The organism is Methylomonas sp. 11b (assembly GCF_000515215.1).
Lineage (GTDB): Bacteria > Pseudomonadota > Gammaproteobacteria > Methylococcales > Methylomonadaceae > Methylomonas.
In genome coordinates this window covers 1,195,257-1,425,942 of the sequence record NZ_KI911557.1, presented here as the reverse complement: position 1 = coordinate 1,425,942, position 230,686 = coordinate 1,195,257, and the positions used below count along the sequence as shown (strand labels likewise).

199 protein-coding genes, 2 tRNA genes and 2 riboswitches (2 of these 203 only partly in view) are annotated in these 230,686 nt (G+C 51.3%); of the genes, 147 read left to right on the top strand and 54 right to left on the bottom strand.

Going from position 1 to position 230,686, the window contains the following annotated elements; genetic code table 11:
- Nucleotides 1-43, bottom strand: partial view of a hypothetical protein gene (locus METH11B_RS0106605; protein WP_026601348.1) — the beginning only. Its footprint begins 539 nt before the window's first position; only the first 43 of its 582 coding nucleotides appear in the window; it begins with the start codon at nt 41-43; its stop codon lies beyond the left edge, outside the window.
- Nucleotides 44-374: 331 nt separating this feature from the next.
- Here METH11B_RS0106605 and METH11B_RS0106595 point away from each other — a divergent pair, with 331 nt between their 5' ends.
- The 8 genes from METH11B_RS0106595 (at nt 375) to METH11B_RS0106560 (ending at nt 9,857) form a co-directional block, all read left to right on the top strand.
- On the top strand, nt 375-1,385 hold the full coding sequence (locus tag METH11B_RS0106595) for a hypothetical protein (RefSeq protein WP_026601347.1): 1,011 nt from the start codon (nt 375-377) through the stop codon (nt 1,383-1,385).
- 311 nt (nt 1,386-1,696) lie between these two features.
- Nucleotides 1,697-3,160, top strand: a complete 1,464-nt coding sequence (locus METH11B_RS0106590) for a bifunctional ADP-dependent NAD(P)H-hydrate dehydratase/NAD(P)H-hydrate epimerase (RefSeq protein WP_026601346.1) — start codon at nt 1,697-1,699, stop codon at nt 3,158-3,160.
- Nucleotides 3,160-3,630 (top strand): tRNA (adenosine(37)-N6)-threonylcarbamoyltransferase complex ATPase subunit type 1 TsaE, encoded by a 471-nt coding sequence (gene tsaE, locus METH11B_RS0106585; protein WP_026601345.1) that lies wholly within the window; start codon nt 3,160-3,162, stop codon nt 3,628-3,630. The genes METH11B_RS0106590 and tsaE overlap by 1 nt, the downstream gene beginning before the upstream one ends.
- A 44-nt stretch (nt 3,631-3,674) precedes the next feature.
- On the top strand, nt 3,675-5,225 hold the full coding sequence (locus METH11B_RS0106580) for an N-acetylmuramoyl-L-alanine amidase (RefSeq protein WP_231499592.1): 1,551 nt from the start codon (nt 3,675-3,677) through the stop codon (nt 5,223-5,225).
- Between the two features lie 84 nt (nt 5,226-5,309).
- The gene (gene mutL / locus METH11B_RS0106575) at nt 5,310-7,190 is read left to right on the top strand and encodes a DNA mismatch repair endonuclease MutL (protein WP_026601343.1); all 1,881 of its coding nucleotides are present in this window, start codon (nt 5,310-5,312) and stop codon (nt 7,188-7,190) included.
- Complete coding sequence (miaA, locus tag METH11B_RS0106570) at nt 7,191-8,129, top strand: tRNA (adenosine(37)-N6)-dimethylallyltransferase MiaA (protein ID WP_026601342.1); 939 nt, start codon at nt 7,191-7,193, stop codon at nt 8,127-8,129.
- Complete coding sequence (locus METH11B_RS0106565) at nt 8,122-8,721, top strand: 5-formyltetrahydrofolate cyclo-ligase (RefSeq protein WP_026601341.1); 600 nt, start codon at nt 8,122-8,124, stop codon at nt 8,719-8,721. Before miaA ends, METH11B_RS0106565 begins: the two co-directional genes overlap by 8 nt.
- A complete protein-coding gene (locus METH11B_RS0106560; RefSeq protein ID WP_026601340.1) occupies nt 8,718-9,857 on the top strand; it encodes a carboxynorspermidine decarboxylase in 1,140 nt (379 codons plus the stop codon). Before METH11B_RS0106565 ends, METH11B_RS0106560 begins: the two co-directional genes overlap by 4 nt.
- 22 nt (nt 9,858-9,879) lie before the next feature.
- On the opposite strand, the gene METH11B_RS0106555 is transcribed toward METH11B_RS0106560, so the two are convergent.
- From METH11B_RS0106555 to METH11B_RS0106535, 5 genes are read right to left on the bottom strand one after another with little or no spacing between them, the layout of a single operon-like run.
- Nucleotides 9,880-10,290, bottom strand: coding sequence for a hypothetical protein (locus METH11B_RS0106555; RefSeq protein ID WP_026601339.1), 411 nt, complete (start codon nt 10,288-10,290; stop codon nt 9,880-9,882).
- Between the two features lie 5 nt (nt 10,291-10,295).
- On the bottom strand, nt 10,296-11,213 hold the full coding sequence (locus tag METH11B_RS0106550; RefSeq protein WP_026601338.1) for a methyltransferase domain-containing protein: 918 nt from the start codon (nt 11,211-11,213) through the stop codon (nt 10,296-10,298).
- Nucleotides 11,214-11,269: 56 nt separating this feature from the next.
- Nucleotides 11,270-11,671, bottom strand: a complete 402-nt coding sequence (locus METH11B_RS0106545; RefSeq protein WP_026601337.1) for a hypothetical protein — start codon at nt 11,669-11,671, stop codon at nt 11,270-11,272.
- Nucleotides 11,664-12,419: a tRNA threonylcarbamoyladenosine dehydratase gene (locus tag METH11B_RS0106540; protein ID WP_026601336.1), complete on the bottom strand. Its 756-nt coding sequence runs from the start codon at nt 12,417-12,419 to the stop codon at nt 11,664-11,666. Before METH11B_RS0106540 ends, METH11B_RS0106545 begins: the two co-directional genes overlap by 8 nt.
- Complete coding sequence (locus METH11B_RS0106535) at nt 12,412-13,113, bottom strand: TatD family hydrolase (RefSeq protein ID WP_026601335.1); 702 nt, start codon at nt 13,111-13,113, stop codon at nt 12,412-12,414. Before METH11B_RS0106535 ends, METH11B_RS0106540 begins: the two co-directional genes overlap by 8 nt.
- 93 nt (nt 13,114-13,206) lie before the next feature.
- Here METH11B_RS0106535 and ettA point away from each other — a divergent pair, with 93 nt between their 5' ends.
- From ettA to METH11B_RS0106495, 7 genes are all read left to right on the top strand, one after another.
- On the top strand, nt 13,207-14,871 hold the full coding sequence (gene ettA / locus METH11B_RS0106530) for an energy-dependent translational throttle protein EttA (RefSeq protein WP_026601334.1): 1,665 nt from the start codon (nt 13,207-13,209) through the stop codon (nt 14,869-14,871).
- A 191-nt stretch (nt 14,872-15,062) separates the two neighbouring features.
- Nucleotides 15,063-15,305, top strand: a complete 243-nt coding sequence (gene hfq / locus METH11B_RS0106520) for an RNA chaperone Hfq (RefSeq protein WP_020482487.1) — start codon at nt 15,063-15,065, stop codon at nt 15,303-15,305.
- An 11-nt stretch (nt 15,306-15,316) separates the two neighbouring features.
- Nucleotides 15,317-16,582, top strand: a complete 1,266-nt coding sequence (gene hflX / locus METH11B_RS0106515) for a ribosome rescue GTPase HflX (RefSeq protein ID WP_020482486.1) — start codon at nt 15,317-15,319, stop codon at nt 16,580-16,582.
- A gap of 167 nt (nt 16,583-16,749) precedes the next feature.
- Nucleotides 16,750-17,943, top strand: coding sequence for an FtsH protease activity modulator HflK (gene hflK, locus METH11B_RS0106510; protein ID WP_020482485.1), 1,194 nt, complete (start codon nt 16,750-16,752; stop codon nt 17,941-17,943).
- A gap of 1 nt (nt 17,944) precedes the next feature.
- Nucleotides 17,945-18,799, top strand: a complete 855-nt coding sequence (gene hflC, locus METH11B_RS0106505; RefSeq protein WP_026146907.1) for a protease modulator HflC — start codon at nt 17,945-17,947, stop codon at nt 18,797-18,799.
- Between the two features lie 71 nt (nt 18,800-18,870).
- Nucleotides 18,871-20,067, top strand: a complete 1,197-nt coding sequence (locus METH11B_RS0106500) for an ATP phosphoribosyltransferase regulatory subunit (protein WP_026601332.1) — start codon at nt 18,871-18,873, stop codon at nt 20,065-20,067.
- A 24-nt stretch (nt 20,068-20,091) separates the two neighbouring features.
- Complete coding sequence (locus METH11B_RS0106495) at nt 20,092-21,387, top strand: adenylosuccinate synthase (RefSeq protein ID WP_026601331.1); 1,296 nt, start codon at nt 20,092-20,094, stop codon at nt 21,385-21,387.
- A gap of 121 nt (nt 21,388-21,508) precedes the next feature.
- On the opposite strand, the gene METH11B_RS0106490 is transcribed toward METH11B_RS0106495, so the two are convergent.
- Nucleotides 21,509-22,354, bottom strand: coding sequence for a sulfurtransferase (locus METH11B_RS0106490; protein ID WP_026601330.1), 846 nt, complete (start codon nt 22,352-22,354; stop codon nt 21,509-21,511).
- Nucleotides 22,355-22,356: 2 nt separating this feature from the next.
- The gene (locus METH11B_RS0106485) at nt 22,357-23,334 is read right to left on the bottom strand and encodes an NAD(P)H-quinone oxidoreductase (protein ID WP_026601329.1); all 978 of its coding nucleotides are present in this window, start codon (nt 23,332-23,334) and stop codon (nt 22,357-22,359) included.
- A gap of 78 nt (nt 23,335-23,412) precedes the next feature.
- On the opposite strand from METH11B_RS0106485, the gene argC reads away from it, so the two are divergent.
- Complete coding sequence (argC, locus tag METH11B_RS0106480; RefSeq protein ID WP_026601328.1) at nt 23,413-24,441, top strand: N-acetyl-gamma-glutamyl-phosphate reductase; 1,029 nt, start codon at nt 23,413-23,415, stop codon at nt 24,439-24,441.
- A gap of 83 nt (nt 24,442-24,524) precedes the next feature.
- On the opposite strand, the gene xdp1 is transcribed toward argC, so the two are convergent.
- Together xdp1 and prsT are read right to left on the bottom strand one after the other, a co-directional pair.
- Nucleotides 24,525-25,298 carry an exosortase-dependent surface protein XDP1 gene (xdp1, locus tag METH11B_RS0106475; RefSeq protein WP_026601327.1) on the bottom strand — a complete coding sequence of 258 codons (774 nt, stop codon included), beginning with the start codon at nt 25,296-25,298 and terminating at the stop codon, nt 24,525-24,527.
- Nucleotides 25,299-25,503: 205 nt separating this feature from the next.
- Nucleotides 25,504-28,305 carry an XrtA/PEP-CTERM system TPR-repeat protein PrsT gene (prsT, locus tag METH11B_RS0106470; RefSeq protein WP_026601326.1) on the bottom strand — a complete coding sequence of 934 codons (2,802 nt, stop codon included), beginning with the start codon at nt 28,303-28,305 and terminating at the stop codon, nt 25,504-25,506.
- Between the two features lie 207 nt (nt 28,306-28,512).
- On the opposite strand from prsT, the gene METH11B_RS0106465 reads away from it, so the two are divergent.
- From METH11B_RS0106465 to METH11B_RS29390, 24 genes are all read left to right on the top strand, one after another.
- Complete coding sequence (locus tag METH11B_RS0106465) at nt 28,513-29,718, top strand: sensor histidine kinase (RefSeq protein WP_026601325.1); 1,206 nt, start codon at nt 28,513-28,515, stop codon at nt 29,716-29,718.
- On the top strand, nt 29,705-31,087 hold the full coding sequence (locus tag METH11B_RS0106460) for a sigma-54-dependent transcriptional regulator (RefSeq protein ID WP_026601324.1): 1,383 nt from the start codon (nt 29,705-29,707) through the stop codon (nt 31,085-31,087). The genes METH11B_RS0106465 and METH11B_RS0106460 overlap by 14 nt, the downstream gene beginning before the upstream one ends.
- A 56-nt stretch (nt 31,088-31,143) precedes the next feature.
- Nucleotides 31,144-31,455 carry a flagellar hook-basal body complex protein FliE gene (gene fliE / locus METH11B_RS0106455; protein WP_026146905.1) on the top strand — a complete coding sequence of 104 codons (312 nt, stop codon included), beginning with the start codon at nt 31,144-31,146 and terminating at the stop codon, nt 31,453-31,455.
- Nucleotides 31,456-31,473: 18 nt separating this feature from the next.
- A complete protein-coding gene (gene fliF / locus METH11B_RS0106450) occupies nt 31,474-33,225 on the top strand; it encodes a flagellar basal-body MS-ring/collar protein FliF (RefSeq protein WP_081733763.1) in 1,752 nt (583 codons plus the stop codon).
- On the top strand, nt 33,218-34,228 hold the full coding sequence (fliG, locus tag METH11B_RS0106445) for a flagellar motor switch protein FliG (RefSeq protein ID WP_026601322.1): 1,011 nt from the start codon (nt 33,218-33,220) through the stop codon (nt 34,226-34,228). Before fliF ends, fliG begins: the two co-directional genes overlap by 8 nt.
- Nucleotides 34,215-34,919 (top strand): flagellar assembly protein FliH, encoded by a 705-nt coding sequence (locus METH11B_RS0106440; protein ID WP_026601321.1) that lies wholly within the window; start codon nt 34,215-34,217, stop codon nt 34,917-34,919. Before fliG ends, METH11B_RS0106440 begins: the two co-directional genes overlap by 14 nt.
- Nucleotides 34,916-36,265, top strand: a complete 1,350-nt coding sequence (gene fliI, locus METH11B_RS0106435; RefSeq protein WP_026601320.1) for a flagellar protein export ATPase FliI — start codon at nt 34,916-34,918, stop codon at nt 36,263-36,265. The genes METH11B_RS0106440 and fliI overlap by 4 nt, the downstream gene beginning before the upstream one ends.
- Complete coding sequence (gene fliJ / locus METH11B_RS0106430; protein ID WP_026601319.1) at nt 36,265-36,717, top strand: flagellar export protein FliJ; 453 nt, start codon at nt 36,265-36,267, stop codon at nt 36,715-36,717. The genes fliI and fliJ overlap by 1 nt, the downstream gene beginning before the upstream one ends.
- Before the next feature lie 27 nt (nt 36,718-36,744).
- Nucleotides 36,745-38,109 (top strand): flagellar hook-length control protein FliK, encoded by a 1,365-nt coding sequence (locus METH11B_RS27675; RefSeq protein ID WP_026601318.1) that lies wholly within the window; start codon nt 36,745-36,747, stop codon nt 38,107-38,109.
- Nucleotides 38,110-38,250: 141 nt separating this feature from the next.
- Nucleotides 38,251-38,676 (top strand): 30S ribosomal protein S6, encoded by a 426-nt coding sequence (rpsF, locus tag METH11B_RS0106420; RefSeq protein WP_020482465.1) that lies wholly within the window; start codon nt 38,251-38,253, stop codon nt 38,674-38,676.
- Between the two features lie 25 nt (nt 38,677-38,701).
- Nucleotides 38,702-38,932 (top strand): 30S ribosomal protein S18, encoded by a 231-nt coding sequence (rpsR, locus tag METH11B_RS0106415; RefSeq protein WP_020482464.1) that lies wholly within the window; start codon nt 38,702-38,704, stop codon nt 38,930-38,932.
- Between the two features lie 65 nt (nt 38,933-38,997).
- Nucleotides 38,998-39,861 (top strand): hypothetical protein, encoded by an 864-nt coding sequence (locus METH11B_RS0106410; protein ID WP_231499591.1) that lies wholly within the window; start codon nt 38,998-39,000, stop codon nt 39,859-39,861.
- 46 nt (nt 39,862-39,907) lie between these two features.
- Nucleotides 39,908-40,354 carry a 50S ribosomal protein L9 gene (rplI, locus tag METH11B_RS0106405; RefSeq protein WP_020482462.1) on the top strand — a complete coding sequence of 149 codons (447 nt, stop codon included), beginning with the start codon at nt 39,908-39,910 and terminating at the stop codon, nt 40,352-40,354.
- Nucleotides 40,355-40,358: 4 nt separating this feature from the next.
- On the top strand, nt 40,359-41,300 hold the full coding sequence (gene rfaD, locus METH11B_RS0106400) for an ADP-glyceromanno-heptose 6-epimerase (protein ID WP_026601316.1): 942 nt from the start codon (nt 40,359-40,361) through the stop codon (nt 41,298-41,300).
- A 136-nt stretch (nt 41,301-41,436) separates the two neighbouring features.
- Entirely contained in the window at nt 41,437-42,597 is a 1,161-nt protein-coding gene (gene nosP / locus METH11B_RS0106395; RefSeq protein WP_026601315.1) for a nitric oxide-sensing protein NosP, read from the top strand.
- Entirely contained in the window at nt 42,590-43,726 is a 1,137-nt protein-coding gene (locus METH11B_RS27670; protein ID WP_026601314.1) for a sensor domain-containing diguanylate cyclase, read from the top strand. The genes nosP and METH11B_RS27670 overlap by 8 nt, the downstream gene beginning before the upstream one ends.
- Before the next feature lie 309 nt (nt 43,727-44,035).
- Nucleotides 44,036-44,590 (top strand): sigma-70 family RNA polymerase sigma factor, encoded by a 555-nt coding sequence (locus tag METH11B_RS0106385; protein WP_026601313.1) that lies wholly within the window; start codon nt 44,036-44,038, stop codon nt 44,588-44,590.
- Between the two features lie 86 nt (nt 44,591-44,676).
- Nucleotides 44,677-45,642 (top strand): FecR family protein, encoded by a 966-nt coding sequence (locus tag METH11B_RS0106380; RefSeq protein WP_036276984.1) that lies wholly within the window; start codon nt 44,677-44,679, stop codon nt 45,640-45,642.
- Nucleotides 45,643-45,737: 95 nt separating this feature from the next.
- The gene (locus tag METH11B_RS29715) at nt 45,738-46,466 is read left to right on the top strand and encodes an STN domain-containing protein (protein ID WP_026601311.1); all 729 of its coding nucleotides are present in this window, start codon (nt 45,738-45,740) and stop codon (nt 46,464-46,466) included.
- Nucleotides 46,411-48,177 carry a TonB-dependent siderophore receptor gene (locus METH11B_RS26295; RefSeq protein ID WP_026601310.1) on the top strand — a complete coding sequence of 589 codons (1,767 nt, stop codon included), beginning with the start codon at nt 46,411-46,413 and terminating at the stop codon, nt 48,175-48,177. Before METH11B_RS29715 ends, METH11B_RS26295 begins: the two co-directional genes overlap by 56 nt.
- A gap of 476 nt (nt 48,178-48,653) precedes the next feature.
- Nucleotides 48,654-48,863, top strand: coding sequence for a CopG family transcriptional regulator (locus METH11B_RS0106365; RefSeq protein WP_026601309.1), 210 nt, complete (start codon nt 48,654-48,656; stop codon nt 48,861-48,863).
- Nucleotides 48,860-49,102 carry a hypothetical protein gene (locus METH11B_RS0106360; protein WP_020482454.1) on the top strand — a complete coding sequence of 81 codons (243 nt, stop codon included), beginning with the start codon at nt 48,860-48,862 and terminating at the stop codon, nt 49,100-49,102. Before METH11B_RS0106365 ends, METH11B_RS0106360 begins: the two co-directional genes overlap by 4 nt.
- Nucleotides 49,103-49,310: 208 nt before the next feature.
- On the top strand, nt 49,311-51,704 hold the full coding sequence (gene ppsA, locus METH11B_RS0106355; protein WP_026601308.1) for a phosphoenolpyruvate synthase: 2,394 nt from the start codon (nt 49,311-49,313) through the stop codon (nt 51,702-51,704).
- 389 nt (nt 51,705-52,093) lie between these two features.
- Complete coding sequence (locus tag METH11B_RS29390) at nt 52,094-53,002, top strand: hypothetical protein (protein WP_020482452.1); 909 nt, start codon at nt 52,094-52,096, stop codon at nt 53,000-53,002.
- 485 nt (nt 53,003-53,487) lie between these two features.
- On the opposite strand, the gene METH11B_RS28385 is transcribed toward METH11B_RS29390, so the two are convergent.
- A complete protein-coding gene (locus METH11B_RS28385) occupies nt 53,488-56,262 on the bottom strand; it encodes a methyl-accepting chemotaxis protein (protein ID WP_026601306.1) in 2,775 nt (924 codons plus the stop codon).
- 636 nt (nt 56,263-56,898) lie between these two features.
- On the opposite strand from METH11B_RS28385, the gene waaA reads away from it, so the two are divergent.
- The 3 genes from waaA (at nt 56,899) to METH11B_RS0106330 (ending at nt 60,226) form a co-directional block, all read left to right on the top strand.
- Entirely contained in the window at nt 56,899-58,158 is a 1,260-nt protein-coding gene (waaA, locus tag METH11B_RS0106340; protein WP_026601305.1) for a lipid IV(A) 3-deoxy-D-manno-octulosonic acid transferase, read from the top strand.
- A gap of 97 nt (nt 58,159-58,255) precedes the next feature.
- Nucleotides 58,256-59,467: an argininosuccinate synthase gene (locus METH11B_RS0106335; RefSeq protein WP_026601304.1), complete on the top strand. Its 1,212-nt coding sequence runs from the start codon at nt 58,256-58,258 to the stop codon at nt 59,465-59,467.
- 144 nt (nt 59,468-59,611) lie between these two features.
- Nucleotides 59,612-60,226 carry a hypothetical protein gene (locus METH11B_RS0106330; protein WP_020482447.1) on the top strand — a complete coding sequence of 205 codons (615 nt, stop codon included), beginning with the start codon at nt 59,612-59,614 and terminating at the stop codon, nt 60,224-60,226.
- Between the two features lie 77 nt (nt 60,227-60,303).
- On the opposite strand, the gene METH11B_RS0106325 is transcribed toward METH11B_RS0106330, so the two are convergent.
- Both METH11B_RS0106325 and cysG read right to left on the bottom strand, forming a co-directional pair.
- Nucleotides 60,304-60,639: a c-type cytochrome gene (locus METH11B_RS0106325; protein ID WP_020482446.1), complete on the bottom strand. Its 336-nt coding sequence runs from the start codon at nt 60,637-60,639 to the stop codon at nt 60,304-60,306.
- A 207-nt stretch (nt 60,640-60,846) separates the two neighbouring features.
- A complete protein-coding gene (cysG, locus tag METH11B_RS0106320; RefSeq protein WP_026601303.1) occupies nt 60,847-62,238 on the bottom strand; it encodes a siroheme synthase CysG in 1,392 nt (463 codons plus the stop codon).
- A gap of 74 nt (nt 62,239-62,312) precedes the next feature.
- On the opposite strand from cysG, the gene METH11B_RS0106315 reads away from it, so the two are divergent.
- Nucleotides 62,313-62,543 carry a sulfurtransferase TusA family protein gene (locus tag METH11B_RS0106315; protein ID WP_020482444.1) on the top strand — a complete coding sequence of 77 codons (231 nt, stop codon included), beginning with the start codon at nt 62,313-62,315 and terminating at the stop codon, nt 62,541-62,543.
- 60 nt (nt 62,544-62,603) lie between these two features.
- Here the strand turns inward: METH11B_RS0106315 and METH11B_RS0106310 are convergent, their stop codons facing one another.
- On the bottom strand, nt 62,604-63,260 hold the full coding sequence (locus tag METH11B_RS0106310; protein WP_026601302.1) for an HAD family hydrolase: 657 nt from the start codon (nt 63,258-63,260) through the stop codon (nt 62,604-62,606).
- A gap of 153 nt (nt 63,261-63,413) precedes the next feature.
- Between METH11B_RS0106310 and METH11B_RS0106305 the strand changes: the two genes are divergently transcribed.
- The gene (locus METH11B_RS0106305) at nt 63,414-63,941 is read left to right on the top strand and encodes an RNA pyrophosphohydrolase (protein WP_020482442.1); all 528 of its coding nucleotides are present in this window, start codon (nt 63,414-63,416) and stop codon (nt 63,939-63,941) included.
- Here METH11B_RS0106305 and cpdA read toward each other — a convergent pair.
- The 9 genes from cpdA to METH11B_RS0106260 all read right to left on the bottom strand — a co-directional run bounded on the left by cpdA (nt 63,938) and on the right by METH11B_RS0106260 (nt 73,139).
- Entirely contained in the window at nt 63,938-64,726 is a 789-nt protein-coding gene (cpdA, locus tag METH11B_RS0106300) for a 3',5'-cyclic-AMP phosphodiesterase (RefSeq protein ID WP_026601301.1), read from the bottom strand. The two genes, METH11B_RS0106305 and cpdA, sit on opposite strands and share 4 nt — an antisense overlap.
- 3 nt (nt 64,727-64,729) lie before the next feature.
- The gene (locus tag METH11B_RS0106295; RefSeq protein WP_026601300.1) at nt 64,730-65,182 is read right to left on the bottom strand and encodes a GDP-mannose mannosyl hydrolase; all 453 of its coding nucleotides are present in this window, start codon (nt 65,180-65,182) and stop codon (nt 64,730-64,732) included.
- Nucleotides 65,183-65,220: 38 nt separating this feature from the next.
- Nucleotides 65,221-66,534, bottom strand: coding sequence for an amino-acid N-acetyltransferase (gene argA, locus METH11B_RS0106290; RefSeq protein WP_026601299.1), 1,314 nt, complete (start codon nt 66,532-66,534; stop codon nt 65,221-65,223).
- Between the two features lie 78 nt (nt 66,535-66,612).
- A complete protein-coding gene (locus tag METH11B_RS0106285) occupies nt 66,613-67,440 on the bottom strand; it encodes an AlbA family DNA-binding domain-containing protein (protein ID WP_036275659.1) in 828 nt (275 codons plus the stop codon).
- 137 nt (nt 67,441-67,577) lie between these two features.
- A complete protein-coding gene (locus METH11B_RS27660) occupies nt 67,578-68,369 on the bottom strand; it encodes a hypothetical protein (protein ID WP_026601297.1) in 792 nt (263 codons plus the stop codon).
- 64 nt (nt 68,370-68,433) lie between these two features.
- Complete coding sequence (ilvD, locus tag METH11B_RS0106275; RefSeq protein WP_036275656.1) at nt 68,434-70,281, bottom strand: dihydroxy-acid dehydratase; 1,848 nt, start codon at nt 70,279-70,281, stop codon at nt 68,434-68,436.
- A 94-nt stretch (nt 70,282-70,375) separates the two neighbouring features.
- Complete coding sequence (locus tag METH11B_RS0106270; protein ID WP_026601295.1) at nt 70,376-71,014, bottom strand: TIGR04211 family SH3 domain-containing protein; 639 nt, start codon at nt 71,012-71,014, stop codon at nt 70,376-70,378.
- A 47-nt stretch (nt 71,015-71,061) separates the two neighbouring features.
- Nucleotides 71,062-71,961 carry an ornithine carbamoyltransferase gene (gene argF, locus METH11B_RS0106265; protein ID WP_026601294.1) on the bottom strand — a complete coding sequence of 300 codons (900 nt, stop codon included), beginning with the start codon at nt 71,959-71,961 and terminating at the stop codon, nt 71,062-71,064.
- A gap of 2 nt (nt 71,962-71,963) precedes the next feature.
- Nucleotides 71,964-73,139, bottom strand: a complete 1,176-nt coding sequence (locus METH11B_RS0106260; RefSeq protein ID WP_026601293.1) for an acetylornithine transaminase — start codon at nt 73,137-73,139, stop codon at nt 71,964-71,966.
- A 272-nt stretch (nt 73,140-73,411) separates the two neighbouring features.
- Between METH11B_RS0106260 and METH11B_RS0106255 the strand changes: the two genes are divergently transcribed.
- Both METH11B_RS0106255 and dhaL read left to right on the top strand, forming a co-directional pair.
- Nucleotides 73,412-73,924 (top strand): hypothetical protein, encoded by a 513-nt coding sequence (locus METH11B_RS0106255; RefSeq protein ID WP_152428819.1) that lies wholly within the window; start codon nt 73,412-73,414, stop codon nt 73,922-73,924.
- 165 nt (nt 73,925-74,089) lie between these two features.
- Nucleotides 74,090-74,737, top strand: a complete 648-nt coding sequence (dhaL, locus tag METH11B_RS0106250) for a dihydroxyacetone kinase subunit DhaL (RefSeq protein WP_026601292.1) — start codon at nt 74,090-74,092, stop codon at nt 74,735-74,737.
- 13 nt (nt 74,738-74,750) lie between these two features.
- On the opposite strand, the gene dhaK is transcribed toward dhaL, so the two are convergent.
- On the bottom strand, nt 74,751-75,737 hold the full coding sequence (dhaK, locus tag METH11B_RS0106245) for a dihydroxyacetone kinase subunit DhaK (RefSeq protein WP_026601291.1): 987 nt from the start codon (nt 75,735-75,737) through the stop codon (nt 74,751-74,753).
- Nucleotides 75,738-75,770: 33 nt separating this feature from the next.
- Nucleotides 75,771-76,592 (bottom strand): HAD-IIA family hydrolase, encoded by an 822-nt coding sequence (locus tag METH11B_RS0106240; RefSeq protein WP_026601290.1) that lies wholly within the window; start codon nt 76,590-76,592, stop codon nt 75,771-75,773.
- A 192-nt stretch (nt 76,593-76,784) separates the two neighbouring features.
- Between METH11B_RS0106240 and METH11B_RS0106235 the strand changes: the two genes are divergently transcribed.
- From METH11B_RS0106235 to METH11B_RS0106185, 11 genes are all read left to right on the top strand, one after another.
- A tRNA-Phe gene (locus METH11B_RS0106235) sits at nt 76,785-76,860 on the top strand.
- A 23-nt stretch (nt 76,861-76,883) separates the two neighbouring features.
- A tRNA-Phe gene (locus METH11B_RS0106230) sits at nt 76,884-76,959 on the top strand.
- 567 nt (nt 76,960-77,526) lie between these two features.
- On the top strand, nt 77,527-78,012 hold the full coding sequence (gene rimP, locus METH11B_RS0106225) for a ribosome maturation factor RimP (protein WP_026601289.1): 486 nt from the start codon (nt 77,527-77,529) through the stop codon (nt 78,010-78,012).
- Nucleotides 78,002-79,513, top strand: coding sequence for a transcription termination factor NusA (gene nusA / locus METH11B_RS0106220; protein WP_026601288.1), 1,512 nt, complete (start codon nt 78,002-78,004; stop codon nt 79,511-79,513). Before rimP ends, nusA begins: the two co-directional genes overlap by 11 nt.
- Before the next feature lie 14 nt (nt 79,514-79,527).
- The gene (infB, locus tag METH11B_RS0106215) at nt 79,528-82,236 is read left to right on the top strand and encodes a translation initiation factor IF-2 (protein ID WP_026601287.1); all 2,709 of its coding nucleotides are present in this window, start codon (nt 79,528-79,530) and stop codon (nt 82,234-82,236) included.
- Nucleotides 82,237-82,239: 3 nt separating this feature from the next.
- Nucleotides 82,240-82,656, top strand: a complete 417-nt coding sequence (gene rbfA, locus METH11B_RS0106210) for a 30S ribosome-binding factor RbfA (RefSeq protein ID WP_026601286.1) — start codon at nt 82,240-82,242, stop codon at nt 82,654-82,656.
- Entirely contained in the window at nt 82,656-83,573 is a 918-nt protein-coding gene (gene truB, locus METH11B_RS0106205) for a tRNA pseudouridine(55) synthase TruB (RefSeq protein ID WP_026601285.1), read from the top strand. The genes rbfA and truB overlap by 1 nt, the downstream gene beginning before the upstream one ends.
- Before the next feature lie 110 nt (nt 83,574-83,683).
- Nucleotides 83,684-83,953, top strand: coding sequence for a 30S ribosomal protein S15 (rpsO, locus tag METH11B_RS0106200; RefSeq protein ID WP_020482423.1), 270 nt, complete (start codon nt 83,684-83,686; stop codon nt 83,951-83,953).
- A gap of 84 nt (nt 83,954-84,037) precedes the next feature.
- Complete coding sequence (pnp, locus tag METH11B_RS0106195; protein WP_026601284.1) at nt 84,038-86,116, top strand: polyribonucleotide nucleotidyltransferase; 2,079 nt, start codon at nt 84,038-84,040, stop codon at nt 86,114-86,116.
- 203 nt (nt 86,117-86,319) lie between these two features.
- Nucleotides 86,320-87,972: an alpha-keto acid decarboxylase family protein gene (locus tag METH11B_RS0106190; RefSeq protein ID WP_026601283.1), complete on the top strand. Its 1,653-nt coding sequence runs from the start codon at nt 86,320-86,322 to the stop codon at nt 87,970-87,972.
- 97 nt (nt 87,973-88,069) lie between these two features.
- Nucleotides 88,070-89,029: a GNAT family N-acetyltransferase gene (locus tag METH11B_RS0106185; protein ID WP_026601282.1), complete on the top strand. Its 960-nt coding sequence runs from the start codon at nt 88,070-88,072 to the stop codon at nt 89,027-89,029.
- Nucleotides 89,030-89,133: 104 nt separating this feature from the next.
- Here METH11B_RS0106185 and METH11B_RS0106180 read toward each other — a convergent pair whose 3' ends face one another.
- Nucleotides 89,134-90,198: an OmpA family protein gene (locus tag METH11B_RS0106180; RefSeq protein WP_026601281.1), complete on the bottom strand. Its 1,065-nt coding sequence runs from the start codon at nt 90,196-90,198 to the stop codon at nt 89,134-89,136.
- Nucleotides 90,199-90,604: 406 nt separating this feature from the next.
- Between METH11B_RS0106180 and METH11B_RS0106175 the strand changes: the two genes are divergently transcribed.
- The 6 genes from METH11B_RS0106175 (at nt 90,605) to METH11B_RS0106150 (ending at nt 96,626) form a co-directional block, all read left to right on the top strand.
- The gene (locus METH11B_RS0106175; RefSeq protein WP_026601280.1) at nt 90,605-91,252 is read left to right on the top strand and encodes a uracil-DNA glycosylase; all 648 of its coding nucleotides are present in this window, start codon (nt 90,605-90,607) and stop codon (nt 91,250-91,252) included.
- The gene (gene uvrC, locus METH11B_RS0106170) at nt 91,245-93,083 is read left to right on the top strand and encodes an excinuclease ABC subunit UvrC (RefSeq protein WP_026601279.1); all 1,839 of its coding nucleotides are present in this window, start codon (nt 91,245-91,247) and stop codon (nt 93,081-93,083) included. Before METH11B_RS0106175 ends, uvrC begins: the two co-directional genes overlap by 8 nt.
- A complete protein-coding gene (gene pgsA / locus METH11B_RS0106165; RefSeq protein WP_026601278.1) occupies nt 93,073-93,633 on the top strand; it encodes a CDP-diacylglycerol--glycerol-3-phosphate 3-phosphatidyltransferase in 561 nt (186 codons plus the stop codon). The genes uvrC and pgsA overlap by 11 nt, the downstream gene beginning before the upstream one ends.
- A gap of 63 nt (nt 93,634-93,696) precedes the next feature.
- Nucleotides 93,697-94,302: a TetR/AcrR family transcriptional regulator gene (locus tag METH11B_RS0106160; protein ID WP_026601277.1), complete on the top strand. Its 606-nt coding sequence runs from the start codon at nt 93,697-93,699 to the stop codon at nt 94,300-94,302.
- A gap of 45 nt (nt 94,303-94,347) precedes the next feature.
- Nucleotides 94,348-95,619: a Vi polysaccharide biosynthesis UDP-N-acetylglucosamine C-6 dehydrogenase TviB gene (gene tviB, locus METH11B_RS0106155; protein ID WP_026601276.1), complete on the top strand. Its 1,272-nt coding sequence runs from the start codon at nt 94,348-94,350 to the stop codon at nt 95,617-95,619.
- 2 nt (nt 95,620-95,621) lie between these two features.
- Nucleotides 95,622-96,626, top strand: a complete 1,005-nt coding sequence (locus METH11B_RS0106150; RefSeq protein WP_026601275.1) for an NAD-dependent epimerase — start codon at nt 95,622-95,624, stop codon at nt 96,624-96,626.
- Nucleotides 96,627-96,680: 54 nt separating this feature from the next.
- On the opposite strand, the gene METH11B_RS28380 is transcribed toward METH11B_RS0106150, so the two are convergent.
- The 4 genes from METH11B_RS28380 to METH11B_RS0106130 form a co-directional block, all read right to left on the bottom strand.
- Nucleotides 96,681-98,756: a sulfatase family protein gene (locus METH11B_RS28380; protein ID WP_081733761.1), complete on the bottom strand. Its 2,076-nt coding sequence runs from the start codon at nt 98,754-98,756 to the stop codon at nt 96,681-96,683.
- A gap of 36 nt (nt 98,757-98,792) precedes the next feature.
- A complete protein-coding gene (locus METH11B_RS0106140; RefSeq protein ID WP_051426993.1) occupies nt 98,793-100,055 on the bottom strand; it encodes a putative O-glycosylation ligase, exosortase A system-associated in 1,263 nt (420 codons plus the stop codon).
- A 58-nt stretch (nt 100,056-100,113) separates the two neighbouring features.
- On the bottom strand, nt 100,114-101,073 hold the full coding sequence (locus METH11B_RS0106135) for a glycosyltransferase (protein WP_026601272.1): 960 nt from the start codon (nt 101,071-101,073) through the stop codon (nt 100,114-100,116).
- A 169-nt stretch (nt 101,074-101,242) separates the two neighbouring features.
- A complete protein-coding gene (locus METH11B_RS0106130; RefSeq protein WP_231499590.1) occupies nt 101,243-101,872 on the bottom strand; it encodes a polysaccharide deacetylase family protein in 630 nt (209 codons plus the stop codon).
- Between the two features lie 371 nt (nt 101,873-102,243).
- Here METH11B_RS0106130 and METH11B_RS0106125 point away from each other — a divergent pair, with 371 nt between their 5' ends.
- The 4 genes from METH11B_RS0106125 (at nt 102,244) to sufD (ending at nt 107,098) form a co-directional block, all read left to right on the top strand.
- Nucleotides 102,244-102,693, top strand: coding sequence for an SUF system Fe-S cluster assembly regulator (locus METH11B_RS0106125; RefSeq protein WP_036275651.1), 450 nt, complete (start codon nt 102,244-102,246; stop codon nt 102,691-102,693).
- A gap of 15 nt (nt 102,694-102,708) precedes the next feature.
- On the top strand, nt 102,709-104,157 hold the full coding sequence (sufB, locus tag METH11B_RS0106120) for a Fe-S cluster assembly protein SufB (protein ID WP_026601269.1): 1,449 nt from the start codon (nt 102,709-102,711) through the stop codon (nt 104,155-104,157).
- A gap of 905 nt (nt 104,158-105,062) precedes the next feature.
- Nucleotides 105,063-105,812, top strand: a complete 750-nt coding sequence (gene sufC / locus METH11B_RS0106110) for a Fe-S cluster assembly ATPase SufC (protein WP_026601267.1) — start codon at nt 105,063-105,065, stop codon at nt 105,810-105,812.
- Nucleotides 105,809-107,098 (top strand): Fe-S cluster assembly protein SufD, encoded by a 1,290-nt coding sequence (gene sufD / locus METH11B_RS0106105; RefSeq protein ID WP_026601266.1) that lies wholly within the window; start codon nt 105,809-105,811, stop codon nt 107,096-107,098. Before sufC ends, sufD begins: the two co-directional genes overlap by 4 nt.
- Here the strand turns inward: sufD and METH11B_RS0106100 are convergent.
- Nucleotides 107,093-107,665, bottom strand: coding sequence for a Uma2 family endonuclease (locus METH11B_RS0106100; protein WP_331280402.1), 573 nt, complete (start codon nt 107,663-107,665; stop codon nt 107,093-107,095). The two genes, sufD and METH11B_RS0106100, sit on opposite strands and share 6 nt — an antisense overlap.
- A 68-nt stretch (nt 107,666-107,733) precedes the next feature.
- Here METH11B_RS0106100 and METH11B_RS0106095 point away from each other — a divergent pair, with 68 nt between their 5' ends.
- The 14 genes from METH11B_RS0106095 to METH11B_RS0106030 all read left to right on the top strand — a co-directional run bounded on the left by METH11B_RS0106095 (nt 107,734) and on the right by METH11B_RS0106030 (nt 118,813).
- Nucleotides 107,734-108,957 carry a cysteine desulfurase gene (locus METH11B_RS0106095; protein WP_026601264.1) on the top strand — a complete coding sequence of 408 codons (1,224 nt, stop codon included), beginning with the start codon at nt 107,734-107,736 and terminating at the stop codon, nt 108,955-108,957.
- Nucleotides 108,957-109,409: a Fe-S cluster assembly sulfur transfer protein SufU gene (gene sufU / locus METH11B_RS0106090; RefSeq protein ID WP_020482400.1), complete on the top strand. Its 453-nt coding sequence runs from the start codon at nt 108,957-108,959 to the stop codon at nt 109,407-109,409. The genes METH11B_RS0106095 and sufU overlap by 1 nt, the downstream gene beginning before the upstream one ends.
- 10 nt (nt 109,410-109,419) lie before the next feature.
- Nucleotides 109,420-110,190, top strand: a complete 771-nt coding sequence (locus tag METH11B_RS0106085) for a class I SAM-dependent methyltransferase (protein WP_026601263.1) — start codon at nt 109,420-109,422, stop codon at nt 110,188-110,190.
- A 35-nt stretch (nt 110,191-110,225) separates the two neighbouring features.
- On the top strand, nt 110,226-110,540 hold the full coding sequence (locus tag METH11B_RS0106080; protein WP_026601262.1) for a non-heme iron oxygenase ferredoxin subunit: 315 nt from the start codon (nt 110,226-110,228) through the stop codon (nt 110,538-110,540).
- Between the two features lie 96 nt (nt 110,541-110,636).
- The gene (gene lgt / locus METH11B_RS0106075) at nt 110,637-111,425 is read left to right on the top strand and encodes a prolipoprotein diacylglyceryl transferase (RefSeq protein ID WP_026601261.1); all 789 of its coding nucleotides are present in this window, start codon (nt 110,637-110,639) and stop codon (nt 111,423-111,425) included.
- An 88-nt stretch (nt 111,426-111,513) separates the two neighbouring features.
- Nucleotides 111,514-112,611: a peptide chain release factor 2 gene (gene prfB, locus METH11B_RS0106070; RefSeq protein ID WP_026601260.1), complete on the top strand. Its 1,098-nt coding sequence runs from the start codon at nt 111,514-111,516 to the stop codon at nt 112,609-112,611.
- A gap of 36 nt (nt 112,612-112,647) precedes the next feature.
- Nucleotides 112,648-112,878: a DUF433 domain-containing protein gene (locus METH11B_RS0106065; RefSeq protein ID WP_020482395.1), complete on the top strand. Its 231-nt coding sequence runs from the start codon at nt 112,648-112,650 to the stop codon at nt 112,876-112,878.
- Complete coding sequence (locus tag METH11B_RS0106060; protein WP_026601259.1) at nt 112,875-113,243, top strand: DUF5615 family PIN-like protein; 369 nt, start codon at nt 112,875-112,877, stop codon at nt 113,241-113,243. Before METH11B_RS0106065 ends, METH11B_RS0106060 begins: the two co-directional genes overlap by 4 nt.
- A gap of 88 nt (nt 113,244-113,331) precedes the next feature.
- The gene (gene lysS, locus METH11B_RS0106055) at nt 113,332-114,828 is read left to right on the top strand and encodes a lysine--tRNA ligase (RefSeq protein WP_036276967.1); all 1,497 of its coding nucleotides are present in this window, start codon (nt 113,332-113,334) and stop codon (nt 114,826-114,828) included.
- Between the two features lie 54 nt (nt 114,829-114,882).
- Nucleotides 114,883-115,371 (top strand): flavin reductase family protein, encoded by a 489-nt coding sequence (locus METH11B_RS0106050; protein WP_026601257.1) that lies wholly within the window; start codon nt 114,883-114,885, stop codon nt 115,369-115,371.
- Nucleotides 115,372-115,590: 219 nt separating this feature from the next.
- Nucleotides 115,591-115,809 (top strand): Nif11-like leader peptide family natural product precursor, encoded by a 219-nt coding sequence (locus METH11B_RS0106045; RefSeq protein WP_020482391.1) that lies wholly within the window; start codon nt 115,591-115,593, stop codon nt 115,807-115,809.
- Between the two features lie 135 nt (nt 115,810-115,944).
- Nucleotides 115,945-116,763: a dihydropteroate synthase gene (gene folP, locus METH11B_RS0106040; RefSeq protein ID WP_026601256.1), complete on the top strand. Its 819-nt coding sequence runs from the start codon at nt 115,945-115,947 to the stop codon at nt 116,761-116,763.
- Complete coding sequence (locus METH11B_RS0106035) at nt 116,760-117,674, top strand: 1-aminocyclopropane-1-carboxylate deaminase/D-cysteine desulfhydrase (RefSeq protein ID WP_231499589.1); 915 nt, start codon at nt 116,760-116,762, stop codon at nt 117,672-117,674. Before folP ends, METH11B_RS0106035 begins: the two co-directional genes overlap by 4 nt.
- Nucleotides 117,675-117,763: 89 nt before the next feature.
- Complete coding sequence (locus METH11B_RS0106030) at nt 117,764-118,813, top strand: hypothetical protein (RefSeq protein ID WP_026601254.1); 1,050 nt, start codon at nt 117,764-117,766, stop codon at nt 118,811-118,813.
- A gap of 4 nt (nt 118,814-118,817) precedes the next feature.
- On the opposite strand, the gene METH11B_RS0106025 is transcribed toward METH11B_RS0106030, so the two are convergent.
- From METH11B_RS0106025 to METH11B_RS0106005, 5 genes are all read right to left on the bottom strand, one after another.
- Nucleotides 118,818-119,027, bottom strand: coding sequence for a dodecin (locus tag METH11B_RS0106025; protein WP_026601253.1), 210 nt, complete (start codon nt 119,025-119,027; stop codon nt 118,818-118,820).
- Between the two features lie 5 nt (nt 119,028-119,032).
- Complete coding sequence (thiE, locus tag METH11B_RS0106020; RefSeq protein WP_026601252.1) at nt 119,033-119,656, bottom strand: thiamine phosphate synthase; 624 nt, start codon at nt 119,654-119,656, stop codon at nt 119,033-119,035.
- Nucleotides 119,653-120,438, bottom strand: a complete 786-nt coding sequence (thiD, locus tag METH11B_RS0106015) for a bifunctional hydroxymethylpyrimidine kinase/phosphomethylpyrimidine kinase (RefSeq protein ID WP_026601251.1) — start codon at nt 120,436-120,438, stop codon at nt 119,653-119,655. The genes thiE and thiD overlap by 4 nt, the downstream gene beginning before the upstream one ends.
- A complete protein-coding gene (locus METH11B_RS0106010) occupies nt 120,435-122,390 on the bottom strand; it encodes a helix-hairpin-helix domain-containing protein (RefSeq protein WP_026601250.1) in 1,956 nt (651 codons plus the stop codon). Before METH11B_RS0106010 ends, thiD begins: the two co-directional genes overlap by 4 nt.
- A 194-nt stretch (nt 122,391-122,584) precedes the next feature.
- Nucleotides 122,585-123,097 (bottom strand): transcriptional repressor, encoded by a 513-nt coding sequence (locus METH11B_RS0106005; RefSeq protein ID WP_026601249.1) that lies wholly within the window; start codon nt 123,095-123,097, stop codon nt 122,585-122,587.
- Between the two features lie 198 nt (nt 123,098-123,295).
- On the opposite strand from METH11B_RS0106005, the gene METH11B_RS0106000 reads away from it, so the two are divergent.
- A complete protein-coding gene (locus METH11B_RS0106000) occupies nt 123,296-124,531 on the top strand; it encodes a diguanylate cyclase (protein WP_026601248.1) in 1,236 nt (411 codons plus the stop codon).
- Nucleotides 124,532-124,573: 42 nt separating this feature from the next.
- Here the strand turns inward: METH11B_RS0106000 and ppdK are convergent, their stop codons facing one another.
- Nucleotides 124,574-127,312 carry a pyruvate, phosphate dikinase gene (gene ppdK, locus METH11B_RS0105995; RefSeq protein ID WP_026601247.1) on the bottom strand — a complete coding sequence of 913 codons (2,739 nt, stop codon included), beginning with the start codon at nt 127,310-127,312 and terminating at the stop codon, nt 124,574-124,576.
- Between the two features lie 143 nt (nt 127,313-127,455).
- Here ppdK and METH11B_RS0105990 point away from each other — a divergent pair, with 143 nt between their 5' ends.
- Together METH11B_RS0105990 and METH11B_RS0105985 are read left to right on the top strand one after the other, a co-directional pair.
- The gene (locus METH11B_RS0105990; RefSeq protein ID WP_026601246.1) at nt 127,456-128,637 is read left to right on the top strand and encodes an NAD(P)/FAD-dependent oxidoreductase; all 1,182 of its coding nucleotides are present in this window, start codon (nt 127,456-127,458) and stop codon (nt 128,635-128,637) included.
- Nucleotides 128,638-129,133: 496 nt separating this feature from the next.
- Complete coding sequence (locus tag METH11B_RS0105985; protein WP_026601245.1) at nt 129,134-130,786, top strand: deoxycytidylate deaminase; 1,653 nt, start codon at nt 129,134-129,136, stop codon at nt 130,784-130,786.
- A 171-nt stretch (nt 130,787-130,957) separates the two neighbouring features.
- Here METH11B_RS0105985 and METH11B_RS0105980 read toward each other — a convergent pair whose 3' ends face one another.
- Nucleotides 130,958-131,503 (bottom strand): flavodoxin, encoded by a 546-nt coding sequence (locus METH11B_RS0105980; protein ID WP_020482376.1) that lies wholly within the window; start codon nt 131,501-131,503, stop codon nt 130,958-130,960.
- Nucleotides 131,504-131,933: 430 nt separating this feature from the next.
- Between METH11B_RS0105980 and METH11B_RS0105975 the strand changes: the two genes are divergently transcribed.
- The 8 genes from METH11B_RS0105975 to queA all read left to right on the top strand — a co-directional run bounded on the left by METH11B_RS0105975 (nt 131,934) and on the right by queA (nt 138,256).
- Nucleotides 131,934-133,241 (top strand): citrate synthase, encoded by a 1,308-nt coding sequence (locus METH11B_RS0105975; RefSeq protein ID WP_020482375.1) that lies wholly within the window; start codon nt 131,934-131,936, stop codon nt 133,239-133,241.
- Between the two features lie 18 nt (nt 133,242-133,259).
- On the top strand, nt 133,260-133,436 hold the full coding sequence (locus METH11B_RS26275) for a DUF1674 domain-containing protein (RefSeq protein WP_231499588.1): 177 nt from the start codon (nt 133,260-133,262) through the stop codon (nt 133,434-133,436).
- Between the two features lie 39 nt (nt 133,437-133,475).
- Nucleotides 133,476-133,847 (top strand): succinate dehydrogenase, cytochrome b556 subunit, encoded by a 372-nt coding sequence (sdhC, locus tag METH11B_RS0105965; protein ID WP_036275646.1) that lies wholly within the window; start codon nt 133,476-133,478, stop codon nt 133,845-133,847.
- 13 nt (nt 133,848-133,860) lie between these two features.
- Complete coding sequence (gene sdhD / locus METH11B_RS0105960; protein ID WP_026601243.1) at nt 133,861-134,241, top strand: succinate dehydrogenase, hydrophobic membrane anchor protein; 381 nt, start codon at nt 133,861-133,863, stop codon at nt 134,239-134,241.
- A gap of 3 nt (nt 134,242-134,244) precedes the next feature.
- Nucleotides 134,245-136,029 carry a succinate dehydrogenase flavoprotein subunit gene (sdhA, locus tag METH11B_RS0105955; protein WP_026601242.1) on the top strand — a complete coding sequence of 595 codons (1,785 nt, stop codon included), beginning with the start codon at nt 134,245-134,247 and terminating at the stop codon, nt 136,027-136,029.
- Complete coding sequence (locus METH11B_RS0105950) at nt 136,029-136,811, top strand: succinate dehydrogenase iron-sulfur subunit (RefSeq protein WP_026601241.1); 783 nt, start codon at nt 136,029-136,031, stop codon at nt 136,809-136,811. The genes sdhA and METH11B_RS0105950 overlap by 1 nt, the downstream gene beginning before the upstream one ends.
- Nucleotides 136,808-137,050, top strand: a complete 243-nt coding sequence (locus METH11B_RS0105945; RefSeq protein ID WP_026601240.1) for an FAD assembly factor SdhE — start codon at nt 136,808-136,810, stop codon at nt 137,048-137,050. The genes METH11B_RS0105950 and METH11B_RS0105945 overlap by 4 nt, the downstream gene beginning before the upstream one ends.
- Before the next feature lie 186 nt (nt 137,051-137,236).
- Nucleotides 137,237-138,256 carry a tRNA preQ1(34) S-adenosylmethionine ribosyltransferase-isomerase QueA gene (gene queA, locus METH11B_RS0105940; protein ID WP_026601239.1) on the top strand — a complete coding sequence of 340 codons (1,020 nt, stop codon included), beginning with the start codon at nt 137,237-137,239 and terminating at the stop codon, nt 138,254-138,256.
- A 20-nt stretch (nt 138,257-138,276) separates the two neighbouring features.
- Here the strand turns inward: queA and METH11B_RS26270 are convergent, their stop codons facing one another.
- The 6 genes from METH11B_RS26270 to METH11B_RS0105910 form a co-directional block, all read right to left on the bottom strand.
- Complete coding sequence (locus METH11B_RS26270; protein WP_081733758.1) at nt 138,277-138,738, bottom strand: type IV pilin protein; 462 nt, start codon at nt 138,736-138,738, stop codon at nt 138,277-138,279.
- A 183-nt stretch (nt 138,739-138,921) separates the two neighbouring features.
- Nucleotides 138,922-143,964 carry a PilC/PilY family type IV pilus protein gene (locus tag METH11B_RS0105930; RefSeq protein WP_026601237.1) on the bottom strand — a complete coding sequence of 1,681 codons (5,043 nt, stop codon included), beginning with the start codon at nt 143,962-143,964 and terminating at the stop codon, nt 138,922-138,924.
- Between the two features lie 52 nt (nt 143,965-144,016).
- Entirely contained in the window at nt 144,017-144,517 is a 501-nt protein-coding gene (locus METH11B_RS29385; protein ID WP_026601236.1) for a pilus assembly PilX family protein, read from the bottom strand.
- A gap of 8 nt (nt 144,518-144,525) precedes the next feature.
- Nucleotides 144,526-145,566 carry a PilW family protein gene (locus tag METH11B_RS0105920; RefSeq protein ID WP_026601235.1) on the bottom strand — a complete coding sequence of 347 codons (1,041 nt, stop codon included), beginning with the start codon at nt 145,564-145,566 and terminating at the stop codon, nt 144,526-144,528.
- Nucleotides 145,563-146,033, bottom strand: a complete 471-nt coding sequence (gene pilV, locus METH11B_RS0105915) for a type IV pilus modification protein PilV (protein WP_026601234.1) — start codon at nt 146,031-146,033, stop codon at nt 145,563-145,565. The genes METH11B_RS0105920 and pilV overlap by 4 nt, the downstream gene beginning before the upstream one ends.
- Nucleotides 146,034-146,039: 6 nt before the next feature.
- Nucleotides 146,040-146,672, bottom strand: coding sequence for a GspH/FimT family pseudopilin (locus METH11B_RS0105910; RefSeq protein WP_026601233.1), 633 nt, complete (start codon nt 146,670-146,672; stop codon nt 146,040-146,042).
- A gap of 413 nt (nt 146,673-147,085) precedes the next feature.
- Here METH11B_RS0105910 and METH11B_RS0105905 point away from each other — a divergent pair, with 413 nt between their 5' ends.
- The 13 genes from METH11B_RS0105905 (at nt 147,086) to METH11B_RS0105845 (ending at nt 159,597) form a co-directional block, all read left to right on the top strand.
- Complete coding sequence (locus tag METH11B_RS0105905; RefSeq protein ID WP_026146892.1) at nt 147,086-147,448, top strand: response regulator; 363 nt, start codon at nt 147,086-147,088, stop codon at nt 147,446-147,448.
- Between the two features lie 39 nt (nt 147,449-147,487).
- Complete coding sequence (locus METH11B_RS0105900; RefSeq protein WP_026601232.1) at nt 147,488-149,566, top strand: chemotaxis protein CheA; 2,079 nt, start codon at nt 147,488-147,490, stop codon at nt 149,564-149,566.
- Between the two features lie 19 nt (nt 149,567-149,585).
- Nucleotides 149,586-150,101, top strand: a complete 516-nt coding sequence (locus METH11B_RS0105895) for a chemotaxis protein CheW (protein WP_020482360.1) — start codon at nt 149,586-149,588, stop codon at nt 150,099-150,101.
- Between the two features lie 42 nt (nt 150,102-150,143).
- The gene (locus METH11B_RS0105890) at nt 150,144-152,489 is read left to right on the top strand and encodes a methyl-accepting chemotaxis protein (protein ID WP_026601231.1); all 2,346 of its coding nucleotides are present in this window, start codon (nt 150,144-150,146) and stop codon (nt 152,487-152,489) included.
- Between the two features lie 45 nt (nt 152,490-152,534).
- Nucleotides 152,535-153,041 carry a chemotaxis protein CheW gene (locus METH11B_RS0105885; protein WP_020482358.1) on the top strand — a complete coding sequence of 169 codons (507 nt, stop codon included), beginning with the start codon at nt 152,535-152,537 and terminating at the stop codon, nt 153,039-153,041.
- On the top strand, nt 153,038-153,799 hold the full coding sequence (locus tag METH11B_RS0105880) for a ParA family protein (protein WP_026601230.1): 762 nt from the start codon (nt 153,038-153,040) through the stop codon (nt 153,797-153,799). The genes METH11B_RS0105885 and METH11B_RS0105880 overlap by 4 nt, the downstream gene beginning before the upstream one ends.
- Nucleotides 153,799-154,308 (top strand): STAS domain-containing protein, encoded by a 510-nt coding sequence (locus tag METH11B_RS26265; protein ID WP_026601229.1) that lies wholly within the window; start codon nt 153,799-153,801, stop codon nt 154,306-154,308. The genes METH11B_RS0105880 and METH11B_RS26265 overlap by 1 nt, the downstream gene beginning before the upstream one ends.
- A gap of 24 nt (nt 154,309-154,332) precedes the next feature.
- Complete coding sequence (locus METH11B_RS0105870) at nt 154,333-155,169, top strand: CheR family methyltransferase (protein ID WP_026601228.1); 837 nt, start codon at nt 154,333-154,335, stop codon at nt 155,167-155,169.
- Nucleotides 155,166-155,804, top strand: a complete 639-nt coding sequence (gene cheD / locus METH11B_RS0105865) for a chemoreceptor glutamine deamidase CheD (protein WP_020482354.1) — start codon at nt 155,166-155,168, stop codon at nt 155,802-155,804. Before METH11B_RS0105870 ends, cheD begins: the two co-directional genes overlap by 4 nt.
- 9 nt (nt 155,805-155,813) lie before the next feature.
- Nucleotides 155,814-156,875 (top strand): protein-glutamate methylesterase/protein-glutamine glutaminase, encoded by a 1,062-nt coding sequence (locus tag METH11B_RS0105860; RefSeq protein ID WP_020482353.1) that lies wholly within the window; start codon nt 155,814-155,816, stop codon nt 156,873-156,875.
- Nucleotides 156,876-156,879: 4 nt separating this feature from the next.
- A complete protein-coding gene (locus METH11B_RS0105855; protein WP_020482352.1) occupies nt 156,880-158,082 on the top strand; it encodes a methyl-accepting chemotaxis protein in 1,203 nt (400 codons plus the stop codon).
- 45 nt (nt 158,083-158,127) lie between these two features.
- The gene (locus METH11B_RS0105850) at nt 158,128-158,427 is read left to right on the top strand and encodes an STAS domain-containing protein (RefSeq protein ID WP_026601227.1); all 300 of its coding nucleotides are present in this window, start codon (nt 158,128-158,130) and stop codon (nt 158,425-158,427) included.
- Between the two features lie 72 nt (nt 158,428-158,499).
- Nucleotides 158,500-159,597: an AI-2E family transporter gene (locus METH11B_RS0105845; RefSeq protein WP_020482350.1), complete on the top strand. Its 1,098-nt coding sequence runs from the start codon at nt 158,500-158,502 to the stop codon at nt 159,595-159,597.
- A gap of 5 nt (nt 159,598-159,602) precedes the next feature.
- On the opposite strand, the gene METH11B_RS0105840 is transcribed toward METH11B_RS0105845, so the two are convergent.
- Complete coding sequence (locus METH11B_RS0105840; RefSeq protein WP_026601226.1) at nt 159,603-161,015, bottom strand: PhoH family protein; 1,413 nt, start codon at nt 161,013-161,015, stop codon at nt 159,603-159,605.
- Between the two features lie 323 nt (nt 161,016-161,338).
- On the opposite strand from METH11B_RS0105840, the gene METH11B_RS0105835 reads away from it, so the two are divergent.
- The 9 genes from METH11B_RS0105835 to rluB all read left to right on the top strand — a co-directional run bounded on the left by METH11B_RS0105835 (nt 161,339) and on the right by rluB (nt 169,389).
- Complete coding sequence (locus METH11B_RS0105835) at nt 161,339-161,878, top strand: hypothetical protein (protein WP_036275642.1); 540 nt, start codon at nt 161,339-161,341, stop codon at nt 161,876-161,878.
- A gap of 25 nt (nt 161,879-161,903) precedes the next feature.
- The gene (locus METH11B_RS0105830) at nt 161,904-162,626 is read left to right on the top strand and encodes a tetratricopeptide repeat protein (RefSeq protein ID WP_026601224.1); all 723 of its coding nucleotides are present in this window, start codon (nt 161,904-161,906) and stop codon (nt 162,624-162,626) included.
- Nucleotides 162,626-164,584 (top strand): ATP-dependent DNA helicase, encoded by a 1,959-nt coding sequence (locus tag METH11B_RS0105825; RefSeq protein ID WP_026601223.1) that lies wholly within the window; start codon nt 162,626-162,628, stop codon nt 164,582-164,584. The genes METH11B_RS0105830 and METH11B_RS0105825 overlap by 1 nt, the downstream gene beginning before the upstream one ends.
- 61 nt (nt 164,585-164,645) lie before the next feature.
- Nucleotides 164,646-165,332, top strand: a complete 687-nt coding sequence (gene tsaB, locus METH11B_RS0105820; protein WP_026601222.1) for a tRNA (adenosine(37)-N6)-threonylcarbamoyltransferase complex dimerization subunit type 1 TsaB — start codon at nt 164,646-164,648, stop codon at nt 165,330-165,332.
- 101 nt (nt 165,333-165,433) lie between these two features.
- Nucleotides 165,434-166,054: an L-threonylcarbamoyladenylate synthase gene (locus tag METH11B_RS0105815; RefSeq protein ID WP_026601221.1), complete on the top strand. Its 621-nt coding sequence runs from the start codon at nt 165,434-165,436 to the stop codon at nt 166,052-166,054.
- Between the two features lie 7 nt (nt 166,055-166,061).
- Nucleotides 166,062-166,715: a site-2 protease family protein gene (locus tag METH11B_RS0105810; protein ID WP_026601220.1), complete on the top strand. Its 654-nt coding sequence runs from the start codon at nt 166,062-166,064 to the stop codon at nt 166,713-166,715.
- Between the two features lie 2 nt (nt 166,716-166,717).
- Nucleotides 166,718-167,539: a segregation and condensation protein A gene (locus tag METH11B_RS0105805; protein ID WP_026601219.1), complete on the top strand. Its 822-nt coding sequence runs from the start codon at nt 166,718-166,720 to the stop codon at nt 167,537-167,539.
- 55 nt (nt 167,540-167,594) lie between these two features.
- Nucleotides 167,595-168,641 (top strand): SMC-Scp complex subunit ScpB, encoded by a 1,047-nt coding sequence (gene scpB, locus METH11B_RS26260; protein WP_026601218.1) that lies wholly within the window; start codon nt 167,595-167,597, stop codon nt 168,639-168,641.
- Nucleotides 168,642-168,666: 25 nt separating this feature from the next.
- Nucleotides 168,667-169,389 (top strand): 23S rRNA pseudouridine(2605) synthase RluB, encoded by a 723-nt coding sequence (rluB, locus tag METH11B_RS0105795; RefSeq protein ID WP_081733903.1) that lies wholly within the window; start codon nt 168,667-168,669, stop codon nt 169,387-169,389.
- Nucleotides 169,390-169,456: 67 nt separating this feature from the next.
- Here rluB and METH11B_RS0105790 read toward each other — a convergent pair whose 3' ends face one another.
- Nucleotides 169,457-170,563, bottom strand: a complete 1,107-nt coding sequence (locus tag METH11B_RS0105790; protein WP_026601216.1) for a hypothetical protein — start codon at nt 170,561-170,563, stop codon at nt 169,457-169,459.
- Nucleotides 170,564-170,987: 424 nt separating this feature from the next.
- Here METH11B_RS0105790 and METH11B_RS0105785 point away from each other — a divergent pair, with 424 nt between their 5' ends.
- Nucleotides 170,988-171,506, top strand: coding sequence for an REP-associated tyrosine transposase (locus tag METH11B_RS0105785; RefSeq protein WP_026601215.1), 519 nt, complete (start codon nt 170,988-170,990; stop codon nt 171,504-171,506).
- Nucleotides 171,507-171,554: 48 nt separating this feature from the next.
- On the opposite strand, the gene METH11B_RS0105780 is transcribed toward METH11B_RS0105785, so the two are convergent.
- From METH11B_RS0105780 to METH11B_RS0105760, 5 genes are all read right to left on the bottom strand, one after another.
- Complete coding sequence (locus METH11B_RS0105780) at nt 171,555-174,842, bottom strand: error-prone DNA polymerase (protein WP_026601214.1); 3,288 nt, start codon at nt 174,840-174,842, stop codon at nt 171,555-171,557.
- Nucleotides 174,826-176,316: a Y-family DNA polymerase gene (locus METH11B_RS0105775; RefSeq protein WP_026601213.1), complete on the bottom strand. Its 1,491-nt coding sequence runs from the start codon at nt 176,314-176,316 to the stop codon at nt 174,826-174,828. Before METH11B_RS0105775 ends, METH11B_RS0105780 begins: the two co-directional genes overlap by 17 nt.
- A gap of 7 nt (nt 176,317-176,323) precedes the next feature.
- Complete coding sequence (gene imuA / locus METH11B_RS0105770; RefSeq protein WP_026601212.1) at nt 176,324-176,938, bottom strand: translesion DNA synthesis-associated protein ImuA; 615 nt, start codon at nt 176,936-176,938, stop codon at nt 176,324-176,326.
- Complete coding sequence (gene lexA, locus METH11B_RS0105765) at nt 176,935-177,552, bottom strand: transcriptional repressor LexA (protein WP_026601211.1); 618 nt, start codon at nt 177,550-177,552, stop codon at nt 176,935-176,937. The genes imuA and lexA overlap by 4 nt, the downstream gene beginning before the upstream one ends.
- A 307-nt stretch (nt 177,553-177,859) precedes the next feature.
- A complete protein-coding gene (locus METH11B_RS0105760) occupies nt 177,860-178,666 on the bottom strand; it encodes a response regulator (RefSeq protein WP_026601210.1) in 807 nt (268 codons plus the stop codon).
- Between the two features lie 153 nt (nt 178,667-178,819).
- Here METH11B_RS0105760 and METH11B_RS0105750 point away from each other — a divergent pair, with 153 nt between their 5' ends.
- From METH11B_RS0105750 to METH11B_RS0105725, 6 genes are all read left to right on the top strand, one after another.
- Nucleotides 178,820-179,383, top strand: coding sequence for a DUF447 domain-containing protein (locus tag METH11B_RS0105750; RefSeq protein ID WP_026601209.1), 564 nt, complete (start codon nt 178,820-178,822; stop codon nt 179,381-179,383).
- Entirely contained in the window at nt 179,380-180,066 is a 687-nt protein-coding gene (locus METH11B_RS0105745; protein ID WP_026601208.1) for a (5-formylfuran-3-yl)methyl phosphate synthase, read from the top strand. The genes METH11B_RS0105750 and METH11B_RS0105745 overlap by 4 nt, the downstream gene beginning before the upstream one ends.
- 123 nt (nt 180,067-180,189) lie before the next feature.
- Nucleotides 180,190-183,486, top strand: a complete 3,297-nt coding sequence (locus METH11B_RS27650; protein WP_026601207.1) for a bifunctional diguanylate cyclase/phosphodiesterase — start codon at nt 180,190-180,192, stop codon at nt 183,484-183,486.
- Between the two features lie 72 nt (nt 183,487-183,558).
- The gene (locus METH11B_RS0105735) at nt 183,559-184,473 is read left to right on the top strand and encodes an AEC family transporter (RefSeq protein WP_036276945.1); all 915 of its coding nucleotides are present in this window, start codon (nt 183,559-183,561) and stop codon (nt 184,471-184,473) included.
- The gene (locus tag METH11B_RS0105730) at nt 184,470-185,690 is read left to right on the top strand and encodes a competence/damage-inducible protein A (protein ID WP_026601205.1); all 1,221 of its coding nucleotides are present in this window, start codon (nt 184,470-184,472) and stop codon (nt 185,688-185,690) included. Before METH11B_RS0105735 ends, METH11B_RS0105730 begins: the two co-directional genes overlap by 4 nt.
- Nucleotides 185,681-187,567, top strand: a complete 1,887-nt coding sequence (locus METH11B_RS0105725; protein WP_026601204.1) for an ATP-binding cassette domain-containing protein — start codon at nt 185,681-185,683, stop codon at nt 187,565-187,567. The genes METH11B_RS0105730 and METH11B_RS0105725 overlap by 10 nt, the downstream gene beginning before the upstream one ends.
- Before the next feature lie 24 nt (nt 187,568-187,591).
- On the opposite strand, the gene METH11B_RS0105720 is transcribed toward METH11B_RS0105725, so the two are convergent.
- On the bottom strand, nt 187,592-187,999 hold the full coding sequence (locus METH11B_RS0105720; RefSeq protein ID WP_026601203.1) for a hypothetical protein: 408 nt from the start codon (nt 187,997-187,999) through the stop codon (nt 187,592-187,594).
- Nucleotides 188,000-188,101: 102 nt separating this feature from the next.
- Here METH11B_RS0105720 and METH11B_RS0105715 point away from each other — a divergent pair, with 102 nt between their 5' ends.
- The 4 genes from METH11B_RS0105715 to METH11B_RS0105700 all read left to right on the top strand — a co-directional run bounded on the left by METH11B_RS0105715 (nt 188,102) and on the right by METH11B_RS0105700 (nt 193,007).
- Nucleotides 188,102-189,886, top strand: a complete 1,785-nt coding sequence (locus METH11B_RS0105715) for a bacteriohemerythrin (RefSeq protein ID WP_026601202.1) — start codon at nt 188,102-188,104, stop codon at nt 189,884-189,886.
- A 19-nt stretch (nt 189,887-189,905) separates the two neighbouring features.
- Nucleotides 189,906-191,225, top strand: coding sequence for an HD domain-containing phosphohydrolase (locus tag METH11B_RS0105710; protein WP_026601201.1), 1,320 nt, complete (start codon nt 189,906-189,908; stop codon nt 191,223-191,225).
- A gap of 43 nt (nt 191,226-191,268) precedes the next feature.
- Nucleotides 191,269-192,051 carry a polyphosphate kinase 2 gene (gene ppk2 / locus METH11B_RS0105705; protein WP_026601200.1) on the top strand — a complete coding sequence of 261 codons (783 nt, stop codon included), beginning with the start codon at nt 191,269-191,271 and terminating at the stop codon, nt 192,049-192,051.
- A gap of 197 nt (nt 192,052-192,248) precedes the next feature.
- A complete protein-coding gene (locus tag METH11B_RS0105700) occupies nt 192,249-193,007 on the top strand; it encodes a hypothetical protein (protein WP_026601199.1) in 759 nt (252 codons plus the stop codon).
- Nucleotides 193,008-193,325: 318 nt separating this feature from the next.
- Here the strand turns inward: METH11B_RS0105700 and METH11B_RS0105695 are convergent, their stop codons facing one another.
- Both METH11B_RS0105695 and METH11B_RS0105690 read right to left on the bottom strand, forming a co-directional pair.
- The gene (locus METH11B_RS0105695; RefSeq protein ID WP_026601198.1) at nt 193,326-195,575 is read right to left on the bottom strand and encodes a hypothetical protein; all 2,250 of its coding nucleotides are present in this window, start codon (nt 195,573-195,575) and stop codon (nt 193,326-193,328) included.
- Between the two features lie 57 nt (nt 195,576-195,632).
- Nucleotides 195,633-196,772, bottom strand: a complete 1,140-nt coding sequence (locus METH11B_RS0105690) for a hypothetical protein (RefSeq protein WP_026601197.1) — start codon at nt 196,770-196,772, stop codon at nt 195,633-195,635.
- A gap of 153 nt (nt 196,773-196,925) precedes the next feature.
- Between METH11B_RS0105690 and METH11B_RS0105685 the strand changes: the two genes are divergently transcribed.
- The 21 genes from METH11B_RS0105685 to METH11B_RS0105580 form a co-directional block, all read left to right on the top strand.
- Entirely contained in the window at nt 196,926-197,471 is a 546-nt protein-coding gene (locus METH11B_RS0105685; protein WP_197026932.1) for a type II secretion system protein N, read from the top strand.
- A gap of 22 nt (nt 197,472-197,493) precedes the next feature.
- Nucleotides 197,494-199,401, top strand: a complete 1,908-nt coding sequence (gspD, locus tag METH11B_RS0105680) for a type II secretion system secretin GspD (RefSeq protein WP_026601195.1) — start codon at nt 197,494-197,496, stop codon at nt 199,399-199,401.
- The gene (gene gspE, locus METH11B_RS0105675) at nt 199,388-200,899 is read left to right on the top strand and encodes a type II secretion system ATPase GspE (protein WP_026601194.1); all 1,512 of its coding nucleotides are present in this window, start codon (nt 199,388-199,390) and stop codon (nt 200,897-200,899) included. The genes gspD and gspE overlap by 14 nt, the downstream gene beginning before the upstream one ends.
- 6 nt (nt 200,900-200,905) lie before the next feature.
- Entirely contained in the window at nt 200,906-202,117 is a 1,212-nt protein-coding gene (gene gspF, locus METH11B_RS0105670; RefSeq protein ID WP_026601193.1) for a type II secretion system inner membrane protein GspF, read from the top strand.
- A 96-nt stretch (nt 202,118-202,213) separates the two neighbouring features.
- The gene (gspG, locus tag METH11B_RS0105665) at nt 202,214-202,645 is read left to right on the top strand and encodes a type II secretion system major pseudopilin GspG (RefSeq protein WP_026601192.1); all 432 of its coding nucleotides are present in this window, start codon (nt 202,214-202,216) and stop codon (nt 202,643-202,645) included.
- Nucleotides 202,630-203,172, top strand: coding sequence for a type II secretion system minor pseudopilin GspH (gene gspH / locus METH11B_RS0105660; RefSeq protein WP_026601191.1), 543 nt, complete (start codon nt 202,630-202,632; stop codon nt 203,170-203,172). The genes gspG and gspH overlap by 16 nt, the downstream gene beginning before the upstream one ends.
- Entirely contained in the window at nt 203,169-203,543 is a 375-nt protein-coding gene (gene gspI, locus METH11B_RS0105655) for a type II secretion system minor pseudopilin GspI (RefSeq protein WP_026601190.1), read from the top strand. The genes gspH and gspI overlap by 4 nt, the downstream gene beginning before the upstream one ends.
- Complete coding sequence (gspJ, locus tag METH11B_RS0105650; protein WP_026601189.1) at nt 203,536-204,114, top strand: type II secretion system minor pseudopilin GspJ; 579 nt, start codon at nt 203,536-203,538, stop codon at nt 204,112-204,114. Before gspI ends, gspJ begins: the two co-directional genes overlap by 8 nt.
- Entirely contained in the window at nt 204,111-205,046 is a 936-nt protein-coding gene (gene gspK / locus METH11B_RS0105645) for a type II secretion system minor pseudopilin GspK (RefSeq protein WP_026601188.1), read from the top strand. Before gspJ ends, gspK begins: the two co-directional genes overlap by 4 nt.
- Nucleotides 205,039-206,232, top strand: a complete 1,194-nt coding sequence (gspL, locus tag METH11B_RS0105640; RefSeq protein WP_026601187.1) for a type II secretion system protein GspL — start codon at nt 205,039-205,041, stop codon at nt 206,230-206,232. Before gspK ends, gspL begins: the two co-directional genes overlap by 8 nt.
- 1 nt (nt 206,233) lies before the next feature.
- Entirely contained in the window at nt 206,234-206,728 is a 495-nt protein-coding gene (gspM, locus tag METH11B_RS0105635; protein WP_026601186.1) for a type II secretion system protein GspM, read from the top strand.
- 720 nt (nt 206,729-207,448) lie between these two features.
- A riboswitch (cyclic di-GMP riboswitch) is annotated at nt 207,449-207,527 on the top strand.
- Between the two features lie 39 nt (nt 207,528-207,566).
- Nucleotides 207,567-208,358 (top strand): hypothetical protein, encoded by a 792-nt coding sequence (locus METH11B_RS0105625; RefSeq protein ID WP_020482307.1) that lies wholly within the window; start codon nt 207,567-207,569, stop codon nt 208,356-208,358.
- Between the two features lie 100 nt (nt 208,359-208,458).
- The gene (locus METH11B_RS0105620; protein WP_026601185.1) at nt 208,459-210,018 is read left to right on the top strand and encodes a hypothetical protein; all 1,560 of its coding nucleotides are present in this window, start codon (nt 208,459-208,461) and stop codon (nt 210,016-210,018) included.
- Nucleotides 210,019-210,127: 109 nt separating this feature from the next.
- Nucleotides 210,128-211,717: a ShlB/FhaC/HecB family hemolysin secretion/activation protein gene (locus tag METH11B_RS0105615; RefSeq protein WP_152428810.1), complete on the top strand. Its 1,590-nt coding sequence runs from the start codon at nt 210,128-210,130 to the stop codon at nt 211,715-211,717.
- Nucleotides 211,718-212,189: 472 nt separating this feature from the next.
- A riboswitch (cyclic di-GMP riboswitch) is annotated at nt 212,190-212,268 on the top strand.
- 44 nt (nt 212,269-212,312) lie between these two features.
- On the top strand, nt 212,313-222,893 hold the full coding sequence (locus tag METH11B_RS0105610) for a filamentous haemagglutinin family protein (protein WP_026601184.1): 10,581 nt from the start codon (nt 212,313-212,315) through the stop codon (nt 222,891-222,893).
- A 309-nt stretch (nt 222,894-223,202) separates the two neighbouring features.
- Nucleotides 223,203-224,990 (top strand): DUF2341 domain-containing protein, encoded by a 1,788-nt coding sequence (locus tag METH11B_RS0105605; RefSeq protein WP_026601183.1) that lies wholly within the window; start codon nt 223,203-223,205, stop codon nt 224,988-224,990.
- A gap of 129 nt (nt 224,991-225,119) precedes the next feature.
- Nucleotides 225,120-225,524 (top strand): ExbD/TolR family protein, encoded by a 405-nt coding sequence (locus METH11B_RS0105600; protein WP_020482301.1) that lies wholly within the window; start codon nt 225,120-225,122, stop codon nt 225,522-225,524.
- Nucleotides 225,525-225,535: 11 nt separating this feature from the next.
- Nucleotides 225,536-226,198, top strand: a complete 663-nt coding sequence (locus METH11B_RS0105595; RefSeq protein WP_036275632.1) for an energy transducer TonB — start codon at nt 225,536-225,538, stop codon at nt 226,196-226,198.
- Between the two features lie 18 nt (nt 226,199-226,216).
- The gene (locus METH11B_RS0105590) at nt 226,217-227,911 is read left to right on the top strand and encodes a putative porin (RefSeq protein ID WP_026601181.1); all 1,695 of its coding nucleotides are present in this window, start codon (nt 226,217-226,219) and stop codon (nt 227,909-227,911) included.
- Between the two features lie 11 nt (nt 227,912-227,922).
- A complete protein-coding gene (locus METH11B_RS0105585; RefSeq protein WP_026601180.1) occupies nt 227,923-228,582 on the top strand; it encodes a hypothetical protein in 660 nt (219 codons plus the stop codon).
- A 154-nt stretch (nt 228,583-228,736) separates the two neighbouring features.
- Nucleotides 228,737-230,686: the 5' portion of a tetratricopeptide repeat protein gene (locus tag METH11B_RS0105580; protein ID WP_026601179.1), read on the top strand. 438 nt of this gene lie beyond the right edge of the window; only the first 1,950 of its 2,388 coding nucleotides appear in the window; the start codon lies at nt 228,737-228,739; its stop codon lies beyond the right edge, outside the window.

Below are 230,686 nucleotides of genomic sequence, written 5' to 3'. Positions count from 1 at the left end.
TTAGCGCAATCAGGGTCACGATGATCAACAGAAACTGACGCATGGTTTTGCTCCGTATCGATTTAATGGGGCAATTGTGACATAACCGGCTTGATGGATTGTTCGTAAAGTTATGTCTGGCGAGGATCGACAGGGTATTTTCGGGTAATCTTTTCCTGCGATGGGATGTTCGTATTTTTTGGTGATCGACAAAAGGGTCTATCATTTCATCAGATTCAATGGCGGCAATTTGATTAATACCTGCCATAATTGCCCCATCGCCGATGAAATGTTGAAATCAAAACAGATGGTAATCAATAGCTTATTGTGCGGAAAAAGGTTTGCCGGCTGATGCGTAGTTAACTATCCAATTCCTTATTTGGGGCGAACATTCTGTGCCATATCAACAGGAACATGAAGCAGAAGTGTTATCTGCGGTAAAGCAGTTTGCCCAATCAGTCAATTCTGGTCGTAAAGTAGTTGCCGATATGTCAATGTTGGTGGCTGCAACTTCAAATTTATCATTGGCGAATTTAGATTTTTGGGAACGATTAATTCGGTGGGAGTTCTCTAGAGAGCTGAAAAACACTATACCCTCCAAATGGAAGTTTTGGACTCAACCTACCCCTTTTCTAACGTGGATAGATTTGTGCAGCGAGGACGGTTTTAAACGTCAAAAAACGCTACGCACTCTATCTGGGGCAGCCCCTAATGGATTTTTCTTTGCCATCGCTGTTCGTCGGCTCAACGATTGGGTCCCACAAGTTCGCGAGGCAGCCCGCGAAAAACTTCCAATTGTTGCAAAACACACGGATCCAGAGCTTGTTGTTGATGTTTTATGTGCTACGTTGCCCCATTGGAATTCATGGGGCCGCATGGAAGACAAAGACAAACAAGTGTTAATAGAGATTACATGTATCGAAAAGATAGGGCTGGCGCTCAAATCGAGGATTTTGTCTACCACCTCCGGTCCGATGACCTCCGTACTATCGCAGGTGGGTCGTGCAGAAACACTAGATCGTTATCTTGACGAGATTGCAAGAAAAGCTATTCAACCATCAGTGCGAGCAAAATCATATAGATGCTTGCTTGAAGGAAAAATGGCTTGGTTCGCTGGGAGAAAGTGGGAATGGACTGACAAACGTTATTGTAAGGGACACTTCAAGCCGATAATCCGTGAGCGAAATGTACTTGTCACTAGCCCATCCCTAGAAATTTTAATATCGGCAGCAACAGATCGATCACCAATAGTTCGACGTGTTGCGGGTGAAATGCTTATTCGTGAGCTAGCGAAAATTGGTACTGAGTCTTTAAAGTTGGCACATCTGCTTGCGTCTGACAAATCACCATCAGTGGCAGAGCGTGGAAAGTTTGCATTGAAAAGATTGAAAAATTCTGATTTATGAATTACGTCCCTTAATTCCAACGTTCACCGGCTGCTTTAAGTTTGATGGTGTTGAAAAAGTCCTTTTGAGAGAAAAACACTATTCGATCTTAAATATTAATGAATAAAAACAATAACTCGAGAACAATGCTGCTGGAAAAGCCGGCGTAATTTTGCCAAAAACCTACTTATTCAACACAATCAGTTTTACTGCTGTCGGTACACGGAAATCTTTGAATGTCGCAAACTGGCCTATAGGCGCTGGAGTACCCCAATTAAGCAATCCCGCTAAGATTAGCGACAAAACCCTACCGACTTTCCGAAGGTCAACTTATGCAAACCCCCTCAAACAGACTCTACTGCACTGCCCAAATCCGTGAAGCCGAGCGGTACGCGATCGACGAACTGGGGATTCCGGGCCGGGAATTGATGCGCCGGGCTGCGTACGCGCTATTCGAACAGTTAAGACAGCGCTGGCCGGAACAACAAGCAGTCACAGTGTTTTGCGGCGCCGGCAATAACGGCGGCGACGGTTACGATGTTGCGACCCTTGCCTTGCAGGCCAATTTTCAGGTAAGCGTTTATGCCTTGGCCGATCCAGACGGTTTACCGGGTGACGCTCTGAGTGCCTATCAAGATTTTTTACAGGCTGGTGGACGTGTCAGCGACTTCGAAGCCGGACAATCCAAGCTGCAAGGTGTCATAGTCGATGCTTTGTTCGGGATCGGTTTGAGCCGTGAGGTCGGGCAAGATTACGCGTTAGCCATTGCGGCGATCAATGCCTCCCGCTGTCCGGTGATTGCGGTGGATGTGCCGTCCGGCTTGCACGCCTACACCGGCTCGGTACTTGGGTGCGCAGTCAAGGCTGATGTGACGGTGACCTTCATCGGTTTGAAGTGCGGCTTGTTTACCGGCGAAGCAGCCGAATATTGCGGCGAGATTATTTGCAGCACCTTGGATATCGACGCTGCTGTGTTGGCGGCGATGCCGCCGTTTGCGCTGTTGCTGGAAAAAATCGACTTGCCGCGCCGCGCGCGGATTGCTCACAAAGGTCGTTTCGGGCATGCGTTGTTGATCGGCGGCAATCTGGGTTATACCGGGGCGATACGTTTGGCGGGGGAGGCGGCCTTGCGTTCCGGCGCCGGTCTGGTTAGCATCGCCACCCGCGCATCGCATAGCGGGTTGATCAACATCGGTAGGCCGGAGTTAATGTGCCACGGCGTGGAATGCGGCGAAGCGCTACATGCCTTGCTGGAGAAGGCCAGCGTCATCGTGATTGGTCCCGGTCTGGGCCAGGACGATTGGGCCAGGGAGATGTTCGGCGCGGCGCTGGCCATTGACAAGCCGTGCGTGATCGATGCCGACGCCTTGAATCTGTTGTCCTTGCAACCCAAGCGGCGCGCGAATTGGGTATTAACGCCACACCCCGGCGAAGCCGCGCGCTTGCTGGGCTGTAGCGCCGGGCAAATCTCCGCTGACCGCTTTGCGGCGTTGGCGGATTTGCACAGTCAATACGGCGGCACTTGTTTGTTAAAGGGTGCCGGTACCTTGATTACCTGCGGCGACACGGTCTATGTCGGCACTACCGGCAACCCCGGGATGGCTAGCGGCGGCATGGGCGATGTGTTGTCGGGTTTGATCGGCGGCTTGCTGGCGCAGGGTTTGAGCTTGGATGAAGCAACGCGGCTGGGTGTCTATGTGCATGGCGAAGCCGCCGACAGTTTGGCTTTGGAATTTGGTGAGCGTGGCTTGCTGGCCGGCGATTTGCCGGCACGAATCAGGAAATTATTGAATTAATGAACATTACTCTGGAAACCCCCGAAGATACCGAAGCGCTGGGTGCCGCACTCTGGCAAGCACTGCCGGAAAAATGTCTGCTGTTTTTGTACGGCGAATTGGGTGCCGGCAAAACCACGCTGGTCCGGGGCTTGTTGCGCGCCGCCGGTCATCAAGGTGCCGTGAAAAGCCCGACTTACACCTTGGTTGAAGAATACGAAGTCAACGGTCGGCGTTTGTTTCATTTTGATTTGTATCGGTTGAAGGACCCGGAAGAGCTGGAATGGATGGGCATGGACGATTATCTGAATCAAAACGCGTTGTGCTGCATCGAATGGCCGCAAATGGGCGCGGGGTTTTTGCCTACGGCCGATCTGGAAGTAAGGTTGAATTATTTTCAGCAACAACGTACCGCTGAAATCAATGTGTTAGCAAAAAATCGGCTAAGCGATATAAAACTAAACTGGAAAAACAATAACCTACTGCTATAATTTCAACGAAGTTGTCACTAGTGGAAATGTGGGGTATGCAGCAGATGTCTAAAATTTTCTGGATATGGGGTTTGTTATTGCCCACGTTTTCCGCATTCGCGGCTCAGACTGAGCTGGGTGCGGTCACTTATTCATCGGCCAATCAACTGCTGGTCAATTTGCCGAGCACGGTCAAGCATCACGCGTTTGTGTTGAAAAGTCCCAATCGTCTGGTTGTGGATTTTGTCGATGCCAAAATGGCGCAGGGTTTGAATCAACCTGCCGCCGATCATCCTTTGTTCGGCTTTGCCCGGAGCGCGATGCGGAACAACAAAGATTTGCGTATCGTCGTTGAATTGAAAGCCGATGCGGACGCCAAGGTGGCGATGGTCGGCAAGAATTTGCAAATTGATTTGGCGGCAAAAGACCAGCCGGCGCAACCTCAGTTGGCAGCCAAGCCAGCGGAAAGAGCGTTTACTCCGGTTGCGGCGCTTAAAACTGAAAAGCCGGCAGCTACCCCAGTGGTTGCCGTTGCCGAAAAAGTCGATAAACCCAGCAAGAAATCCGAGACCATTGCCAAACCTGTCGCGGTTAAATCCGTCGCCAAAGCCAAAGGTCGTAACATCATCGTTGCCATCGACGCCGGCCACGGCGGTAAGGACGTCGGCGCGCAGGGCGCAAACGGCACCCAGGAAAAAGACGTGGTCTTTGCAATTGCCAAGAGTCTGCAAGGTATGGTTAACAGCCAGCCTGGCATGAAAGCGGTGATGATTCGCGACGGCGATTATTTTGTGAAATTAAACGAACGCCGCCGCATTGCGCGAGCCGCCAAAGCCGATTTGTTCGTGTCCATCCACGCCGATGCGTTCAGCGACAGTCAGGCTCATGGTGCATCTGTCTATACCTTGGCCAGCAACGGGGCTTCCAGCGCTGGCGCCGGTTGGTTGGCAGCCAGCGAAAACGCAGTCGATGGCGGCGGTGCCGGTGAGGATCGGGATGACACCTTGAACTCGGTGTTGATGGACTTATCTAACAAGGCCGCAAAAGAAGCGAGTCAGAATGTCGGTAACAAGGTGCTGAAAAGCGTAAAAAGCGTTGGGCATCTGCACAGAAGTGCGGTGCAAAAAGCCGGTTTCGTGGTGTTGAAGTCTGCGGAGATTCCGTCAATTTTGGTGGAAACCGCCTTCATTTCCAATCCGGAAGAAGAGCGTCGTTTGAACACCAAGGCCTATCAAAACAAAATGGCTTCTGCTGTGTTTAGCGGGATAGTGGGCCACTTTAAACAATATGCGCCGGCCGATACGATGATGGCGCAGCTGAATCGTTCCGGCAAATCCAAAGCCGTGCAATTGGCGGCATTGGCTGTGGATGATAATGAACCTGTGGCTAAAGCAAAACCGGAACAAAAACCAGTGTTGGCGGCTAGAGAGCTGGATGCCGCTCCGACCGTGGTGGCGAGCAACGCCGGGACTCATCATGTCATCAACCGCGGCGAAACGCTGTCCGGCATAGCCCAGCAATACGGGATAAGCATGCGGGCTTTACGTATGGCCAATGCGATGAACGACGGCAACGTGCGTATCGGCCAAGTATTACAAATTCCGCGAGACAGCTAATAATCCAATCTAAAACGGGGTGAATCATTTCGCCCCGTTTCATTTCCATCCGCTAAAATACGCGCTTTTTCCCGAGCGCAACCGATGCGGATTCACGCCTTACCCACCCAATTAGTCAATCAAATCGCCGCCGGCGAGGTGGTCGAGCGGCCGGCGTCCGTGGTCAAAGAGCTGGTGGAAAATTGTTTCGATGCCGGTGCGACGCAGATTCTGATCGATGTTGAGCAGGGTGGGGCACGGCAAATCAGGATTCGCGACAACGGCTGTGGCATTGTCAAAGACGACTTGGCCCTGGCCTTATCAAGGCATGCCACCAGCAAGATTGCCTCATTGGACGATTTGGAGCATGTGATCAGCATGGGCTTTCGCGGCGAGGCCTTGCCCAGCATCAGCTCGGTGGCGCGCTTGACCTTAATTTCCCGCACCGTCGATGCCGAATGCGCCTGGCAAGTCAGCGCCGATGGTACCGAGAGCAACTTCGATCCGCAACCCGATCCGCATCCGCCCGGCACGACTGTGGATGTGCGCGATTTGTTTTACAACACGCCGGCTCGCCGCAAGTTCTTAAAAGCCGAGAAAACTGAGTTTGCTCATATCGAGAGCTTGATTCAGAAGTTGGCGTTGGCGCGTTTCGATGTGGGTTTTGTCTTAAATCACAATCAGCGCGAAGTGCTGAATCTGAAACCGGCGGCAACTCAGGAGGCTCAGGAAAAACGTATCGCTGCAATTTGCGGCTCGGCGTTTGTCGACAACAGCGTGAAGATCGACTTTGCCGCCTCCGGTTTACATCTGCACGGCTGGGTTGGCTTGCCGACTTTCTCCCGCAGCCAGCAGGATATGCAGTTTTTCTACGTCAATGGTCGTTTGATCAAGGATAGGCTAGTCGCCCATGCGGTGAAACAGGCTTATCAGGATGTGTTGTACCATGGCCGGCATTCGGTGTTTGTCCTGTACCTAGAGCTCGATCCGGCCTTGGTCGATGTCAATGCTCACCCCACCAAACTGGAAGTGCGATTTAGGGAAGGGCGCATGGTGCACGATTTTCTGTTTCAGGCTTTACACCGCAGTTTGGCCGATCAACGGCCTGGCGCTGCCGTTGTGGCAAAACAGATTGAAACAGTCGCGGATTTTTCGGAAATACAACCTGCGGTTGCGCCACTGCGGACGCCGTTAAATCAACAAACGTCTTTACCGCTGACTATGCCGGAACCTGGTTTGGACCGTGTGCAGCAACGCACTACACCCGAGGCGTTCGGAGCTTATCGCTACTCGCCCGAGCGGTCGAGTTTGTCCGAAGTGGCCGAGCAAATCAAGGCTTACGGCAAGCTTTATCCGCAAGTTGACAATGCAACTCCGGCGCAGCCAGCGGTGGAATCGGCGATGCCGCCATTGGGTTTTGCCCTGGCGCATATCCACAATATTTACATCCTAGCCGAGACTGCTAACGGCATCATTTTGGTGGATGCCCACGCCGCCCATGAGCGAGTGACTTATGAGCGTTTGAAACAGCATTATCTTAATCGGGCCATCGTTTCCCAGCCATTGTTACTGCCGATCAAATTACAGGTGACCGCCGCCGAGGCCGACTTGGCGGAGCAAGAGCACGAGTTTTTCACGGGGCTTGGCTTTGAAATAAACCGTTCCGGCCCGGAAACGGTGGTGCTGAGAGCCACGCCGGCCTTGCTGGCAAAAGCCGATGTCGATCAGCTGGTGCGGGACATCCTGGCGGATCTAGCCACCCACGGCGTCAGTCATAAAGCCCAGGAAAGTCTTAACGCCATTTTGGCCACCATGGCTTGCCATAGCTCGGTGCGCGCCAAACGCAAACTCAGCATCGAGGAAATGAACGCCTTGTTGCGCGATATGGAACAGACCGAGCGCATCGGTCAATGCAACCACGGCCGACCGACCTGGGTGGCGCTGAGCCATCAGGATTTGGACCGGTTTTTCATGCGCGGCCAATAGATGAGTGTGTTACAAAAACCGTCGGCCATCCTGTTGATGGGGCCGACCGCATCCGGCAAGACCGCGCTCGGCGTAGCGATGGCCCAAGCCCTGAACGCCGAGATTATCAGCGTCGATTCGGCCTTGGTGTATAGAGGTATGGATATAGGCACCGCAAAACCCACGCTGGCGGAGCGCGGCGGCGTGCCACATCACTTGATTGATATTCTCGATCCCAGTGAAGCATTTTCCACCGGCCAATTCCGCAACCGCGCTTTGGAGTTGATGGCAGATATTACGGAGCGCGGCAAATTGCCCTTGTTAGTCGGCGGCACCATGTTGTACTTCAGCGCCTTGACGCAGGGTTTGGCGCAATTGCCTGAAGCCGATCCGGAGATACGCCAGCGATTAGATCAGGAATTGCAAGACTTGGGTAAGGAGGTGTTGCATGCCCGTCTGGCGCAAGTCGATCCGCAAGCGGCGGCGCGGATTCATGTCAACGATCCGCAACGCATTCAGCGGGCCTTGGAAGTTTATGAAATCAGCGGCCGACCGTTATCCAGCTTTTTCGATGCCGACCAGCATGCTGAGCAGCCCTTTCGGTTTATCAAACTCATCGTCGCGCCGGAGCAGCGCAGTACCTTACACGCCAACGTCGCCGAACGTTTCGATCAGATGCTGACGCACGGCTTTCTCGACGAGGTCCAGGCTTTATGGCAACGCCGCGATCTGGATGAAAGCATGCCGTCGATACGTTGCGTCGGTTACCGGCAGGCTTGGTCCTATCTCAACGGCGAATACGACCTGACAACAATGCGGGACAAAGCCATTATCGCCACCCGGCAACTGGCGAAGCGCCAATTTACCTGGTTGCGCAAGGAGCAGGATGCCCATCATTTGATCACTGGATCTAAAGACCTAGTCGGACAAGCCTTGGCCTATTGCCGCGCCTATGAATAAAGCCGAACAACGCCAAATCGCCTACGCGGTGCGTAATGCTCAGGCTGATAAGGATGCGATCAGCGCCGAAATTTGCCGGCGTGTCGTCGAGCAACCCTGGTATCAAGCCGCCCGGACGGTGATGTGGTATTTGCATTGTCGTTCCGAAGTGAGGACCCTGCCAGCCGTTGCTACGGAATTAAAAAGCGGCAAGCTCATTGTCATCCCTTATTGTACGGTCGATAACGAGGGTCATAAGCAACTGGGTTTGTGGCAGTTGGAAGCTATCGACGAATTGCAACCGGGCATGTGGAATATTCTCGAGCCGCCGCGGGCACGTTGGCTGGAGCCCGCAAAGCAAGTTGGCGCGGATGAGCTAGATGTGGTCATTGTGCCCGGCGTGGCCTTCGACCGGCAAGGCAGGCGCTTGGGCAACGGTGCCGGCTATTACGACCGTCTACTGCAAAAAGTACGACCCAATACAATATTGGCGGCGGTGTGCTATGAAGCCCAGCTATTGCCGCAGGTGGCGGTAGATACGCACGATGTATTCATGAACTTTGTGGTCACCGAGCAGGCCATTTATCCTGGCGAGGGCCGAGCTTGGCGATGACTCCCGCAGAGTTGAAACGGCAAATTCCGAGTTCTCCGGCCTTTGTGCTGGATGAAGGGCAAGTGCTTGCCAACCTGCAACCGTTGATTGCTTTGCGGCAGGCCACGGGCTGCAAGATTTTATATTCGATGAAGGCGCTGCCTTTGGCGTTTTTGCTGGAATTGTTGTCTGGGGGAGTGGATGGCATATCGGTCAGCTCCTTGTTCGAAGCGCGTCTGGCAAAAGAGGTTTTGGGTGTAAATGGCCGCAGCATTCATCTGACCACGCCAGGCATACGCCCCGACGAATTTCCTGAGCTGAGCAAGCTTTGCAGTCACATCAGCTTCAATTCGCTGTCGCAATATCAACGTTTGCATGGGTTGGCTGACGGCTATTCGAAAGGCTTGCGAGTCAATCCCAAGCTGTCGTTTGCCAACGATCAACGCTACGATCCGTGCCGGCCTCATTCCAAATTGGGTGCCGATATTGAGTTGCTACAAACCGGTTTGCCGGCTGGTATCGAAGGGCTGCATTTTCACACGGTGTTCGCTTGTCTGGATTTCGCACCGTTGCAACAAACCCTGGAAAAACTGCTGCCGATTCTGAAACGCAGCCAGCTTAAATGGTTGAATCTGGGCGGCGGTTATTTGTATCACGACATCGCGAACCAGGCGCAAATCGTCGAATTGATTAATAGGCTGAAGGCTGAGTTTGGTGTGGATGTGTATGTGGAGCCGGGTAAGGGGATGGTCGGTAATGCCGGTTATTTGTTGACCACCGTGTTGGATCGGTTTGTCAGTGACGGCAAGGAAGTGTTGGTTTTGGATACCTCGGTGAATCATCACCCGGAGGTGTTCGAATATCAGATGAAACCGCGTTTGCGCGAAGAAGATAGTGCCGGTGAACAGTCGGCAATTTTGGCTGGCTCGACCTGCTTGGCCGGCGATGTGTTCGGCGAATATCGGTTTGATCGGATTCCCGAGGTTGGCGAGCGTTTAGTGTTTGCCGATGTGGGGGCGTATTCGCTGATCAAGGCCAACCGGTTTAACGGTTATAAGCTGCCGGATGTTTATGGCGTCGATCCGGCCCGTTGGGTGCTGCAAAAGCGTGATAGTTATGCCGATTATCGCCGGCAATGGACGAACAGCGAAGACTAGCGTTTCGCTGCCGGTTTGACGTTTAAGGGTGGGCGTGCGGGGGCGCTGGCTCTTGGTCCAGGCCGGTCATTAGCGCTTCCATCTTCTGAATGCTGGCATCGCAGCCTTCGATGCTGGCTTGCACTTTGGCCTTAAAGCGCAAGCCCATGTGTTCGCCATCGCTTTCCCGTTCCGCGTATTCGTTCAACAGATGACAGGCATCGTGCATGGCTTGTTCGGTATTTTCGAAGTCCTCATTATCCGGCAATTGCTCGGCTTCACTGAGCATCATGAGTCGACTTAATACCGTGCTCTGGTGACGGAATACCGATTCGGCGTAGTCGGCAAAGCTGTCATGCTGGCTATTGGCTGGTACGCTGGCGCAACCGATTACGCCGCAGCTAACCAGTGTAAACAGAGTCAGAAACTTCAAACGTGGTAAGACCGTCGGCATCGTGTTTAAGCCTTTTGCGCAGTAAAAATGCAATATTCGGTGAGTTTTTCGGTAAACAACTGATGTTGGGCCAAGCCGACCAAATAGTTGGCGGTTTGTGCCTTGGAACGCAGTCCCAGCCATTGGCTGATAGTCTGTACCGGTTTCAAGCGTTTGGCTACTTTGTACATATGCTCCACCGAGGCATGGGTTTGCGCGGTGATGTCGTGGCAAATGATGTCTTGAAAACCTTGTTGTGCCAACAAGCCGCTGAATTCATCCCGCGCACACAGATTCGGCACGGCCCAACCGTTCAAACAGGTGACTACCGCCTGCCATTGCTGTTCGTTAAATTGCCGCTGCAATACAAAGCCGTCGCAGACCACAATCCGACCGCCGGGACGCAATACCCGCCAGGCCTCGCGCAAAAAGTCGCCTTTGTGCAGCGCATGACATGAGCTTTCCAAAGCCCAGACTACATCAAACGATGCGTCAGGAAATGGCGTGGAGCAAAAGTCGGCGACTTCGAAATCGACCCGTTCCGCAACGCCGTGGCGTTTAGCGTGTTGGCGGGCATACTCGGCTTGTTTGGCGCTGATGGTGATGCCGGTGACCTGGTTGCCATGCTGTTTAGCCATCCAGATCGTGCTGCCGCCGATCCCGCAGCCGGCATCCAGAACCGTATCGCTGGCTTGAATGCCGGCTTTGTCATAAAGAACTTGGTTTTTGTTCAGCAGCGCTTGATGTTGGTCATAGGGCTTAGCTTCGTCCCAATAGCCGTAATGTAAGGCCAAATTGTCACGGTTGCACCAGGCCACCAGATAATCGTTGTAGCAATCGTCGTAGTGTTTCGCGGCGTCCGCTTGCAGTTCGGTGCTGGATAATTCGGCGTTATCGCGCAGGCTTTGGTCGCGGTAATCTTGATTGGGTTCTAGGTTGTACATCGTAGCGGGAATCGAGGAACGGGACGACTGAGCGTAAGGCAAGGTAAACGGCCGGATTAGTTGGGTTGCCGGCCATTATAATTCAGATCGGCGATTCGCTTCATGCTAGCCGACAGATTGTTTAGTTGCGGGTGATTGATTTCCAGCGCGGTGAATATCTGTTTTATGGCTAACTCTTTGATTTGCTCGGGTTCCATGCCAAAGCGAATCTTGAACAAGCGCCGCTGTTTGCCGACCGGTAGCGCTGCCAGAATTTCGCTTAAACGTTGATCGATCAATTGACGAGCTAGAGCAAGTTCGGGGCTTAAACCTTCGTCCTTGGCTTGGAAAGCGGGTTGGGTGGGCACGGGGATTGGCTGATTTGCCGTGGCCGCGCGCTGACGCATCTCCTGTAAACGCGAACTTTTGCCAGGATTGACCAAGAGCGAATCCGCTGGGCGGGTGGGTGATTTAGCCATGATGTTTGTTGTGGGTTGAATGCGCGGGATCGTGAATCAAATTGCGTATCACCACCGAGGCGCAGACGCCGCCGAAAGCCGCCGGCAAATAGGAAATCGTGCCATAAGCAGACTTTTTATAATTGCTGCCGTCGGTAAACATCAACGAATCCTTGTTGACCACTTCCGGCGAAAACACCACCTTCACGCCGCGGCTGATGCCGTGTTTGCGCAAACGCGTGCGGATGAATTGCGCAAACGGGCAGTTATAGGTTTTGGAGATGTCCACGACCTTGAGATGCGTCGGATCCATCTTGCCGCCGGCACCCATTGAGCTGACGATTTTCATGTTGCGGGCTTTAGCGGCGCGAATCAACGTGATTTTAGGCGTCAGGCTGTCGATCGCGTCGACCACGTAGTCGTAATGCTGGCTCAATAGCTCGTCGGCGGTATCGGGGGTGATGAATTCGTGTTTGATGGTCAGTTTTAAATCCGGATTAATCGCCAGCAAGCGCTCGCCCATGATGTCGGCTTTGGATTGGCCGTGCGTCGTGGACAGCGCCGGCAGTTGCCGGTTGCGATTGCTGGGATCGACGACGTCGCCATCGACGATAGTCATCTCGCCAACCCCGGCCCGGCAGATGAATTCGGCGGCAAACGAGCCCACGCCGCCCATGCCGACCACCAATACATGGGATTGCTGCAGCTTATCCAGCTTGGGTTTGCCGATCAATAGTTCGGTGCGGGAGAGCCAGCTTGTATCAGTCATTCAGAAATACTCGTTTGAAATTGCGCATAATTTGTTGTCGCAAGGTCGCGGTGTCCAAGCCGCGCATTTTAGCCGCAGCGGCGTATATTGCGTCAATGGATACGTTCGCAGCGTCGGTTTCCAGAAACAAGCGATCAAGCGGTATGCTGCGCAGTGCTGCACCGGCATGACTGCCTGGATCCATTAAGGCGGCACCAAAGGACAGATAAAATCCATGTTTTAGCAATTGCTCGGCCAATGCCGGCTTGCCCTTAAAACCGTGAATGATCCAGGCTACTTTGGAATTTTGCGATGATTTTTTGATCTGTATTAGCTCATTGAAAGCCCGGACACAATGGATTATCAGTGGCTTGCCTAATTGGTGGGCGAGTTTAATCTGAGCAAAAAATGCTGCGGTTTGCACTGCTAAAGGTGCATCGATAGTCTTATCCAGTCCGCATTCGCCGATGGCCAGTAGTTTCGGGTGATGGCTTGCCGTACTGATTTTAGATAGAGCCGTTTCAGTATCTTGTCTGTGCAGATCCCAAGGGTGCAAACCCAAGCTGAAAAAACCGTTTTGCGCTGCCGCGGCGTCGAAATCCTGGGTGGCGATGTTGATCATTTCCAGGCTCTTCTTGGCGCCGGTTTGGTGGCAATGGATGTTGATATAAATGTCGGTTGCGTTCAGCGTTGCTGGAACAGTTTCAATTTTCATTGAATCGCCACCTATCGCGCGAAAAAAATTAACACCCTTAAAAAACCGATATCCCACGGTATAATGCCATTTTATTTCTTCAGCAGAAAAACAATGGCGCAATATATTTTCTCGATGAATCGGGTCGGCAAGATCGTACCGCCCAAAAAGCATATTCTTAAGGATATTTCCCTATCGTTTTTTCCCGGCGCGAAAATCGGTGTATTGGGCTTAAACGGTTCCGGTAAATCGACCCTGCTGCGCATCATGGCCGGCATCGACAAGGAAATTGAAGGCGAAGCGATTCCGCTGAAAGGTACCAAGATTGGCTATCTGTCGCAGGAGCCGCAACTCGATCCTAATAAAACCGTGCGCGGCAATATTGAAGAAGCGGTTGCGGAAATCAAAGATGTATTAGCCCGATTGGATGCGGTTTATGCGGCTTATGCTGATGCTGATGCTGATTTCGATGCGTTAGCTGCCGAGCAAGCCAAGCTGGAAGATATCATCAATGCCTGTGATGGTCACAATCTGGATCGCACTTTAGAAGTGGCTGCCGATGCCCTGCGTCTGCCGGATTGGGATGCTGATGTAACTAAATTGTCCGGTGGTGAAAAACGCAGGGTGGCGCTGTGCCGTTTATTGCTGTCCAAGCCCGATATGCTGCTGCTCGACGAGCCGACCAACCACTTGGATGCGGAATCGGTGGCTTGGCTGGAGCGTTTCTTGCACGACTATCCCGGTACCGTGGTGGCGGTAACTCACGATAGATACTTCCTAGATAACGTTGCCGGTTGGATTCTGGAGCTGGACCGCGGCATGGGTATTCCTTGGGAAGGTAATTATTCATCTTGGCTGGAACAAAAGGAAAAACGCCTGGAGTTGGAGGAGAAACAAGAGTCTTCTCGGCAAAAAGCCATGAAAGCCGAGTTGGAATGGGTGCGTTCAAACCAAAAAGGCCGGCACGCGAAGAGCAAGGCGCGTTTGGCGCGCTTTGAAGAATTGTCGTCAGTCGAAACGCAAAAACGTAACGAGACCCAGGAAATTTATATTCCACCCGGTCCACGTCTGGGCGATGTAGTGATCGACGTTGAGAACATCAGTAAGGGTTTTGGCGACAGACTTTTGATCAATAATTTGAGCTTCAAATTGCCGCCGGGCGGGATTGTAGGCATCATCGGTCCTAACGGTGCCGGTAAAACCACCTTGTTCAGGATGATGGCTGGTTTTGAAAAACCGGATGCCGGCGACATCAAATTTGGTCAAACCGTGCAGATGGCCTATGTCGATCAGTTGCGCGACGACATGGACAACAACAAAACGGTTTGGGAAGAAATCTCCGACGGTCTGGACATGATCACCGTCGGCAAATATGAGACGCCGTCCCGGGCGTATATCGGCCGGTTTAACTTTAAAGGTGGGGATCAACAAAAACGCATCGGCGAATTATCGGGCGGCGAACGCAACCGTGTGCATTTGGCCAAGCTGTTGAAAAGCGGCGGCAACGTGTTATTGCTCGACGAACCGACCAACGACTTGGACGTGGAAACCTTGCGAGCTTTGGAAGAAGCATTGCTGGCTTTCCCCGGTTGCGCGGTGGTTATCTCGCATGATCGCTGGTTCCTGGATAGGATCGCTACGCATATTTTGGCATTCGAGGGCGACAGTGAGGTGGTGTGGTTTGAAGGTAATTATGCCGACTACGAAGCCGATCGGCATCGTCGCTTGGGTACGGATGCGGATAACCCGCATCGTCTCAAATATAAAAAAATCGGCTAAGCTGAACTTAAGCGGCCGTTGTTATTTTCGCAACGGCTTTGCTAATAAAGATCTGATTGAACTTGAAATAGCGCAAACCAGTCCCAAAGTCATTAACAGTTTTTTATTGATCCGCAGCCCGCGTGTTGAAATTGGCGGGTGTAGCGGGTAATGTATTAATAGCGCACCGAACAATAATAAGGAGAAATAGGATGTCGAAAGCACAAAACTTGCAGGACAACTTTTTGAATGCCCTCAGAAAAGAACACACTCCCGTGTCGATTTTTTTGGTTAACGGTATCAAGCTGCAAGGCCGCGTCGATTCTTTCGACCAATACGTGGTGATGCTAAAAAACACTGTGAATCAAATGGTTTACAAGCATGCCATATCCACTATCGTTCCCGGCAAAAATGTCACGATGCACCGTGATCCCGACGTTAGCGATGAGAGCTAAGAGGTTATTTTTTGTTTGAACGTCCCGATGCGGGTGAACGAGCCATTCTCGTTCACCTCAATTTGCAAGCTGGTCAGGAAGACCTCGACGAGCTGAAAGAACTAACCAAATCCGCAGGCGCCCAACCGACTTATGTAGTAACCGGAAGCCGGTATCGGCCTGATCCGAAATATTTCGTTGGCACCGGTAAGGTCGAAGAAATCAGGTCGGCGATCATCGAGCACGAAGCCAATATCGTTATCGTCAATCATCCACTAACACCTAGCCAAGAGCGCAATCTGGAAAAAGCGCTGGAAGTCAGGGTGGTGGATCGTAACGGTCTGATCCTGGATATTTTTGCGCAGCGGGCGCAAACCTTTGAAGGTAAATTGCAGGTCGAACTGGCGCAGCTCAAACATCTGTCTACCCGATTGATTCGCGGCTGGACGCATTTGGAGCGGCAAAAGGGCGGTATTGGTTTGCGTGGTCCCGGCGAAACCCAGTTGGAAACTGACAGGCGGTTGTTGGCGGTGCGTATAAAGCAAATTCAACAGCGCTTGGGGAAGGTAGAAAAGCAGCGTCATCAAGGTCGTAGCAAGCGCAAAAAAGCCGAAATTCCTACCGTATCTTTAGTTGGCTACACCAACGCCGGTAAGTCGACGCTGTTTAACACCTTAACCGGTGCCGGTATTTACGCGGCTGATCAATTGTTTGCTACGCTGGATCCTACCTTGCGGCAATTGTCGCTCAGTAATGGCGGCGAAATCATTTTGGCGGATACCGTCGGCTTTATCCGGCATCTACCGCATGAATTGGTGGCAGCATTTCGTTCCACTTTGCAGGAAGCCAGCGAAGCGGATTTGTTGTTGCATGTGATCGATGCGGCTGCCGAAGATCGTGAAGACACGATCTATCAGGTAAACCAAGTCTTGAGCGACATCGACGCCGCTAAAATCCCCCAGTTGATGGTGTTCAACAAAATTGATTTGCTCGAGGATGTGGCGCCGCATATTGATTACGATGCTGACGGGAAACCCGTCAGCGTCTGGATTTCCGCGCAAAACGGGGTAGGCTGTGATTTGTTGCAGCAGGCCTTGTCCGAGTTATTTGCTAGCAGCAAGGTGATTCGAAAATGCTATTTGCCAGCCGGCCAAGCGGGATTAAAAGCAAAGTTATTCACTTTCGTGAAAATAATCGACGAAGTCAATAACGATAGCGGCGATTGCGAATTGACGATAGAAATCGACAAAAAGCATTTGGGCTTGTTGAAGGGTATTGATGTCCATGAGCAGGTTTGATCGGCCGATTGCCGGAACAATCACCTAGTTATTTGCTCGGAAATGGCTAACTTACGATAGAATGGCGGTTTTTCGGATAGACAAGCCAACGCTTCGAGTCATCGAACAGGCTGTCCATACGAGATGCAGCTTTAGAGTTTTCAAATCCAATTTTTGGAGTGTTTGGTATGTCTTGGAATGAACCCGGCGGTGGTAAAAAAGACCCCTGGAGTGGTCGTAATGATAAGAATGATCCACCCGATTTGGACGAGGTAATTCGTTCGCTACAGGACAAACTCGGCGGTATTTTCGGCGGCGGTTCCAAAGGCGGTCTCGGCAGCGGGCCGTCAATGAAAGGCGTGGGTTTACTGGCTGCAGGCGCCGTTATTCTCTGGGGTTTGAGCGGGTTTTATACCGTGGACGAAGGTACGCGTGGCGTGGTCACCCGTTTTGGTGCCTATGTCAATACTACTCAGCCGGGTCTGAACTGGCATATCCCGTCGCCTGTAGAGCAGGTGGCGGTCATCAATGTCGAGCAACAACGCTTTATCGAAGTGGGTTACCGTTCCGGCGGTGGGCAGGGTATGGGCTCAGTGCCCAAGGAAGCGATGATGCTGACCAAAGACGAAAATATCGTCGACGTTCGTCTGGCTGTCCAATATCAAGTCAAAGATGCCAAGGATTATGCGTTTAACGTGCTGGATCCCGCCTCAACTCTGAAACAAGTCACCGAAAGCGTGCAGCGTGGCGTGATCGGTCGTAGCGATATGGATTTTGTGCTGACCGAGGGCCGTAGCGACATCGTGCTGGCGATCAAATCGGAAATTCAGTCGGTAATGGATGCTTACAAAACCGGCATATTAATCACTAGTGTCAACTTGCAAGACGCGCAGCCGCCCGAACAAGTGCAAGGTTCTTTCGAAGATGCCATCAAGGCGCGGGAAGACAAACAGCGCTTGATTAACGAAGCGGAAGCGTATTCGAATGACGTGGTGCCTAAAGCCCGCGGTGCGGCTTCGCGTATCGTGCAAGAATCCGAAGGTTACAAAGAAAAAGTAATTGCCCGCGCGAACGGTGATGTCAGCCGCTTCTCGCAATTGTTAACGGAATACAAAAAAGCGCCGGCTGTAACCAAGCAGCGGATGTATATTGAAGCGATGGAGTTGGTTTTGGGTCGCTCCAACAACGTACTGGTTGATGTGAAAGGCGGCAATAACATTATGTATCTGCCGCTGGAGAAGTTGGCGAATAAGGCCGTCGAGGACGCCGCGCCGGCACCAGTAATCAGCCACGAACCGGTTTCTTTGCCTTCGCAGCCTGTGAAAGAAATTAAAACCGATGTGCGCGCGTCAAGCCGTGAACGCGATGTGAGAGGACGCTAAGATGGGAAATAAGATTTTAGTCGCCGTTGGCGCAGTAGTAGTCTTGCTTTCGATGTCGGTGTTTACCGTGGCCGAAACCGAGCGTGTAATTAAATTTCAGTTGGGCGAGATCGTGGGAGCCGATTTCCAACCGGGCATGCATTTTAAATTGCCTTTCATTAACAACGTTAAAAAATTCGACGCCCGAATCCTGACCATGGATTCGACGCCTGAGCGCTTTTTGACAGCGGAAAAGAAAAACGTTATTGTCGATTCTTTCGTGAAATGGCGGATTGGCGATGTTAAAACCTTTTATACCACCGTTGCCGGCGATGTGAATCAGGCCAATATCCGTCTCGATCAAATCATCAAAGATTCCGCGCGTAGCGAGTTCAGTAAACGCGAGATCAAACAATTGGTTTCCACAGATCGTAGCGCGATTCGTGATGCGTTGATTACCAATGTGTCGCCGCATGCCGCGAAACTGGGTATCACTATCGTCGACGTGCAAGTAAAACGCATCGATTTGCCTGCTGAAGTCAGCACCTCGGTTTATCAAAGAATGGAAGCCGAACGGGCCCGGGTTGCTCGCGAGTTTCGTTCGCAAGGTTCTGAAGCCGCCGAGCGGATTCGCGCGGATGCCGATAAACAGCGGGAGATCATTTTGGCGAATGCTTACCGCGATTCCGAAGTGATGCGCGGCGAAGGCGACGCTAAAGCAGCCGATATTTTCGCTAAGGCCTACAGCGAGGACAGCGATTTCTTTGCTTTCTATCGCAGCCTGATAGCTTATAAGGAAAGTTTGGGTAAATCCGGCAACATCATGGTGCTGGAACCCAATTCCGACTTCTTCAAATATTTCAAGAATCAGAAATAAACTCCTTTTGGATTATGTATAGTCAAACGCCCCGCCTCGCGGGGCGTTTGCTGTGTTTGAGATAGACAAAAATGCAAAAAAAAGACACCTGGCTGTTGCCGGAAGGGATTAGCGAAGTATTGCCGGAACAGGCAGCGCACCTCGAGACCTTGCGTAGAAAACTTTTGGATACTTTTGCCTGCTGGGGCTACCAGTTGGTTATTCCACCGTTCGTAGACTTTCTGCAATCCTTGCTCATCGGTTCCGGGCACGATCTGGATTTGCAGACTTTTAAGCTGACCGATCAGTTGAGTGGAGAAATGTTGGGCGTGCGGGCGGATATGACGCCGCAAGTTGCCAGAATCGATGCACATCACTTTCAGCACGATGGCCCGACCCGGCTGTGCTATGCCGGTACCGTGTTGCACACCTTGGGTGATCCGTTGGAAAAGAGCCGTAGCCCGATGCAGATCGGCGCTGAACTATACGGTCATGCAGGCCTGGAAAGCGATTACGAAGTCATCCAACTGATGCTGGAAATGTTGGCAATTAGCGGTCTGCAGAATGTGCACTTGGATTTAGGGCATGTCGCTATTTACCGGGCCTTGGCTGAGCATGCCGGTCTCAATCCGCAGCAGGAAGCCGAATTGTTCGATGTTCTGCAGCGTAAGGCCAGAACCGAATTGGCGGAATTGCTTGCCGAGTTTGAGATTGACGCACGTTACAAAGACATATTCAATGCCTTGCCGAAGCTGAATGGCGGTAGGGATATACTGGACAAAGCCAAAGCATTATTAACCGGTTTTGCCGGTGCCGATGAGATTGTCGGCGCTTTGGCCGATTTACAAGGTATATCCGATAAATTGCGCCGCGATTTTCCGGCGTTGACGGTGAGTTTCGATTTGGCCGAGTTACGTGGTTATCACTATCACACCGGCATGGTGTTCGCGGCTTTTGTGCCTGCTCTGGGCAAAGAAATCGCCCGTGGCGGCCGTTACGATAACATCGGCGAAGTGTTCGGCCGAGCGCGAGCCGCTACGGGTTTCAGTGCGGACTTAAAAGTATTGGCCAGTATGTTTAAAGTTGATGATGAAGCGGCTCAGGTGGTGTTTGCGCCCTTTGCGGAAGACGCCGATTTGCGGGAAGCGGTCAGAGATTTACGCGCGCAAGGCGTGGCGGTGATTCAACATCTGCCGGAACAACAAGGCGGCGCCGAACAGCAGGGCTGCAACGCTATTTTAGAAAAACACAATCAACAGTGGGTCGTTAGATCAATAAGCTGTCGTTAAACCACTAGTTTAAGGTTAGATAATATGGGAAAGAATGTTGTTGTTATTGGCACGCAATGGGGCGATGAAGGTAAAGGTAAGCTGGTCGATCTTTTAACCGAACAAGCTGCTGCGGTGGTGCGCTTTCAAGGCGGTCACAATGCCGGTCACACCTTGGTGATTAATGGCGAAAAAACGGTGTTGCATCTGATTCCTTCCGGGGTTTTGCGCGAAGGCGTGCAGTGCATGATCGGCAACGGCGTGGTGCTCTGTCCGGAAGCTTTGTTGAAGGAAATCGAGATTCTGGAAAAATCTGGAGTGCCGGTTCGGCATAGGTTGCAAATTAGCGAAGCCTGTGCCTTGATTCTGCCGATACACGTCGCTATCGATCAGGCCCGCGAAAAAGCCAGGGGTAGCAAAGCTATCGGTACTACCGGGCGCGGCATTGGGCCTGCTTACGAAGATAAGGTAGCCAGACGTGGCCTGCGAGCGGGCGATTTGCGCAATAGCGAGGAATTTGCCGCGCGCTTAAAAGAGCTGGTTGAATATCACAACTTCATGTTGACTAATTATTATCATGCCGAGCCTGTGGATTATGACGCGGTGCTGGCGAATACCTTGCGCTTGGGCGAGATCATCAAGCCGATGCTGACCGATGTTGGGGAGGCTATCTACAGCTATCAAAACCAAGGTGAGAACGTGCTGTTCGAAGGTGCGCAGGGCGCACTGCTGGACATTGACCACGGTACTTATCCCTATGTCACTTCGTCCAATACGACGGCAGGCGGCGCTGCCACCGGTACCGGCGTGGGACCTTTGGCGCTGGATTACGTGTTGGGTATTACCAAAGCCTATTCCACCCGAGTGGGTAATGGCCCGTTCCCGACCGAATTGCTGGATAACTATGGTGAACATCTTGGTGTGAAAGGCCACGAGTTTGGTGCCACGACAGGGCGTAAGCGCCGTTGTGGCTGGTTCGATGCGGTATCAATGCGCAAATCAGCCCAATTAAATAGCTTGAGCGGTATTTGTCTGACCAAGCTGGATGTGCTGGATGGCCTGGACAAAATAGGTATCTGCACCGCTTACAAGATTAACGGTCAAATTACGGAAACCGCGCCGTTGGGTGCTGATCAATACGCTGCGTGTGAAGCGGTGATTGAGGAAATGCCGGGTTGGACCGGTACTACGGCCGGCGTCACCGATTTTGCGCAATTGCCGGAAAATGCCAAAGCCTATATTGCGAGGCTGGAACAACTGGTCGGTGTAAAAGTAACGATTTTGTCCACGGGCCCGGACCGGAACGAAACTATAGTCTTGGAAAATCCATTCCAGGCCTAACGCTTAAGTATTAAACCTTCGTTTAAGACGCTGAATTTATTCAGCGTCTTGTCTTTCCGCTCAATTAATAACTGGTTTAGAGAAATCCTTTAAACACGTTTGTTGTCTTTGATGGCGCCACTCAATCGGTTGCGACCGGTCTATTTCGGTTGGTAATCCATTCGCTCCATGAGCCGGCGTAAAGTTTCGAGCCGCTTAATCCTGCAATTTCCATCGCTAACAGGTTGTGACAGGCGGTCACACCGGATCCGCACATATGTACTACGTGCTCGGCAGGATAAGGAGTAACTAGCGCGCTAAGTTGTTGGCGCAACTGGTCGGCGGGTAAAAATAATCCCGATTTGTCCAGATTAGTTTGCAGCGGCCTATTTAGCGCTTTGGGTACATGGCCGCCTACTGGGTCTATGGGCTCTTGCCAGCCATAAAAGCGTTCAGGTGTTCTGGCATCTATCAAGGTGATTTTTCGTGTCGCCAAACCGTTTGCTACTTGTTCGGCGTCCAGCCATTCTTTGTTGTCCAGATAGACGCGGAATTGGCTGGCTGTAATTTTCGGAAGCGCGGTAGTGACCGGCAAGTCTTGCTTTTGCCAGCGCGCAAATCCGCCATCCAACACAGCGACCTGAGTATGACCCATCGTGCGTAGCAGCCACCACATCCGGCCGGCAAACGCGCCGCCGGCATCGTCATAAACCACGATTTGACTACGATTGTTAACGCCCCACTCGCCCAGCTTTTTGCCTAATAATGCAAAGTCCGGTAACGGGTGGCGGCCGGTGTAGGATCGCACAGGCGAAGACAAATCCTGGTTTAAATCAGCATAGCGGGCGCCGGGAATATGGCCTTGTCGATAGGCTTTATGCCCAGCTGTCACCTCAGCTAGCGAGAATCGGCAGTCGAATATTCGCCAATCCGGATTGTTCAGGTTAGCAGCTAAAATGTCTGTGGAAACCAGCGTGGTGTAGGACATGCTTATACCTCCAAAATAATTTTACCGATATGTTGGCTGCTTTCCATGCGCTCGTGGGCCTGGGAGGCCTGATCTAGCGGAAAAACCGAATCGATGATGGGTTTGAGTTGGCCGGATTCCAGTAGCGGCCAAACCTTTGCAAAAAGTTGTTGGGCTATTTTAGCCTTGAACTCGTCGTTGCGGGGGCGCAAGGTCGTGCCGGCAATGGTAAGGCGTTTCATCAGCACGGATGCTAGATTGATTTCGCTCTTGCCGCCGTGCTGGATGGCAATCTGTTGTAGTCGGCCGTCCATAGCCAGGCATTTCAAGTTACGGGGCAAGTAGTCGCCGCCGATTATGTCTAAAACGACATTAACGCCTTTGCCGTTGGTGTGATACATCACGGCTTCGACAAAGTCTTGTTGCCGGTAATTAATCGCCAGATCAGCGCCTAGTTTTAGGCAGTACAGGCATTTTTCCTCGCTGCCGGCGGTGACGATGACCTGGCTGCCGAAGGCTTTGCCGAGTTGAATGGCAGTGGTGCCTATGCCGCTGGTACCGCCATGTACCAATAAACTTTCGCCAGCTTGCAGTTTTGCACGGTCGAAAATGTTGCTCCAGACCGTAAAAAAGGTTTCGGGTATGGCGGCAGCCTGAATAAAACTCAAGCCTTTGGGTACGGGTAGGCAGCAACAGGCGCTTGCCAGGCAATATTCTGCGTAGCCACCACCCGTCAGTAAGGCGCAAACCGGGTCGCCAACTTTAAATTCATTTACTTCGCTCCCAATCGCTTCGATGGTGCCGGCAACTTCCAAGCCGAGAACGGTGGATGCGTCAGGTGGCGGCGGATACAAGCCCCTACGCTGCATTAGGTCGGGACGGTTTACTCCGGCCGCTAACACCTTTATCAATACTTGATGCGCGCCGGGTGAGGGTAGCGGCTGATCTGTCAGGATTAAATCGGTGAACTCGGCGGTGCGATAAATATCGATGGCGCGCATGGTGTTAAGCTTTGCGGATAGAGTATCGTATTATATGTGCCGCATTGGACTAACAGTATTTTTTCAACGAGAGCATTCATGATACGTGCAGGTATTGTCGGCGGTACCGGGTATACCGGCGTCGAATTATTAAGAATTTTGGTGTTGCATCCTAAGGTGGAGGTTAGCGTAGTGACTTCCCGTGCTGATGCCGGATTGCGAGTGGATCAGTTGTATCCGAGTCTAAGAGGCTACTGCGATGTGAAATTTACCTTGCCGGAGTTGGATAATTTAAAAGACTGCGATGTAGTGTTTTTCGCGACGCCAAACGGCACCGCCATGCTGATGGCTGAGTCATTGCTGGCGCTTGGTATCAAAGTCATCGATTTGTCCGCCGATTTCCGGATTAAAGACCGGCAGGAATGGGAAAAATGGTATGGCATGCAACACGCCAGTCCGGATTTGATCGCCGAAGCCGTCTACGGTTTACCGGAAGTCAATCGCGAGCAAATCAAGCAAGCACGTTTGATCGCTTGTCCTGGATGCTATCCGACAGCCGTGCAGCTCGGATTTTTGCCGTTATTGGAGGCCGGGGCGATTGATGAGCAGCATTTGATCGCCGATGTAAAGTCTGGAGTCAGCGGCGCAGGGCGCAAGGCGGAAATCTCTTCCTTAATGAGCGAGGCGGGTGAAAGTTTTAAAGCCTATGCGGTCAGCGGACACAGACATTTGCCGGAAATCACTCAGGGTTTGCAAAATCTCGCCAAGCAGGCGGTTGGTCTAACTTTCGTGCCGCATTTGACGCCGATGATCCGCGGTATTCACGCAACGCTTTATGCGCGTTTAAACCGGGAGCTGGATTTGCAAAAACTGTTTGAAGAGAAGTATCGCGACGAAAAATTTGTGGATGTGTTGCCGAGTGGCAGTCATGCCGACACTCGTAACGTGCGGGGCAGCAATCGTTGCCAAGTTGCGGTGCATCAACCGCAAGGCAGAGATACGGTGGTGGTTTTGTCGGTGATTGATAACCTGGTGAAAGGTGCGTCGGGGCAGGCAGTGCAAAATATGAATCTGATGTTCGGGTTGCCTGAGCATGAGTCGTTAGAGACCGTTGCTTTATATCCTTGAGTTGCCATTAAAACGTGGGGCATAAAAAAACCGCCTTCCGGTTCAATTCGGAAGGCGGTTTTTATTGTGGAGCCTAAGTCGACTTAAGCAGCTAGAGTTTGTCTTTTACGATTCATTCTCCAGCCCAACATGCCGCTAGCCAATAATAACAAGCTGGTTGGTTCTGGAACACTGCCAGCACCGCCGCCGCCGCCACTGCCACCTGCTGTACCAACGAGTTGGGAAAGCTTAAAGTAGTCGTTGCCGCCATCCACGTTAGATTCCCCTAGGCCTGAACCCCAGCTGCTGCTGTAAGCGCTAATTAGCCAAAAACTGGAAGACAAATTGCCTGGGTTGATGTCTTCCACAGAGCCTTGAGTTGCATTGTAACTACCCACGAATTCCCAGCCACGTGTGATAAGCTGGGCTATTGTTTCTCCGGTAATATCTCTATCCGTAGGTAGTTGGTTACTAGTCAACGTACCAGTGTATCTCAGGACTGACATATCCGAGTCGTAAGCAGTTGGAGAGGGCCAGCCTATGCTCAACTTATCCAAAATCGTGCTGGTATCGAAGCGAAAAAGTAAGGCTTCGATATTGCCCACGTTATCTGTTGCATGCTCTGGTGAAGTGGTGGTTTCGCCAGAGGTTGTTACGCCCAACCCGCCGGAATAACTAACCCAGTTTGCAGCCGCAAACGTCGACGCAGTAGTTGTTCCAGCCGAGTAAGCCTTGACATTAGTGATGCCCGCTGGCACGGTGGTCCCTGTATTATTAAAGTCCCATGTCGTGGCATTAGCAGCAAGCGGTGATAACAACAGGGCTGTTATAGCCAAATATTTTCGGGTCATAATGTCCTCACATTTTTCGAATTTCATTTTCCGTCATTGTCTTCGCCGGTCTGGAAATAACCATTGTACTATTGGCCATAAACAAAGAATTACGGTCTATTTATTAACAAGCACTTAGTGGGCCATAGTAAATTTATCATTCGAATACAATCGTTTAATCATTGCTTGGTTAGTAAATGTGACCAGCGGTTGTGTATGGTGTAAAAAATTACGACATATTTTAAAAAATCGACTACCTGCGGAGTTTTTCAAGCAGCGTTTTAGCTTGCTCACGGCCATTGAAAATAGTGTCGCCTCTTAGCGCTTCCTCCAGTTCTTGCTTAGCCTCTTCCTGGCGTTGCAACTGATTCAGCGCGACAGCGATATGGTAGCGTATCTCCGGGTCTTGCGAGAGTAGCGAATGTGCGTTTCGTAAGTAATGAAGACCTTGTTCGATTTGTCCTGCGTTAACCAGTATCCAGCCCAGAGTGTCGTTAGTCGCGGGTTGATCGGGGGCCGTTTTGTGGGCTTGCTCGGCCAGAGATAAGGCTTTGTCGTTGCCGGTATTGAGATACACGTAGGCGAGGTTGTTCAGGAACTGCGGTTCATTGGGGAATTGCTTCAATAGCTCGACGTAGTATTTTTCGGCCTCTTTAAACTTTCCGCTTTTCAGTAATTCGTTCGCGAAAGCCGCCATCGGCAGTTGGTCTTGCGGATGCTTTTTAATCCACTGATCCAGTAAATTAAAGGCTTTGTCAGGCTGGTTGATTTTTTTCAAATTTTCATAGAGCTGCATCAATGACGTTGTGTCCGGCTCCAGCTCGAAAGCCGCTTGGTAATGGCTGTTGGCTAAACTAAGGTTTTTGTCATGATTGGCAATGTTTCCCAACAGCTGGTGAGGAAAAGCGCGTTTTGGATATTGTTTTAATAGGCTTTCTGCGCGGTTTAATGCAAATACCGGTTTCCCATGGTTCAGTTCCATTTCCACCAAGGCAATTTGCGAAGGTATATGATTTTCGTCAACCAAAACTGCTTTTTTCAAGGTCTTTATGGCTTCGAAATAATCGCCTGCATCTATTTGATAACGAGCAGCTTTGTAAAGTTGTTTGACATTAAAGCGAGCTTGGTCTGCCATGCGGATAAATACCCCTAAGGCTTTCTCCTTATTGTTGTTAGCCAAGTAGCTTCGAGCCAGAGCGTCTATAACCTGAGGGTTATTCTTGTCGACCATTTCCGCCGCTTGCGCAGCGGCACTAGCTTCAGCAGCGTTACCCATCTTCAGATTCAACTCAACCAAAGCCAAAAGTGTCGGTAATGATTTTTGGTCGATCATTTTCGCTTTTGCTAGCCAATCATTGGCTGCCTGATAGCGTCCGGCGCTTTGCTCGACTTTGGCCAATTCAATAAGAATATCTATGTCACCCGGATGACTTTGCTGCAAGGTTTGCAGTCTTTGCCTGGCTTGATCAAATTTATTCTCGCCGACGTCCAGTTTGCTCAAGTTAATTTGTGCGGCAAGAAACTTGGGGTTCAGTTCAATCGCCTTCTCGAAGCTTTGCCGGGCCTGTTTGTACTGCCCGGTATTGACTTGAGCAGTCCCTAGTAAATTTAGTAGTGTAAAGTTTTTCGACGCTTTCTCATGTAACGCTTGTGCGGTTTTTAACGCTTTTTCCGGTTCACCACGGCTCATGTAAAGTGCCACGAGAGGAATCCCTGCCTCGATCGCATCCGGATTCTTTTTGAATGCCACTTCAAGGTCTTGAACGGCCGCCTGTTCCTGCCCCATTGCCAATCTGTTTAAGCCGATTTCAGTTTGCAGGGTGCCACTGTCACTGCCTAACGCAGCGGCTTTTCCAAACATATTATTGGCCATATCGTGTTTGCCGGCCTGCATGAACGCGCTTGCCAATAAAAATGCCAGACGCTGATCCTGGGGATTGCGGATTTGAATGGGGCGGAGCAGATCAATCGCTTGTTCCGGTTCGTTTTTTTGTAAAAGTATGGTGGCCAGCAACTTATACGGACCTGATTGTTCCGGGTATTGCTTAACATACTGACGCAAGTACTCCGCTGCCAGGTCGAATCGTTGCAGGCTGTAATTAATCAAGCCGGAGAGCATTAAAGTCGGACCGTGCGCCGATAAGTATTCCGGTTTGATCCCGGTGATAATGTCGGCGGCCACTTCCAATTCCTTGGTTGCCGCTTCCCTCTGATTATTGCGCTCCAGTAAAACCGCATGCAGATAGGCTGCTTTCGGTTCAAATGGATAAGCCTGGCGCATATATTCCAAATCTTGCCGCGCCCGCTCGTCTCGCTTTAAGTCCATTAAAAGGCCTGCTCTGGCAAGTCGAGTGTCTACATGAGCGGGGTTTAGCTCAATCGCCTTGTCGTAAAACTTTAGCGCTTCATCCAGTTCCATGTTGGCATGCTTGATCGAGCCTTTTGCATACCAAACGCCGGGATCGTTGGCTTGCATTTGCTTGGCTTTATCGGCGGCCTGATCTGCGCCTTTAATGTCACCACGTTTTAACAGTGCATTCGCGCGCCCAATTGCGGCATTAACTTGGTTGGGAGCAATTTGCAATGCAATGTCGAATTCATTCAGCGCTTCGCTGATTAAATTGAGTTGCAGATATGCGTTACCGCGGTAAACATGCAAAACCGGGCGTAATCCACTATTAAACTGTGCTGGATCGATTTCCTTCAGCAGGTCGTTGTAGCGGATTTGGTAGGTGTAAAGTTTGGCCAGGTTTTCAGCTATTAAAGAAGGATCCGCGCCTAATTGTTTGGCTAATCTGAGTTGGACTTCTGCTTCCGTCAACGATTTCTGTTGCAAGTAAATTTCGCCAAGCAGCATGTGAGCCGAAACATATCTTTCGTTTTGCTGTAGCGCATTCTTCAACTGGATGATGGCTTCGGCGTTATTTTGACTTCTGTAAGACTGGAGAGCTTCTTCGTAAAACTTGCCGGCCTGGATGTCATCGGCAACGCTTATCTGCACGGGGTTAAGCGCCAGAATCAGCAGCAGTTTATTTAACGGGAAATTGGGTTTCATCGGATTTTTGCGCATAGCGAAGATGGGGTTGCTCAAGTGTGTACATAGCATAGTCGCAAAGCCAATTCGTCACCAGTCCGAAGCTAACAGCCTGTCTCTTTTCGTCAAAAACTTGACAACTCTTATTTAAGCATATGTTTTTAAATAAAAATTTAAATGGTCTAAATTTTGCTTTTAGCGTCTAGACAATCAATTAGGCGACTAAATATGGGTACTTTAGAGCTGCATCAACAACAAAAAACCGAGCGCTTGACCGATGCCTTTCGGATATTTAACGAACTTTCGGAGAATCTGGCGCATTCCTATCAGGGGTTGGAAGAGCAAGTAGCCAAGCTGAATCGCGAGTTGCTGGCCGCGCGTAGCGAGCGTCTGAACACGTTGATCGAGAAGGAAAAGCTCGCCAGCCGCTTGCAACAGATTCTGGCGGCCTTGCCGGCGGCGGTGGTTGTGCTGAATGCGCACGGTTTGATCATCGACTGCAATGTCCATTCCGTGGACTTTTTGGGCGAACCCTTGCTGGGCCAGTTATGGTCGAGTGTGGCGGCGCGCAGTCTGCAACCGGTGTTCGAATCGCCGCATGAACGCCAACTCAGAGACGGCCGTAAAGTGAATATTACCCACAGCTCGTTGGGTAACGACGCGGAGCAAATCATTCTGTTGTCGGATGTCAGCGAACTGCGTTCCTTACAAGATACGCTGGCGCAGCAAAAACAACTAAGCGCGATGGGGGAAATGGTGGCCAGTCTCGCGCATCAGGTCCGTACACCGCTGGCGACCGCGATTTTGTATGCATCACAAATGAGCAAACCCTCGATTCCCGACGAAAAGCGCCAACAGTTCTCCGAGAAAATTTTAGAACGTCTGCATTACCTGGAGCGCCAAGTTAACGACATGCTGATCTTTGCCAAACAGGGTCGGATGGCGATGCAAAGTTTTTCATTGCAGCGGCTGCTGGCGCATCTCGCCGAAGCGGCCGATAGTTTTGCGGGCGAATGTAGCATCGAAAACCGCATCAGCACCGATCAGTTTCTTGGAAATGAAGATGCGCTGCGCGGGGCATTATTAAACTTAATCAATAATGCGGCCGAGGCTGGTGCGCACAAAATTGCTTTAACGGTCCGGCGGAGCGATTTAGGCAGTATCGACATCACGGTGACGGATGACGGTCCCGGTATTGCCGAAGCACAGCAAACTAAATTATTCGAACCGTTCTACACCACCAAGTCCAATGGCACCGGCTTGGGTTTGGCGGTGGTCGATAGCGTGGCGCGCGCGCACGGCGGTAGCGTCAAATGTCGTTCGACGCCGGGGCAAGGTACAAGTTTTACCTTGAATTTGCCCTGTACCAGCCAATACACCCTCGGCTTGTCCGCCGGTATTGCCACAATGGAGCAAAATTATGAAACAGTATGATGTGCTTATCGTCGAAGACGACATGGCTTTGTGCGAGGCGCTATGCGATACCCTGGAAATTGAAGGATATCGGGTAATCTCCGCAAAAAACGGTATCGAGGCACTGAGCCAGTTAGCCAAGTATCAGGTCAGGCTGGTGGTCAGCGATGTGCAAATGCCGGTGATGGACGGTTTTCAGCTGTTGCAGAATATTCAGCAAAAATTCGAGCAGTTGCCGGTGTTGCTGATGACGGCTTACGGCACCATCCCCAAAGCGGTGGAAGCCATGCAGTCCGGTGCGGCCGACTATCTGATCAAACCGTTCGAAGCGGGCATGTTGGTCGATAAGGTAGCATCATTGATTACGCTGCAAGCCCCAGTAATTAACGAGCGCGTAGTGGCTGACGAGAGTATGAAAAAGCTTTATGCATTGGCCAGCAAAGTAGCCAAAACCGATGTGACCATGCTGCTGGAAGGCGAGAGCGGTACCGGTAAGGAAGTGCTGGCCCGTTATGTTCATCGCAACTCGCTTTACCATGCCGGCCCGTTCGAGGCCATCAATTGCGCGGCGATTCCGGAAAACATGCTGGAAGCGATGCTGTTCGGCTACGAAAAGGGCGCGTTTACGGGTGCCATTCAATCGGCGCCGGGTAAATTCGAGTTGGCACAGGGTGGCACCTTATTGCTGGACGAGATTTCCGAGATGGATATTTCGCTGCAAGCAAAATTGCTAAGGGTGTTGCAGGAAAAGGAAGTCGAACGTTTGGGTAGTCATCGCAAGATAGCCTTGAACGTCAGAATTTTGGCGACTACCAATCGCAAATTAAAAGACTATGTGCAGGATGGCCGGTTTCGCGAAGATCTGTATTTTCGCTTGAGCGTATTCCCGCTCAGAATTCCGCCGCTGCGGGAGCGGCCTGGCGATATTTTGCCGCTGGCGCTGGAGTTGTTGAGCAAGCATAGTCCGGCAGGGAAAGCTGCTTGCAGCTTTGATGATGCGGCAATGACTAAGTTATCTGCATACAACTGGCCAGGTAATGTCAGAGAGTTGGAAAACGTGGTGCAGCGGGCGTTGATCCTGCAAAGCCGGAGTCAAATCGGCGTCGACGACCTGATTTTTGAGGAAGATATGTTGGTTTTGCCGAGTTTGCCCGCTGCTGTGCAAAGTCTTGCCGTAGAATCGCGGCAAACCGATAGCGACAATAGCCAATTCGAGCTCGGCAGTTTGGGCGACGGCGTGCGTTCGGCCGAGGAAAAAATTATTTTGCAAATGCTACGCGATGTCAGCGGCAGCCGGAAAACCACAGCCGCCAAGCTGGGTATCAGTCCGCGTACCCTGCGCTACAAAATTGCGCGGATGAAGGAAGCAGGAGTGATGGTACCAGGTTAATATCTTGGCTTAAAAAATGCTTATTCTAAGCAAGGCAACCTAAAAGAGTCATTATCATGTCAGATATGAATGTTAACCAAGTGCTCGCACAAATGCGGGCCATGTCCATAGAGGCCGGCGCCAAGCCACAGCCTAGCGACACGTCCGGCGATTTTGCCGCCATGTTGAAACAATCCATCGACGCCGTGAACAATACCCAGCAAACCGCCAGCGGTATGGCTAAATCTTTTGAGATGGGTCAGAGCGACGTCAGTTTGGCGGAAGTGATGATTGCCTCGCAAAAAGCCAGCGTTTCTTTTCAGGCCATGCTCCAGGTGCGTAACAAACTGGTGGATGCTTATAAGGACGTGATGGGCATGTCAATGTAGGCTAGCGGAATATAAGCCATGAGCGAACTAGACAGAAATCTACCGATGGAGGCCCATAGCCAATCAAGTATGGCAAACGCCGACAAAATGCACCCTGCTTTGAAAAGCCTGAGCAAAATGCCGATGCTTCGTCAGCTTGTTCTAATGTTGGGCTTGGCATTCAGCGTTGCGATGGGCGTGGCCGTGGTGTTGTGGTCGCAGGCCCCGTCTTACGATTTACTGTTTTCCGGCGTCGCCGAAAAAGATTCTGCTGAAATTCTCGACGCGTTGACTAAATTGAATGTGGATTACAAAGTTGAAACCGGCTCCGGCGCAATCATGGTGCCGGCGGATAGTGTCCGGGAATTGAAACTGCAATTGGCGGCGCAAGGGCTGCCGCGTAGCGCCAGCTTGGGCTACGAGTTGTTGGACAAAGACAATGGCTTCGGCGCCAGCAAGAATGTCGAGCAAATGCGTTTTCAAAGAGCGTTGGAAGGCGAAATTGCGCTGACTATTCAAACCATCCAAAACGTCAAATCCGCGAAAGTGTTGCTGGCTATTCCGGTCCAATCGGTATTTGTCCGCGAACGAAAAAAACCAAGTGCCTCGGTGGTGGTGGAGCTGTATCAAGGCCGCACCCTCGAAAAAGAGCAAATCGAATCCATCATCCATTTGGTTGCCTCCAGCGTACCGTTAATGGAAGCCAGTCAAGTGACGGTCGTGGATCAAAAAGGTCGTTTGTTGAACAGCAAGGAAGGCGGCGAAGATATGTCCTTGTCCAGCAAGCAATTCGAATATAAGAAAAATATAGAAGAACACCTGCGTGGACGGATCGAAAACATCCTGACGCCACTGGTAGGCGGTGACGGCATGCGGGCGCAAATTTCCGCCGACGTCGACTTTACCGTCACCGAAAAAACCCAGGAAATGTTTAACCCGGATTTGCCGGCCCTACGTAGCGAGCAAACTCAGGAAGAAAATAACTCCTTATCCAAAGTGCAAGGTGTGCCCGGAGCCTTATCAAATCAACCTCCACCAACGGGTACCGCTCCGGAAGTCGCCAGCGGCCAGGAAAAACAAGCTGCCGCGGAATCCGGTTCCGGCTCGTCCAACAAAACCGCCACCCGTAATTACGAATTGGATAAAACCATTACCCATACTAGACTCGCCACCGGTGCCTTACGCCGCTTGTCGGTGGCGGTCGTGGTTGACGATAAAAAAGTGGTGCAAGCCGACGGTAAAGCTACGCTAGTTGCATACTCGCAAGAAGATCTGAATCAACTTCGCGACTTGGTCAAACAGGCCGTCGGTTATGATAATAGCCGCGGCGATCAGGTGACGGTAACCAATGTCGCGTTCAGATTGCCCGATGCAATGGAAGAAGTACCTTCCGAACCTATCTGGGAACAACCCTGGTTTGCCAGTGCGCTGAAACAGTTGGCCGCGGTTGCTGTCGTCTTGCTGCTGATCATGGGGGTATTGCGGCCAGGTCTGCGCACCCTGATTGCCAAGGAAGAACAGTTAGAAGCGCTTGAACAAGCCAAGGCAATCGCGGAAGCAACCGGTGGTGTGGTGCGTTTCGATGAGACCGGCAAGCCGGTGGCTGTCGCGGTCTCGGTCGATGAGGAAACCGGCGAAGTGCGCACCATCACCACTGGTGTGGAAGATTTATTGTTACTCGAAGCCCCACAAAGCTACGAAAAACGTTTGGAATATGTCCAAAAACTGATCGACGAAGATCCTAAATTGGTCGCGCAAGTGATCAAAACCTGGTTAAAAGACGATGGCTGAGCAAGAGAAATTAACGCATGCACAACGGGCTTCGCTGCTGCTATTGGCGGTGGGACAGGATAGAGCCGCCTCGGTGTTGAAGCACATGGGACCGAAAGAAGTGCAATTGATCGGTTCGAACATGGCTCAGCTCGGGCCGATTAGCTCAGGCATGGTTGATGAGGTGCTGGAAGAATTCATCATCGAAATCAAAAACGAAACCGGCCTGGGTCTGGATTCCGACGAATACATTCGTAATATGCTGACCAATGCCCTGGGCGCGGATAAAGCCGGCAGCATCATTGATCGAATTTTACTGGGTGCGAACAGCAAGGGTATCGAACAATTGAAGTGGATGGATACCCGTTCCATCGCTGATTTGATTCGCCTGGAACATCCGCAAATCATCTCCATTATTTTATCCTTGTTGGACGCGGATCAGGCCGCTGATGTACTGACTTTGTTGCCGCAAAACATGCGCTCGGATATTTTGATGCGGATCGCCACTCTGGAAGGGGTGCAGCCCGCAGCATTGCGCGAACTGGACGACATCATGGAGAAACAACTAACCGGCAGCGATGGTGTCAAATCCTCGCAAATCGGCGGTATCGACGCGGCGGCCAACATCCTCAACTTTATCGAAAGCGGTGTCAGCGATCCGATGATGCAAGACATCAACGAAGCCAATGCCGATTTGGGCCAACGTATCCAGGATAAAATGTTCGTATTCGGCGATTTGATTAATGTCGATGATCGCGGTATTCAAACGCTGTTGCGCGAAGTGTCCACCGATCAGTTGTTGCTGGCCCTGCGTGGCGTGGAAACCGGTTTACGTGACAAAGTGTTTGCCAATATGTCCAGACGCGCTGCGGAAATGCTGCGCGACGATTTGGAAGCCGCGCCGCCTGCACGTTTGAGCGAAGTGGAAGCCGCGCAAAAAGACATTTTGGCAATTGCTAAACGTTTGTCCGATGCCGGTGAAATAGCCTTGGGCGGCGGTGGCGGTGGCGATGAGTTCGTCTAAGAGCAATAAATTTTCCGAGTCCGAGCTGCAAGCTCTGGATCGCTGGACTAATTTGCAGGATTTCAGTAACCCGCGTTCCGAAGCGGTTGAATTGGAAGAAGTCACAGAGGTTCTGACCGCCGAGCAGATTGAAGAAATTCAGAAACAGGCCTACGCAGAAGCCTTCGAACAAGGTAAGCAACAAGGTTATGCGGACGGACAAAAGGAAGGGTTTGAGGCCGGGCGCAAACAAGGCTATGAAGAAAGCTTGCATTTGCTGCAAAAGCAGGCTGCCGAACTCACAACTTTGCTGGAAGCGCTCAGCGAGCCCTTCAAGCAACTCGACGAATCGGTCGAGCAGGAGTTGGTTAAATTAACCATCGCCATCGCCAGTCAATTGATTCGCCGGGAATTGAAGTTGGAACCCGGCGAGATCGTCGGTGTGGTCAGAGAGGCGATCAATGCCTTGCCGCTGGCGTCGCAGAAAGTCACCGTGAACTTACATCCCGAAGATGCGGCCTTGGTTCGCACCGCGTTAAAACTCGATGAAAACATGCCACCCTGGCGTTTACAGGAAAATCCTTTGTTGAGTCGTGGCGGTTGCACCGTCGAAACCGAAGTGTCCAGAATCGATGCCAGCGTCGAAAGCCGTGTGGCCGCCGTGATTGCCACGGTATTAGGCGGCGAGCGCCGCGAGGATTTTGGCCGATGATCCCCAGTGCCGACCGTTCCGATTTGTGGTTGGCGCGCTTGCAGCCATACAGGGAAAGACTGGCAGCTGATCCTTTGGAGTTGGTCGTTGAAGGGAAATTATCACGCATGGTGGGTTTGACCCTGGAGGCGGAAGGCTGCCGGGCGGCCATTGGTTCGTTGTGTCAGGTGATTACCAAATCCGGCAAGATCATTACGGCTGAGGTCGTCGGTTTTGGCGGATCCCGCTTGTTTTTGATGCCGACCGGCGATACGCATGGTCTGGAACCCGGTTGCCGGGTGATTCCGATGGGTAAGAACAGTTTGGCCAACGTCGGTTTTGGTCTGTTGGGTAGGGTGCTCGACGGCGCGGGCAAACCCCTCGATAGTAAGGGTCCGCTGGATACCGATGCCAAAGTTTCCTTATCCGGCACCACCATCAATCCGCTCAGCCGCAAACCAATTCGTGAGGCTCTGGATGTTGGGGTGCGGGCGATCAACGCCATTCTCAGCGTCGGCCGCGGGCAGCGTATGGGTTTGTTCGCCGGTACCGGCGTCGGCAAAAGCGTATTACTGGGGATGATGACCAAGTTTACCAACGCCGATGTAGTGGTGGTTGGCCTGGTCGGCGAGCGGGGCAGGGAGGTTAACGAATTTGTGCTGAAGATCCTCGGTGAAGAAGGCTTGCGCCGAGCCGTGGTGGTGGCGTCTCCCGCTGACGACTCGCCGTTGATGCGGGTGCACGGCGCCTTGCTGGCGACCAGTATTGCCGAGTATTTTCGTGACCAGGGTCTGGACGTGTTGTTGCTGATGGACTCTTTGACTCGTTACGCCCAGGCGTACCGGGAAATTGCTTTGGCGATAGACGAGCCGCCGGCTACCAAGGGCTATCCGCCCTCGGTGTTTGCGAAATTGCCGCAATTGGTGGAGCGCGCCGGCAATGGCGACGAAGGCGGCGGTTCGATTACCGCGTTTTATACGGTATTGGCGGAAGGCGACGATACCAACGATCCGATTGCCGATGCGGCGCGAGGTGTACTGGACGGCCATGTGGTGCTGTCGCGTTCCCTGGCCGAATCCGGTCATTATCCGGCAATCGACATTGAAGCGTCGATCAGTCGGGTGATGCCGGACATCATAGAGCCGGAACATCTGCAAATGGCGCGGGATTTGCGGCGTTTGTATTCCACCTACCAACAGAACAAGGATTTGATCAGTGTAGGCGCCTATCGGCCGGGAGCTGATCCGCGCATTGATAAAGCGATAGAAAAAAATCCGGCGATCATGGATTTTCTGCAACAAAGCATGGATGAATCGGTGGACTTGAGCCGGAGTCTGAGCGAGTTAGCGGAATTGTTGGCTAGCTGATGAAAAAGTCCCAGCGCCTGAAAGTCATCATCGACCTGCATGCGCGTCAGGAACGTGACGCTTTGGAGGCCTTGGGTATCAGTCAGCAAAAGCTGCAAGAGCAGCAAGCCCAGCTCGAAAGTCTAGAAAGTTACCGTCTGGATTATTTAGGTAAATTCGCCCTTAGACAACAGACCGGTATCAATATTAGTCAGTTGATGGAGTTCAGGGCCTTTGCCGACAAGCTCGACCAGGCCATCGAAAGCCAGCAGCAGACGGTTAGCAACCATGAGCGCGAGGTGCAGCGGGCCCGCAAGCGCTGGGAAGATGCGCATCAGCGTACCAAAAGTCTGCAAAAAGTCAGTGATTTGGCGTTGGTCGAAGAAATGAAAGTCGAACAAAAACGTGAACAGGCCGAGCAAGACGACCGGGCTGCGCGATCAGGACGTAAGGATGGCACGGGAAGTGCTTGATTAAATAAAAATGTCAGGAGAAATGCCATGAATATCCAAGGTTTAAATCCGCTGTCTCTATTAGCCTCTGCCGATAGCGCCAGTGTTGCGACTACAGGTCTATTGGGCGAAGGTGGCGGTGCCGGCGTGTTTTCGGCGACGCTGCTTGAGCAACTGGCACAATTGCAGAATAGTTTATTGAGCAAGGGGGCGGCCGGTGACGCCGGTTTGGCGAATTTACAGCAGCTGGGTGGTTTGGGCGCGGACACCTTGAATAGTCAAAGCATGCAGGATTTTACCGCTCTGTTCGGCAAGAGTTTGCCGACGGCAACCAAGCTCGGTCAGGATATTAATCTGGACGATACCATGCAAGCCTTGGCGGATGTGTTGCAATATCTGCAAGGCTTGGAGGCTGCTACGGTTACCGAACAACAAGCCCCGGTTTTACCGGTTACCTCGGCAAATCAAGATAACTTTGCCGAGATAGCTGCGGAAAATACGGAGACCGCAAATGAGCAGGCAGAGAATGCAGCGATGTTGGCGGGGATGCAGGCTCAGCCCTTGCCGGTTGCGGATAGCGTGAGTGGCGTTAATGAGGTATTAAAATCCGCAGTAGCAACCAGTGAGGCGATGTCTGCCGTCAAAAACAGTCCGGAACTGTTGGGTATGGATGCTAAAAAAGAAGCGTTGACGGCATTGAACGGCACGGATGAAGGGCGGAAGGCCATGGCAGCGGAGAGCGGTTTTGCCAAAACCCTTGCCGCCGAAGAGGGCGCGTCCCAGCAATTTGCGCAAGACAACGCGGCCAATGCTTTTCAAACTGAGCAGGGCGACGTGCCGAAGCATCAAATGGGCGGTAGCGAGGCTGACGTGGGCTTGTCCAGAATGACGGCCGACATCGCTCAAATGAATAAATCGGTAAATAATGCCGGGCAAACGCCGGCGCCGGCGATAGAAAAACATTTAACTCATCCGGAATGGAACACCGACTTGGGCGAAAAGTTGCTGTGGATGCATAAACAAGCGGTGCCTTCCGCCGAAATTCGCTTGAATCCCGAGCATTTAGGTCCCATTTCCATCAAGATTGATGTGAATCAGGATCAAGCCAGTGTGGTCTTCACCGCCCAGCATGCGGCGGTCAGGGACGCCATAGAGGCGGCTATCCCCAAGTTGCGGGAAATGTTGGGCGGGCAAAACTTGAATTTGGCGGATGTTAACGTTTCCCAGCAACAATCCGAACAAAGACCGGGACGCGAGTCCTTTCAAACGGCCGGCGAGCAAAATCGCGGCGGCAATAGTCAAGGCCAAGGCCACACCGACAGTGCAGCAACCGATACTTCCAACGCTATTCTCGAAGAAATTGAAGCAGGCCGAGCCATTGCCAGTAACGGTTTATTGAGCCTATTTGCCTAGTCAACTTTAGGCGTTGTTGAAAAATTGCTTTGCAAAAACAGCGCCTATTTCTATAATGCCCAGCTTTTTGGGGAATTTATCCCCGTCCCTTGCTTCACTGTCCTGACGGATGGGAGGCTTTTAAACCCGTAAGGAGAAATCATGCGACATTATGAAATTGTCTTCTTAGTCCACCCTGACCAAAGTGCTCAGGTGCCGGCTATGATAGAACGTTATAAATCCACTGTTGAAGAAGCCGCAGGCAAAATTCACCGTTTGGAAGATTGGGGCCGTAGACATTTGGCCTACCCTATCAAAAAAATTCATAAAGCACATTACGTGTTGATGAATATCGAATGCGATCAAGCCACTCTTGAAGAACTGGAAAGCGGTTTTCGTTTCAACGACGCCATCTTGCGCAGCCAAACCCTGGCGCAAAAAGCGGCCGTAACCGAGCCTTCCGCGATTGCCGTCAGCGGCAACGACGGTCAAAAAGCCGGTAGCCGGGTTAAGGAAGAAGTCGAAGAAGAAACCGAAGAAGCTGAAGTAGAAGTCGTCGAGACTGAAGTCGTAGCGGATTCCGAATAATCAACATTGAACCAAGAGAATTGTGATGGCACGTAATAACATTAGACGCAAAAAAGGTTGCCGTTTTAGCGGCGAAGACGCGATCAAAATCGATTATAAAGATTTGGACTTATTGAGCGAGTACGTTACCGAAACCGGCAAAATCATTCCTAGCCGTATTACCGGTACCAGTGCTAAATATCAAAGACAGTTGACTTCTGCGATTAAACAAGCGCGGTTCCTGGCATTGTTGCCGTTCTGCGACGCACACAAGTGATTTAGCGGGAGGGGTAGCGCGTGCAATTTCTGGCGACTTTCATTATGAAAGGACGGATGCAGGCCATGACGGTCGCATCCAGCCTAGCCTTGCTATCGCTGCTGTTTCCTCCTGTCAGTATCGTAAGTTCAGCCGCTGTCTCATTGGTAACATTGAGGCGTGGGGCTAGTGAAGGCTTGTATGTGCTGATTTGCTCATGTCTGGCTGCCGCCGTATTAAGCACCTTATTGATCGGTAATTACCAGTACGCATTGCTTTACGGTCTGGCCTTTTGGCTGCCGGTTTGGCTGATTTCGATAGTACTGCGCGAGGGCCGTTATCTGACTCTGGCAATTGAAATTGCCGTATTGTTGGGTGTCGCGGTGGTGCTGGGTATATATACGATTCAGGAACAGCCGGTACAGCTTTGGCGCGAAGTGTTGAGCTTCATGCTACAGCCCATGCTTGAAGGTAAAACGGATGTGCCAATGGAGCAAATTAAACAATCTGCGGAACTGTTGGCGCATTTCATGACCGGGGTTGCCGCGGCCGGCAGCGTTTACGGCTTGCTGTTCGGTTTGTTTTTGGCCAGATGGTGGCAAGCGGCGCTATACAACCCGGGCGGTTTCAGAGCCGAGTTTTTGGCGTTGAAAGGGCATGTGCATCTGACATTAATCACCTTGCTGGTGGCTGGCGTAGCGATGATCACTTCCGGCAAGACTGCGGAGTTGTGCTGGAATGTATTGTTGGTGCTGTTGGTGACCTACACGATGATAGGCACCGCAGTCTTGCATGCGGCGTTCTCTGTCATGAAGGGTAGTCGTTTCATGGTGCCGTTTTTATACGTGACCTTGATGTTGATCCCGCATGTCATGGTGGTGATTGTACTTTGCGGGCTTACCGACACCTGGCTGGACTTACGAAATAAACTAAAACCAAATGGGGCGTAAGCTCCGGATTTTTCGACAATCAAGTCGATCTAAGAGGTAGAAAACGATGGAAGTCATTCTTCTGGAAAAAACGGCGAACCTGGGTAACCTGGGCGACAAAGTAACCATCAAAGCGGGTTACGGCAGAAACTATCTGATTCCGCAAGGCAAGGCAGTCCCTGCTACGCCTAAGAAAATCAGAGAGTTTGAAGAGCGTCGCGCCGAGCTGGAAAAACAAGCGGCTGAAAAATTGGCTGCTGCCACCGCTCGTGGCGAAGCGCTTAGCAAATTGAACGTGTCCATTGCCCATAAAACTGGCGACGAAGGCCGTTTGTTCGGTTCGGTTGGTACGCAAAACATTGCCGATGCCATCACTGCTGCCGGCATTAAAGTCGAGAAACACGAAATACGTATGCCTAACGGCGTCATCCGTAACATCGGCGAATACGACATTGCTATCAATCTGCACACCGACGTCGTTATCACGCTGCCGGTAAAAGTGGTAGCCGAGTAAAGCCGTGATCATCGTAACCGGTGGCGCCGGTTTTATCGGCAGCAATCTGGTATTGGGCCTGAATGCCCGCGGTTATGATGATATTTTAGTAGTCGACCATTTAAGCAACGGTATCAAGTACCGAAACTTGGTCGACTGTCAGATAGCGGATTATCTGGACAGAAGCACCTTTTTGGAACGACTGCAACAAGGTGCTTTCCAAGCAGAAACGATAGAAGCCATCTTCCATCAGGGCGCCTGTTCCAGTACGACCGAGTGGGACGGCCGTTATATGATGGACAATAATTATGAATACAGCAAAACGCTGTTTCATTATTGCCAAAGCCACAAAATCCCGTTCATTTACGCCTCCAGCGCCGCTACTTACGGTGCCGATTTAACCTTCAAGGAAGAATTGGCTTACGAAGGTCCGCTGAATGTCTACGGTTATTCCAAGTTTCAGTTCGACCAATATTTGCGCAGACAGCAAAATTTGACCGCGCAAGTGGTTGGTTTACGCTATTTCAATGTCTACGGTCCGCGCGAAGCCCACAAAGGCAGCATGGCCAGTGTGGCCTTTCATTTGAACAATCAGATAAAAGATTCCGACGAATTACGCTTATTCGAAGGTTGTGACGGTTATGGCAACGGCGAACAGCGCCGCGATTTTGTTTATGTCGGCGATGTGGTGGATATTAACCTTTGGTTTCTTGATAACCCCAAAGCATCCGGCATCTATAACTGCGGTACCGGGCGTAGCCAAACCTTTAATGACGTGGCAAATGCGGTGATTAAATTCCACCAGCGCGGCCATATCAAATATATTCCCTTCCCGGCGCACCTGAAAGGCTGCTACCAAAGCTTCACCGAAGCCAATCTGGACAAATTGCGCGCAGTTGGTTGCAGCCATGACTTCAAAACCGTCGAGCAAGGCGTGCAACTCTATATGGAATGGTTGAACGGCTAGTAACGTCAATTTCTGTCATCACTTAAGATGAGAGTTGTAAGTATATCCGCATAGTTTTCGATTTTTTCTACAGCACAGTCGCTAGCCCGGTTGTAAAATATCTGTTCATCCACAACTGCAACTGCCGAGATAGCAGATGAGTCGCCGCACGGCAATTCGCATTGCCCATTCCTGTTTATCTGACCCTCAGCGGGCGGTCGAGGAACTTGCTTTAGGCTTGCTCCACTCCGATACCACCTTGGTCATTTTCTTTTGTTCGAATAGTTATGACCGAACTGTGCTGGCTTCCGAAATAAGACGTCGATTTCAAGGTATGCATGTGGTTGGCTGCACGACCGCCGGCGAAATAGGCGATGCAGGACTGAGTCAACAAAGTCTGGTAGGTGTCGGCTTTTCCGCGCCGGATTTTATTGCGACCAGTGGGCTAATTCCTAACTTGCAACAGTTTCAAATCGCCGAAGGGCATGCGCTTGCCAACGAACTATTGTATGGCTTGCAAGATAGAGTTACGCATCTTAACGCCGAAAATTGTTTTGGTTTTTTGTTGATCGACGGCTTATCGGTGCGCGAAGAGCAGGTTACCCATGCGATACAAGACGCATTAGGCAATATCGCCATGATTGGCGGCTCGGCGGCCGACGACTTGCTGTTCCATAAAACATACGTTTATTGCGATGGTGACTTTCATGCGGACAGTGCCTTGTTATTGCTGGTGCATACGTCGTTACCGTTCAAAATATTCAAAGCGCAACATTTTGTACCGACGGCGGAAAGATTGGTGGTCACACACGCCGATGCCAGACGGCGCATCGTACATGAAATTAACGGGCTACCGGCGGCCCCGGAATACGCCAGACTCATCGGGGTTATGGTCGAAGAATTGAGCCCTGAGCACTTCGCCGCGGCGCCGGTCGTGGTCGCTATCGATGGTAACTATTATGTGCGGGCTATTCGTAGTGCCAACGAAGATCAAAGTCTGACATTTTACTGCGCTATCGAGGAAGGCTTGGTGTTGAGAGTCGCGCGAGGGGTGGATCCTATCGAAAGTCTACAGCAGGCGTTTGCCGAAGTTCGGGCACAGATCGGTCAACCTCAGGTCACGCTAGCTTGCGATTGCATACTTAGAAAGCTTGAGCTGGTACAGCGCGGGTTAACGGCGCAAGCGGAACAAATACTGAGTGATAACAAGGTGATAGGTTTCAATACGTATGGCGAGCAGTTTCGCGGCGTGCACGTCAATCAGACCTTCGCCGCGGTTGCTATCGGTGCAGTTGATAGGTGCGGCGAGGATGATTGACACAGATACACTCGATACAGAGAGCGAATTAAGGGCGGAAATCGTTCGCCTGAATAAGGTTGTAGAAGCCTTGATGAATCGAGTAGAGCATAGTTCCACTCAACACTATTCGGATTTTGATCAATTTCAAACCACGATTATGCTGGAGAATTTGGTACGGGCTCGGACAAAGGAGTTGGAAGCGGCGTTGCGGGAGAACGAGAAGATCAATCGAGCGCTGCAAGAGGCCGAGGAAAAGTTTCACCGGGTTCTGGATCAATCCTTGGTCGGCATAACCATGATTATCGAAGACCGCTTTCATTATGTGAATCCTAAGTTTGCCGAAATCTTCGATTACGAGGTCGATCACCTCTTGAATATGGGCATGATGGAACTCATCAGCGATACCGATCAGCCTGCCTTGCGCGAAGCGATGCAAAAAGCGCTAAACAAAGATATTGCGAAAATCAATTTTATAGCCAACGCCGTGCGTAGGAATGGCCAAATGATCACGGTAGAGGTATCCGCTAGTCCGGCAATTGATATCGGTGGTAAACCTGCATTGATAGCCGTATTGGCGGATATTAGCGAGCGATTACGTTCCGAGCGGCAAGTCAAAGTTCTGCACGAGCAACTCCAATACCAGGCGATTCATGATCCGTTGACCGGGCTGTATAACCGCCTGTTCCTTAACGAAAACTTGGAACGTGAATTGCGTTTGGCTGAGCGGCAAGGCTATGAAGTGAGCGTGGTGATGAGCGATCTGGATCATTTTAAAATGATCAATGATTGTTATGGACACCAGGCCGGTGATGCAGTTCTGAAAGCTTTTGCCGACATCATGAGGCGTCATGCCCGCGCCAGCGATTTGGATTGCCGCTATGGCGGCGAAGAGTTCTTTCTGGTGTTGCCGGATACCTCGCTACAAACGGCTAGTGAACGCGCCGAATTGATACGTTTGGCCCTGGTTGCGCAGCCTATTGCCGTTGCCGACATCTGTATCGGTGTTACTGCATCATTTGGTGTAGCTACATATCCCGCAAACGGCCTATCTTCGGTGGCCTTGATCGGGGCGGCGGATAAAGCGCTTTATCTAGCCAAGGACGCCGGCCGCAATCAGGTCGTCGCAGCTGCCCAGCCCTCGCTGTAGGCGTTTTTTAGCTCACTACCGGAAGGAAAGCCTGACTCGGTTAGTTTCCGCTGTAAAGCGCTGGCCGGTTGCTCGCCGCTGCTGAGGTTGACAGCCTTATATTAGATCAAGCCCCAGCGTCGCCGTGTTTACGCGCCTTGCAGCCAATAGGGGATTCGCCGCAAACGGCTGCGGCATATCACTTATTTTTTCCGCCTGTCATTCCCGGTATGCGCCGGCGAAAAAACTTAATTGCCTGATTTCTATTTGCTTGTGCGATTGGGTGCGTATCGTGCTCGTAACATCTGGACAATAACGCAGCGATGACTCATGTCCGACCAAGTATTTTCCGCAAAACCTTCCGACAGCGGCGAACAATCCGAACCAAGCGCAGAGCAAATTGCGGCATTCATCGATAAACATCGCGATGAGCTCAGTCGTTTTATCGTGCGTAAACTGGGTTCGGAAGACCTGTCCGCGGACATACTGCAAGATGCTTATTTACGGCTGAGCCGCCAGCAAACGCAGGAAACTATCGAGAATCCGCGGGCTTTCGTGTTTCGGGTTGTCGGTAATTTGGTGATCGATTACCAGCGGCTTAGCGTCAATCGGCTCAAGCAGGATGTCGACGACGACACCTACAACGCCGTTCCCGAACAGTCGCCCGGCCCCGAGCAGCGTTATCAGCAGACCCAGCGCTTGCAAGCCATTCGTCAGGCCTTGGCGGAATTACCCGAAGACTGCCGTCTGGCTTTTTACTGGAACCGAGTCGAAGGCCTCAGCCATACCGAAGTCGCGGCCCGCCTGCGCATCTCGGAAAGCATGGTCGCCAAGCATCTGGCGCGGGCCATGCGGCATTGTCGGGACAGGCTCAAGCAACATTGAGGCAAATTGCCGACCGCCCGGAAAATATCAGCAAGAACGGCTGCGTCATCCGTCATAATAGTTTCAACCGTCCAAACCTTATGTCGATGAGTAACGCACCCGTTTCCGAAATCACCACTTTGTCCGATCAGGCGATTGATTGGGTGATACGGCTGCGCGCCGGAAACGTAGGCGAGCAAGAGCGGCGTGCGGCCGCCGAATGGCAAAATCGCAGCCCCTCACACCGTCGCGCCTTTGTCGAAGCCGAACAACTGTGGCTGGACATGGGCGAGGTCTGGTCGGTAACGGATCTGCCGATACCGACGCAAGCCAGGGGCCGCCGATTTAGCCGGCCCGTCTGGCGCGGCTTGGCAGCGGCCGCTGTTGCCTTGGCTCTGGTTTTGCCGTTTTCCGATCTTGGCGACCGCTGGTTCAGCGACTATTACACCGCTGTCGGCGAACAAAAAACCGTGACTTTGGCCGACGGCAGCCAGGTGCTGTTGAATACCGATACCGCATTGACGGTTGCCTATTCGGATACCGGCCGCAAACTGACATTGAAACACGGTCAGGCCTTGTTCAAGGTCGCCGCCGACCGTAAACGGCCGTTTGAGGTAGCCACCGATACTGTAGTGGTCAAAGCCTTAGGGACGGTCTTTGAAGTGCTGCAGCAAGACCACTCCGCCCGCATCACGGTGCAGGAACACGCGGTGTGTGTCAAAGGTCTGCACGCCCCGGATTACCCGCCCGACGCCCGCATTCACGAAGGGCAACAAGCGGTTTACAGTGCCGCCGACGGCTTGCAAGCCGCAGTGGCGGCCGATCCGCAGCAAAACGCCGCCTGGCAACGCGGTAAACTGGTCTTTAAAAATCAAGCCCTGGCCGATGTGGTTGCGGAACTGGACCGCTATTTCCCCGGAAAGATCGTCATCAGCGACGCCAAACTGGCGGCGCTAAGGGTCAGTGGCGTCTTCCCGCTGGCGGACCGCGCCGCCACACTGGCGATGCTGCAACAAATCCTTTCGGTAAAAATCAGTCAAATCACGCCGTGGTTGACCGTGTTGCACGGCTAGCGCAAAAAAAATCCCGCCGCCATTACAAGATTTTTCCGGCCGTCCATCTTAACCGGTACGCGGCAATGGTGCCGCCGCCACGTTAAGGATTACAGATGAAAAACTCACGCGATACCGGCAGCGTCCATCCCGGCCAGGCCCGTATGTTTAAACCCAAGCCTATTGTCGCATTATTACTGCTCGGCACGGTCAGCCTGGCCGCGATGGCCGGCGACGCTGCGCAAGCCTTCAACATCCCGGCGCAAGCCCTGGACAGCGCCCTGACCGAACTCGCCGACCAGACCAACCTGCGCCTGCTCTATCCGGCGGAACTCGTCGGCAAACTCCGCTCCAGCCCGGTGTCCGGCCAATACACCCCGGAGCAGGCCATGCAGCGGATGTTGCAGAATTCGGGCTTGACTGTGCGGAAAACGGCGGACGATACATTTACGCTGGAACCAGCAGCGAACGCCGAGCCGCGCACGGCTACGACGATGCCGGCGGTGACGGTGATGGGGAAGGCGGTTTATGATTCGACCGATCCTTACAACCCGGATTACAGCCTACCTAACGCGGCTACTGCCACCAAAACCGATACACCGATCATGGAAACGCCGTATTCGATTCAGGTCGTGCCGAAACAGGTTTTGGAAGACACGCAAGCTGTCCGTCCGGGCGACGCGCTGAATTATGTCAGCGGTATCTATCAAGGCACTGCAAATTCGGGTGATTGGCTGGACTGGTCAAGACGACGAGGTTTTGATAATTACCCCGCAGGCGATTATCGCAATGGTGCGCCATTTCCGTTGGGAGGGTTGGGGTGGCCGGGATTTGGCCAATGTTGAACGTGTAGAAGCTTTGAAAGGCCCAGCTTCTCTACTCTATGGACTGACTGCGCCCGGCGGTGTGGTTAATTACGTCACCAAACAACCGTTGGCAACGCCGTATTATTCCTTACAACAACAATTCGGTTCTTACGACTTCTATCGCACCACTGTGGATGCCACCGGGCCGATTACCGACGACAAATCGTTACTGTACCGTATTAACCTGGCTTATAAGGATGCCAACTCGTTTCGTGACATGGTAAGCAGTGACCGTATTTTTATCGCACCGACGGTTACTTGGAACATTAGCCCTAAAACCCAGGTGAATTTTGAATTGGAATACGATTACGGTCATGTGGTATTTGACCGAGGCATACCTGCAATTGGCAATCGACCAGCCGATGTACCACGCAGTCGATTTTTAGGTGAAGCAGACCCGCGAAGTATGTTCGAAAGGGTTCTGGTCGGCATGAATTGGTCTCATGCCTTTAATGACAATTGGACGCTGAGCCATCGTTTCACCGCGGTCTACAATGGTATAGAGACTTACGCAGCTAATCCGACAGGGTTAAATACTGACAACAGAATGTTAAATATATTTGGCGTGGTCGGACATCGCCCGCCGGAAGATGATGCCAGCTATTTTAATGCGATCAATTTGACGGGGCATTTCGATACATGGGGATTACAGCATACGTTACTATTAGGGGGCGACTATTTTCGTACCTTTAGGCAAGGTACTGAGCAATATTATTTCAATGCCGTCGATATTTATAATCCTACTTATCTTGGAGCTAATGCCATCCAAAATCAAATAGCTAATGCACCCGTTGTTAATAGCTCAGCATTGGAGCAATGGTTCGGCCTTTATCTGCAAGATCAAATCAAATTGCCATTTAACTTTTCTATACTGGCGGGTTTTCGCTATGACGGTGCGGAAAATGAATATATCGATCTTGTTAGTGGGGCGGTTACTGAAAATCCCATGCAGGATAGCTTGACACCTCGCGGCGGTTTGATCTGGCAACCTATTCCTGAATTTAGTGTGTACGGCAGTTACACTGAAAACTTTGTTGGTGTCCAATCTGGTAGATCAATTGGCGGTTCGTTATTAAGTCCTGAAACTGCACAGCAGTGGGAGTTTGGAGCCAAGACAGAACTCTTCGACAAAAAATTGATGGCTACGTTGGCTTGGTTCGATCTGACCAAGCAAAATATGGCAATTTATCAGCCACCGACTTTTATCGACGCAAGAGCGATAGGAGAGGCTAAAACAGCTGGCCTGGAATTCGATGTAAAAGGAGAAATCCTACCCGGATGGAACATAATCGGTGCTTATGCTTATACACCCGATGCGAAAGTTATTAAAGGTTATCCGGGCGAAAATGGTCAACGCTTGCCAGGAGTTCCCAAACATGGCGGCAGTTTGTTTACCACTTACGAGCTACAAGCCGGTACATTGCGAGGCTTGAAGTTCGGTGGTGGGGTACTGGTTCGCGGCTCCCAAACTACCGAAACAAGTAACACTGACGTCGTGCTGCCCGGCTATGCGACGGTAAATCTATTGACCAGTTATTCTTGGAAAGTTGGCGGCAGCAAATTGACTACGCAGTTGAATGTCAACAACCTGCTCGACAAAGAGTATTTTCCCAGCGCGGCTTTCAGCCGTAATGCTATCGAAGTCGGCACACCGAGGACATTTATGGGATCAGTAAGAGTGGAGTATTAGTCTTTCTGGTTCCCAACCTCTAGGTTGGGAACCTCGGCCTTGGAAGCTCCAGCTTTCTAACTCTACAGGAAGCAAGAGCTTCCAAGTGATTGGTTTCCAATCGGGAGCTTGGGAACCAGGGGGACTGTTCTCATTCCCACACGCTGCGTGGGAATTCAAAACCCGGCTGCGCTGCGGCGCGAAATTACCGTACCAAGTACGGTTGGGTTTTAGTCCCTAAGCTCAATGGTTCGGCTTCCGCCTGATGGTTTAAAACCCGTTTCAAGCCCCGCCCGAAACCTTACGGGCGGGGCTTAGGTCAGTGAGTTTGACGCTTGGCTCATACGGTCCGGAAGCGGCTTGGCTTGGCTAAGTGTGCGACAGCCGATCAGGTTTTGAATTGATTAAACTCGACAGTCCGGAGCCCATGCATTCTGCTTGCCTGATGTGTAAATATCCGTATAAAAAACACATCATTTAACCAAGAGGAGGTGTTTATGTCTGTACGTTTCAATGTTGTGTTGTCCGATGACCTGAATCGCGAACTGCACAAGGCCGCGGAGGAAGGCGAAACCAATAAAAGCGAAATTTTGCGCAAAGCGATCACCCTGTATCTGGCGGCTAAGGATGGACGTCGGCGCGGGCTAAAAATCGGTTTGGTCGAACCCGAAACCCAAAAGCTGGAAACCGAAATTATCGGCTTATGAGCCATATCGATCTCAATAATCCACCGCCCAATCATACATTCAGCGTTTCGGTTGAGCGGCAGGAAACCGACGCCGAACGGAATGTCCGCTTATTCAAGGATTTAGCGCTATTCGTTGTTGCGCTCGGCTTTGTGGTTTTAATCGTCTGGTTGTGCTACGCCACCTTGGTGGCAACTACCACCAGCGCGGAAGAGAAAAAGTGGGCGATGTCGATCTTGTCCGCGGCGCAGGCGGGATAATCGGTTATCTGTTGCGTAAATAATTCACCGATTCTTGGCGGGGCGGGGAGTTATCCCCGACCTTCACAATCCACCCGCTTTAAAATTTCGCTAAAACCTCGCTTACCGGAATTACACCAGCCCTAGGCGACAGCTCCAGACCCTTGCCGATTACCGCCAACGGCGTATGCTTATAAGGACAAGCATAACAACAGCCAAGGAGCGCAACATGTCCAAGCACAATCAATATATCCGCTGGTTTGCAGAACTCACCATCCACGATATTCCGCTGGTCGGCGGTAAAAACGCCTCACTCGGCGAGATGTATCGCGAGTTGGCTTCGGAGGGCGTGATTGTCCCCAATGGTTTTGCGATTACCGCCGAAGCTTACCGTTATATGCTGGATCAGGCCGACGCTTGGCCGCATTTGCACGCTTTACTCGATGATGTCGATGCCGACGACGTCGCAGAGCTGGCGCGCCGCGCGCAACAAGCCCGTGATTTGGTTTACGCATCGCCGTTGCCTGCCGATTTGCAACAGCAAATTCTGGATGCTTTCGCGCAATTACAACAGCAATATCAAGACGATTTAACCGTCGCGGTGCGTAGTTCTGCGACCGCCGAAGATCTACCCACTGCCAGTTTTGCCGGTCAACAGGATACCTATTTAAATATTCGCGGCGGCCAATCCTTGCTGGATGCTTGTAAACGCTGTTTCGCCAGTTTGTTTACCGACCGGGCGATTCATTACCGACTCGATCAGGGCTTCGACCATTTCAAAATCGGTTTGTCGATAGGCGTGATGAAAATGGTGCGTTCCGATTTGGCGGCCAGCGGCGTGATGTTTTCGCTGGATACAGAGTCGGGTTTCAATGATGCCGTGTTTATCACCGGTGCCTATGGTCTGGGTGAAAACGTGGTGCAGGGCGCTGTCGATCCCGACGAATTTTACGTGCATAAGCCCACTTTCGCCCGAGGCTATCGGGCGGTATTGCGGCGCACGCTGGGCGCTAAAAAAATCAAGATGATCTATAGCGACGGCCGCACCCGGGAACCGATTCGCAATGTCGCCACCTCAAATCACGAGCGCCGGCAATTTTGTATCGACGATGCGGAAGTGCTGCAATTGGCCGATTACGCCTTGAAAATCGAACGGCATTATGGCCGGCCTATGGATATGGAATGGGCCAAGGATGGATTGGACGGTAAGCTGTATATCGTGCAAGCCCGCCCGGAAACCGTGGCTTCGCAAAAGGTCGGCAATGTCTTGGAGCAATATCAACTCAAACAATCTGGCGAAGCCATCGTCAAAGGCCATGCCGTGGGCAGCAAGATCGCGGTGGGTCAGGCGCGGGTGATAGATAACGTGGCCAAACTCGGTAGTTTCAAGCCGGGCGAAGTGTTGGTGGCCGATATGACCACGCCGGATTGGGAGCCGGTGATGAAAACCGCCGCCGCTATTGTTACTAATCGCGGTGGCAGAACCTGTCATGCGGCGATCATTGCCCGCGAATTGGGCGTGCCGGCCGTGATAGGCTGCGAGAACGCGACGGCAGCGATAACCAGTGGCAGCGTGGTCACGGTATCGTGTGCGGAAGGCGATGTCGGCAAAGTCTATGCTGGCCGGCTGGATTTCGAGGTCAAGCATACTGATTTGTCGCAACTCCAGCGGCCAAAAACCAAGATCATGCTCAATCTGGGCAATCCTGAATTGGCGTTTAAACTCAGCTTTCTGCCCAATGATGGCGTCGGTTTGGCGCGGATGGAATTTATTATTACCGAATACATCAAGGCTCACCCGATGGCTTTGATTCACCCCGAAAAAGTCGAAGAGGCCGGCGAGCTGGAGCAACTTAAGCAATTGACCGAGGGCTATGCCAAGCCGGAAGAGTTTTTCATCCAGCGGCTGGCGGAAGGCGTCGGCACCATCGCGGCGGCGTTTTATCCCAAGCCTGTGGTCGTGCGGATGTCGGACTTTAAAACCAACGAATATGCGACCTTGTTGGGTGGACGTTGGTTCGAGCGCGACGAGGCTAACCCGATGATCGGTTTTCGCGGTGCCTCGCGCTATGTACACCCTGCATATGCCGAGGGGTTTGCCTTGGAATGCGCGGCGATGAAGCGGGTCCGCGAGCAGATGGGCCTCAAGAACGTGGTATTGATGATCCCGTTTTGTCGCCGAATTGATGAAGCCGAAAGGGTTTTGGCTTACATGGCGGAGCTGGGTTTGAAGCGTGGCGATGATGGCCTGGAAATTTATGTGATGTGCGAGATACCGAATAACGTCATCCTGATCGACGAATTCGCCAAGTTGTTCGACGGTTTTTCGATCGGCTCCAACGATTTGACGCAATTGACTTTGGGTGTGGATCGGGATTCGGAAATCGTCGCTAACGATTTCGACGAGCGGGATGCCGGCGTGAAGACCATGATCAAATGGGCCGTGGAAGGCGCGCGCCGCAATGGCCGGCATTCCGGCTTGTGCGGTCAAGCGCCGTCCGATTATCCGGAAATGGCCGAATATCTGGTCGAAATCGGCATTGATTCGATGAGTTTGAATCCAGATACGGTGTTGCAGACTACCCAGCGTCTGCTGGATTTGGAACTTAGGTTGAGACGATAGCGAATTTGGGCTTTTGTTGCTTACCGCTTGATTGCCGACCAGTGTGGGTTAGGGCGAGACAAAAATACTCGGATGGATTGCCGCTGATTTTTGCAATGCAGCGTTACACCTAAATCGGTCTTGCTCAAGAACACAGGCCGGAAAAAGTTGTTCGAGTAAGTGAAAAATCTAAATTATGTTATTTCACCTGTTTTTTGTGAGCTAAATCACGGATTTTGATTAAGCGCTGAGAATAAGTAAACTCTAATTGTTTGTAATTTATACGTTTTATAGGTGGCATAAGGATTGCGTTGTGGACGCAGGCGCCTGTCAGTTATGGCTTACAAGATTGTTAAGTCCTGGGCTCAAGGTGCTTTCTCCCCCTAACTTAAGATTTAAGGTAAAAACGTATGATCAAAACAAAATTGGCTAAAGCTGTTTCCATGGCGGTTGCCGGTGTCGCGCTTTCAGCAGGAGCATCTACCGCTTCGGCGCATGTCATGTACAACACCTTCACGACAGCTGCGGCCAGTGCAACCGATGGTTGGAACTACACTTACGACGGTCCCGATGCCGATACAGTTGCAACCGGCCCTGAGAGCGGTGGCTATCAAGGTACTCAAGTCCCTTGGCTTGGCACAGCAAATGGTGCGTTGCCGTTTGGATATACCGGTCGCGCACATTTGAACTGGGCTGCTGCGATTCACGGGCCAGGAACCTTGGAAGTGTCGGCCGCCGACGCACTGGCTGACTATGGCGTGGCAGCGGAAATCGATACTGGCGCCGGTGCTTGGAAAGATAATGGTCTCGATGCTAATGGCGTGCCTACCGCAACAGGTCCAACCGGTTGGAAACACCAAATTGACATGGGTTTGATTAAATCCGACGTCTCTACTTTATTGAGGCTGAACCTGACCTCTCTGGGTACCATTAACGGTAATTTTGGGGTTACAGTGTTTAAAGGTATGGATACTACCAACTCAGTATCCTACAGCCACCATGGTAGCTGGAATAACGCCGGCAAGCCGGAAACTACCAGCAACCCATTCTACGCCGCAGGGGTTGGTTCCGGTATGGAGTACCTTACTCATGACGCTAGCGTAGACGCAGTTAACTACCTTGAGTTTTTCGCAGAGGCAGGCCAAGTTTATACCATTGCTCTGGGTGGTAATGGCGTTGGGAGATGGAATGCCAATGTCTCCGGCTATGAATTATCCATCGCCGCAGTACCTGTCCCTGGTGCTGTTTGGTTATTCGGCAGTGCGATGGCAGGTATGATCGGTTTTGGCGGTCGTCGTAAAGCGGCGGTAGCAGCTTAAGGCCGGAAATGCCGCGGCAAGTCTAAAAACTTGTAGCGTTAGGATTTGTTTTAGGGATGATCGCCAGGGATGGCGCACCTACCCCGGTGGCTTTCTAACGTCACCGGCTCAATCCATGAGCCAAAGCTGGTTGGTCTTGTCTACCCGTTGCTAATTATTGGGCTGATACCCACGCCACGTTGTTGCTACCTCACGTCAAAGCGTACACGCATGTTTGGTCCGGTCCGCGGTATCTTAGCCAATTGCATCACCGATACCGTTTTGCCGCTGTGCCGATCAACCTAAAAATAGCCGTTGGGGGTAGACTGTTCGTGCTGAGCAAGGTCGAAGCATGGAGGGCCTGCAACATACTCTCCGCCGTGATTGAAAAATCCCGCTTGTCCTTCGACAAAGCTCTCAGGAAACAGTCTTATATGCTTAAGACTTAATTTATGGAGAAAAAATGTTAAAGGATGATCTACCCGGTCTCAGTCACTAACTAATCACTAGAATCGTTCGAAATGGTTAATGTCGTACCCATCAGCATTGTCTGCGTGATTAATATGCGGAGCCGGCACTATTGCCTTTAGCGATTTAGGCGGCGTTCTTGTGGTATTGCGGGAAAGCGTTGGTTGTAAATCTTTGATTTTGAAAAAGCTCATCAGATTCTGTAATTGCAAGGCTTGGCTGGTCATTTCTTCTGCGGTTGCCGCCAATTCCTCGCTCGCAGAAGCATTTTGCTGCGTAATTTGATTCATCTGACTCATGGCGATATTAACCTGCTTTACGCCTGCGGATTGTTCCTGAGAGGCCGCCGCAATTTCTTGCACCAGATCCGAGGTCTTAGCGATGCTGGGCACGATGGCGTCCAGCAATTGGCCGGCGCTTTCGGCGGTCTTCACGCTGTTCCCCGCCAGTTGACCGATTTCTTGTGCCGCTATCTGGCTCCGCTCCGCCAGTTTCCGGACTTCCGCCGCCACAACCGCGAAGCCTTTGCCATGATCGCCGGCCCGAGCCGCTTCAATGGCGGCGTTGAGGGCCAGCATATTGGTTTGATAGGCAATGTCATCGATGATGCCAATTCGGCTCGCGATGTCTTTCATGGCGGTCACCGTCTGTTTAACGGCGATACCGCCTTCGATGGCTTCCTGGTTGGCCTTGCCGGCTATACCGTCGGTGACTTTGGCGTTTTCCGCGTTCTGGTTAATGCTTGCCGCCATTTGTTCGATACTGGCCGTGGTTTCCTCGACGCCGGCCGCCTGTTCGCTGGATGCTTGCGATAAGGATTGCGAGGTGGCGCTGATTTGTCCGGAGGCATTTCCCAACTGATCGGCGGCGCTGACGACTTCGGCGATGGTTTGTGAAAGTTTGGTAATGGTATTGTTGACCGTATCTTTAAAGTCATTAAGCTGGCCTTTGTAGTCACCTTTGACTTTCCGGGTCAGATCGCCTTGTTCAACCAATGTTAGGACTTCTACCGCTTCGTTGAGCGGCAGAATGACGCCGTCCATGGTATTGTTGAAGCCTTCCACGATCTTACGGAAGTCGCCCTGATGTTTGCCGGCGTCGGCGCGGGTTTGTAAGCGGCCTTCCACGGCGGCAATCGAGAGTTTGTCGGCATCGGATACCAAAGCCTGAACATTTCTTTTTAGCAGCATCAGCCATTCATGGATTTGGTCGTCGTTTGATGCCTTGCCCATTTCCGCGGTCATGTCACCGTTGGCGAGCTTGGTAACGTAAGCGATTAAATCCGATAGCCAGCTGTGTACGCCGTTAACGGCTTGTTTCATCTGGTCATGGTCGCCTTTACAGGCGATTTCCACGCGTTGGCGTAAATCGCCGCCCCTGATCATACGTAAAATGCGGTTGCCTTCGCCGATGGGAATCAGGATTGCATCCAGCATATCGTTGACACCGCTAATAATCTCGGCGTAAGCGCCTTTAAACTGCTCGGCTTTGCCTCTTTCTGAGAGTTCACCATTCCCGGATGCTGTGGTTAAACGGCGCAACTCTCTCTGCAGGCCTTGCAAGGTGATTGCCATATTGTTGACCGCTAACTTCATTTTTTCGTGATCGCCCCGGTAAGTTTGCTCGATCAATTCGTCGATTTTGCCGCCGGAAATCTGCGCCAGGATGCGATTGCCTTCCCCGATAGGTAGGAGAATGGCGTCCAGCATTTGATTGACACCGCCGATGACTTCGGAGTAGGCGCCTTTAAATTGCTCGGTGTTGCCGCGTTTGGATAATTGTCCTTCGCTGGAGGCGTCTTGGAGTCTTTGCAGCTCTTTTTGCAGACCTTGTATCGAGATGGCGACGTTGTTGACAGCCAGTTTCATTTTCTCGTGATCGCCTTGGTAGGTTTGTTCGATCAATTCATCGATTTTGCCGCCGGAAATTTGCGCCAGAATTCGATTACCCTCGCCAATCGGTAGCAGAATGGCATCCAGCATTTCATTGACGCTGCCGATGACTTCCGCATAGGCGCCTTTAAACTGTTCGACTTTACCCCGCTCGGTAAGCTGTCCCTGTCTGGAAGCGATGGTGAGACGTTGCAATTCATGTTGCAAGCCTTGCAAGGTGGTGGCGACATTGTTAACGGCCTGTTTCATTTTCTCGTGATCGCCCCGGTAAGTGTCGTTGATCAATTCATCGATTTTTCCGCTAGAAATCTGCGCCAGAATGCGATTACCCTCGCCAATCGGCAGCAGAATGGCGTCCAACATTTGGTTGACCCCATGAATGACTTCGGCGTAAGCGCCTTTGAATTGTGCCGGGTTACCCCTTTCGGTTAGTTGGCCGTCTTTTGACGCCCCGGTCAGACGCTGGAGTTCGGTTTTCAAGTTCTGCTGCACATCAACGACTTTGACCAAGCTTTTCGCCAGAGCATCGTGTTCGGAGCGAACATTGATATGAATAGAGAAATTCCCATCGGCAATGGCCTGGGCGGCGGTTGATTGCTGGGCGATAGCCTCTATAAGCTGATTGAGGTGGTTTTTGAGTGTGTTGAAATCGCCTCGGTAATGATCGCTGATTTTAGCCGGAACGGCGCCGGTGGCGATTTGTTCGATGCAATCGGCAACTGCATTGAACGGTTGGGTAACGGCATCCAATATCTGATTAATCGCATGACCGAATTGCATGCTGTTCTCGGCAAATCCCGCAGTATTGACGCGTGCATCCCATTGCCCGGCGACGATGGCCTGGGCGACCCTTTCTATTTCGAGGGTGGTCTGTTTTTCCGCTGCTTGTTTATGGCTTGAAAACAAATGAGTTAACTTCATAAATCGATCTCCTCGGTTGGTTTTGTTCGAAATTAAAACATGGTTGCAAGATGCCGAATTACTCCTCTTGCTAGATGTAACGCACTTTCAAAAGCAAATTGGATCTGACTTGTTGTTTGGTCTCCGGGTATAAGGGGAAGAGCGAAGGCTATTTGGAAACCGCTGCGCTGCGATCTCGATTCAATGCCAAAACCAGAATTGAACATGAGCGTAAAAAATACTTTGCTGTCAGTTGAATCCAAAAGCCGTCTTTCGGGTATATAACCCTATCGCTCCAGTTAGGTTGACTGGTGCGTGAGTCTCTGAGTAGCGAAATAAATTTACCTTGATGGGGCTGGTCCGACGATCAGTATAGACGGGAATAGCTTATATGCAGCGACTAAACAACTGTGTTAGCAATGTGGCTGCGCGACGTAGTTTCGATCCTGACTATGCTTTTAAATATCCGCGGAGCACTAGAGGCTGTCATGCTTGGCGGATGCTTCCGCAAATGAAGGATTGGATGCCGGGTCGTCGTTTTATCTGCACGCTTAAACGATTTCGATGTGGCTGTTAAAGGTAGCTTACGGGCGAAATTGGCCGGTTAATAGTTTAAGATTGCATTGTTTAACCCAATAATTTGCGAGAACGGATGTAATGCGTAACCTATACACGCTGCTTTATGGATTGTTGTTGCCTGCTGTTTTATTGCGACTGTATTGGCGGGGCTGCAAGGCGCCGCAATACCGGCAACGCTGGTTAGAGCGCTTGGGCTTTTACCAAATGCCGTCCAGGCAGGGGGTAATCTGGATACATGCTGTTTCAGTGGGGGAGGCGGAAGCTGCTTTCCCGTTAATCGCACATTTGCGTCACTGCCATCCGCAGTTGCCGGTACTCGTTACCACCACCACGCCAACCGGTTCTGCCAGGGTGCGGACGGCATTGGCCGGTCAAGTTGAGCATGTCTATCTACCGTATGATCTGCCGTTTGTGGTTGAGCGTTTTTTGAAATGTTTTCGACCCCGACTAGCGGTCATGATGGAAAAGGAAATCTGGCCCAATTTGTTTGTTGCCTGCGCAGCGCAGAATATCCCGTTGTTTATCGTCAATGCCAGATTATCGGCGCGTTCCGCGCGGTCTTATCGAAAAATTCCCGGACTGGTAAAGCCGGCGTTGGCTTGCGTCAGCACTGTTGCTGTGCAAACAGATGAGGACCGCTTACGATTTATCGAAATCGGCGCCGTTCCTCAGCAAGTTCAAGTGTTGGGTAATATTAAGTTTGATGTGACGATAGACGCCGCCGTTATCGCGGAGGGGCGAGCGCTCAAGCAGCAGTTATTCGCAAAACGCTGGGTTTGGATTGTCGCCAGCACTCATCAGGGCGAAGAAGAGATATTTCTAGCGCTTTATCCGGTTCTTAAAGTATCGATACCCGAATTGCTGTTATTGATTGTGCCGCGTCATCCCGAGCGTTTTCAAACGGTTAAAAAGCTCTGCGAACAGCAGGGTTTTGCAGTGGTGATGCGTAGCGAGCAAAGGCAGTGTCACGAGCAAACCGATGTTTATATCGCCGACAGCATGGGCGAGCTGAAAATGTTATATGCCGCTGCCGATCTGGCTTTTATCGGCGGTAGTCTGGTGCCGGTGGGCGGACACAACGTGCTGGAACCGGCCGTCATTGGCGTACCGGTGTTATTTGGCCCGGAAATGTTTAATTTTCAGGAAATTGCCGAGCGGATTTTAGCCTTGGAAGGGGCGATACAGTGTCGAGATCGCCAAGCCATAATGGATGCCGTGTTGCGTCTCTATCGAGACATAGCGTTTAGAAACAGATTGATCGATAACGGCAGGTTGTTTGTACAAAATAACCAGGGCGCTACAAAACGGGTGGCGGGATTGTTGGCGGAGTACCTGTAAGTTTTACGCTTGGGTTAGGGTGGTTAGCGGGCAATTCATTGAGGTTTTCCGTTATAATTCGCCAGTTTTTTAATTTGTAAAAGGTGTGAAGCGCATTATGTCGGATATTAAAAAAGTGGTGTTGGCCTATTCCGGTGGTTTGGATACCTCGGTTATTTTGAAGTGGCTACAAGATGTGTACGACTGTGAAGTGGTGACATTTACCGCCGACATCGGTCAGGGCGAAGAGTTGGATCCGGCTCGCGCCAAAGCCACAGCGGCCGGCATCAAGGAAATTTATATCGACGATTTGCGCGAGGAATTTGCTCGCGATTTCGTATTTCCGATGTTTCGTGCCAATACGATTTACGAAGGCGAGTATCTGCTCGGTACCTCGATTGCCAGGCCTTTGATCGCTAAGCGCCTGATCGAAATTGCCAACGAAACCGGCGCCGATGCGATTTCCCATGGTGCGACCGGCAAAGGCAACGACCAGGTGCGTTTCGAACTGGGCGCCTACGCCTTGCGTCCGGACATCAAAGTGATCGCGCCGTGGCGCGAATGGGATTTGAATTCACGGCAAAAACTGCTGGACTACGCCGAGCAACACGGCATTTCAGTGGAAATGAAAAAAGGCAAAACCTCGCCGTATTCCATGGATGCCAACTCGCTGCACATTTCTTACGAAGGCCGTATCTTGGAAAATCCGTGGACGGAGCCGGAAGAAGATATGTGGCGCTGGACTGTGTCACCGGAAAATGCCCCGGATCAAGCCACCTACGTCGAGCTTACCTATCAGAATGGTGATATCGTCGCCATCGACGATGTGCCGCATTCCCCGCATCAAGTGATGGAGAAGTTAAATAAAATCGCCGGCGCTAACGGTGTGGGACGCCTGGACATCGTCGAAAATCGCTATGTCGGTATGAAGTCCAGAGGCTGCTACGAAACACCAGCCGGTACCGTGATGTTGAAAGCGCATCGGGCCATCGAATCGCTGACCCTGGACCGCGAAGTAGCGCATTTAAAAGACGAATTGATGCCGCGTTATGCGTCCTTGATTTACAACGGTTACTGGTGGAGTCCGGAGCGGGCGCTGTTGCAAACCATGATCGATGCTTCGCAGGTCAATGTTAACGGCAAGGTGCGGGTGAAATTGTATAAAGGCAATGTGGTCGTGGTCGGTCGGGCCTCGGAAACCAATAGCCTGTTCGATGAAAATATTGCTACTTTTGAAGAAGATGGCGGCGCTTATAACCAAAAAGATGCCGAAGGCTTTATCAAACTGAATGCCTTGAGAATGCGGATTGCCGCTAAGAAAGGCCGTTGATTGCGGTTTGTATAAAACAGGACATTTTTGATTTAGCTTGTATAATGCGCCGATGTATTTCCGTTGGGCATGGGGTGCCGTTTAGGCGCCGCGTGCTCTAGGTGATATATATAGAGCTTCCCGATTAGCAACACTAAAAGAATAATGAGCGATATGCCTGAGATTAATCTGGATGATGTCAATACCGATAAGCATGAGATAGTCTATCTGCGCGCCCATCAGCATCAGGCGCTGATGAAGGCTAATCGCTTTTTGTTAATGCTGGTTCTGGCGTTGATGGCGGCGGTTTTTTTGTTGGGTTTTGTATTACTACCTAAACAAAATCTGTTGACCGAGATCCAAAAGCACCAGGCTATCTCGACAGCCTACGCTACCCAAAATCCGGTGCTATCCGCCGAGATTAGCGCCTTGAAAGGCCAGTTGTTCGGCTTGTTAAGCGGTTCCATCGACAGCAAATTAAGAGCCCTGGAAGAGAATATCAAAAAGGGTAGCGTCGCCGATTCCCTGGAGACCATTCAGGATTTGAAAGGCGATGTGAAGATACTGACGACTTATTCTGTTGATTCGCCGGCCAAGGTCGAAGGCGCGGCTGTCAATCAAGTTCTGATCAAAGAACTGAATGACATTAAGGATTTGGTCTATCTGACCTTTGTGTCTTGTGGATTGATGATTGCGGCGATTGCCGGAGTTTGGCTGCGCAACCGTTACCGGTTGACCCATCAACGTAGTCAACAGGCGTATCTCAGTAAACAAGATTAATTGGCATATTCTTTATGACATAAAAAAGCCGCTATCCGAAAGGGTAGCGGCTTTTTCTTTGCCCCGAAAGGCTACGATTATTTTTTCAGATATTCGTAAACTGCATCGATAGCTTGGTCTTCGGTGTAACCTGCTTTTTTCACAGGACCGACTTCCATGATAGCTGCAACAGCTTTAGGCATGCCGTTTTTGCCTTCTTTCAGAACTTTAGCGAACTGGTCTTTAGGCAGTTTGCCGGCGCTGATCAAGGCCGATAATTGTGGGTTGGAAGCGATGTCATGGCAAGCGCCGCAGCCACGACCGAAAGCACGCTCATAAATTTTTGCGCCGATTTCTTCCGCTTCGTTAGCTGCAACTTGTCCGCTGATAGCGATCAAAGCTGCGCCTACTAATAAACCGAATGATTTTTTCATATGATTCTCTCGTTGTGTTTAAAAAAAGAACTGCATATTGTTATTTGCATAGGCAGTTCATTGGGAAATTAAGCGGGTAAAGGATAGGGAACTTTAGCGAAAAATTCAATCGATTTTCTCTGTCGTTCGCGCCTTTACCGGGTTTGCGGGCTGATTTTTCCAAGTAAAACTTAACATCGTCTGAAATAGGGAAAAATTCACGCGCGCTTAGTTTTGGCTTGGTTGAAACCATTCCAACTGTTTGCGCAGGCGCACGACGGTGCCGACTATGATCAAGGTCGGCGGTTTGATGTCTGCGTTTTCGACGCGTTTAGGCATGTCGCCCAAGGTGCCGGTAATGACCCGCTGATGGCGGGTAGTGCCTTGCTGGATCAGCGCAATCGGTTGATCGGCGGGGCAGCCGTGTTCGATCAACGATTGACAGATAGTCTCCAGACCGACCAAGCCCATGTAAATCACGATGGTCTGATTGGGCGAGGCTAGCTGGCTCCAGTTCAGGTTGATATTGCCGTCTTTTAAATGCCCGGTCACGAAGGTGCAGGACTGCGCATGGTCTCGATGCGTCAGCGGTATGCCTGCATAGCTGGCGCAACCGGCTGCGGCGGTAATGCCGGGTACGACTTGAAATTGAATGCCTTGTTGCATCAGGGTCTCGATTTCCTCGCCACCCCGGCCGAAAATAAACGGATCTCCGCCTTTCAAGCGGGCGACGCGTTTGCCTGAAAGAGCCAGATTGGCCAGCAGCTCGTTGATCGATTCTTGCGGCAGGCTGTGATTGCTGCGTTGTTTGCCCACGTAGATTTTTTCCGCGTCGCGTCGCACCATCTCCAATATTTCCGCGGATACAAGCCTGTCATAGACAATCACATCCGCTTGCTGCATTAAACGCAGGGCTCGGAAAGTCAGTAAATCCGGATCGCCGGGGCCGGCGCCGATCAAATACACCTCGCCGCGATTTTGCGTCTGCTCCGCTGCATCGAGTTTGGCTTGCAATTCTGTGGCAGCTTGCTCGCGGCGGCCGGAAAACACCAATTCGGCGATATGGCCCTGCAATGCGTCTTCCCAGAATACTCGGCGGCGGTTAGGTTCTTTTAGTCGTTCCTTAACCAATGCCCGAAAATCCTCGGCAAACTGCGCCAGCAGCCCGAACGCGCCGGGAATGGTGCTTTCCACCTTGGAGCGTAGCAAACGTGCCAGCACCGGGGAGACGCCGCCAGAAGACACGGCTACGATTAATGGCGAGCGATCAACAATCGCCGGAAAGATGAAACTGCACAAATCAGGATTATCGACCACGTTCACTGGAATATTCTGCGCTGTAGCCGCTTGAGCGACCGCTTCGTTGATCGTGCGCTGGTTGGTGGCGGATATAACCACGCGCATGCCTTTCACATCATCCGCTGCAAAGGCTTTTTCTTGGATAAGTACGCGATTATCTTGGCCCATCTCTGCGACGCTGGCGCCAATTTCCAGAGCTACCACGGTAATTCGCGCCCCGGTTTTTGCCAATAGCTCGATTTTACGCGAGGCGATTTCGCCGGCGCCTACAACCAGGCATGGCTGGTCTTTTAGTTTTAAGAAAAGCGGGAAGTAATCCATGGTGCTTGATTTTCGTGGTCTGGGGTTGGTGTTATTATAAGCGTTGTCTAAAGAACAGTTGAGTGAACACCACTATGATCGAATTTGATTTGGAAGTCGATGCCAGCGGGTTGCAATGTCCGTTACCGTTGCTGCGTTTGAAAAAGGCGATTATGGAAGTGGAAAGCGGCAGGGTAGTCAAAGTGATTGCTACCGATCCGGCGGCCCATTTGGACTTTGGTGTCTATATCGATCAGGCCGGACATATCCCGCTGAAGATATTCAAGGAAGCCGACAAACAAGTGTTCTTTATACAGAAAAAATAGAAGCGATTCAATATTATAAAGGTTCAAAATGGCGCTTCTTTTGAACCTTGTCCGCAGCTTCTATTTCCTCAAGCTAATAATCGGCCAGTTTGCTTGCCGAGCAACTTTCCGTAGTTTTTCGTCGGGATCGACGGCAACCGGTTGATCGACCAAGTTCAATAGCGGCAAATCGTTATGCGAATCGCTGTAGAACCAACTGCCTGCCAGCGTTTCCGTGGAATTGGCCAACCAGTCGTTTAGCTGCACGACTTTTCCTTGCTGAAAGCAAGGCGTACCGTTGAATTTCCCGGTGTAGCGACCATCGACAAATTCCGGTGTGGTAGCCAGTAGGTTGTCGATACCGTAAAGTTTCACAATAGGTTCGGTGACGAAGCGATTGGTGGCGGTGATCACCAGTAAGGTATCGCCGGCCGCGCGATGCTTTTCTACCAAAGTCCGTGCGGCGTCGAGTGTGATCGGCTCGATCAGCGTTTCGACGAATTCCGCGCGCCAGCGGTACAGTTGCTCGGCGTCGTGCTGCGCCAGCGGCGCTAGTGAGAAATGCAAAAACTCGACAATATCCAACGTGCCCTGTTTGTAATCCTCGTAGAATTTTTTATTGGCCTGTTCATACTGCTCTTTGTCGACAATGCCGCGGTCGACCAAGAATTGGCCCCATAAAAAATCGCTGTCATCGGCGATCAGCGTGTTATCCAGATCAAAAATCGCTAAGCTCACGGCAAATCCGTCGTCATAAAGAAAAAAGTAGCGGCCTGTGGCGTCCGCCGGTTATTTGTGGAACAATTGCGCCATTCATTTTAATGGCCGTGCCGTTGTTAATTTTAACATCCAGGCATTAGCAACAGGGCGGCAAATAATACAGGTTTTTACATGATAGACTCGAAAGGATACCGGCCTAATGTCGGCATTATCCTTTGCAATGACGAGGGTCGTGTGTTTTGGGCAAAGCGCAAAGGCGCTAACTCGTGGCAGTTTCCGCAAGGCGGAATTGATGGCGACGAGGATCCGGAAACCGCGATGTATCGGGAGTTGTGGGAGGAAACCGGCTTGTGTGCAGAGCATGTGCAGTTGCTGGGGCGCACCCGTTATTGGTTGCGCTATAAATTGCCGGATCGGTATATCCGCAAAAATTCTACGCCCTTGTGCATCGGTCAGAAGCAGATTTGGTTTATTTTGCGCTTGATGACAGATGAATCGAATGTCAGGTTCGATTGCGGGCACAAGCAGGAGTTCGATAACTGGAAGTGGGTGGAGTACTGGTATCCGCTGAAAGACGTGGTTTACTTCAAACGCCGGGTGTACCGCAAAGCGATGGACGAATTAGGGGCTTTGCTGATTGCCAACGATGTTGGCGTCAACGCCGAGAGTTATTTGTCCGGAAGATTGGCGTTTGGTTAGTAACTGTGCAAGTTGGTTTGTAAGTCGTTCATGCTGATGGGCAGGCGATAGCACCTGGATCGCAAGTCGCCGTCATCGCCCAATTCAAAGACCCTGTAGCCAGGTGCTAGCGAGTCCAGTTCAAACTCGGTGGCAAAAGGTTTGAACTGAAAACAGCTGGCCGGTGTGGCGAATATTGCTATTTGTTCATGATTAGTTTGCATTTCCTGATGTAAATGACCGCAGGTGATGGCTTTAACCTGCACAAAGCGTTCCGCTATTGCCAGCAATGCCTCACCGTTCTCAATTTGCATCGTATCCATCCAACTGCTCCCACTGGCAACGCAATGATGGTGTACCGCCAGCAGGACAGGCATGTCATTTGTGCTTAGCGTTTGCTGTAAAAATACCAGTTCTTCCTGAGATACAAACCCAGCGGGACTGCCGGGTTTTTGGCTGTTTAAAGCAATAATCTGCCAATTTTTTAGCAGCAGGTGTTTGCGGCAACTGACGAAGCCTACGTTCAGCTCGGTTTCCATCAGTTCCCAGTCGTCATGATTGCCCGGCAAACACAGGCAAGGTGTTTGATAAGTTTGCAGATGCTTGCAAATTCGCCGGTAGCTATCAGCGCTAGGGTCTTGGCCCAAATCACCGGTTAATAAAATCAGATCGAATGGGCCGTGAGTGGCATGCGCGTGGGCTAGGGCCTCTTGGAAATACTGTTCGGTGTCTATGCCGAGCATTTTATCGCCGGCATGCGGCAATATATGCAGGTCTGTCAGCTGCAAGACTTTTAAGATTGGCATTGTTCAGCGCAGATAGGGGTAGTAGGCTTGGCTGTTAGGATGAACTTCCCTCAAGTCTTCATGTTTGCCAAACCAGCGGTAGTTAGCGTGTTGTTGTGCCGGTAACTGATTAATATCGATATCCAGTCGCAATTGATAGCCTAAAACCACGTAATGGGTACTAATGCCCGGTTGTTTGGCAAAATTCGTTTCGTAGAGATGAGTAAAAGCACCCAGTAACTCGGCGCTTTCGATGCCGTAGGCAGTGCCTAATTCGGTTTCGGTGATTCTTTGAAACGCATTTTCCAGGGTTTCGGATTTATAAATTCTGCCGCCGGGTACGAACCAATAGCCTGCCGCCGGTTCATTCACGCGCATGCCCATCAATATTGCGTCCTTGCTGGAACGTACAATTAAATCGATAGCAACTAAGGGCGTGTTTTTTACGACTGTCAGAAAATCCTGTTTATGGAGCATCCTAGATTCCGCGAGTTGAGAGTGGGTGGAGGGTGATGTTAAACGTCTTTATACAATACCTTGGAATTGCGCTGATAGCTGTAAGCGCTTTTCATAGGCTCGGGCAAATCGTCGATGTCGCAGGGTTTAAAACCGCGTTCGACAAACCAATGCACGGTTTGTGTGGAACGCACGAACAAGCGGTGGATATGCTCGGTTTTGGCTTTATTGCCGAGATACTCCAATAAGCTGTTACCGCGCGCGCCTTTTTGATAGTCGGTATGCACCGCCAGGCAGGCAATTTCCGCACTGTTGCCGTCGTTCATTACGTGAAACGCCGTGCAGCCGATGATCAAGCCGTCGCGCTCGATGACGATGTAGTCGCCGATTTCCATTTCCAGTTTTTCGCGAGAGCGCTTGACCAAGATGCCTTGTGCTTCAAGCGGCTTGATCAATTCCATGATGCCGCCGATGTCGTCCAATGTTGCCGGCCGTATGGTTTCGAATGCGGTGGAGCTAATCAGCGTGCCGATACCGTCGCGGGTAAACAGTTCCAGGAGTAGGGCGCCATCCACATGCCGATTGATCAGGTGCGCGCGCTGTACGCCTTTTTCGCAGCTTTGCATCGCAGCCCGCAGCGAGCGGGCGACTTCGTCCGGCAGCGTCGGTGTATCTTGCAAGAGTGTTGATACCTGAGCCGTTGTGAGCTGTTGGATCGGCTGGTTATCGGCAGGCGATAAGCAGTTTTGTTCGGTCAACAAAATCAACTTTTCGGCTTGCAAGGCGATGGCTACTTCGGTTGCCACTTCCTCGGCCGACAGGTTGAATACCTCGCCGCTGGGCGAATAGCCGACGGGCGAAATCAACACCACATTCTGCTGATCAAGTTGCTGATGGATGGCTTGGGCGTCGATGCGCCGCACCTTGCCGGTATGACAATAGTCGATGCCGTCCAATATCCCCAAAGGTTTGGCGGTAACAAAATTGCCGGATGCCACGCGTATCTTCGCACCAGCCATCGGCGATCCGGAAACACCCATCGATAACAGCGCTTCAATTTCCACCCGCACCAGTCCGGCTGCTTGCTTCACATATTGCAGTGTGGTCGCGTCGGTGATGCGTAAATGGTGGTGAAACTGCGGCGTGTTGCCATGTCCGGTGACTTGTTCGTCGATCTGTGGGCGAATGCCGTGCACCAGCACCAACCTGACACCCAGGCTTCTCAGCAACGCGAAGTCGTGAATCAGATTGTCGAAATCCGGCTCCGTCACCGCGTTGCCGCCGAAAAAAATCACAAAGGTGCGGTTGCGGTGCGCGTGGATGTAGGGCGATGAATTTCTGAACCAATTAACGAAAGTTGATTGATGTTCCATGGAATGTTTACAAATCGTTTGCTATGTTGCCGGTTGCTTAGTTTAACTTTGCTGGCGTTAAAACCCAATCAGGGCAGATTATTTGGTTTTTTTCCAACGACTGGTCACATAATCCAGCGCTTCTTGAATGTTGAGATCCCGAGTGCCGCCGCCGGTTCGCACGAAGAATTTGGGGGTGTTGCTCTGCGTCAGAAACACGGGCCGGTGCGAGGGGGAAACAATAACCCTGCACACATCACGGTCGGCCAATTTATGAAAAAGCACGTGGATCAGCGGGCACAAATCGGCCCCCAGATTGGCCGAGACCGCAGTCATCAGAGTTTGCTCGAAGCCGTCATGATCGGGTTTTTTCAGAGTTTGGAAGTCGGATTCCAGACCGAGGATTTCGCCGTTGTCGGCCACGCCGATTAGCAAGGTGCCGCCAACCGGACTGTTAAAGAAACCGGCCAGGGTTTTCATAACCACGCCTTCCAGGGTCTTATTGACGCGTTGCTCCTGAATATCCCAGCGCAGCGAGGATTTAAACTCCAGCAACGGTCCTTCACCTTGACGGATGATGGTCGGCAAATCCTTTTCCAGCTCGGTCTTCAGTGCGTCCAGGTCCACCAGTCGCTTGTGTAAAATCTGATAAAAACCCAGCGACAGCAAGCCCAGTATCGCGCCAATTTCGGCATAAAACAGGATCAAATTATTTTGATTAATTTGGCCGGTCATTACTTCGGTGAATTGGCCAAACACGAATTCGATCGATGACAGCGGGTCGGCGTTGCGCTCGCGCGAGCTAATGTAATCGTAACTGGGGGCTAACAAAAATATCCCCATCCCCGCACCTACCCAGCCGGCTATGAAGTAGATTTTTAGCTTTTGTTTCCAGATGTAGAACAGTTGGAGGAGGAAGCGTTTCACGATAATTTTATGTGTAGGGCGGTTCCGAGAAAGCAAAACGCCGAAAAATTCTCAAGGTTTGGTGGATTACTTGGCGACGAATCTAAATTACACGGATTAACCTAATGGCCGCGAAACTTGCGTGTGGGAACAATCAATTATTTTCTCAATAGCTCTACGAATTCCAGGCCATCGAAGTGTTCGGCCAGCGATGATTTTAGCGAGGTTCGTAAAGCCGCGGCTTTCTCGTAGCTGCTCTCTCTAAACAATGTTGGCAACGGCCCGCCTGGAGAATACTCAATTACGAACAAGACAGCATTTTCAGGCGTGAGGGTATAAGTCATAGAAAGTGACTCCCCGAAATATCTTGCGGAATCTGCCCTTGGCGTACCCTTACATATGTAGCAAGTAAGCTCGTGTTTTGCGGCAACCTCTGCTATTACGCTGACCAATTGCTCGCGCGAAATATTCGTAGAACTGGATACAGGCCGTACAGTGTACTCTTCGCGTATCGGAAGAGCTGATGTCCCCATAACGCCAAATAGCGTAACCACCGAGACAGGAACTGTCAGCATCTTTCTAAAATATTTCGACGCAATACGAAACCTGGACTGTTTTTCGGAAACGTGCAGGCAAACAGGCACGACCAACAGAGCCCACAGATCACTGTAGTCAACCACTCGTCCAATTCGCAAAATACTCAGACTATTCGCCAAGTGAATCATTGAATCCGACAGCGGACTTTTCCACCACAGAAAAGTAACCGAAATCAACAAACACAAGAGCCATTTTCGATGCGGCAATGCACTGAATGTCATTAAAGACACAACGGCTACTCCGGCGAAATCAGAAAGTTTTCCGGTAAATACTCCTGGATAAGCAGCCTTAAGCCACCAATCATTGGCAATCAGGGATACAAGGCAAATGAGGAACGGCCAAGTGGTCAGCATTCTAATAGCGTTATTACCCACTTCTGATTACCTCAAGTTCGGTAGGATGAGGTAACAGCCGAAGTTAATTCTCAAACTTTGATAAATCCCGCACCGCGCCCTTGTCGGCGGATGTAGCAAACATGGCATAGGCTTTCAGCGCGACTGACACCTTGCGAGGACGTGGCTTGGCCGGTTTCCAGCCGAGTTTTTCCTGTTCGGTCCGGCGCTGGGCCAGTTCCTCGTCGCTGACCAGTACATTGATGGTACGGTTGGGAATATCGATGCGGATACGGTCGCCGTTGCGCACTAGGCCAATAGCTCCACCTGCCGCCGCCTCCGGCGAGCAGTGGCCGATGGATAAACCGGATGTGCCGCCGGAAAAACGACCGTCGGTCAGCAGTGCGCAGGCTTTCCCCAAGCCCTTGGACTTGATGTAGCTGGTCGGATACAACATTTCCTGCATGCCCGGACCGCCTTTGGGGCCTTCGTAACGCACCACCACCACATCGCCGGATTTGACTTTGTTATTGAGGATATTTTCCACGGCTTCGTCTTGCGATTCGACCACATGGGCGTTGCCTTCAAATACCAGCAGGCTGTCATCGACACCGGCTGTTTTGATAACGCAGCCGTCCAGAGCGATATTGCCATGTAATACCGCTAATCCGCCTTCCTGGCTGAAGGCATGGTCGATGGAGCGAATACAGCCTTCGGCACGATCAGTGTCCAGGCTTGGCCAACGGGTATTCTGACTAAACGCCACCTGAGTCGGAATACCGGCGGGGCCGGCCATATAAAAAGTCTTTACCGCATCGCTGGGGTTGGCGGTAATGTCCCATTGCGCCAAGGCTTCGCCCAAAGTTTTGGTGTGTACGGTCGGTACATCGGTGTGCAAGCGGCCCGCCCGGTTAAGTTCGGCCAGAATTGCCATGATGCCGCCGGCGCGATGCACGTCTTCGATATGGTATTTATTGGTGTTGGGTGCCACTTTGCACAATTGCGGTACCACTTTGGACATGCGATCAATATCTGCCAGCGTGAAATCGATACCGGCTTCTTGGGCGATAGCCAGTAAATGCAAAATGGTATTGGTCGAGCCGCCCATGGCAATATCCAGCGCGATAGCATTTTCAAACGCTTTAAAGCCGACCGAACGCGGCAGTACCGATTCGTCGTTTTGTTCGTAGTATTGTTTGGCCAGTTCAACAATTCGCCGTCCGGCTTGTTTGAATAACTGTTCGCGGTCGGCGTGGGTGGCGAGCACCGTGCCGTTACCGGGCAAGGATAAGCCCAAAGCTTCTGTCAGGCAGTTCATGGAATTGGCGGTGAACATGCCCGAGCAGGAACCGCAGGTGGGGCAGGCGGAGCGCTCCACAGCTGCTAAATCGACATCGGAAACTTTGCTGTCGGCCGCCATTACCATCGCATCGACCAAATCAAGTTTTTTGATGTCGGGACTTTCAGCCAAACGTACTTTACCGGCTTCCATCGGGCCGCCGGAGACAAAGATCACCGGAATATTGATGCGCATCGCCGCCATCAACATGCCCGGGGTGATTTTGTCACAATTGGAAATACAGACAATGGCATCAGCGCAATGCGCATTGACCATGTACTCGACGCTGTCGGCAATCAAATCACGGCTGGGCAGGCTATACAACATGCCGTCGTGACCCATGGCAATCCCGTCGTCAACGGCGATGGTGTTGAATTCTTTGGCGACGCCGCCGGCCAATTCAATCTCACGCGCCACCAATTGGCCCAGGTCTTTTAAATGCACATGGCCCGGCACGAACTGGGTGAAGGAGTTGGCGATGGCGATAATCGGTTTATCGAAGTCGCCGTCTTTCATGCCGGTGGCGCGCCACAACGCGCGCGCGCCCGCCATGTTGCGGCCTTGAGTGGTGGTATGAGAACGATATACAGGCATGGTGATTCCGGATGAAAGCAAAAGCGGCGCTTAAACTGCCGCGGGAACGGGCGTCATTTGAAGCAGGGCAGCCCTGCGGCTGATTCGTTTAAAACTAAAAACTATCCCAGCCGCTGGAACGGCGGCGCCAGCTGAGTTTTGGCAGAATAAAGCCCAGCAATACGCCGAATAAAGCCAAGCCGCCGCCGTATAAAAACCAGTCCTGGTTGCTGCTGTCGGTTAACGCCTGATTTTCGCGTTTCAGTTGCTGTAGTTCGCGATTCACGGCGACAACCTGTTCCTGTAATTGGTCGCGTTGTTGCTTGAGCTGGATGGCGTTCGCGGCGGTTTGTTGTAGTTCGCTGAGTTCGGCGCTAAGACGGTCACGCTCTTTTCCGGCTTCTTGCCCGGTGGTTTGAGCGGTCTTCAACAGTTTGTTTTCTTCTTGCAGCGCTTCCAATTTTTTGGTGGCTGCTTCCAGTTGGGTGCGGGCGCTGGGTTCGCCGGTCAGGTAGCGGCTGAGAATGAAGCCCTCCGCGCCGTTTCCGGTTTGAATATAGGTGTAACCGTTTTCGGTACTTTCTTGCAACACGCTGACAGGGATACCGTTTTCCAACATTTTCACGATCTTGGTGCGCTCACTTTCGCCGCTGCGTAATGGCACCTCGACTTTGTCGGTGACGTAGGCGGTTCTTGCCATGGCAAGCGGGCTAATCAGCAGACAGGCAAAAATGTAGGCAAAAGATTTTTTCACAGTATCACTCTTCGTTCGGCGTAAAGAAAGCGGCGATTCTAGCGAAATTATCGGCAGATGAGAAATTCCAGTAACGCTTTCTGAGCGTGCAGGCGATTCTCTGCTTCCGGAAATATCACGCTTTGCGGGCCGTCGATCACCTCGGCGGTCACTTCTTCGCCGCGATGTGCAGGTAAACAATGCATGAATAGCGCATCTGCTTTGGCGGCAGCCATGGTTTTGCTGTTGACCTGAAAATCCTTAAATACGAATTCGCGTTTTTTCTGTTCCTCTTCCTGGCCCATGCTGGCCCAGACATCTGTCACCACCAAATCGGCTTGCTGTGCGGCTTGCTCCGGCGTGTTGAAAAACGCCACTCTATGTCCGGCGGCATCGACGATGCTTTGCTGTGGCCGGTAATCGACCGGGCAGGCTATGTTCAATTTAAAATCGAATTGGCGAGCCGCATTGATATAGGAATGACACATATTATTACCGTCGCCTATCCAGGTCACGGTTTTGCCGGCGATGTCGCCGCGCAACTCGAAATAGGTTTGCATATCGGCCAACAGTTGGCACGGGTGCAGCAGATCGGTCAGGCCATTGATAACCGGTACCCGCGAGTATTTGGCAAACGTGGTCACCGTGTCGTGGTTGTTGGTGCGCAGCATAATGCAGTCCACCATACTGGAGATAACCTTGGCGCTGTCTTCCAACGGTTCGCCGCGGCCGAGTTGCGTGTCGCGCGGCGACAGAAACAGTGCGGTGCCGCCGAACTGGGCCATGCCGGCTTCGAAGGAGATCCGGGTGCGGGTCGAGGATTTTTCGAAAATCATCGCCAGTACTTTGCCTTTGAAAGGCTGGTAGTTCGGGTCGCGATGCGTTTTGAGTTGAATCGCCCGTTGAATCAGGTTGTGTAATTCGGCGCTGGACAAATCCAGCAGACTGATGAAGTGTCTGGGTTGCATGGTTATTGTCTGCTAAATTCCTGAATGAGCGCCGCCAAGGTTTCGGTCAGCGTTATTATTTGCGCGTCGTCGATAATCAGTGGCGGCAATAAGCGGATGGTGCTGTCCGCGGTAACGTTTATCAACAAGCCCTGTGCCAAGGCTTTACCGACCAATTCGCCGCAAGGCCGGTCTAATTCGATGCCTATCATCAAGCCTTTATAGCGAATATCGACGATATGCGGGTTGTCTGCCAGCGCGTCTTTGAAAAGTTGGCAAATTTGCGCGCCCTTGGTTTGCGCATCGGCGATCAGTGTGCCGGTCGTCAATGTTTCCAGCACCGCCAACGCCGCGCTACAGGCTAGCGGGTTGCCGCCAAAGGTCGAGCCGTGATTGCCGGCTTGTAACACGTCCGCCGCTTTGCCCCGCGCCAAGCAAGCGCCTATCGGCACGCCGTTACCCAAGGCTTTGGCCATGGTACATACATCCGGCAGGATGCCGTTATGTTGGTAAGCCAGAAAGCGCCCGGTACGGCCGGCACCGGTTTGGATTTCATCCAGGATCATCAGCAAATTGTGCCGGTCGCACAGCGCGCGAATTTGATTCAAATAATCCGCAGCCGGAATATTCACGCCACCTTCGCCTTGCACCGGTTCCACCAGAATCGCGACAATGTTTTTATCGGTGCCGATGGCGGCTTCGATAGCTGCAATGTCGTTGTACGGCACATGAGTAAATCCAGCCAGCAACGGCGTAAAGCCTTGCTTGATCTTGGTGTTGCCGGTAGCGCTAAGGGTGCCCATGGTGCGGCCGTGGAAGCTCTTTTCCATGGTCAACACCACGGGATTGTCGATGCCTTGTTGGTGACCGTATTTACGGGCGATTTTTATCGCCGCTTCGTTGGCTTCCGCACCTGAGTTGCTGAAAAACACATTATCCATGCCGCTCAGCTCGATCAATTTATCCGCGAGTTGCGCCTGAAGTGCCACGCCGTACAGATTGGAGGTATGCAGCAAGGTTTTGCTTTGCCGGCAGAGCGCTTCATGCACGGCCGGATGCGCGTGGCCGAGGTTGCACACGGCAATGCCGGCGACCGAGTCGAGATAGCGACGCCCATCGGTATCCCACAACCACGCGCCTTCGCCGCGTGCAAAAGTGACCGACTGGCGGGCATAAGTAGGCATGATGTGACTGGTCATTGTGCTAAGACTCTGAAAGTGTTTTGAAAAACGCTATTCGCTCGAAAAAAGCGCGCGATTATATTTTTTTCATCTCGTATAAGCAATAAATAGTTTTTCCTGAAAATCCGCTGATTTGCTCGACTAGTAAACCCTATCCGAGCGGCTTACAGGAAATTTTCGCGTGTCGGGGTGTTTGTTATAAATCTGTAACATTGATGCTTTAAATTCTCGCAAATTAAGCTGTTTCGACCGGTGTGAGTTTGCCGGCGATTACTCACAAAGGACTTGCGTTGAACGACAACGAACATCTTTTAGACGATAAAAAGCACATTGTTTCCATTCGGTTGAACAATTCCGACCGAATTGCCGTGCGTGCCATGGCGGCTCGGCTGTTTGTGCGCGAGTCCGAATTGTACCGGTTTGCGGTCTACCATTTGCTAAATCGTTTACACAAACTGCATGAAGACACGTGCGTCGGCAGCGATTTGTTACCGTTGTTTATAGAGTTTAAAGATGAGCTCAACACGCATTTGGGCTTAAAAAAACATCAGCTATTCAAGATTTTTAACGGCAAGAACCCTGATCCGGAAAAATTCGTGTCGATGGCCGATATTGAGTTGTTGTTACTGCCGCAACACGCGGTGCGTCAGCGCTTACAACAAATGAACGAGGCTGCCGGGCAGCGCAGAGCCGACACCAACGCCTGGCTTTTGGAATACTTGAAGGAGAAATACCGCTTCAGCGTGTATGACCCGGATGCAGAGTTGCCATTGCTGGATTCCCTGGTTCTGGAAAATAGTTAAATCGTAATTCATTTCAATTATGCCCAGCCGGTATTGGGCTAACGAATTCTGGCGTATTGCCATTTTTTTTAGTCCCGTATGCAGCGACAAATGCTGACAGCTGGACAGTAGTAGTGCGTTTTAGCTATGCTCCTCTGTCAAATTGTTTTGTTGTGCGGAGGCTGCATGTCATTGACCCCATCATTGTTTCCGGAATTGATTCAAGCACTGATTGATACTATCGATGCGCATGCCCAGGAAGTAACCGAACTGGATCAAGCGATAGGCGACGGCGACCATGTGTTTAATTTACAGCGTGGTTTGCAGGCCTTACGCGAGCATGCCGGTGAGATAGCGACACTCGACTGGGTTGCTGCGTGGCAGAAAATTGGTATGACGGTGATGGCTGCTGTCGGTGGCGCGTCCGGATCTTTGTACGCGACTTTATTCATCGCGTTGGCAAAAAATGCTAAGGACAAGCTTATCGATCTGGCTGGGTTTTCTGATGCATTTTTGCAGGCAGTCGAGGCTGTGAAGCAACGCGGCAAGTCTGATGTTGGTGAGAAGACCATGCTGGATGTGCTAGTGCCGGTCGCCAAGAAGTTGCGGGAGCAGGCGGCTGCGGGTAAGCCGCTGGCCGAGATTCTGGATAGCCTAAGCCTGGTGGCGGCAGATGGCGTGGAAGCGACTCGGGACATGCTGGCTACCAAGGGCCGCTCGTCCTTTCTGGGCGAGCGCAGCAAAGGCCATATCGACGCCGGTGCCAAGACTGCGCAGCTGATGATCGAGGCGATAGCCGAGGTGTTGAAAAACGCCCAGGCGCAAGCCGCTTAGGTCGTTACCCGTTTCAACAACCCCAGCGCAACGCAGCGGTATTCACCGGAGCATCCCACAAACCCAGCATTTCTTCGTCCAGCATCGTCAGCGTTAGCGAACAGCCGGCCATATCCAGCGAGGTGGTGAAGTTACCGACTAAAGAGCGCTGGATGATTAATCCGCGTTTGCTGAAATATTGCCAGGCCAATTCGTAAATCAAATGTAGTTCGATCAGCGGTGTGGCGCCGAAGCCGTTCACATGCAGCAACACGGCTTGGCCTGAAGCTGGTTTCAATTCGTCGAAAATATGTCCGGCTAATTGTTCGACAATTTCGCTGGCGCTCGCCAGTTTCACCGTTTCGCGACCGCGTTCGCCGTGGATGCCGACACCCATTTCGATTTCGTCGTCCGCAATAGCAAAAGTTGGGTGGCCTAAGGCCGGCACCGTACAGCTGGTTAAGGCGATACCCATGGAGGCGGTTGCTTGATTGACGCGTTCGCCCAGTGCCTTGCAGGCGGCTAAGTCAGCGCCGGATTCGGCGGCGGCGCCGACGATTTTCTCGACGATGGCGGTGCCGGCCACGCCTCTACGGCCAATGCTGTGGGTTTTTGGTAGGGAAATGTCGTCGTCAATCAGGACGCTGGCGTTGGGTAAATCAAGCATCTCGGCGGCCATTTCAAAATTCATTACATCGCCGGCGTAATTTTTAACGATAAACAGCACGCCCGCGCCACCGTCCACGGCTTGTGCCGCAGCCAGCATTTGGTCCGGCGTTGGTGAAGTAAATACCTGTCCGGGACAGGCGGCATCCAGCATGCCGACGCCTACGAAGCCGCTGTGCAGCGGTTCATGGCCTGAACCGCCGCCGGAAATCAGCGCGACCTTGCCGGTTTTACGCACGTTGCGATATACAAATCGCGGCTCAGGATTGAATTGCACGATGTCGGCATGGGCTTTGGCAAAGCCCTGTAGGCTGGTTTGCAATAAGGTGTCCGGGCTGTCGATAAATTTTTTCATGATTCGTCTCTGCTGTATTGGTCTGAGAAGAGCTTAAAGTTTGCTGTTACCCAACAGCTCGGTGATGTCGCGGATGTCCGGCACAATCCAGGTTGGACCGAAATCGGCTGCAGCGATGTCTTGTTCGCTGGATACGCCACTTAGGACCATCAGGCTGCGGATACCGGTGCGCACTGCGCCGAGAATGTCGGTGTCCAGCCGGTCGCCTATAGCGACAGTATAGGCCGGGTCGACATTCAACAGGCTCAATGCCTGTCGATAAATAATAGGCTCCGGTTTACCGATAATCATCGGCTTAATGCCGGTGGAAGCGGTCAAGCCTGCCAGAATGGCACCGTTGCCATGTGTTTCGCCGCGTTCGGTAGGTAGCGATAGGTCACCGTTGGTGCCGATGAAGTGCGCGCCGGCTCGCAGATTCAGGGTGGCGGTGGCCAGTTTGTCCCAGCTCAGTTCTCGGTCCATGCCGCAAACAACCAGGTGCGCGCGCTGATCCGGCTCCGTCTCGTAAAGTCCGGTAAGTTTAAAGCCCAAATCCTGCAGCGGTTGCCGGGCACCGATGCCGCCAATCACAAATACGCGAGTCGTTTGTGGGTCATAGCGTTCGGATAAATACAGCGCGGTGGCCATGCCCGAGGTCAGGATTTCCTTCAACGCTACCGTTACGCCCATTTTCGCCAGTTTGTCGACGTATTGTTCAGCTGTCAGGCTGGCGTTATTGGTGGCCAGGATAAATGGCAGCTTTAAATCGCGTAGTATCTGAAAAAACTCAACGAGTCCTGCTTGAGCTCGGTCGCCGTGCCAAAGGACGCCATCCATGTCTATTATCAGGGCGCGGATGTCGGTGAAAGCTTGCATAAGCGGTCTCGTGTGCTTGGGTTGTTTCAATGGGTGTTGTGTCTTCAAAGCCCGATATTTCATGATAAAAATACCAGGAATTTGCGGTGCGCAAGAATTGCATAAATCGCCGCCTGCTGTCCAGCTAGCCGGCAATAACGGTATTTTCCTTGACTAATTGTTTATAACCTAGTTTAATGCGCGGCTCTTGACGCCCAGGTAGCTCAGTCGGTAGAGCAGAGGACTGAAAATCCTCGTGTCGACAGTTCGATTCTGTCCCTGGGCACCATTCTGGTTTTAGGTTAAGTCGCTGCCCAGGTAGCTCAGTCGGTAGAGCAGAGGACTGAAAATCCTCGTGTCGACAGTTCGATTCTGTCCCTGGGCACCACCACCTGAAAACAAGCATTCTCCTCGTAATACCGGCCGACCGGCTAAAGTCACCTAACATACTGATTCTCCTTGTTGTCGTTAAGAAGTAACTGACGGATTGCCCCCATCAACTCAATGTCATTGTCGTTTGAGGTTTGGCTGGCGAGCGAGGTTGACGATAATTTGAAGCCTTTGTCTCCAATGTCATTTTTCTAAGTGCGGCGCTACGAGATTTTGTCGAGAGCACGGCTTCCAGGGAAACGGGCATGTTTAGCCAATCTTGTCCGGTGGAGTGTAATGCCGATTTACTTCCTTGAAAGATATGGTTATAATTCGGTTTTTAATTTTTCGCCGCAGTTTTTGAGGTGGGAAATTGTTTCCTGATAAGCGTAGTTTTTTGAGATAAGTGTCTCGATAAACGAGGGTGTTCTCCTCAATGCTGTTTCAGGCGTGGTTTTGCTAAGAAAGCCCCTTCAAGGGGTTTTTTCTTTTGTGGGCTTTCGAAAAACGCGAAGCCCATGGGTTTTGGTTGTTTATGGAAGAGCCTGAGGCTCTTTTTTTTTGGGTTTGAAAAGGTGAGGCGTTAATGAAACAGGCTCCTGAACATTTGGTGGATTTGATCGAGCCAATTGTGGAAGGTCTTGGCTATGAGTGTGTGGGAATAGAGTACAACCCGCATCCTACACACGGCATGTTGCGCATTTATATCGACAGCGAAAACGGTATTTTGCTGGAAGATTGCACCAAGGTCAGTCATCAGCTCAGCGGAGCGCTGGATGTCGAAGATCCGATTCCAGGCGAATATCAATTGGAAGTTTCTTCGCCTGGTGCGGATCGGCCATTTTTCAAGCTCAGCCAATTTCAACGCTTTTTGGGGAGCACTGTACTGGTGAGTTTATTTAAACCCATCGATAAACGCCGCAAAATTACCGGGCAGATTAAGGCCGTCGAAGGCGAGACTGTTCTGTTGCAGGATGGCGAACAATTATTAAGCATCCCGTTTCAGGCAATGAGCAAGGCACGCTTGGTGCCGGATTACTTACTCACTAAAGGAGGTCGCAGTGGCAAATAAAGAGATTTTATTAGTAGCAGACGTTTTTGCTAACGAAAAGGAAATAGACAAGGAAATTATCTTTCAGGCCATTGAGTCCGCGTTGGAAGCGGCGACTGTCAAGCGTTATGAAAACCCGATTAAAGCCCGAGTAGCCATTGATCGTCATACCGGCGATTATTCGACCTATCGTCGTTGGCTGGTGGTCGATGCCAACCCGGAAATCAACGGCGACGTCGAGCATCCAGGGTGGCAGGTGCTGCTGGAAGTGGCGCAATTCGATAATCCTAATATCCAAGTCGGCGACTATGTGGAAGAAGAGATCGAATCGGTCGATTTTTGCCGGATTGCTGCGCAAACCGCCAAACAAGTCATCATTCAGAAAGTTCGCGAAGCCGAGCGCAAGAAAATTGTCGAAGCCTATCAAGATCGGGTTGGCGAGCTGGTCACCGGCGTCGTGAAGCGCTTGGAAAAAGGCAGTGTTTACTTGGATTTGGGTGGCCATGTCGAAGCCTATATTGCCCGGGAAGATATGATCCCGAAAGAGCCAGTGAGAATGGGTGACAGGGTGCGTGGTTATTTGAAAGCTGTGCGCTCAGAGCCGCGCGGTCCACAGCTGTTTGTCAGCCGCACCGCGCCTGAATTATTGATCGCGCTGTTTCGTTTGGAAGTGCCGGAAGTCGGCGAAGGCTTGATCGAGATTTTGGCGGCGGCTCGCGATCCCGGTTCCCGCGCGAAAATCGCCGTCAGAGCCAACGACCCGCGTCTGGATCCCATCGGTGCTTGTGTCGGTATGCGCGGCTCCAGAGTGCAAGCTATCTCCAATGAGTTGGCTGGCGAACGGGTTGATATTATTTTATGGAACAGCAACGACGCGCAATTCGTGATTAATGCCATGTCGCCGGCTGAAATTCAATCGATTGTGGTTGATGAAGATAAGCACAGCATGGATGTGGCGGTCGCTACCGACAGTTTGTCGCAAGCTATCGGACGTGGCGGTCAAAACGTGCGTCTGGCTACCGAGCTGACCGGTTGGGAGTTGAATATTCAAGATGCCGCGCAAGTAGATAAAAACCACGACGAAGCAGCTGCCAAGTCCAAGCAGCAATTCATGGAGTTGCTGGATGTGGACGAGGAAATCGCCGGTATTCTGGTTGACGTGGGTCTGAATAATATCGAGGAAATTGCGTATATCCCCGTCGACGAAATGCTGGAGATCGAAGGCTTCGACGAAGAGTTGGTGGAAGCTTTACGCACTCGCGCCAAGGACGCTTTGTTGATCAGTGCTATCGCATCCGAAGAAAAAATTGAAACCGCCGTGCCTAGCGAGGAATTGTTGAGCATGGATGGGATGGACGAAGAGTTGGCGCACCAAATGGCTGCCAAGGGCATTGTTACCTTGGATGACTTGGCGGAGCAGGCGATAGACGACATTATCGAATTTACCGGCATGACCGAGGAGCGTGCTGGTAAACTAATCATGAAAGCCCGCGAATCTTGGTTCGCAGAGGATAAGGGCTGAGGCAGGAGGATACTATGAGCGATAAAACAGTACAGGAATTGGCAGAGGTTGTTGGCATCCCTTTGGAGCGTTTTTTAGAACAATTGAAGGAAGCCGGCTTGACAGCCAGCGCGCCCGACGATGTGATAAACGATGAAGAGAAAGTCAAATTACTCGCGCACTTGCGCAAGCGCCACGGCAAGTCGGACGCCGATCAAGAAGCCGCCGCCCCCAAACGCATTACCTTGAAACGCAGTACCAAAACCGAATTAAGACAATCCTCACCGCCGGGTACAGCTGTGAAAACCGTCAGTGTCGAGGTGCGCAAGCAAAAGACTTATATCAAGCGCAGCGATGCGTCCTCTGTTAACGACGAGCTAAGACAGGCCGAATTAGCCAAACAAGCTTTGGACGAACAGAGACGGCAACAAGCTATCGAAGAAGAAAAGCGTAAGCACTTGCATGAGCAGAAGGCTGCTCAATCTGTACAGGAAGAGCAAGTAGTCAGTGCGGAAATTGCTCAGCCGGTTGAGGTGTCCGTGCCGGCTGTGACGGCAACCGCAGAACCGATTGCGGCAGAGCAGCAGGTGACTGAGGAGTTGCCGGTTGTTGCTGAAGCTCAGCCTGAAGTGCTTGCTAAGGTCGAAGCGCCCGCCCCGAGTGCCGCGCCGGAGATGACTGAAGAGCAGCGTCTGGAAAAAGAAAAGAAAGAAAGGTTGGAAGCTGCGGTGCAAAGAACCGCGGAAAAAGTCAAACAAAAAGCCGAAGCCAAGCAGCAACAAACCACGCTGCATAAGAAAAAAGCCGAATTCAAGCCCACTCGCGGCCCGGCTACCGATGGGGATATCGGTGGCGGCGGCGATGCCGCGCGTCGCGGTGGCAAAGGCAAAAAAGGCAAGGCGCCTTCGCGTCGGGAAAAGCCTGAATTCGAGATCGATGTCAATCAGGCCCGACACAAGTTCGAAAAGCCGGTTGCGCCGACTGTCTATGACGTAACCATTCCGGAAACCATCGTGGTTTCGGATTTGGCTGCAAAAATGAACATCAAGGCTGCCGAAGTCATCAAGCATTTGATGAAGCTAGGCATCATGTCCACTATCAATCAAACCATCGATCAAGAAACGGCGGTGATTTTGGTTGAGGAAATGGGCCACAAAGCCATCATGCAGAGCGAAGATGACTTTGAGCAGGAAATGCTGGCCGAGGTGCAAGGTGACAGCGACGAACGTAAAGTTCAACTGCGCGCGCCCATCGTCACCATCATGGGTCACGTTGACCACGGTAAAACTTCTTTGCTGGATTACATCCGCAAAACCCGGGTCGCTGCCGGCGAAGCGGGCGGGATTACCCAGCACATCGGTGCTTATCAGGTAAAAACCGACCACGGCGCGGTAACTTTCTTAGATACTCCGGGCCATGCCGCGTTTACCGCGATGCGGGCGCGTGGTGCGGAAGTGACCGACATCGTGATTGTGGTGGTTGCCGCCGACGACGGCGTCATGCCGCAAACCAAGGAAGCCATCGATCATGCGCGTGCTGCGAACGTGCCGATCATCGTGGCCTTGAACAAAATCGATAAACCGGAAGCCAATCCTGATCGCGTCATGCAAGAACTGGCCACGCTGAGTGTGGTGCCGGAAGAGTGGGGTGGCGATGTGCAATTCCTGAAGGTTTCGGCGAAAGTCGGTACCGGTATCGACGAATTGATTGAAGCGCTGATCGTGCAAGCTGAAGTGTTGGAATTGAAAGCACCGGTGGATGGGATCGCTTCCGGTATCTGTATCGAATCGCGTCTGGATAGAGGCCGCGGTGCGGTTGCCACAATATTGATTCAGAAAGGTACCTTGAGCAAAGGCGAGTTCGTCCTCTGCGGGCACGAGTATGGCCGGATACGGGCGATGTTCGACGAAAACGCCCACGCTATTAAGTCCGCCGGACCCAGTATGCCGGTAGAAATTCTTGGCTTGTCCGGTACTCCGGACGCCGGCGACGAATTTCTGGTGGTGCAAAACGAACGTGTCGCTCGCGAACTGGCTGCGCATCGGGAAGATCGTAAACGCTCCAACCGTCACGCCGCTCAGCATGCGTCGAAATTGGACGATGTGTTCTCCAGGATGTCCGCCGGTGAAACCTCCACGCTTAACGTCGTTATCAAAACCGATGTTCAAGGCAGCTTGGAAGCCTTACGAGAATCTTTGGTTGGTTTGTCCACCGAAGAAGTGCAAGTTAAATGCATTTTCGGCGGTGTCGGCGGTATCAACGAGGGTGACGCCAACTTAGCTCTAGCGTCCAGTGCGATTCTGATCGGCTTCAACGTACGTGCCGATGCGGTAGCCCGGAAATTGATCGAAGAAAAAGACATTGATCTGCATTATTACAGCATCATTTACGAAGCCATAGACGAAGTGAAACGGGCGATCAGCGGGATGTTGGCGCCGGAAATTCAGGAAAAAATCGTCGGTCTGGCTGAAGTGCGCGATGTATTCCGCTCGCCGAAATTCGGTGCGGTTGCGGGTTGTATGGTTATCGACGGTTTCGTCAAACGCAATCTGCCGATCCGCGTGTTGCGCAACAATGTGGTGATTTACGAAGGTCAATTGGAATCCTTGCGCCGCTTCAAAGACGATGTCAATGAAGTGAAAATGGGCATGGAATGCGGTATCGGCGTGAAAAACTACAACGACGTGCAAAACGGCGATCAGATCGAAGTGTTTGAACGTATCGAAGTCAGACGGGAAATCTAGGTTATGGCGAGAGAGTTCGGCCGCAGTCAGCGGGTGGCGTCGGAAATGCAGAAAGAGTTGGCGTCGATATTACAGCGCGACGTCGACGACAGCCGCTTGGGCTTCGTGACGATAAACGATGTCGAGTTGTCCAAGGATCTGGCAGTTGCCAAGATCTTTGTGACGGTGTTGGATGCTCAGGATGATGCCGCTAAGCGTGCGAACGTGAAGGTGTTGAACGAAATCTCGCCGTTCATCCGTCATGAGTTAGCCAGGCGCATGCGTTTGCGACATATCTCCGAGCTGCACTTTTACTACGACCATTCCTTCGATACCGGTATGCGCGTTGCCGAGTTACTTGGCGATTTGCATCACGAAGAAGTTAAGGACGCTGGTGCTGCACCGCAAGCAGGGACCGATAAACCACAGCAGGACGATTAATGGCAAAACGTAAGTCCGGGCGTGATGTGCATGGCATCGTGCTGCTCGACAAACGTTTGGGTGCGTCGTCCAATCAGGCCTTGCAGGAAGTCAGGCGATTATTTAATGCCAACAAGGCCGGGCATACTGGCGCGCTGGATCCTCTAGCGACCGGCTTGTTGCCCTTATGTTTTGGCGAGGCGACTAAGGTGTCGGCCTTGATGCTGGATGACGATAAACGTTATCAGGTAACCGTGCAGTTGGGCGTGATGACCGATACCGGCGATAGCGAAGGCAAAATCGTCGCCGAAATGCCGGTGCCGGCACTGGATGGCGCGCGCATACAAGCTTGTTTGCAACACTTCACTGGCCCGATTGAGCAGGTGCCGCCGATGTATTCGGCGCTCAAGCATCAAGGCAAGAAATTGTACGAATTGGCCAGGGAAGGTAAAACCGTAGAACGGCAGCCCAGGGCGATCACTATTTATGAATTGCAGTTGTTAAATTTTGATGCCGAAGTAGGACAATTGACGCTGGATGTATTTTGCTCGAAGGGTACTTATATCCGTTCGCTGGCCGAGGATATTGGTCACTGGCTGGGGAACTGCGGTACGGTAACCGCGTTACGCAGAACCAAGGCGGGCATGTTCGATCTTGATCAGGCTCATACCTTGCAGCAGTTGCAGGCCATGGATTTTGCACAATTGCAGAATACCTTGATCGCGCTGGATGTACCCCTGGAAGCCATCCCGAATGTATCTTTATCCGCTGAACAGGCCGAAAAAATCAAGCTGGGTCAACGCATAGCCTTTAGCGGCGGTATGGCCGGTCAGGTCAGAATATACTCGCCGCAGGCCTTTTTGGGGTTGGGGGAAATCCTATTGGATGGTAAACTAGCGCCGAAAAAACTGTTTCATTTGGAAGATCAAGCAACTTGATTATCCAGGAAAAAACCGCAAAGTTTCTACACCCTATTGTGGAAACAGCGGCTACACGGCCATCACACGGTGGCCTTTATTTAATCAAAATTAATCGATAGGGATTAAGAATGTCATTAACCGCAGAACAAAAGAAAGCCATCGTTGAAGAATATCGTTTGTCAGACACCGATACCGGTTCAACCGAAGTCCAAGTTGCCTTGTTGACCGCCAACATTAATCAACTGACTCCGCATTTTGCTACGCATAAAAAAGACAACCACTCGCGCCGCGGCTTGCTGCGCATGGTAAACCAACGCCGCAAATTGTTGGATTACCTGAAAAACACAGAAGTTGCGCGTTATCGCTCGTTGATCGAGCGTTTGGGCATCCGTAAGTAGCACCAAAACTGGAAACGGCGCATCGGGCGCCGTTTCTGCTTTAAGGCACATTTCAGCATAACCTTTAAACAAAGGAACCTTATAGTGAATCCTATCAGGAAAGAATTTCAGTACGGCGATCGTCTCGTCACCTTATCCACCGGTGAAATTGCCCGCCAAGCCAATGGCGCGGTGATGATCGATGTCGAAGGCACCTCGCTGCTGGTGACAGTGGTGGGTAAAAAAGAAGCTAGCGGCGGCGATTTTTTTCCGCTGACCGTTAACTACCAGGAAAAAGCATTTGCGGCCGGTAAAATCCCCGGCGGGTTTTTCAAACGTGAAGGCCGTCCTAGCGAAACAGAAACCCTGATTTCCCGCCTGATCGACAGACCGATTCGTCCACTGTTTCCAGAGGGTTTCACTAACGAAGTGCAAATTATTGCCACTGTTGTGTCGCTGAATCCTGAAGTGGATACCGAAATTCCTGCGCTGTTGGGAGCTTCCGCCGCTTTGGCCGTATCCGGTTTACCTTTCAACGGCCCCTTGGGTGCGGCTTGCGTTGGATACAAAGACGGTGCCTATTTATTGAATCCTGACAAACCAGCACTGAAAGAATCACAGCTGCAATTGGTAGTTGCCGGTACCCAGCATGCGGTTTTGATGGTTGAATCCGAAGCCGATTTATTGTCCGAAGAAGTGATGTTGGGTGCGGTATTGTTCGGTCACGAGCACATGCAAGTGGCGATTAATGCGATTAACGAATTCGCCGCTGCGGTTGGCACGCCGGCTGTGACCTGGACACCAGCGGAAACCAACACTGCATTAAAAGCCGCAGTGGCCGCCGAAGCTGAACAAAGCATCAAAGCCGCTTACCAAGTGGCGGAAAAACTGGTTAGGCAAGACACACTTAGCGCAATCAGAAGCGCGGTAGTTGAAAAACTGACTGCCGATGGCCTGTATAACGAAAAAGACATCCGTAACGTCATCGAGCACCTGGAATACGATATCGTGCGAGGTGCGATTCTGAATGATCGCAAACGTATCGACGGCCGCGATTTGACCACCGTCAGACCGATTACCGTCAGAACCGGTGTGCTGCCTAGAACCCATGGTTCTGCATTGTTTACCCGCGGCGAAACCCAAGCCTTGGTTGTGGCGACATTGGGTACCGAGCGCGACGCGCAAATCATCGATGCATTGTCCGGCGAATACAAAGATCCGTTCATGTTGCATTACAATTTCCCTCCCTATAGCGTTGGCGAAACCGGTTTTGTCGGTTCGCCGAAGCGTCGCGAAATCGGCCATGGCCGCTTGGCGAAACGCGGTGTAGCGGCAGTGTTGCCTAACATGGCGGAGTTTCCTTACGTGATCCGCGTGGTTTCGGAAATCACCGAATCCAACGGCTCCAGTTCCATGGCATCGGTCTGCGGAAGCAGCTTGGCCTTGATGGATGCCGGAGTGCCTATCAAAGCACCGGTTGCCGGTATTGCGATGGGATTGATTAAGGAAGGCGATCAATTTGCGGTATTGTCCGACATTCTGGGCGACGAAGATCACTTGGGCGACATGGACTTTAAAGTGGCCGGTTCCGAAAACGGCGTCACCGCGCTACAAATGGACATCAAGATCGACGGTATTACCGCCGAAATCATGAAAGTTGCATTGGAACAAGCCAAACAAGGCCGTCTGCACATTTTGGGCGAGATGAACAAAGCCTTGTCCAGCACCCGTTCCGAAATGTCCGACTTCGCGCCGCGTATCATTACCTTCAAAATCGATCCGGCTAAAATCCGCGAAGTGATCGGTAAAGGCGGCGTTACTATCCGCGCTATCACCGAACAAACAGGTGCCAGCATCGATTTGACCGACGACGGCGTGGTTAACGTAGCCTCTGTTGACAGAGCGGCTGGCGAAGAAGCCAGACGGATGATCGAAGAAATCACCGCCGAAGTCGAAGTGGGTAAAACCTACGAAGGCAAAGTCGTGCGTCTGATGGACTTCGGTGCATTCGTGACCATTTTGCCGGGCAAAGACGGTTTGGTGCATATTTCGCAAATCTCCGACGAGCGCGTTGAAAAAGTCAGCGACAAGTTGTCGGAAGGCGATGTCGTCAAAGTAAAAGTGCTGGAAATTGACCGTCAAGGTCGCGTGCGCTTGAGCATGAAAGAAGTCGATAGCGAGTAACTTCGTTCGACTCCGCAACAGAAAGGGCCGCAAGGCCCTTTTTTTGTGGCTGAAATTTTTGTTGAGCTATGAATGTCTGTTGACTTTTTAGATGGGGCTTAGCAGTATTGACCCCTAATCGTCTTGTTAAAAGCGGTTGAGCGGCATTGATCATATACGCGTCGGTGCTCACGGTTTGATTCTATTCGGAGGTTACAAAGCGCATGAGCACTGCCAAATTCGACACGATTGGACAATACCTCCTCAAACGCCTATATCAGGCCGGTGTAAAAGACATCTTTGGTGTGCCTGGCGACTATGTGCTGGGATTTTACGATCTGATGATAAAAAGTCAGGTTCGGCATATAGGTACCACCAGGGAAGATTCCGCCGCCTTCGCTGCTGACGGTTATGCGCGTTGCGCGGGCATGGGCGCGTTGGCGGTGACATACGGTGTCGGTGCTTTAAATACCGTCAACGCTATAGCCGGCGCTTACGCGGAATCCTCGCCGGTGGTGCTTATCAGCGGCGCACCCGGCGTTAGCGAGCAAAAAGACGATCCGCTAATTCATCATCGTTTTGGACCGTTTACGTTCCAGCGGGAAATTTTCGAACGCATTAGTTGTGCGTCGGTGGTGCTCAACGATCCAGTGATCGCCTTTCGGCAAATAGACCACGCCATCGAAGCGGCGCGTCGCTTTTGTAAACCGGTTTACATCGAGCTTCCTCGCGACTTGGTAATGGCAGAGGGCTACCCAATGCCTACCGAGACGGTAGAAAAATTTGCCAGTGACGAAGCGGCTTTATCCGAAGCGATTGCGGAAACCATGGCACTTTTATCCAAAGCTAAGTCGCCGATGATTGTCGCGGGCGTTGAATTACATAGACGCGGGCTGCAAAATGCTTTGGCCAATTTCGTTGAACGTACCGGCTTGCCCGTGGTTGCCACGCTAACGGGTAAATCGGTGATGTCCGAGAGGCATCCGGCGTATCTGGGGATTTATGAAGGCGCGATGAGCTCGGAGGCTGTGCGCGACAGAGTCGAAAAGTCCGATTTGCTGTTGATGTTGGGCGTGACCTTGAATGAAATCGATACCGGCATCTACACGGCGAAACTCAATTCCCACTCGACCATTCGCGCGGCCTTGAACGAGGTGGTGATCAGTGCCCACCGCTATCCAGGTATCGCCTTGGAGGATTTTCTCGGTGCATTGGCTAGTTCAGTCAGCACATCCCCTAGAGGGTCAGTATCCAGTCCAAAGCCGCCGGCAAGCATTGCCTTTCCGGAACTAAACCGGCCAATTACTACGGCTCGATTGGTCGAGCGTCTTAATCGCGCACTGAGCAACGATATGATCGTGGTATGCGATGTCGGCGATTGCCTGTTTGCGGCTATTGATTTGCGCGTGCACGAGCAGAGCGAATTTCTAGCCTCCGCTTTTTACACCACGATGGGTTTTGCCGTGCCAGCGGCGCTAGGGGCGCAAATCGCGCGGCCGGATCGGCGGGCATTGATTTTGGTTGGCGATGGCGCTTTTCAAATGACCGGTACCGAGTTGTCCACTCATGCGCGCCTGGGTTTGAATCCCATCGTGGTAGTGTTTAACAACGATGGGTACAGTACGGAGCGCTGCATTCTCGAAGGCCCGTTCAACGATATTAATCCGTGGCGCTTCGATCGTTTGGGAGAGCTCTTTGGGCCGCTAGCCGGCTACGAAGCGCGAACGGAAGCTGAATTTGAAGAGGCTCTGGTCAATGCCCTGAATAACGATGGCATGCCCAGTCTCATCAATGTCCATCTGGCGGCCGACGACTCGTCCGAAGCGATGAAACGTCTAGCCGAGCATTTGCAGTCGAAGATCAAAAGGGACTTGTAAGCTGATGGGCGTTACCCCGGCAACCGGCTTGCGGAGTCGAATTTTTGGCAGAGTGTATCTAAACTAGTCCCCTCACTTACTACTCATTCGTCGCGCTATGCAAATTGCCAATTGTTATCTCGAGCCAGCCAGCTACGCCGTTGATTTTGAAGATATACGGTATGTGCGAAATTTGGTGTTCGTCATCGAACAGCAAATACCGTTAGAAGTGGAATTCGACGAACTTGATGCGGACTGTCATCATTTTCTAGTGCGGGATGCGGATTACCGGCCAATCGCCACCTGTCGGCTCGCGCCGGAGGGCAAAGTCGGGCGGATGGCGGTGCTCCGCGAATGGCGGGGTCAAGGCGTTGGGGAGTCTTTGTTACGTGCGACAATCGACAAAGCCCGCAACCTGGGGCTGACCAGCATCACCGCAAGTGCGCAACTTACCGCGTTGGGGTTCTACCAAAAATTCGGTTTTGCCGCTGAAGGCGAAGTGTTTACCGAAGCTGGTATCCCGCATCAGGCTATCCGGCTTATGTTGCAGCCGCGTGAGCAAACGGTGCGTTCAATACCGCAGACCCGAGAGGTTTCTGTCGAGGCTGCGCGGCTGGAGACAGTCGAATCGACCTTGGCCGCTACCCGACAATTGGTGATGGCGGCGCGTCGGCAGATTTATATCTACAGCCGAGACTTGGATTATGTCGTATACGGGCAAAAAGACCTTGTCGAGGCGTTAAAGCAATTTGCCCTCAGCAATCGTAACGCTAGTGTGCAGATCATAGTTCAGGATCCGACCAGCCTGCGTAATCAGGTTCATCCTGTCGTGGAATTGGCGCAGCGCTTGCCGTCATATTTTCTGATTCGTGTGCCCGATGAAGCCGAAGATTTGCAATATGCCTCTGCTTTTGTCATCAACGATAGCGACGGCTATTTATTTCGCTTGCTGGGTAATCGCTACGAAGGGCATTGGAGTCCTAATTTGCCGGCACGTCATCGGCCGTTGCGCGAAGAGTTTGAGCGGGTCTGGCAACGCTCAAGTGCTTGCGCGGAATTTAGAGCACTGAGTCTGTGATTGATTTTGTCTGTGAAATTTAACCTTCGTGGCGCGCAGGCCATAAAAAACCCGCCTTTCGGCGGGTTTTGTGATTCTGAATCAATCAGATTGATCAGGTCTTCTTATTTTTTCAAAGGTTGTTGCGCTTTGCCGTCAACTTCCAATTGCACGCGACGGTTATTGGCGCGGCCTTCTTCAGTTTCGTTGGTGTCTATCGGTCTATCCCAGCTATAACCGTGTGAGGTAATATTGGGAGAGTGGCTGCCTTTGGTCAGGTATTTCTTAACCGCCAATGCCCGGCGCTCCGACAAGTCCAGATTGTGTTTGTAAGAACCGGTATTGCTGGTATGGCCTTGCACTTCAAACGCCATGTCAGGGTACTGTTTGATGCGGTCAACGACCTTATCCAGTTTTGGGAAATACTGTGGTTTGATCACGTCTTTGTCATTATCGAACTTCACGTCAACAATCCAGCAGCCGTAAATACTGACTTCAACGCCCGGTAATGTAGTTGGACATTTATCAACACAGTTATTCACACCGTCTTTGTCGTCATCCATTTTTGAGCAATCGAGTTTAGCCGGCATCGGTGCTGGAGGAGGAGTCGGTTCAGCTTTGGCAACCACGGCTTTGGGTTTTTCGCCGAATGGAATCACGAAACCCAGATTGACCGTCATGTCATGAAACTCTTCGGTGCCAGGTTGCAGTTTGGCGTTGAAGTTGTTGTTGTAACGGTAGCGCACGTCGCTGCGAATCAGGAAGTTATCGTGTAGTTCATAAGTAAAACCCGCGCCCGCTTCGCCGATGAAACCCGCGCCGCTGTCGCCATTGTGCGTAGAGTTTATGCCGCCCACACCGATCACGGCATAAGGCGAGAATTTATCTCTAAACAAATAATACTGCGCATCTACCGTGCCACCGGTCAAATCCCAGTTGCCGTTGTTTTTGGCGCCTTCCAGGTTTTGGTATAAGCCTCTGACTTCGATGTTCAGATGTTCGTTGATGATCTTACCCAAGCCCAGACCGCCGCCCCAACCGCTGTGCGCATTACGATCACCGCCCGGTTGTACGAAGGTGCCGAAGGGTGCTGCGTACCATCTATCGTCAAGGAACTCGCCGGCTTGTGCCGTCGACACGGAACCGAGCGCCGTTATCGTGGCGATTGCCAGTAAACTTTTCTTCAACATAAAAACTCCTTTGTCATTTATAAAAATAGATAATTCGTTGCTCTTGAGAGGGAGTGATAAAGCCATGGTTAGAAAAATTAGGCTTTAAAAATCAAAGGGAATTGTAGATTCTGCCAAGCATGTTGTGAAAATACCACAATTTTATCAATTAGCAAACATTTAGGTTTATCCGGTGCTGGTATTTGCGGTATTCCAATCCAGCTGTTTCCGGGCTTGGGTTATTAGGATTTGGAAAGTCTGGACAAGAGTGCTTGCTGTTAAGCCGGCGCTTATTCTGTCTGGAGATGGTCATTCCGGCGAAGACGGAAGTAATGATGTTTTAGAGGCCAAGTTAATAACCAAAGCGAGCGACGCAAGAAACCTTGGTCTCAGGTAAAATTCCGCCAATTTGAGTGTTTATCGTTTTATGACTTATTCATCCTATTTTAATCAAGACTGTCAGGCATGCCCGCGTTTAAGCGAATTTCTCGGCGATGTGAAGTCTAAGTATCCCGCTTATCATGCCTTACCAGTGGCGCCGTTCGGCGATCCGGAAGCGCGCTTGCTGGTTGTTGGCTTGGCGCCTGGCATGCACGGCGCGAACGCCACAGGCAGACCGTTTACCGGCGACTATGCCGGCTTGTTGCTGTATCAGGCTTTGTACGATTTCGGTTACAGCAATCAATTGGAATCGACAAATTTGGCCGATGGTTTGCAACTTAGCAATTGCCGGATTACCAATGCAGTGAAATGTTTGCCGCCGCAAAACAAACCCACCGGCGAGGAGATTAAACAATGCAATCCTTTTCTGGCCGCGGAAATTAAGACCCTGCCGAAACATTCGGTGATATTGGCCTTGGGCAATATCGCCCATCAGGCAGTATTGCGTGCTTATGGTTTAAAGAGTAGTGCGGCTAAATTCGCTCATCATGTCAGCTTTGAATTGCCGGACGGTAACACGCTGGTCAGTTCTTACCATTGCAGTCGCTATAACGTGCAGACCAAGCGCCTGAGCATGGAGATGCTAGCGGCGGTGTTTGTAACCATTCAAAATTTGCTGGCTGCCCGTGACTGAAACTCATCCGGGCGAATTCGACGCCAAAGCCTTTCTGAAGACGCTAACCCAGCGTCCCGGCATTTATAAGATGTTGGATGAGAAGGGCGAGATCATCTACATAGGCAAAGCCAAGAACCTAAAAAATCGGGTTTCCAGTTATTTCAGAAGTCAAAATGCTTCGCCCAAACAGCAGGCCATGGTGGCCAAGGTTGCCGGGATAGAAGTCACCGTGACTCACACGGAGGGCGAAGCCTTGCTGCTGGAAAGTCAGCAGATCAAACGCCACAAACCGCGCTACAACATCAGTTTGCGTGACGACAAGTCCTATCCCTATGTCTTCATCTCCAGCTTTCATGATTTTCCGCAACTGACCTTTCATCGCGGGGCCAAGAAGCGCCGTGGCAAATATTTCGGGCCGTATCCCAGCGCCAGTGCGGTGAAGGAAACCTTGAAGTTATTGCAAAAAATTTTCCCGGTGCGGCAATGCGAGGATTCTTATTACAGTGCCCGCTCGCGGCCTTGCCTGCAACATCAGATTGAGCGTTGCACGGCGCCTTGCGTGGGACTGGTTAGCAAAGAGCAATATGCTAACGATGTGGAAAATACGATTCTGTTTCTGGAGGGGCAGGGCGGCTTACTGATTGATCGCTTGGTGGGCAAAATGGAAACTGCCGCCGCCCAGTTGGAGTTCGAGCAGGCTGCCGCTTATCGCGATCAAATCGCCCGTTTGCGCGCGGTGTTGGAAAAACATTGTGTGGAGGGTGAAAAAGGCGATGTGGACATTGTCGCGTGTGCGGCCAAAAACGGCGTGGCATGTGTGCAGGTGTTTTTTATCCGCAACGGTCAGCATTTGGGTAACCGACAGTTTTTTCCGAAAGTCGGCGATGAAAACCAGCCTGAGGAAATTTTGCAGGCTTTCATCGCCCAGTATTACTTGGATAAAACAGTACCCCATGAATTGATCGTCAGTCATGCCTTGCCGGAATCGGCTTTGGTGGCCGAGGTGTTGGCCGAACAGGCTAAACATGCGGTAGCGATTGCCAATAACGTGCGCGGCGAACGGATGAAGTGGTTGCAAATGGCGATGACCAACGCCGACAGCGCGCTAAACGCCAGGCTGGCTGATCGGCAAGGTTTGCAAGGCCGCTTTATCAGTTTGCAGCAAGAACTGGGCTGCGACATCACACCAAGTCGCCTGGAGTGTTTTGATATTAGTCATACCCAAGGCGAACAGACTGTGGCGTCTTGTGTGGTGTTCGATAGAGAAGGGCCGGTGAAATCCGACTATCGGCGCTTTAATATCGATGGCATTACTGCCGGCGATGACTATGCGGCGATTCATCAGGTGGTTTTTAGACGCTTCAGTCGATTGAAGAATGGCGAGCATCCAGCCCCGGACATCCTTTTAATAGACGGCGGCAAAGGCCAAGTCGCCGAGGCGGAAAAGGCTTTGGCTGAATTGGAGATAAACGATGTTATGATAGTCGGCGTTGCCAAGGGCCCTGATCGCAAAGCCGGAATGGAGAAAATTATTCTGGTCGGTAATCGGCAACCTTTGGACGTGACACCGGGTGCTTCCGCCTTGTTATTGATTCAACAGATTCGCGATGAAGCGCATCGTTTTGCGATAACGGGACACAGGCAGCGACGCGGTAAGGTTAACAAACAATCGGTACTGGAAGATATTGCCGGACTGGGGCCGAAAAGAAGACAGGTTTTGCTGAAACAGTTTGGCGGGTTACAGGGTGTGTCCAGCGCTGGTGTGGATGCTTTAGCCAGTATAGATGGCATTAGCCGACAATTAGCGCAGCGAATTTACGATACATTTCACCATCAAGATGGCCATTAGATTCACCATTCCGACCTATTTAACCCTGTTACGGATCGCCCTGATTCCGTTATTGGCCGTTGTGTTTTACTTGCCGTGGCAGTATTCCAATCTGGCCTGCACTGCAATTTTTTTAGTTGCCGGTTTCACCGATTGGCTTGATGGTTATCTTGCCAGAAAAATGAATATGCAGACTGCGTTCGGTGCCTTCTTGGATCCGGTGGCTGACAAATTGATGGTGGCCTTTGTGCTGGTATTGGTGGTGCAGGCTCAAGGTAATCCTTATCTTGCAGTGCCGGCGGCTATCATTATCGGTAGGGAAATTGCGATTGCATCGCTGAGAGAATGGATGGCCGAAATCGGCCAGCGAGCCAAGGTCAGGGTTTCGCAATTGGGAAAATGGAAAACCACGGCGCAAATGACGGCAGTCAGTTTGTTGCTTTATCGGGATGATTTATTAGGCCTGCCTATCAATACCATGGGTTACTGGTTGTTATACTTGTCGGCGATTTTAACCTTATGGTCTATGGTTAATTATCTGGTCGCGGCGTTCTCCACCATCAACGAATAATAAAAGCAGTATCGATACTGCCACAACAGAGAGTAAACAGCAGGTAAAGCTGTATATAAGAGCATGGAACAAGAATTAGAACTAGAAAATAAACCGAGTAAAACCATCAGTCAGGATGAAGTGTTGCAGGCCGCTTTAAAGCTGTTTGCCAAGAAAGGATATTTCAATACCTCATTAACCGATATCAAAGATGCAGCAGGTATAACAACCAGTACCGGCATTAGTCAGTATTTCAAAACTAAGCAAGCCATCGCGCAAGCCTTGTACGAAAATATTCTGGATAGTCTGAGCATATCGATTGATGATATTCGCCGCAGGAATCGTAAAGCTGCAGAACAATTGCGGGAGATAGTCGATTTACTCTTCAAATTAACTGATGACGCTCCGGAAATCGTCGAGTTTTTGTTATTTGTAAAGAGCGAAGAGTTTTTGGCGGAACCTAAGCCCCTGCTGGAAACGCCCGCATTTACTAAAATAAAACGGATTTTTCAGAATGGTGTCAAAGACGGCGAGATGAAGGCGCTGGATCCGTTATTGGCCTACACTTATTTCTTCGGCATTATCAATCATACTTTGGCGATGGTGTTGAGCGGCAACTTGCCGAAAGCGGCGGAAAGTTATCAGGCACAAGCCTGGCTGACGGCATGGGGCTGTATAGTTAAAAAGTAATTCAAGTCATTAAAACTCAGAGCGGGACGGAGGAGGATTTACTAGATGTTAGATAACATTAAAATCGGTATGATTGGGCTTGGTTACGTGGGGTTGCCGCTAGCCGTCGAGTTTGGGCGAAAATATCAAACTGTAGGTTTCGATATCAATCAGCATCGAATCCAGGAATTACGCGCAGGTCGCGACCATACTCTGGAAGTTAGTGAAGAAGAACTCGCCGACGCCAAGTTGCTGACTTACAGTGCTGATTTACCAGATATAGCCGATTGTTCGGTTTATATAGTCACAGTCCCCACGCCAATCAACGACCATAAACAACCTGATTTGACGCCGCTGCAAAAAGCCAGCGATTTGTTGGGAAAGGTTATAAAGTCCGGCGACATCGTCATTTACGAATCCACTGTTTATCCTGGTGCAACCGAAGAGGTTTGCGTACCGATTCTGGAGAAAGTGTCGGGCTTGACTTTTAACCGGGATTTTTATGTCGGTTATAGCCCCGAGCGTATTAATCCCGGCGACAAGCAACACCGTGTCACCAATATTCTGAAGGTCACCTCGGGCTCTACACCTGAAATAGCCGAAAAAGTAGATGCTTTGTATAAAAGTATCATCACTGCTGGCACACACAAAGCCAGCAGCATCAAAGTCGCCGAGGCTGCTAAGGTCATTGAAAACACTCAGCGCGACGTCAACATTGCCCTAATCAACGAACTGGCTTTAATCTTCAATAAACTCGGAATAGATACCGAGGAAGTTTTGTTGGCTGCGGGTACTAAATGGAATTTCCTGCCGTTTCGCCCAGGTTTAGTCGGTGGGCACTGTATCGGCGTGGATCCCTACTATTTAACCCATAAAGCCCAAGCCATCGGCTACAACCCGGAAGTGATACTCTCTGGCCGTCGAATCAACGATGGCATGGGGGTATACGTTGTGTCGCAATTAGTAAAGTTGATGCTGAAGAAGCGTGTGCATGTCCAGGAAGCTAATGTGTTGATCATGGGCTTGACCTTCAAAGAAAACTGTCCGGACATTCGCAACACGCGGGTGGTCGACATCATTGCTGAATTGAAGACTTATGGCGTCAATGTCGAGGTTTACGATCCCTGGGTTAATGCCGAGGAAGCGAAACACGAATACGGTATAACGCCGGTAGTGAAACCGTCAGCGGGAAAATACGACGCGATTATTCTCGCTGTGGCCCATGATGAGTTCAGAAAAATGGCGATTTCAGACGTCAGAGCTTTAGGTACGCCGCAGGCCATTGTGTATGACCTCAAATACTTGTTTCCTACTGATCAAACAGACGCAAGGCTTTAAGAATGAAGATTATGGTGACCGGCACCGCCGGTTTTATAGGCAATCATTTGGCGCTGAGATTATTGGAGCGCGGTGACGAGGTCATTGGTGTCGATAATCTTAATGACTATTACGATGTTAACCTGAAATTGAGTCGCTTAGATCGAATCAAAGATTTTGCCGCTTATACCGATGTCAGATTAGATATTGCCGATAGAGACGGCATTGAGGCTTTATTTAAAAAGCACCAGCCGCAAAAAGTGGTTAATCTGGCGGCTCAGGCCGGTGTGCGCTATTCCATTGAGAATCCGCATGCCTATATCGATAGTAACATTGTCGGTTTCATCAATATATTGGAAGGTTGCAGGCATAATCAGGTGGAGCACTTGGTATACGCCTCCAGCAGTTCCGTGTACGGTGCGAACGAATCCATGCCGTTTTCCGTGCATGACAATGTCGATCATCCGTTGAGCTTGTATGCGGCGTCAAAAAAAGCCAATGAGCTGATGGCGCATACCTACAGCAACTTGTATCAATTGCCTACCACGGGTTTACGCTTTTTTACCGTGTATGGACCGTGGGGCCGCCCCGACATGGCATTGTTTTTGTTCACAAAGGCTATTTTGAATGGCGAGAAAATCAATGTATTCAACTACGGTAAGCACCGCCGCGATTTTACTTATATAGACGATATTGTTGAGGGCGTGATTCGGACCATGGATCATAACGCTTCGCCTAATCCGGACTGGAGTGGAGAAAATCCCGATCCAGGCACTAGTAGAGCGCCTTGGCGGGTCTATAACATTGGTAACCAGAATCCAGTGGAACTGCTGTCTTATATCGAAACCTTGGAACGCTTTCTCGGTAAGACTGCCGAGAAAAATCTATTGCCGTTGCAGCCTGGTGATGTTCCCGATACGTTCGCCAATGTGGAGGCCTTGGTGGCGGATGTTGGTTATAAGCCAAACACGACTATTGAGCAGGGTATTGAACGGTTTGTTGCTTGGTATCTTCAGTACTATCAGTGAATAATTTTTAATACACCAATTGCACAGTTTTAAGCTGTGCAACAGTTTTTTATTTTAATTACCAGATTCAAACAAAGGGTCACTTTTGATGTGGCTATCCAATAGTTTTTTAAGCTCCGCAAATATATCGGGATGAGACTCTATTACATCCCGATATGGGTCGTTTTCTAAGTCGTATAGCTGATACACAGGCTTTGTGTAAGTCGCTATATAAATTAGTTTCCACTTTTCATTCTGTATGGAACGGCTTTTCGCGCGGATAACCGTGGGATAATGTTTTTCGTTGACTACCAGCGTGCCGGATTTTTTGTCAGGAATATCCAGTAATTCAACAATATTGGGATATAAAATTTGTTCGGGATGTAAACCGGGTATTTTTCCTAGCCAAATCCCTGTTTCTTGAAAAGCAAAAAGCTCAGGTGATGTTTGTGCTTTCACATAAGGAATCAAATTAACACCGTCGAGCTTTGTTGGAATGGGTATATTCAACAAATCTAGCAAAGTTGGCATCACGTCAATAGAGCGGGTAGTCGGCTTAAAGTTTACGCCACTAGGCACTCCAGGGCCTTTCATCACCAATGGAATTCTGCCGCTGGGGTCGTCTCCTATCAAGGTATTGCCCTGGCCCCAGCATCCGGTTTCAAAAAAATCCGCACCATGATCACTATATATGATTACGATGGTATTATCGGATAAATTGGACTTTTCAATATAATCAATTATTTTCCCCACTTCGTCATCGAATTGTTTGACGCAGCTGTCATATAAATTAATAATTTGCGGGATGTCGAAAAACTCCGATGTTTTTTCCTGTTTTTTGATAATTTCTTCCGCCGAGGCGAGTCTGGTCATAATAAACCGTGATTCACCTTTATAGTCTTTTGGGGTAAATAAGTTGTAATAGGGATACTCCGAATTGAACGGGACGTGAGTCGCCGAAGTGAACAAATTAATAAAAAAGGGCTGCGAGTTTTTCGCCGAACGGGCAATTAATTGGCGGCATTCGCGGCTCAAGCTTCGGATCAAAGGTACGCCGGCCAAGTAATAGAACTCGGGTAAGAAGCGTTTTCCTAATGCGTTATTGGTGAATAGCGACAATACGTTTCTGATTAAAGACGGGCCTTGCCTTAGTAGCAGTTTGATATTCCATTGATCTTCGGCGACGGAGATTTCCTTGAAGTTAAAACTTAATTTTGCGAAATCGGCTCCGCACCAATCGGAGATGCATGCAGTCAAGTAACCGTGCTCGTTTAATATGTCGATCAAAGACGGCTGCGGTAATATACAGTCTGCCAGGGATGGATAGTTGTCGCGAATTTTATGGTTATGCGGCCATAATCCGGTAAATAGGGATGTAATACTTGGTGCCGTTCTGGCAACAGGGGTTATGCATTTATAAAGTCGTAAGCCGTTCGCGCTTAATTTATCAATGTTGGGGGTAAGATTTCTGTGATAGTTACTGTCGCCTAGTCTGTCATGGCGCAATGTATCGGAACCTATCATAATCACGTTGGGTTTTGTTTGGGACGTGGCTTTAGCGATAACTGGTTCGTTAACTATCGTTGCGTAATAGATGTAAGCATATAAAACGGCCAAGGCTACTATATAGATCACTAGTGGCGTATTATTTTCTTCGATAGCGAAAAATAGAGCGATTGCCGATGTTATAGACAGCGATAAAAGTAATGAAAACTTTATGCCGCTTATTATTTCGGGAGATAATATTTTCCAAATAACAAACAATCTGGAAAATCTATACTGGAAAGATAATTGAATGGTGCCCGGTGTATACAGGAGTTGGTGTAAAAAAAAGTAGGTAGTAATTAGTGCGGTTGATATTATGCAGTAGGTTAAACCTGTGATGAAATTAAATTCCATCAATGCAGTGAGCTTTGATATTGAATAAGCTGCAATAGAACCGGGTAAGGATGTCAGAAAAAATATGATAAATAACCAAACGGCTAATCTGGTTAGGGCGAAAACTACATAATACCCAAACTTTTTTTCTATTTCTTTTTGGATACCGGGTCCGGTACGAGAATAGTTGTGTAAGGTAAGAATGATTAATGTAATAGTAAAAAGCAGTGCGGCAGCGGATGAGCAGTAGAGGGACACCAGTATTTTTTCCATCTCTATTTTATTCGATTGGATGAGTATGAATGGTGGCTAAATTATTATATTTCGATTTTTTTTGTACTGCTGTTCATTTATGTGTGCTTTTTCCGAAAATTCTTGTAATGCGAATTTTTTAATTAACATCGATATAAAAACTAAATGATAAATCAAATCCCAATAGGATAAGCCGAGGAAAGCGGTGCCAACCATATAACAAATGATCGACGTTCTGATCATTAGGCTATAGTGGCGCACCCATTCCATGCCTTCTACTCGTTTAGCTTGACTTGATAAACGGGTCAATCCAAAAACACTACCCAGTATCAGCGAAATCCATAACCCGAATGCTATAAAGCCATGTTCAGCAAGCATTTCTATGTAAGAACTGTGCCAATCCCGCATCGTGACATGTATCCAGCCATCGAATCCCGCTCCGGTAAACGGGTGGCTCAGCGCGTGATTCCAGCCATCTGTCCATGCCTCTATTCGTGACATGGCGGAAAGGTCTTCCTCGTAAGTTTCCATAGTGTGCATACGTCCGAACCATTCTTCAGGCAAGTAGGGGATGACAAAAAATGTACCGCCAATTACTAGAGGGATCATCAAGTATTTACGTTTGCTGTTTGAAATCAGCGTAAACGTTAGAGCGATCATGGTCAGTAATGCGCCTCGAGACCATGAAGATAACGAAGCGGCATAGATGATCGGAATGGATAGCAATATTCCTTTTTTAAGCCAGCTCTTCTGTACTTCTTTTTCCCATACTAATAGTAGTGGCACCGCAATCAACATTGCAACGGCAAATAAATTATTGTCCTCGAATTGCGTATTGGGAGGTCCATATACGCGGTGACCAAAGCCGGTTAAGATAGCAAATATACCACCTTTAACTGCAACAATGCCGATAGAGGCCCCTATGGTGGAAATAAGATAATAGAGTTTTTCCCTGGTATTGATGAGTACCCATGTGAAATAGAAGGGCACAAATACTTTAGAGACGAACAAAAATTTTTCCCAGGCAATATCCTGTAAAGGAGATTGGGTTGTGGTAAATATGAAATAGAACCAAAGTGTTATAAAAACTGAAATTCGCCAATCTTTAGGGATGGGCTGTTTATCTTTAGTGTTGAACGTGCTGACAACAACTACCAAAAATAACACATAGTATACCGGTAGCGAACGTACTGCTCCCCAGGCATAGGCGTGTGGATTCAAGTAGCTGAATATTGCTAACGATAGTACCCCCCACCATGGTTTTTTTATTGCGGCAACTATGCAGCATATCAGAAAAATAAGAACAACTATGTCGCGCACGGAGTTTAATTTAGTAGGTTTTAATGCACTTAACTAAGCTTTTAATGGTCGGCTTAATTTAATTATTTATTAATATTTTGTTTTTCCAGCGTGAAAAACAGCCACATATTTGCCCGAGAGAATAGCTGACATTCATTGCTTGGCGCAGGCTATGTTTTGCAGTGAATGCCAATGCAAGCCATTGCCAAGTTTGGCGGACAATTTGCGAGATCAAGAATGGCGGTATACCCAAGTAGGTGCGATGATAGACCGGAAAGTCATTAATTGCTCCTCGATAGCCGGCCAGAAAGTGAACATCTAAAAAGTAGCGTCGCCGGAGTCGCCATGGTTCGACGGCGTGAAGTATCGCCATGTCCGGGCGGTAACGTATTCGGCGCTTTTGCTGGAGTAGCACATTAAACATCATCACGTCTTCGCCTCCTCCTATGGTTTTACCTTTGCGGTCATATCTGCGATCAAAGCGCAATGCCGGATCGTTTCGGAATATCGCCATATCATATGCAATGTTGCCGGCCCAAACCGGTGTAGTGCTGTCTTCTATCCAGAAAGCTTGTTTACCGTGATCCAGCGCGCCTAGAAATCCCAATAATTCGTCCTCAAGCCATTCTGGACGCTTATGGTCTGTAAAGTCTATATCGATTCGTCCGCCAACGCATTCGGCGCCTTCGCTAAGGTATGCGTGTACAACTGTCTCCAAGAGTCCGCATAAAGGTAGTTCATCGTCGTCAATAAACACCAGAATGTCTGAATTGATTGCCTCTTGTATGGCTCTGTTGCGCGCTGCGACTATGCCTTGGTTGGGTTCATGCACCCAGCGGAGTGTCGGGCCTGGTAGTTGCTGAAGTTGTTTCAATACATCGCTTGTCGTGTCGCTACTATTATTATCGACAGCAAGAATTTCAAATGGAATAGGACAAGATTGCGCTCGCATCGCAAACACCAGATTCTCTAACCTTTCCGCACGGTTGTAGGTGCAAAAAGCGAATGTGAGCTTTTTAGAGGCTTTTTCCAGGCTCATTGTCGATATCTAAATGCAGAGAGTGGTAAAGAGTTGCCGGGCAAAGTCATGTTCAAGGTTCTGGGTTTTTGAGCTCGGCGTAAAAATTTTGAATTCTGGTGGTGACGAATTTCTGCGCCCTTAATCACTGTTGATTCATAGCTTCGCTAAAATCTGCAGTGATTGGCAATCAAATCGTATGAACCAGTTTATCCCAAACACGGTTCGCATAGTAGCGCGTCATTTTTTTCCACGATACATCGTTATCCGCAAAGTTTAATTTGCGGGCTAGTGTGCTGACACTGTCGCCGGAGAATATGGCAATACGTCTAACTAGGTAAGGGTTTGGTTCGCTATCGAACCAGCCGGGACGGGTGGTACAAGCCATGCTATAGCCTGTCCGTTCGGCCAAAGTGATCGAATCCGAGTTGAATCTGCCAAAGGGATAGGCCAGGCTGCTGACTTGGGTCGACAATAAATCTTCGAGGACAGCTTTGGCTTTTGAAAGTTCGAACTGTTGTTGGTCTGCGCTGAGTATCGATAGGTCTGGATGCGAGCAGGTGTGCGAAGCAACTTCCATTCCGGCTGCATGCATTTCAAGCAGTCGTTCCGTCGTTAGCATCCGTGTCTGAGTTGATGGTTTGCCTAGCCAATGGGCATGACCGCCGATGCAATCGGTAGCGATAAACCATGTGGCCTTCATCCCAAGTACCATCAGAGGCAAAAAAGCCCCCGGATAGTTGTCTTCGTAGCCATCATCAAAAGTAATGACCACACTTTTTTCAGGTAGCGATTTGGTACTTTGCAAGTCTTTGAACAAAACCGTTGTCCAACCTTCTTGCTTTAGATACCGCAAATGCTTCGCAAACAAGTCCGCGCTTATCGAGTAATGCGACTCGGGTTGAGCGTCGGGCGTACCGTGGTACATCAAAACAATAGGGCTGCGAGTTTGGGTCATGGCTTTTATCAAATGGAGTGCGTTTCGTTCTCTTAAGAAGTGTATTGCAAAAAACCAAGATTTTCAGGGAAAAGTTGTTGCAAGCTGTTTTTCCCCGATGCTGAACCAGATAACGCCGTGTACGAGAACTCACAAGATAACGGTGTTCATGGGAAAATAAGATCTTTAATAACCAAGCTGTTTACTAAGGATTTAAATAAGACTAAAATAGTCCTAAATGTAAAGGGAGCGCGATGTTAAGGTTGAGCAAGCTAACAGACTATGCCACGGTGATCTTGAGCTACATGGCAAGGGACAGGAGTTGTGTGCATGGGGCTTTAGAAATTGCTGAGGCCACCGGCATCTCGCAGCCAACGGTAAGTAAGATCTTAAAGATATTGCTCAAGGCAGGTGTGTTGGTGTCTATGCGCGGCGCAAAAGGCGGCTACGCCTTGGCTAAAGAGCCTAGCCGGATCAGCGTGGCCACCGTGATTTTTGCTCTGGAAGGGCCGATTGCCCTGACTGAATGTACCGTATCGCACAAGAGTTGCGATCAAGCCAGTGGTTGCCGGATTCAGGGCAATTGGCATTTGATCAACCAAAAGATCGCCAATGCCCTGGAATCGGTAACCTTGGCTGATTTGATTTTGCCGTTTAAGCCGCCGGAAGAAGTCTCCATTCCGGTTAACCAGTTGTTTCGCTAATTATTGAAAACGATTATGTCTACTAGCGCCCAAGAAATTGAACATCTCATCAGTCAGGAATACAAACAAGGCTTTGTGACCGAACTGGAAGTCGATACGTTTCCGCCAGGCCTGGACGAAGACGTGATTCGTCGGCTGTCCAAAGTCAAAAACGAGCCGGAATTCATGCTGGAATACCGGCTGAAAGCCTTCCGGCATTGGCAGACCATGCCCTCGCCAGACTGGGCGCAACTGAAAATCGATCCTATCGATTATCAGTCCATTAGTTACTACTCGGCGCCAAAGTCAAAGAAAGCCGGCCCGAAAAGCCTTGATGAAGTCGATCCGGAATTGCTGGATACTTATAAAAAGCTCGGCATCCCGCTCGACGAACAAGAGCGCTTGGCTGGTATCGCAGTCGACGCAGTGTTCGACAGTGTGTCGGTAGCCACCACTTTTAAAGGCAAATTGAAAGATGCCGGGGTGATTTTCTGCCCGATTTCCGAAGCCTTGCATGAACATCCGGACTTAGTGAAGCAATACCTCGGTAGCGTAGTGCCGACGGGCGATAACTTTTTCGCGGCATTGAATGCCGCTGTGTTTACCGACGGTTCTTTTGTATACATCCCCAAAGGTGTGCGCTGCCCGATGGAGTTGTCGACCTATTTTCGGATCAACGCCGCCAACACTGGCCAATTTGAAAGAACCCTGATCATCGCCGACGAAGGTTCGCATGTCTCCTACTTAGAAGGGTGCACCGCGCCAATGCGCGACGAAAACCAACTGCATGCGGCGGTGGTAGAACTGGTGGCGCTGGATAATGCCCAGATCAAATATTCCACCGTCCAAAACTGGTATCCGGGCGACAAGGACGGCAAGGGCGGCATCTATAACTTCGTGACTAAGCGCGCCGAGTGCCGCGGTCACAATTCCAAAGTGTCCTGGACCCAAGTCGAAACCGGCTCGGCGATCACCTGGAAATACCCAAGTTGCGTATTGCTAGGCGATGATTCGGTCGGCGAGTTTTATTCAGTGGCGTTGACCAACAACTTGCAACAAGCCGACACCGGCACCAAGATGATCCACATCGGCAAAAACACCCGCAGCACCATCGTGTCCAAGGGTATTTCCGCCGGTCGGGCGCAAAACACTTATCGTGGTTTGGTGAAAGTCGCTAAGTCTGCTGAAAACGCTCGTAACCATACCCAATGTGATTCGCTGTTGGTTGGTGATAAATGCGGCGCACACACGTTCCCTTATGTGGAAGTGAAACAGCCGACCGCGCAGATTGAGCACGAAGCCACCACCTCCAAGATCAGTGAAGATCAATTGTTCTTTTGCCAACAACGTGGTTTGTCTGCTGAAGATGCGGTGTCGATGATTGTGAATGGATTTTGTAAGGAAGTGTTTAAGGAGTTGCCGATGGAATTTGCGGTTGAGGCGCAGGCATTGTTGGGGATTAGTCTTGAGGGGGCGGTTGGGTAAATTGGATTTTGTGAGCTGTTGGTGGTGGCGAGTTGATTCCGTTCGTGGTGAGCTTGTCGAACCATGAATGGAATCAACTGGGGTAAGGTGTCGCTATCGCGACCGGTTTATTTAAAAGTCGGGTATCGGCCCGACAGCCGAGATACTTTCTTTTGCTTGGCCAAAAGAAAGTATCCAAAGAAAAGGCCACCCGGAATTCCGCCTTTATCCTGCGCGTCTCGCTTTTGGCGAGGGTTTTCGGAAGGGGCTTCCCAGCCCCTCCGAAAACGAGCGGCATCCCTGCCGCTCCCCTGCGGGCCAATCTCGCCAAAAGCTGCGATGCTCGGGGCGGAATAACGGGAGTAACCCCGACGCGGGATTGATAGTGGTTAGATTATCTTGTTTGTATTGGATGTGGGATGCTGCCGACGATAGGAGGCGCATCGTTCGCGACAGATGCGCTTCACTACGTTCAGCACATCCTACGCATTTTGATTTTTTAGCATGGATAGCTTTCGGCGGCGGATGGTTTTGGCCCCGTATGCCGCGCCGAGCACCGGAGCTTTTGAACGGAATAGCCCGTAGGGGTGCGGCAGGGATGCCGCACGTTGTCGAAGGGGCAGGAAGCCCCTTTCGGCAACCCCGTTCAGAAGCTTCGGAGCGCAGGAAACAAGCGGCGTCCGGGTGTCTTTTCTTTTGGATACTTTTCTTTGGACAAGCAAAGAAAAGTATCTCGGCTGTCGGGCCGAGACCCGACGTCAAAACAATCCGTCGCGATAGCGACACATAACAAAGATTTAAATGCTGGGTTATTCAACCTAGCTAGGCTAATGATGACGCTGGAGCGTCAAAAGCTGCGTTCCCACGCCGGAGCGTGGGAAAGATTAGGTTCGGAATTATTTAAAAAAACTTAGGTGACCATACGTATGCTCAGCATAAAAAATCTCCACGTAACCATCAACGACAAACCCATACTAAAAGGCCTAACCCTGGACATAAACCCAGGTGAAGTTCACGCCATCATGGGCCCTAACGGCGCCGGCAAGAGCACCTTGTCGCATGTGTTGTCTGGTAAAGCCGGTTACACGGTCACTGAAGGTAGTGTGACCTATAACGGTAAAGACCTCTTGGAATTGGCTCCGGAAATCCGCGCCCGTGAAGGGGTGTTTCTGGCCTTTCAATACCCGGTGGAAATTCCCGGTGTCAGCAATATCTATTTGTTGAAAGCGGCGCTGAATGCCATGCGCAAACATCAGGGTTTGCCGGAAGTGGATGCGATGGATTTTCTGACCATTGTGAAAAGTAAGGTCAAGCTGCTGCAGATGGACGAAAAATTCTTATACCGAGCGGTTAACGAAGGCTTTTCCGGCGGGGAGAAGAAACGTAACGAGATTTTGCAGGCGGCCATATTGGAGCCCAAGCTTTGCATCCTCGACGAAACCGATTCCGGTTTGGATATCGACGCGCTGCGTATCGTCTCCGAAGGCGTGAACTCCTTGCGTAACCCCGAGCGTTCATTCTTGATGATCACCCATTACCAACGTCTGCTGGACTACATCAAGCCCGACGTGGTGCATGTGTTGGCCGACGGCAAGATTGTTAAATCCGGTGGGCCGGAACTGGCGCTGGAGTTGGAAGAACGCGGTTATAGCTGGCTGGAAGGGCAAGCGGCATGAGCGGCGCAGCGTATTTAACGGAATATTCCCGCTTGGCGGCGAGCTTGCCGGGGCTGGATTTGCCTTGGCTGCAAGGCTTTAGAAAAGAGGCCTTGCAGGCTTTTGGCGTCAGCGGCTTTCCTGGCAATCGAGAGGAAGAGTGGCGTTACACCAATTTGTCGGCGCTGAATAAAACCCTGTTTGCTCCCAGCGCCAGCCAGACAGTCGATGAAGACTGGTTGAATCAGTACCGATTGGATGACACAGCGACTGTGGTAGTGGTCAACGGTCAGTTTTCCGAGTCCTTGTCGCGCCTGCAAGACTTGTCAGACAAAGTGTCTGTTTCCAGTCTTAAACAGGCTTTGCAAGACCGTCCGGCATGGTTGGAAAGCCGATTGGGTCAAGCCGTCACTAGCACTGAACATAATCTAGTGGCGTTCAATAATGCCTGGTTCGCCGACGGTGTGGTGATCGAAGTGGGGCCTAAGCAGCAATTGGAAAAGCCTCTGCAGATTCTGCACGTGGTTACCCAAGCCGATGCGCTGGCAGCAACACGGAATTTGTTTGTCCTGAATGAGCAAGCCGAAGCGGAAATTATCGAAACCTATGTCGGCAGCGTCGATAGCTATTTCACCGCCTCCGTCAGTGAATGCCTGTTGGGCAACAATGCCGGTTTGACGCTTTACAAAGTCCAGCTTGAAAGCGAAAAAGCCCAGCATTTTGGTGGCACTTACGTTAAGCAGGCCCGAGATAGCCGCTTTAATCATCATAATTTTGCTTTGGGTAGCGGTTTAGCGCGCAGCGATATTCATAGCGATTTGGATACCGCAGCGGAATGTTCTTTGAACGGTTTGTTCGTGGCCAATAAACGCCAACATATCGATAATCACACCCGCATCAACCATCTAAAGCCGCACGGTATTAGTCGCGAGTTTTACAAAGGCGTATTGGATAACAAGGCGCGCGGGGTGTTTCAAGGTCGGGTGGTCGTGGCGGAGGATGCCCAGCAGACCGATTCGGAAATGAATAATCGCAACCTACTGTTATCGGCGGACGCGGAAGTAGACACCAAGCCGCAGTTGGAGATTTATGCCGACGACGTAAAGTGTTCGCACGGAGTGACGGTAGGGCAGTTGGAAGAAAAATCGGTGTTTTATCTGCAATCACGAGGGCTGGATGAAGAGGCGGCCAGAAACATTCTGACCTTTGCGTTTGCCAATGAGATGGTGGATAAGGTTGAGAACGCCGAATTAAAAGCCTTGCTGTTGAAAGAGTTGTTGGAGCGGTTTCCGGCGATCAGTTTATAAGATCGAAGCGATAGAGACTTGAAGCGCCGGTAAAGCCACGAGATTGATGCTATCGGCTTTTGTCACTACGGATTTATCCAGATAGTCGCCGTCCTGCGGTTGTCGATAAACCTCTAGGCAGTGGTCGATCAGGTTAACGATCCAGTATTCCGGGATGTTGTGACCGGCGTAGAGGCGCAGTTTTTGGGTACGGTCGAAGCGCAGGGTGCTGTCGGAGACTTCGACCAACAGCAGCACGTCCGAGGCTGCGGGATGGCGAGTCGTGTAGTCGTCGGTATCAGGCTTTACCAAGACTAAATCAGGTTCGGGTTCGGATAGATCGCCAAGTTGGATGGGGTTTTGAGACCGAATCGAAACGGTGTCATCCAACAAACGGAAGAAGTAACGAGTTAACCGGGTAACATGTCCTGCATGATTAAATCCTATCGGCGCCATGTGTAAGATTTCTCCTTCGATGAGTTCCATACGGGTTTCCGGCGGGAAAATCCCGGCTTCCCCCATGCGGTGCCACTCGGCGATGTCGGTAAGGTGTTTTTGCGGAAAGACAGCGACCATAGTTTTATCCATTTATCGAATCGACTATCTCGATTCTAGTGTTTACTAAAGACGAAATCAATTAAACCAAACAGTTAGCGATGAGCATATTTCCAGTAAAACAAATCCGCGCCGATTTCCCTATCCTCGGCGAAACCATCCGTAACAAGCCTTTGGTTTATTTGGATAACGCCGCCAGTTGCCAGAAGCCGCAAGCGGTGATCGACAGTATCGTGTACACCTATAGCCACGAATACGCCAACATCCATCGTGGTGTGCACACTTTAAGCGTGCGGGCTACGGACAAGTTTGAAGGCGCGCGGGAAAAGGTTAGAGCGTTTATCAATGCTGCCAGCACCAAAGAGATTATCTTCGTGCGCGGTGCGACCGAGGCGATAAACCTGGTCGCGCAGAGTTACGGCAAATCGCAACTGCAAGCCGGCGATGAAATCGTGATTAGCGCGATGGAGCATCACGCCAATATCGTGCCTTGGCAAATGCTTTGCCAGCAGATGGGGGCGGTATTGAAGGTAGCGCCTATGAATCAGCAAGGCGAGTTGCTGTTCGACGAGTTTGAGCAATTGTTGAACGCCAAAACCAAATTGGTCGCTATCACTCAGATGTCCAACGCCTTGGGTACGATCAATCCGGTGGAAAAAATTATAGCTGCCGCCCACGCTAAAGGCATTCCGGTGTTGCTGGACGGCGCGCAAGCGATTCCGCATATGGCGGTGGATGTACAAGCCTTGGATTGCGACTTTTATGTGTTTTCCGGGCACAAACTTTATGGACCGTCCGGCACCGGTGTGCTGTATGGAAAGCAAGCTTTGCTGGAAGCTATGCCGCCTTATCAGGGTGGAGGTGACATGATTCGGCAGGTGACTTTTGAAAAAACCGAGTACGCCGGCCTGCCGCATAAATTCGAAGCGGGCACCCCGGCCATTGCCGAAATCATTGGCTTGGGCGCGGCGATTGATTACATCAATGCCATTGGCATGGATAAGGTCGCCGCTTACGAAGCAGAGTTGTTGGATTACGCTACTCAGCAAGCCGAGCAGATTAAAGGCCTGAACATCATAGGACAGGCGGCGCACAAGGGTGGCATCTTGTCGTTTACCCTGGATCGGATTCATCCGCACGACATCGGCACCATGCTGGACAGTTTGGGCATCGCAATTCGCGCCGGTCACCACTGCGCCATGCCGGTGATGGACTTTTACGGCGTACCCGCCACGGCGCGGGCTTCGTTTGCCATGTACAATACCCGTCAAGAAATCGATGTGTTGATGCAAGGCATCAAATCCTTAATAGAGGTGTTTGGCTAATGTTTGAAGATTTACGCGATCTATACCAAGAGGTCATATTCGACCACAACCGTAATCCCCGTAATTTTCGGGTGATGGAAAATGCCAATCGCCAAGTGGAAGGTTTCAATCCTTTGTGCGGCGATAGGCTGACGCTGTTTTTGAAAATTGACGATCACGTGATTAGCGACGCCAGTTTCCAAGGCTCCGGTTGCGCGATTTCCACGGCTTCCGTGTCATTAATGACTGAAATCGTCAAAGGTAAAACTGAAACCGAGGCCGACACTTTGTTCAAGCAGTTTCATGAAATGACGACGGGTAAAACTGAAGATATTAACCTAGAAGCCATCGGCAAACTGGCCGTGTTGGCTGGGGTGCGCGAATATCCGGCCCGGGTGAAATGCGCCACGCTGGCTTGGCATACCTTAGATGCTGCTTTGAAAAACGAAGCCCAGTCAATTTCCACCGAGTAATTTATCGCTCGTGGTGGTGTTCTCGGACAAGGGGGCGGTGGTCTATGCCGATGACTCGGTGTTATCCGCCAGTCAGGCGTTATCCGAGCGCTTGGCTTGGCCCTTGCTGGCTTTGTCAGAGCTACCTACCGAATTCCTGCAAGGGTGTTTTCTTTGTTATCGTGACGGCTGCCTAAAACTGCTGGATAAGCAAACCTTGAAAAAAGGCGGCTTGATAGTCGAAATCGATCCGCGTCCCGGCGAGCAACATTCCTATCCAGCCCCCAAAAAAGATTTGTTGGCGCAGGCCGTTGGCAAGAAAACCAAAACCATTATCGACGCCACAACGGGATGGGCACAGGACAGCTTGGCCTTGTTTCGCATGGGTTATGAAGTGCAGTGCATTGAGCGCTCGCCGATTATGGCCGAGTTGATCAAGGATGGTTTTCAGCGTCTGGCGCAAAAAGACTGGATGAAGAATCGTCAATTGCAAGCGCCCACGCTGATGGTCGGTAACGCCATCGAATTACTGGGCGGTTTATCGGAAGCACCGGATTGTATTTATCTGGACCCGATGTTTCCTACTAAGCGTAAACAAACCGCTGCGACGCGAAAATCGATGGCGATACTGCGGGATATTTTAGGTGATGACCTGGACAGGGCGGACTTATTCGCTGCCGCCTGGCAGGCGACCGCTAAGCGCGTGGTGGTGAAAAGTCCCGATTACGCGGAACCCTTAGGCGGCAAACCCAGCGAAAGCTATCAGGGCAAATTGCTCCGATACGACGTTTATCTGAAATGAATTGGCAGTAAAACTTAAACCCAAACGAGGCAAGCATGAGCGATTGGATTGATGTGGTAGCTGAATCGGCGCTGGCAAATGGCGAACATGTGTTGGTTGATGTCGACGGTACCGATGTGGCAATTTTTAAAATCGATGATCAATTTTACGCGATTGAAGACGTGTGCACCCATGATGGTGCTGAAATCGCTAGCGGCGAGCTGGATGGCGATGAAATTGTCTGTCCGCGTCACGGGGCGCGGTTTTGCGTTAAAACTGGCGCCGTCAAATGCGCGCCGGCTTATGAAGATGTTGCCACCTTTCCGGTACGGATCGTCGACGGCAGAATTCAAGTAGCCGACCCAAATTAACCTGCGTGACCAGCGAAAGATAAACGGCGAAAAATCCCAGTCGGCGTTAGAATCGCCGGTCATTTGCTTAAACCGTACTCACTTCCCCGCATAATCATGGAACACTTCATCTGGAATATTGACCCCATTCTTGTCGATTTCGGCTTTCTGAAAATTCGCTGGTACGGCTTGATGTTCGCATCCGGCTTTGTCGGCAGTTTTTTGACCATGCAATGGATTTATCAGCGCGAAGGCAAAAATATCGAAGAGCTTGATACGCTGCTTTGGTATATGGTGATCGCGACCATCGTCGGTGCGCGTCTAGGGCATACCCTGCTTTACGATCCCGCCTACTATTTATCGCACCCCTTAAAGATTCTGGCAGTCTGGGAAGGTGGATTAGCAAGTCACGGCGCCACACTGGGTATCATCCTGGCCTTGTATTTGTATCGGCGCAAATACGGCGACAGTTATTTTTGGTTGTTGGATAGAGTCAGTATTCCCACCGCCTTGGCCGGCGCACTAATCCGCATCGGTAATTTCTTTAATTCGGAGATTCTAGGTATTCCTACGGATTTGCCGTGGGGCGTGGTGTTTTCGCGGATCAATCCGTTGCCTAGGCATCCAGTGCAGCTTTATGAAGCGGTTTGTTACCTGATGATTTATCTGATTTCGCTGGCGATTTACAAAAAGCAGGCTGATAAGCCAGGGTTCGTGTTCGGTTGTTTCATCAGCATGCTGTTCACTGTGCGCTTTTTCCTGGAATACTTCAAAACCGAGCAAGCCATGTACGATACGGGTGTGATGTTTACTACCGGCCAATTGCTTAGCGTGCCGTTTGTGTTGGCGGGCATTGGCTGCATCGTTTGGTCGTTAAAAAACCGTCAGCCCAACCCAGTGGCGTAATCGTTTATAATCCACAGTTTTTTGAATGCGCCGGGCATAGGTCGGCGTCTCGTGCCCCGTGTGGGTATTGGCTTGGGTTTTGAGGTTCATGCAAGAAATTAATCCGATTAAATACAAGATAGCCGACCTCCGTGAACGGAGCGCCGGCCTGAAAGTCTATCTTGATTTTGAGAACAAAAGCGAGCGTCTGGTGGAAGTGCTGCGCGAGTTGGAAGATCCGGCTATCTGGAATAAACCGGAGCAAGCGCAAGCCATGGGTAAGGAGCGGGCCATGCTGGAAGGTATCGTCAACACCATCCTGGAATTGGAACAAGGTCTATCCGACGCCGAGGAGTTGCTTTTAATGGCGGTGGAAGAAGAAGACGAGGAGACCGTCGATACCGTGGCCGCCGATCTTGAAGAGTACGAAAAGAAAGTAGCGGCTTTGGAGTTTCAACGGATGTTCTCCGGCGAGATGGACGCCAACAATGCCTTCCTGGACGTTCAATCCGGCTCAGGCGGTACTGAAGCACAGGATTGGGCATCGATGATCGAACGCATGTATTTGCGTTGGGGCGAGGCGAAAGGTTTTAAAACCGAATTAATCGAAGAATCGCCGGGCGATGTGGCAGGCATCAAAAGCGCTACGATCAAATTTGAAGGCCCGTATGCCTTTGGTTGGTTGCGAACCGAAACCGGCGTGCATCGTTTGGTCAGAAAATCGCCGTTTGATTCCGGCAACCGCCGGCATACCTCATTTGCCTCGGTCTTCGTGTCGCCGGAAATTGACGATGACATCGAAGTGGACATCAACCCAGCCGATTTGCGCATCGACGTATACCGGGCCAGCGGCGCCGGCGGTCAGCACGTCAATAGAACGGAATCGGCGGTGCGGATTACGCATGGTCCCAGCGGCATAGTCACCCAATGCCAAAGCGACCGTTCGCAGCATAAGAACAAAGACACCGCCATGAAGCAGTTGAAAGCAAAGCTGTATGAGATGGAAATGCTGAAACGCAGCGAAGGTTTGCAAGCGATTGAAGACTCTAAATCCGACATCGGTTGGGGCAGCCAGATTCGTTCCTACGTGTTAGATCAATCCCGTATCAAAGATCTGCGTACTAACGTCGAAACCGGCAATACTCAGGCCGTTTTGGACGGGGCGCTGGATCAGTTTATCGAGGCTAGTTTGAAGAGTGGGCTGTAAATTACCCGCGTATGAGAAAGAGACTGTGAGGTCGACATGAAAAATTTTGATCGTATCACCTTCAACCCGGCTGTCATGGGTGGAAAACCTTGCTTGCGGGGGCTTCGAGTTACTGCCGGTACTATTGTCGGTCTGATAGCCAGCGGTTATACCTTTAAAGATGTCCTCGATCTATACCCGTATTTAGAAGCGGAAGATATAACCGAAGCTTTACGTTATGCTGCTTGGCGATCAGAAGAAGTTGAGTTGCCGCTTGTGGCGGCATGAAGGTTTTATTAGATATGAATCTTTCGCCAGCTTGGGTGCCACTGCTGGTGGAGGCTGGTTTCGACGCCGTGCACTGGATTGAAGTGGGAGCAGTTGATGCTTTAGACACGGAATTATTTGACTGGGCGCGTTCTCAGAATGCTATCGTTTTTACACACGATCTCGATTTTGGCACTTTACTGGCCTTGACCAATGCTGAATCCCCCAGCGTTTTTCAAATACGTACGCATGATGTTTCACCTAATGTTCTCGGATTGCGAGCAATTGGCCTATTGCGTCGCTTTGAAGGAGAGCTAAGCGACGGGGCGCTGATCGTTGCCGATGAACTGCGCGAGAGGGTACGTTTGTTGCCATTAGCGAGATAGTTAGTATCGTTAATTGATTTTCGGCAAGGCCCATCATCAACTTGAATTCCATAAACCCGATCCATATTTGATTTTATCGATTACCAAAATGTCAGAACTCGAACACGACGAACAAGAACAGATCAAACAACGCCGCGAAAAACTTAACGCCTTGCGTGAAGAAGGCATCGCATTCCCGACTGATTTCCGTCGGAATGTAGTAGCCGGTGAATTGCTAGCCGAATACGGCGACAAAACCGAAGAAGAACTGTTGGCCGAGCCGATTCGGGTGAAGATTGCCGGACGGATGATGACGCGGCGGATCATGGGCAAGGCCAGCTTCTGTCATTTGCAGGATATGTCCGGGCAAATTCAAGTTTACGTGGCCCGCGATAATCTGCCTGAAGGCGTATACAACGACCAGTTTAAAAAATGGGACATTGGCGATATCGTTGGTGCCGAGGGCACCTTGTTTAAAACCAAGGTCGGTGAGTTGAGCGTCAGACTGGACGATATTCGTTTGCTAACCAAAGCCTTGCGGCCCTTGCCGGAAAAATTCCACGGCATCGCCGATCAAGAAATCAAATATCGCCAGCGCTATTTGGACTTGATCATGAGCGACGAGACGCGCAAGACCTTTTTGATGCGCTCCAAGATTGTTAATTACATTCGCGAGTTTCTGATTGCGCGTGACTTCCTGGAAGTGGAAACACCGATGATGCAAGTCATCCCCGGTGGCGCGACCGCTCGTCCGTTTACTACCTTCCATAACGCGCTAGATATGGAGCTTTATCTTCGTATCGCGCCAGAGCTATATCTAAAGCGGCTGGTGGTGGGCGGTTTCGAGCGAGTGTTCGAGATCAACCGCAATTTCCGCAATGAAGGTTTGTCCACCCGGCATAACCCCGAATTCACGATGATGGAGTTCTACCAAGCCTACGCCGAATACGGTGATTTGATGGATTTGACCGAAGCGATGTTAAAAGGCATAGCCGAAGATGTGGTGGGTAGCTCGGTGATCGAGTATCAAGGCGATCAGTACGATTTTGGTAAGCCGTTTGTGCGAATGACAGTATTAGAGTCTATCCTGCATTTCAATCCGGAATTAACGCTGGCGGATTTGACAACGCGTGAATCCGCCGTAAAAGTTGCCGAGAGTCTGAAAATTCCGGTCAAGGCTAGCTACGGTCTGGGCAAAGTACAGATCGAAATTTTCGAGAAAACCGTCGAGAGTCGTCTGATGAATCCGACTTTCATTACCGCTTACCCGGTCGAAGTCTCGCCATTGGCACGCCGTAATGACAACGATCCGCATGTGACTGATCGCTTTGAGTTTTTCGTCGGCGGCCGTGAAATAGCCAACGGCTTTACCGAGTTGAACGACGCCGAGGATCAAGCCGAACGCTTTCAGAAACAAGTTGAAGAAAAAGAAGCCGGTGACAACGAGGCCATGCATTTCGATGCCGACTACATAACCGCGCTGGAACACGGTATGCCGCCAACAGCGGGCGAGGGCATCGGTATCGACCGTTTGGTAATGCTGTTCACCAACTCACCGAGCATTCGCGACGTACTGCTGTTTCCGCATATGCGTCCCAAAAACTGATCGCGCATTCAGACGTCTATTCCGTATTATCGCTATTGGATCTAAGAGAAAATTATGAGCGTTGAAGCCAAAGAATTTAAAAATGCCCTTAAATTATGGGCGAGCGGTGTGACGGTGGTTACGACTCAGGGGCGTGACAATCAGCCTAGAGGCATGACCGCGACCGCGTTTAGCAGCGTGTCCCTGGATCCGCCGCAAATTCTGGTCTGTCTGAATCAAGCGACTGATACCGGCGCTGCCTTGCTGGAAAGCCGCCGCTTTGCAGTGAACATTCTGAATAGTGCACAAGAAGACGTTTCCAATCAATTTGCCGGCAGTACCACCCAAGAACAGCGCTTTGCCAGTATCGCCTGGCAAGCGGGTGACAACGGTGCGCCGATTTTGAGCGAAGCCCTGGCGGTACTGGAGTGCCGGGTAGTGCAGCAAGTTCAGGCCGGTAGCCACTGGGTGATTATTGGTGAAGTCGATAGTGTGGTTTGCCGGGAAGGGGATCCATTACTGTATTACCATTCTGCGTATCGCACGGTTGCTATACAAGGCTAAAGATTTACTGTCGTTGGCTACGTCTATACGCTCCGACAATTGTTGTATTTGCTACAAATGCCGCATAAATTGTAGGTGAATAGCTGTCGTTTTTGGCGACACTTTTTTGGTAATACCTTGAACTGCAAACGAAATAACGGCTTTTAAAAAAACTGGCCGTTATTTTGCTTAGATAACTTTGAGTTTTATCCAACCTTCAGAGTTATCACGGAGTTATCAATGTCAATTAAGGTCATCAAAGAATTTTCTGAAAAAGCCAAAGGCGATGAGGGGCTGAAAGAAAAACTGAAAGCCTGCGTCAAAATTAAGGAAATGCTGTTATTGGCTAAGGAAAGCGGGTTCGAAATCGAAGAAGACGAACTGTATCCACCCAACGAACCACAATTTGTTGAAGAGCAGCTTTCAGAAAAACTGGCTAAAGCGCTACTAAGAGTTTAACGATTGAGCGCCATCCCGCCGCCCGGTGGGATGGCAGCCTGCTATCGGCATAGCGTAAAACGATAGCCGGTAAATTCTAAAAACGACTCGACAACGGTAAACTAGGCGTTTGCTGCTATCGAGGAGTTTTCAAATATGTTCAATGCTGTCAATAGTCCCCAACTGATGGGGATACTCAACGTCACTCCCGATAGTTTTTCCGATGGCGGTAAATTTACCGGCGTGGCTGCAGCCATAGCCCAAGCTGAAAAAATGATAGCCGAGGGTGCCGACATTATCGATGTTGGCGGCGAGTCGACTCGGCCTGGTTCCGATCCTGTTGCCGCGGACGAGCAAATTCGCCGGGTGGTGCCGGTGATTACTGCGATCCGTGCGAGCTATCCTCAAGTGCAAATCAGTATAGATACCACATTAAGCCAGGTTGCTTCAGCAGCGGTGGTGGCGGGGGCGAGTATTATCAACGACGTCTCGGCCGGTCAAGGTGATCCCAATATGTTGGCTTATGCAGCAACAGCCCAAGTCCCCATAATCCTCATGCATATGCAGGGTACGCCGAAAACCATGCAGGACCAGCCGTATTACGACGATGTACTAGCCGATGTGACCGCCGTGTTGCAACAGCGTATCGCCGAAGCGTTGGCGGCTGGAGTATTGGCAGAAAATATCGCTATAGATCCCGGCATTGGTTTTGGCAAAGGTAAGCAAGACAATATCGATCTTTTGGCGCATTTGCGCAGTTTTGTCGATTTGGGTTACCCGGTGTTGCTGGGCACCAGCCGCAAGCGTTTCATGGGCAGTATCTGCAATGTCAGCGAACCTGCCGAATTAGTCACTGCGACGGCGGTAACCACTGCGTTGGGCGTGATGGCGGGGGTGCAGATGTTTCGGGTGCATGATGTCAAAGCCAATCGTCAGGCTGCGGATGTGGCGTGGGCTATCAAGCAGGCGCAGTGACCGATCTACATCCGCGTCTGCAGGCTTTGCAGCGCAGTTTGGCCGCAGCGCCGCTGACCAAGATTAACGACCCGGAATTAGCAGACCGGCAGTTGGAATTGTGGATCAAGCGCGACGACTTGCTGCATCCGATTATCTCCGGCAATAAATGGCGCAAACTCAAATATACCCTCAATCATGCCTTATATGCTGGCGCCGATTGCATCGTCAGCATGGGCGGAGCCTATTCGAATCACCTACATGCCCTGGCTTTTAGCGGTAAAGCTTTGGGATTGAAAACCATAGGCTATATTCGTGGCGAGCGGCCCGCGCAACTCAACGCTACGCTGCATGATCTGCTTGACTGGGGCATGGAGCTGCGTTTTGTGTCACGTAGCCACTATCGTCAGTTGCGTGGCTATCAAGGCCACGACAGTTTACCGGAACTCCAGCCCGGCCAATATTGGTTGCCGGAAGGTGGAGCCACATACTTGGCTTTGCAAGGCGTTGCCGAGCTGGTCGATGAAATCGAAATCGATTTCGACATACTGGCCGTAGCATGCGGTACCGGCACCACTCTAGCAGGCTTGCTGGCCTCGCCGTTAGCTCAACACGCTATCGGCGTAGCCGCGATGAAGGGTGGCGACTTTCTAATTAACGATGTTGAGCAATTACTGGAAATGCAGGGAATGTCCAGTCACGCAGACCGGCGAATTCTAGTGGATTACCATTTCGGCGGTTTCGCCAAAACAACGCCGACCTTGCTGGCGTTTATGCAGGATTTTCAGCAGCGGCACGGCATCGAATTGGAGCCAATCTACACCGGAAAATTGCTGTTTGCGCTCTACGATTTAATCCGGCGGGACTATTTCCCCGCCGGGCAGCGGATAGTAGCAATCCACACCGGCGGTTTGCAAGGCAAGCGCAAGTAGTATTCCCGGTTAAAAATCAGATAGATATTGAGTCATTACTCAAAATGGTGATAATAGCCGCTGCCTAAAAATAATAAAAAGGTGGCACCGTGGTTGCGCAGATCATTTCATTCCCCGAGCAAAAAAGTAGCAATAAACTGGCGGTGTCTTTCCGCTTTTTACTGAGTTTGTATGCCATTGTGCCGCTGTGTTTAGTGGTGCTTTGGTTAGACAAATTCGGCTTTAATTTCGCGCTACGCAATGTGCTGCCCAGTAGCCCAACGCATTTTTTGCTGTTTCAAATTTTGTTCGGTACCCCGCATATTATCGCCAGCAATCTATTGTTGGTTAGCCACCAAGACTATCTGCAAGCCTTTAAAAGCAAATTAATCGCCATGACCTTGTTCATCATGGTTTTTTTCGGCATCGGCAGTTTGTTTATTCCTTACCGCACGCTTTACATCATTACCGCCTGCTGGACGGTGTATCACGTCTTGAAGCAGCAGCACGGTATCGCCAAAGCAGTATGTCGCTTGCCGAGTTGGGCGTTTTATCTGCAATTGTGGCTCAGCGTCAGCGCCGGGATTTTTATTTATATGGGGATATTTCTAAAAAATAGCCTGGAGCCGGCGCAAGCGACGCTGGTATTGCAGGTTGCTAGCGTTCTGACCGTGGGATTGTTGATTAGCACCTTGGCGTGTCAACGTTATGTACCCAGCCGGTTTGGGCTTTATTTTCTATGGGCCAACACTGTGCTGGTCGCCAGCAGTTGGTATGTTTACAGCCAGCAGTATTATTTTCTGGCGATCTTGATGCCGCGCTTGGTGCACGATATTACCGCTTACAGTTTCTACGTCACTCACGATGTGAATCGTCACGGCGAACAGCCGCAGAACAACTTGTTCCGGGCGGCAACGGCGATTCGATTACCGATTTGGCTGGTATTGCCGTTGTTATCGTTTGTTTTGACCTATCTGTTGCAAGCTTATGGCGATGATTTGGTCAATCTATTGCTGCAAACCCTGTTTTCGACGCAAATTTACAAAGCCGTCACCTTGGGTTTTTTGGGGTATTTGGCGCTGATGCATTATTACACCGAGGCCTTTGTGTGGGCGGCAGGCTCGCCGCTAAGGCGCTATATCCGCTTTAGCGGCGTCTAATGGCTTAATTCGGCAATGTATACCCAACTTTAATGGTGACTTGCCAATGGGCGACCTTGCTATTGTCGATATGACCGCGGGTTTCCACTACTTCAAACCAACGCATTGTTTGGATAGTTTCACCTGCTTTGGCGACAGCGTTCTCGATGGCTTGCTGAATGCCGAGGCTGGATGAGCCGGTCAGTTCGATTTTTTGATAAACATGTTCTGGCATCAGATTTACTCCGGTTGGTTGAATAAGGCTTGGTAGGCACGCGCAGCGCTTTCCGGTTCATGGTCGAATATGCCGCCTATTACAGCTAATAAGTCTGCGCCCGCTGCCAACAACTGTCCACCGTTTTCCGGCAGAATCCCGCCGATAGCGACTATGGGCACATCTATCGATTGTTTGGCGCGTTGCAGACTGACAATCTCGGCGGGTGCGGCCAACGGTTTCGATCCGGACGGGAAGAAGCGGCCGAATGCGACGTAATCCGCGCCGGCTGCGGCCACGCTCTGCGCTTTTGCCACGTCGTTATAACACGATACACCAATGATGGCGTTCGGGCCCAGCACACGCCTTGCTTCGGAAATATCGCCGTCGTCGCGGCCCAGATGAACGCCGTCGGCACCGACCGCCAATGCCAGTTCGATACTATCGTTGATTAACAGCGGAGCATCGTAGGCATGGCAAACTTCCAACAAACGACTCGCTAGTTGCGGCGCGTCCAGCGGATTTTTATCGCGGTATTGAATCACTGTTGCGCCGCCGCGCAAGGCAGCCTTTACGTCTTTCACCACTTGGGCAATAGTTTTGTTTTCCGGTTGGGTGATGGCGTACAGACCGTGGCGCGGAAATTTCATGCTTCCACCCAAAATAGCCGATCCGGATTGTATTGACCTTGACCGGGACGATAGGCGGCGGCCAGCGACTGCCAGGTAAATTCCTGGGCTTCGCTGACAGCGGTAAACACGTCCAGGCCTTGCGCCAGCAGCGCGGCGCAGGCGCTGGCCAGCGTGCAGCCCGAGCCATGATAGCTGTGCGGCAAGCGTTCCCAGTTAAAGGTTTCATGCAGATCATCGGGCATGTATAAGCGGTTGTGTACCAGCTCGGAGCTTTCGTGGGTGCCGGTGATCAGCACGTATTCGGCACCCTTCCTATGCAAGACGCGACCGCAGTCGGCTAGATCGGCTTGCCCTGACAGGCGGCGGGCTTCTTCGCTGTTGGGGGTTAATAAGGTGGTCAATGGCAGCAGCTGCTCGACTATCACGTCAATCAATTGCTCGCCGGCCAGTTCAGTGCCGCCGCCCGCCGCCAGCACTGGGTCCAGTACCACCGGTATGGCCGGATGTTCCCGCAAAATTTGCGCAATCACTTCAGCAACGCCGGCATCGCCGATCAGGCCGATTTTAAAGGCGGAGACTTGAAAATCGGCCAACAGCGTTTGCGCTTGACTGACAATATCTGCGGGCTGTTGTGGAATCAGCTTTTTGACGTTGCGGCTGTCTTGTTCGGTTAAGGCGGTGATGATGCTCGTTGCGTGACATTGATGGCCGATGATGGCTTCGATATCGGCTTGCACGCCGGCGCCCCCGCTAGGATCGTGGCCGGAAAAACACAGTACGACAGGGCGGTTGCGGCTCATGCGTCTGCTCCTTCCAGTAATTTTAGAAATTCCTGCTCGGTAATCACACCGACGCCTTTTTCGCGAGCGGCGTTGGTTTTGTTGGCGCCCACATTATCGCCGGCTACCAAATAATCGGTCTTCGCCGATACCGAGCTACCGACTTTGGCACCTTTGGCTTTGGCTTGCTTGCTCAAATCGTCGCGGCTGCCTGTGTGCAGGGTGCCGGTGAACACTAAGGTTTTGCCGGCTAGCGGATGGGCGTTGTCGGTAGCCTGGTTTTGCGTCGGGGTGAGATTAAAACCCAGTGACATCAGGCTGTCGAACAAGGGTTTGATCTTGGCAAAGCCTTCCGTGATGACCGCTGCGGTTTTCTCGGCAAAACCTTCGATAGCGACGATGTCGGCTTCGCTTAGATTGAAAATCTCCGCCAAGGTGTAATGCGCCAACAGTCGTTCGCAGTTGCCCAAGCCCATCCGAAACACGCCGAATGCGGATAGGAAGCGCCAGTCTTCTATGACTTCATTGCGGCTACGGACTAATTGATCAACTAGGTTTTGTGATTGCTTGGGACCAAAGCCCATGCTTTCGAATTCTGCGGCGGTTAAGGCGTAGATTTTGTCGACGCTTCGGATTTCGTTTTCGTAAAGCTTCTTGATGGTCGCAGCCCCGAAGCCGTCATTGTTTTTCAGAACCCGGAAGAAATGTTCCATGCTGTTGCTGATTTGCGCCGGGCATTCCAGGTTGTTCGGACAGATCAGGTAGTCGTTGTCCCAGATCAATTCGTGCCCGCAGCTAGGGCAGGCAGTGGGTACGGCGGGTACGGCCGGACGTAGCACTTCCTCGATTTTGGGGATGACCTCACCGGAGCGGGCCAAACGGATCAGCGCGCCGGCGCCTATGCCTTTATCCAATACCATTTTGTAATGATGGGCGGTGGCTCTGGATAATAACGCACCGCTAAGGCGCACCGGTTCCAGCTCGGCGACCGGGGTGATGCGGCCGGAGCGCGAGGTTTGCGGGGTGACGCCAATGACGGTGACTTCGGCGGTTTCCAGATTTTCTTTGTAAGCCAGTTGCCAGCGGTGATGGTGGCGGGTGGCGCCCATCGCTTGTTTGAGCTGCTCGTCGACGATTTCCAGAATCACGCCGTCGACGTCGTAATCCAGCTTATGCCAGATGTCTTTGATGATGGTTTCGAAGTTGTCGATCAGATCCTGCCAGACGCCGTTCCAGCAGGGCAGGATCGCAAACGGATAAAACACCGCCGCATGATCGGCGATGGCGCGTTCGGCGTGCTCGTCAAGTTCTTTTTCCTTGATGACGCTGGCCTGGAAGTTACGGGCGTTGTCAAAAAACTCGGCCAGATTGGCGTCGAAATAACTGCGGCTGACGACGATTTCGCCGGCGCCCAGGCCGCGTTGGCCTTGGTTAGCGACTTGTAAACCGCGCTCAAATACGCGAGTAATGTCTGTGCCTTTGCGGCCATCGCCGCGGGTATACAGCATCTGGCCGTCGTCGTAGGCCGCATAGCCATCGAGTTTGGGGGTGACTTTAAAAATCAGTTCGGCAAAGTTTTTATCCAGTTCCAACGCCGCCTTTTCGATGCGGCCGGCCCAGCGTTCCACCTCGTCGCGGCTGTAGGCTTTGTCGGTGGAGAGCATGATGGTCGGCAGATCGACGGTTTTGCCGGCGAATGCCGGTTCCGGCTCAACAGTGTGCAGCAGCGGATGTTCGGGCTGACGTTTTTTCAGTTCAGCCAAATACACAAAATCGTAATCGGCATCGCTGATAATCGGTTCGCCGCCACGATACAAGGCGTTGGCAATTTCCAGGAACGCGACTAATTCGTTGTCCGTGACGGTATTCAGCAGATCCGCTTGTTCGCACAATTCGCAAAAACGTTGCTCACCAATAGCGTTCGGATCGAGGGTGGTTTGCAAAAGAATGGCTTTTTGACTGTCGGTAAGCATGCCGGAGATAGATGTGTCGGGTAGGGCGGCGATTATAGAGGATAATATCGCAAAAAAAAGGCGGGAGAGAGAACTCGCCCGCCGAAGCATCTATCTTTCAAGAGGATCATGTCGACGGTAGGAAAACGCGTGACATGGGCTTAATATAAAGTTTTCTGCCGGACAAGCGTTGATCTAGGTCAATATTTATCGGGTTATTGAATGGCCTGTTCATCCACAGTATTGGTGGCGGGGTTGCAGGTTTTGCATAAGCCATGAATTTCGATGGTTTTACGCTGCGGTACGAAGCCGGCGTCGCCAAGCTCTTTGGACAGCGCGCTGAGTACCGAAGGTGCGGCGCGTTCCTGCACCGTATGGCACGCAGTGCAGATTAACAGTAGTTGATCGTGTTGGATGCCGGAGCAGTGGCAGCCGACGAATGCGTTTAAGCTCTCCACCCGATGAATCAGGCCTTGTTCCAACAAAAAGTCCAAAGCACGATAGACCGTCGACGGCTTTGCTGCGTCGTTTACCGGCCTGATTTGATCCAGCAAGTCGTATGCTTTAACCGCCTTATGACTGTTCCAGATCAGCTCCAAAATCTTGTGGCGAATAGGGGTCAGTTGCACACCGCGTGTTAAGCAAAGTTGTTCGGCTACACTTATCGCCTTGTGGATGCATACGTTATGGTCATGTTCGGGTGCCGGGAAGATTGCTTTGTCGGTCATTTTACAAAGGGTGATTAGGTTCATTCATTTTGTGGGCGCGGTAAGTTATAGTGCCAGCATAAACAACCCATTTCAAATCGGATTACCAAATAGAGTTTGAGTAATTTTAAGGCGCGCGCTTGAGCGCCATAGTATGGTTGTTTGGCGGTTTCTTGGCAGACTTTTGCGAAGCGGCTATAAGTATTTTTGAGGCAATAAATGAGAAGGATTACATTCCTGGTTTATGCAGTGCTATGGATTTTGTTGATTAGCCTGAACCTATACCAGCAAGTAACGGATACCAAACAGTACGCGCAAAAAATTGCCACGCGGCAGGCCGAGATGTTTTTCGATCACATCGTGTTGATCAGAAAATGGAATGCGTCGCACGGTGGCGTTTACGTTCCTATTACCGAAACTACTCAGCCTAATCCTTACCTGGATGTTCCGCAACGGGATGTCGAAACCACGGATGGCAAGCGCCTTACTTTGATCAATCCTGCCTATATGACTCGGCAACTCGCTGAAATGAGCGACGACTCGGGCATTGCCTTTCACATCACCGGTTTTAATCCGATTCGCCCGGAAAATCGGCCGGACCAATGGGAGTCTGAAGCGTTGTTGGCCTTTCAACAAGGTCAAAAAAGCGTGAGTAGTACCGGTACTATCAACGGGCAATCTTTTTATCGTTATATGGCGCCGCTTCATGTCGATCAGAGTTGCCTCGTTTGCCATCAGCGGCAAGGCTACAGAGAGGGGGATATTCGCGGCGGCATTAGTGTCAGTATTCCCAGCGCCAGTATCGATGCCTTTGTGAACGAGCGCCTGGAGCATCTGACGATCACTCATGCGATTGTGGCGTTCGTTGGTTTGATCGTGTTGCTGCTGTCATATTTGGCGCAAGCCAGACTGAGCCAGCGCCTGGATAAGGCCAAAAGCCGCATGCAACTGGCTTATCTGGATTCTTTGACGTTGCTACCCAATCGTCGTTACTACGATGCCTTTGTAAAAAGGGAATGGAAGCGGGCCTTGCGGCATAAATATCCCATCTCGATGATCATGATAGACATCGATTTCTTTAAGCTATATAACGACAATCTTGGACATATCGAAGGCGATCATTGCTTGCGGCAAGTGGCTAGAGCTTTGAAGCGTTTCTTTAGAAGGCCGGGCGATTTGATTGCCCGTTACGGCGGCGAAGAGTTTTGTGTAGTCGCGGCCTGTGATGCCGAGCAAATCATGGTGCTGGCGGAGATTCTGCGTAAAGCTGTCGAGAATATGCGTTTACCGCATCCGGCTTCTAAAGTTTCCGAATTTGTGACTATCAGTCTTGGCGTTGCCAGTATCGTACCGGGTGACGACCTGTCTTTCGAAAGTTTGCTACATGCGGCGGATCAGGCACTTTACGATGCCAAGGCCACCGGTAGAAACCGGGTTGGAAAAGGCCGGATTTGAACTGATGGGCCGGGGTTAACCGGCCCTTGCCATGCTGTGTATTTACGAGTGCTTTTCCAATAGTTTGGCATGAGCTGCCGCCAAGCGAGCGACCGGAATCCGCGGTGCCGAACACGATACGTAATTCAAGCCTAGGTCGTGAACGAATTTAATCGAACGCGGATGCCCGCCGTGCTCGCCGCAAATGCCGATTTTCAAATCCGGCCGTTGCTGACGACCCAGTTCCACGGCCATTTTCATCAGTTTGCCCAAACCCTCGACGTCCAAGGTTTCGAACGGATTGTCTTCCAGCAATCCGGATTCTTCGTACAGCGGCAGGAATTTGTTTTCGGCATCTTCGCGCGAGAACGAGAAGGTGGCCTGGGTTAAATCGTTGGTACCGAATGAGAAGAAGGCTGCTGTCACTGCCAGTCGGTCGGCACGGGTACAAGCCCGCACCGTTTCTATCATCGTGCCGAATTTGAAGTTGAGCTTGAGTTTGTATTGCGCTTCCACTTCGGCTTGAATCTCGTCGACATAGGTTTTCACGGTTTTCAATTCCTGCGCGGTAATTACTTGCGGCACCATGATTTCCGGCTCGACCGGAATCCGCTGTTTCACGCAAAGCGCCGCCGCTTCCAGAATCGAGCGTATTTGCATTTTATAAATTTCCGGATAGCTCATCCCCAATCGTACGCCGCGATGACCCAGCATTGGGTTGACTTCGTACAGCTCCAATACTTTGTCCAGCATCATTTGTTTTTTGCTGATCGCTTCCAAAATCACGTCTTCGTTCAGCATATTGAACGGTGCCGGCATTTCCGCCGGATGCGCCAGCGTATCCAGCGTGACGCGTTGGCCTTTGACGATAGTCAGATAGTGTTTCAGCGCGTCCAGCTCGTCGATCAATTGATGCTCGTTAGGCAAAAACTCGTGCATCGGCGGATCGAGCAAACGCACGGTAACCGGGTGCGGCGACATGGCTTCGAATAGCTGTTGGAAGTCGTCGCGCTGGATTGGGAACAGTTTGGCCAACGCGGCTTCGCGTTCTTCGGTGTTGTGCGCCAGAATCATATCCACTACCAGCGGCAAACGGTCGGCGGCATTGAACATGCGTTCGGTACGGCATAAGCCTACGCCTTTGGCACCGTAACTGACGGCCAATCTAGCGGTTTCCGGCGTATCGACATTGGCATGCACCCGCAAGCGAGCAATGCTGTCAGCCCAGCCCAGCAAGGTTTTTAGTTCCTCGGAGAAAGAGGGTGGAATAGTCGGAATGCGGCCCAAATAGATATTGCCGTTGCTGCCGTCGATGGTGATTAAATCGCCTTCTTTAATATGAATGTCGCCAACAATTGCCAAGCGGGCTCGCACATCGACTTTAATATCTTCGGCGCCAGCCACGCAGGCTTTACCCATGCCACGGGCCACCACGGCTGCGTGCGAGGTTTTGCCGCCACGGCTGGTCAAGATGCCTTGCGCGGCGAAAAAGCCATGAATGTCTTCTGGCTTGGTTTCTTCACGCAGCAGGATCAAATCTTGGCCGGTTTTGCCCAAACGCACGGCAGTATCGGCGTCGAATACGCAATGGCCGCAGGCAGCGCCGGGTGATGCCGGTAAGCCTTGGGCAATGGCTTTGACTTCGTGATTGGGGGCCAATTGCGGATGCAGCAATTGTTCCAACATGTCGGGGTTGATCCGCAGCAACGCTTGTTCCTTAGTAATCAGGCCTTCCGAAACCATGTCGATGGAGGTTTTGACCATCGCGGTCGCGTTCATTTTGCCGTTACGGGTTTGCAGGCAATACAACACGCCGCGTTCGATGGTGTATTCGTAGTCCTGTACCTCGTGATAATGCGCTTCCAGCTTATTGCGCAGCTCGACCAGTTGCCGGTATTGCTCCGGCATTTCCTTGGCCATTTCCTGCACCGGCTTAGGGGTGCGGATGCCGGCTACCACGTCTTCGCCTTGCGCATTCACCAAATATTCGCCGTACATCTCGTTGATGCCGGTGCCGGGGTTGCGGGTAAAGCCAACGCCGGTGGCGCAGTCGTCGCCCATATTCCCAAACACCATCGTGACGATATTAACCGCCGTGCCATTGGCAACGTCCGGTGTGATGTGAAACTCACGGCGGTAATCCACCGCGCGTCTACCCAGCCAGGAGTTGAATACCGCGCGAATGGCGATTTCTAGTTGCTGGTAAACGTCTTCCGGAAACGGCCGGCCGGTTTCTTCATGGACTACGGTCAGGAACAGTTCACTGATTTCCTGAAGCTGGTCGGCGGTCAATGCCACGTCCGCTTTGATGCCGGCGGCGCGCTTGACGTTGTTGAAATGCACATCGAACTTCTCGTCTTCGATGCCCAGCGCAACCTTGCCGAACAATTGAATGAAACGCCGATACGCATCGTAGGCAAAGCGCGGGTCATCGGTCATTTCGATCAAACCGGCCAGGGTTTGCTTGTTCAAGCCTAAGTTTAGAATGGTGTCCATCATGCCCGGCATCGAGATGGCCGAGCCGGAACGTACCGAAACCAGTAGCGGGTCGCTGGCGCCGCCAAACGATTTACCGCTCAGGCGTTCGATGTCGGCGATTTGCTGCCGAACTTCGTCCATTAAATCGCTGGGTAATTGCTTGTTTTCCAGGTAGGTCAGGCAGGTTTGCGTGGTGATGACAAAGCCAGGTGGCACGTTAAAGCCCATTTGTGTCATTTCGCAAAGGTTTGCGCCTTTGCCGCCCAGTAATGCCTTGTTTTTGCCGTCGCCCGTATTGAATGAATAGCTGTATTTTGGAGTCATTATGGCCTTGTCGAAGTGTTGAAGTTGGGTGATGGCTGAGTGAAACGCTTTGAGTACCTTGTTGGCGTCTCGGGATGCCGGGTATTGCGGTTAGAATACCCCACTTTTTACCTATTTTTTCGAGTCATTACAAGTTATGCGCCATGGATAAATTTGATGTCATCATCGTCGGAGCCGGCGCGTCCGGTTTAATGTGCGCTATCGAAGCAGGTAAACGCGGTCGGCGGGTGAAAATAGTGGAACACGCCAACAAGCCGGGCAAGAAAATTCTGATGTCCGGCGGCGGGCGGTGTAATTTCACCAACTACAGCATAGCGCCGGAAAATTACATTTCCAATAATCCGCATTTCTGCAAGTCTGCGCTTAGCCGCTTTACGCAATGGAATTTTTTAGGCTTTGTACAGCGCCACCAAATACCGTTTCACGAACGATTGCACGGGCAATTGTTTTGCGATAACAGTGCCAAGGACATTCTGGATGCGCTGTTGAAAGAATGCGGCCAAGCCGGCGTGACGCTGGAGTTAAATTGTCGGGTGGACCGATTAGAGAAACGCAGCGACGGCGACTTTTTGCTACACACCAGCAACGGCGTGATTTCTGCATCGGCCTTGGTAATTGCCAGCGGCGGCCTATCCATACCGAAAATGGGTGCCACGCCGTTTGGTTATAAAGTCGCTGAACAATTTGGCATCAAAGTCTGGCCGACCCGGGCAGGCTTGGTGCCGTTAACGCTGCAACCGGACGACTCACAACGCTTCACCCCGCTGACCGGCATCGCGGTGCCGTGTCGGGTTAGCAATCAACAACAGTCTTTCAAAGAAAACATTTTATTCACCCATCGCGGTCTGAGCGGTCCGGCCATCCTGCAAATTTCCTCGTATTGGCATCCCGGCGAAGCGCTGCATGTGGACTTATTGCCGGACATGGATTTGTCGGCGGAATTGAAAGAAAAACGGCGGCAAGGCAGCAAGTTAAAAATCCAAAATTTACTGGCTGAATACCTGCCGAAACGCTTGTTGCAAGCGTTATTGGACGAGCGGCAGCTAGATATTACCGTCGCCAATTGCGCCGACAAAGATCTGAATGCCATTGTGGAAAGTCTGCACAATTGGACGATTAAACCCAATGCCACCGAAGGCTATCGCACCGCCGAGGTAACCGTCGGCGGCGTCGATTGCGATGCAATTTCTTCGAAAACCATGCAGAGTTTGCAAGTGCCGGGGCTGTATTTTGTTGGGGAAGTGTTGGATGTCACCGGGTGGCTGAGGGGGTATAACTTTCAGTGGGCTTGGGCTTCGGGGTGGTGTGCGGGGCAGTATGTTTGATAGCTATCGTCTCTCCCGTGCAGGCGGGAGCCCAGTTGCTACACTAGATTCCCGTTTTCGCGGTAATTACAGCCATTGGGAATTTAAAGGCTGGGTTAATAAGAAGTGTCGCTGCCGCGACGGACTGTTTTGAAGTCGGTTCTCGGACCGACAGCCGAGATACTTTCTTTTGCTTGGCCAAAAGAAAGTATCCAAAGAAAAAGCCACCCGGATGCCGCTTTTATCCTGCGCGCCGAAGGCTTTGAACGGGGTTTTCCGAAGGGGCATCCCAGCCCCTGCGGAAAACGCGATGCATCCCTGCATCGCCCCTCACGGGCTGATCCGTCCAAACCCTTCGGTGCTCTGCGCGGCATAACGGGAGAAAACCCCGCTGCGAAATTCGAAACCGTCTAACATTTGCAAAGCCACGAAAGGCTGAGTAGATATAACCGCCTTTCCTTAGCTAGGGCAAATTAATCAGAGCAATTTAAGAATATTAATAAACATTGGAAAAATAATGAGCAATTACCTTAAGTCCGCGATCTCAAAAATTTATGGAGAAGATGATGATTTCATTTTATTAGGATTGACCGGTCAGACTGGTAGTGGATGTTCTACAGTGGCACGAATTTTAAGCAGTGAAAAAAGCAAAATTAAACATTCGCTATTTAGCGGTAGCTGTCCATCCTCAAATGAAAAAAGAAAAGAATTAATTGTAGGGAAGTTCTTTGAGAGTAATTGGGAGGCCTACCGAGTATTGCAAGTAAGGTCAATTATAACATTGACATTGGTCGATTGCGGCATTCATGATGCCATAATATATCTAAAGGGAAAAAGCATAGTCGATGATAAAGCATTGGACTTATTGAGAGAAAAATTAGAAGAAATTAAACAAGAAAAGGATTCTACTGTTAGCTTGTCTGATTTCTACACTATCAGGTTGCCTGAGTTATCAGATCAGATTAGGCCTATTTTAGGTGAAACCTCATTTGTAAGTATGTACCAAACTATTGGTACGAATATAAGAATGTCGGGTAGCCCAATCGAAGAGGGTATACAAGAAGGAAAGTTTTTTACCTTAGCGGGTGAGATAAATGATATAGCTCTTAAAATAAGGGATGAAGACAAAAAGTTTGGTCGAAAAACTCTACTAGTTATTGACGCAATTAGAAATCCACTTGAGGCAATATATTTCCAGGAAAGGTGGGCGTCTTTTTATTTGGTAGCCGTATCATGTTCAGATGAAGATAGAAGGCGGCGGCTAAGAAAGCTTGGATACAACGAGTCTGATGTTGATAAATTGGATAAACAAGAATATGTAAGAAGAAAGCTTGAAGATAAAGAGTCGTATTTTATACAAGATATACAATCATGTCTTGAAAGATCAGATCTTTACATAAGCAACCCAAATGAAAATAATTCGGTATCAGAATTTAGAACGCTTGCCAGTCAAGTAATTAAGTTTGCATCTTTAATGAAACGCCCGGGGTTGATTACTCCAACCGCTATTGAGAGATGTATGCAAATTGCGTATACGGCGAAATTGAATTCGGGTTGCATTTCTAGACAAGTAGGGGCGGTGGTAACAGATTCAAATTTTTCCATACATTCCGTTGGGTGGAATGATACACCTCATGGACAAGTGCCGTGTAATCTAAGAAATAGATTTAATTTACTGCAAGGTAAAGATCAGTTGGCATATAGTGAGTTTGAAAAAAATAATAATGAATATCTGGAGTTTTTCAGGGGAAAATCTGACAGATATGCTGAGATTGAAAATGAAGGTAGAAACGTCTCCTATTGTTTTAAATCGGAATACAACGAATTTAAAGGTGAAAAAAATAATCAAGTAAATACTAGATCACTTCATGCTGAAGAAAATGCGTTTCTTCAGATTTCCAAATATGGTGGAATGGGCGTTGAAGGGGGAAATCTGTTTACAACAGCTAGCCCATGTGTACTATGCTCAAAAAAGGCTTATCAATTAGGAATAAAAAATATATACTACATTGATCCTTATCCTGATATTGCTACCAGTCATATCCTTCAAGGGGGAGCTAATAATCCAAACTTAATATTGTTTTCTGGTGCAATTGGTAGAGCATTTCACTATTTATATACACCTATAGTTGCATACAAAGACGAGTTAAATACACTTGTTTGCGATTAATCTGCTCGGTGGATTCAAAAGAATCTTAGTGTCATAGGGTGTGCTGAACAGCGTGAAGCGCACCGATGGCGACAGACGCGCCTCGTTGCGATGGCAGATCCTGTATTGTTGGTAGCGACACTTAAGCGCTGGAACTATTTTACGCGGCTGTGCTTCAATGCCAATGAACAGTCAATTCAACTTCTCCAACAAAGCCGGCTTCACTTGTTCAAGCCAATCCAGAATCCGGGTTTTGGTCAGCTCGGGTTGGTTGTGGTGATCCAGCACCAAGCCGACAAATTTGCCATCGACTACCGAACTGGAATGGGTAAAGTGATAGCCATCCGTGCTCCAAGCGCCGGTCACCTCGGCACCATAAGACCGAACATGGTGATACAAATGAATCAAGGAGCTGGCAAAGCGCGCGTAGTATTTTTGCTGATTCCCCAAACCAAATAGCGCAACCCGTTTGCCGGACAAATCGGCCTCATCCAGACGGAACAAAAACTCTTCCCAGTTGCCTTCTTCGCTGCCGGTGGTTCTGCCGGGTATTTCGCCGACGCCGTAACTGGGCATGCCCAAAATCAAGGCTTTGTAACCAAGCAGTTCCGTTACTGTTGCTTGATTAACATTCACCGGCTCGCTGGCAATTTCGTCGCCCAAAACTCGGTACATGACCTGCGCCATCATCGCTGTCATACCTTTCTCGGTGCCGTAGAAAATTCCAATCTTGTTCATTGTTAAATCTCCATCGAATTGTCTACAAGCAGCAAAGCAAAATTTAAACCATCAGTAATCTTCGGTTCTGAGTTCTCGCTAAGTCGGTAACTTCAACGCTTTGCGGTAGACTGCCCAGTGGAAAGGGGCGAAACAGTGACTAACGTATTTGGTTATCTTTGTAACAATGAAACAGACACTCTGTCCTTTGCTTACAAAATCTGACAGAAATGTTGCAGTGTTTGGCTGATGCATAACGCTTTTTCTGAACCAAGCGGTGTTTTTATCAATCAGCCGAACAATGGCTTGAACCTTTCCGGGTAATAGGTGCTAATCGCTATGGGCTTAAGCTAAAGACAGATCATGGCATAAGCGGTTGGCCTAATCACATTCGCTGTGTGATAATCGAATTCAACTGCTAAGCTTCTGCTAACAGAAAACTGAGGAAACCATGTCAAACGATACTTTACTGGTCAGGCATAACGCCACCGGAAAAGAAGTTGAATATCCGTTGTTGAAGGGGTCTTTGGGTGCAGATACTGTCGATATTCGCTCTTTAAACAAAGATCTTGGGTGTTTTACTTACGATCCGGGCTTTATTGCCACGGCTGCTTGCAAAAGCAAAATTACATACATTGATGGCGATAACGGGATTTTGTTGTATCGCGGTTATCCCATCGAACAATTGGCGGAAAACTGCGAATTTACTGAAGTTGCCTATTTGCTGATGAACGGCGAACTGCCCAATGCCGTGCAGTTGCGCGACTTTAACGAGGAAATCAGCGATAGGGCCATCATCCACGAAGCCTTGCGCAAATTCTTTGATGGTTTCCATTACGATGCCCATCCTATGGCGATGCTGGTGGGTGTGGTGGGGTCCTTGTCGGCGTTTTATCACAGCGATTTGAACATTAAAGATCCCGCTAGCCGTATGATCTGTGCGACCCGGTTGATAGGCAAGATGCCGACGATTGCCGCAGCTTCATACCGGCATTCCATAGGTAGACCTTTTGTTTATCCCCGCATGGATCTGAGTTATTGTGAGAACTTCCTGAACATGATGTTCTCCCGTTCCTCGCAAAATTACATCGATCAGGAACATTACATCGATCCCAATCTGGTCCAAGCACTGAATCTGTTGTTTATTCTGCATGCCGACCACGAGCAAAACGCCAGTACCTCTACAGTGCGCATGGCAGGCAGTACCGGCGCCAATCCTTATGCCTGCGTGGCAGCCGGCATAGCGGCGTTGTGGGGACCGGCTCACGGCGGTGCCAACGAAGCGGTTTTGAATATGTTGGCCCAAATCGGTAGCGTCGAAAACGTACCCAAATATATCGCTAAAGCTAAGGATCACGACGACCCGTTCCGCTTGATGGGCTTTGGGCATCGGGTTTATAAAAACTTCGATCCCCGCGCTACCATCATTCGCAAAACCTGCTACGAGGTGTTGAGTAGAACCAACACCAGCGACCCCTTATTTGAACTGGCCTTGGCCTTGGAAGAATATGCGTTGAAAGACGAGTATTTTATCGAGAAAAAACTCTACCCCAATGTCGATTTCTATTCCGGCATTATCTACAAAGCCCTGCACATCCCCGTCGAAATGTTCACCGTGATGTTTGCAATAGCTCGAACCGCCGGCTGGATTTCACATTGGCTGGAGATGATGGAAGAGCCGGCGACGCCTATCAGCAGGCCGAGACAGTTATACGTCGGGCCGCCGCGCCGCGATTATACAGCTGTCAATAATCGCTAAATTATGCAGAAAATCGATATGAAGTCAGTACAAGGTACCACGCAAGATCCGCCTGAGAGCGCTAAGACCGAATCCGAGGAGACGCCGTCTGCGGAGCAAGATCCCGCCATTCCGACAGAAATTAATGGCCCGAAAGGGCCGGAGCCTACTCGCTTTGGCGATTGGGAGCGTAAAGGTCGTTGCGTCGATTTTTAATAACAAATTATTTTTCAACTTTAAATAACAGGGTAAATCATGTCAGCAAACAGACCACTTTCGCCCCATCTGCAAGTCTATCGATTGCCCTTAACCGGCCTGGTTTCAATCACCCATCGCATGACCGGGGTGTTTCTTTCCATGGGCTTGGTGCTATTTGTCTATGTGCTGTTTGTTATTGCCGCCGGCGAAGGCGCTTACGGTGCCATGCAGGCATTTATGTCGTATTGGCTGTTTAAGCTGGTGTATTGGGGCTTTATTTACGCGCTATTTTTTCATTTGGTGCACGGTATTCGCCATCTGATTTGGGATTTTTGCAAAACATTCGAGCGGATGACTTTGGATAAATACGCAGTTTACGAGCTGATTGCTTCCGCTTCGTTGACACTGATTACCTTTGTGGTTTCTTAAAAGAGGGCTGGTTATGGATTACAAAGCAACATTGGAAAAAGCCGCTGATTTTTTCTCGGTACATAGCGGCTCAGGTCATTTTTGGTACCAACGCGTCACCGCAGTGGCCTTGGTGCCGTTGTCAATCTGGTTGATTGTGTTACTAAACAAAGCCTTGAACGCGCCGTATGCAGATACTGTCGAGTGGTTATCTTCCCCGCTAAATACCTTGGCAATTATCGCCTGGACCGTGGCAGTGGTTTACCACGCCGCTTTAGGAGTGCAGGTGGTGATTGAAGACTATGTGTCTACTATCCCCGTCAGACACTTGGCGATACGCGCCACTAATCTGATTTTTTTAGTTTTGGGTGTCGCGGCATTACTCGCGATTATCATCATTTTTTTCGCAAGGTAACTCATGGCCTCAGCATATAACATCATCGAACACCAACATGACGTCGTGGTGGTTGGCGCCGGCGGAGCCGGCTTGCGGGCTACTTTCGGCATGGTGGAAAAAGGTCTAAAAACCGCTTGTATCAGTAAAGTGTTTCCTACTCGTAGTCATACTGTGGCTGCACAAGGCGGGATTAGCGCCGCGCTGGGTAATATGGGCGAAGACGATTGGCGTTTTCACATGTACGACACGGTGAAAGGTTCGGATTGGCTGGGCGATCAAGATGCCATCGAATACATGTGCCGGGAAGCGATTCCAGCCATTATTGAATTGGAACACTACGGTGTACCGTTTTCCAGAACCGCGGAAGGTAAAATCTACCAGCGGGCTTTTGGCGGTATGTCCACTCATTATGGCAAAGGTCAGGCACAAAGAACTTGCGCGGCGGCAGACGTGACCGGGCATGCGATTCTGCACACTTTGTATCAACAGGCTTTAAAGCACAACGCCGAATTCTTCGTCGAATACATCGCGCTGGATTTGATTATGGAAGAGGGCGAGTGTCGCGGTGTTCTCGCCTGGTGCCTGGATGACGGATCGATTCATCTGTTTCGCGGGCATCAAACAGTAATGGCAACGGGCGGCTATGGTCGTACCTTTCTATCTTGCACCTCGGCGCATACGGTTACCGGCGACGGCAATGGCATGATCTTGAGAGCCGGTTTGCCTTTGCAAGATATGGAGTTCGTGCAATTCCACCCAACCGGTATCTATGGTTCCGGTTGCTTGATGACTGAAGGTGCGCGCGGGGAAGGCGGTTATTTGACCAACTCCGAAGGTGAGCACTTCATGGCGCGTTACGCGCCGCATGCCAAAGACTTGGCTTCACGCGACGTAGTCAGCCGGGCGATTACGGTGGAGATTAACGAAGGACGCGGCATCGGTCCCAAGAAAGATCATGTGCATTTGCATTTGGAGCATCTCGACCCGGCCATCATCCATGAGCGTTTGCCCGGCATCACCGAAACCGCCAGAATTTTTGCCGGTGTCGATGCGACCAAGCAACCGATTCCGGTGTTGCCGACCGTGCACTACAACATGGGCGGCATTCCGACCAACTACAAGGCCGAAGTCGTTACGTTGAAAGACGGTAACCCTGATTATGTGGTTCCTGGCTTGATGGCCATCGGCGAAACTGCCTGCGTTTCGGTGCATGGCGCCAATCGTTTAGGTTCTAACTCTTTGTTGGATTTGGTGGTATTCGGCCGGGCGGCGGCGATTCGTTGCACAGAGCTGATCAAGCCGGGCATGCCGCATAAGCCGTTGGCAAAAGACGCCACGGATCACGCGCTATCGCGTTTCGACAAAATCAGAAATGCCAATGGTAGCCGCACAACCGCGGAAATCCGTATGGATATGCAAACCACTATGCAATCTAAAGCGGCGGTATTTAGAACTGAATCCACGCTAAACGAAGGGATCAAGGCGATAGGTGAGATTGCCGCATCGTTTGACGATGTAAAAGTGGGTGATAAGTCACTGATCTGGAATACCGATTTGGTGGAAACACTGGAACTGGATAACCTGCTCGGTCAAGCGCAAGTTACTATTACTGCCGCCGGTAATCGTCAGGAAAGTCGGGGTGGTCACGCACGCGAGGACTATCCGAAACGCGACGACAAAAACTGGATGAAGCACACTCTGACCTGGCGGGAAGACAATAAAGTCAAAATCGACTACCGCCCCGTCCACCTGTATACGCTCACCGACGAAGTAGAAGTCGTTGCGCCTAAAGAGAGGGTTTACTAATGGTTGAATTTACACTGCCCAAAAACTCGGTGATTAAAAAGGGTAAAACCTATAAAGCCGAAGGCGCCACCAACATCCGTAATTTCGAAGTTTATCGCTGGGATCCTGATTCCGGGGAAAATCCGCGCATCGACACCTATGAGATTGATATGGACCAATGCGGACCCATGGTGCTGGATGCGATTCTCAAAATTAAAAATGAGATCGACAGCAGTCTGACGTTTCGCCGCTCCTGCCGCGAAGGGGTCTGCGGCTCGTGCGCGATGAACATCAATGGCAAAAACACGCTGGCGTGTACCAAAGCGATTAGCGACTATAAAGGCACCGTGAAAATATTCCCGTTGCCGCATATGTCGGTGGTCAAGGATTTGGTCGCAGATATGACGCATTTCTTTGAGCAATATACGTCTATAAAGCCCTGGTTAACCACCGAGTCCGCAGCACCCGAGAACACAGAACGTCTGCAAAGTAGAGATGAGCGGGCTAAGTTGGACGGCCTGTACGAATGCGTACTCTGCGCATGCTGCTCAACCAGTTGCCCAAGCTATTGGTGGAACAGCGATAAATATCTCGGACCGGCGATTCTATTGCAAGCCTATCGTTGGTTGGCCGACAGTCGTGATGAAAATGATAAGGAACGTCTGGACGAGCTCGATGAGTCGTTTAAATTGTATCGTTGTCACACCATCATGAACTGCACCGATACCTGTCCTAAGGGGCTTAATCCGGCTAAGGCTATCGCCGAAATAAAGAAGCTGTTGGTGGAACGCGATCATCTGTGAGCGAAAACATCAATAAACTGCGCTGGCGTTGCCGGCGCGGTACCCTTGAGCTGGATTTGATGCTGCTCAGGTATTTAGAAAATCGTTATCTCGCCGCCGAGCTTTTGGAACAGCAGACATTTTTGCGAATGCTGGAACTTGAAGACACGGAGCTGATGCGATACTTGATGGGTGAACAATTGCCGAACGACGACAGTTTGAAAAACCTGGTCTTGGTAATAAGGGCTTTGCCGGTTTAAGCTTTGCTAAAATGCTATCTCGACTGCTTATCGATGATTGAGGCTACAATCTGGCTTCAAAATCGATGCTTTCTATCATGCAAACTGATCTAACGTATTAACAAACCTCAAATAAATTCTCCTTTACCTGTCTTGTGGCTGATAAAGTCCCAAGATTGTTCAAAAGTCATTTAAATACTATTCGGAATGAAAAAGAGCGACTTTAATTACCAGTTGCCGGAGCAACTTATTGCCCAGTATCCGCTGCCGGAACGGAGCGCCAGCCGATTGCTACGTCTGGATAGACAAAGTGCGGCAATTACAGACTGTCAGTTTGCCGATTTTGTTGACATGATAAGCAGCAACGATTTATTGGTTTTTAACAATACCAAAGTAATGCCGGCTCGCTTATTCGCAAATAAGTCAAGCGGCGGTAAAGTCGAAATATTGATCGAGCGTATCGAGGATGCTCATACAGCGCTTGCTCATGTTAAAGCAAGTAAGTCGCCAAAGACCGATGCCTTGTTGACCTTGGAGAATGGCGAGGTGTGCAGGGTTATGGGTAGACATAACGATTTATTCAGGCTGCGGTTTGAAGCGGAAGCAGGCTTGTTGGCACTATTGGACGAAGTAGGGCATATGCCGCTGCCGCCCTATATTAGCCGTGTTGACGAAGCGAGCGACTTGGATCGTTATCAAACCGTATTTGCCGAGCAATTGGGTGCCGTGGCGGCACCCACTGCCGGCTTACATTTCGATCAAGCAATGTTGGATCGCTTAGATCAAAAAGGCGTAGCGCGCAGTTTCGTCACTTTGCACGTCGGCAGCGGCACGTTTCGCCCGGTACGCGTCGAAGACCTATCCGAGCATGTGATGCATAAAGAATCTTATAGCGTCTCTCAAGCTTGTGTGGACGCGGTAAATCAAGCAAGGGCCAGAGGTGGTCGGGTCGTGGCTATAGGTACCACGGCGGTAAGGGCTTTAGAGTCAGCGTCACGCAACGGCGGTTTGCAAGCTGGATTCGGCGATACCGATTTATTTATTACGCCAGGGTACTCGTTTAAAGCGGTGGACGCTCTGCTGACAAACTTTCATTTGCCTGAATCGACGTTGTTAATGTTGGTTTCGGCATTCGCCGGCTATGACGCAGTAATGAACGCGTATCGGCATGCTATTGATCAGCGGTATCGATTTTTCAGCTATGGCGATGCGATGCTAGTTATCTGAGCGCTTGCTCAGCCAGGGTTTTATCTGCTCCAACATGTGGAGGCATCTAATGTTGCGCTCGCTACCGTTTTGCTGCCGGTATTATCTATTAATAAGGTACCGCATTTATCACCGGCTTGGGCTCCGGCTGGAACCGCGCTCAAGGTATAGCTACTGGAGCTAGCAGCACTAATTGTTACCGTGTAAAAACTGGCGGTTTCGGTTGGGATTGTGAAGATTGACGGTGCGCCAATATCGCCCGTTGTTGTTCCACAGCCGGTTACCGCAGTGCCTCCCGCAGCGGCGTCACAAAAGGTATTGGCTTCCGTAAAACGTCGCTCCATGGCATTGGTTAATCCGAGCAATACGCCTTTGACATCCGCTCTTCGCGATTTGCGTACACTCTCTTGATAGCCAGGTATTGCGACGCCGGCAAGTATGCCGATGATCGCCACTGTAACCATTAACTCTATAAGAGTTACGCCTTGTTGTGTTTTGTTCATTTTAATTTTGACCGGTTTGGGTTTTATCGTTTATTGAAATATGTAAGCCTGTTATCTCATATCGGTTTAATTCAGTGAATACAGGCAAATTCGTACGACTAAACCCCGATTAACCAAAAGTCACAGGCATTAAATTCTTAGTATCAGACTAATTCCAAAATAAGCTCTCAACAACTTAGCTATTTATCTCAATTGGCGCCAAGAAGTTCTTTTGCCGCCACCTCCTCCGCCTCCGGGGGGATTGGGCGTTTTAAATGACTTTTCACCCGTTCCGTCACTGCCGGATCCGATGGCGTGATTTTCAACAAAACTTAGGTTTGTAACTAAGCCAATGCCCATGTCCCAACCTGAAGCGGCAACTAATTTACCATTGATTAACATATAATCATTCACGTCAACCTTACCATCATTACCGAATAGATCGAAAGCGGGTGTTGCCGGGCGTTTTCCTGTAGTTGCCTCAATGGACATCTCGCGGCTTACGCCGCCACCAGAGCATGGATCAGCGCTGGGAATCATCGTTGAAAAAATAACCAAATCTTCATACATCACCGGTGGACTAACCACTCTTTCACCTTGCAAGATATTGGTTGGTTTTACGAGATTCATTACCCAACCTTTTTTGAGATTGGTTGCACTACAGGTGGTGGTGAGAGTGTCGTCGTCTGTTGAAGGACTTGTAGCCGCCGAATAACACACGGTATTTCTGGAAGTTACCCGTACCACTCCTGTGCCCGCAGTGCCAGTAGAGTTAACCGGTACGCTTTCGTAGGTAATGGTTTGTTCTTGTAGCTTTGCTCTGTCCGTAATAGTGCCAGAGTTATCATCCCACAGACCGTAAAAAGACTGAATTTGCGGACTGGCTGGCAAGACATTGTCTGTGGTTTCAAAGTATTTGCCAGTGCCGAAATAAACCATAATTCCACCGGTTTGCTCTGCACCAACTGCGCCGATATTTGGTTTTCCTGTAATTGGTTGACGGTTTGCCGACGGGCACGAAGTGCCTGAGGTTGTGCATGCTACAAAGAGCGGCGAATTACTGTTGGCAATAGCCCAGCTGGTTGCGGAAGAAGCGCTCACGTCGAATTCCCAGAAGTTTCCGTAGAGATCTCCAGCGTATATGGTGTCGGCAATTTTGTCACCGTCAGTATCTACAGCTTTTGGTGATGAAAGACCATTTTTTTTCGCGGCGTCACCGACACCGGTATCAAGTTTTTTGATTAATACGCCGGTTTTGGCGTTGAGTATATATAGCACTGCTTTACCCGCATCGCTGTTATAACCATTCGCAACGATAACCGCCCAAGTGCCGTCTTTCATTCTAGCGATAGCGGGTTGACCTATTGTATAGCCTAGGTCATTGTCATCCGTGCTAGTGAACTCCCATAAAACGCTGCTGGCGCCAAACGTATCCGGATTAGTGATGTCGAGAGCGAATGCGGCTCTGCCTCCGGCTCCTGTGACACCTGCGAGAAGGGTGTGCCAGCTTGAGTCGTAATATACGTCTCCAAAGCTTGACTTACCGTCAACAAAATACTGATGGGTGTATGTGAGTGATGTCAGCTTACTTAATTCCGGAAATAGAGCATTCGGAATATAGGCAAAAACTTCTGTACCGCCGGAAGTAATCGATCCGGCGTTCTTTTTGGCGTCGAACCCATGCAGCATGCCGTCATTGGCTCCTACGTAAATCATGGGTCTGCGATTTTGGTAACTCGTGCTGGCTCGAAATGAAGTGTAGTCGCTACCTTCTGCACCGGGTAAGGAGCTGTATCCGAAGTCATCGGTTCCAACATAGATGGGGTCGGAGTTTACGATGTCGCCGAGCTTATTGGTATCAATCGAGCCATTTGCCAGATCAGTGCTGTTTTCCAGGAAGGTGCCATCAAATTGCTTGATTCTGTTTCTAAAGTTTTCGCTGCCTAAACGCAGTTCTTTTGAGTTATCCCCTCGCAGCCAATTCAGTCGTAATTCTCCTTTGCCGTCAGCTGTGCCGAAGACTTGGTTGAGATAATCCTGTTGCGAACTACCGGTCGGCGTAGTGGTCAAGTTCGCCCAAAGAAATTCCATACCGCGTGCACCACTGGTTACAGTTGGATTGAGGGTATAAATTTTACGACTACCGGCTGTTGGTAATTTTGTAGCAGCATCCCAATTAAGATTATTTGTTTCAAGTTTGCCTGTAGTTTGATTGAGTGGTATGGCCAACAAATGACCACTCCAGTCACGTGGGTCGAATTTGGCTTGATAAACCAATGTCCCTGAATTTAATTTTGCGGTATTGGCGGCTACTGCCGAGGACGAACTCACGTTGCTGAGTATTTTGGCGAAAGCTTTTCCCAATTGTTCGGAAAGTTTACCTGCATTGGTTACCAGAAAATAACCGTCCGGAATACCATTTTTATCTTCGTCCCATTCATTTTGGTCCAGAATACCATCTTTGTTTTTGTCGCTTACGCCCCATTTCGCTGCATACCATAGCGGGTCGTGTTTCACGAAACTGGCTGAAGTTGTAGTGCCGACGGTAAAAGTCCGGGTTGCAGTTAGCGGCAAGGCTGTGTTGTCCGACCAAGTGCCACCAGGAAATTGGCCGGGAGGCGTATCAAGGAAATAGTCGGTATCGCTTCCTGAACCAGTGTCTTTGTCACGGACTTCCAAGTAGACCCCGTCCTTGGTGGTACCGGAAATAACGTAACCCATATGCTGGACTATACCGCCAGCAGCATAGGTTGAATTAAGTTCAACCACTACCTGATTTGATGCATTGACCGTAAATGTGTATTCCACAATGGCATCCATATCATGATCGGCGGCTTGCTCGACGTCCTCGTAATTTATGCGAAATTTTCCGTACGGACGTCCGCCGTTAATGGAGGTATCTTTATTCCCTGTTGTCACACCGGATACAGGTTCTACCGTGTTGACAATCTTTTCCACATAAAAGTCTACGATCTGATTGGTGGGTTGAAAGCTGGTTGAGGTCGCGGTGATGCTGGAGCCCGCTACGGATTTTGCGAACGGTACCAAGGTTACTATCTTACCGTTTACCGGTATTTCGATTCTGGGGAGCGGTGAAGCCAATGCGACGGCCAAAGTATCGGTCTTCTGGTCGCCGGTAGCGGCATTTAAGTCGGTTTCTCTGCCGTGCAGAGCAATGCTGCCAGCGTAAAAGCCACCTAATTTGGTAGGTTCTTCCGGCGCTAAGCCACGGATATTTTTAAAGCTGCTTGCCGATTTTGCCGTGGGGGCACCGTCGCTGACAATCCCCGATTGACCGATAAAAATATTGCTCGATTCGGATTCGTTACCCCATATTGTATCGGCTAAGGTCGATACATTCAGACCAGACAAATCACCTGAGAACGACGAGTCAAAATAGCTGCCGGGCAACTGATTGGTATCGTAGGATGCGTTTATATCGCTTATAACCAGTTGCATCGGTTTCGCACAGCTCAGATATTTACCGCCTGTATTTGAATATGGATCAAGCCAAGTCGGCAAAGGCAATCCCAGTGTTGCATCAGGGGTATCCGTGGCTGTGATGGAGTAGGCTGAGGTGGGGGCTGCTTTACCAGCAAAATAGCGCAAACCCTCGTACATCATTTCCGCTATAGGGTTACCCCATTCGGCTGCTTCACCTTCCGTTATTGCGCGCGTGGTAATCCACCCAGAAGCGTAAGCGTGATCCGAGTAGTTGAAGGTGTTGATACGGAGGTTGTTGATTGTCTTGACGATACCGTTGGTTGTCGTAAATATGCCTGTAGTAGGGTCTACTTCGTTGGTGAAAGATTCTATGTTTTTCCTGAGTACGCCGCCTGAGATGTTCTTTTTATAAGAACCGGTCAGCAAGCCAAATGCCATCGAGTCATTTTCGCCATAGGTGTGTAGCAACCCTGTGGGTTTATAGGTTGTGGTTGATCCACTTTTGTAGGCTTTGCAGTTGGCTTCCAATTTGCCGGTTTCGCAGACGTTAACATTGACACTGTAGTCGGTGATGCTAGAGGCGGTATTCGAGGTGTCCCAGCGCAATACGAAGCTGTCGTCGCCGTAAGCCTCCTCGTGGTGGTATTCAATATCGTAAGCGACACCAGCGGTGAGATGAATAGTGCCATTATTAGTATTGCAATTGCAGACGCCATGGCCTCCGTAATATCCTGCCACTACCGTACCGTTAATCAATACTTCTACTGCATCGTCGCCATCTACCGAAAACTTGTAATTGAGACTGGCAGGAACAGTGATTTTTCCTTTTACAACGGTTAAATAACGTTCGGTACGTTCAGGATTACCATTGGCCTCCAGTCTAGTCATATTGTCAGTGAGGCGTAAGTTACCGGTGGTGCCGTAATTAGTAACAAATGTTGCATACTCCGCAGCGCTCGATGGATGGGCGGGAGCAGTATCTCCGGTTCTATAAGTTTTTCTCACCAAATTGCTGAATACTATATCGGGAACTACCGACCAGTTAGAGCTACCCGTGGTTGCACAGGCTGTACGGCTGCCGTTATCGCAATCGCTACCGGCCACGGGCCGTTCGATGGAAAGCCATTCCCAAACGCGGTAGGAAGTATTATTTAAGACGCGCATCAAGGGTTGGCCGGTGTAACTTAAGGACACATTTGCAAATAGGTGGCTTTTCCCCGTAGCGGGCTCGGCCAACGGTGTGTAGTCTGAGATAAGGTATCCCGGGTTATTGCTAGGATTGTATTCCTTACCCCATGAATGGGCATCTTGAGGGATAAATGAGCGTTTGAGTACGGTCTTCGAGGTGGTGTCGTCGCCTCGGTAACCGCCATATAGTACCTTGCGGAGAGCGTCAATACGCGCGGTTGTAATGTAGTTAAGAAAATCACCGCTCCAGTCGCCGTCCACCGATGAACAGGTTTTATCAGTAGCTGATGGTGTTTTTGCTTTCGGTGTAAAGTATCCTCCGTCGCTGTCCGCGTAATCGTAACAACGATGCGAGTCAAAATACCCGAAGTAGTCGATGCTTGGTTTATAGCCAACGTCAATTAACCCATCGCCGTTAAGGTCAGAAGCATCGTTATAGGCTTCGTAATAGAGCTTGTGGTCGCGACCCATGGTCAGCATGACAATAGGTGGAACGCTCGAGGTTAGAAATAAGGGTTGTTGAGAAATACCTGCCGAAGCGTTGAAGCTTGCTAGCAATGTCTGAGACAGAATCAGCAAAAAATAGGCTTTTACTTGGCGTTGCTTAGTTTTCATGATTTTGCCCTCTGCGTGTTTCTGTTTGCATATAAATAGTCAGTATGACTAACTAAATTTGGTAAATAGACTGGAGCATGACGATAGTGTCTGCTGTGCCGCCGGTTGCTCTGGCGGTAATTCGATAGTTATGTGTGCCGGGACATGCCGCAGGTGCGGGTAAGCAGCCCAAATCTTCAATTATGTAACGGGGATTAGCGCTGAGGTTTGACAAAACGCCTGTGTAAAGTACCGAATCATTGTCGTCCCAACTTATGCTGTCCCAAACTTCCAAGGTTTCCGCAGTAGCTGTGTTGCAATCTTTATCGCGTGGATTGAATCTGCCGGCGGCTTTGCTGCAGGTATAGGTATGTGTATTTAGCCAAGTTTCCCCGGCTTGCAAGGCGGACTCCGCCGCTTGAAAGGCAAGATTACGGTCACGCATATTGCCGGCCATTTTTTCTTCCAGACTGGTGACATTGGTGCCCGTCACGCCAATGATCGTCAGAAGCATCAGCATGATTAAGCTGACGATTAGCACCGCACCAGTTTGTTTTATTTTCGAATTATTCATGGTGCCACCTATTGCAACCGATTACGCACTGCAAGCGTCGCGTTGAACACGCGGCGAATTCGCCGGTCGCCGGGGTTGATGCCTGTGTTCCCGTTGTAATCGTAAGTGAGGGTTTGCGAGGCTAGATTCTCGCTGGTGCGCGCCAAGAGTGAGATACGCACGCTGGCGACATCGGTGATATCGGTGACGTTAGCTGCGGTTTTATATTGGTTGGCTACACCGTCGGCATCGGTATCTTCGCCATAGAGAATTTGCAGGTTTTCTATGCCATCCAATATTTCAACAGGATTGGCGGCACTTGCGGCTTTGGTGTTGTCGTATCGCCAAAGAGCCGGTTCGCCGCTTGCGCCTGGGCGGATGAAATAGCTGTATGCGCGGTACGCAAAGACTTCCGAGCTGGTTTTGTAGCACGGTGGGGAAGCGCAAGTTGCCGGCAAAGACACCGCATTGTGCTTAATAAGTGTCGAGGTAGTGCCTGTGGTGGCCCGGAAAAGGTCGGCGTTGCTACAGCTGGATATTAAAACCGGATCACCATCAGCTATGCCGCAGGTATTGGAACTGGAAATTTGTATATCCGAGGTTGCGCTTGCCATATCTGCTGACAAATAACCGCCGCAACTTTCACCGTAAACCACCGTTATTACATCGGTGCCAGGGGTAATCGGAGTGGTTAAACCTGACAAGGCCGTCGGTAAGGCTGGGGACCAAGTAGCCGTGGCCGGAGATGCCTCACTGCCGTTGTAGCCGACGATAACAGAGGTGGGCGTTGGTGCAATAATCGGCGCGGCAGCCGTATTGGTGGGTGTTAAATCGGTGATGGAAATACAGCCTTGAAAACCGCTTAAACGTAAGTCTTTGCTGAGTATTTCCAACGCATAACGGCTGTTTTCTTGTAACCGGGACAAACCTTCCTGCATCCCGTAAGTCTGCTTTGCGTTAACGAAAATCTTAATTACTCCGCCTAATAGGAATGCGCCAAGAAGCAGCGCAATCATAATTTCTATGAGAGTCATGCCTGTTTGCAGGAAATGGATCTGATTTTTTTTCATGGCTGAAAACTCATTACAAACCGTTGCGTCGCAGCCCCATCGTGGTCGTCATCCCACCAAATTTTTACCGCATACGCATCGCCGATCCCGTCGCAGTTATGAGCGGATTTTGAATTTCCGTCCCCCGGGGTTTTGTCCTTACACACTACACCTTCGCCGCTAGGTAATTGATTTCTTAACTGGTCGTTCCATTGTTTTAAATCGTAACCAGCCATTTGTGCTGGTGTGCAAGTGTTCGTCAAGCAATCGTTATTGGTTTCTGCTTGATTGTTGTAGTTACCCACTGCATTTGCTCGTACTCGGTCAGCTATATCGTAAGCAAGCAAAGTGGCCTGTGAGCGAAAATATGCACTTTGATTGTTTCGTAGGCTTGTGGATTGCAAGCCAGCCAGGCCGAGCAAACCCAAGGCAAGTATCACCACTGCGATCAAGACTTCTATTAACGTGAAACCGTTGGCTGTTTTCATGGGTGACTAAAATGGGGGTAAGCAAGATGTAATATTCGAGGCGGTGCTCGCTACTGTGTCAGTGTTGGGTATGCCGTCATTGTTGGCATCTAGGCCCATGCGCACTCGACCTATGGAGTTGACAATAATTAATCGGGAAGTGTTTGCTTCCGGCGTGTTGTTACCGTCGCTGTTGTTACAAATCACAAAGCTGCCATTGTTATTGCTTTGCCCGGATGGAGTAAATCGAATGAAGTTGCTGAAATTATTTCCGCGTAAGGTATAGGACGGTGTTAACGCTGCATAAGTCTTGAGAAGCACATCGTTTCCAGTGTCGAACTCTCCATTGCCATTTGCGTCCGTGAAAACATCCCAACCTTGCTCCCAATTAGCTGAGGCCCACGCAGTTTGACCGACGTTAGTCGATGATTTGTCGTCAACTTTGCGCACAGTCACCGATCTGCCACGTTTTACCGCTTCGCTTCGAGCCAAATTCAATGCTGTGACCAATTCGTTGGCTGATGTGGTTAAACGGTTGTTGCTGATAATCGAAGTGAAGTTTGGAATTGCAATACCCACCAGAATGCCGGCGATAGCGATGGTCACCATCAGCTCGACCAGCGTGAATCCTTTAGATGTTTCGGTGAATAATTTTTGCATAATTTATTGGATTGTGACTCACGTGGTTGGGCGGAAATGAACTCAAACTCTGTTGCTGTTATTTGCCGCTCCGACCTACGAGAAGTGCATTTCTACTGCGCGAACGGGGAAGCGGTGGCTCGTCAAAATCGAATTTGAAGATAGCACAGGATTTAACAAAGTTATGCGAGTTAAACCACAATCGCAATGTGAGTGTTTGCAGATGTTCGCCAAAATGGCGATCTCGGCAATGAAGTGTCTTAGATTTTTAAAATGAGTGTTTTTCGGCAAGATCAGCTTTCTCTAACTACAATCTTAACGGAGCTTAGCTACAATCACAGCAATGTAAAATTCTAATCAGGTGAACTGGCAATCGCAGTTTGCACGGGTTTAACAGTTTTAAATTATGTTCGATAAATTTGGAGGAGAAAATTGTGGCAACAATTCTTGCTGTAGACGATTCCGCATCAATGAGGCAGATGGTGGCGTTTACCTTAAAAGGCGCGGGTTATAACGTGGTGGAAGCTGTTGATGGAGCGGATGCCTTGAACAAAGCCAAAGCGCAAGCTTTCGATTGCGTGGTTACCGATGTGAATATGCCAAACAAGGACGGAATTGAGTTGATTAGAGACTTACGCGCTTTGCCCAACTACAAGTTTACGCCAATGTTGATGCTAACCACTGAGGCGGGAACGGATAAAAAGCAGCAGGGCAAAGATGCCGGTGCAACCGGCTGGATAGTGAAGCCATTCAATCCAGACCAGCTCTTGAAAACGATCAAAAAAGTGATGGGCTAAATATCCGCCTCTTCAGAGACATCGGCACCGGGTAATTCTATGTCAATCGATATGGCGCAATTTCATCAGGTTTTTTTCGAAGAAAGTTTCGAAGGGCTTGACGCGATGGAATCGGGGTTGCTCAATCTTGATTTGGGGGATGTTAACGTCGAAGACATCAACACCATTTTCCGCGCCGCGCATTCTATAAAAGGCGGTAGCGGGACTTTCGGTTTTACCGCGGTTTCCGACTTTACCCACGTCATGGAGACCTTGCTCGATGAAATGCGCGACGGCCGTAGAAAAATCACCCAACCCGCGGTTGATGTGTTGTTGGGGTCAGTCGATTGCCTGAGAGATATGCTGCAATCGATACAAAACGGCAGTGAAGTAGACCAATCCGATGTGGCTGAGCATAAATTAGCCTTGGATAGCGAACTGAATAACGCTGTTCCGAACATTCCCTCGGCTGGAAAACAGACAGCAAAAGCCTCTGAGGTTCTGTCTGCTGATGATGTTAAGCAAATAGCGGGTTGGGTTATCGCATTCAGTCCGCACTTACATCTATTGAAGACCGGCAACGAGCCGGTGCGGATGTTTAGGGAATTAGCGTCGCTGGGGAAGTTGACCACAACCGCAGACTTGCAAGGCGTGCCGAATCTTTACGATTTGGATCCTGAAGAGTGTCATTTGTCGTGGAAGTTGGAGGTGTCGGGCGATATCCCGGAAACGGAAATCGACGAGATTTTCGATTGGGTTGAGGACGATTGCGATTTGGCTAAACAACCGATCTACAAAACGTCCACAAGTTCTACACAAGCCGAGGTGTCAGCAGACATAGCGATAAAACCCGTTACAAATAGCGTTGCTAGAGAAATAAGCGCTGAGTTTACAAGTACCGAAGAATCCGAGGCTAATGCGGTAGACCGTAAAAACGGTAAAAAAGAGGACGCAAAAGCCGCACCGAAAGGTTCAAGTTCCATTCGTGTGGATACTAGTAAAATCGATACCTTGATCAACATGGTCGGGGAGTTGGTCATTACGCAATCCATGCTCAGTTTGTTAGGTGAACATTTTGAACTTAATAAATTGGATCAATTGAAAAACGGTCTTTCCCAGTTAGAGCGACATACCCGCGAGCTGCAAGAAAGCGTGATGAACATTCGCATGCTGCCTATCAGTTTCGTGTTTAGCCGTTTCCCGCGATTGGCGCATGACATCAGCAGCAAACTCGGCAAAAAAATCGAACTTAAATTGGTGGGTGAAAACACCGAAGTGGATAAGACAGTTGTCGAATTGCTCAGCGATCCTCTGGTTCATTTAGTCAGAAACAGCCTGGATCATGGCATTGAAATGCCGGATGTCAGGCTGGCGGCCGGAAAGCCCGAAACGGGTACGGTGACCCTTGAGGCCTATCATCGCGGCGGCAATATCGTGATTGAAGTGACTGACGATGGTAAAGGCCTCGACAAAGATAAATTACGGGCCAAGGCAATTGAAAAGGGTTTGATCGATCCCGATGCAATCTTAAGCGATAAGCAAACATACGAGCTTATTTTTATGCCTGGGTTTTCTACGGCCGAAAAGCTTACCGATATTTCCGGTCGCGGCGTAGGCATGGATGTGGTACGACGTAATATCCAGGCCTTGGGCGGCAACATAGAAATCCTTTCCGAGTTGGGCAAAGGATCTACCATTTCCATTCACCTCCCGCTTACGCTGGCTATCCTGGATGGTCAGTCGATTGCGGTAGGCGACGAAACCTACATCTTACCGTTGGGCTCTATTATCGAGTCACTCCATGTCAAGGAAGACAGGCTCAATCGAGTGGCGGGCAAAGGGGAAACTTTCCTGTTACGCGGCCAATATCTGCCGATTATCAGAATGCATCAAATTTTTAACGTACCCACCGCGAAAACCACCAAGCTAACCGAAGGTTTAATTGTAGTTGTCGAAGGGCAAGGTTTGCGTTGCGGATTGTTCGTAGATGATTTACTTGGGCAACAGCAAGTGGTGATCAAGTCGCTGGAAGCGAATTATCGACGGATTGAAGGTGTATCTGGTGCAACTATTCTGGGTGATGGTTCCGTGGCCCTGATTCTTGATATCCCCGGTCTCGTGCGTTTGTCCAATCAATAAACCTAATCTAAAGCGTGTCATGTCGGAAATAATCGAACACAGCATTACAGACCAGCAAGATGCAAAGCGGTTGGACACTAGTTTGCAGTTTTTAAGCTTTACCTTGGGCCAGGAAGAATATGGTGTAGATATTCTAAGAGTTCAGGAAATTCGCAGTTGGGAACCGGTATCGCGAATTCCTAATGTGCCTGCTTATGAAAAAGGCGTAGTCAATCTTCGCGGCGCGATTGTGCCTATCATCGACTTACGTGAGCGCTTTCAACTGGGACACAGTGACTATTCGCCTCTGACGGTAGTTGTGGTTTTGCAAGCGCGTATGGCCGATAAAACCAGGATCATCGGGGTTGTGGTGGATTCTGTTTCAGATGTTGTCGATGTGAATAAAAAAAGTATCCAAAGCGCGCCGAATTTTGGTGCAAAAGTCAGTACTGAATTTATCAATGGCCTGGTTTCAGTAAACGGCCGAATGGTGATGCTGTTGGATGTAGATAAATTATTAAAACTTGATGGCCTGGATGGTGAAGATGAAAGTTGAAAAAAGAGCTGTTTATGGCTGGGTTGTAACGGAGGATATGCAATGAAACTCAATCACCCTGTGACCGATCGTGAAGTCTTAATGAAGCCAGGCACCATTTTGGTCACGCGCACCAATTTGAAAGGCATTATTACCTATGCAAACGACGCTTTTATCGAAATCAGCGGCTTTAGCAAGGATGAGCTTGTGGGGGCTAATCATAATATGGTTCGCCATCCTGACATGCCGCCGGCAGCATTTGAAGATTTATGGACTTGTTTGAAGGCTGGACGCCCTTGGACCGCACCCGTTAAAAATAGGACCAAGACCGGAGATTATTACTGGGTAGAGGCAAACGTTACACCGGTGTTCAAGAATGGCAAAGTACAGGAATACCTGTCGGTTCGTTACGCGCCATCCCGGGAGCAAATTCAGCAGGCAGAATCCTTATATGAAAAACTGAATGCCAATAAAGCCACAATAAGGCCCAAGGGAATTAGTGCGGTAATCAAGAAATTATTGGAATTGGGCCTGTGGAAAAAAGTCGGGATTATCTACCTGATCTTTTTGTTGCCGACGATCAATTCCATTTACGACCATTACATGGAACAAAAGTACCCGGAGATGTTCCTGTTTTTGGGCTTGGCGGGATTTGCCTCAATATTGGGATACTCTGTGATTCGTAATGTCGTCAAGGCTTTAGAGAAGTCGATTAGTATTTCCTATCGGATGGCGGATGAGCAATTCCGGAATACGATAGATTTGGACCGTAGTGATGAGATCGGCGATTTCTATCGGGCTTTATACGGCATGCAGGTTAAATTGAATTCTGATTTGGCATATTCCAAACAAGTAGCATCAGAAGCGATGCGGATTAAACAAGCGCTCGACAATGTGCAGTCCTGTGTCATGGTGGCTAACAATGATTTAGACATCATTTATATGAATAAGACCGTGGCGGAAATGTTTCAAAATGCCGAAGCGGACATTCGTAAACAATTGCCTGACTTCAATGCCAGCAAGCTGATGGGCGCGAATATCGATCAATTCCATAAAAAACCCAGCCACCAACGCGGCCTTTTGGCAAATCTATCCAGCACGTTTAGTTCGGCGTTAGTGATTGGCGGTCGACACATGAATATTGTTGCCAATCCGGTTAATAACGACGAAAACGAGCGTATCGGCATCGTGGTCGAATGGTTGGATAGAACGCATGAAGTAAAAATCGAGCAGGAAATTGCCAGCATAGTGGAGGCGGTCAAGGCCGGTGAATTGTCCAGCCGGATCGAGATGGTCGATAAACAAGGCTTTTTCGAAACGCTTAGCGAAGGCATCAACGAACTAACCGATGTGATCGAAAACGTCTTCAGAGATGTTGGCAGTACCATGCAAAGTATGGCCTCCGGGGATTTGACCAATCGAATCACCAGTGATTACCAAGGCGTATATTTAAACTGTAAGAACGATATTAATACCACTATCGATAAACTGAACGAGATTTTCGGTCAAGTTAGCGAGTCCGCCCATTTTATTAATAACTCATCCCAAGAAATTGCCAGCGGTAACAACAATTTGTCGCAACGCGCCGAACAACAGGCCGCGAATTTGCAGGAAACTGCCGCCAGCATGGAGGAACTGACCAGCACTGTGAAAAATAATGCCGATAATGCCCAGCAAGCCAATGCAGTAGCTAATAACGCCAGAGAGTTGGCTGAAAAAGGTGGGAATGTCGTCAAGGCGGCCGTTTCCGCCATGCAGGAAATCAACGAGAGCAGTAATAAGATTGCCGATATCATTAGCGTGATTGATGAAATTGCCTTCCAAACCAATTTGTTGGCCTTGAATGCGTCAGTGGAAGCAGCTAGAGCAGGCGAGCAAGGTAGGGGCTTTTCAGTCGTTGCCACAGAGGTCAGAAATCTGGCACAACGCAGTGCCACTGCGGCCCGGGAGAGTAAAGAGCTTATTCAAACCAGTGTGCAAAAAGTCAGAGCTGGCACCGAGTTTGTGAACGAAACCGGTAAAGCTTTGAACGAAATTGTGGCTGGTGTGCAAAAGGTAGGGGATATTGTCGCGCAGATTGCCGACGCAAGTGTCGAGCAATCTGCGGGAATAGGCCAAGTGAATCAGGCAGTAGCGCAAATGGACGAAATTACCCAACAAAACGCGGCCTTAGCCGAAGAAGCATCCGCCGCCAGTGTTTCAATGAGCGACTTGTCGACGAATATGGTCGAAATGTTGGCGTTTTTCAAAACAGAAAAAAAATCCGGGCAGCAAAAAGTTGCTCATCATGCCGATAGTTCCAGCGTCGTTCGTGCAGAGGCCAATAGAGCGGCACCATCGCAACCGGTTCGTCAGCCGAGTAGTTTTAAGCAAACCTCGCAAGCCGACGACGAATGGCAGGATTTTTAGCGGAGTTGCTTGATTGACCAAACCATTAGATAGGGAATAGCCGCCATGACAGCCGATTTAGAATCCAATCAGCACGTTGAGCAATTTCTAACTTTCGAGTTAGAAGGCGAAGCATATGGCATCGAAATTTTGAAAGTCCAAGAAATCAGAGGCTGGGAGCCGATTAGAAAAATTCCCAATACGCCTGATTTTGTTAAAGGTGCGTTGAATTTGCGCGGTTCCATTGTGCCGATTGTCGATCTGCGCGAACGTTTTCAGATGCAAAAAGTTGAATATACGCCGGTGACGGTCGTTATTGTGATGAGTGTCAATACTGCTTCGGGTGCTTCGGTGATGGGAATCGTCGCCGATGCGGTATCGGATGTGTTGGATATTAAGCTGTCCGATATAAAAGAAGCGCCGAATTTGGGTTCGAGAATCAATACTCAATATATGCGCGGCATGTTCGTCGGCAAGAAAAATATGGTGATGTTATTGGATGTCGATAAGCTTTTAAATCCGGAGGAGTTTGTCGATATTGCCGGGCTTGCTGCTATGTCAGAGGGTAAATGAGCGCGAGGATTGTAGCGGTCCTTAATCAGAAAGGCGGGGTAGGAAAAACCACAACTTCGGTCAATTTGACTCACGCGCTGGCTAAACTGGGTAAGAAAATTACGGTGATAGACTTTGACCCACAGAGTCATTTGGCCGTTTCGCTAGGTTGGGTAGATCCGCAAAAGAGCGGGATTGATAAGGTTTTGTTGGAAGGAGTAAGTCTCGAGGAGCAATTAATTCCGGTTAGAAAGAATCTGAATTTGGTGGTTGCCGGCCCTAGATTGCAGGAAATTGAGCAATTGACGGATGGTGGGGCCAGACGCGGAGATCTCCTCCGCAGTGCTTTGCTTGATGGCAATCGCGATGAAGATTTTATCTTTATCGATTGTCCCCCTTCTTCCGGGGTATTGGTAGCCAATGCCTTGTTTGCCGCCGATGAAATATTGGTGCCGATGACCAGTGATTATCTAGCATTACAAGGCTTGTCGCATTTGGTGGGAACCATCAAGAAATTCGAAAGCGCTTTGAAAAGGCCCTATAAATTTTCTCTGGTCATGTCCAGGTATATTCCGACCAGACGTATTTCAAAGGAGGTGTTGAGTGTCATACAAAAATACTTCCCAGGGCAGATTTTGGCGACCACCATTCGGGAAACTGCCTTACTTGCCGAGTGCCCCAGTTTCGGTAAAACCATTTTTGAATATCGCCCTGGCTGCCGTTCCGCACGAGATTTTACGGCACTTGCTAAAGACTTTTTGGAAGGGAGAATGATGTAATGGCGGAACAAGATGAAGATAGTTTGATCGGTTACGATCCTTTGGCTTGGATGCATCGATCAGATTTCAAGCAAGACTCACAAAAAGCCGAAGCTGCCGAATCAGCAGCGGATAGTCGGGCAGAACTTGCGAGCCCGACAGAAGTGTCGTCAAACCTTGAGATGGACCTGAGTCAATCGCCGGCCGATGTTTCTGAGCTATCTACGTCCGAAGGTGAGAGAGCGGTTTTGGTATTGGAGCCGGTACTGAATATTCAAAATGTGGCGGTTCTCCACCAACGCCTGACGCAGATGCTCAGCAATTTTGAGGCTATCGATATCGATGCTTCCGGTGTGACGATGATAGATACTGCGACTTTGCAACTGTTATTGATTTTAAAGCAAACCGCAATTGGCTTGCAGAAATCCATTTCTATCGATTTTCCTTCCGATAAATTTATTGAAGCATCGGAGTTGTTGGGGATTGCCGAAATGCTGGAAGTTGATCAGGCGGCATCCGGCTTCTTTTGATGGGGCACTACCCGAATATACAAAATGAAAGAAAAAGCGCGCGAGTTTGAATATACCCAAGCAGATTTTGATGTTCTAAGGAAAATATCCAACCAATATTCCGGAATCTTGGTGCCGGACGATAAATTTGACATGTTTTATTCGAGATTGTCGAAACGGGTCCGCATGCTGGGCTTCACCAGCTTCAAACAGTATTGTCACTATTTGAAACACAACCCGGATACTGAGTTTACTGAATTTATTAATGCTGTCACCACTAACCTCACTTCTTTTTTTCGCGAAAATCACCACTTTGAATATTTAAGCAAGACGGTTGTACCGGGTTTGCTTAAAAAACATGCCGGGACTAAACAGATTAAAGTTTGGTCCGCAGGTTGCTCGACAGGTGAGGAGCCTTATTCTTTGGCGATGACCTTGAAGGAAAGCGTCCCGGCTGATTGGACTGTAAATATTCTGGCTACCGATCTTGATACGAATGTCTTGGCCACCGCCGCAGCCGGCATTTACATGGCTGATCGCGTGACAGGAATAGCCGAGCAACGCCTCAAACGCTGGTTTCAAAAAGGTGTGGGTGGACAAGCGAACAAGGTGCGAGTTAAACCGGAATTGAAAGAATTGATAGAGTTTAAACAATTGAATTTGATGCAGGAGTGGCCCTTGAAAGGGTATTTTGATTTTATTTTTTGCCGAAACGTTTTGATTTATTTTGATCGGGAAACCAAGGCGATGTTAGCGAATCGTTACTGCGGCTTATTGGAGGAGGGCTCATATTTGTTCATTGGCCATTCAGAATCCTTGCATCAGCTCGATACCGGATTCAGTTTAGTAGGTAATACTATCTACAGGAAGTCGAGTAAGTGAGTCATGTGCCCCATGTGGAAAGATCGCTTATCGCCGGCTTCGAAAATGTTAATCGGTATTGGGATCAAGAAAATCAAATAGTGGCGGCAAAATTGATGCCCGGTGACTACTACGTCACCAAACAGGATGAAATGATTACTACCGTGCTGGGTTCTTGCGTGGCAGCTTGTATAAGGGATGTGGTGACCGGCGTCGGGGGGATGAATCATTTCATGTTGCCGGAGACCAGTAAAAGTCGTTTGAACGACAGAGACGAAGCCGTCGTTGGCAATGCCTCGCGCTATGGCAATTACGCGATGGAACATTTGATCAATGCTATTTTGAAAAATGGCGGTAAGCGTAAAAACTTGGAAGTTAAGTTGTTCGGCGGCGGCAAAATCATCGCTACCCTGGGTGATGTGGGAGCCAGAAACATTCAATTCGTTTTGGATTATGTGGATACTGAAGCGTTGAATCTGGTTTCTCATGATTTGGGCGATATTTATCCGCGTAAGGTGAATTTTTTTCCGCACACCGGACGGGTCAGAATGAAAAAAATTAAAGATTTACACAACCAAACTATCTTCCTGCGCGAGAAGCAATATAGTTCGAGTATCAAGGACGCACCGGTTGAAGGTAGCGTAGAGCTATTTTAGGAAACCAGGATGACAAAAATTAAGCTATTGATTGTTGATGACTCGGCATTAATTCGCCAAATGCTGACGCAAATTTTTAATGAGGCAGGCGATATTGAAGTAGTCGGCACGGCTAGCGATCCGATTATTGCTAGGGAAAAAATAAAGGCCTTGAATCCCGACGTATTAACATTGGACGTAGAAATGCCGCGAATGGATGGGCTGACATTTTTACGTAATTTGATGCGCTTAAGGCCTATGCCGGTGGTCATGATTTCAACGTTGACCGAAAAAGGCGCCGAAGTGACCCTTGATGCGTTGGCGCTCGGCGCGGTTGATTTTGTGGCGAAACCAAAAGTCGATGTCTCCCATGGCTTACGAGCCTATGCCGATGAGATTATCGGTAAAATCAGGATGGCCGCTCAGGCAAAAGTCAAAGCTTTGGAAACCAATCGGGTTGATGTCCCTACCCTTAGTTCAGTGAATGAGAATGCAATTGGTACGATGAAAAAGCATTTCAAAACGACTCATAAAATCGTGGCGTTGGGTTCTTCAACGGGCGGCACCGAAGCGGTCAAGGAACTGGTAAAAAGTCTGCCGAGAACGGCGCCGGCGATTGTCATTACCCAACATTTGCCCCTCGCCTTCAGCGCTTCGTTTGCCAAACATGTAAACGAGGCTTCCGACATGACTGCCTGCGTGGCTAGCGATGGGCAGCTGATATTGCCCGGAAATATCTATATAGCGCCAGGTGATCAACATCTCATGGTTGTGAGAGATGGCGCTCGTTACGCGTGTCGCCTTGATGATGGTCCGCCTGTCAACAGACATAAGCCTTCCGTGGATGTTCTGTTTCGATCAGTTGCCGAAAATGTTGGTAGCAATGCGGTCGGGGTTATGTTGACGGGCATGGGGGCGGATGGTGCCAGAGCCATGCTTGAAATGCGTGAGGCCGGAGCCATCAATATAGTGCAGGATGAAGCATCCAGTATAGTTTGGGGTATGCCTGGCGAAGCCTACAAACTGGGGGCCGCGCATCATGTGTTATCCTTGGGGAAAATAGCGGAAAAAATCCTGGCCCTGGTGGATTGAAGATATGTTGCAGTTCCTAAAAGATAACGCGCTCCTGGTTTTATTCACGCTGGTAGTTTTGTTATTGCCTTTGTTTTCGTCCAATGCGCTGGTTTATTGGCTAGCGGCCCCAATTGCAACGATATTGTGGATGGTCAATGCATTTCGTGCTCAACGTGCGCAAGAGTCAGCCTCGACAAATAGCAAGGAGCTAAGCGAAGCCGAATTGGTGCGTGCGATTGATGACTATTTATTACATCTAAAAGATTGTATTGACCAAGAAGCATCCTATTTCCGCGCGGAATTGGAACAGCTCAAATCCATGCTCGCCGATGCGGTGAGCACGATGTCCAACAGCTTCAATAGCTTGGCTAGTTTGACGTCCGGGCAGTCATCGATAGTATATTCGTTGGTAAGTGATCTGGAAGGAAGTACCGACAAAGGGCGTAGTAGTCTCAATTTCACGAGTTTTGCCCAGGAAACCGATAATGTCTTGCAGTTTTTTATCGACCATATTCTGCAAATCAGTAAGCAGAGCATGGAGATGGTTGCGGTTATCAATGACGTTGGCGGCCATATGGCTCATGTCGAGAAACTGTTGGGCGATGTGCAAAAAATTGCCGATCAAACCAATTTGTTGGCGCTGAATGCCGCCATCGAAGCAGCTAGGGCAGGAGAAGCCGGTCGAGGTTTCGCGGTGGTTGCGGGAGAAGTGCGGAATCTATCGAAAAATTCCGATAAGTTCAGTGAAGAAATTAAGCGCGTGGTAAAGGCTTCCAAGGATAATATCCACGAAGCGCAAACCATGATTGAAATAATGGCCTCCAAAGACATGAACGTGGCGATTAGTTCCAAGGCCAGTATCGACAAGATGATGGATGATATCGCCGTCATTAATGCCAATATCTCCAGCAATGTCGGCGAAATTTCCCAATTGACAAATAAAATTGAGTTCAGTGTCGGTAATGCCGTGCGAGGGCTGCAATTTGAGGATATGGCTCGGCAATTGATCGAATATTTACAGTTCAATTTACAGCATTTCGGCTCGCTATCCGACGAGGTAAGCATAGGGTTGGGTGTATTTAAAACGGGTAGCGATGCAAATTGGCGCGATCAATTACAGCAAGGTTCTGACCGTTTGAAAATCATGAAGCAGCAGTGGCAAGTCAGAAAATCGCATATTGTTTCGCAATCTTCCATGGACGAAGGCGATGTGGACCTGTTTTAACGTGAATGTATGGTAATGACATGATAATTTGTGAGGCTAGAGAATATGGGTATTGAGGCACGCGTTGATGGGGGAGTGCTGTCGATAAAAATAAGCGGCCGGTTCGATTTCGGTGTGCACAATGAGTTTCGCGAAGCAACCAAGCTGGTTGAAAATGGCGTAAAACTGATAGAGGTGGATTTGAACGGCACTGAATACTTAGATAGTTCTGCCCTTGGGATGCTGTTAGTTCTACGAGATAAGATGGCTGGCGATAAGTCGGCCATACGGATTAAAAATTCGCGTACCGAAGTAAAAAAAATTTTGGAAATCGCTAATTTTGATAAATTATTTACACTGTCCTGAGCAATCCCGCTTTTTTATATAATCTAATGGCGCGATCAAACCGGCAACGGGTTGCGTAGCCGCCAACACTCCATGAACCAACAGACTGACTTTTCCAGTTCCGATTTCATTAGAAATTTTTTCCAGCGATTTCTACCCAATTCCCAAGTTGTCTCCCTAGCCATAGTTTTGCTGGGCGGCTTTTTATTGATATACGGCTTGTTGGATTTGCTGATGCCGGTCTTCGTGGCGATTGTGTTGGCGTATCTATTGGAAGGGCTGGTGGTTAAAGCCGAACAGCGCCAATTGGGGCGTTTAGTTTCCGTGCATCTGGTGTTCTTTGCGTTTATGGCTGCGCTGGGCTTTGTGTTGTTCGTACTAGTGCCGATAGTGTCCGAGCAAACAGTGCAACTGGTGCAACACATTCCGGAAATTGTCTCCAGCACCCAAGCCGAAATTATGCGTTTCCCTGAGCGTCATCCCGAACTCATTTCGGAAGTTCGAATTCGGGAAATCATGTTTTCCATTCAGCAAGACTTGCTCAAGTATGGTCAGGATTTAATCTCCGGCTCTGCTCAATCGTTTGTAGGATTGGTGGCGGTGATTATTTATTTGTTTTTGGTGCCGTTGATGGTGTTTTTCTTTCTGAAGGATAAACAGGTTTTATTAGGTTGGTTTGTGCAGTTTCTGCCGAAGGATACCAGTCTCAGCTTGCGGGTCTGGCATGAGGTGGATAGGCAAATCGCCAATTACGTTAGAGGCAAATTTCTTGAAGTGTTTATCCTGTGGGCGATCAGTTACATAGTCTTCTGGTTGTTGGGCTTGAATTACGCGATGTTGCTTGCGGTACTGATGGGATTGTCCGTGATGATTCCTTATGTCGGCGCGACATTGGTGACTTTTCCGGTGTTGGCTGTGGCCTACGTTCAGTGGGGTGTGGGTGGCAACGATCACTTTATGTACGTATTTATCGCTTATTCGGTGATTCAGGCTCTGGACGGCGTGATATTGGTGCCGTTGCTGTTTTCTGAGGCCGTAAATTTGCACCCTATCGCGATTATCGTCGCCATTCTGTTTTTTGGCGGCTTGTGGGGATTTTGGGGGGTGTTTTTTGCGATACCCTTGGCCACGCTGGTTAAAGCGGTGTTAATGGCGTGGCCAAAGGCTGAAATCAGTCAAGCATTAGTCTGATAGCTTTACAAATTGTCCGATGCAAAATCCGCCAGCCGCGAACGCTCGCCGCGCCGCAACGTAATATGGGCGCTATTCGGCCAAGATTTGAAACGATCAACCACATAGGTCAAACCGGAGCTGGTAGCGGTTAGATACGGCGTATCGATTTGTGCCAGATTGCCGATGCAGATAATTTTTGTACCCGGTCCTGCCCGGGTAATCAAAGTCTTCATCTGTTTAGGCGTCAGATTTTGCGCTTCGTCGATAATCAAATAGCGATTCAGAAAAGTCCGGCCGCGCATAAAGTTCAGCGAACGAATTTTTACCCGGTTCATCATCACGTTTTGCGACGCGCCTTGTTCCCATTCGGTCGTGCCGGAGCGGCTGCCCAGCAATTCCAGGTTGTCCATCAACGCCCCCATCCACGGTGCCATTTTTTCCTCCTCCGTGCCGGGTAAAAAACCAATGTCTTCGCCAACCGGCATGGTCTCCCGCGTCATGATAATTTCCAGATAGGCTTTGCTTTCCAGTGTCAAAGACAAGCCGGCTGCCAGTGCCAGCAAGGTTTTACCGGTGCCGGCCGAACCGATCAGCGTCACGAAATCCACGTTCGGATCCAGCAGAGCATTCAACGCAAAATTTTGCTCACGGTTTTTGGCGGAAATGCCCCAGATACTATTGTGCTTAGTGCGGTAATCGCGGGCCAATTGCAACACCGCCGTGTCGCCTTCACGGCTTTTCACAATGGCTTCGAAATTATCTTCGCCTTCCATATACAGATATTGGTTGGGATACCATTCTGCAACCAGCGGACCATTCACGCGGTAGTACGTATGGTCGTTTTCCTGCCACGATTCCATCTTGCCGCCGTGTTCCTCCCAAAAGTCGCTGTCCAGCGCCATTGTGCCGGTGTAGAGCAGGTCTATGTCTTCAATGGTTTGATCATTATGGTAATCCTCGGCACTGATCTGTAGCGCGGCTGCTTTGATGCGCATGTTGATGTCTTTGGAGACCAGGATTACCTTCACATCCGGGTATTCCTTACCCAAGGCCAATACGATACTCAGGATGGAATTATCGGCAATTTGCCCGGGTAGGTCGGCGGGTAGCAGATGCGACAATTGCCGGGTTTGAAAATACAGACGGCCGTCGAATTCGCGTTCGCCGTTGAGTGAATGTTCGATGCGCGAAAGCGGCAAGCCGGCATTGATGGTTTGCTGATCGGCATCGCGGATTAATTCGTCCAAAAATCGGCTGACTTGGCGGACGTTGCGCGATACATCGGATAAGCCTTTTTTGGCGTGATCCAGTTCCTCCAGCACCACCATCGGAATGAAAACATTGTGTTCTTGAAAGCGAAAGATGGACGTTGGGTCGTGCATCAGTACGTTGGTGTCCAACACGAACAATTTTTTGCCGGCGGATTGAATATTCATATTATCCTTGTAAAAAGCGTGGAAAGACGGTTTCAACAGAAACCCGGTGCTGCGCTGAATGTATTTCTACTCTATCTGTGGAGTTATCGTCAACCGAGCTATCGCTTGGCCTGTGTCCGATAAGCGCTGATGCCGTGGACTTAAAGGAGTAGTGCGATCTCACCGTCAATTCCGGCTTTTTTAAAAATCCTTGTGCCAATAATCGACTACTCTCCAGGTTCTCTATACTTAAGCCGTCGTCATTGCCTTGGTATAGTCGGTTACAATAGAGCGCATATGTCGCGACAACTTAATTTGTATCGGTATTTTTAGGATAGCTATTTATGACATTCTCACCCTCAAGCCAGCCAGACTTGGATTGGAGCCAGATTAGGGAAACCATCAAACTGTTGACCGTCTCGGTTGCTCAGGTTGAAGGCAGTATGAAAGCCGGCGACGAGTCGGTTTCAGCCTTGGCCGACTCGTTTACCGGTATGGTTGAAGAGATGAAAAATATCCATCAGATACTGAGCGGTTTTCAGCAGAGCGAGAGCCGCGACCAAGCTTTGGCGCATTGCGAGGCGACCCAGCATAAAATCTATTCGGCGATTGTGGCGTTCCAGTTTTATGATCGCCTGCAGCAATGCTTGCAACACGTGTCTAACAATCTAAAAGGCTTGTCGATCATCATCGATACGCCGCACAGGTTATATAATCCTGCCGAATGGTATAAGTTTCAGGAAAGCATTCGTAACCAGTACACTATGGAATCTGAAAAAGTGATGTTTGATGCTATCCATCAGGGTAAAAGCGTCGATGAAGCGCTAGCCTTGTTTCAACAAGCAAACCAGCAAAGCGACGATGATGAAATCGAACTGTTTTAATTTTACTTGGCTACTTAAATCGTAAATGAAAAAAAAATCTCTGTTAATTTTGTGCCCTCTGTTACTGATATTAACGGCGTGTAGTAATCCAGGCTCAGAACCGCCGGTGGCGGGAAGTGTACCGGCCAAAAAAGCCCCGTCTAAAAAATCGGCGGCAAATAAAGTACCTGCGGCCACTGCAAAAAAACCGGCGTCTACCCCCGATACCGCGACCTATCCCATCGAAAGCGTTAGCAATAACTTTAAAGATGAACCGAATCTGCCGACCTTTCGCGCCGAGCCGTTGATGCCGCCGGCCGATATTCCGCCGCCTGCGCCAGCCAGTCCTGCTCTGACAGCATCCGCTCCCGCGGCGGCGGCTACGGCAACTGCGCCGGCACCGAGGTTTGTCATAGAAGACGCGCGCATCCCCAGCGGCACGCCGCCGGCGGTGGTGGCTTTAATTAGCGAGTCCGACCGCAGCCGCAACAGCGGCGATCTCGATGCGGCGGTGGTGGTGATGGAGCGGGCCTTACGTATCGATTCGCGCAATCCGACCCTGACCTATAAACTGGCGCAGCTCAGAATCAAACAAAATAAACCGCAACTCGCGGAAGAGTTGGCCGGCAAGGCGGCTCTGCTGGCTGGCGGCGATCTGGATCTGAAGCGCAAAAGCTGGTTGCTGATCGCCGAAGCCCGACAAATGCAGCAAAATTCCCAAGGGGCTAGAGAAGCTAAAGCCAAAGCGGATAGCTTTTTCGGTCGCTAGTGGCTGAGGGTTCCAAGCCGTCGCTTTCCGGCGCCGCCGCAAAATTGGGCGATATTTTCGGCGAGGGCGGCGCCTTAGCCGAGATTATCAACGGTTACTCGCCGCGCGCCGCGCAGATCGAGATGGCAGAGCAGATTGCTTATGCCATAGAGTCGCAGCAAAATCTGATCGCCGAAGCCGGCACCGGTACAGGCAAAACCTTTGCCTATCTGATTCCCGCGATCCTGTCCGGTAAGAAAGTCATCGTTTCCACCGGTACCAAAAATCTACAAGATCAATTGTTCAACAAGGATTTGCCGGTAATCCGCAAAGCCTTGAGCAAACGGCCGTTCAAAGCCAGCTTGTTAAAAGGCCGCGCCAACTACCTTTGTACTTATCGCTTGGAGCAGGCCTTGAATTCTGCTTTTGGTTACAGTCAGGAAGATGCGGCGGCCCTGGCACAGATCAAAGCCTGGTCGAAACGCACCAAAGCCGGCGACGTCTCGGAAGTAGCCGATGTGCACGACGGCGATCCCGTCTGGTTTCACGCGACTTCGACCACCGACAATTGTTTGGGTCAAAATTGCCCCGATTATGCCGACTGTTTTCTCACTAAAGCCCGCAAACAGGCTCAAGAGGCTGAAATCGTCGTCGTCAATCATCATCTCCTTTGCGCCGACTGGTCGATTCGCGAAACCGGTTTCGGCGAATTATTGCCCGATGCCGAAGTGGTCATCATCGACGAAGCCCATCAACTGGCTGATACCGCCTCCAATTTTTTGGGGGTGACGATCAGCGGCAAGCAGTTGGTCGATCTGGCCGACGACAGCTTGGCCGAATATTTTACTGACGCCAAGGATATGCCGGACTTACGTACCGCCTGCGAAGACTTGCAACACGAAGTGAAGGATTTGCGCTTGGCGTTTGGTCTGGAATTGCGGCGCGGCGATTGGCAGGACATCGAAACCAATCCAAAAATTGCCGGCGCGTTGGAATCCTTGCAAAAGCAACTGGCACGACTGACCGATCAACTGGAGCGCGCCTCGGTGCGCAGCAAAGGTCTCGAATCCTGCTTTGATCGCGCCGAAGCGCTAGACGCGCAACTGGAAACGCTGATTAACGACAAGGATGGACAGTGGATCAAATGGTACGAAACCTACAGTAAGTCATTTACCCTCAGCCGTACTCCGCTGGATATTGCCAAGGAATTTCGCGGCTTCATGGCCCGGCATAAAGCTACGTGGATTTTTACCTCGGCCACCCTGAGTGTGGCGAATAATTTCGTGCATTTTTCCAAGAATCTGGGTTTGAGCGGAGCGCTCAGCCAGAGCTGGGAGAGTCCGTTCGATTACCCGAATCAGGCCCTGTTTTACCATCCCAAAGGTCTGCCGCAGCCCAGCGATCCGGACTTTACCGACAAAATTGTCGAGTTTGCCTTGCCGGTGCTGGAAGCCAGCCGGGGCCGGGCGTTTTTCCTGTTTACCAGTCACCGCGCCTTGCAACGCGCCGCGCAATTGCTGGAAGGCAAGCTCGACCATCCCATCCTGGTACAAGGTACCAAGTCCAAAGGCGTATTGCTGGATCAGTTCAAGGAACTGGGCAACGCAGTATTGTTGGCAACCGCCAGTTTCTGGGAAGGCGTGGACGTACGCGGCGACGCCTTATCCTGTGTGATCATCGATAAACTGCCGTTCGCCTCGCCTGGCGATCCGGTGCTGAAAGCACGCATGAATGCGATGGAAAAGCAGGGCCGCAACCCATTTTTCGAGCATCAACTCCCCAGCGCCATCATTATGCTGCGCCAGGGAGTGGGCCGCTTGATTCGCGACGTCAACGACCGCGGTGTGCTGATGGTCTGCGACCCCAGATTATTGAAGCGCTCCTACGGCCAAATGTTTTTAGATAGCGTGCCGGCGATGAAGCGCAGCCGCGAGATCGAGGATGTGCGGCGGTTTTTTGCATTGGAAGAATCACATTGAACATTGCGTAGGCCGGAATAAGCGTTAGCGTTTCCGGCATCTTGTTGACAGAGGTACAGATTTGAAATTATTGGCAGTAGAAACCTCCACCGACGCCTGTTCGGCGGCTTTGTTTATCGATGGCGAGATTAGCGAAAAATTTGCCGTCGCGCCTCGCGAACATACCAAATTGATTTTACCGATGATCGACGAATTGATGGCCGATGCCCAGCTCAAACCGCAACAACTGGACGCTATCGGTTTGAGTCGCGGGCCCGGTTCGTTTACCGGTGTCAGAATAGCCGGCGGCGTGGTGCAGGGCATTGCTTATGGTGCCGACTTGCCGGTGGTGCCGGTTTCGACGTTGGCGGCAATCGCCCAAGATTTTTTTAATCGTCGCGCCGATGCTGAACTGAGTTTTACGGCGATGGATGCACGGATGGACGAGATTTTTTGGGGTGTGTATCAACGTAACGAATTAGGTTTGGCGGAGTTATACGGCGCGGAAGCCGTGACGCCCGCCGGCGACGTGATATTTCCCGACCGCGCCGGTTTTGGCGTCGGTTCCGGCTGGGGTGTTTATGCGGAGCAGTTGGGCCAGCGTTTAGCTGAGCGCGTGCTGGGCGTCGAGGTAGAGGTTTGGCCACGTGCCGCGTGTGTTGCTCAACTGGCGGCTTATGGATTTGCTAACGGTTTGGCCGTGGCTGTCGAGCAAGCCATGCCGGTTTATCTGCGTGATAAAGTGGCAAAAAAACAATCGGAAAGATAAGCGGATTTGTGGCTTGCACCTGCTGCTAAAACTGCCTGGCGACGTTTTTAAATGCCTTCTAAGGTACAATAGCGTTTTACCTAAGCCGATATTTTTAGCCCATGGCGCAATATTTCGAAATTCATCCGAAGAACCCGCAGCCGCGCTTGATTCAACAAGCCGTTAATATTTTGCGGAACGGCGGGGTCATCGTTTATCCCACCGATGCTTCCTACGCACTGGGCTGCCAGATTGGCGATAAGGCGGCGATGGATCAAATTCGCAGCCTGCGCCGGCTGGATGATAATCATAACTTCACGCTGTTGTGTACCGACCTGTCGCAGGTTTCCAACTTTACCAAAATGGGCAACGAAGCGCATCGCTTGATCAAAAAGCTGACGCCCGGCCCATTTACGTTTTTACTGGATGCCACGCGAGAAGTGCCGCGCCGTTTGCAGCATCCGAAAAAGAAAACCATAGGCGTCAGGATTACCGATCATCCGGTTGCCCAGGCCTTGGTCGAGCAGCTTGGCGAACCGTTGTTGACATCCACCTTGATGATGCCCGGCGATAGCGAGCCTTTGGCCGATCCCTACGAAATCAGAAAAAGGCTGGAAAAAGACTTGGCCCTGGTAATAGATGTCGGGGTGATCGAATATCAACCCACTACCGTCATCGCTTGCGGCGACAAGTCGATTGAAATTGTTCGGCAAGGTATCGGTATTGCGCCGATGTTGGAGTGAAAAACAAATGATGGACGAATTAACCCTGATACAAAGGATCGTAGTTTGGATTTTACCGGTGATTTTTGCGATTACCGGTCATGAAGTGGCGCACGGTTGGGTGGCGAAGAAGTTGGGCGATAACACCGCCGCCGACCAAGGCCGTTTAACGCTGAATCCTCTCAAACATATCGACGTGCTAGGCACGCTGGTTATTCCCGGTTTATTGTTGCTGACCTTTACCGGTTTTGTGTTCGGTTGGGCCAAGCCGGTACCGGTCGATCCTCGCGCGTTTAAAAAGCCGCGCCAAGCCATGGCGATCGTGGCGGTAGCCGGTCCTTTATCCAATTTGTTGATGGCGGCGGCCTGGGCTTTGCTGGCTAGAATCGGCGTGATGCTGGAAATCGAATATATCTCCTTCCCGTTGATCTACAGCGGTGTTGCGGGGATCAGCATCAATTTGGTTTTGGCTTTGATCAATCTTTTGCCTATTCCGCCGTTGGATGGCAGTCGGATTTTATCCGGATTGCTGCCGGATTATTGGGCTTGGCAGTACAATCGATTGGAACGGTTTGGTTTTATTTTTTTGTTGATATTACTTGCTACCGACGTGTTGCAATATTTGCTGGCTTATCCAATGTACTACGCCCAACAATTATTTTTTAGTTTGGCGGGCATGTAGTTTTGAACGAAGTAGCATTACCGGTTGAAGCCGCGCTGCCGCCGCTGGCGCTGGTTCAAGGCCAGCCCTATCAGGATTTACCGGACGATCTCTACATTCCGCCGGATGCGCTGGAAGTCTTTCTGGACGCGTTCGAAGGACCGCTGGATTTGCTGTTGTATTTGATTCGCCGCCAAAATCTGGATATTCTCGACATCCCCATCGCCCAGATTACCAAGCAATATATTGCCTACATCGACATGATGGAAAATATGCGTCTGGAACTGGCCGCCGAATATCTGGTGATGGCCGCGCTGCTGGCGGAGATCAAATCGCGGATGCTGCTGCCCAGACAGCCGGAAAGCGAGGAAGAAGAGGAAGACCCCAGAGCGTTTTTGATCCGTAAATTACAGGAATACGAAGCGATCAAAAAAGTCGCCGAAGAGATGGATCTGTTGCCCAGAAACGAGCGCGATACCTTTGAATTCGGTGTCGATACCTCGACCGTGGATGTTAAGCAAATTCTGCCGGATGTGCAGCTCAAGGAACTGCTGCTGGCCTTCCAGGATATATTGAAGCGTGCCGAGAGGCTTAGTCACCACCAAATAACCAAAGAACCCCTATCAGTCCGTGAACGAATGGCAGCCATTTTGGAAAAACTTAACGGAGCAAATCAGCTCCCTTTCGCAGCGTGTTTTACCCGAGGTGAAGGAAAAAACGGAGTGGTTGTCGCGTTTCTTGCCATCCTTGAACTCTCCAAAGAGCGCATCATCGACATCTTCCAATCCGAACCTTACGCCGGTATCCAGGTCAGAATCCGCCTCGATAGCGGCACCGGAGACTAATCCGTCGTTAGCCGATACCGTCGTCGATGATGTTATTCCTGCAAATAAACCCAGAGTGCCTCGCAAACCGCGGGTCAAGCCAGAGCCGATCACAGTCTTTGTGCCGGTCAAACGGCGCGCTGTGCGTTTTCCTGCTATCTGGTCCAGCGAGATGCGAATTGCGGTTGTTCAAGCCCACGAACCAACCGAACCCGTGGTTTTGCCCAAGTCTCGTCGGCATACGGTGCGCTTGCTGCCGGCTTGGCAGAGTAGTTGGCAGCTGCCGGAGGCTACCGACGTTAGCGAGGCTAGGCGCGCAACCCGCTTGCCGCAGCGCTGGTCTGAGATTATTCGCGCCAGCACTGTCGAACCCATCCTGGTTGAACGCCACCGATTACAGCCCGACATAATTAAAGAGTGCGACATGAACACCAAGCGCATTGTGGAAGCCATTTTGTTTGCCGCCAACCGGCCAATGACGATTAGACAGATCCAGGAAACCTTTCCGGAACTGGAGCAACCCGATACCTTGTCGGTGCAAATGGCCTTGGATGACATTGCTCGCGACTATGCGGATCGGCCGATTGGACTGCGGCAATTGGCCAGCGGTTACCGGTTTCAGGTGCGCGAGGGTCTGTCGCCTTATGTCACCCGCTTGTTCGAGGAAAAGCCTGCGCGGTATTCGCGCGCGCTGCTGGAAACTTTGGCGATCATCGCTTACCGCCAGCCGGTGACGCGCGGCGAAATCGAGGATATTCGTGGTGTCAGCGTCAGCAGTTCCATCATTCAAACCCTGTTGGAGCGCGAGTGGATTCGTGTCATCGCCCATAAGGAAGTACCGGGCCGGCCGGCCTTGTTCGGCACCACCAAACAATTTTTGGATTATTTCAATTTAACTACATTGAGCGAATTACCGACGCTGGAAGAAATCGTCAATTTCGATTTCGGCAATTCGCTTCAACCGCAACCTGAGCAGGACCACAGTGAAAGACCGCAAACCGCCGAGATCGAACAACCCGTCAGCCCCGCAGGACAAACGGACCCAGAAAACGCAGTCTCGGAAACCGAGTTCGACGCCCAAACCGAAGCCGGCCTCGGCGCCGAAAACCTCACCCTCCACTAAAGCCGCGCCTGCCGGCGGCGAGCGTATCCAGAAACTGCTGGCCAGAGCCGGCGTTGGGTCGCGCAGAGAAATCGAGCGCTGGATTGAAGAAGGCAAACTCACAGTCAACGGTAACCCGGTGCAACCGGGCTATCACTTAAAGCCCGACGACCATCTGCAAATCAATGGCAGGGTGGTGAAATGGGAAAAATACGCCGAGCAACCGACCCGCGTATTGGTGTACCACAAGCCGGTCGGCGAATTGGTAACCCGCCGCGACCCGGAAGGCCGCCCGGTAATCTTTACCCAACTGCCGCGCCTGCAAGTCGGCCGCTGGATCGCGGTTGGCCGCCTGGACATCAACACCTCCGGCTTGATTTTAGTCACCAATAACGGCGAACTCGCCAACCGTTTGATGCACCCCTCGCGCGAAGTCGAACGCGAATACGCGGTGCGGATTTTAGGCGAAGTGGACGATGCCATGCTGGCCCGTTTGAAACAAGGTGTGGAACTGGAAGACGGCCCGGCGCATTTCGAAGACGTCAGCTTTTATGCCGGCGAAGGCGCTAATAAATGGTTTTACGCGACGGTCAAGCAGGGGCGGAATCGTCTGGTACGGCGTTTATGGGAATCGCAGGGGGTCAAAGTCAGCCGTTTGATTCGGGTCCGTTACGGCGATGTCGGCTTGCCGGAACGGGTTAGGGCGCATTCGTTTTATGAGTTGGAGGCCAAGGAGTTGGCCGCTTTGATGGAATTTGTGGGGTTGTAGTCGCGTTGAACTCATCGATACCGCAGTTGGCAAGCCGTGTCCGCCGCGGAGTGATGATCTTAATAGTTCAGTGGAGTTTTGTGGTCGGATTCTCTTCGGTCAGCGTTGCGATCACTCCGTTAATGATTTCGTTGATTCGAGTCTTTTCTTGTTCCGGAAGATTTTGTAGTGGGGGACACGTCAGGGTCATGGTGAACACGCTTCGCTTAGTGCCGATCGTGAAATGAAAAACCTGAAAAAGTTGGTCGCGTTCTTGTTTTATAAAAGGGGGGACTGGAATTATCGCCTTGCCGTCGGCAGAGTAGTTGACCGTCATCCCTTGCTTTTCCGCAGATTGTTTGACCAGATATACTCCAAATTCTTCGGGATATTCCGGACCATCTGAGTGGACTCTCGAAATTTCAAGCCTACAGATGTAATTCTCGCCAAAGGTTGCGTCGATCTGGTCGGCGGGCGTTTTTGAAATACGCACGTAGTTCGGGAGCACCACAGATACCGATTCTTGTTGGAATTTGACCTTTACGGTTGCCGGTCTATCAGGTCTGCCGAACAAGAATTCGTCGGTGTCACTTAGGAAGTATTTGACATTCTCGGGCCTTGTACCGACAAGTCCTGCACGTAAACTACGTTGAAAATCCAAAATTTGAGCGGCCGATCTCATAGCGGCCAATGCTCGACTTTGCTCGCTATTCTCGGTGTTGGCTAAGGTTTCGTCATGGTTATTCTTGATGTTTCTTAGAATTTTTGCCACGAATTGGCAGTAGGCTTGGTATGGTTCGTCGCTGGCCGAATGAATTGCGGCAAAGATGCCGGGCTTTTGCTTTCGTTCCGCGTTGCTCGTTGGTAGAAACACTAAATTGTCCAGCGAATTGAGATCCCAAATGAATGGTCCTCCTGGAAAAGTCAGCGACGCGGTACGGATATATAGTAGAAATTCGGCAATATCCTTTGTAGTTGCGACCTCGTGTGGGATTAGGTAATGCAATTTGCCGGACACCCATAAATCCGGATCCCAAGACCAAGCAAGTGGGTTATTTTCTGCTTGGATATTCGGAAGTGCCGCTCTTAATATCTTTTTGAGTTCTTCTAAGTCGGTTGGCGTGAGATTGACCGCTGGATAGTCAGTTGTGGACTCAATAGCCGAAACTTTTTTCTTAAACAAATTCTTCAACATTTCTCAGCTCTATATGGCTTGATATTATCCTTATACGGCGCTTAATTGCGGATGAGAGCTCTTGGTTGGCGCTTGCAAAACAATTACCAGCAAAGTTGCTGCAAAGGTTGCTCGCAACTCACTATAGTTGGTAGTTTTCCAAAGTCAAAAACAACGCTCCCCTATTGCGAAGCTTAATTGAATGCCGGTTCTTGCGCCTGCGGGCGAGAGCTTTCGCTACGAAAACCATCCCCGGTTTTCGCCCTTCGGGCCAGCCTAGCGGCTGTTCAAATTAGCCATGTAGGCCGGAATAAGCGTTAGCGTTTCCGGCAAGCGTGTAATTGCCAGAAACGCCTATCGGCTTATTCTGGCCTACACTAGGACGGTGATTTTTGTCGGAAATGTCTGCCCTGGACTAGGCTGAAAAATAATCTTAAAGCGGGTTATGAGCAATTATAGGCGGTTGTATGTTCCTGGCGGCTTGTATTTCTTTACGGTTGTGGCATATCGTCGCCAACCGATTTTCGCCGGTATTCAGCGGGTTGCGTTGCTTCGTCAGGCGTTTCAAGAGGTTAAATGCAAACGACCTTTCGACATAACCGCTGCCGTCATTTTGCCTGATCATTTGCATTGCCTCTGGCTATTGCCGGAGGGCGATTTCGATTATTCAACCCGGTGGCAAATGATTAAAACTGCTTTTTCTCGAAGAGTTTCGGCGAGTGTGAAAAAAGACGGTGCAAAAACCATTTGGCAACCACGTTTTTTCGAGCATTGCATCCGTGACGAATCCGACTTTAATAAGCATTTGGATTACATCCATTACAACCCCGTCAAACATGGTTTGGCCTTGTCTCCCGGGGAATGGCCACACAGTTCGTTTCAACGTTTCGTAGATACTGGGTTTTATCCCGCCAGTTGGGGGTGTGCCTTGGCTGCGGATATTGCGGACTTGGACTGCGAGTAGTCGAGTTGGGTTAAGGGATAAAAACCATTATCTTAAAATTTTGGTGTTTCAATGAAAATCCCGCGATTTACTCGCCAAGTCGCCGATCCAGCTACTCCAATCCTCCAACTTCCCGGCGACCAGATGTAACACACCGTCTTCTTGCTGGATGGTCCCGGTTACCGATAGCAGGCGGGCTTTGAGCAAGGGTTTGCGTTGTGCCAAAGCGGTGGCGGGCCAGACGACTAGGTTGACTTGGCCGGTTTCGTCTTCCAGGGTGACAAAGGTCACGCCGGCTGCGGTCATCGGTCGCTGCCGGCATATCACCAAGCCGGCGACTTGGGCGATGCTGCCATTGCGCCGTTGCCATAAGGAGGCGGCGGTGGTGACGCCGCGGCGGCGCAAACGTTCGCGCAACAGGCCTAGCGGATGTTCGCGCAGGCTGAGCCGGGTACTGGCATAGTCAGCCAATACCTCCTGGCCCTGCTTGGGGGCTTTTAATAGCGGAGTGGCTTCGGCGATGACCGGTACGCCAAATGCTGGGGTGGCTGCTTCCACGCCGCTGGCCGCCCAAAAGGCGCGATGCCGGTTGCCAGCCAGGGATTTTAACGCATCGGCTGCTGCCAAGTGTTCCAAGTCTTGCCGATCCAGACCGGCACGCGCGGCGAGATCGGTAACATTGGCAAATGTTTGTCGGCCTCGGGCCTGGATAATCTTTGCCGCCGCGATTGCCGATAAACCCTTGACTTGATTAAACCCCAAGCGTAAGGCCGGCGCGGCGTTGGCGGGAAACTCCAATGAACATTGGCTTTGACTGGCTTGCACATCCACCGGGCGCACTTCTACGCCATGGCGGCGGGCGTCTTGCACCAATTGCGACGGCCCGTAAAAGCCCATCGGTTGGCTGTTCAGCAAGGCGCAGCAAAACGCCGCCGGATGGTGGCGTTTCAGCCAAGCAGAGACGTAAGCCAGCAAGGCAAAGCTGGCGGAATGCGATTCCGGAAAGCCGTAATCGCCAAAGCCTTTGATCTGTTGGAAAATCCGCTGGGCGAATTCGGCGCTGTAGCCGCGCGCCCGCATGCCATCCAGTAATTTACGTTCGAACGGTTCCAGGCCGCCTTTACGTTTCCAGGCGGCCATGGCTCGCCGTAGTTGATCGGCCTCGTCGGCGCTAAAGCCGGCGGCGACCATCGCCAGTTGCATCACTTGCTCCTGAAAAATCGGGATGCCCAGGGTACGCTCCAGTACGGCTTGGACTTCCGGGCTGGGATACTCCACTGGCTCCAAGCCTTTTCGCCTAGCCAGATAAGGATGCACCATCTCGCCTTGAATCGGGCCGGGGCGGACGATGGCGATTTCGATGACCAGATCGTAATAGTTTTGCGGCTTCAGGCGCGGCAGCATGGTCATCTGCGCCCGCGACTCGACTTGGAACACGCCGATGCTGTCGGCTTGTTGCAGCATGGTGTATACCGCCGGGTCTTCGGCGGGAATGTCGGCCAGGGTCCAGGCGATGTTAGGTGAGCCTGTTTCTTCGGTAGGGGTGATAAAAGTCGAAACAGTCCCTTCTCCCTCCGGGAGAAGGTTAGGATGAGGGCGGTGGTTATGATTTGAATATCCCCTCACCCCAGCCCTCTCCCGGCGGGAGAGGGAGTTTCCACAATTCTCTTCATCAAAGGGATATTGGTGCTGGGGCGGCCGGCAATATTGACCAAGATATTCCAAGGCCTTACGAATCGCACTGAGCATGCCCAACGCCAGCACGTCCACCTTCAACAGGCCCATCGCTTCCAGGTCGTCTTTTTCCCATTGAATCACGGTGCGGTCGGTCATCGCGGCATTTTCTACCGGCACCAGGCGTGAGAGCTCGTCGCGAGCGATCACGAAGCCGCCGACGTGTTGCGACAGATGGCGCGGAAAGCCCTTGATTGCCTGAACCAGCACGGCCAAGCGTTGTACGGTGTGGCTGTCCGGGTCGAAGCCGCATTCTTTCAGCGATTCCGGCATTAGCTGATAGCCATCCCATCGATCCACGCTGTCGGCCAGGCGTTCGACTTGCGCCAGGTTCAAGCCCAAGGCTTTGCCGACATCGCGCACTGCGCTGCGGGTGCGGTAAGTAATCACCGTAGCGGCCAAAGCTGCTCGGTGCCGGCCGTATTTTTGGTAGATGTATTGAATGACCTGCTCGCGGCGCTCGTGTTCGAAATCCACATCGATGTCCGGCGGTTCGTTGCGCTCGCGGGATAAGAAGCGCTCGAACAATAGATTCATTCGGCCCGGATCGACTTCGGTAATCCCCAGGCAAAAACACACCGCCGAATTAGCCGCCGAACCGCGGCCTTGGCAGAGGATGCCTTGCTCACGGGCGTATCGGACGATGTCATCCACGGTCAGAAAATAGGGTTCGTAAGCCAGTTCCGCAATCAGGGCCAGTTCGTGTTCGATTTGTTGGCGCACCTTGGCTGGCTCGCCCAGCGGCCAGCGTTTGTGAACGCCGGCTTCAGTCAAATGCCGCAGCCAGGAAGTGGGCGTATGCCCATCCGGCACCAGTTCTTGTGGATACTCGTAACGCAATTCGTCCAGCGAGAATTGGCAGCGTTCGGCAATGATTAACGATTGTTGCAGCCATGCCGCTGGATAAAGCTTGGCCAGCCGGGGCAGGGGGCGTAGGTGCCGTTCGCCGTTGGTGAACAAGGCATAGCCCAGTTGCGATAAGGGTTGGCTGAGGCGAATTGCGGTCAGTGTATCTTGCAAAGCTCGGCGCGAGCGGCGGTGCATATGCACATCGTTGCAAGCGACAATTGGAATATCTAATTGCCTAGCCGTAGCTTGAGCCTGTTGGCAATAGCTTGCGTCGAGGCCGGATAGAAACAGGCCGATCCCCAGCCACAGATCGTCGGCAAACAGCTTTTTCAACCAGCGGCCATCGTCTGCCATGAATTGGTCGTTGGCTAACCAGATGGCCAGACAGCCTTGCGGAAAATGCTTGGTTAAATCGGGTCTAGTCAGCCGATAGCTGCCCTTTTCGGCTTGGCGGCGGGCGAGGGTAATCAAGGCGGACAGGTTGCCGTAGCTGCTTCTATCGGTTGCCAGCAAGACCAGTTTCAGACCGCCTTCCAAGACAAACTCGCTGCCGATGATCAGTTTGATATTGTGTTTCTTAGCTGCCAGATGCGCTCTTACCACGCCCGCCAGTGAGCATTCGTCGGTCAGCGCCAGCGCCTGGTAACCCAGGCTGGCTGCTTCCTCGACCAGTTCTTCAGGATGCGAGGCGCCGCGCAGAAAGCTGAAGTTGGACAGGCAGTGCAATTCCGCAAAGCCGAGGTTTGGCGCGCGGGCCTCATCCGAACAGGCCATGGACAAACCACTGTTGTCTGGCGGTTAAATCGCGATATACCCACAGCTTACGACCGCGTTTATCTTGGGCGATGTGATAGTCGCGGCGGATCGGCAGGTCGTCCCACCAGCCGGACTCGATGCGTTCCGGCGAGGATAGCAGGCTAAGGCCGCTTAGCCGCACCGGTTCGGGATTAGTCAGCAGCCACAAAGGTCGAGGCGCTAAATCGGGATTTGCGGTCAGCCGGTTTGGCATGTCGGTCATGGCGCGTTCCGGACGATGGTCGGCTTGCATACCTGGAAATGTCAAGGCGTGATGGCCCAGTCTGGCCTGCAACTGATCCAAAACCGCTTGCCATTCGGCTTCGCTGCCTGGGGTTTCGTGGTCGTCGAACAGGCTAAAGCGTTCCGGCTGAAACGGCGCTATGGCTTCGCTCTGCAAAGTAACGGCCAGCACCGGCGCGGGTAACGGCGAGCGTTCCAGTTTTTCGTACAGCAAGCCGCACCAGTGTTTAGGGTCGCGACTGCCCGCGCGAAAATCCAATGTTAAGCGAGTGGCGGGACGGTCGTAATGGTGCAGTTCCAGGGTGATGCCTAGTGTTGTGGCGTCGCGGTTTTTTAGAAATGCGGCAAATTCGCCGGCCAGCTGTTCGACAGCCGGAAAGAAATGCTCGATACGTTCCAACTCGATCGGCATCTCTCTGCTGGCCTGGAAGTGGGGTGGACGATGGAAAGCTTGTAAAACTTGAGTTTGTTGGCCGGCGAGTCTATCCAGTTGTTGCAATAACACGGCGCCATAGCGCTTTGCCAGGCCGTCGCGCGGCAGTCGCCACAAGTCGGTGAGTTGGCGAATACCCGTGCGGAATAGCCGGTGTAAGATTTTATCGTCCAGCGCCAGGGCGGCGACTGGCAGCGGACCTAATGCCGAGCGCAAAGCCTGGCGATCTGTGACAATGGTTTCCAGGCTTAGTCTTGCCAGTAAGACGCTAGCTGTTGGGGACGGGCTAATGGCGATTAGCGGACGATGCCTAGCGGTTTGCAATGCCGTTCTTAGTTTATCTTGTAAGCGCTCTACGCCGCCGAACAGGGTCAGACAGGAACGAATTTCCAGTAGCAGGCAGTTTGGCTGATCCAGGCTGACCCAGGGGCTGAAATCCAGCGCAATTTCGGCGAGTTGTTGTAATGCCTGGCGTTCGGCGAACGGATCGCGGTTCCGAATGCTCAAGCCGGGACACAGGGCTAAAGCGGCAGCGGGGGCCATGCCTGGTTCGACGCCGGCTTGCCGGGCTGCTTCCGAGACCGCATATAAAGGAGTTTGGCCTTTGCTCTGCGCCGAACAGGTGACGGCCTGATCTAAATCCAGATGCAGTGCGGCCAAAGCCAAGTCGGGAAAATACGCGCATAACCAAAGTTGGCTATTGGCTGCGTTGGGTTTGGCAATGGCATCGACCCGGTGCGCCGGGGTTGGCGATAGTGCTTTGGCGGTTGCAGCCATCGTTTTCTTATAGCGGCAAGATTAATGACGCGCGTTGCAAACTGCCGCGCGCCTTCAAAATGTGCAAGGCCAGGCCGGTCTCCGCCGGCTTGACTTCCAGACGTAATGCCGTATAGCCGCTGCCGCTACGTTGCTTTGGAAACAGTACTGCCAACGCGGAACCGGCTTCGGCGGCCAATTGTAAGCGGCGGATTTGATGATCGCTGAGCCGGCGCGGCCAAGCCAAAGTCATGCCGCAGCGGCCGCTACGCAGTAGTTTTTCCAGACTCCAGGGAATATCCGACTCTTGCCGGCAGTCTACTACCAGAACATAGGCTAGATCGATGCCGGCCTGCGCCAATGCCGGTGCGTAAGCTTGCTGCGGCGGGGCGATCCAGGCTATCCAGCGTTTGCTTTGCGTCATGCCGGCCATGGCCGGCAGCAGCAGGCTTAATTCGCCGATGCCTAAGCAGGGCGATAGAATTTCCAACACGCCGCCTAAGGGCCAGCCGCCACCTGGTAGCAAGGCATCAAGCTCGGCAAAGCCGGAAGGAATGACCGGCCAAGCTTGGTGTTCCGAACGCAAGCCGCGCCAGACGCCGGTTTGCGAGCGCAAGAGTTGGTCCAAGGCGTTTGCATTCATAGCCCGCTGCGAATCACGCCGACCACCACGCCTTCGATCACCAAAGGCTCGCGTTGCAAATTCACTACGATTACCGTGAAATCCGGATTGGCCGGTTCCAGATAAGCCATATGCGTTTTACTGTCCAGACGCAATCGCTTTACCGTGGCTTCGTCGTGAATCCGCGCCACGACGATCTGGCCGTTACGCGCTTCCGGCGTGCGTTGCACGGCTAACAGATCGCCATCCAGAATGCCGGCATCGCGCATGCTCATGCCTTGTACCCGCAACAGATAATCGGCGCGGTTGTCGAACAACTCCGGTCCCAGGCGGCAATAGCGCTCGATATGTTCTTCGGCCAGTATCGGCTGACCCGCCGCCACCCGGCCGACCAGCGGCAAGCCTTGCTCGGGAGCCGGCGTTGGTTTCATTAGGCGGATACCGCGCGAGGCGGCCGGTACCAGTTCGATGGCACCCTTACGTGCCAAAGCCTGCAAGTGGCCGCGAATGCTGTTGGTGGAGCGCACATCAAAGGCAGCGGCGATTTCGGCGATAGTCGGCGGAAAGCCGTCCTGTAGCAAACTGCGCTCGATGAAGTTCAGGATTTCTTGTTGGCGGTCGGTAAGTGGTTTCATACTGTTTATATAGTTACTGCTTTTATGAGCAGTATAGTGCTGTTGGTCGGATTGACGCAAGCGGTCAGAACGGAAAGAGACTCCCGCTTGCTTGGCAGCGGTGGCAGAGATATGTTGGATTATGAAGGGATGTTAATTAGCTGAAGATATGCTCAAGCATTGGCCTAACAAGCGCTTACTTGGTACAGACCGGCAGAGCCCAAGAGTGCAGACCAAGGGCGAGTTATGGCAGGTGAAAAGGGATAGGCCGCCGGTCTCTAGCTGTTGGCGGATGGGGCGGTTAATCGGGATAAAGCTTAAGCAAGCTTCAATCCGGTTCCAACACCCGAAACAACATTTCCTTAACGGTCTGCGGGTCGAAAGGTTTGTCGCAAATCGCCGAGACCCCGGCTTTGTGGACATTGCTGAGGCGGGTTTCGTTTTCTTCGCTGGTGACCATCAAGATCGGTACGATGGAATTACCCAAATCCTGGCGGATGGTTTTTATCAACTGCTGGCCGTCCATCACCGGCATATTGTAATCGGTGACGATCAGGTCGAAGGCGTTTTGGTCACGAGCGAATACATCAACGCCTTCCTTGCCGTCCTGAGCCTGGGTGATTTTGACGATGCCCATATTGTTCAACACCCGGCTGATATGCTTGCGGGCCAGCGGACTGTCGTCAACCACCAAGACCCGCACGTTTTCGATGTCGTAATGTTCCAGGCTGATTTCTTGCGGATCGATGAACTCGATAGTGGCCCGTAAGGCGTTTTTCAAATCGTCGTGAGCGAAGGGCTTGGGTAGAATCGCCACCACGCCGGCCTGGCGGATGGTATCCAGCACCGCGAAACTCGATTCGCTGGAAATCAGCATGAAGGGGACATGGCTCAAAGCCTCGTCGCCGCGCAGATGCTCGACCAGTTCGGTAGCCATCATATCCGGCAGATACAGGCTGCTGATAATCAAATCCGGGCGATGATTATGCAAGCTTTCTAGTGCAGTTGCCGCATTGGCAACGCCTTCGATTTTGGCAATTCCTTCGTCACGTAAGTGCTGCATGATGACTTTTAATTGCGTGGCTGAAGGTTCAATCAGCAAAATCGATAAGTCGGCAATATCTATAGCATGCATAATCGTCTGGCCTGGTTAATGTTGATCGAAATTGCATCCTGCATGCGCCGGCTGGAAAAAAAATCCCCAAGGGTAGCCGGCGAGATTAAAATTGCGCGTTGGTTTGCCGGTAAACCGGCAACATTTCACGCTTCAGGATAGACCTAAACCACCATGATTCAAGAAACCCTCGTCACCACCGTCAATCTGCAAGGCGATACGCACATCGCGCCGATGGGGGTGCATGTTGAACAAGATCAATACATTATCTTGCCGTTTCGGCCCTCGACCACGCTGGATAATCTGCTGGCTAACAAAACCGCTGTCATCAATTATTGCGACGATGTACGGATTTTTGCCGGTTGTCTGACCGGGCGTAGGAACTGGCCCTTATTGCCCGCCCAACAAGTCGCAGGGTATTATTTAGCCGACAGCTTGGCGCATACCGAACTACAGCTTGTCGGAAGCGAAGACGACGACACCCGGCCGAAATTGTTTTGCCGCGCTGTGCACACGGTCAACCATAAGCCGTTCCAAGGCTTTAACCGGGCGCAATATTCGGTGCTGGAAGCGGCGATATTAATCAGCCGGCTGGATAGATTGCCTTGGGAGAAAATTCAAGCCGAGCTGGATTATTTGCGCATCGGTCTGGATAAAACCGCCGGCGAGCGTGAGCGTCAGGCTTGGGATTGGTTAATGACGGCTATTGAGCAACATCGCCGGGGAGCGCAAGTATGACCGCGATGTTGGCTAGCGTGAATAGTTTGGCCGAAGCTTTGTTGGTCGAGGCCGCCGCCGTCGACATTATCGATTTAAAACAACCGGCTCGCGGCGCGTTGGGGGCGTTGGACGTTGCCGAGGTTGCCGAAATTGTTCGCCACTTGCAACCGGGTAGCTGTGTTAGCGCCACTATCGGCGATTTACCGATGCAGCCCGAATTGATCCTGCCGGCCGTGCAAGCCATGGCGGCTACCGGGGTAAATTATGTGAAGATCGGTTTTTTTCCGGGTGGTGACTGGCAGGCCTGCATTGCGGGATTACAAACGCTTGCCGAGCAGGGAGTGGCCTTGGTCGCGGTATTGTTTGCCGATACCCGCCCGGATTTTGCGATGATCGATGCCTTAGCCAAGGCCGGTTTTCGCGGGGTGATGCTGGATACCGCCGATAAACAGCTCGGCTCGTTGACGCGGCTGATGACCCTGGACGAATTGCAGAGTTTTGTCGATAGAGTCGCCAGTCTGGGCTTGCTGAGTGGTTTGGCCGGTTCCTTGCGAGCCGACGATGTAGCGAGTTTAGTGCAGTTAAGTCCGGATTATTTGGGGTTTCGCGGCGCCTTGTGTCGGGAGCATTCCCGCACCGCGCAACTGGATGTCGCGCAAATCGACAGACTTAGACAACATTGGCGCGCTTTAGCGTATTGAATGAGCCTGCTGATGAATTGACAGTACCCATCGCACTATCGATAGAACATAACAATAACACTAGCCGCTAACAGACTTAAGTCTACATAATATTGGCAGACCGGCAAACAGCAAGGGAACACTGTGGAGCAATATAGCGAACAAAACCAGGCCAGGCCTCTGCTTTGGACGGTGCTACTACTTTTACTTGCGCAGTTGCTTAGCTTGTATTTTCCGCTATCGGAATCCTTGCGGCCGTTTGTCAGCCAATCCTTAGGCGTACATACCTTGATGGAAGGTTTTTCCATCGTGATTTCCGCATTGGTTTTCGCCGTGGGTTGGAGCGTTTATCAAAAGGAAAACTCCGCCGGATTCATGATGCTGGCCTGCTGTTTCTTAGGCGTGGCGGTCCTGGATTTAATGCATACCCTGTCTTTCAGTGGCATGCCGGCCTTTATCACCGAAAGCGATCCGGAAAAAGCTATCGCTTTTTGGTTGATGGCCCGCGCGTTTGCGGCGCTAGGCTTAGTGATGGGTTTGCTGGTGCCAAGCAGGCAAATATCACCGGTATCGCGCTCATTGATGTTGAGCGGTGTGCTGCTCTATATTGTTCTGGGTTGCTGGCTGGTGTTTTTCCATCAGGACTGGTTACCGCGCACCTTTGATGCAGTTCAGGGCTTAACGTCTGTTAAAAAAGCCTGCGAATATCTATTGGCCGGCGTCTATGCTCTCAGTGCCATCGGCTATTTACTCCAAACCCGCCGTCAACATTCTTACGATCCGGCTGGTTTGGCGGCGGCTGCCGCTATCATGGCCATGAGCGAGCTGTTCGTGACCTTTTATGCCAGCGTGACCGATTTATATATTTTGCTCGGCCACATCTATAAAGTAGTCGCCTATGGCCTGATCTACCGTTCGGTATTTCTCAACAGCATCCAACTGCCTTACCAGAGGCTTTATCAAGCCCATCAGGCGCTGTCCGGTAGCGAAGCCAAATTTCATGCAATTATCGAAGAGTCGCCAATTGCTTATGTACTGCATGATAGCCAAGGCAATATCAATTATTTGAACTCGGCTTTCGTGAAAACGTTTGGGTATACGCTAAGCGATATTCCGACCTTGGCGGAATGGTGGTGGCATGCCCATCCCGATGCCGAATATCGGCAGCAGGTCATCGCTAATTGGCACAGTTATCAGCGTGTTCCCCATTCCGCGGCCGAGTCCAGCCAAACCGCGGAATTGAAAGTGTGTTGCAAGGATGGCAGGTGCCGGATGGTGTTGGTTGACATCGTCTTATTGGGCGATAGCTTGGCAGGTAATCAATTACTGATTTTGCGCGATATTTCCGAACGGTTGGAAGCGATGCACAAACTAGCCGATTCGGTAAACATGCTGCAAACCGTCATCAACACCATCCCCAGCCGCGTATTCTGGAAAGACCTGAATTACCGTTATCTGGGGGCCAACTTAGCCTTCAGTAGGGATGCCGGGCTAGATAGCCCCGCCGAATTGATCGGTAAATCCGATGAGCAATTAGTTTGGCGAGATTTAGCGCACTTATATCGAGCAGACGATAAGCAGGTAATAGAGAGTAATACGGCAAAATTGAATTACGAAGAAATGCTAATGGGGCCGGCAGGTAAAACCATGCATTTGCGAACCTCAAGAGTGCCCTTACGTAATTTGCAACAACAGACTATTGGTGTGTTGGGTGTGTACGAGGACATTACCGCGCGGAAAAGCGCCGAAGAGGAAATGCAACTGGCGGCCTTGGTGTATTTGAACAGTAGTGAAGCAATGATGGTCACCGATGCCACGGGCACTATCATCACGGTTAATCCGGCATTTACCACGGTAACCGGATATTCGGCGGACGAAGTGATAGGCCGCGCCTTTGTCGGCGGCGCTACAGAGCCTCATGATCAGGCTTTCTACAAAACCGTCTTGCGGGTAATCAATACCAACGGTCAGTGGGCCGGCGAAATCAGCGGCCGTCGCAAGAACGGCGAGGATTGCATCCAGTGGGTAACTATCAACTCCATTCTGAATGAGAGCGGTGGTGTGCACAGGCGGGTGGCCTTGATCGCGGATATTACCGACCGGAAAAAATCCGAAGAATTGATTTGGCGGCAAGCCAATTTCGATCCGCTGACCGGTTTGCCGAATCGCAATATGTTTTTAGATAGGCTCAATCAGGAAATCAAAAAGGCTTTTCGGCATGGTAGGCATGTGGCCTTGATGTTTCTGGACTTGGACCGCTTCAAGGATGTCAATGACAGCATGGGCCACTTCATGGGGGACGTGTTGTTGAAGGAAGCGGCGCGGCGCATCAGCGGCTGCGTGCGCGATTGCGACAGCATCGCCAGGCTGGGCGGCGATGAATTCACCGTGATTCTCGGCGAGTTGGACCAAGTGGAAGGCGTCAACCGGATCGCCCGGAATATCTTGCAGGGCTTGGCGGAACCGTTTCGGTTGGGAAATGAGACGGCCTACATTTCCGGGAGTATAGGCATTGCCCTATATCCGGACGATGCGCTGGATACCGATTCTTTATTAAAAAATGCCGATCAGGCGATGTACGCCGCCAAAAATCAGGGTCGCGACCGTTACCAATATTTCACTGCCTTGATGCAGCAGAACGCCCAACTGCGCATGCGGCTGGCCAACGATTTGCACGGCGCGCTGGCCCGGCAGCAGTTTTTACTGCATTACCAACCGATCATCGAATTCGCTAGCGGCAGCATCGCCAAAGCGGAAGCTTTGTTACGTTGGCAGCATCCGACGCTGGGAATGGTTAGCCCGGCCGAATTTATTCCGGTTGCCGAAGATACCGGGGTTATCGTTGATATTGGCGATTGGGTTTTCGACACCGCTGTGCGTCAGGCCAAACAATGGCGGCAAACCTACCATCCGGATTTCCAGATCAGCGTGAATAAATCGCCGGTACAGTTCCGCAAGCAAGCCATGGAAGCCAATCAATGGATAGTCTTGCTGCGGGAGCTGGAATTACCAGGCCAGAGCGTGATAGTCGAAATCACCGAAGGCTTAATACTGGATGCCAGCAATAGCACTCGCGAACAATTGTTGGCGTTTCGCGATGCCGGCATGCAAGTGGCTTTGGACGATTTCGGCACCGGTTATTCGTCCTTGGCCTATTTGAAAAAATTCGACATCGATTACATCAAGATAGACCAGGCGTTTGTCAGAAGTCTGGTGGCCGGCTCCAGTGACATGGCCTTGTGCGAAGCCATTGTGGTGATGGCGCACAAGTTAGGCATCAAAGTCGTCGCCGAAGGTATAGAGACCCAGGAACAATACGATCTATTAAATCGAATGGGCTGCGATTACGGACAAGGCTATTTAATTTCCAGACCGGTTCCGGCCGATCAGTTCGAACTACTACTCGACAAGGCAGTAGCCCAAGCGCCGGGTGGCGATTAGCATATTTAGCCAATTACTAGGGCTAATGCTTTAGCCGCGTGTCACCGCCGCCAGCCTGATAAAATGCGCGGCATGAATACAACCTTGATGCAAATGACCGTGCTGATGCTGTGCGGTGCCGGTTGGCGGGTCTTGACGCCTAACCGTTTGTCGGCAGACCAGACCCGGCTGGTGTTAACCAGTGTGGTTTATTACTTTTTTATGCCGGTTATGGTGCTGGATGTGCTGTGGCGGGCGGATATTGGCTGGCAATCGTTACAATATTCAGCATTGGGTTCTATCAGTATCTTGTTGTCGATTTTGGCAAGTTGGCTGCTTGCTAAGTTGTTTAGATTTAAAAACCCGCAAACCGGGGCGGTGATTTTGGCGGCAGCTTTTCCAAACGTCACGTACCTGGGCTTGCCGGTATTGGAGCAGATTTTCGGCGACTGGACCCGGTCTTTGGTCATCCAGATCGATTTGTTTGCCGAAGCGCCGTTGGTATATACCTTAGGCATAATGCTGGCCCGCCATTACGGAGCAACCGGGGAACCAAAACCCAAATCGCTCTTGGCGTTTTTTAATGCGCCGCCGTTCTGGGCCGCTTTTGTCGCGGTCGTGTTAAACCTTAATCAGGTGCCGATACCGTTCTGGGTAGGTGGCTTACTGCAAAAATGTTCCGGAGCGGTGGCACCGTTGATGATTTTTTCTTTAGGCTTGGCGCTTAGTTGGCGGGATATACGTGTGCGCAACTTACCGTTCATCGCTCCCACCGCATTGATTAAGTTATGGCTGATGCCGCTGATTGCGTTGTGGCTGGCAAATTTGCTCAATTTGACCGGCCAGCCCAGGGCGGCGGCCGTGATGGATCTAGCCATGCCGAGTATGGTGATGGGCATCGTGTTATGCGACCGCTATAAGCTGGACAGCGGTTTATATGCGATGGCCGTGACGGTGACGACGGCCTTGAGTTTAGTGAGCTTACCACTCTGGTATCGGGTGTTATGAAACAGATAGCCGAAATATTCTCGCAAGGCGAGGAAATTGTCTGCGGGCAGACCGTGGACAGCAACGCCGCCTGGCTCTCCCAGCAATTGGTTGAAATGGGTTTTACCCTAAAACGCCATACTGCGGTCGGCGACAACCTGCAAGATTTGGTTGCGCTGTTTAGGGAGATCGGTGAACGGGCCGATTGCTGTATTTGCACCGGCGGCCTAGGGCCGACCAGCGACGATCTCACCGCCGAGGCGGTCAGTATTGCCAGCGGCCAGTCATTGCAATTCGACGCCCGGGCCTTTGCGGACATTCAACAGTATTACGCGCGTCGCAATCGAGTGATGCCGGAAGCCAATCGCAAGCAAGCCCTGTTGCCGCAGTCTGCGATGCGCATCGATAACGCTTACGGCACCGCGCCGGGCTTTGCCCTGCAATTTAAACGCTGCTGGTTTGTGTTTTTGCCGGGTGTGCCGTCGGAAATGAAGCATATGTTCACCACTCTTGTAAGGCAGCAATTACTGGAGCGTTTTGATTTGCAGCCGGAGTGTTTGGTTAGCCTACGCAGCATAGGTATAGGTGAATCGGCGATTCAGCAGTGCTTGGCGGATTTTGATTTGCCGGACGGCGTGCAACTTGGGTTTCGTGCCGCACCCGATGAAGTGCAGACCAAACTGTTGTTTGCCAGCAGTTTTCCCGAGCAAGAAAAGCGTGACTGTGTGGCCGCCGTTGCGGAGCGGATCGGCGATTACGTGTTTGCCATCGACGGCCTAAACGAAGCGCAAGGCGATCTGCTGGACGTCGTGAGCAAAGCCATGAGCCGGAAATCCTATTCCCTGGCCTTGCTGGAAACCGCCAGCCAGGGCCAGTTAGCCGCCAAATGCTTGGGATGCGACTGGCTGAGGCGCGTTGAAATTAATCTGGATTGGGGACGCAATACCGGTGCAGGTGAAGCGGGAGGCGGTGATGTACTGCCCATCGCCAAAATTTGGGCCGAACAACTCAAAGCCCGCGAGCAAACCGATTTTGCCTTAGTTCAGCTTTTTAGCGGCAGCGCCGCAGACTATCGGGATAAAGATAAAGCCATTGTCCTTTACAATGCCTTAGCCACACCCAGCGGCGTGGTCTCGACCCAGCTCAATGCCTATGGCGCCCTTAAATCCAAACAAAACCAGGCCGCCTTACTGGCGCTGGACTTACTCAGACGTTACCTACAAAACAAATGCCTTTAATCCGCTTAACCAATGTTTCCATCGCCTTCGGCACCCACGCGCTGCTCGATAACGCCGCCTTTCAACTCGACGCCGGTGAGCGGGTCGGCCTGCTGGGCCGCAACGGCGAGGGCAAATCAACCTTGATGAAAATCATCGCCGGCGATATTCATGCCGATCACGGCGAAATCTGGAAACAGCCGGAACTGCGTTTGGCTTGGCTGGAGCAATCGCCCAATCTGGAGGAAACCGAAACCATCTATGAAGCGGTGGCCGGCGGTCTGGGCGAATTGGGTCGGGTGATCGCCCGTTATCACGAATTGTTACACCACATGGACGGCAGTGAGCAATCGCTGCAAGCCTTGGGTGATGTGCAGCACAAACTGGAAGCCGACAACGGTTGGGAGTTTCAAACCCGTGTCGAAGCGGTGTTAAGCAAATTGCAGCTACCGGCGGACGTGCTGGTCGGCAGTTTGTCCGGCGGTTGGAAGCGGCGGGTAGCCTTGGCGCGGGCTTTGGTAATCGACCCGGAAGTGTTGTTGCTGGACGAGCCGACTAACCATCTGGATTTCGAAAGCATCGCCTGGCTGGAAGAGCAAATCCTGGCTTTTCAGGGCGCGGTGATGTTCGTCACCCATGACCGGGCGTTTTTGCAAAAACTGGCGACGCGGATTATCGATTTGGATCGCGGCCAGTTAACTTCCTGGGCCGGCAATTATCAAGACTATCTGGCGCGCAAGGCTGCGGCCTTGGAAGACGAAGCCAATCAAAACGCCGAGTTCGACAAGAAGCTGGCCAAAGAAGAGGTCTGGATCCGGCAAGGGGTCAAGGCCCGGCGCACGCGTAACGAAGGCCGGGTTAGGGCCTTGAAACGCTTGCGCGCCGAACGTTCCGAGCGGCGCAACACCCAAGGCACGGCCAAGCTCAGTTTGAACAAAGGCGAAGCGTCCGGCAAAAAAGTCGTCGAAGCCATCGATGTGAATTTTCAATATCAGGACAAACCCATCATCAAAGATTTTTCGCTACGCATCGAGCGCGGCGACAAGATCGGTTTGATCGGCAACAACGGCGCCGGCAAATCCACCTTATTGAAGCTACTGCTCGGCCAATTGCAACCCACCAACGGCACTATCGAATTGGGCACCAATCTGCAAATTGCGTATTTCGATCAATTGCGTGAGCAGCTCGACCCGGAAATTTCGGTGGCCGACAGCGTGCTGGATGGCGGCGAATTTGTCGATACGCCGGATGGCAAACGACATGTGATGTCTTACCTGGCCGACTTTTTGTTCGCGCCGGCCAGGGCGCGTTCACCGGTCAAAAGTCTGTCCGGCGGCGAGAAAAATCGTTTGCTGTTGGCGCGCTTGTTTACCAAAACTGCTAATCTGATCGTGATGGACGAACCGACCAACGATCTGGATTTGGAAACCCTGGAGATATTGGAAGAAAAACTGGTCGAGTACCAAGGCACCTTATTGTTAGTCAGTCATGACCGGGAGTTCTTGGATAACGTTGTGACCAGCGTGTTGGTGTTCGAAGGCGAGGGCAGGGTCGAAGAATATATCGGCGGTTACGCCGACTGGTTTGCCCTGATGGAGCAGAACAAAAAAGCCGAAGCGGTAAAAATCGCCGAGCAAGCCGTAAAAAAAGAAAAACCCAAAACCGGTCCGGCCAAGAAGCTTAGTTTTAAGGAACAGCGGGAACTAGAGCAACTGCCGGCGCTGATTGAGCAACTGGAAACCCTGCAAGTCCAGCTGACGGCGGAAATGAACGAAGCCAATTTTTATAAACAAAGCCCTGATGCCGTAGCCGCCAAGCTGGCGCAATTGCAGACTGCCGAGGCCGATCTGAGCCAGGCTTATCAACGTTGGGATGAGTTGGAAGCCATGCAAGGCTGAGGGTTTCCGGCCCGTAACTTGCCGCTAAGGTAGCCTCTCGATATTCAGCATCGCCACCAGCGTATTGGGTTGACCTTGTAAAAACTTGATGATCTCCATGCGGGCAGCGTCTGTGGCGATGTTTCGGGCTTGCATGGCACTCAACATATTGTCGAAAGCCTGGCGCCGTTTTAAACCGGCTGGGCTTTGATCGCGCCGACAGCCGAACTCGTCCATCAACGTGGAGCCGCAGCGGCAGTTTCTGAATACTTCCACTAGAATTAAGCCGTCGTCCTCGATGGCCGACCGTAACGATGAACGACCATGGGGCATGTCTTGGGTTTCGATAAAAAACTGCTCGGCCGAGATATATACGTAACCGCAACTGCGGCAGGTTTTCGGAAACGTTGAGTCCAGCAAGGCGCGTAAACCGTCGAAATCTTGAATATCCATACCAATAAACCTGAGTCTTGAAAAAACCGGCAGAGTAAATGCATTGTGCCATAATGCCAGAGGTCGGTAATCAGACTTGACCCTGCTAAGAATGGATCGCGGATGAGTATTTTAACGTGGAACGACCAACTGCTGGTCGGCATAGACAGTGTGGATAATCAGCATCGGCATCTGGTCGGGCTGATTAATCGGCTGGACGAACTAAACGCATTAGGCGCCGATCTGCAAACGGTCATCGATACCGTCAAACAACTGCTCGATTACTCGGTTTATCACTTTCAGCATGAAGAGCAACTGATGGCGGATGTAAATTTTAATCCGCGTTTGCTTGCCGAGCACCGCCAGCAACATCAAGATTTTATCGACAAAGTGCAGCAGGTGCAGATCGAGGCTCAAACGGATATTTCCGTCATTTCCAAGGATTTGCTGGATTTTTTGGTGGACTGGCTGTGCCACCATATTTTAAAAACCGACAAACTGATGGCGATCAGCCTAAACCAGGGTGTGGATGCCGCGCAAATTCTTATCGATAAGGATGAACATGTCGATATTTTGCACAGTAATTTGTACTCGGCCTTGCGGGAAAGCGAAGAGCGTTTCAAGGAACTTGCCGACCATCTCCCGGCCCTGATCTGGATCACCAACTCCAAAAACCTGCCGATTTTTTGCAATCGTTTCTGGTTTAAAACCTTCAATATCGAACGCGGTTTTGTCGACCGCCGGCAATGGCTGAACACGATACACCCGGATGATAGGGACAAGGTGGTGCAGACTTATCAGCAAGCCGCGCTGGAATTGACCAAGTTCAAGATTCAGTACCGGCTGTGTACCGCGGATGCCAAGGAAACCTGGATTTTGGAAACCGCCGTGCCCAGGGTGCGCAAGAACGGTAAATTTGCCGGCTTGATGGGCTGTGGGATGGACATCAGCACGCAAAAGCAGGCGGAAACCGCTTTGCTGAAACTGAACCAACAACTAGAAGAACGGGTTCGCGAACGCACCCAAGCGCTGACAGAGGCGAACCAGACTCTGCAGATGGAAAAAAACCAACAAACCCTGCTCAATCAGCAACTCCAGGAAACCCAGGCCCATCTGGTGCAATCGGAAAAAATGGCCTCGATCGGCCAATTGGCCGCCGGGGTGGCGCACGAGATCAATAATCCACTCGGTTATATTTATTCCAATCTAAATAGCCTTAAACAATACATACAAGAACTCACCAAGGCCGCCGAGTTGGCTGAGCGTCTGGCCGGGCAGTTGGCGGATAACCACCCGGACGCGCAGGCTTTTAAACAGTTTAAAAATGCGGTCGATCTGGATTTTCTGAAAGGTGACGCCGCCGATCTGGTGGAAGAGTCTCTGGAAGGCGCGACTCGCGCGAAGAAAATCGTCCAGGATCTACGCGATTTTTCCCGGATCGATAAGCAGGGCCGGGAAATGTTCGATTTGGAAGCCGGTATCGATGCCACCTTGAATATCGTCAACAACGAACTGAAATACAAGGCCGAAGTGGTGAAGGAATACGGCGGTATCAAACCTTTCGAATGCGTCGGTGCGCAGCTGAATCAGGTATTTATGAATCTGTTGGTGAACGCCGCGCAAGCGATTGAGGACTTCGGCAAAATTACGGTGCGAACCGGTTATCAGGATGCCGATTGGCTGTGGGTCGAAGTGGAGGATAACGGCCAGGGTATGAACGAAGCAACCCGAGCGCGGATGTTCGATCCATTCTTTACCACCAAGCCGGTCGGTAAAGGCACCGGCTTGGGCTTGTCGCTATCTTATAAAATCATCCAGGACCATCATGGTCGTATCGAGATAGATTCGGAAATCGGCCGAGGGACTCGGTTCCGAATTTATTTGCCGACCTGTACCCCTGCCAGTTAACGAATATCGCAGCCGTGCCATGACCGAGCTTTCCCAAGACCCGCAAACCGTTGCCAACTTATTATTCGTCGATGACGAGCCTAATGTATTGAAGGCCTTGCGACGCTTGTTTCGCGGTGCGGAATATCAAGTCTATATGGCGGAGGGCGGCGCCGACGGCCTGGAAATTTTGGCGCAACATCCTATCGATCTGATTATCTCCGACATGCGCATGCCGCAGATGGATGGTGCCGAGTTTCTGACCAGAGCGGCCGAACGCTGGCCAAATATCGTGCGGATTTTATTGACCGGCTATGCCGACATTGAATCGACCATCGCCGCCGTCAACAAAGGCAAAATCTACAGTTATTGCAGCAAGCCTTGGGAGGACAACGAGCTAAAAATTTTGGTGAACAACGCGCTGGAACAAAAGCGCTTGCGCGACGAGCGTCGGCAACTGTTCGATATTATCAACCGGCAAAATCAGGAGTTGAAAGAGCTGAACGCCGGTTTGGAAGACAAGGTCGAAAAACGCACCGAACAGCTGAGAAAGTCCTTGCAGCTGATCGATCAAGCCCACGATGCCTTGAAAAAACAGTATGCCGATTCGGTTAAGGTGTTCGCAAAAACCATCGAAATGCGGCCCGGCATCAAAAGCGGTCACGCCAAATATGTGGCGGAAAACGCCAGGGAAGTAGGGCGGCGGCTGGGCATGGATGCCGCCGCACTGAAGGATGTAGTGTATGCCGGCCTGTTGCTGCAAATCGGCAAAATGAGCTTGCCGGACAGTTTGCTGACCCAGGCTTTGTTAAGCATGAATAGCCAGCAACGCAAACGCTATTTAAACCACGCGTTGGAAGGGCAGGCGCTATTGAAAGGCCTGGAAACCTTGCATAACGCCGCCGAACTGATCGCCGCCCAATACGAACATTTCGACGGTTCCGGCCAACCTTTTGGTTGGGCGGGCGCGGAGATACCCTTGGGTGCCAGGATATTGACCCTGGTGCGCGACTATATCAATTATCTGGACGGCTCGATCACCGGCACCGCGATGACGACCGAGCAAGTGAAAGAGCGGCTGCTGAGCAAAAAAGCCAAGGACTACGACCCACTGGTGGTTGATACCTTCCTGGCGCTGCTCGCCGAATCGGAAACTGTCGACGAACGGCCGATAATCGAAATTTCCTGGACCCAGTTGCAAGCAGGCATGGAAGCCGCCGAGATTATTTGTAACGACGTCTTGTATTTAAAGAATCAGATTCTCAACGAAAAAAACGTCGAAGACATTCTTGAACTCAGGAAGCAAAAGAAAAATCTGATTTTGCGGGTGAGAATGGGCAGTGAGCGACAACGCGGTTAAATAAGCCGGAACGGTGGAAACCATTTTAGATAGGCAGGTAACTATGAGCAAAAAGCACCCACCCAAAGCCGATAAGCAGGTTTATAAAGACACTTTACAGCTACTGCAAGTGGAACTGGTCAAATTGCAGAATCACATCATCAAGCATGGCGACAAAATCCTGATTATCCTGGAAGGCCGTGATGCCGGCGGCAAAGACGGTACCATCAAGCGCATCATTCAACATCTCAGCCCCAGGGAAATCCGGGTGGTGGCACTGGGTAAACCGTCCGACCGCGACCTCAGCACCTGGTATTTTCAACGTTACACCCACCATTTGCCGGCCGCCCAGGAAATGGTGTTGTTCAATCGCAGTTGGTACAACCGGGCCGGCGTGGAGCGGGTGATGGGCTTTTGCAACGATGATGAATACCACGAGTTCATCGAAACCGTCGCTCACTACGAACAGCTGCTGGTGCGCTCCGGCATCAAGCTGCTGAAATACTATCTGGACATCAGCAAAGCCGAGCAAAAAGAACGCTTAAAGCAACGCCAGAAAGATCCCCTGAAACAGTGGAAAATCAGCCCCATCGACAAGGAAGCCCAAAAACACTGGCAGCAATACAGCGAAGCCCGCAACATTATGTTCGCCAGAACCCACCATTTATCCGCGCCCTGGACGGTCGTTAGATCCGACGATAAACAATCCGCGCGGATCAATATCATCAAAGATTTATTGTTTCGTTTGGATTACAAGGGCAAGGACGAAACGCTGGTCTTGCCGGATGCAAATATCGTATTTAATTACGAAGAAAGCTATTTGCACAATGGCATGATTGCGCCGTGAGGTGTAGATGGGAAAGGAGCTGGGTGAGGGCGATGAATTTCGAATTGCACCAAATTGTTTGCGTTGAAAGCCATATTCAAAAGTCGGGTGGGTAACGCTTTTCTGCCCACCATTTCGCGCGATTGCTTTAATTCCGCGTGTGCACAAAACCGTGCCCATCCTACCTGACTTGATATGCCGAATCGATTCAAGATGACATGCAGAAATTATTTAATCAGTTGTTAGCCATCTATATGCATGAGTTTGAGGAAATTGCACGTCCGGTCCTCTTCGAGTACAGCGATTCAGAATATACATATTGGGGCAAGGGGTCATCGTTTTTACTCGCAGATTCGAAGAATTACTTCTGGATTACAGCACAGCACGTAATGACGAATTTGGGAGGCTCAGCGGAAGCGCTCAGAATATTTCCGGCGGATAACTCGCGAAAATCGCTTCCATTTAATGAGAAGTACGTAATTAGGAAGGAAGGTGGAGACGATGAGGAGTACAAGGATATCTATGCTCTTCGTATTGACCTTGTAGCATTTGATAAATCTGGTGATACGCCATTGACGGCGCAGAATGTGGATACGGGTCTAATGTCGGCTGAGTCCCTGTCTGCGAACGACGAGCTGTGGATCATTGGATATGCAACTGAACGTAATTTCGTTAACTTTGAGGCACGAACGATCGAGAACACTAGAAGTGTAATTCGGGCCATTTATCAGGGCTATAGCGTCTCTGAGCATTGCCATGTTGCGAGGATCGAAACGTCAATCGGTCTTTCTAGCTTTGACGGGCTCAGCGGCAGCCCAGTCTTTTATATGCGACCATCAAGTAACGGTGCGCAAGATTTACAGTTTCCCATGCTGGTGGGAATGCTCCTGCGCGGGACAGCGGAAAGTTCAATGGTCCATTTCGTAAGTGCTCGTATTATTGTAGAACTAATCAGTTTGGCGAGTATTGATGACTAAAAATGGCCGGAGAGATGGAATCCTCATTCGTGCATTGGATAACCTGGTGATAAGCGAAGCGTCATCTACCCTACAGTTCTAGCATTAAGCGGGACCGGAGCAACCACTTGATAACGTAATTACCCCGGTCCCAGTCCTATTGCAATAAAAGACTTACTTAGCCCGTAGGGCGGATAAACGTAGCGTCATCCGCCATTGAAACTTAAATAGGTGGATGACGCTGAGCTTATCCACCCTACACTTCTAAAATGATGCCGGACCGGAGCAACTACTTGATAAAGTAATTGCTCCGGCTCCGAACTTTCTATAAGGAAAGACTTACTTAGCCGGTTCCGCAGGTTTAGCCGGGGCCGCTGCCGGAGCATCAACTTTAGCCACCGCCGCTTTTTCCTCAACCTGGGCTGCTTTTTCCGGTTCTGGCTTAGGTCCGATATAGCCTTTTTGCCAGGCGTAGGCGGCGCCGGCCAGCAGGATCAGCAAGAACACGTAGCTTTGCCAATGGCTTTGCTTTTCGCCGAACGGATCGACCATTTGCATTTCCGCGTCTTTCGGTAATTTGGCGACGCCGGTCAACAAGCGACCGAACGGGATGTTGATAAAGGCCTTGGCATTCACCGCCCAGCCGCAGGCATCCAGGACCGGCGCCAGATTGCGTTGGCGCAGTTTCAAGTAAGCGATGAACATGGACGGGCCGGAAATCGCCAGCATCACACCCACGATGGCCAGCGGCATTTGCCACCAAACCAAGCCCATGAAGCTACTCATCACGGCGGCCAGCGCGGTACCGATGGCGCCGATTGCCAAACCGATGGCAGCGAAAATCCCGGCGAATTTACCGACATCGAACGGGGCCGGCGGTTCCTTGCCTTGTCCGGCATTGGCGCCGGCTTCGGAAATGCCTTTAAAAGCATTGGCGTTAGCCGCTTTGTCGCGGGCCGCTGCACTTTTTTCCAGTTGTTCGTTAATCATCCGCGCGACGCGTTTGTACGGCGACCAGAAGGCTTCTTTGATACTGATCGGATTTTCGATAATTTTGACGATGGTCGCGTCCCAATCCAGGCCATTGCGGTCGTAAAACACGCCGTTGCGGCCGACGCGCAAATTGTCGCTGTCGCCGCCGGTAACCGCTGCGGCGATGGTCAGCGTTTCGTTACTGCCTTGCCGACGGCATACGCAGTAGGCCAGAAAGATTTTGCTCAGTTCGGCCAGTTTGCTGTGGCTGTCCACGTCATCCACTTTTACGCACAATTGACAACTTCTGCCGTCCAGATACAAGGTACCGGCCTGGAAAATAGCGTGCGGTTCGGCACTGTAAAAATCGCGAAACGACACGAAGTTATTTAATAAGGTGTAAAGATCGCGGTAGTAATGCAGCAAGCGCACGACCGAGTCGATGGCGGTGGCTTGCGGTTCCAAGGCCAGATCCTGTTCGATCAAGCCGGTCAATTTGGCTTGCGCATCGCTTTGCAACAGGGTTTTGATGCGCTCCAGCCCCAAGCTTTCGACGGCATTGGCGGGCTTTTTCTGCAACCAGGCCTGGTAATCAGCAAACTGACCGATCACGCTTTGCCATTGTGCGTCGGACAAGCTGTCCAAAGCGCCCAGCAGCGGTGTCAGCACCAGGGTTTTTAACTGTTCTATCGCAGACCGCCAAGCCGGATTCAAGCCGGCATTTAACGGCAAGTTAGCGCCGGCGGCGATAGCGGCCAGCGGCAATTTAGCCAGTTCTTCGTTGCTTGCCGACAAGTCGATGCCGGCCAGTTCTTCGTAGCGGCTGTCGGCTGGGTTCAACAACTCTGTCGCGCCGGTGTCGAATTCCGCCAATTGGCAGCGGGTAAAAAAATCGTCGATTTTCGGTTTTATTTGGGCCAATAAAGCCGCCGCCGCTTCGGTGTCGGCGATTTGATTGCGAATCCGCACGGCTTCGGCATCGCTCTGTTGCCACCAATCGAAGTATGCGCCGGCATCTTTAAAAAACTGCTCGATTTTTTCCAGATTAATACCCGGCTCGCCGCAGCGATCCTCAACCTCGCCCAAGCAGGCGATGATGTCGGTGATGGCTTGCTGGCCGGCTTCGTCGCCGGCGGCTTTAACCGGGATAATACCGTCACCGTTAAATTGAGTGTTGGCGAAGACCTTAGTCATGTCGGCCAGATCGTCGGTGGTTATTTCGGTCGCATCCGCCTTGCCCAGATTTTTTAAGATCTCGACGGCGGAGGCCAGTAGCTGTTGACCTTCTTCATCTTGATCGTTTATCGCCGCCAGCGGTAGGGTGGTCTTCTGTTGGATCAAATCGGCCGGGTTTTTCAGTACCTTACTTACCCAACGCACCGCCTCGATTACCTCATTGGCTCGGATGCGGCCATCGTTATCGGTATCCAGCAGCACCAATGTTTGGTTGTCGAAGAACAATCCGTGCGTCGGGCAACTCAGTGCCGCCCATAATTTCTGATCCAGTTCCGGCAGTCCGATTAAATCGCTACCGCGTTTCAATTCAACCTGATCGAAACCGCCGAGTCTGGCAAACCGCCATTTTTCGGCAACATTACGGCTGGATATGGGCGTCATTGTGTGTCTCCTGAGTTGAGTAGTTTTTGTTATGTCTATCACGAAATTTCGCTAGTTTTACAGACTTGGGTCGCTTGACGCAACTTGCTTTGTTGGGTTGCAGGCCGGGCAGGAGACTTGCAATAACTCGCCGCTATGTCTATGCCTTAAAGGACGGGCACGGCCATCCAATTGGTTCATATCTTGGTAAAGCCGGTTTTCGTGATTGATCACTTCGCGTTCGTGCTCGAATGGGTATAAGGTTTGGGCCATGCCGCCGCCGTCAATAAAATGCTGGCTATCCAGCAACATCAATTTGGCATGCAGCAATTCATGCAGTAAGGCGTCGGCGGGCGAGATGCTGCATGCGGGTGTGCTGTCGCAGCCCGGATCGTTCAGCAATTGCGCGCCCAAACGGGTGTCGAAGTAAATCGTCACGCTATCCACCCCAAATTGATTGCCAAAGGCCTGAGTTTGCCAGGTATTTTGCCGGTATTTGAGGATGAGTTTTTGGCCGCGCAGTTCGCTGAGCAAATTCACGACTTGCGGGTAATGCGAAAAATAGTCGGCCATGACTGCCAAGTCTGCGCTGATATTGGCCGGATCGCTGGACTCGGCCTGATAGCTAGCGCTGAGGAAATTGGCCATTTCCGCTTTTGCCAGCGGATCGCTGTTCAATGTGGCCTGCTTTTGGCTGTAAGCGGCCATCACCTCTGCGGCGCTCGGCGGTTTCCGCAGGCGTAAGCGTATCGTCGCTGTGCCGTCCTGATCGACCGACAGCTTGGCCTGCATCGCATTGACCGGCTCGGCCAGTTGGCTGGCGACTGCATGCACGGCGTTGACCGGCTGCAAATCGTTGGCGGTTACGATGCGCGAAGAGCCCATCATGCTTATGCAAAAACTTAGCACCAAACTGACTTCACGGCGGCGGTTATGCAGAATGGAGCTATCGTCGCGCTGCCGGCTGTCTTCTTTTAGATAAATACCGTAGCGCCGGGCGATTTCAGCCAACTCGGCATATGCAGCGGTGGCATCGTGGCTCAGGCCAGCTTGACATACCAAAGCCGGTTTGCCGCCGATTAAGCAGGGATGCAGGAAGTTGCGGTCTAACGGCTGTTGCAAATACCAGCGATTTAAATCCCCGGCTAATTTATCGATTCCCTCGATGCGATCCGCTGCGCCGGCAAAGGCCTGTTCCAGGGTTGTTAGTCCATTCATGTGCTTAGTTGATGTCGGTGGATTTATGGCTTCCGGTCAACTCTAACAGCGCTTGGGGGCTGCCGGCAAGTCGGATGCCGGCGCGGATTGGGCACTATCGCGCCAAGCTGGGATTGTCATAAAACAGTCATGTTTTCCCAGCATAATCCAACCATGATGAAATTTGCCGGTTTTTCAAAATTCGCTTTCGATTGGAAAGCAGCGGAACGAGAAGTGGTGGGTGGCGCCTATCTGCAATGGCTTGCCACAGCCCTGGCTACGGTTTATTTGCTTGGGGTGTTGTATGTAAATCTGTCCACCGCGTTGGCGGGCATAGATCGGACTTCGACAGAGGCTGCTGCCTCGGTGCTCAGCGAAGCGGCCGCGCAAAATCCGCCCATGGATTTGTCGGAAATCGCCACCTGGCATTTGTTCGGGCAAAGCCCAGAGAGCTTGTCGGATAAGGGCGCCGTTGCGGAGACGCAATTAAAGCTCAAACTGCTAGGCATCATGTTTTTATCCAAGAACCCGGAAAATGCCAGTGGCATCATTCAAGCCGACGACGGGCAGCAAAAGAAATATAGGCTGGGCGACGAGCTGCCCGGCGGCGCGGTGTTGCAGGCTGTTGAAGCAGACCGGGTCTTGCTAAAGCGTGGCGAACGCCAGGAATCCTTGCTGTTGATAAAAGATAGCATCCACGAACCAACCGCCACCGAATAATCCCCTCCCTTGTAAACTGCAAATGAAAACACGCTTGTTGCTCGGCTTCCTGCTGGCCATTTTCTGCCCGATGCTGCTGGCGGAAAAAGACGAATTTTCGCTGAATCTAAAAGATGTCGATATTCGTGCACTGATCGAAACGGTTGCCGATGTCACCGGTAAAAATTTTATTATCGATCCGCGCATCACCGGCAATATCTCGGTGGTGACTTCCACGCCGATGAAGTCGGCACAGGTTTACGATGTATTCCTGTCCATATTAAAGGTGCACGGTTACTCGGCGATTCCGAACGGCAACGTCGTCAAGATTATTCCGAATGTCACCGCCAAGCAGGACGGTGAGGAAAGCGAGTTGCGCGGCAATCCGCAGAACGGCGACGAGCAACTGACCAGGGTGTTGCAGGTGCATCATGTCGATGCCACGCAACTGGTACAGACCCTTTTGCCGTTGATGCCGCAATACGCGTTTATCGGCGCGGTGCCGGAAAGTAACACCGTGATCCTGTCCGATACCGCAGCCAACGTTAAACGCTTGGCGGCGATGATCAAGCAAATCGATAAAAGCGATTTGCAAAACATTGAAATCATCAATTTGCGACACGCCAATGCCGCGGATTTGATTCAACCATTAAACACATTAATCACCGGCAGCAACGCCGGAAAAACCACGCCGGTCGCACCGCCAATGGTGGCCGACGAACGCTCGAATTCAATTATTCTCGGCGGGGAGCAGGAGATGCGTTTGCAGATGCGCGCCTTGATCGCCAATCTGGATACGCCGATGGAAAAATCCGGCAATACCGAAGTGATTTATATGCGTTATGCTGTGGCCAAGGAATTGGTCGAAACGCTGACCGGGGTGGGGTCTTTGAAGGATGAAAAAGCCGATCAACCAAAAACCAAAGCCACTACCAGTAAAGACTTCGATATTCGCGCGGATGAAGCTGCTAACGCGTTGATTATCACCGCGCCGCACGATTTGATGGCGACCTTGAAATCGGTGGTCAGACAATTGGATGTGCGCCGCGCGCAGGTGCATATCGAAGCGATTATTGCCGAAGTCAGCTACGACAAATCGCAGAATATTGGCGTCGAATGGCAAACCAAGGAAGACGGCAGCGTATTTGCGGCCAGCAGAAAAGGGGAGGGCAACTCGCTCGATCTATCGCAATTTATTTCCTCCGTCGGTAAGGGCTTGAGTATCGGTTATTTGGCAGGCAGCGAGTTAAAAGCCTTGTTGACCGCGTTTGCCAACGATACCGACGTCAACGTGTTATCCACGCCGTCGCTGGTGACGATGGACAACGAAGAAGCCAACATGATCGTCGGCCGCAACATCCCCTTAACCACCGGTCAATACACACCTTCCGTCGGCGGCAGCCTGAGTACCCCATTTCAAACCATCCAACGCGAAGACATAGGTATTAAACTCAAAGTTTTGCCGCAGATCAGCGAAGGCAATGCGGTCAAATTAAAAGTCGCGCAAGAGGTTTCTAGCGTTGTGCAAGGCACTACCGGTGCGGATTTGCAGACCAATAAACGCAAAATCGAAACCAGCGTATTGGTCGATGACGGCAAGGTGTTGGTATTGGGCGGCTTGATCCAAGACGACATCACCGAAACGGTGGATAAGGTGCCGCTGTTGGGGGATATTCCTTATCTGGGCTACTTGTTCCAAACCAATTCGACGACTATCACCAAAAAGAATCTGATGGTGTTTTTGCGCCCGCAAATCATCAGGGATGCGGGTAAATCCAGCGGCTTAACCCACGACAAATACAATTACATCCGCGACAAGCAACAAGAGTTTAACCAGGACGGCGTGCTGTTGATGCCGGAGCAGAAACAGCCCTTGCTGGACAACTTATCGGACGACAATTCGGCTGTAGAAGACAATCGCGGCGAGGCTGGCGGCAATGGCAACCGCTGAACCGACAGCGCCAGCGCCGACCGATAACAGGCTGCCGTCTTACGGTTTTGCCAAACGCCACGGCGTGATCGTTGCGGAGTGTTCCGCACAGCAGGCGCGTATCGTCTATCAACCTAAAGCTCCGGTAACGGCTTTGCTGGAAACCCGGCGCTTCGTGGCTAGACCGGCCAGTTTCGAAGCGGTCGGCGCGGAAGAGTTCGAGCGCTTGCTGCAAGCGGTGTACGAACACAAAACCGGCCATGCTCAGCAGATGGTCGACGATATGCAGGACAATCTGGATTTGTCCGAGATGGCCCAGCACTTGCCCAAGCCGGAAGACTTACTCGAAAGCGAAGACGAAGCGCCGATCATTCGTTTGATCAACGCGCTGCTCACCGAAGCCATCAAGGAAAACGCCTCGGACATTCACATCGAATCCTACGAAAAACGCATGGTAGTGCGGTTTCGGGTGGACGGCACCTTGCGGGAAATTATCGAGCCGCAGCGCGAGTTCGCGCCCATGGTGATTTCCCGGCTTAAAGTCATGGCCAAGCTGGACATCGCCGAAAAGCGCTTGCCGCAGGATGGTCGTATCTCCTTGAATATCGGCGGCCGCACTGTGGATGTGCGAGTCTCGACTTTGCCTTCCGGCCACGGCGAACGGGTGGTGCTGCGCTTGCTGGACAAGCAGGCCAACCAATTAAGCCTGAAGCAAGTCGGCATGTCGGATTACGAGCTGAACAGCATTCAGCAGATGATTGCTAGGCCCCACGGCATCATTCTGGTGACCGGGCCTACCGGTTCCGGGAAAACCACCAGTTTGTACGCGGTGGTTAACCAATTGAATCAACGCAGCCGCAATATTCTTACCGTCGAAGACCCTATCGAATATTACCTGGACGGCGTCGGCCAAACCCAGGTGAACACCAAGGTGGACATGACTTTTGCCAAGGGCTTGCGGGCGATTTTGCGGCAGGATCCGGACATCGTCATGGTCGGCGAGATTCGCGACCGGGAAACCGCCGAGATTGGCGTGCAGGCCAGCTTGACCGGCCACTTGGTGCTATCGACCTTGCATACCAATACCGCCGTCGGCGCTATAACCCGGCTGCGCGACATGGGCATAGAGCCTTTCTTGTTGGCCTCCAGTTTGGTCGGCGTGATAGCCCAGCGGTTGCTGCGCAAACTGTGTCCGCATTGTAAAAAACCGGAACAGGTGCCGGAACAGGATTTAGCCAAGCTGGGGTATCGCAGCGAAACCGGCGAGCCTGTTACTGTTTATCAAGCCCAAGGCTGCCCGCAGTGCCATAACCACGGTTACAAGGGCCGGGCTGGTATTTTTGAAATGATCATGCTGGATAGCACGATGCAACAGCTGATCCATGATGGCGCCGGCGATCTGGAACTGGAACGGCATGCCCGACTTTCCTCGCGCAGCATCCAGCAAAGTGCGCTGGAAAAAGTGCTGAACGGCGATACCAGCATCGACGAAGCCATCCGTATCACCTTAAAGGATTAATCTGGTATGGCGGTCTTCGAATATCAAGCGCTGAACGGCAAGGGCAAGTCGGTTAAAGGCACACTTGAGAGCGACACGATCAAAACCGCGCGCCAACAATTGAAGGCCAATGATTTAACCCTGCTGGACATTCAGGAAGTTCATAAAAAAGAACGCAGCGGTCAGTCGCCCTTATTGGCGCAAAACATCGGCATGCGCGCACTGGCGCACATCACTCGGCAGTTGGCGGCTCTGTTGAAGTCCGGCTTGGCGATTGATGAAGCCTTGGGCATTATCGCCAGGCAACTGGAGTCGGCGAGGGCCAGAAGGATATTGCTGGCGATCAGAAGCCGAGTTCTGGAAGGGCAAAGTCTGGCCGTGGCATGTCAGGCATTTCCCAGTACTTTTCCGCCCCTGTACCGCGCCACTATCGAAGCCGGCGAATCCTCGGGCAAGCTGGATCAGGTGCTGGAAAAACTGGCCGATTATCTAAGCGACAAAGGCCAACTGCATCGCAAGTTACAAATGGCCATGATTTATCCGGTGTTGTTGTCGTCGGTGTCCGTATTGGTGGTCATCGGCCTGTTGGCGTATGTGGTGCCGGAAATCACTGGCGTGTTCGACAAAATGGGCCACGAGTTGCCGGCTATTACCCGGGCCTTAATTAGTTGCAGCGATTTTTTGCAGAGCAATGGCTTGCTGTTGCTGGTCATCGCGGTGGGCTTAACTGTCGCGGCGAAGCTGATTTTGCGCCGGGAGCGGCCGCGCATGCTGTTTCACCGTTGGCTATTGACCATGCCTATTACCGCCCGCTTTTCCAAGGGCTTAAACACTGCCCGCTTTACCCGCACGTTGGCGATTTTGACCAATAGCGGTGTCGAGCTGCTGGAAGCCTTAAAAATCTCCAGCCAGGTGTTGTCTAACAACGCGATGCAGCAAGCAGTCGCGCACACTGCGATCCGCGTCCGCGAAGGGCAGAGTTTGAACAAGGCGCTAGAAGCCAGCGGTTTCTTCCCGCCGGTGACGATACATTTGGTCGCCAGCGGCGAAGCCAGCGGGCAATTGCCGCGCATGCTGGAAAGTGCCGCCGACGATCAGGAGCGCGATATTCAGGCGCTCACCGAGTTGACCATGGGTTTATTCGAGCCGGCTCTGATTTTGTTCATGGGCCTGGTGGTGCTGACCATCGTGTTAGCCATTCTCTTACCGATTTTTGAAATGAACCAGCTGATTAGATAGGTGTTTTGTCATACGCCTGTCACGTTGGCTTTCTAATCTTCTCCCTGTTGTCCCGCATACCGGGGCGTGCTTAAACCAATAAGACTTTAAACCGCTATGAGCAATAAAAAACAGCAAGGCTTTACCCTGATCGAAGTGATGATCGTGGTAGTAATTTTGGGCATTTTGGCGTCTATCGTCGTGCCGAAAATCATGGGCAGACCGGATGAAGCCCGCGCCACTCGCACCTTGCAAGACATCAGAGCCATCAGCGCCGCGCTGGATCTGTATCGCCTGGATAACTTCAGCTATCCGACCACCGACCAGGGCCTGGAAGCCCTGGTACACAAGCCGACCAATCTGCCGCAAGGCGCGCATTGGAAGCAGGGCGGTTATCTGGATCAACTTCCGGCCGACGCCTGGGGCAAACCGTATTTTTACATGCAGCCCGGCGCGCACGGCGAATTTGATTTGTATTCCTTCGGGGCCGACGGCGTGGAAGGTGGCAGCGAAGCCGGCGCGGATATCACCAATTGGGCGCAAAAATAAGTCAGCTTGAGGGCTTGCAGATTCGCGGCTTTACGCTGATCGAGCTATTGATTGCGATGGTCCTGATCGGCTTGATGAGCAGCATGGCGATGCTGGCGATGGGCAATGCCGATCACAGCAAGCAGCAACAATTGGAAATTCAGCGGCTGGCAAAATTGCTGGAGCTGGCTGAGCAGGAAGCGATGATACGCGGCGAAAGCATAGGTCTGGAGTTGGTCGGTCAAGGGTATAGGTTTCTGTCGCCGACCCAAGGCAAGTGGCGGCCGGAGAATACTGATGCGGTCTTCAGACAGCGGGATTTGCCAGCCGGTATGACTTTGGCGTTGACCCTGGACGAAAAGCCTGTGTACCTGACTAAGCACTTTGGCAGCAAGGTGCATCCCGAGCCGCAGATTGTATTTACGCCGGACGGGGCCGCGGATGCGTTCCAAATTGCGTTGGATTTAGCAAAAAGCGATCTCCGGTTTTGGCTGAGCAATATGGCGGACGAGGGCTTAGCGGTTTCCAGCGTCGCCATCAAGCCATGAAATATTCCGGTAACGGCGGCTTCACGCTGTTGGAAGTGCTGATTGCTTTGGCTTTGTTAGCCATCCTGATGGCCGGTTTGATCAAAATTACCGCCGACAACACCAAGAATCTTTGGTATCTGGAAAACAAAACGATAGCCGCGACGATAGCCGCGAACCATACGGTGCAATTGCGCCTGGCTACCGAAAAACCGGAAAACCAGGATGGCTGGGACACGATGGCCGGTCGGCGTTGGTATTGGCAGGCCAAGCGCGGTGTAACGCCGAGTATCGGCGGCAGGGTCTGGGATTATCGGATAGAAGTGTTTTTGGAAGGCGACAAGTCGCCTTATGCCGGATTGCTTAGTTATGTTCCGAGCGGCCATGAATAATAGCGCCAGTCGCGGCTTCACCTTGCTGGAAATCCTGATCGCGATGGCCGTGTTCGCGATCATGGCGGCGATGGCCTACGCCGGCTTGAGTGCGGTGCTGGATGCCAGAGCCGGCACCGAAAAGCGCTCGGACAGCATCGCCGCGCTGCAGCAAACCCTGTATTTGCTGAACGAAGATCTGGCTCAAGCCTTGCCGCGCTCGGTGCGGGACGAATTCGGCAGCGAACAGCCGGCGTTTTCCGGCGGTAATGGCGAAGACTTGCTGACCTTGACGCGTAGCGTGTCGGAATGGTCGGCGTTGGCGATGCACAGCCAATTGCAACGTATCAGTTATCGTCTGGAAAACGGCTGCTTGTATCGGCAGGTTTGGACAGTGCTGGATCGTACTCAGCAGACGCAATTTCGCCGGAAAAAGCTGTTGAACGTCGCGGCGCTTGATTTGCGGTTTTACGGCAGCGACTGGACTACGCATTGGCCGGCTGGCGGCACTGGCTTACCCAAAGCGGTGGAAGCGAATTTTAACTTGGCCGGCTTGGGTGACATTCAGCGGCTGTTTATGGTGCGGGAATGAGGTCGCTACATCAGGCGCAATCCGGGATCGCGTTGATCACCGTCATGTTGATACTGGCTATCGCTACCGTTGCCGTGGTGTCGATGTCCAGCGCGCGGCAGTTGGATATTCGCCGCACCGAAAATCAGCTGCGTAGCGCGCAAGCCTGGGAATACGTGTACGGCTTGGAAAGTTGGGCCATCGGCCGGCTGGCTGCCGACGCCACGGCCGGTAAAGTAGATGGTTTGGCTGGAGATTGGTCCATACCGTTGGCAAGGACAAACGTCGTCGGCGGCACGATGCAAGCGCAGATTGAGGATTTGCAGGGCCGGATTAATCTGAACAACGTATTGGTGGAGGGCAAAATTTCCAAGGACGATATCAAGCGCCTGGAACGCTTGCTGGCCATTCTAAAACTGAAAACCGAGCTGGTGCAGGCGATTGCCGATTGGGTTGATGCGGATATGGATGTCAGCTATCCGCACGGCGCGGAAGACGAAACCTACACTCGCAAAAAGCCGGCTTATCGCGCCGCTAACCGGCAATTTGCCGATGTCAGCGAGTTGCTGTTGGTACAAGGCATGACGCGCGAGACCTATCTGAAATTGCTGCCTTATGTCTACGCGGTGGAGGGTTACGCGCCGCTGAATGTCAATACCGCCAGTGCCACCGTGTTGCGTTGCTTGGCGGACGGCATCAGCGCCGATCAGGCGGAATCCATGTTCAGAGCCCGAGGCAAGCCTTTCGCAAAAGTCGCCGAATTTTTAAAGGATGAAACGGTTGCCGACACCGGCATCGGTAAATATGGCTTGGGTGTCAGTTCGCAAAACTTTTTATTACAAGGGCAAATCGATATGGGCAAAACCCATTTGCAGTTTGAGTCGCAATTGCAGCGCGATAGTGGTGGCGCGCAAGTGGTGAAGCGCCAGCGCCAGGGCTTGGCGCATGGCTGAAAAACTGCTGGTCAGATTAGGTGCCGAATCTGCCGATAAACTGGAATGGTTGAATCTTGCCGAGCCTGATAGTCGGCCGACATCCGGCTCGATGATGGAGTTGGCAGCGGCTGCGCAGGGTAAGTCTGTACTACTGTTATTGCCGGCCGCTTCGGTGCTATTGCTGGAAATCGAGCTGGCAGTTAAAACCACTGCGCAACTGAAAAAAGCCTTGCCGTTTGCGTTGGAAGACCTACTGGCCGAGGACGTGGAAAATTATCATCTGGTTTGGTTAAAGCAGGACCGGGATAAACTCGCCGCGGCGGCGATTACGCACGACACATTAGCGGCGCGGCTTACTCCGTTTCGCGAAGCCGGTTTAGCTCTGGCAGCTGCGTATCCGGAAACCTTATGCCTGCCGTATCAGCCTGGACAAACGACTTTGTTGCTCGAAGAAAGCAACGCAATTTTGCGCAGCGCTGCCTATTTGGGCGGCGGCGTGGATGCGCAATTTCTGCCGCAACTGCTGGAAAAAGCCTGTGCCGAAGGTGTCGATTGCCAGACTTTACTGATATGCAAACACAGCGAAGACACCCAGCTGCCGGATGGTTTGGCAAATAACGGTTTGGAAACAGTCATAGCCAAGCCTTTGCAATTCATGGCGAGCGCCGTCGAGTCATTGCCAGCCGAGCTGAATTTGTTGAGCGGTGCTTATGCCGTCAGTCATCGTCCAAAAGGCCTCTGGCAACAGTGGCTACCGGCGGCAATAATTCTGTGCGTGGCACTGGCGGTGCAGAGCTACGCTTTACTACATACCTATTGGCAACAACAAGCCGAACTAAGCGAGTTGGAAGCGAAAAGCCAAGAGCTGTTCAAACAAACTTTTCCCGATGTGAAACGCATCGTCAATGTCAAAGCTCAGGCCGAGCAACAGCTGGCGCAGCTCAGAAAACAACAGGCTTTTGCCGGTAGCGGCTTCATGCGCTTGATCTACCGTTCCGGATTGGTGTTGAAAGACGCGCCGGCCGTACACTTGAAAAAGCTCAATTTCCTGAACGGCGGTTTGCAGTTACATCTGCTTGCCGACGACATCGGCCAACTGGAGCAATTCAAACAGCAGTTGCAAAGCACGGTGCAAGTCAAAATTCAATCCGCCGACAGCGGCGCAAACGGCGTGGAGGCGCAACTTGAGATTCGCGAAAAATGACATGGCGAAGCGTTTTGCCGAATTAACGCCCAGAGAGCGAGTGCTGGCGCTGGGTGGTGTACTGGTCGTGCTGATGTATGGCGCATACCTGCTGTTTTACCAACCAATTGCTGAACAAAGCCGCTTGCTGACCCTAAAAATCCAGGCGCAACAGCAAATCTATACCTACTTACAACAAGTCGGTAACGAAGCTGCGGCTTTGCGGCAACAGGCTACGGTTGATGCACCGGCATTGGATGGCGCTAATCAATCGCCGCTGGCGGTAGTCGATTTCAGCAGCCAGCAGCTGGAGATAAAACCGGCGATCAAACACCTGTCGCCGGAAGGCGAGGACAAAGTCAGCGTCTGGCTGGAACATCTGGCTTTCGACCAACTGATGTCCTGGTTGGCAATTTTGGAAACCAAACACCGTTTGCAGGTACTGCAAATCGATGTTGAAAAACCGGCCGATGCTGATGGTATCGTCAATGCCAAGGTCTTACTGGGTGTTGTTTAGTCTGCTCAGGTATCGTCGCTCCCGCGCAGGCGGGAGCCCAGTTGCCGCAGCCGATTTGCTGCGCGGTCCCAAGGCGTCCAGTTTCCCGTGAATGCCCAGTCCAGAATTCATTGATAGCTTCAAACTTGCCTTCCATGGCACTGGATGCCCGCTCTTGTGCCCTGTGGGTAACCCCGCGGGCATCACGGACTTCTTGGGTTTAGCTGAAGTAGCTCAATAGTCAGGATGCGCCTTGCCGTCCACAGCTCACGACAATTCATGCCTGGACCACGTCCCACTGCTATTAAGTTAAGAGCGGATGGTTCTATCTCCCCTCATCCCAACCTTCTCCTGGAGGGAGAAGGGGATTCTTCCTTCGCTCAATGGCAGTGAGGCAATGCCCGCAAAAAGAATCTTAAATTTCATAGCTACCGCCCGCGCCCGATCATCCGCTGAATTTTCGTGTTAGCGGTCGGCTTTGTAATACAGATGTATTACATGTCACGTGAATTTAACAATGCTGTAACCGAAAAGCCGCTATTGCTCTGGAATAATCCGCGTCAAGTTGAAGGGTCGAGGATCGGCAGTTCAGCAAGGATTCAGGAGCAACTAGGGAACACGGACGGCACGGACAAGGAGCGGCTAAGGAAGAGGATAGGGAGGAGGCTAAGGGGGAAATGGTAGCGGGGGCAACAAAAGCGGCGCTGTCAGGATGTTAGATAGCGTCGAGTACGATCTAAAGCGTGTAAAAGCCAAACTCGTTGTGAAGCGGGGACGGAAAGTCACAGGTCTTGCAGGTCAAGACGGCTGGGCTGTCACCTTATGTCATTAATCGAAATTTAAACATGAGGTTTTAAAAATGAAATTGTCTAAAAAATTGTTGGCAGTTGCAGTATTGGCGGCGGCCGCTTCAGGCGCCGCGGAAGCGCGTATCCAAGCTATCGGTGATGCAACAGCAGACGGTAGCGAGTTTTTGTTCAACCTGGTTGACTACACAGCGAAAACTTCATTTACACTGGATTTGGGTATCACTGTTGAGCAATTTCTGGCTAACCCTAGCCAATCATTGTCTTTCTCACTGAGCGACAACAACTTTCAATCATTCGCTGCTGCTTACACTGCCGGCAACGACGTTGCTTGGGGAGTTTCTGGTGGTCATGGGATCCTGGCTGACCTGACTGACCTGCCTAAATTTGGTTTCTACACAACGTCAGTAGTTCCTTCTCCTGCCGTCATCGATAGCAATGCAGGCGACATTGGTAATACTATGAGTAAATGGAACGTTATGGTTGGTTCTGTTCAAACTCAAGATGCCAATTCTAACAATCTGAGCACCTTCAGAACTGTTGGCCAACAAGGTTATACAGCTGTTTACGGTAACGATTTCCAAACTGCTTTGCCATTTGCCGCCCAAGGTCAGTTAGGCAATGCTTTGGCGTTCGTTCATGAAAAAGTCAATGCCGACGATTTCGATACTGGAGAATTGGAAACTTTCCCAGGTACATGGAATTTTTCATTTAGCGGTAACGTGGGTTCTTTGACCTATACCGCTGCACCCGCTGCTGTGCCACTGCCTGCCGCAGTTTGGATGTTCGGCGCCGGCTTGATGGGCGTACTGCGCGCCACTCGTCGTAAATCATTGGCGGTTTAATCCCGCAAACGTCTTGAGCCGGCCGGATTCTGCTTTGCTGGTTCCCCCTTCATGAACGGGTCGGCTCAAACTTTAAATTCAATCAATTGAGAGATATACAATGAAAAAGCAATTATTGTCTGCTGCTATCGCAGTGGCTTCTCTGGCAGGTTTCTCGCAAGGTGCATCCGCACATGCGCCAAGCGTCACGCCGGATATCGAAATCTTTATGTCCGGCGCTAGCGCGCAAGACAAAGCCCTGGCGGCATTGTTTGTTAATTTGTGCGACGCCGGTACTTTGGATGTATTTAAAGACAACGGTACAGCGGGTTCCGAAGGTAAAAACCATAGTGCTTATTTCTGCACACTGAACTCTACTAACGTACCCGGCCTGACCGTCAACGGTGCTGCCGCAACCACGGCTAAAGTATTGTTCCACAAACGTTCTGCCGGCGGTTCTGCGCAAGGTGTTAACCCGCTGATCGACGGCGTGGCGATTGCTGCTATGCGTATTGACAACGGTAACTGCACCCAACAAGGCGCGACCAACACTTGGTTTTGCAACGCCAGCGGCGCTAACCTGACCAACGTGCTGTCCGATGCCGGTATTTCCGATGTCGAGCCAAAATTGTTCGTCGGTCCTAACAAACCTTCAAACGCTAGCGAAGTTGATCCAGTTAAAGCAGATGCCGCACTTAACGTGGTGCCAGCAGCGGCCTTGGTATTTGGTGTGCCGGTTTCCGATAACTTGTATGTGGCTTTGCAAAGAGCGCAAAACCTGCTGGCCGGTTTTGGCGGCAGCTGCGCACCTGGCGATTACACCGAAGCCTGTATGCCGAGCTTGAGCAAACAACAAGTGGCTGAATTGATCTCCGGTCAAATCAAAAGATGGTCCGAGTTTAAAGTAAACGGCACTGCCTTAACCAGCTTGACTGCCGGTTTGACTTACACCGATTCCGACGGCACTGTCAGAAACGTTACCCCTAACGATACCAAAGTGCATTTTTGCAAACGTATCGACGGTTCCGGTACCGGCGCGCAACAATACGTCAAATTCCTGAACAACCCTTGCAGTTCTGCCGGTTTGTCACCTGATTGGCCTGGTTCTCCATTGGCGGGCCCCGTGAAACATGAAGTTAGCGGTTCGGGTGATATGGAATTGTGCTTGGAAGACTTTGCCGATGGTGAAACTGCTTCTAAACAAATCACCACTACCAACCCTGACGTGTTCAACACTGCGGTTAACACTGCCGGTAACAGAGGCTGGGCCATCGGTCACCAAAGTTTGGAAAACAACGCCACGCATGCCAAGCATTACCGCTTTATCAAAGTGGACGGTGTAGCACCAACTCTGGAACAAGCTTTCAGAGGCAAATACATGGATTGGGTTGAGCAAACCTTCCAATGGCGTAAAGCTATCAGCGCCGATAAATCCACTGTTATCGCTAAAATCGCTGCCGACGCGGCCGCACCAACCATTTTGGCTACCGAGTTGAACATTAGTTTCGTTCACCCATTCGGTCAATCAGGTTATTTGGCTATCGGTAACGGCAACAACTTTACCGACACGTTCAATGTCAATTCACCTGTTATGCCTTACTCGCACGCGGTAGCGGGTTCTTTGAGCAACTGCCAAGTGCCGGTTATCAAAAACTCTACCAACACCAGCAAACCGATGTAATCAGCGTGTAACAAACCTTTAGTGTAATAGCTAGAGGTTCGCGCAAGGATGCGCATTGAATACAAACAGCCTTCGCTTGCGGAGGCTGTCTTTTTTTGCGATGGGTGAAATGAAACAACATTTGTTTTTAGGCTCGGTCCGTTTCGGTTTGGCGGCTGTGTTATTGACGGCTAGTGCGCTGGTTTGCGCGGAAGAAGCCGGCAATCAATTCGATTTACTGGAGCTGCGCCTGAAAGGCAGCACTTTATTGGACCGGAAATTGGTAGAACGCTGCGTCTACCGGTTTTTAGGCCCGAAAAAAACCATCGATACCGTGGAAGAAGCGCGTAGCGCACTGGAAGAGCTGTATCGCAGCAAAGGTTATCAAACTGTCTCTGTGGATATTCCCGAGCAAAACGTGGTGGGCGGCGTGGTGTATTTACAGGTGACGGAAGGCAAGGTATCGCGTTTGCGAGTCACCGATTCCCGTTACTTCTCGCTGGGCGCTATCAAAGCCAAAGTACCCGAGCTGGCGGAAGGTAATGTGCCCAATTTACCGAAAATGCAGGAGCAGCTGACCGCATTGGCCGGCGAGAGCGAGGACAGGAGCGTAGTACCGGTGCTGCGGGCCGGTGAAACGCCGGGTACGCTGGAAGTGGATCTCAAAGTTAAAGACGAATTGCCCTTGCACGGCAAAGTGGAAGTCAATTCCCGCAATACGCAGAACACCAGTCGGTTACGGACTTTGGTGTCATTGCGTTATGACAATCTTTGGCAAAAATTTCATAGCGCGTCGTTCATGTATCAAACCTCCCCGGAAAATCCGGACGAAGTGGAAGTGTTGGTTGGTAGTTATGTGCTGCCTATCATCGACGACGACAAGCGCCTAGCTTTATACGCTGTCAGTTCGTCTTCTACGTCGCAAATTGCCAGTGCCGGCGCCTTATCGGTGATCGGTACCGGTGATATTTACGGCGCGCGTTTTGTGTCGCCGCTGAAGACGCTAAACAATTACACGCACACGGCGACGCTGGGCGTAGATTACAAAGACTTTAAGGAAGATTTGAATTTATTAGGTTCGGATACCTTAAAAACCCCTATCAGTTATTTGCCGTTCATGGCCCAGTACAGCGGTAATTTGCGCGATGCCGAGTCTTTGTTGTCTTTCAATGTCGGGGTCAACTTTGCGATACGCGGCTTGGGCAGCGATGAGCAGCAGTTTGCCGACAAGCGCTTTTTAGCCAGATCCAATTTTATCTATCTGAGTGGTGGTATGGACTATCGGCATAACTTGCCGTGGGGTATGGAAGTGGCGGCGCGCATGTCCGGACAGATCACCGATTCGCCGCTGATCAGTAACGAGCAATTTTCGATGGGCGGTTTTCAAACCGTGCGCGGCTATTTGGAAACTAATGCGCTATCCGATGACGGCGTGACCGCCTCGCTGGAATGGTATAGCCCACGGCTGGTGCCGGACGCATGGGACGAGTTCGACAAAATGCGGGCACTGGTGTTTGTCGATGCCGGCAAAGGCTGGATTGTCGACGCCTTACCGGGTAACGCCAACGAAATGGCACTGGCCAGCACCGGGGTGGGTTTACGTTTCGATATGTTCAAGCATGTGCAAGGCGAGTTTGATTTCGGCATTCCGTTGCTGGACCAAGGCACTGTCAGGCGCGGCGAGAACAGGGTGGACTTTAGGATTGCAACACAATTTTAGGGTGCGGCGGCTGAATGGTTGCGGAAGACGGGAGCGAATTAACTGGTGTCTTTGGGTTATTCGCTCCGGTCTTTTGTTACTTAAGAGGAACTCGAAAAACGCGTCATTTCCGCGTATGCGGGAGCCGCAGACTGCGCTGCAAATCCGGTTTGTGATTTTCAACGCCCCTCATTTTTCAGGGGCGACCACTAAGTAATATTATTATTTCTGCCTTACTAATTATTTATTATGAATATTACATATTTGTTACAAATCTATTTTCTGTAATAAATATGTAATATTTTATATTGCCTTGATACTACTTTTGTACAGTTATTATGAGGCTGTTTTAAATTAGTATTTACTCCGAATTAAATGGTTATTTAGGCAGTTAAAAGTTATTTGTATTTATTCACCGCGAAGCACAACAATCCCTCTCCAGCGGGAGAGGGCAGGGTGAGGGGGGGTGAAAACGAGGCAACTTACCGTTTTATTTAAATATTGCTAAACCCGTTGCGAAGCGGGGGCGGAAAGCCGCGGGTCTTGTCAGTCAAGACAGCCGGGTTGCCAACCGATTTTTTATGCGGTTGTTTCTTCGATTGGCACAGGCGATATTATGACTAATAGACAACAGCACCAGCATGACGACGCGGTATTTTTCAGATTAAATCCCATTGCGGCTTGCGTAAAGTCGGCAGTCGCCGGCAGTATGCTGATCGCTTTTGTCTCGCCGGTCTGCGCCGAATTACCGGTGCCCAGCGCGGTCTGGGCCAGCATGGGCGGCGCCAACCGTTCCGTAGTCGGTAATAATATGACCATTAATCAGGAAACCGACCGGGTTATTCTGAATTGGGATAAGTTTAATGTCAGCGCCGACAGTTCCGTCGAGTTCAAACAGCCCAGCGCCAGCGCCATCGCCCTAAACAAAATCGTCGATCCCAGCAAAAATCCCAGCCAGATTTTGGGCTCGGTAACCGCCAACGGCCAGATATATCTGGTCAATAAAAACGGTTTCGTGTTCGGTAGGGATTCCGTGGTCAATGCCCGTGGGCTGGTGGCTTCGACGATGGATGTCAGTTTCGAAAAAACCTTTGATAAGGAAACCATAGGTACTGTCTCCAAGGATGGTCGCGCCGCTTTTCAAGGCTCCGGCGATTTTTATCAAAAAAACGGTGACGGTAGTTTCAAGCTGGATGCCGACGGTCAGAAAGTCCCCATCGAGATCAAAGTGGAAAGCGGGGCGCGTATCAAGTCCAGCGAGGGCGGCCGCATCCTGGTGATTGCCCCGAGCATCATGAACAAAGGCGATGTGGAATCGCCCGGCGGTCAGGTAATCATGGCGGCGGCGACCGACAAAGTGTATTTGCAGGAAGCGCCAACAGCTGATGATAGGACTAATAACGACGTGCGCGGCTTGCTAGTGGAAGTCGAGACCGGCGGTAGAGTGGAAAACTTGGGTAACATCGCCGCCAATCGCGGTAACGTCACCTTGATGGGCTTTGCCGTCAAGCAAAGCGGCAAGGTATCCGCAACCACCTCCACCAACGTCAACGGCACGATCCGCCTGTTGGCGCGGGAAGGTTTTACTACCAAAACCGAAGGCGGCGAGACTGTTATCACCGCGAAAGCCACCACCCGCACCGCGGATAAAGGCGATGGTTTGGGCCGTTCCGCACAAGTGACTTTGGGCGCGGGAAGTACCACCGAGATTCTGCCCGAGGTGGAATACATCGAGGAAACCCAAACCCTGGAGTCCGGCGAAACCGTCAAGGTGTTGGTGGAGAAAACCGCTGTACCCGGTCAGGTGCAGCCGCAATCTCGGGTCGAGATTATGGCTGATAAGGTGCATTTACAGGCTGGGTCGGAAATTAACGCGCCTTCGGGGAAGGTATCAATTACCGCGACTAAATCGCCGTTAAATCCGGTTGCCGACAACAGCCTAAAAAACGATAGCCGGATCCTGATCGATGCCGGCGCGAAAATCGATGTGTCCGGAACAGATAAAGTCATCCGCACCATGGAAAGCAATGTCTTGGAAGTGGAGCTGCGCAACTTTGAATTGAAAGACGCGCCGTTGCAAAAGACTGGCATATTAAAAGGTAAGACCGTCCTGGTGGACATCCGAGAAGGTACGCCGCTAACTGATATTGCGCCCACCGTGGCAGGGATTGGCCGCACGGTTGCCGAACGTATGGTTAACGGCGGCGAGATCGCGCTTAACTCCGAAGGCGATGTCATCCTGGAAAAAGGCGCGGTTCTGGACTTTTCCGGTGGCGAGATTACCTATCTGGATGGCTTTATTACCACCAGTAAGCTGCTAGCCAATGGCCGCTTGGTCGATATTAGCGAAGCCGATCCTTTGGTGCCTTACGAGGCGATTTACGGCGAGGTGGTGAAAAAATATCAAAAATGGGGCATCACCAAAGTCTGGAAAATCGACGGTCCATTCACGCTGGCGCGTTTCGAGCCGGGTTATGTCGAAGGTCAGGACGCGGGCAGCTTAATGGTCAGAGCTAACAACGCGATTTTAGACGGCGAACTGCTGGGTAAAACCACCAACGGCAGGCGGCAGCGGACGCTGGCCGAGCAAGCCAAGGGCAGCCGTCTGACGGTAGATACCGCGTTTACCCAGAGTAATGCGCAGGCATTGATTTTCTCCGCTGGCGTGCAAAACAGCATTGATTTGGATATCGACGACGTGTTCCCGGTCGGAAATGACGGCTTGGCCATGGCTTTGGCCGTGGATGCCAACAAGCTCATCGACGGCGGCGTGCATACTGCGGTGTTTAAAACCAACGGTAACATCAGCGTCGCCGACAATGCGACCCTGCGCTTGGTCGCCGGCGGCAATCTGACGTTACAAGGCGGCGCGGTTGACGTGCGCGGCAATATCGTCGGTGCCGGGGCCACGGTAAAGCTGGAAACCGCCGAAACCAACGCGGCGGGATTGCAAGGCGAGATTAACCTGGCTTCCGGGGCGACAATCGATTTGCGCGGGGAATGGATTAACGATTTCGCCCAGCCGGAAAATCTTGACGGCAAGACGGTGGCCATAGACGGCGGTACTTTTATTGCCAAGGCCAAGGGTAACGGAGGCGGCGTGAATTTGCGGGCCGGCAGTTTGATCGACATCAGCGCCGGCGCCTGGTTGCACGAAGACCGTACGCTGGAAGCCGGTAAGGCGCAAAGAACCACAGGCAAGGGCGATACCTTGCAAGAGGGCGGCATTGTGTTGGTCGCCGAACCTGCCATAGACAACGCCGGCGCTAACGTGCTGATGGAAGGCGTTATGCACGCCTATGCCATGCAACAAGGCGGCGGCTTTACCGTAAAAGCCAACGCGGTAGCCATTCGTCGGGAAGAAACCCCGAGCAGAGGCGATGGCGGCGTGCAGCCTTTGCAAATTGCCACTGCGTTTTTCGGTGAAGGCGGCTTTGCCGAGTTCGATATCGGCGCAAATCTGAACGGATTGACGGTGGAAGACGGCGCCAATATTGAGCTGCGCCAACAGAACAGAGTACTAAACAACACCTATCTGGAACAGGCCAACGCCGACGGTATCGAAGCATTCTCGGATTTGACGACGTTGTTGCCGGAACTGCGCGCACCCAGCAAATTGACCTTGCGAGCCGATCATGCCGCCGGGATTAATGCCAACAGCAATTTGCTGGTGGCTGCTACCGCAACGATTAACGCCGACGATTTAAGCAGCGTTACGCTGGAGTCCGATTCGTCCCTGGTGCTGGATGGCCGGATCGTCGCGCATGGCGGTACCGTGGCTCTGGATATTATTCCCGATCAAAGTGAGGTCGATCCGCAGTACCAGCAGAATCAAGGCATCTGGCTGGGCAGCACTGCCCGCATCGATGTGTCCGGCGGCAGTCAAATTACCGTGGACGGCTTGGGCCGGCGTATCGGTCAGGTTTTTGACGGCGGCAAGGTGGTCGTCAATGCGCAACGCGGCTTTTTTGCCTCCCAGGCCGGCTCTTTGATCGATGTATCCGGTAGCCAAGACATCCTGGATTTACCGGTTAATAGTCCCGCGGCGATAGGTGCGAGTTTTGCTGCTACCCTAGTAGGTTCGCATGCCGGCAGTATCAATATTACCGCCGCCGAAGGCGCGTTTCTGGACGGCGATATGCAAGCCGCCGGCGGCGCTGCGCCCGGCACCTCCGGCGGTAAATTGTCGGTGTTTCTTAACGTAGATAATCGTGCCGATCCGGATGCAGAAAACTCCATCTTTCCGCGCGCCCCGCGCATTTTAAAAATCTCCCAGGAACGGAATGTACCGTTTTCCGCTGCTTTTTCTAAACCGGGCGATTCATTACCCAAGAAAGATTCGCCCGGTGATCGGCTGACCGGCATTGGCTATCTGGCCGCTGAGCAGATTAGCGAGGGCGGTTTTAGCTCTGTGGATCTGGCTGTATCCGGAGAGAAGGGTGAGATTCGTTTTACAGGCGATGTCGATCTGCAACTGAATAACGCTATTGCTTTGGATGCGGTCAATTTCGGTTGGGAGCGGAACACCGCCGCAGATACCGGTAATGTGCAAATCAGCGCTACCACCGCGACTTTGGGGTCGGATAGCTATCGCGCACCGATAGTAAAAACCAGCAACGGCGATGGCCGATTGGCGGTTAATGCCGATTTGATCGATTTGGTCGGTGGCTCGGTAACGACCGGTTTTAATACGGTTGATCTTGCCGCCGACGACGATATTCGCCTGAAAGGGATACGGATCGACAGTAAGGAACTGGATTTTGTCGGCGAATTTAAAACCTTTTCCAAGCTTAATTTAACTGCGGCGCAGGTTTATCCCACCTCCTTGACCGAGTTTACCTTGGCGGTCACCGGCGATCCGAATGGCACGGTGACTTTCAACAAAAGCGGTAAGGCCGCGCCGGTGCTGTCCGCCTTGGGCAGTTTGACCGTGCAGGGGCCGAATATCGTCCAAAACGGCGTGCTGACCGCGCCCTTGGGCGAGATCGTTTTGGAGGCGACAAAATCGGTGACCTTCGGCGCCGACAGCATGACGTCGGTTTCGGCCAAGGGGCAAATCATCCCGCTGGGCGTCACCCAGGGCGGCCTGGAATGGCTGCTGCCCTTGGCCGGCACCGGCAACAATCTTAACGTGGTCAACCCCGATCTGAAACCGGCTGAAACGGATAAAAAGCGGGTGTTTGAAAGCCCCGAGAAGAAAATAACCGTTAAAGCCGCGCAAATCCTTCGGGAAGACGGTGCTTTGGTGGATTTATCCGGCGGCGGCGATTTATTGGGGTTTGAGTTCATTCCAGGCGACGGCGGTTCGCTGGATGTGCTGGCTTCTGATCAACGTTTTGCGGTAGTGCCGGGTATATCCGGTTATTCGCCGTTCGACCCCAAATCGTTTCCCGAATCAGGTTTGAAGACTGGCGATAGCATTTACGTCGGTGCCGGTAGCGGCCTTGCCGCCGGCTACTATGCCTTACTGCCGGCTCGTTACGCCTTATTGCCGGATGCATTTTTGGTGTCGCCGGTCGCCGGCAGCGCCAATGCAATTCCCGGCACCAGTAGAACCCGGATCGATGGCGCTGCTGTCGTTACCGGCTACCGGAGCGTTGCCGGAACAGACATCCGCGATCAGTATTGGTCCGAGTATGTGGTCGAAGCCGGCAGCATTGCTAAAACGCGTAGCGAATACAACATCAGCTCGGCCAACCAATTTTTCGCGGATAGAGCGGTAAATAAAGAACTGGCGATTCCGCGTCTGCCGCAAGATGCCGGGCAATTGGTGCTAAACGCCAAAACCCGTCTGGAGCTACCCACCGTGGTGGCCGATGTGGTCGAGGGCGGACGTGGCGGCTTGGTAGACATCGTGGCGGATAAATTGGCCTTGGGCACAACCGCCGCAACCGACGATGTTGAATTGTTGGTTAGCGACCTGGATAAGTTTAGAGTGGATAGCTTGTTGCTGGGGGCGGTTAGAAGCTTTGACGCCGCGACCGGCCACACCAAGCTGGATGTCATCGCCAAGTCGGTGACGGTAGCCCAAAACACGACCTTGAAAGCACCGGAGGCCTTGCTGGCCGCCAGCGAAACCGTCACGCTTGAACAGGGGGCCAAAATCGAAGCCAGCGGCGCGGTTGCGGATACCGATAGCGATACGGCGCTTGAGGTGAACGGCGACGGCGCATTGCTGCGCGCATCGGCGGGCAAACAGGCAACGATCAACCGAACCGGCGCCAAGGGCTTGAAAGGCGATCTAAACATAAGTGCCAGCGCGGTCATTTCGGCCGGCGCGGGTTCGGTGGCGCTGGACTCGACACGGCGGACCAAAATGGCCGGCGAATTAAATCTGGCCGGCGGTTCCTTGTATCTCGGCGCGGAAACTATCAACCTCGGCGAGACCGCCGGCGTATCGACTGGCCTGTCGCTGGATAATACTCAGCTCGCACACTTGACTGTTAACGAGTTGGTGTTGAGCAGCCGGGGTATGGTCAATTTGTACGGCGAGTTATTGCAAACCGATGCCCTTGGTCAGCCTTTTCAATTCGGCGATTTACGCATTGATGCCTTGGGTCTGGCCGGTAAAGCCAATGTCGGGAAAACCCTGTCTTTGAATGCGAAAACCCTGAGTATTGCCAATAGCAAGTCTACGGGCAGTGTTTTGGCGGGCGACGGCAGCGGGGTATTGAATGTCAATGTGCAACAGCTGCTGTTGGACCAAGGTAAATTCCAGCTGTCGGGATTTGCCGCAGTCAATGTTAATGCCGGCGAGCGTATGTTGGGCAAGGGTGACAGCACCTTAACCGCATTGACTGACTTGAGCGTGAATACGCCGTTTGTCAGTGCCGAGAATGGCGCTAAAACCATCATCAATGCCAGCGGTCATGGCTTGTCTCTCACGGGCGGTAGCCAGACGCTAACTGCCGGTACCCAAGGCATAGCCGCGCAATTATTGTTGGAAGCCGATAGCATTGGTTTGAACACGGCCTTGTTGTATCAAACGGGTAATGTGGCCTTGAATGCCTTGCAGGGTAATGTGACTTTGGGCGGTAATGCATTGATCGATGTGTCCGGCGCGGTGGCTTATGCCGGTCTGAGCAAGCCGGTGAATCTGTCCGGTGGCAAAATCGGTCTGAGTTCTCAGCATGGCAATATTAGCGCTGAAGCGGGCAGCAAGCTGCTGTTAAACGCCAGTAACGCCGAGATGCTTGCCGGTTTACTGTCCGCGCAAGCCGGCGCCGGCCAGGTGCAATTCAACGGTTTTATCGATGCTCATGGCGTTGGCAAGGCAAACGGTGGCCGAGTCGCCATCGATACCGGTAGTTTGAGCGCCGGCGGCTTTAGTGCTTTGAATACGGTGTTTACCGCCGCTGGGTTTAGCGGTGCTGTCGAACTGAGAACGCGTAGCGGCGATATCGTGGTTGACGCCGGGCAAACCGTGAATGCAAATGCCATCAATCTATTCGCCGATACCGGCAATATCAGCGTCGATGGCACCCTGGATGCGTCCGGGGCGAATGGCGGTTCGGTAACGCTGGCAGCCGAAGATCTGCTGACGCTGAATAGCTCGGCGCTGATTCTGGCGAACGCGCAAGCGGCGAATGGCAACGGCGGCAAGGTCAGTTTGTCGTCTCTCGATGGGTCCGCAGCAGATGGCGCCGGCATTGAGATCCAGCCCGGCGCGCGCATCAACGTCGCAGCGGCTGGAGCCGGTGCGGCGGGCGAGGTGTATTTACGTGCCGACCGCGACGATACCGACGGCGACGGTCTGGCGGACATTAACGTCAAAGCCATCGCCGCCGGTACTATCGTTGGCGATACCGACGTCACCGTTGAAGGCGCGCGTATTTATAACAATAGCCGTATCGCTTCCGCCGAGCAACAGGCGATGCATAACGATAATCTGGCCTATATGAGCGATTTGGCGGCGGCCAATGTCGCTAACAGCCGCTTCGGCGCCGGCTTTACCATTATCCCCGGCGTAGAAGTTCGCAGCAGCGGCAATTTGACCATCGCCGAGACCTGGGATTTGGGAAAACTCGATAGCGGAGAAGCCTGGCGTTATGGCGCGAATAACGATCTGGTTGGGGTGTTAACGCTTAGAGCGAAAGGCAATTTGTTAATCAATGCCAATTTGAGCGACGGCTTTTCCACCGGCGTTTTGAATTCCGCAAGTTTTGGAGCTATCAACGTCAGCGATTATTTGCAAACCGGTGCTTCATGGAGTTACCAGCTGATCGGCGGCGCCGATTTGGGTTCCGCCAATGCGATGACAGTGCTGGCCTCTGCCAGTCTGTTGACCAGCGCCGGCAGCGGCGACGTCAGTTTAGCCAATGATGTCAGCGTGCGGACCGGCACCGGCGATATTGATATTCGCGCGGCTCGCGACTTGGTCTACGGTAATGCAAGCTCTTCAATCTACACGGCGGGCCGCGCGGATGCCGACGACGCCAAACGCTGGGGTAGTGGCGGGCCGGATTTAGCCGCGCTGTTCTATGCCGAATATCCCGTGGATGGCGGCGATATCAGCATTCAGGTTGGGCGCGATATCGATGCCAAACCTAGTGCGCAGTTGCTCAGCGATGCGTTGGTACGTACCGGCGATTGGTCCAACAGCAATCAACACAGTACGGAATTTGATTCGGAACGTCCGACAGCCTGGGGCGTGGCCTTGGGTATTAGCGATTCAAGTGGCTTTTCTCGTCAGCATCAGCAAAGCGTAACCGCCTTCGGCGGCGGTAATGTCCGCATCAGCGCGGGCGGAAATGTCGAAGACTTGTCGGTGATGATCCCTACCACCGGTAAACAGGTAGGTGAACGGGATACGCCGGTGGCGGATGCCACTGTTATCACGTTTAAGACCAATGTGGTCGAAGTGAACGGCGGTGGTAATCTGCAATTGCAGGCGGGTGGGGATATCGCCGGCGGCGTGTTTTATGTGGATGGCGGGGCGGCGGATATTTATGCGCACGGATCGCTGAAAGCCGGCACCAACAATGGGCTGAATCCGATACTGGCTTTGGGCGATGCGCAGTTTAATGTAGTCGCCGGCAAGTCCATGGCCCTGGAAGCGATTGTCGATCCGATGTTCGTGACCTTGCCGGATTCGGTCGATTTGATCAATGGCTCGTCGAATCGGTTTTTCCGCTACAGTACTGACAGCAAGGTGACATTGACCACGCTTTCTGGCGACCTTGGCCTGGAAAACGACATCGCCAGTTTGAAGAAGGCCACCAATACCAATATTTCCGAAGGCTTTTTGGTTTATCCCGCCGGCCTGCATGCCTACGCACTGAACGGCAATATTGCCGTGGACAAGAGCTTCACCTTGTACCCATCGGCGCAGGGTGACTTGGAGTTATTTGCGGCTGAGAATTTAACCGGTAAGGGTAATCCGCGGATTATTTTGAGCGATGCGGAACCAGCGGCATTACCTAGCGCCGCATTGCCCTTCGTCGGGTCTTCCTTAACCGACTTGGACAATGTGCTGAAGGTTCTGGATATTCAGCAACCGCAATCGCCCACCGCGATACATGCCAGCACGCCGCTGCACGCCAATGACCCGAATCCGGTGTTGATTAGCACCGGCAGCGGCAACATTGGCCGTATCGATGATGACATCGTATTCGTATTAGCCAAGCCCGCCGAGGTTAGCGCTGGTCAGGATATTGTCCGCGCCACGTTCAATATTCAACATAACAACGCCGACGCTGTCAGTATCTTTAATGCCGGCCGGGATATTCGTTACACGATTAATATTCACCCCGATACCGGCAATATCATCGAAGCCGATCAAGGTATAGACGTGGCCGGTCCCGGACAATTAACCGCGCTGGCGGGCCGGGATGTGAATTTGGGATCGTCCATCGGCATTACATCTTCGGGCGATCAATCAAACGCCGCGCTGGCGGATGACGGTGCCAACATTACCGTGATTGCCGGTTTGGCTGGCGGTGCGCTGAACAGCAATGGTTTTGCCGAAGGGTTTATGCTCAACTCGGGTAAATACGTCCTGGAAAATCAGCGCTACCTGAATTTGTTCGTGCAGGAAATGCGCAGCATCACCGGCGACTCTTCGTTAAGCGTCGATTCGGCCAAACTGGCATTAAACGGTCTGTCGACGGTGGATAGGGCGCGGCTGGACAGCAAGCTGTTAAGCGTTGTGCAAAGCGTGTTTTTGCAGGAGGTAAAAGCCAATGCAAGCACGCTGGCCAAAGCCACTACCAAACAGGCTCAGGATCTGGCCGAACTAAAACTGCTGGCTACCATCGAGTCGCTGTTCCCCGGTACCACCTTATTGGCGGGTAATAGCGATTACCGCATTGACGCTGCGAACGGCATTGTAATCAACGCCGATACCAGTGCCAGCAATATCTTGAACAATCTGAATGCCGTGTTACAGCAAAAAATCGAAGCGGAGTTGGCACGGCAGGGTAAAACCTTTGCCAGTGCAAGCGACCGCGAGAAAGACGACGCCCGCGAACTGGTTAGGCCCAAGCTGGGCAATATTTCGCTGTTCTTGAGTTCGATACAAACCAAGGACGGCGGCGATGCCAATCTGTTTACTCCCAATGGCGGCATTACCGTGGGTTTGGCGACCGCCGATATTGGTTTGGCAAAGGAAGATGACGAGTTGGGCGTGATCGTCAAAAAGCAGGGCGAGGCCAATCTGCTGGCCCGCAACGATATCGATGTGAACATTCAGCGCGTGGTGACTTTGGGTAACGGCAATATTACCGGCGGTTCCACTGAGGGCGATGTCGATGCCGGTCGTAGCGCGCAAACCGCATTGGCGGCTCCGCCGCTTAAAGTCAGTTACGATGCGGCGGGTATGCCGGTACTGGAAGTATCGCCGGTGTTGCAAGGTGGCGGTATCAGAACGGTGGGAGCAGGGGATGTGTTGTTGTTTGCACCGCGCGGCATCATCGACGCCGGTGAGGCGGGTATCAGAGGCAATAATGTCACTCTAATAGGAACCGCCATTGTCGGTGCGGATAATATTGATATTGGTGGCTCTGCCGTGGGTGTGCCAGTCGCTGCGACCGGCAGTGTCGCGGCCGGGTTGACCGGCGTCAGCAACGTGGCGGCTGCGGTCGGCAAATCGCTGGATAGTACCGGCAGCGTCGGCAAGGAAGCTGCCGAAAAACTGGCTAAGGCAGCGACCAACACCTTGGGCATCTTGAGCGTGGATATTTTGGGTTTTGGTGAATAGCCTGCTGTCTTGCCATTCAGGCTGAAAATGGCCGAATTGCCCGCTGTGTTCGCGGCGGGCAATGGGTTTGCCGCCTTTCGCGGCCCCCCCGGCCCTATATCACCGGTATTTCGTTCGAGCTGAGCTCGTCAAAGCCCAGAGTGGTGTGCCCTTCGACAGGCTAAGTACCCGCAAAGACATTTAGGCGAACAGTATTTAAGGTCCGGCTTAATAATATTTTTTCCAGTTTTTTCGATACTTTACCGCTCGTCATAATCATGTAAAAAAACGTTGGGATAATCCAGTTTATGTTTTGATTTGAGAGTGATCATGAAACGGATTGTGTTATTAGTAGCGGCCCTGTTGGCGATGCCCGGACTGGCCCAAGCTTGGTGGAACGACGACTGGGGATATAGAAAGAAAATAACCATAGACGCCCAGCAATTGCAGCAGGGCGGCGTGACGCCGGTAGCGGAAGGCTTGGTGCTGGTGCGTTTGCATACCGGCAATTTTAGCTTCTTCGCCGATTTGGGCGAAAACGGCAAAGATTTGCGCTTCATGGCCGGCGACGATAAAACCCCGTTGAAGTTTTATATCGAGAAAATCGACCCGCTCAATGAGATGGCTTTGATTTGGGTGAAACTGCCCAAGGATATTGCGACGACCGACGAGCCGATGTTCTGGATGTATTACGGTAATCCCAAAGCCGTGGATGGCCAGGATGCGCCGGGTATTTTCGATGTGGCGCAAGCGGTGGCCTATCACTTCGAGGCCGGTCCGGTGAAAGACGCTACGGCGTACGCCAATCAACCGGCTACCGCTACGCAAACGGTCGTGGAAGGTGGGGCCATTGGCGAAGCTGGCGGTTTTAACGGCAGTCAATCGATACGCATTGCGGCAACGCCCGCCATTCAGATGGCTGTCGAATTTGGCTGGACAGTTTCGGCATGGGTGAAAATCGATCAGGCCCAAACCGACGGGGTGATATTTGCGCGCGATGGGCTGATTTTATCTGTTAGAGGTCAAACCCCGGTTTTGGAAGTTAATCGTAAGCAGTTGGTCAGCTCCGCCGATCTGAATTTGGCCACTTGGCAGTATTTGTCGGTCGCCGGTAACAAGGACGGTTTCACGCTATACGTGGACGGTAAGCCGGTCGGTATCTTGCCGGCGAGTGTGCCGTCGCTGTTGGGCGATATGAGTATCGGCGCGGCGGTGGACGGTTCACGCGGCTTAGTCGGCGCCATTGACGAGTTCGGTATTGCCAAAGTGGCGAGGGATCAGAATTACCTACAATTCGCGGCGCTCATGCAAGGCCAGTCGTCGGCATTGTTGAACTACGGCGAAGACAGCACGCCCGACAGCGAAGAGGGTGGCGAATCCTATTTGATGTCGACGCTGGATAACGTCACCGTGGACGGCTGGGTCATCATCGGTATTCTGGGGGTGATGTTTGTCGTCAGTACCTTGGTGATTGTCAGCAAGGCGATTGTCTTGAATCGCACGCGTAGTGAAAACAAAAAATTCGAAGAAGCCTTCAGCCAATTAGGCGCCAAAAATATTAGCAATCTGGATCACCAGGACGAAGACGGCCAGGAAGATTATGACGAATCGCCGTTGTTGCTGTCCTTGACCGGCAATCATGCGGCTTTTGCCGGCTCTTCCATTTATCGCATCTACCATGTCGGCGTGCAGGAAATGAATAAACGTCTGGCTAAAAGCGTGGGTGCCGAAGCGGCCGAACAAGGCTTGTCCGCCCAGGCATTGAATGCGGTAAAGGCCTCCATGGATGGCGTGTTGGTCCGGGAACTGCAAAAACTTAATTCGCAAATGGTACTGCTGACCATCGCGATTTCCGGCGGACCGTTCCTGGGATTGCTGGGGACCGTGGTCGGGGTAATGATTACCTTCGCGGCGATTGCGGCCAGCGGCGAAGTGAATGTCAACGCTATCGCACCGGGTATCGCAGCGGCCTTGGCGGCTACCGTAGCCGGTTTGGGCGTGGCGATTCCGGCTTTGTTTGCCTACAACTATCTGGGCAGCATCATCAAGGCGGTGACCGCCGACATGCATGTGTTCGTCGATGAATTCGTCGCCAAACTCGCCGAGCAGCATAGCTGAGTTGAAAAGAAATGTAAGTCGGATTAGGCGCTAGTCTTAAGCCGGCATGTTGGCTTCGATGTGCCGGATTGCGCTCTATCGAGCGAACCCAACTTCCGAAACCCGATCTGTGGATCACGAGAATACTCAATGAAAGTTCAAGAAGAAAACGCAGCGTACGACGAAATCAACGTCACGCCGATGCTGGATTTGGCTTATGTGTTGCTGGTGGTGTTCATTCTGATGACCACGGCGGCCGTGCAAGGCGTGCAGGTCAATCTGCCCAAGGCCAGTAATACGCCCAGTTTGGCCAAGCCGCAAACCAAAGCCATCACGGTGACGGCGGACGGTACTTTGTTTCTGGATACCTTTCCGGTGACGATGGAGCAACTGGAATCGACGTTGATGCAATACAAGGCCGCCAATCCGGAATTGCCGGTGGTGGTTAAGGGCGATGCCACTGTCCAGTACCAAAGCGTCGTCGATATTCTGGCTTTGCTCGGCAAACTGGAAATTACCCAGGTTGGTCTGGTTACCCAAAATCTGACCAAATAAAGCCTTGCGACATGTCAAACAAGAAACATTGGCGGGTTTATATACCGATGCTTATCGCTGCCGTAATCGCCGCTATCGCGATTTTTTACGTCGTTAAGATCATTATGGAGTTCGTCGACAAAAAGCCGACGAAAAACGAGAAAAAAATTCAGGCGGTTACCTTATTTAAACCTCCACCCCCACCGCCGCCACCGCCGAAAGTAGAAAAGCCGCCCGAGCCGGAAATCAAGGAAAAAATCAAGGAACCCGATCCGGAACCCGAGCCTGAGCCGGAACCCGAACCGGAACAAGCACCGCCGCGCGACCTTGGCCTGGATGCCGAGGGCACGGCCGGTTCGGACGGTTTTGGTCTGGCAGCCCGTAAGGGCGGCACCGGGCTGTTCGGCGGTGGAGCCGGCAACCCGTTTGCCTGGTACGGCGGTTTGGTCAAGAACGGCATTCTGAACATTCTCAGCAGCCACGAAGAATTGCGCCGTAAAGGTTATACCGCCATCGTCAAGGTCTGGCTGAAAGCCGACGGCTCTGTAGAACGGGTGGAATTGGCCAAGGGCAGCAACGATGCGGACATAGACGAATTGCTCAGCCGCTTGTTAAACAAATTCGACCGAGTCGCGGAGGCACCGCCGCCGGGCATGCAGCAGCCGATTAAGTTAAAAATTTCATCACGTATTTAAGTATCCACAGGTAAAACAATGGCGAAGAAAAAACAGCTGATGGCCCTGGCACTATCAGGGCTGATCGGCACCGTGCAGGCCGGAGAAAAGGAAGAGTTGCTGAAACTGCGCAATACCACCACTAATTTGATCAAACAACTGGTCAAACAAGGCGTGATTACCGACAAGGCTGCTAACGAGATGATCAAGCAAGCCGAAGTCGAAGCGGGCCAGCAGGTGGCTGAAGCCAAGGCCTCCGGTGCCAAGGAAGCGGTGCCGGCCGATGAAGTGCGCGTGGCTTATGTGCCTGACTTCGTCAAAGACGAGATTCGTCAGCAGGTGCGCAGTGAGCTGCGCGAAGAAGTGGTCGGCGATGTGATGCAAAAGGCCAAGAACGAGCAATGGGGTATGCCGAATGCGCTACCTGACTGGATCAAACGCTTCAAATTATCCGGTGATATTCGTCTGCGCTCGCAGCATGAATACATGGCCGACGAAAATATCGCCAATTCTTATATCGATTGGCAGGCGGTTAACGAAAGAGGCGGTCTGAGCGCGGCGGGTGTGGATCAATTCTTGAATACCACTACTGACAGACAACATTTCCGCGAACGCTTGCGCTTGGGTATTGATGCCATTGTCACTGATGGATTGAAGGCCGGTGTGCGTTTGGCCACGGGTAATCAACGCGATCCGGTATCCACCAACCAGTCTCTGGGATTTACCGGGCAAAAATACGATTTCACCGTGGATAGGGCTTATCTGCAATACGATGCGTTCGACGATAACAAATTCAAATGGCTGACCTTGTCGGGCGGTCGTATCAAGAATCCCTGGTATACCGGCGGCGGCGAATTTACCGGCGGTAGCGAATTGGTGTGGGATACGGATTTATCTTTCGAGGGTTTTGCCGGCACTGTGCGCCACCGTTTGGGCGGTTCGGACAGCTTGATGGCCAACGACGATCAAACCCATTCCGTGTTTGCCACGGCGGGTGCGTTTCCGCTGCAAGAGTCGGCACTGAGCAGCGATAAATGGTTGTTCGGCGGTCAGGTCGGGGTCGATTGGGGCTTTATCAATCAAGACAATTTAAAGGCGGCGCTGGCTTATTTCGATTATGTCAACGTCGAAGCCAAGCAAAATACTAGCGTTTTAGGTACTTGCGATCTCAATACGCGTGGCAATACCGCTTCACGGCCTGAATTCATGCAGGGCGGCAATACCTTAGCGTCGATCTGCCGAGAAGGCACCGGGGCGTTGGCTTCCAATCCGGGTATGGTCGGCTTGGCGTCCGATTACAACATTGTCAATGCCAATATTTCCTACGAAATGGCCATGTTCGCTCCCTATCGCTTGCGCTTAAGCGGTGATTACGCCAAAAACGTCGGCTTTAATAAAGCTGCGGTCAGCCGGATGCTGAACGGTACCGTGGTCGAGGGTAAAACCAACGCCTGGCAGTTTAGGGCGGATTTCGGTTGGCCGCGAGCCGAGGTGGCCGGGCATTGGAATGTGTTTGCCGCCTACAAGTACGTGGAGCGCGATGCGGTATTGGACGCTTTCACCGATTCCGACCTCCACCTCGGCGGTACCAACAGCAAAGGCTGGTTCATCGGCGGTAACTATGGCTTGATGAAAAACGTCTGGCTGACCGGTCGCTGGTTGAGTGCCGATATCATCACTGGACCCCCTCTCGGTATCGATGTGTTGCAGATCGATGTCAATACGCAATTCTAGGTAGGTTGCCAATGAACACATTTCCGATAGTTGCCGTTTTATTTCTGCTTGTCAGTAGCGGCTGGTCTGCCGGTCAGGCCGCGCCGCGTGAGGCCGCCAAGAACGACGGCGCCGTGTTAAAGCTGCAAGCCATGGTCAAAAGCCTGACGGCCGAGCGGGATGCGGCAAAGGCCGAATCGGCCAAGTTAGCCGAGGATTTACAAGAGCTTGAGCAGTTGAAAAAAGCCCATTCGGCGGCGGTTGCAGCCAAGGAGCAAATCAGCAGCGAGTTGTCCGCGCAGCGAAACTCCAACGGCGAGGTGCGAGAGCGTTTAGAGAAAACCAATGCCAGACTCTCCGACGTGATTGAAAAGCATAAGGAAGTGAGTCAGGCTAAAGCGGATTTACAGGCGCAATTAGCCGCAATAAATGCCAAGCAGCAAGCAACTGAACAGCAATTGGGTGTTTGCGATACTCATAATGTGAAACTTTACGAGGCTGCCAAGGAATTGCTGGAACGCTACGAAAACAAAGGCGCACTGGCTAGTGTGTTGCAGAATGAAGCCTTGCTGCAATTCAATAGTGTCGAAATGGAAACCATTGTTCAGGAATATGAGGACAAGTTGAACGCCGGTAAATATCAAAAACAATCCGCTGCAGATATCGGCACAGCGCCGGCTGGCGTCCAATAGTTTCTGTACTCAGGTGCGGCAACATGCCGCACCTCGACCCTCGCCGATTTACCGAAAGCCTTAAGGCTTGGTCGCGTAAATAAGTTAAAATCCCAAAAAGCGGCGCTCCATCATGGCGGCTACATAATCAAACGCACGAATTATCGAGAGACTAATGGCAACGAAACAAAATTTTTTAAAAAATCTAGGCATTGTTGTGTTATCGACCGGCTTGGTGGCCTGTAACGGCGCCGATGAACGGAAAGCGAAATACATGGAAGAAGGCAAACAGCTATATCAAGCGGGCGATTATGAAAAAGCGTTGCTTGCCTATAAAAACGTGCTGCAAATCGATCCTAAGGACTGGGAAACTCACTTTCAAATCGCGGAAGCCCTGAGCAAGCAAGGCAAAATCGAAAATGCCTTTAAGGAATATAGTACCGTCGTTGCCGGCAACGAAAATCACGTGATGGCGCGGGTGCGGGTCGGCCAGTTGTTATTGTTGAATCGTGCGGTAGACGATGCAGAAAAAATGGTTGGCGAAGCGTTGGCGAAGGAACCGGATAATGTCGAGGCGTTGGTGTTGTTCGCCGGCGTACAAGCAGCCAAAAATAACAGCGACGGCGCGATTATGACGGTGGAGCGCGCCTTGAAAAACAGTCCGGACGATGTGCCGGCGACGTTGATGATGGCGTCTATTAAGGCGCGTTTGGATAAAGTCGATGAAGCGATTGTTTTATTGAAGCAAACTATTGAAAAGAAGCCCGATAATGTTGCATTGCGCAGCATGCTGGCCGGCTTGTACGCTAAAAACAATCAGATTGCCGATTCAGAGGCAATGTTGGTGGAAATTGTCAAACTGGAGCCGCAGCAATTACAGCATTACCGTACGTTAGCTTTGTTCCAAGTCGGTACCAAACAAGTCGATAAAGCCGAAGCTACTCTGCGCGACGCGGTCAGCAAATTGCCGGACAACGATACCGCCAAGACGTATTTAGTCGATTTCCTGTTGGAAAAACGCAGTCCGGAAGTGGCGATTGCCGAGCTGTTGCCGATGATAGAGCAAAAGCCGCAAGCGTATGAGTTGAAATTCAAACTGGCCAATATCCAGCTTTCCAAAAAGGAAATCGATAAGGCCGAAGCGACTATGAAAGAAGTCGTCGAACAGGATAAGTTGGGACCGAGCGGCATCACCGCGCGGAATAAATTGGCTGCCTTGTATGCCATGACCAAGCGTGGCGACGAGGCTAAAGCCTTGATCAAAGAAGTGTTGGATAGCAATCCGCGCGATGCTGAGGCTTTGACGCTACGTGGTCAGTTTGCCTTGGGTGAAAACAAAATTCCCGATGCAATTTCCGATTTTCGCTCGGTATTGGTTGATCAACCCAATAATATCGGCGTATTGAAAATGCTGGCCGCGGCCCATCTGCGCAATAACGAGGAAGAACTGGCCAGAGAAAACATGGAAAAAGTGGTTGCCGTCGCACCGGGCGATGAGACCGCCCGGCTGGATTTGGTTGGCTTGCATATGAAAGCCGGGCACCAGGATCAAGCAAAACAGCAGCTTGAAGCACTGATGAAAGCCAATCCGAAAAGTCTGAAAGGCTTGGAGGCGATGTTTAAAATGGAGTTGTCGCAAAAGCATTGGGATAAGGCACAGGACATTGCTAAGCAGGTGCAACAGCTATCGGATAAGGATGCCACCGGCTTTTACATGTCCGGCTTGGGCTATCAGGCGGAAGGTAAGTTGGAAGCCAGCACAGAAGCGTTTCAACAGGCCCTGGCGCGTAAGCCTGATGCGATTGAGCCTTTGACCGAGATGGTAAAAAGCTATTTGGTATTGAAGCAGTCGGATAAGGCTATCGGCAAATTGCAGCAAGTCATCAAACAGCAGCCGGATCATTTTATTGCCTATAACCTGATGGGCGGCGCTTATCTGAACGAGCAAAAATTCGCGGACGCAAAAACAGCTTACACAAAGGCTTTAAGTATTAAACCGGATTGGTATAGCCCTTATCGGAATTTGGCCCTGATCGAACTGGCGCAAAAAAATAAGGCCGAAGCCATCGATATTTATAAAAAGGGTATTGAGAAGACTAAGGGCGCATTGGAGTTGGTCGATGAT

Excerpts from the sequence above, each read along its gene's own strand:
- METH11B_RS0106560 (WP_026601340.1), top strand. The coding sequence starts at position 8,718 with ATGACTCCCGCAGAGTTGAAACGGCAAATTCCGAGTTCTCCGGCCTTT.
- METH11B_RS0106065 (WP_020482395.1), top strand. The coding sequence starts at position 112,648 with ATGAAAAATTTTGATCGTATCACCTTCAACCCGGCTGTCATGGGTGGA.
- METH11B_RS0105910 (WP_026601233.1), bottom strand. The coding sequence starts at position 146,672 with ATGCAAAAATTATTCACCGAAACATCTAAAGGATTCACGCTGGTCGAG.
- METH11B_RS0105850 (WP_026601227.1), top strand. The coding sequence starts at position 158,128 with ATGGGTATTGAGGCACGCGTTGATGGGGGAGTGCTGTCGATAAAAATA.
- sufC (WP_026601267.1), top strand. The coding sequence starts at position 105,063 with ATGCTCAGCATAAAAAATCTCCACGTAACCATCAACGACAAACCCATA.
- hflK (WP_020482485.1), top strand. The coding sequence starts at position 16,750 with ATGTCTTGGAATGAACCCGGCGGTGGTAAAAAAGACCCCTGGAGTGGT.
- argC (WP_026601328.1), top strand. The coding sequence starts at position 23,413 with ATGATACGTGCAGGTATTGTCGGCGGTACCGGGTATACCGGCGTCGAA.
- METH11B_RS0105815 (WP_026601221.1), top strand. The coding sequence starts at position 165,434 with ATGGCGCAATATTTCGAAATTCATCCGAAGAACCCGCAGCCGCGCTTG.
- METH11B_RS0106045 (WP_020482391.1), top strand. The coding sequence starts at position 115,591 with ATGTCAATTAAGGTCATCAAAGAATTTTCTGAAAAAGCCAAAGGCGAT.
- METH11B_RS0106050 (WP_026601257.1), top strand. The coding sequence starts at position 114,883 with ATGAGCGTTGAAGCCAAAGAATTTAAAAATGCCCTTAAATTATGGGCG.
- METH11B_RS0105615 (WP_152428810.1), top strand. The coding sequence starts at position 210,128 with ATGAAACAACATTTGTTTTTAGGCTCGGTCCGTTTCGGTTTGGCGGCT.
- infB (WP_026601287.1), top strand. The coding sequence starts at position 79,528 with ATGAGCGATAAAACAGTACAGGAATTGGCAGAGGTTGTTGGCATCCCT.
- METH11B_RS0106325 (WP_020482446.1), bottom strand. The coding sequence starts at position 60,639 with ATGAAAAAATCATTCGGTTTATTAGTAGGCGCAGCTTTGATCGCTATC.
- METH11B_RS0105585 (WP_026601180.1), top strand. The coding sequence starts at position 227,923 with ATGAACACATTTCCGATAGTTGCCGTTTTATTTCTGCTTGTCAGTAGC.
- rpsR (WP_020482464.1), top strand. The coding sequence starts at position 38,702 with ATGGCACGTAATAACATTAGACGCAAAAAAGGTTGCCGTTTTAGCGGC.
- METH11B_RS0106185 (WP_026601282.1), top strand. The coding sequence starts at position 88,070 with ATGCAAATTGCCAATTGTTATCTCGAGCCAGCCAGCTACGCCGTTGAT.
- METH11B_RS0106175 (WP_026601280.1), top strand. The coding sequence starts at position 90,605 with ATGACTTATTCATCCTATTTTAATCAAGACTGTCAGGCATGCCCGCGT.
- METH11B_RS0105730 (WP_026601205.1), top strand. The coding sequence starts at position 184,470 with ATGAAACAGATAGCCGAAATATTCTCGCAAGGCGAGGAAATTGTCTGC.
- METH11B_RS0105715 (WP_026601202.1), top strand. The coding sequence starts at position 188,102 with ATGAGTATTTTAACGTGGAACGACCAACTGCTGGTCGGCATAGACAGT.
- sufU (WP_020482400.1), top strand. The coding sequence starts at position 108,957 with ATGTTTGAAGATTTACGCGATCTATACCAAGAGGTCATATTCGACCAC.
- nosP (WP_026601315.1), top strand. The coding sequence starts at position 41,437 with ATGAGTCGCCGCACGGCAATTCGCATTGCCCATTCCTGTTTATCTGAC.
- METH11B_RS0105700 (WP_026601199.1), top strand. The coding sequence starts at position 192,249 with ATGCAGAAATTATTTAATCAGTTGTTAGCCATCTATATGCATGAGTTT.
- METH11B_RS0105605 (WP_026601183.1), top strand. The coding sequence starts at position 223,203 with ATGAAACGGATTGTGTTATTAGTAGCGGCCCTGTTGGCGATGCCCGGA.
- thiD (WP_026601251.1), bottom strand. The coding sequence starts at position 120,438 with ATGAGCCGCAACCGCCCTGTCGTACTGTGTTTTTCCGGCCACGATCCT.
- METH11B_RS0106010 (WP_026601250.1), bottom strand. The coding sequence starts at position 122,390 with ATGCTTACCGACAGTCAAAAAGCCATTCTTTTGCAAACCACCCTCGAT.
- hfq (WP_020482487.1), top strand. The coding sequence starts at position 15,063 with ATGTCGAAAGCACAAAACTTGCAGGACAACTTTTTGAATGCCCTCAGA.
- METH11B_RS0105880 (WP_026601230.1), top strand. The coding sequence starts at position 153,038 with ATGAGCGCGAGGATTGTAGCGGTCCTTAATCAGAAAGGCGGGGTAGGA.
- METH11B_RS0106460 (WP_026601324.1), top strand. The coding sequence starts at position 29,705 with ATGAAACAGTATGATGTGCTTATCGTCGAAGACGACATGGCTTTGTGC.
- METH11B_RS27675 (WP_026601318.1), top strand. The coding sequence starts at position 36,745 with ATGAATATCCAAGGTTTAAATCCGCTGTCTCTATTAGCCTCTGCCGAT.
- METH11B_RS0105685 (WP_197026932.1), top strand. The coding sequence starts at position 196,926 with ATGATGAAATTTGCCGGTTTTTCAAAATTCGCTTTCGATTGGAAAGCA.
- METH11B_RS0105885 (WP_020482358.1), top strand. The coding sequence starts at position 152,535 with ATGACAGCCGATTTAGAATCCAATCAGCACGTTGAGCAATTTCTAACT.
- METH11B_RS0105690 (WP_026601197.1), bottom strand. The coding sequence starts at position 196,772 with ATGAATGGACTAACAACCCTGGAACAGGCCTTTGCCGGCGCAGCGGAT.
- fliE (WP_026146905.1), top strand. The coding sequence starts at position 31,144 with ATGTCAGATATGAATGTTAACCAAGTGCTCGCACAAATGCGGGCCATG.
- METH11B_RS0105760 (WP_026601210.1), bottom strand. The coding sequence starts at position 178,666 with ATGCATGCTATAGATATTGCCGACTTATCGATTTTGCTGATTGAACCT.
- waaA (WP_026601305.1), top strand. The coding sequence starts at position 56,899 with ATGCGTAACCTATACACGCTGCTTTATGGATTGTTGTTGCCTGCTGTT.
- METH11B_RS0106360 (WP_020482454.1), top strand. The coding sequence starts at position 48,860 with ATGAGCCATATCGATCTCAATAATCCACCGCCCAATCATACATTCAGC.
- METH11B_RS0105610 (WP_026601184.1), top strand. The coding sequence starts at position 212,313 with ATGACTAATAGACAACAGCACCAGCATGACGACGCGGTATTTTTCAGA.
- ilvD (WP_036275656.1), bottom strand. The coding sequence starts at position 70,281 with ATGCCTGTATATCGTTCTCATACCACCACTCAAGGCCGCAACATGGCG.
- METH11B_RS0105870 (WP_026601228.1), top strand. The coding sequence starts at position 154,333 with ATGAAAGAAAAAGCGCGCGAGTTTGAATATACCCAAGCAGATTTTGAT.
- ppk2 (WP_026601200.1), top strand. The coding sequence starts at position 191,269 with ATGAGCAAAAAGCACCCACCCAAAGCCGATAAGCAGGTTTATAAAGAC.
- METH11B_RS0106500 (WP_026601332.1), top strand. The coding sequence starts at position 18,871 with ATGCAAAAAAAAGACACCTGGCTGTTGCCGGAAGGGATTAGCGAAGTA.
- METH11B_RS0105840 (WP_026601226.1), bottom strand. The coding sequence starts at position 161,015 with ATGAATATTCAATCCGCCGGCAAAAAATTGTTCGTGTTGGACACCAAC.
- sufD (WP_026601266.1), top strand. The coding sequence starts at position 105,809 with ATGAGCGGCGCAGCGTATTTAACGGAATATTCCCGCTTGGCGGCGAGC.
- gspJ (WP_026601189.1), top strand. The coding sequence starts at position 203,536 with ATGAATAATAGCGCCAGTCGCGGCTTCACCTTGCTGGAAATCCTGATC.
- sdhC (WP_036275646.1), top strand. The coding sequence starts at position 133,476 with ATGTCAGCAAACAGACCACTTTCGCCCCATCTGCAAGTCTATCGATTG.
- METH11B_RS0105985 (WP_026601245.1), top strand. The coding sequence starts at position 129,134 with ATGAGCAATTACCTTAAGTCCGCGATCTCAAAAATTTATGGAGAAGAT.
- truB (WP_026601285.1), top strand. The coding sequence starts at position 82,656 with ATGGCAAAACGTAAGTCCGGGCGTGATGTGCATGGCATCGTGCTGCTC.
- METH11B_RS26265 (WP_026601229.1), top strand. The coding sequence starts at position 153,799 with ATGGCGGAACAAGATGAAGATAGTTTGATCGGTTACGATCCTTTGGCT.
- METH11B_RS0106490 (WP_026601330.1), bottom strand. The coding sequence starts at position 22,354 with ATGTCCTACACCACGCTGGTTTCCACAGACATTTTAGCTGCTAACCTG.
- METH11B_RS0106095 (WP_026601264.1), top strand. The coding sequence starts at position 107,734 with ATGAGCATATTTCCAGTAAAACAAATCCGCGCCGATTTCCCTATCCTC.
- METH11B_RS0105980 (WP_020482376.1), bottom strand. The coding sequence starts at position 131,503 with ATGAACAAGATTGGAATTTTCTACGGCACCGAGAAAGGTATGACAGCG.
- METH11B_RS0105720 (WP_026601203.1), bottom strand. The coding sequence starts at position 187,999 with ATGGATATTCAAGATTTCGACGGTTTACGCGCCTTGCTGGACTCAACG.
- ppsA (WP_026601308.1), top strand. The coding sequence starts at position 49,311 with ATGTCCAAGCACAATCAATATATCCGCTGGTTTGCAGAACTCACCATC.
- METH11B_RS0106540 (WP_026601336.1), bottom strand. The coding sequence starts at position 12,419 with ATGACTGATACAAGCTGGCTCTCCCGCACCGAACTATTGATCGGCAAA.
- METH11B_RS0106465 (WP_026601325.1), top strand. The coding sequence starts at position 28,513 with ATGGGTACTTTAGAGCTGCATCAACAACAAAAAACCGAGCGCTTGACC.
- METH11B_RS0106150 (WP_026601275.1), top strand. The coding sequence starts at position 95,622 with ATGAAGATTATGGTGACCGGCACCGCCGGTTTTATAGGCAATCATTTG.
- METH11B_RS0106305 (WP_020482442.1), top strand. The coding sequence starts at position 63,414 with ATGATAGACTCGAAAGGATACCGGCCTAATGTCGGCATTATCCTTTGC.
- METH11B_RS0106000 (WP_026601248.1), top strand. The coding sequence starts at position 123,296 with ATGAGAAGGATTACATTCCTGGTTTATGCAGTGCTATGGATTTTGTTG.
- METH11B_RS0105750 (WP_026601209.1), top strand. The coding sequence starts at position 178,820 with ATGATTCAAGAAACCCTCGTCACCACCGTCAATCTGCAAGGCGATACG.
- fliF (WP_081733763.1), top strand. The coding sequence starts at position 31,474 with ATGAGCGAACTAGACAGAAATCTACCGATGGAGGCCCATAGCCAATCA.
- METH11B_RS0105900 (WP_026601232.1), top strand. The coding sequence starts at position 147,488 with ATGTCAATCGATATGGCGCAATTTCATCAGGTTTTTTTCGAAGAAAGT.
- METH11B_RS0106590 (WP_026601346.1), top strand. The coding sequence starts at position 1,697 with ATGCAAACCCCCTCAAACAGACTCTACTGCACTGCCCAAATCCGTGAA.
- prfB (WP_026601260.1), top strand. The coding sequence starts at position 111,514 with ATGCAAGAAATTAATCCGATTAAATACAAGATAGCCGACCTCCGTGAA.
- METH11B_RS0105785 (WP_026601215.1), top strand. The coding sequence starts at position 170,988 with ATGAGCAATTATAGGCGGTTGTATGTTCCTGGCGGCTTGTATTTCTTT.
- METH11B_RS0106335 (WP_026601304.1), top strand. The coding sequence starts at position 58,256 with ATGTCGGATATTAAAAAAGTGGTGTTGGCCTATTCCGGTGGTTTGGAT.
- METH11B_RS0106190 (WP_026601283.1), top strand. The coding sequence starts at position 86,320 with ATGAGCACTGCCAAATTCGACACGATTGGACAATACCTCCTCAAACGC.
- METH11B_RS0106240 (WP_026601290.1), bottom strand. The coding sequence starts at position 76,592 with ATGCAAGCTTTCACCGACATCCGCGCCCTGATAATAGACATGGATGGC.
- METH11B_RS0105810 (WP_026601220.1), top strand. The coding sequence starts at position 166,062 with ATGATGGACGAATTAACCCTGATACAAAGGATCGTAGTTTGGATTTTA.
- METH11B_RS0106550 (WP_026601338.1), bottom strand. The coding sequence starts at position 11,213 with ATGTACAACCTAGAACCCAATCAAGATTACCGCGACCAAAGCCTGCGC.
- METH11B_RS0105895 (WP_020482360.1), top strand. The coding sequence starts at position 149,586 with ATGTCGGAAATAATCGAACACAGCATTACAGACCAGCAAGATGCAAAG.
- METH11B_RS0105860 (WP_020482353.1), top strand. The coding sequence starts at position 155,814 with ATGACAAAAATTAAGCTATTGATTGTTGATGACTCGGCATTAATTCGC.
- METH11B_RS0105975 (WP_020482375.1), top strand. The coding sequence starts at position 131,934 with ATGTCAAACGATACTTTACTGGTCAGGCATAACGCCACCGGAAAAGAA.
- METH11B_RS26275 (WP_231499588.1), top strand. The coding sequence starts at position 133,260 with ATGAAGTCAGTACAAGGTACCACGCAAGATCCGCCTGAGAGCGCTAAG.
- METH11B_RS0105950 (WP_026601241.1), top strand. The coding sequence starts at position 136,029 with ATGGTTGAATTTACACTGCCCAAAAACTCGGTGATTAAAAAGGGTAAA.
- METH11B_RS0105625 (WP_020482307.1), top strand. The coding sequence starts at position 207,567 with ATGAAATTGTCTAAAAAATTGTTGGCAGTTGCAGTATTGGCGGCGGCC.
- METH11B_RS0105775 (WP_026601213.1), bottom strand. The coding sequence starts at position 176,316 with ATGGCTGCAACCGCCAAAGCACTATCGCCAACCCCGGCGCACCGGGTC.
- METH11B_RS0106545 (WP_026601337.1), bottom strand. The coding sequence starts at position 11,671 with ATGGCTAAATCACCCACCCGCCCAGCGGATTCGCTCTTGGTCAATCCT.
- gspK (WP_026601188.1), top strand. The coding sequence starts at position 204,111 with ATGAGGTCGCTACATCAGGCGCAATCCGGGATCGCGTTGATCACCGTC.
- METH11B_RS0106365 (WP_026601309.1), top strand. The coding sequence starts at position 48,654 with ATGTCTGTACGTTTCAATGTTGTGTTGTCCGATGACCTGAATCGCGAA.
- thiE (WP_026601252.1), bottom strand. The coding sequence starts at position 119,656 with ATGAAATTTCCGCGCCACGGTCTGTACGCCATCACCCAACCGGAAAAC.
- METH11B_RS0106485 (WP_026601329.1), bottom strand. The coding sequence starts at position 23,334 with ATGCGCGCCATCGATATTTATCGCACCGCCGAGTTCACCGATTTAATC.
- fliJ (WP_026601319.1), top strand. The coding sequence starts at position 36,265 with ATGAAAAAGTCCCAGCGCCTGAAAGTCATCATCGACCTGCATGCGCGT.
- METH11B_RS26295 (WP_026601310.1), top strand. The coding sequence starts at position 46,411 with ATGGTGCGCCATTTCCGTTGGGAGGGTTGGGGTGGCCGGGATTTGGCC.
- ppdK (WP_026601247.1), bottom strand. The coding sequence starts at position 127,312 with ATGACTCCAAAATACAGCTATTCATTCAATACGGGCGACGGCAAAAAC.
- METH11B_RS0106380 (WP_036276984.1), top strand. The coding sequence starts at position 44,677 with ATGAGTAACGCACCCGTTTCCGAAATCACCACTTTGTCCGATCAGGCG.
- METH11B_RS0105710 (WP_026601201.1), top strand. The coding sequence starts at position 189,906 with ATGACCGAGCTTTCCCAAGACCCGCAAACCGTTGCCAACTTATTATTC.
- METH11B_RS0105595 (WP_036275632.1), top strand. The coding sequence starts at position 225,536 with ATGTCAAACAAGAAACATTGGCGGGTTTATATACCGATGCTTATCGCT.
- tviB (WP_026601276.1), top strand. The coding sequence starts at position 94,348 with ATGTTAGATAACATTAAAATCGGTATGATTGGGCTTGGTTACGTGGGG.
- METH11B_RS27670 (WP_026601314.1), top strand. The coding sequence starts at position 42,590 with ATGATTGACACAGATACACTCGATACAGAGAGCGAATTAAGGGCGGAA.
- METH11B_RS0105620 (WP_026601185.1), top strand. The coding sequence starts at position 208,459 with ATGAAAAAGCAATTATTGTCTGCTGCTATCGCAGTGGCTTCTCTGGCA.
- METH11B_RS0106315 (WP_020482444.1), top strand. The coding sequence starts at position 62,313 with ATGATCGAATTTGATTTGGAAGTCGATGCCAGCGGGTTGCAATGTCCG.
- METH11B_RS0105725 (WP_026601204.1), top strand. The coding sequence starts at position 185,681 with ATGCCTTTAATCCGCTTAACCAATGTTTCCATCGCCTTCGGCACCCAC.
- METH11B_RS27660 (WP_026601297.1), bottom strand. The coding sequence starts at position 68,369 with ATGCTGACCACTTGGCCGTTCCTCATTTGCCTTGTATCCCTGATTGCC.
- METH11B_RS0106555 (WP_026601339.1), bottom strand. The coding sequence starts at position 10,290 with ATGCCGACGGTCTTACCACGTTTGAAGTTTCTGACTCTGTTTACACTG.
- METH11B_RS26270 (WP_081733758.1), bottom strand. The coding sequence starts at position 138,738 with ATGAACAAAACACAACAAGGCGTAACTCTTATAGAGTTAATGGTTACA.
- METH11B_RS0105695 (WP_026601198.1), bottom strand. The coding sequence starts at position 195,575 with ATGACGCCCATATCCAGCCGTAATGTTGCCGAAAAATGGCGGTTTGCC.
- gspF (WP_026601193.1), top strand. The coding sequence starts at position 200,906 with ATGGCGGTCTTCGAATATCAAGCGCTGAACGGCAAGGGCAAGTCGGTT.
- argA (WP_026601299.1), bottom strand. The coding sequence starts at position 66,534 with ATGGAACATCAATCAACTTTCGTTAATTGGTTCAGAAATTCATCGCCC.
- lgt (WP_026601261.1), top strand. The coding sequence starts at position 110,637 with ATGGAACACTTCATCTGGAATATTGACCCCATTCTTGTCGATTTCGGC.
- folP (WP_026601256.1), top strand. The coding sequence starts at position 115,945 with ATGTTCAATGCTGTCAATAGTCCCCAACTGATGGGGATACTCAACGTC.
- mutL (WP_026601343.1), top strand. The coding sequence starts at position 5,310 with ATGCGGATTCACGCCTTACCCACCCAATTAGTCAATCAAATCGCCGCC.
- cysG (WP_026601303.1), bottom strand. The coding sequence starts at position 62,238 with ATGGATTACTTCCCGCTTTTCTTAAAACTAAAAGACCAGCCATGCCTG.
- xdp1 (WP_026601327.1), bottom strand. The coding sequence starts at position 25,298 with ATGAAATTCGAAAAATGTGAGGACATTATGACCCGAAAATATTTGGCT.
- METH11B_RS29390 (WP_020482452.1), top strand. The coding sequence starts at position 52,094 with ATGATCAAAACAAAATTGGCTAAAGCTGTTTCCATGGCGGTTGCCGGT.
- METH11B_RS28385 (WP_026601306.1), bottom strand. The coding sequence starts at position 56,262 with ATGAAGTTAACTCATTTGTTTTCAAGCCATAAACAAGCAGCGGAAAAA.
- gspL (WP_026601187.1), top strand. The coding sequence starts at position 205,039 with ATGGCTGAAAAACTGCTGGTCAGATTAGGTGCCGAATCTGCCGATAAA.
- METH11B_RS0105930 (WP_026601237.1), bottom strand. The coding sequence starts at position 143,964 with ATGAAAACTAAGCAACGCCAAGTAAAAGCCTATTTTTTGCTGATTCTG.
- METH11B_RS0106495 (WP_026601331.1), top strand. The coding sequence starts at position 20,092 with ATGGGAAAGAATGTTGTTGTTATTGGCACGCAATGGGGCGATGAAGGT.
- METH11B_RS0105920 (WP_026601235.1), bottom strand. The coding sequence starts at position 145,566 with ATGAAAAAAAATCAGATCCATTTCCTGCAAACAGGCATGACTCTCATA.
- METH11B_RS0106580 (WP_231499592.1), top strand. The coding sequence starts at position 3,675 with ATGTCTAAAATTTTCTGGATATGGGGTTTGTTATTGCCCACGTTTTCC.
- METH11B_RS0106060 (WP_026601259.1), top strand. The coding sequence starts at position 112,875 with ATGAAGGTTTTATTAGATATGAATCTTTCGCCAGCTTGGGTGCCACTG.
- METH11B_RS0106410 (WP_231499591.1), top strand. The coding sequence starts at position 38,998 with ATGACGGTCGCATCCAGCCTAGCCTTGCTATCGCTGCTGTTTCCTCCT.
- METH11B_RS0105780 (WP_026601214.1), bottom strand. The coding sequence starts at position 174,842 with ATGGCCTGTTCGGATGAGGCCCGCGCGCCAAACCTCGGCTTTGCGGAA.
- rimP (WP_026601289.1), top strand. The coding sequence starts at position 77,527 with ATGAAACAGGCTCCTGAACATTTGGTGGATTTGATCGAGCCAATTGTG.
- METH11B_RS0105990 (WP_026601246.1), top strand. The coding sequence starts at position 127,456 with ATGGATAAATTTGATGTCATCATCGTCGGAGCCGGCGCGTCCGGTTTA.
- METH11B_RS0105790 (WP_026601216.1), bottom strand. The coding sequence starts at position 170,563 with ATGTTGAAGAATTTGTTTAAGAAAAAAGTTTCGGCTATTGAGTCCACA.
- METH11B_RS0105835 (WP_036275642.1), top strand. The coding sequence starts at position 161,339 with ATGACATTCTCACCCTCAAGCCAGCCAGACTTGGATTGGAGCCAGATT.
- METH11B_RS0105890 (WP_026601231.1), top strand. The coding sequence starts at position 150,144 with ATGAAACTCAATCACCCTGTGACCGATCGTGAAGTCTTAATGAAGCCA.
- rbfA (WP_026601286.1), top strand. The coding sequence starts at position 82,240 with ATGGCGAGAGAGTTCGGCCGCAGTCAGCGGGTGGCGTCGGAAATGCAG.
- sufB (WP_026601269.1), top strand. The coding sequence starts at position 102,709 with ATGTCTACTAGCGCCCAAGAAATTGAACATCTCATCAGTCAGGAATAC.
- gspI (WP_026601190.1), top strand. The coding sequence starts at position 203,169 with ATGAAATATTCCGGTAACGGCGGCTTCACGCTGTTGGAAGTGCTGATT.
- METH11B_RS29715 (WP_026601311.1), top strand. The coding sequence starts at position 45,738 with ATGAAAAACTCACGCGATACCGGCAGCGTCCATCCCGGCCAGGCCCGT.
- rpsO (WP_020482423.1), top strand. The coding sequence starts at position 83,684 with ATGTCATTAACCGCAGAACAAAAGAAAGCCATCGTTGAAGAATATCGT.
- METH11B_RS0106385 (WP_026601313.1), top strand. The coding sequence starts at position 44,036 with ATGTCCGACCAAGTATTTTCCGCAAAACCTTCCGACAGCGGCGAACAA.
- gspE (WP_026601194.1), top strand. The coding sequence starts at position 199,388 with ATGGCAACCGCTGAACCGACAGCGCCAGCGCCGACCGATAACAGGCTG.
- METH11B_RS0106180 (WP_026601281.1), bottom strand. The coding sequence starts at position 90,198 with ATGTTGAAGAAAAGTTTACTGGCAATCGCCACGATAACGGCGCTCGGT.
- sdhA (WP_026601242.1), top strand. The coding sequence starts at position 134,245 with ATGGCCTCAGCATATAACATCATCGAACACCAACATGACGTCGTGGTG.
- imuA (WP_026601212.1), bottom strand. The coding sequence starts at position 176,938 with ATGAATGCAAACGCCTTGGACCAACTCTTGCGCTCGCAAACCGGCGTC.
- rplI (WP_020482462.1), top strand. The coding sequence starts at position 39,908 with ATGGAAGTCATTCTTCTGGAAAAAACGGCGAACCTGGGTAACCTGGGC.
- lysS (WP_036276967.1), top strand. The coding sequence starts at position 113,332 with ATGTCAGAACTCGAACACGACGAACAAGAACAGATCAAACAACGCCGC.
- argF (WP_026601294.1), bottom strand. The coding sequence starts at position 71,961 with ATGCAACCCAGACACTTCATCAGTCTGCTGGATTTGTCCAGCGCCGAA.
- fliG (WP_026601322.1), top strand. The coding sequence starts at position 33,218 with ATGGCTGAGCAAGAGAAATTAACGCATGCACAACGGGCTTCGCTGCTG.
- METH11B_RS0106260 (WP_026601293.1), bottom strand. The coding sequence starts at position 73,139 with ATGACCAGTCACATCATGCCTACTTATGCCCGCCAGTCGGTCACTTTT.
- METH11B_RS0106295 (WP_026601300.1), bottom strand. The coding sequence starts at position 65,182 with ATGCTCCATAAACAGGATTTTCTGACAGTCGTAAAAAACACGCCCTTA.
- lexA (WP_026601211.1), bottom strand. The coding sequence starts at position 177,552 with ATGAAACCACTTACCGACCGCCAACAAGAAATCCTGAACTTCATCGAG.
- rpsF (WP_020482465.1), top strand. The coding sequence starts at position 38,251 with ATGCGACATTATGAAATTGTCTTCTTAGTCCACCCTGACCAAAGTGCT.
- METH11B_RS0105735 (WP_036276945.1), top strand. The coding sequence starts at position 183,559 with ATGAATACAACCTTGATGCAAATGACCGTGCTGATGCTGTGCGGTGCC.
- METH11B_RS0105855 (WP_020482352.1), top strand. The coding sequence starts at position 156,880 with ATGTTGCAGTTCCTAAAAGATAACGCGCTCCTGGTTTTATTCACGCTG.
- tsaE (WP_026601345.1), top strand. The coding sequence starts at position 3,160 with ATGAACATTACTCTGGAAACCCCCGAAGATACCGAAGCGCTGGGTGCC.
- METH11B_RS0106535 (WP_026601335.1), bottom strand. The coding sequence starts at position 13,113 with ATGAAAATTGAAACTGTTCCAGCAACGCTGAACGCAACCGACATTTAT.
- cpdA (WP_026601301.1), bottom strand. The coding sequence starts at position 64,726 with ATGCCAATCTTAAAAGTCTTGCAGCTGACAGACCTGCATATATTGCCG.
- METH11B_RS0106025 (WP_026601253.1), bottom strand. The coding sequence starts at position 119,027 with ATGCCAGAACATGTTTATCAAAAAATCGAACTGACCGGCTCATCCAGC.
- METH11B_RS0106080 (WP_026601262.1), top strand. The coding sequence starts at position 110,226 with ATGAGCGATTGGATTGATGTGGTAGCTGAATCGGCGCTGGCAAATGGC.
- METH11B_RS0106005 (WP_026601249.1), bottom strand. The coding sequence starts at position 123,097 with ATGACCGACAAAGCAATCTTCCCGGCACCCGAACATGACCATAACGTA.
- METH11B_RS0106565 (WP_026601341.1), top strand. The coding sequence starts at position 8,122 with ATGAATAAAGCCGAACAACGCCAAATCGCCTACGCGGTGCGTAATGCT.
- miaA (WP_026601342.1), top strand. The coding sequence starts at position 7,191 with ATGAGTGTGTTACAAAAACCGTCGGCCATCCTGTTGATGGGGCCGACC.
- hflC (WP_026146907.1), top strand. The coding sequence starts at position 17,945 with ATGGGAAATAAGATTTTAGTCGCCGTTGGCGCAGTAGTAGTCTTGCTT.
- ettA (WP_026601334.1), top strand. The coding sequence starts at position 13,207 with ATGGCGCAATATATTTTCTCGATGAATCGGGTCGGCAAGATCGTACCG.
- METH11B_RS0105745 (WP_026601208.1), top strand. The coding sequence starts at position 179,380 with ATGACCGCGATGTTGGCTAGCGTGAATAGTTTGGCCGAAGCTTTGTTG.
- METH11B_RS0105590 (WP_026601181.1), top strand. The coding sequence starts at position 226,217 with ATGGCGAAGAAAAAACAGCTGATGGCCCTGGCACTATCAGGGCTGATC.
- pilV (WP_026601234.1), bottom strand. The coding sequence starts at position 146,033 with ATGAAAACAGCCAACGGTTTCACGTTAATAGAAGTCTTGATCGCAGTG.
- METH11B_RS29385 (WP_026601236.1), bottom strand. The coding sequence starts at position 144,517 with ATGAATAATTCGAAAATAAAACAAACTGGTGCGGTGCTAATCGTCAGC.
- METH11B_RS0106160 (WP_026601277.1), top strand. The coding sequence starts at position 93,697 with ATGGAACAAGAATTAGAACTAGAAAATAAACCGAGTAAAACCATCAGT.
- METH11B_RS0106440 (WP_026601321.1), top strand. The coding sequence starts at position 34,215 with ATGAGTTCGTCTAAGAGCAATAAATTTTCCGAGTCCGAGCTGCAAGCT.
- METH11B_RS0105600 (WP_020482301.1), top strand. The coding sequence starts at position 225,120 with ATGAAAGTTCAAGAAGAAAACGCAGCGTACGACGAAATCAACGTCACG.
- fliI (WP_026601320.1), top strand. The coding sequence starts at position 34,916 with ATGATCCCCAGTGCCGACCGTTCCGATTTGTGGTTGGCGCGCTTGCAG.
- gspD (WP_026601195.1), top strand. The coding sequence starts at position 197,494 with ATGAAAACACGCTTGTTGCTCGGCTTCCTGCTGGCCATTTTCTGCCCG.
- prsT (WP_026601326.1), bottom strand. The coding sequence starts at position 28,305 with ATGAAACCCAATTTCCCGTTAAATAAACTGCTGCTGATTCTGGCGCTT.
- dhaK (WP_026601291.1), bottom strand. The coding sequence starts at position 75,737 with ATGAAAAAATTTATCGACAGCCCGGACACCTTATTGCAAACCAGCCTA.
- METH11B_RS0106100 (WP_331280402.1), bottom strand. The coding sequence starts at position 107,665 with ATGGATAAAACTATGGTCGCTGTCTTTCCGCAAAAACACCTTACCGAC.
- gspM (WP_026601186.1), top strand. The coding sequence starts at position 206,234 with ATGGCGAAGCGTTTTGCCGAATTAACGCCCAGAGAGCGAGTGCTGGCG.
- METH11B_RS0105830 (WP_026601224.1), top strand. The coding sequence starts at position 161,904 with ATGAAAAAAAAATCTCTGTTAATTTTGTGCCCTCTGTTACTGATATTA.
- gspG (WP_026601192.1), top strand. The coding sequence starts at position 202,214 with ATGAGCAATAAAAAACAGCAAGGCTTTACCCTGATCGAAGTGATGATC.
- METH11B_RS0105845 (WP_020482350.1), top strand. The coding sequence starts at position 158,500 with ATGAACCAACAGACTGACTTTTCCAGTTCCGATTTCATTAGAAATTTT.
- pgsA (WP_026601278.1), top strand. The coding sequence starts at position 93,073 with ATGGCCATTAGATTCACCATTCCGACCTATTTAACCCTGTTACGGATC.
- METH11B_RS28380 (WP_081733761.1), bottom strand. The coding sequence starts at position 98,756 with ATGGAAAAAATACTGGTGTCCCTCTACTGCTCATCCGCTGCCGCACTG.
- METH11B_RS0106330 (WP_020482447.1), top strand. The coding sequence starts at position 59,612 with ATGAGCGATATGCCTGAGATTAATCTGGATGATGTCAATACCGATAAG.
- METH11B_RS0106125 (WP_036275651.1), top strand. The coding sequence starts at position 102,244 with ATGTTAAGGTTGAGCAAGCTAACAGACTATGCCACGGTGATCTTGAGC.
- sdhD (WP_026601243.1), top strand. The coding sequence starts at position 133,861 with ATGGATTACAAAGCAACATTGGAAAAAGCCGCTGATTTTTTCTCGGTA.
- METH11B_RS0106135 (WP_026601272.1), bottom strand. The coding sequence starts at position 101,073 with ATGAGCCTGGAAAAAGCCTCTAAAAAGCTCACATTCGCTTTTTGCACC.
- queA (WP_026601239.1), top strand. The coding sequence starts at position 137,237 with ATGAAAAAGAGCGACTTTAATTACCAGTTGCCGGAGCAACTTATTGCC.
- dhaL (WP_026601292.1), top strand. The coding sequence starts at position 74,090 with ATGTCATTGACCCCATCATTGTTTCCGGAATTGATTCAAGCACTGATT.